211 protein-coding genes and 1 pseudogene (2 of these 212 only partly in view) are annotated in these 226,602 nt (G+C 58.6%); 123 read left to right on the top strand and 89 right to left on the bottom strand.

Features of this window, described 5'->3' with window-relative positions; translation table 11 throughout:
* The 7 genes from ACQUTG_RS02350 to ACQUTG_RS02320 all read left to right on the top strand — a co-directional run.
* Positions 1 to 306: the 3' portion of a ribonucleotide reductase subunit alpha gene (locus ACQUTG_RS02350; RefSeq protein ID WP_428917866.1), read on the top strand. Its footprint begins 96 nt before the window's first position; only the last 306 of its 402 coding nucleotides appear in the window; its start codon lies off the left edge, out of view; its stop codon occupies positions 304 to 306.
* An 87-nt stretch (positions 307 to 393) separates the two neighbouring features.
* Positions 394 to 2,556 carry a transcriptional regulator NosR gene (gene nosR / locus ACQUTG_RS02345; RefSeq protein ID WP_428917865.1) on the top strand — a complete coding sequence of 721 codons (2,163 nt, stop codon included), beginning with the start codon at positions 394 to 396 and terminating at the stop codon, positions 2,554 to 2,556.
* Positions 2,557 to 2,621: 65 nt separating this feature from the next.
* Positions 2,622 to 4,517 carry a TAT-dependent nitrous-oxide reductase gene (gene nosZ / locus ACQUTG_RS02340; RefSeq protein ID WP_428917864.1) on the top strand — a complete coding sequence of 632 codons (1,896 nt, stop codon included), beginning with the start codon at positions 2,622 to 2,624 and terminating at the stop codon, positions 4,515 to 4,517.
* A 225-nt stretch (positions 4,518 to 4,742) separates the two neighbouring features.
* Positions 4,743 to 6,011 (top strand): nitrous oxide reductase family maturation protein NosD, encoded by a 1,269-nt coding sequence (locus ACQUTG_RS02335; protein ID WP_428917863.1) that lies wholly within the window; start codon positions 4,743 to 4,745, stop codon positions 6,009 to 6,011.
* Positions 6,008 to 6,940, top strand: coding sequence for an ATP-binding cassette domain-containing protein (locus ACQUTG_RS02330; RefSeq protein WP_428917862.1), 933 nt, complete (start codon positions 6,008 to 6,010; stop codon positions 6,938 to 6,940). The genes ACQUTG_RS02335 and ACQUTG_RS02330 overlap by 4 nt, the downstream gene beginning before the upstream one ends.
* A complete protein-coding gene (locus tag ACQUTG_RS02325; protein ID WP_428917861.1) occupies positions 6,937 to 7,767 on the top strand; it encodes an ABC transporter permease in 831 nt (276 codons plus the stop codon). Before ACQUTG_RS02330 ends, ACQUTG_RS02325 begins: the two co-directional genes overlap by 4 nt.
* A 15-nt stretch (positions 7,768 to 7,782) precedes the next feature.
* A complete protein-coding gene (locus ACQUTG_RS02320; RefSeq protein ID WP_428917860.1) occupies positions 7,783 to 8,337 on the top strand; it encodes a nitrous oxide reductase accessory protein NosL in 555 nt (184 codons plus the stop codon).
* A gap of 201 nt (positions 8,338 to 8,538) precedes the next feature.
* Here the strand turns inward: ACQUTG_RS02320 and ACQUTG_RS02315 are convergent, their stop codons facing one another.
* The 4 genes from ACQUTG_RS02315 to ACQUTG_RS02300 all read right to left on the bottom strand — a co-directional run bounded on the left by ACQUTG_RS02315 (position 8,539) and on the right by ACQUTG_RS02300 (position 12,005).
* On the bottom strand, positions 8,539 to 9,120 hold the full coding sequence (locus tag ACQUTG_RS02315; protein ID WP_428917859.1) for a DUF6448 family protein: 582 nt from the start codon (positions 9,118 to 9,120) through the stop codon (positions 8,539 to 8,541).
* Between the two features lie 148 nt (positions 9,121 to 9,268).
* Positions 9,269 to 10,276: a helix-turn-helix domain-containing protein gene (locus tag ACQUTG_RS02310; protein ID WP_428917858.1), complete on the bottom strand. Its 1,008-nt coding sequence runs from the start codon at positions 10,274 to 10,276 to the stop codon at positions 9,269 to 9,271.
* 156 nt (positions 10,277 to 10,432) lie between these two features.
* On the bottom strand, positions 10,433 to 11,425 hold the full coding sequence (gene moaA, locus ACQUTG_RS02305) for a GTP 3',8-cyclase MoaA (RefSeq protein ID WP_428917857.1): 993 nt from the start codon (positions 11,423 to 11,425) through the stop codon (positions 10,433 to 10,435).
* Between the two features lie 94 nt (positions 11,426 to 11,519).
* Positions 11,520 to 12,005 (bottom strand): hemerythrin domain-containing protein, encoded by a 486-nt coding sequence (locus ACQUTG_RS02300; RefSeq protein ID WP_428917856.1) that lies wholly within the window; start codon positions 12,003 to 12,005, stop codon positions 11,520 to 11,522.
* A 165-nt stretch (positions 12,006 to 12,170) separates the two neighbouring features.
* On the opposite strand from ACQUTG_RS02300, the gene ACQUTG_RS02295 reads away from it, so the two are divergent.
* The 3 genes from ACQUTG_RS02295 to ACQUTG_RS02285 are packed head-to-tail and all read left to right on the top strand — an operon-like array spanning position 12,171 to position 13,267.
* Entirely contained in the window at positions 12,171 to 12,386 is a 216-nt protein-coding gene (locus ACQUTG_RS02295; protein WP_372987182.1) for a hypothetical protein, read from the top strand.
* A 47-nt stretch (positions 12,387 to 12,433) separates the two neighbouring features.
* The gene (locus ACQUTG_RS02290) at positions 12,434 to 12,802 is read left to right on the top strand and encodes a YbaN family protein (RefSeq protein ID WP_428917855.1); all 369 of its coding nucleotides are present in this window, start codon (positions 12,434 to 12,436) and stop codon (positions 12,800 to 12,802) included.
* Between the two features lie 27 nt (positions 12,803 to 12,829).
* Positions 12,830 to 13,267 (top strand): RrF2 family transcriptional regulator, encoded by a 438-nt coding sequence (locus tag ACQUTG_RS02285; protein ID WP_428917854.1) that lies wholly within the window; start codon positions 12,830 to 12,832, stop codon positions 13,265 to 13,267.
* Here the strand turns inward: ACQUTG_RS02285 and ACQUTG_RS02280 are convergent.
* Together ACQUTG_RS02280 and ACQUTG_RS02275 are read right to left on the bottom strand one after the other, a co-directional pair.
* Entirely contained in the window at positions 13,255 to 14,346 is a 1,092-nt protein-coding gene (locus ACQUTG_RS02280) for a fatty acid desaturase family protein (RefSeq protein WP_428917853.1), read from the bottom strand. The two genes, ACQUTG_RS02285 and ACQUTG_RS02280, sit on opposite strands and share 13 nt — an antisense overlap.
* 60 nt (positions 14,347 to 14,406) lie before the next feature.
* Positions 14,407 to 15,513: a ferredoxin reductase gene (locus tag ACQUTG_RS02275; protein WP_428917852.1), complete on the bottom strand. Its 1,107-nt coding sequence runs from the start codon at positions 15,511 to 15,513 to the stop codon at positions 14,407 to 14,409.
* Between the two features lie 198 nt (positions 15,514 to 15,711).
* On the opposite strand from ACQUTG_RS02275, the gene ACQUTG_RS02270 reads away from it, so the two are divergent.
* Positions 15,712 to 16,341 (top strand): TetR family transcriptional regulator, encoded by a 630-nt coding sequence (locus ACQUTG_RS02270; protein WP_428917851.1) that lies wholly within the window; start codon positions 15,712 to 15,714, stop codon positions 16,339 to 16,341.
* 12 nt (positions 16,342 to 16,353) lie between these two features.
* Here the strand turns inward: ACQUTG_RS02270 and ACQUTG_RS02265 are convergent, their stop codons facing one another.
* The gene (locus ACQUTG_RS02265; protein WP_428917850.1) at positions 16,354 to 17,799 is read right to left on the bottom strand and encodes a WS/DGAT/MGAT family O-acyltransferase; all 1,446 of its coding nucleotides are present in this window, start codon (positions 17,797 to 17,799) and stop codon (positions 16,354 to 16,356) included.
* Between the two features lie 142 nt (positions 17,800 to 17,941).
* Between ACQUTG_RS02265 and ACQUTG_RS02260 the strand changes: the two genes are divergently transcribed.
* The 3 genes from ACQUTG_RS02260 (at position 17,942) to ACQUTG_RS02250 (ending at position 20,482) form a co-directional block, all read left to right on the top strand.
* Positions 17,942 to 18,322 (top strand): CidA/LrgA family protein, encoded by a 381-nt coding sequence (locus ACQUTG_RS02260; RefSeq protein ID WP_428917849.1) that lies wholly within the window; start codon positions 17,942 to 17,944, stop codon positions 18,320 to 18,322.
* The gene (locus ACQUTG_RS02255) at positions 18,315 to 19,046 is read left to right on the top strand and encodes an LrgB family protein (protein ID WP_372987188.1); all 732 of its coding nucleotides are present in this window, start codon (positions 18,315 to 18,317) and stop codon (positions 19,044 to 19,046) included. Before ACQUTG_RS02260 ends, ACQUTG_RS02255 begins: the two co-directional genes overlap by 8 nt.
* A 77-nt stretch (positions 19,047 to 19,123) precedes the next feature.
* The gene (locus ACQUTG_RS02250) at positions 19,124 to 20,482 is read left to right on the top strand and encodes a TrpB-like pyridoxal phosphate-dependent enzyme (protein ID WP_428917848.1); all 1,359 of its coding nucleotides are present in this window, start codon (positions 19,124 to 19,126) and stop codon (positions 20,480 to 20,482) included.
* On the opposite strand, the gene ACQUTG_RS02245 is transcribed toward ACQUTG_RS02250, so the two are convergent.
* The 5 genes from ACQUTG_RS02245 to tmpT all read right to left on the bottom strand — a co-directional run bounded on the left by ACQUTG_RS02245 (position 20,483) and on the right by tmpT (position 28,474).
* Positions 20,483 to 22,453 (bottom strand): alkaline phosphatase D family protein, encoded by a 1,971-nt coding sequence (locus ACQUTG_RS02245; protein WP_428917847.1) that lies wholly within the window; start codon positions 22,451 to 22,453, stop codon positions 20,483 to 20,485.
* 2 nt (positions 22,454 to 22,455) lie between these two features.
* Positions 22,456 to 24,015: a SpoVR family protein gene (locus ACQUTG_RS02240; protein ID WP_428917846.1), complete on the bottom strand. Its 1,560-nt coding sequence runs from the start codon at positions 24,013 to 24,015 to the stop codon at positions 22,456 to 22,458.
* Positions 24,012 to 25,301, bottom strand: coding sequence for a YeaH/YhbH family protein (locus ACQUTG_RS02235; RefSeq protein ID WP_428918444.1), 1,290 nt, complete (start codon positions 25,299 to 25,301; stop codon positions 24,012 to 24,014). The genes ACQUTG_RS02240 and ACQUTG_RS02235 overlap by 4 nt, the downstream gene beginning before the upstream one ends.
* 39 nt (positions 25,302 to 25,340) lie before the next feature.
* Entirely contained in the window at positions 25,341 to 27,263 is a 1,923-nt protein-coding gene (locus ACQUTG_RS02230; RefSeq protein WP_428917845.1) for a PrkA family serine protein kinase, read from the bottom strand.
* Between the two features lie 557 nt (positions 27,264 to 27,820).
* Positions 27,821 to 28,474 (bottom strand): thiopurine S-methyltransferase, encoded by a 654-nt coding sequence (gene tmpT, locus ACQUTG_RS02225; RefSeq protein ID WP_428917844.1) that lies wholly within the window; start codon positions 28,472 to 28,474, stop codon positions 27,821 to 27,823.
* 78 nt (positions 28,475 to 28,552) lie between these two features.
* Between tmpT and ACQUTG_RS02220 the strand changes: the two genes are divergently transcribed.
* On the top strand, positions 28,553 to 29,488 hold the full coding sequence (locus tag ACQUTG_RS02220; protein WP_428917843.1) for a D-2-hydroxyacid dehydrogenase: 936 nt from the start codon (positions 28,553 to 28,555) through the stop codon (positions 29,486 to 29,488).
* 33 nt (positions 29,489 to 29,521) lie between these two features.
* On the opposite strand, the gene ACQUTG_RS02215 is transcribed toward ACQUTG_RS02220, so the two are convergent.
* A complete protein-coding gene (locus ACQUTG_RS02215) occupies positions 29,522 to 30,775 on the bottom strand; it encodes an OmpP1/FadL family transporter (protein ID WP_428917842.1) in 1,254 nt (417 codons plus the stop codon).
* A 198-nt stretch (positions 30,776 to 30,973) separates the two neighbouring features.
* Here ACQUTG_RS02215 and ACQUTG_RS02210 point away from each other — a divergent pair, with 198 nt between their 5' ends.
* Positions 30,974 to 32,281 carry a YihY/virulence factor BrkB family protein gene (locus tag ACQUTG_RS02210; RefSeq protein WP_428917841.1) on the top strand — a complete coding sequence of 436 codons (1,308 nt, stop codon included), beginning with the start codon at positions 30,974 to 30,976 and terminating at the stop codon, positions 32,279 to 32,281.
* A gap of 34 nt (positions 32,282 to 32,315) precedes the next feature.
* On the opposite strand, the gene ACQUTG_RS02205 is transcribed toward ACQUTG_RS02210, so the two are convergent.
* The 3 genes from ACQUTG_RS02205 to ACQUTG_RS02195 form a co-directional block, all read right to left on the bottom strand.
* Entirely contained in the window at positions 32,316 to 33,548 is a 1,233-nt protein-coding gene (locus tag ACQUTG_RS02205) for a DUF445 domain-containing protein (protein WP_428917840.1), read from the bottom strand.
* 274 nt (positions 33,549 to 33,822) lie between these two features.
* Positions 33,823 to 34,557, bottom strand: a complete 735-nt coding sequence (locus tag ACQUTG_RS02200) for a 16S rRNA (uracil(1498)-N(3))-methyltransferase (RefSeq protein WP_428917839.1) — start codon at positions 34,555 to 34,557, stop codon at positions 33,823 to 33,825.
* 5 nt (positions 34,558 to 34,562) lie between these two features.
* Positions 34,563 to 35,912: an adenosylmethionine--8-amino-7-oxononanoate transaminase gene (locus ACQUTG_RS02195; protein ID WP_428917838.1), complete on the bottom strand. Its 1,350-nt coding sequence runs from the start codon at positions 35,910 to 35,912 to the stop codon at positions 34,563 to 34,565.
* Between the two features lie 170 nt (positions 35,913 to 36,082).
* On the opposite strand from ACQUTG_RS02195, the gene ACQUTG_RS02190 reads away from it, so the two are divergent.
* On the top strand, positions 36,083 to 36,571 hold the full coding sequence (locus ACQUTG_RS02190) for a DUF2505 domain-containing protein (RefSeq protein ID WP_428917837.1): 489 nt from the start codon (positions 36,083 to 36,085) through the stop codon (positions 36,569 to 36,571).
* A 52-nt stretch (positions 36,572 to 36,623) separates the two neighbouring features.
* Here the strand turns inward: ACQUTG_RS02190 and ACQUTG_RS02185 are convergent, their stop codons facing one another.
* The 7 genes from ACQUTG_RS02185 to ACQUTG_RS02155 all read right to left on the bottom strand — a co-directional run bounded on the left by ACQUTG_RS02185 (position 36,624) and on the right by ACQUTG_RS02155 (position 44,260).
* On the bottom strand, positions 36,624 to 37,370 hold the full coding sequence (locus ACQUTG_RS02185) for an amino acid ABC transporter ATP-binding protein (RefSeq protein ID WP_113863216.1): 747 nt from the start codon (positions 37,368 to 37,370) through the stop codon (positions 36,624 to 36,626).
* Positions 37,371 to 37,383: 13 nt separating this feature from the next.
* Positions 37,384 to 38,055, bottom strand: coding sequence for an amino acid ABC transporter permease (locus tag ACQUTG_RS02180; RefSeq protein ID WP_343811631.1), 672 nt, complete (start codon positions 38,053 to 38,055; stop codon positions 37,384 to 37,386).
* A 90-nt stretch (positions 38,056 to 38,145) separates the two neighbouring features.
* Positions 38,146 to 38,904: a transporter substrate-binding domain-containing protein gene (locus ACQUTG_RS02175; protein ID WP_428917836.1), complete on the bottom strand. Its 759-nt coding sequence runs from the start codon at positions 38,902 to 38,904 to the stop codon at positions 38,146 to 38,148.
* Between the two features lie 269 nt (positions 38,905 to 39,173).
* A complete protein-coding gene (gene metF / locus ACQUTG_RS02170; protein WP_428917835.1) occupies positions 39,174 to 40,043 on the bottom strand; it encodes a methylenetetrahydrofolate reductase [NAD(P)H] in 870 nt (289 codons plus the stop codon).
* 12 nt (positions 40,044 to 40,055) lie between these two features.
* Positions 40,056 to 41,450, bottom strand: coding sequence for an adenosylhomocysteinase (gene ahcY / locus ACQUTG_RS02165; protein ID WP_428917834.1), 1,395 nt, complete (start codon positions 41,448 to 41,450; stop codon positions 40,056 to 40,058).
* A 444-nt stretch (positions 41,451 to 41,894) separates the two neighbouring features.
* Positions 41,895 to 43,106 (bottom strand): methionine adenosyltransferase, encoded by a 1,212-nt coding sequence (gene metK, locus ACQUTG_RS02160; protein ID WP_428917833.1) that lies wholly within the window; start codon positions 43,104 to 43,106, stop codon positions 41,895 to 41,897.
* 152 nt (positions 43,107 to 43,258) lie between these two features.
* A complete protein-coding gene (locus ACQUTG_RS02155; RefSeq protein ID WP_428917832.1) occupies positions 43,259 to 44,260 on the bottom strand; it encodes an ArsR/SmtB family transcription factor in 1,002 nt (333 codons plus the stop codon).
* A gap of 237 nt (positions 44,261 to 44,497) precedes the next feature.
* Between ACQUTG_RS02155 and tkt the strand changes: the two genes are divergently transcribed.
* From tkt to ACQUTG_RS02125, 6 genes are all read left to right on the top strand, one after another.
* The gene (gene tkt, locus ACQUTG_RS02150; RefSeq protein WP_428917831.1) at positions 44,498 to 46,498 is read left to right on the top strand and encodes a transketolase; all 2,001 of its coding nucleotides are present in this window, start codon (positions 44,498 to 44,500) and stop codon (positions 46,496 to 46,498) included.
* The gene (gene gap, locus ACQUTG_RS02145) at positions 46,498 to 47,541 is read left to right on the top strand and encodes a type I glyceraldehyde-3-phosphate dehydrogenase (protein WP_428917830.1); all 1,044 of its coding nucleotides are present in this window, start codon (positions 46,498 to 46,500) and stop codon (positions 47,539 to 47,541) included. The genes tkt and gap overlap by 1 nt, the downstream gene beginning before the upstream one ends.
* 105 nt (positions 47,542 to 47,646) lie before the next feature.
* Positions 47,647 to 48,807, top strand: coding sequence for a phosphoglycerate kinase (locus ACQUTG_RS02140; protein WP_428917829.1), 1,161 nt, complete (start codon positions 47,647 to 47,649; stop codon positions 48,805 to 48,807).
* A 304-nt stretch (positions 48,808 to 49,111) separates the two neighbouring features.
* Positions 49,112 to 50,176 (top strand): class II fructose-bisphosphate aldolase, encoded by a 1,065-nt coding sequence (gene fba / locus ACQUTG_RS02135; RefSeq protein ID WP_372988377.1) that lies wholly within the window; start codon positions 49,112 to 49,114, stop codon positions 50,174 to 50,176.
* A gap of 457 nt (positions 50,177 to 50,633) precedes the next feature.
* On the top strand, positions 50,634 to 51,605 hold the full coding sequence (locus ACQUTG_RS02130) for a DnaJ C-terminal domain-containing protein (RefSeq protein ID WP_428917828.1): 972 nt from the start codon (positions 50,634 to 50,636) through the stop codon (positions 51,603 to 51,605).
* A gap of 13 nt (positions 51,606 to 51,618) precedes the next feature.
* Positions 51,619 to 51,963, top strand: a complete 345-nt coding sequence (locus ACQUTG_RS02125; protein ID WP_428917827.1) for a chaperone modulator CbpM — start codon at positions 51,619 to 51,621, stop codon at positions 51,961 to 51,963.
* A 180-nt stretch (positions 51,964 to 52,143) separates the two neighbouring features.
* Here the strand turns inward: ACQUTG_RS02125 and ACQUTG_RS02120 are convergent, their stop codons facing one another.
* Positions 52,144 to 52,320, bottom strand: coding sequence for a DUF6435 family protein (locus ACQUTG_RS02120; RefSeq protein WP_428917826.1), 177 nt, complete (start codon positions 52,318 to 52,320; stop codon positions 52,144 to 52,146).
* Positions 52,321 to 52,697: 377 nt separating this feature from the next.
* On the opposite strand from ACQUTG_RS02120, the gene ACQUTG_RS02115 reads away from it, so the two are divergent.
* From ACQUTG_RS02115 to ACQUTG_RS02105, 3 genes are all read left to right on the top strand, one after another.
* Positions 52,698 to 54,134 (top strand): DUF5666 domain-containing protein, encoded by a 1,437-nt coding sequence (locus tag ACQUTG_RS02115; protein ID WP_428917825.1) that lies wholly within the window; start codon positions 52,698 to 52,700, stop codon positions 54,132 to 54,134.
* Positions 54,135 to 54,201: 67 nt separating this feature from the next.
* Entirely contained in the window at positions 54,202 to 55,053 is an 852-nt protein-coding gene (locus tag ACQUTG_RS02110) for a DUF6502 family protein (protein WP_428917824.1), read from the top strand.
* Positions 55,050 to 56,594 (top strand): DUF5666 domain-containing protein, encoded by a 1,545-nt coding sequence (locus tag ACQUTG_RS02105; protein WP_428917823.1) that lies wholly within the window; start codon positions 55,050 to 55,052, stop codon positions 56,592 to 56,594. The genes ACQUTG_RS02110 and ACQUTG_RS02105 overlap by 4 nt, the downstream gene beginning before the upstream one ends.
* A 16-nt stretch (positions 56,595 to 56,610) precedes the next feature.
* On the opposite strand, the gene ACQUTG_RS02100 is transcribed toward ACQUTG_RS02105, so the two are convergent.
* The gene (locus ACQUTG_RS02100) at positions 56,611 to 57,576 is read right to left on the bottom strand and encodes an NAD(P)H-dependent flavin oxidoreductase (protein ID WP_428917822.1); all 966 of its coding nucleotides are present in this window, start codon (positions 57,574 to 57,576) and stop codon (positions 56,611 to 56,613) included.
* A gap of 126 nt (positions 57,577 to 57,702) precedes the next feature.
* Here ACQUTG_RS02100 and ACQUTG_RS02095 point away from each other — a divergent pair, with 126 nt between their 5' ends.
* The 3 genes from ACQUTG_RS02095 to ACQUTG_RS02085 all read left to right on the top strand — a co-directional run bounded on the left by ACQUTG_RS02095 (position 57,703) and on the right by ACQUTG_RS02085 (position 60,351).
* On the top strand, positions 57,703 to 58,431 hold the full coding sequence (locus ACQUTG_RS02095; RefSeq protein WP_428917821.1) for a DsbA family protein: 729 nt from the start codon (positions 57,703 to 57,705) through the stop codon (positions 58,429 to 58,431).
* A gap of 146 nt (positions 58,432 to 58,577) precedes the next feature.
* Positions 58,578 to 59,597 carry a rhodanese-related sulfurtransferase gene (locus tag ACQUTG_RS02090; RefSeq protein ID WP_428917820.1) on the top strand — a complete coding sequence of 340 codons (1,020 nt, stop codon included), beginning with the start codon at positions 58,578 to 58,580 and terminating at the stop codon, positions 59,595 to 59,597.
* Between the two features lie 22 nt (positions 59,598 to 59,619).
* Positions 59,620 to 60,351: a DUF481 domain-containing protein gene (locus ACQUTG_RS02085; protein ID WP_428917819.1), complete on the top strand. Its 732-nt coding sequence runs from the start codon at positions 59,620 to 59,622 to the stop codon at positions 60,349 to 60,351.
* 264 nt (positions 60,352 to 60,615) lie between these two features.
* On the opposite strand, the gene ACQUTG_RS02080 is transcribed toward ACQUTG_RS02085, so the two are convergent.
* The 4 genes from ACQUTG_RS02080 to ACQUTG_RS02065 all read right to left on the bottom strand — a co-directional run bounded on the left by ACQUTG_RS02080 (position 60,616) and on the right by ACQUTG_RS02065 (position 66,111).
* Complete coding sequence (locus ACQUTG_RS02080) at positions 60,616 to 61,563, bottom strand: YbgA family protein (RefSeq protein ID WP_428917818.1); 948 nt, start codon at positions 61,561 to 61,563, stop codon at positions 60,616 to 60,618.
* A 197-nt stretch (positions 61,564 to 61,760) separates the two neighbouring features.
* Positions 61,761 to 64,022, bottom strand: a complete 2,262-nt coding sequence (locus ACQUTG_RS02075; RefSeq protein WP_428917817.1) for a glycosyltransferase — start codon at positions 64,020 to 64,022, stop codon at positions 61,761 to 61,763.
* Entirely contained in the window at positions 64,019 to 65,077 is a 1,059-nt protein-coding gene (locus ACQUTG_RS02070; RefSeq protein ID WP_428917816.1) for a lysylphosphatidylglycerol synthase transmembrane domain-containing protein, read from the bottom strand. The genes ACQUTG_RS02075 and ACQUTG_RS02070 overlap by 4 nt, the downstream gene beginning before the upstream one ends.
* A 65-nt stretch (positions 65,078 to 65,142) precedes the next feature.
* Positions 65,143 to 66,111, bottom strand: coding sequence for a DUF6160 family protein (locus ACQUTG_RS02065; protein ID WP_428917815.1), 969 nt, complete (start codon positions 66,109 to 66,111; stop codon positions 65,143 to 65,145).
* A gap of 296 nt (positions 66,112 to 66,407) precedes the next feature.
* Here ACQUTG_RS02065 and gloA point away from each other — a divergent pair, with 296 nt between their 5' ends.
* On the top strand, positions 66,408 to 66,956 hold the full coding sequence (gloA, locus tag ACQUTG_RS02060; RefSeq protein WP_428917814.1) for a lactoylglutathione lyase: 549 nt from the start codon (positions 66,408 to 66,410) through the stop codon (positions 66,954 to 66,956).
* Positions 66,957 to 66,968: 12 nt separating this feature from the next.
* Here gloA and ACQUTG_RS02055 read toward each other — a convergent pair whose 3' ends face one another.
* The 8 genes and pseudogenes from ACQUTG_RS02055 to atzF all read right to left on the bottom strand — a co-directional run bounded on the left by ACQUTG_RS02055 (position 66,969) and on the right by atzF (position 78,193).
* Positions 66,969 to 67,922 carry a DMT family transporter gene (locus tag ACQUTG_RS02055; RefSeq protein ID WP_428917813.1) on the bottom strand — a complete coding sequence of 318 codons (954 nt, stop codon included), beginning with the start codon at positions 67,920 to 67,922 and terminating at the stop codon, positions 66,969 to 66,971.
* Entirely contained in the window at positions 67,919 to 68,572 is a 654-nt protein-coding gene (locus ACQUTG_RS02050; protein WP_428917812.1) for a LutC/YkgG family protein, read from the bottom strand. The genes ACQUTG_RS02055 and ACQUTG_RS02050 overlap by 4 nt, the downstream gene beginning before the upstream one ends.
* Positions 68,569 to 70,008 (bottom strand): LutB/LldF family L-lactate oxidation iron-sulfur protein, encoded by a 1,440-nt coding sequence (locus ACQUTG_RS02045; protein WP_428917811.1) that lies wholly within the window; start codon positions 70,006 to 70,008, stop codon positions 68,569 to 68,571. Before ACQUTG_RS02045 ends, ACQUTG_RS02050 begins: the two co-directional genes overlap by 4 nt.
* Positions 70,005 to 70,784, bottom strand: a complete 780-nt coding sequence (locus ACQUTG_RS02040; protein ID WP_428917810.1) for a (Fe-S)-binding protein — start codon at positions 70,782 to 70,784, stop codon at positions 70,005 to 70,007. The genes ACQUTG_RS02045 and ACQUTG_RS02040 overlap by 4 nt, the downstream gene beginning before the upstream one ends.
* 121 nt (positions 70,785 to 70,905) lie before the next feature.
* Positions 70,906 to 71,175, bottom strand: a complete 270-nt coding sequence (locus tag ACQUTG_RS02035; protein WP_428917809.1) for a ComEA family DNA-binding protein — start codon at positions 71,173 to 71,175, stop codon at positions 70,906 to 70,908.
* 651 nt (positions 71,176 to 71,826) lie between these two features.
* Positions 71,827 to 72,510, bottom strand: a pseudogene (locus tag ACQUTG_RS02030) (GntR family transcriptional regulator); the annotation flags it as partial.
* Entirely contained in the window at positions 72,510 to 76,142 is a 3,633-nt protein-coding gene (gene uca, locus ACQUTG_RS02025) for an urea carboxylase (RefSeq protein WP_428917808.1), read from the bottom strand. The gene uca and the pseudogene ACQUTG_RS02030, both read right to left, overlap by 1 nt.
* A 221-nt stretch (positions 76,143 to 76,363) precedes the next feature.
* On the bottom strand, positions 76,364 to 78,193 hold the full coding sequence (atzF, locus tag ACQUTG_RS02020; RefSeq protein ID WP_428917807.1) for an allophanate hydrolase: 1,830 nt from the start codon (positions 78,191 to 78,193) through the stop codon (positions 76,364 to 76,366).
* A 348-nt stretch (positions 78,194 to 78,541) separates the two neighbouring features.
* Here atzF and urtA point away from each other — a divergent pair, with 348 nt between their 5' ends.
* The 7 genes from urtA to ACQUTG_RS01985 all read left to right on the top strand — a co-directional run bounded on the left by urtA (position 78,542) and on the right by ACQUTG_RS01985 (position 87,186).
* Positions 78,542 to 79,840: an urea ABC transporter substrate-binding protein gene (urtA, locus tag ACQUTG_RS02015; RefSeq protein WP_428917806.1), complete on the top strand. Its 1,299-nt coding sequence runs from the start codon at positions 78,542 to 78,544 to the stop codon at positions 79,838 to 79,840.
* An 87-nt stretch (positions 79,841 to 79,927) separates the two neighbouring features.
* The gene (urtB, locus tag ACQUTG_RS02010) at positions 79,928 to 81,532 is read left to right on the top strand and encodes an urea ABC transporter permease subunit UrtB (RefSeq protein ID WP_428917805.1); all 1,605 of its coding nucleotides are present in this window, start codon (positions 79,928 to 79,930) and stop codon (positions 81,530 to 81,532) included.
* 3 nt (positions 81,533 to 81,535) lie between these two features.
* On the top strand, positions 81,536 to 82,657 hold the full coding sequence (gene urtC / locus ACQUTG_RS02005; RefSeq protein ID WP_428917804.1) for an urea ABC transporter permease subunit UrtC: 1,122 nt from the start codon (positions 81,536 to 81,538) through the stop codon (positions 82,655 to 82,657).
* Complete coding sequence (urtD, locus tag ACQUTG_RS02000; RefSeq protein WP_428917803.1) at positions 82,654 to 83,478, top strand: urea ABC transporter ATP-binding protein UrtD; 825 nt, start codon at positions 82,654 to 82,656, stop codon at positions 83,476 to 83,478. The genes urtC and urtD overlap by 4 nt, the downstream gene beginning before the upstream one ends.
* Entirely contained in the window at positions 83,478 to 84,176 is a 699-nt protein-coding gene (gene urtE / locus ACQUTG_RS01995; RefSeq protein ID WP_428917802.1) for an urea ABC transporter ATP-binding subunit UrtE, read from the top strand. Before urtD ends, urtE begins: the two co-directional genes overlap by 1 nt.
* A gap of 168 nt (positions 84,177 to 84,344) precedes the next feature.
* Positions 84,345 to 85,895: a DGQHR domain-containing protein gene (locus ACQUTG_RS01990; protein ID WP_428917801.1), complete on the top strand. Its 1,551-nt coding sequence runs from the start codon at positions 84,345 to 84,347 to the stop codon at positions 85,893 to 85,895.
* Between the two features lie 7 nt (positions 85,896 to 85,902).
* Entirely contained in the window at positions 85,903 to 87,186 is a 1,284-nt protein-coding gene (locus ACQUTG_RS01985; RefSeq protein ID WP_428917800.1) for a hypothetical protein, read from the top strand.
* Between the two features lies 1 nt (position 87,187).
* On the opposite strand, the gene ACQUTG_RS01980 is transcribed toward ACQUTG_RS01985, so the two are convergent.
* Positions 87,188 to 88,012: a DNA adenine methylase gene (locus ACQUTG_RS01980; protein ID WP_428917799.1), complete on the bottom strand. Its 825-nt coding sequence runs from the start codon at positions 88,010 to 88,012 to the stop codon at positions 87,188 to 87,190.
* Positions 88,013 to 88,516: 504 nt separating this feature from the next.
* On the opposite strand from ACQUTG_RS01980, the gene ACQUTG_RS01975 reads away from it, so the two are divergent.
* Together ACQUTG_RS01975 and ACQUTG_RS01970 are read left to right on the top strand one after the other, a co-directional pair.
* On the top strand, positions 88,517 to 88,675 hold the full coding sequence (locus tag ACQUTG_RS01975; protein WP_428917798.1) for a hypothetical protein: 159 nt from the start codon (positions 88,517 to 88,519) through the stop codon (positions 88,673 to 88,675).
* Positions 88,676 to 88,711: 36 nt separating this feature from the next.
* Positions 88,712 to 90,058 carry a S41 family peptidase gene (locus ACQUTG_RS01970; RefSeq protein WP_428917797.1) on the top strand — a complete coding sequence of 449 codons (1,347 nt, stop codon included), beginning with the start codon at positions 88,712 to 88,714 and terminating at the stop codon, positions 90,056 to 90,058.
* Positions 90,059 to 90,185: 127 nt separating this feature from the next.
* On the opposite strand, the gene ACQUTG_RS01965 is transcribed toward ACQUTG_RS01970, so the two are convergent.
* Together ACQUTG_RS01965 and ACQUTG_RS01960 are read right to left on the bottom strand one after the other, a co-directional pair.
* A complete protein-coding gene (locus tag ACQUTG_RS01965; protein ID WP_428918443.1) occupies positions 90,186 to 90,626 on the bottom strand; it encodes a DUF3010 family protein in 441 nt (146 codons plus the stop codon).
* A gap of 29 nt (positions 90,627 to 90,655) precedes the next feature.
* Positions 90,656 to 91,000: a PBPRA1643 family SWIM/SEC-C metal-binding motif protein gene (locus ACQUTG_RS01960; protein ID WP_428917796.1), complete on the bottom strand. Its 345-nt coding sequence runs from the start codon at positions 90,998 to 91,000 to the stop codon at positions 90,656 to 90,658.
* A 192-nt stretch (positions 91,001 to 91,192) separates the two neighbouring features.
* Between ACQUTG_RS01960 and ACQUTG_RS01955 the strand changes: the two genes are divergently transcribed.
* Positions 91,193 to 91,483, top strand: coding sequence for a hypothetical protein (locus ACQUTG_RS01955; RefSeq protein WP_428918442.1), 291 nt, complete (start codon positions 91,193 to 91,195; stop codon positions 91,481 to 91,483).
* 163 nt (positions 91,484 to 91,646) lie between these two features.
* Here the strand turns inward: ACQUTG_RS01955 and ACQUTG_RS01950 are convergent, their stop codons facing one another.
* Entirely contained in the window at positions 91,647 to 93,134 is a 1,488-nt protein-coding gene (locus ACQUTG_RS01950) for a M17 family metallopeptidase (protein ID WP_428917795.1), read from the bottom strand.
* A gap of 134 nt (positions 93,135 to 93,268) precedes the next feature.
* Here ACQUTG_RS01950 and ACQUTG_RS01945 point away from each other — a divergent pair, with 134 nt between their 5' ends.
* Positions 93,269 to 94,234, top strand: coding sequence for a zinc-binding metallopeptidase family protein (locus tag ACQUTG_RS01945; RefSeq protein ID WP_428917794.1), 966 nt, complete (start codon positions 93,269 to 93,271; stop codon positions 94,232 to 94,234).
* 361 nt (positions 94,235 to 94,595) lie between these two features.
* Positions 94,596 to 95,012, top strand: a complete 417-nt coding sequence (locus ACQUTG_RS01940) for a hypothetical protein (protein ID WP_428917793.1) — start codon at positions 94,596 to 94,598, stop codon at positions 95,010 to 95,012.
* 28 nt (positions 95,013 to 95,040) lie between these two features.
* On the opposite strand, the gene ACQUTG_RS01935 is transcribed toward ACQUTG_RS01940, so the two are convergent.
* Together ACQUTG_RS01935 and ACQUTG_RS01930 are read right to left on the bottom strand one after the other, a co-directional pair.
* Entirely contained in the window at positions 95,041 to 96,366 is a 1,326-nt protein-coding gene (locus tag ACQUTG_RS01935) for an ethylbenzene dehydrogenase-related protein (RefSeq protein WP_428917792.1), read from the bottom strand.
* Between the two features lie 370 nt (positions 96,367 to 96,736).
* Entirely contained in the window at positions 96,737 to 97,483 is a 747-nt protein-coding gene (locus tag ACQUTG_RS01930; protein WP_428917791.1) for an SDR family NAD(P)-dependent oxidoreductase, read from the bottom strand.
* Positions 97,484 to 97,820: 337 nt separating this feature from the next.
* Between ACQUTG_RS01930 and ACQUTG_RS01925 the strand changes: the two genes are divergently transcribed.
* Positions 97,821 to 99,125: a ferredoxin reductase family protein gene (locus tag ACQUTG_RS01925; protein WP_428917790.1), complete on the top strand. Its 1,305-nt coding sequence runs from the start codon at positions 97,821 to 97,823 to the stop codon at positions 99,123 to 99,125.
* A 238-nt stretch (positions 99,126 to 99,363) separates the two neighbouring features.
* A complete protein-coding gene (locus ACQUTG_RS01920) occupies positions 99,364 to 99,735 on the top strand; it encodes a hypothetical protein (protein WP_428917789.1) in 372 nt (123 codons plus the stop codon).
* Positions 99,736 to 100,068: 333 nt separating this feature from the next.
* Here the strand turns inward: ACQUTG_RS01920 and ACQUTG_RS01915 are convergent, their stop codons facing one another.
* Positions 100,069 to 100,272: a hypothetical protein gene (locus tag ACQUTG_RS01915; protein ID WP_428917788.1), complete on the bottom strand. Its 204-nt coding sequence runs from the start codon at positions 100,270 to 100,272 to the stop codon at positions 100,069 to 100,071.
* A gap of 214 nt (positions 100,273 to 100,486) precedes the next feature.
* On the opposite strand from ACQUTG_RS01915, the gene ACQUTG_RS01910 reads away from it, so the two are divergent.
* Positions 100,487 to 100,816: a thioredoxin family protein gene (locus tag ACQUTG_RS01910; RefSeq protein ID WP_428917787.1), complete on the top strand. Its 330-nt coding sequence runs from the start codon at positions 100,487 to 100,489 to the stop codon at positions 100,814 to 100,816.
* A gap of 46 nt (positions 100,817 to 100,862) precedes the next feature.
* Here ACQUTG_RS01910 and ACQUTG_RS01905 read toward each other — a convergent pair whose 3' ends face one another.
* Both ACQUTG_RS01905 and ACQUTG_RS01900 read right to left on the bottom strand, forming a co-directional pair.
* A complete protein-coding gene (locus tag ACQUTG_RS01905; RefSeq protein ID WP_428917786.1) occupies positions 100,863 to 101,507 on the bottom strand; it encodes a TetR family transcriptional regulator in 645 nt (214 codons plus the stop codon).
* A 27-nt stretch (positions 101,508 to 101,534) separates the two neighbouring features.
* Complete coding sequence (locus ACQUTG_RS01900; RefSeq protein ID WP_428917785.1) at positions 101,535 to 102,296, bottom strand: SDR family NAD(P)-dependent oxidoreductase; 762 nt, start codon at positions 102,294 to 102,296, stop codon at positions 101,535 to 101,537.
* Between the two features lie 201 nt (positions 102,297 to 102,497).
* Between ACQUTG_RS01900 and ACQUTG_RS01895 the strand changes: the two genes are divergently transcribed.
* From ACQUTG_RS01895 to ACQUTG_RS01875, 5 genes are all read left to right on the top strand, one after another.
* Complete coding sequence (locus tag ACQUTG_RS01895; protein ID WP_428917784.1) at positions 102,498 to 103,391, top strand: metal-dependent hydrolase; 894 nt, start codon at positions 102,498 to 102,500, stop codon at positions 103,389 to 103,391.
* 95 nt (positions 103,392 to 103,486) lie between these two features.
* Positions 103,487 to 104,056 (top strand): DJ-1/PfpI family protein, encoded by a 570-nt coding sequence (locus ACQUTG_RS01890; RefSeq protein WP_428917783.1) that lies wholly within the window; start codon positions 103,487 to 103,489, stop codon positions 104,054 to 104,056.
* A 60-nt stretch (positions 104,057 to 104,116) separates the two neighbouring features.
* Positions 104,117 to 104,497, top strand: a complete 381-nt coding sequence (locus tag ACQUTG_RS01885; protein WP_428917782.1) for a ribbon-helix-helix domain-containing protein — start codon at positions 104,117 to 104,119, stop codon at positions 104,495 to 104,497.
* A gap of 104 nt (positions 104,498 to 104,601) precedes the next feature.
* The gene (locus ACQUTG_RS01880; protein ID WP_428917781.1) at positions 104,602 to 106,371 is read left to right on the top strand and encodes a DEAD/DEAH box helicase family protein; all 1,770 of its coding nucleotides are present in this window, start codon (positions 104,602 to 104,604) and stop codon (positions 106,369 to 106,371) included.
* A gap of 107 nt (positions 106,372 to 106,478) precedes the next feature.
* Positions 106,479 to 107,147: an HAD family hydrolase gene (locus ACQUTG_RS01875; protein ID WP_428917780.1), complete on the top strand. Its 669-nt coding sequence runs from the start codon at positions 106,479 to 106,481 to the stop codon at positions 107,145 to 107,147.
* A gap of 58 nt (positions 107,148 to 107,205) precedes the next feature.
* Here the strand turns inward: ACQUTG_RS01875 and ACQUTG_RS01870 are convergent, their stop codons facing one another.
* Positions 107,206 to 107,808 carry a DUF938 domain-containing protein gene (locus ACQUTG_RS01870; protein WP_428917779.1) on the bottom strand — a complete coding sequence of 201 codons (603 nt, stop codon included), beginning with the start codon at positions 107,806 to 107,808 and terminating at the stop codon, positions 107,206 to 107,208.
* Between the two features lie 122 nt (positions 107,809 to 107,930).
* Here ACQUTG_RS01870 and ACQUTG_RS01865 point away from each other — a divergent pair, with 122 nt between their 5' ends.
* The 3 genes from ACQUTG_RS01865 to ACQUTG_RS01855 all read left to right on the top strand — a co-directional run bounded on the left by ACQUTG_RS01865 (position 107,931) and on the right by ACQUTG_RS01855 (position 110,066).
* Positions 107,931 to 108,413, top strand: coding sequence for an FKBP-type peptidyl-prolyl cis-trans isomerase (locus ACQUTG_RS01865; protein WP_428917778.1), 483 nt, complete (start codon positions 107,931 to 107,933; stop codon positions 108,411 to 108,413).
* A gap of 78 nt (positions 108,414 to 108,491) precedes the next feature.
* Positions 108,492 to 108,884, top strand: coding sequence for a hypothetical protein (locus tag ACQUTG_RS01860; protein ID WP_428917777.1), 393 nt, complete (start codon positions 108,492 to 108,494; stop codon positions 108,882 to 108,884).
* 192 nt (positions 108,885 to 109,076) lie between these two features.
* The gene (locus ACQUTG_RS01855) at positions 109,077 to 110,066 is read left to right on the top strand and encodes an aldo/keto reductase (RefSeq protein ID WP_428917776.1); all 990 of its coding nucleotides are present in this window, start codon (positions 109,077 to 109,079) and stop codon (positions 110,064 to 110,066) included.
* A 27-nt stretch (positions 110,067 to 110,093) separates the two neighbouring features.
* Here the strand turns inward: ACQUTG_RS01855 and ACQUTG_RS01850 are convergent, their stop codons facing one another.
* Entirely contained in the window at positions 110,094 to 110,297 is a 204-nt protein-coding gene (locus ACQUTG_RS01850) for a hypothetical protein (RefSeq protein ID WP_428917775.1), read from the bottom strand.
* A gap of 139 nt (positions 110,298 to 110,436) precedes the next feature.
* On the opposite strand from ACQUTG_RS01850, the gene ACQUTG_RS01845 reads away from it, so the two are divergent.
* Positions 110,437 to 111,330 carry an alpha/beta hydrolase gene (locus tag ACQUTG_RS01845; protein ID WP_428917774.1) on the top strand — a complete coding sequence of 298 codons (894 nt, stop codon included), beginning with the start codon at positions 110,437 to 110,439 and terminating at the stop codon, positions 111,328 to 111,330.
* Between the two features lie 23 nt (positions 111,331 to 111,353).
* On the opposite strand, the gene ACQUTG_RS01840 is transcribed toward ACQUTG_RS01845, so the two are convergent.
* Positions 111,354 to 111,974: a TetR/AcrR family transcriptional regulator gene (locus tag ACQUTG_RS01840; protein ID WP_428917773.1), complete on the bottom strand. Its 621-nt coding sequence runs from the start codon at positions 111,972 to 111,974 to the stop codon at positions 111,354 to 111,356.
* A gap of 222 nt (positions 111,975 to 112,196) precedes the next feature.
* On the opposite strand from ACQUTG_RS01840, the gene ACQUTG_RS01835 reads away from it, so the two are divergent.
* The 4 genes from ACQUTG_RS01835 (at position 112,197) to ACQUTG_RS01820 (ending at position 114,650) form a co-directional block, all read left to right on the top strand.
* Positions 112,197 to 113,303 (top strand): class I SAM-dependent methyltransferase, encoded by a 1,107-nt coding sequence (locus ACQUTG_RS01835; protein ID WP_428917772.1) that lies wholly within the window; start codon positions 112,197 to 112,199, stop codon positions 113,301 to 113,303.
* A gap of 91 nt (positions 113,304 to 113,394) precedes the next feature.
* A complete protein-coding gene (locus tag ACQUTG_RS01830; protein ID WP_428917771.1) occupies positions 113,395 to 113,829 on the top strand; it encodes a DUF4399 domain-containing protein in 435 nt (144 codons plus the stop codon).
* A 121-nt stretch (positions 113,830 to 113,950) separates the two neighbouring features.
* Positions 113,951 to 114,115, top strand: coding sequence for a hypothetical protein (locus ACQUTG_RS01825; protein WP_428917770.1), 165 nt, complete (start codon positions 113,951 to 113,953; stop codon positions 114,113 to 114,115).
* A 145-nt stretch (positions 114,116 to 114,260) separates the two neighbouring features.
* On the top strand, positions 114,261 to 114,650 hold the full coding sequence (locus tag ACQUTG_RS01820; RefSeq protein ID WP_428917769.1) for a nuclear transport factor 2 family protein: 390 nt from the start codon (positions 114,261 to 114,263) through the stop codon (positions 114,648 to 114,650).
* Here ACQUTG_RS01820 and ACQUTG_RS01815 read toward each other — a convergent pair.
* The 4 genes from ACQUTG_RS01815 to ACQUTG_RS01800 form a co-directional block, all read right to left on the bottom strand.
* Positions 114,631 to 115,593, bottom strand: coding sequence for a DUF6635 family protein (locus tag ACQUTG_RS01815; RefSeq protein WP_428917768.1), 963 nt, complete (start codon positions 115,591 to 115,593; stop codon positions 114,631 to 114,633). The two genes, ACQUTG_RS01820 and ACQUTG_RS01815, sit on opposite strands and share 20 nt — an antisense overlap.
* 282 nt (positions 115,594 to 115,875) lie before the next feature.
* Positions 115,876 to 116,082 (bottom strand): cold-shock protein, encoded by a 207-nt coding sequence (locus ACQUTG_RS01810; protein ID WP_092001675.1) that lies wholly within the window; start codon positions 116,080 to 116,082, stop codon positions 115,876 to 115,878.
* 232 nt (positions 116,083 to 116,314) lie between these two features.
* A complete protein-coding gene (locus ACQUTG_RS01805) occupies positions 116,315 to 116,500 on the bottom strand; it encodes a hypothetical protein (RefSeq protein WP_428917767.1) in 186 nt (61 codons plus the stop codon).
* A 187-nt stretch (positions 116,501 to 116,687) separates the two neighbouring features.
* Positions 116,688 to 117,983, bottom strand: coding sequence for a flavin-containing monooxygenase (locus ACQUTG_RS01800; RefSeq protein ID WP_428917766.1), 1,296 nt, complete (start codon positions 117,981 to 117,983; stop codon positions 116,688 to 116,690).
* Positions 117,984 to 118,216: 233 nt separating this feature from the next.
* Between ACQUTG_RS01800 and ACQUTG_RS01795 the strand changes: the two genes are divergently transcribed.
* The 6 genes from ACQUTG_RS01795 (at position 118,217) to ACQUTG_RS01770 (ending at position 125,390) form a co-directional block, all read left to right on the top strand.
* Positions 118,217 to 119,602 (top strand): FAD-binding oxidoreductase, encoded by a 1,386-nt coding sequence (locus ACQUTG_RS01795; RefSeq protein ID WP_428917765.1) that lies wholly within the window; start codon positions 118,217 to 118,219, stop codon positions 119,600 to 119,602.
* A 36-nt stretch (positions 119,603 to 119,638) separates the two neighbouring features.
* On the top strand, positions 119,639 to 120,571 hold the full coding sequence (locus ACQUTG_RS01790) for a hypothetical protein (RefSeq protein WP_428917764.1): 933 nt from the start codon (positions 119,639 to 119,641) through the stop codon (positions 120,569 to 120,571).
* Between the two features lie 190 nt (positions 120,572 to 120,761).
* A complete protein-coding gene (locus ACQUTG_RS01785; protein WP_428917763.1) occupies positions 120,762 to 121,775 on the top strand; it encodes a DctP family TRAP transporter solute-binding subunit in 1,014 nt (337 codons plus the stop codon).
* 60 nt (positions 121,776 to 121,835) lie between these two features.
* On the top strand, positions 121,836 to 122,330 hold the full coding sequence (locus ACQUTG_RS01780; RefSeq protein WP_428917762.1) for a TRAP transporter small permease: 495 nt from the start codon (positions 121,836 to 121,838) through the stop codon (positions 122,328 to 122,330).
* Complete coding sequence (locus ACQUTG_RS01775) at positions 122,320 to 123,624, top strand: TRAP transporter large permease (RefSeq protein WP_428917761.1); 1,305 nt, start codon at positions 122,320 to 122,322, stop codon at positions 123,622 to 123,624. The genes ACQUTG_RS01780 and ACQUTG_RS01775 overlap by 11 nt, the downstream gene beginning before the upstream one ends.
* A gap of 173 nt (positions 123,625 to 123,797) precedes the next feature.
* Complete coding sequence (locus tag ACQUTG_RS01770; RefSeq protein ID WP_428917760.1) at positions 123,798 to 125,390, top strand: BCCT family transporter; 1,593 nt, start codon at positions 123,798 to 123,800, stop codon at positions 125,388 to 125,390.
* 76 nt (positions 125,391 to 125,466) lie between these two features.
* Here the strand turns inward: ACQUTG_RS01770 and ACQUTG_RS01765 are convergent, their stop codons facing one another.
* Entirely contained in the window at positions 125,467 to 126,360 is an 894-nt protein-coding gene (locus tag ACQUTG_RS01765; protein WP_428917759.1) for a patatin-like phospholipase family protein, read from the bottom strand.
* 247 nt (positions 126,361 to 126,607) lie between these two features.
* Here ACQUTG_RS01765 and ACQUTG_RS01760 point away from each other — a divergent pair, with 247 nt between their 5' ends.
* Positions 126,608 to 126,898, top strand: a complete 291-nt coding sequence (locus ACQUTG_RS01760; RefSeq protein ID WP_428917758.1) for a type VI secretion system PAAR protein — start codon at positions 126,608 to 126,610, stop codon at positions 126,896 to 126,898.
* A gap of 14 nt (positions 126,899 to 126,912) precedes the next feature.
* On the opposite strand, the gene ACQUTG_RS01755 is transcribed toward ACQUTG_RS01760, so the two are convergent.
* A complete protein-coding gene (locus ACQUTG_RS01755; protein ID WP_428917757.1) occupies positions 126,913 to 127,494 on the bottom strand; it encodes a DUF2845 domain-containing protein in 582 nt (193 codons plus the stop codon).
* 282 nt (positions 127,495 to 127,776) lie between these two features.
* Between ACQUTG_RS01755 and ACQUTG_RS01750 the strand changes: the two genes are divergently transcribed.
* Genes ACQUTG_RS01750 through ACQUTG_RS01735 form a run of 4 tightly spaced genes read left to right on the top strand, consistent with a single transcriptional unit; the run spans position 127,777 to position 130,067 of the window.
* Positions 127,777 to 128,745 carry a CsgG/HfaB family protein gene (locus tag ACQUTG_RS01750; RefSeq protein WP_428917756.1) on the top strand — a complete coding sequence of 323 codons (969 nt, stop codon included), beginning with the start codon at positions 127,777 to 127,779 and terminating at the stop codon, positions 128,743 to 128,745.
* A complete protein-coding gene (locus tag ACQUTG_RS01745; RefSeq protein WP_428917755.1) occupies positions 128,742 to 129,062 on the top strand; it encodes a hypothetical protein in 321 nt (106 codons plus the stop codon). The genes ACQUTG_RS01750 and ACQUTG_RS01745 overlap by 4 nt, the downstream gene beginning before the upstream one ends.
* Positions 129,055 to 129,402 (top strand): DUF4810 domain-containing protein, encoded by a 348-nt coding sequence (locus tag ACQUTG_RS01740; RefSeq protein ID WP_428917754.1) that lies wholly within the window; start codon positions 129,055 to 129,057, stop codon positions 129,400 to 129,402. The genes ACQUTG_RS01745 and ACQUTG_RS01740 overlap by 8 nt, the downstream gene beginning before the upstream one ends.
* A complete protein-coding gene (locus tag ACQUTG_RS01735; RefSeq protein WP_428917753.1) occupies positions 129,399 to 130,067 on the top strand; it encodes a DUF799 domain-containing protein in 669 nt (222 codons plus the stop codon). Before ACQUTG_RS01740 ends, ACQUTG_RS01735 begins: the two co-directional genes overlap by 4 nt.
* Before the next feature lie 18 nt (positions 130,068 to 130,085).
* Here the strand turns inward: ACQUTG_RS01735 and ACQUTG_RS01730 are convergent, their stop codons facing one another.
* Together ACQUTG_RS01730 and ACQUTG_RS01725 are read right to left on the bottom strand one after the other, a co-directional pair.
* Complete coding sequence (locus ACQUTG_RS01730; protein WP_428917752.1) at positions 130,086 to 130,595, bottom strand: NUDIX hydrolase; 510 nt, start codon at positions 130,593 to 130,595, stop codon at positions 130,086 to 130,088.
* A 109-nt stretch (positions 130,596 to 130,704) separates the two neighbouring features.
* On the bottom strand, positions 130,705 to 131,373 hold the full coding sequence (locus ACQUTG_RS01725) for a glutathione S-transferase family protein (protein WP_428917751.1): 669 nt from the start codon (positions 131,371 to 131,373) through the stop codon (positions 130,705 to 130,707).
* 198 nt (positions 131,374 to 131,571) lie between these two features.
* On the opposite strand from ACQUTG_RS01725, the gene ACQUTG_RS01720 reads away from it, so the two are divergent.
* The 3 genes from ACQUTG_RS01720 to ACQUTG_RS01710 all read left to right on the top strand — a co-directional run bounded on the left by ACQUTG_RS01720 (position 131,572) and on the right by ACQUTG_RS01710 (position 134,555).
* The gene (locus tag ACQUTG_RS01720; RefSeq protein WP_428917750.1) at positions 131,572 to 131,895 is read left to right on the top strand and encodes a hypothetical protein; all 324 of its coding nucleotides are present in this window, start codon (positions 131,572 to 131,574) and stop codon (positions 131,893 to 131,895) included.
* A gap of 74 nt (positions 131,896 to 131,969) precedes the next feature.
* Positions 131,970 to 134,003, top strand: a complete 2,034-nt coding sequence (locus ACQUTG_RS01715) for an alkyl/aryl-sulfatase (protein WP_428917749.1) — start codon at positions 131,970 to 131,972, stop codon at positions 134,001 to 134,003.
* A 96-nt stretch (positions 134,004 to 134,099) separates the two neighbouring features.
* A complete protein-coding gene (locus ACQUTG_RS01710) occupies positions 134,100 to 134,555 on the top strand; it encodes a GatB/YqeY domain-containing protein (RefSeq protein WP_428917748.1) in 456 nt (151 codons plus the stop codon).
* A 27-nt stretch (positions 134,556 to 134,582) separates the two neighbouring features.
* On the opposite strand, the gene ACQUTG_RS01705 is transcribed toward ACQUTG_RS01710, so the two are convergent.
* Positions 134,583 to 135,032: a hypothetical protein gene (locus ACQUTG_RS01705; protein ID WP_428917747.1), complete on the bottom strand. Its 450-nt coding sequence runs from the start codon at positions 135,030 to 135,032 to the stop codon at positions 134,583 to 134,585.
* Positions 135,033 to 135,318: 286 nt separating this feature from the next.
* On the opposite strand from ACQUTG_RS01705, the gene ACQUTG_RS01700 reads away from it, so the two are divergent.
* The 7 genes from ACQUTG_RS01700 (at position 135,319) to ACQUTG_RS01670 (ending at position 140,433) form a co-directional block, all read left to right on the top strand.
* The gene (locus ACQUTG_RS01700; protein WP_428917746.1) at positions 135,319 to 136,014 is read left to right on the top strand and encodes a VWA domain-containing protein; all 696 of its coding nucleotides are present in this window, start codon (positions 135,319 to 135,321) and stop codon (positions 136,012 to 136,014) included.
* A 46-nt stretch (positions 136,015 to 136,060) separates the two neighbouring features.
* Positions 136,061 to 136,780, top strand: coding sequence for a molecular chaperone DnaJ (locus tag ACQUTG_RS01695; protein WP_428917745.1), 720 nt, complete (start codon positions 136,061 to 136,063; stop codon positions 136,778 to 136,780).
* Between the two features lie 74 nt (positions 136,781 to 136,854).
* Entirely contained in the window at positions 136,855 to 137,724 is an 870-nt protein-coding gene (locus tag ACQUTG_RS01690) for an NAD(P)-dependent oxidoreductase (protein ID WP_428917744.1), read from the top strand.
* Between the two features lie 136 nt (positions 137,725 to 137,860).
* The gene (locus ACQUTG_RS01685; protein WP_428917743.1) at positions 137,861 to 138,319 is read left to right on the top strand and encodes a DUF4112 domain-containing protein; all 459 of its coding nucleotides are present in this window, start codon (positions 137,861 to 137,863) and stop codon (positions 138,317 to 138,319) included.
* A 64-nt stretch (positions 138,320 to 138,383) separates the two neighbouring features.
* A complete protein-coding gene (locus ACQUTG_RS01680; RefSeq protein WP_428917742.1) occupies positions 138,384 to 138,761 on the top strand; it encodes a DUF2750 domain-containing protein in 378 nt (125 codons plus the stop codon).
* 59 nt (positions 138,762 to 138,820) lie between these two features.
* On the top strand, positions 138,821 to 139,735 hold the full coding sequence (locus ACQUTG_RS01675; RefSeq protein WP_428917741.1) for a haloalkane dehalogenase: 915 nt from the start codon (positions 138,821 to 138,823) through the stop codon (positions 139,733 to 139,735).
* A gap of 50 nt (positions 139,736 to 139,785) precedes the next feature.
* The gene (locus tag ACQUTG_RS01670) at positions 139,786 to 140,433 is read left to right on the top strand and encodes a DsbA family oxidoreductase (RefSeq protein WP_428917740.1); all 648 of its coding nucleotides are present in this window, start codon (positions 139,786 to 139,788) and stop codon (positions 140,431 to 140,433) included.
* Here the strand turns inward: ACQUTG_RS01670 and ACQUTG_RS01665 are convergent.
* Positions 140,363 to 140,737, bottom strand: coding sequence for a DUF7352 domain-containing protein (locus tag ACQUTG_RS01665; protein WP_428917739.1), 375 nt, complete (start codon positions 140,735 to 140,737; stop codon positions 140,363 to 140,365). The genes ACQUTG_RS01670 and ACQUTG_RS01665 overlap by 71 nt on opposite strands.
* A gap of 209 nt (positions 140,738 to 140,946) precedes the next feature.
* On the opposite strand from ACQUTG_RS01665, the gene ACQUTG_RS01660 reads away from it, so the two are divergent.
* Entirely contained in the window at positions 140,947 to 142,251 is a 1,305-nt protein-coding gene (locus ACQUTG_RS01660) for an MFS transporter (RefSeq protein ID WP_428917738.1), read from the top strand.
* 267 nt (positions 142,252 to 142,518) lie between these two features.
* On the opposite strand, the gene ycaC is transcribed toward ACQUTG_RS01660, so the two are convergent.
* Positions 142,519 to 143,142, bottom strand: coding sequence for an isochorismate family cysteine hydrolase YcaC (ycaC, locus tag ACQUTG_RS01655; protein ID WP_428917737.1), 624 nt, complete (start codon positions 143,140 to 143,142; stop codon positions 142,519 to 142,521).
* 144 nt (positions 143,143 to 143,286) lie between these two features.
* Between ycaC and ACQUTG_RS01650 the strand changes: the two genes are divergently transcribed.
* Positions 143,287 to 144,195: a LysR family transcriptional regulator gene (locus tag ACQUTG_RS01650; protein ID WP_428917736.1), complete on the top strand. Its 909-nt coding sequence runs from the start codon at positions 143,287 to 143,289 to the stop codon at positions 144,193 to 144,195.
* On the opposite strand, the gene ACQUTG_RS01645 is transcribed toward ACQUTG_RS01650, so the two are convergent.
* Positions 144,196 to 144,942: a maleate cis-trans isomerase family protein gene (locus ACQUTG_RS01645; protein WP_428917735.1), complete on the bottom strand. Its 747-nt coding sequence runs from the start codon at positions 144,940 to 144,942 to the stop codon at positions 144,196 to 144,198.
* A 359-nt stretch (positions 144,943 to 145,301) separates the two neighbouring features.
* Between ACQUTG_RS01645 and ACQUTG_RS01640 the strand changes: the two genes are divergently transcribed.
* The 3 genes from ACQUTG_RS01640 to ACQUTG_RS01630 all read left to right on the top strand — a co-directional run bounded on the left by ACQUTG_RS01640 (position 145,302) and on the right by ACQUTG_RS01630 (position 149,148).
* On the top strand, positions 145,302 to 147,032 hold the full coding sequence (locus tag ACQUTG_RS01640; protein WP_428917734.1) for an alpha/beta fold hydrolase: 1,731 nt from the start codon (positions 145,302 to 145,304) through the stop codon (positions 147,030 to 147,032).
* Between the two features lie 92 nt (positions 147,033 to 147,124).
* Positions 147,125 to 147,499: a hypothetical protein gene (locus ACQUTG_RS01635; protein ID WP_113862431.1), complete on the top strand. Its 375-nt coding sequence runs from the start codon at positions 147,125 to 147,127 to the stop codon at positions 147,497 to 147,499.
* 107 nt (positions 147,500 to 147,606) lie between these two features.
* The gene (locus tag ACQUTG_RS01630; protein ID WP_428917733.1) at positions 147,607 to 149,148 is read left to right on the top strand and encodes a diguanylate cyclase; all 1,542 of its coding nucleotides are present in this window, start codon (positions 147,607 to 147,609) and stop codon (positions 149,146 to 149,148) included.
* Between the two features lie 17 nt (positions 149,149 to 149,165).
* Here the strand turns inward: ACQUTG_RS01630 and arcC are convergent, their stop codons facing one another.
* From arcC to ACQUTG_RS01590, 8 genes are all read right to left on the bottom strand, one after another.
* Positions 149,166 to 150,071, bottom strand: coding sequence for a carbamate kinase (arcC, locus tag ACQUTG_RS01625; RefSeq protein WP_428917732.1), 906 nt, complete (start codon positions 150,069 to 150,071; stop codon positions 149,166 to 149,168).
* A 15-nt stretch (positions 150,072 to 150,086) separates the two neighbouring features.
* Positions 150,087 to 151,088: an ornithine carbamoyltransferase gene (locus ACQUTG_RS01620; RefSeq protein WP_428917731.1), complete on the bottom strand. Its 1,002-nt coding sequence runs from the start codon at positions 151,086 to 151,088 to the stop codon at positions 150,087 to 150,089.
* Between the two features lie 18 nt (positions 151,089 to 151,106).
* Complete coding sequence (locus tag ACQUTG_RS01615) at positions 151,107 to 152,336, bottom strand: arginine deiminase (RefSeq protein WP_428917730.1); 1,230 nt, start codon at positions 152,334 to 152,336, stop codon at positions 151,107 to 151,109.
* 23 nt (positions 152,337 to 152,359) lie between these two features.
* Positions 152,360 to 153,805 carry a YfcC family protein gene (locus ACQUTG_RS01610; RefSeq protein WP_428917729.1) on the bottom strand — a complete coding sequence of 482 codons (1,446 nt, stop codon included), beginning with the start codon at positions 153,803 to 153,805 and terminating at the stop codon, positions 152,360 to 152,362.
* A 76-nt stretch (positions 153,806 to 153,881) separates the two neighbouring features.
* Complete coding sequence (gene arfB / locus ACQUTG_RS01605) at positions 153,882 to 154,295, bottom strand: alternative ribosome rescue aminoacyl-tRNA hydrolase ArfB (RefSeq protein ID WP_113862437.1); 414 nt, start codon at positions 154,293 to 154,295, stop codon at positions 153,882 to 153,884.
* Positions 154,296 to 154,361: 66 nt separating this feature from the next.
* Positions 154,362 to 155,021, bottom strand: a complete 660-nt coding sequence (locus ACQUTG_RS01600) for a hypothetical protein (protein WP_428917728.1) — start codon at positions 155,019 to 155,021, stop codon at positions 154,362 to 154,364.
* Between the two features lie 101 nt (positions 155,022 to 155,122).
* Positions 155,123 to 156,553, bottom strand: coding sequence for a sensor histidine kinase (locus ACQUTG_RS01595; protein WP_428917727.1), 1,431 nt, complete (start codon positions 156,551 to 156,553; stop codon positions 155,123 to 155,125).
* Positions 156,550 to 157,275 carry a response regulator gene (locus tag ACQUTG_RS01590; RefSeq protein ID WP_428917726.1) on the bottom strand — a complete coding sequence of 242 codons (726 nt, stop codon included), beginning with the start codon at positions 157,273 to 157,275 and terminating at the stop codon, positions 156,550 to 156,552. Before ACQUTG_RS01590 ends, ACQUTG_RS01595 begins: the two co-directional genes overlap by 4 nt.
* 218 nt (positions 157,276 to 157,493) lie before the next feature.
* Between ACQUTG_RS01590 and ACQUTG_RS01585 the strand changes: the two genes are divergently transcribed.
* The 3 genes from ACQUTG_RS01585 (at position 157,494) to ACQUTG_RS01575 (ending at position 159,631) form a co-directional block, all read left to right on the top strand.
* A complete protein-coding gene (locus tag ACQUTG_RS01585; protein WP_428917725.1) occupies positions 157,494 to 157,838 on the top strand; it encodes a hypothetical protein in 345 nt (114 codons plus the stop codon).
* Between the two features lie 63 nt (positions 157,839 to 157,901).
* On the top strand, positions 157,902 to 158,426 hold the full coding sequence (locus ACQUTG_RS01580; protein ID WP_428917724.1) for a cytochrome b: 525 nt from the start codon (positions 157,902 to 157,904) through the stop codon (positions 158,424 to 158,426).
* An 83-nt stretch (positions 158,427 to 158,509) separates the two neighbouring features.
* Positions 158,510 to 159,631 carry a histone deacetylase family protein gene (locus ACQUTG_RS01575; protein ID WP_428918441.1) on the top strand — a complete coding sequence of 374 codons (1,122 nt, stop codon included), beginning with the start codon at positions 158,510 to 158,512 and terminating at the stop codon, positions 159,629 to 159,631.
* Positions 159,632 to 159,667: 36 nt separating this feature from the next.
* Here the strand turns inward: ACQUTG_RS01575 and ACQUTG_RS01570 are convergent, their stop codons facing one another.
* Together ACQUTG_RS01570 and ACQUTG_RS01565 are read right to left on the bottom strand one after the other, a co-directional pair.
* Positions 159,668 to 162,196 (bottom strand): chemotaxis protein CheB, encoded by a 2,529-nt coding sequence (locus ACQUTG_RS01570; RefSeq protein WP_428917723.1) that lies wholly within the window; start codon positions 162,194 to 162,196, stop codon positions 159,668 to 159,670.
* On the bottom strand, positions 162,196 to 162,813 hold the full coding sequence (locus ACQUTG_RS01565) for a PAS domain S-box protein (RefSeq protein WP_428917722.1): 618 nt from the start codon (positions 162,811 to 162,813) through the stop codon (positions 162,196 to 162,198). The genes ACQUTG_RS01570 and ACQUTG_RS01565 overlap by 1 nt, the downstream gene beginning before the upstream one ends.
* A gap of 253 nt (positions 162,814 to 163,066) precedes the next feature.
* Between ACQUTG_RS01565 and ACQUTG_RS01560 the strand changes: the two genes are divergently transcribed.
* Genes ACQUTG_RS01560 through ACQUTG_RS01550 form a run of 3 tightly spaced genes read left to right on the top strand, consistent with a single transcriptional unit; the run spans position 163,067 to position 165,688 of the window.
* On the top strand, positions 163,067 to 163,468 hold the full coding sequence (locus ACQUTG_RS01560) for a DUF4398 domain-containing protein (RefSeq protein WP_428917721.1): 402 nt from the start codon (positions 163,067 to 163,069) through the stop codon (positions 163,466 to 163,468).
* Positions 163,465 to 164,319 (top strand): OmpA family protein, encoded by an 855-nt coding sequence (locus tag ACQUTG_RS01555; protein WP_428917720.1) that lies wholly within the window; start codon positions 163,465 to 163,467, stop codon positions 164,317 to 164,319. The genes ACQUTG_RS01560 and ACQUTG_RS01555 overlap by 4 nt, the downstream gene beginning before the upstream one ends.
* A gap of 4 nt (positions 164,320 to 164,323) precedes the next feature.
* Positions 164,324 to 165,688, top strand: a complete 1,365-nt coding sequence (locus tag ACQUTG_RS01550; RefSeq protein ID WP_428917719.1) for a diguanylate cyclase domain-containing protein — start codon at positions 164,324 to 164,326, stop codon at positions 165,686 to 165,688.
* Here ACQUTG_RS01550 and ACQUTG_RS01545 read toward each other — a convergent pair.
* The gene (locus tag ACQUTG_RS01545) at positions 165,685 to 166,407 is read right to left on the bottom strand and encodes a Crp/Fnr family transcriptional regulator (RefSeq protein WP_428917718.1); all 723 of its coding nucleotides are present in this window, start codon (positions 166,405 to 166,407) and stop codon (positions 165,685 to 165,687) included. The genes ACQUTG_RS01550 and ACQUTG_RS01545 overlap by 4 nt on opposite strands.
* Positions 166,408 to 166,592: 185 nt before the next feature.
* On the opposite strand from ACQUTG_RS01545, the gene ACQUTG_RS01540 reads away from it, so the two are divergent.
* Genes ACQUTG_RS01540 through ACQUTG_RS01525 form a run of 4 tightly spaced genes read left to right on the top strand, consistent with a single transcriptional unit; the run spans position 166,593 to position 169,440 of the window.
* Entirely contained in the window at positions 166,593 to 166,904 is a 312-nt protein-coding gene (locus ACQUTG_RS01540) for a hypothetical protein (protein WP_428917717.1), read from the top strand.
* A 41-nt stretch (positions 166,905 to 166,945) separates the two neighbouring features.
* Entirely contained in the window at positions 166,946 to 167,566 is a 621-nt protein-coding gene (locus ACQUTG_RS01535) for a DNA polymerase ligase N-terminal domain-containing protein (RefSeq protein ID WP_428917716.1), read from the top strand.
* Positions 167,544 to 168,401 (top strand): non-homologous end-joining DNA ligase, encoded by an 858-nt coding sequence (ligD, locus tag ACQUTG_RS01530; RefSeq protein ID WP_428917715.1) that lies wholly within the window; start codon positions 167,544 to 167,546, stop codon positions 168,399 to 168,401. The genes ACQUTG_RS01535 and ligD overlap by 23 nt, the downstream gene beginning before the upstream one ends.
* Before the next feature lie 31 nt (positions 168,402 to 168,432).
* Positions 168,433 to 169,440, top strand: a complete 1,008-nt coding sequence (locus ACQUTG_RS01525) for an Acg family FMN-binding oxidoreductase (RefSeq protein WP_428917714.1) — start codon at positions 168,433 to 168,435, stop codon at positions 169,438 to 169,440.
* 3 nt (positions 169,441 to 169,443) lie between these two features.
* Here the strand turns inward: ACQUTG_RS01525 and ACQUTG_RS01520 are convergent, their stop codons facing one another.
* On the bottom strand, positions 169,444 to 170,637 hold the full coding sequence (locus ACQUTG_RS01520) for a multidrug effflux MFS transporter (RefSeq protein WP_428917713.1): 1,194 nt from the start codon (positions 170,635 to 170,637) through the stop codon (positions 169,444 to 169,446).
* A gap of 159 nt (positions 170,638 to 170,796) precedes the next feature.
* Here ACQUTG_RS01520 and ACQUTG_RS01515 point away from each other — a divergent pair, with 159 nt between their 5' ends.
* The 4 genes from ACQUTG_RS01515 (at position 170,797) to ACQUTG_RS01500 (ending at position 176,031) form a co-directional block, all read left to right on the top strand.
* Complete coding sequence (locus tag ACQUTG_RS01515; RefSeq protein ID WP_428917712.1) at positions 170,797 to 173,379, top strand: DUF2339 domain-containing protein; 2,583 nt, start codon at positions 170,797 to 170,799, stop codon at positions 173,377 to 173,379.
* Positions 173,380 to 173,416: 37 nt separating this feature from the next.
* Complete coding sequence (locus tag ACQUTG_RS01510) at positions 173,417 to 174,466, top strand: mechanosensitive ion channel family protein (protein WP_428917711.1); 1,050 nt, start codon at positions 173,417 to 173,419, stop codon at positions 174,464 to 174,466.
* A gap of 300 nt (positions 174,467 to 174,766) precedes the next feature.
* Positions 174,767 to 175,201 (top strand): fibronectin type III domain-containing protein, encoded by a 435-nt coding sequence (locus tag ACQUTG_RS01505; protein WP_428917710.1) that lies wholly within the window; start codon positions 174,767 to 174,769, stop codon positions 175,199 to 175,201.
* Positions 175,202 to 175,332: 131 nt separating this feature from the next.
* Positions 175,333 to 176,031: a crotonase/enoyl-CoA hydratase family protein gene (locus ACQUTG_RS01500; RefSeq protein WP_428917709.1), complete on the top strand. Its 699-nt coding sequence runs from the start codon at positions 175,333 to 175,335 to the stop codon at positions 176,029 to 176,031.
* A 1-nt stretch (position 176,032) separates the two neighbouring features.
* Here the strand turns inward: ACQUTG_RS01500 and ACQUTG_RS01495 are convergent, their stop codons facing one another.
* Positions 176,033 to 178,234 (bottom strand): LemA family protein, encoded by a 2,202-nt coding sequence (locus ACQUTG_RS01495; protein WP_428917708.1) that lies wholly within the window; start codon positions 178,232 to 178,234, stop codon positions 176,033 to 176,035.
* 312 nt (positions 178,235 to 178,546) lie between these two features.
* Here ACQUTG_RS01495 and ACQUTG_RS01490 point away from each other — a divergent pair, with 312 nt between their 5' ends.
* The 6 genes from ACQUTG_RS01490 to ACQUTG_RS01465 all read left to right on the top strand — a co-directional run bounded on the left by ACQUTG_RS01490 (position 178,547) and on the right by ACQUTG_RS01465 (position 184,543).
* Positions 178,547 to 180,943 carry a M48 family metallopeptidase gene (locus ACQUTG_RS01490; RefSeq protein WP_428917707.1) on the top strand — a complete coding sequence of 799 codons (2,397 nt, stop codon included), beginning with the start codon at positions 178,547 to 178,549 and terminating at the stop codon, positions 180,941 to 180,943.
* Between the two features lie 108 nt (positions 180,944 to 181,051).
* On the top strand, positions 181,052 to 181,855 hold the full coding sequence (locus tag ACQUTG_RS01485) for an SDR family NAD(P)-dependent oxidoreductase (protein ID WP_428917706.1): 804 nt from the start codon (positions 181,052 to 181,054) through the stop codon (positions 181,853 to 181,855).
* Positions 181,856 to 181,996: 141 nt separating this feature from the next.
* Entirely contained in the window at positions 181,997 to 182,632 is a 636-nt protein-coding gene (locus tag ACQUTG_RS01480; protein ID WP_372985640.1) for a DUF1326 domain-containing protein, read from the top strand.
* A gap of 15 nt (positions 182,633 to 182,647) precedes the next feature.
* Positions 182,648 to 183,412, top strand: a complete 765-nt coding sequence (locus ACQUTG_RS01475; protein ID WP_428917705.1) for a DUF2182 domain-containing protein — start codon at positions 182,648 to 182,650, stop codon at positions 183,410 to 183,412.
* A 76-nt stretch (positions 183,413 to 183,488) separates the two neighbouring features.
* Positions 183,489 to 184,055 (top strand): elongation factor P-like protein EfpL, encoded by a 567-nt coding sequence (gene efpL / locus ACQUTG_RS01470; RefSeq protein ID WP_428917704.1) that lies wholly within the window; start codon positions 183,489 to 183,491, stop codon positions 184,053 to 184,055.
* A gap of 122 nt (positions 184,056 to 184,177) precedes the next feature.
* Complete coding sequence (locus tag ACQUTG_RS01465) at positions 184,178 to 184,543, top strand: thiol-disulfide oxidoreductase DCC family protein (protein ID WP_428917703.1); 366 nt, start codon at positions 184,178 to 184,180, stop codon at positions 184,541 to 184,543.
* A 33-nt stretch (positions 184,544 to 184,576) separates the two neighbouring features.
* Here the strand turns inward: ACQUTG_RS01465 and ACQUTG_RS01460 are convergent, their stop codons facing one another.
* Entirely contained in the window at positions 184,577 to 185,272 is a 696-nt protein-coding gene (locus ACQUTG_RS01460) for a pseudouridine synthase (RefSeq protein WP_428917702.1), read from the bottom strand.
* Between the two features lie 136 nt (positions 185,273 to 185,408).
* On the opposite strand from ACQUTG_RS01460, the gene ACQUTG_RS01455 reads away from it, so the two are divergent.
* The 3 genes from ACQUTG_RS01455 to mtgA all read left to right on the top strand — a co-directional run bounded on the left by ACQUTG_RS01455 (position 185,409) and on the right by mtgA (position 187,593).
* Positions 185,409 to 186,320: a malate dehydrogenase gene (locus tag ACQUTG_RS01455; RefSeq protein ID WP_372985645.1), complete on the top strand. Its 912-nt coding sequence runs from the start codon at positions 185,409 to 185,411 to the stop codon at positions 186,318 to 186,320.
* Positions 186,321 to 186,407: 87 nt separating this feature from the next.
* Positions 186,408 to 186,911, top strand: a complete 504-nt coding sequence (locus ACQUTG_RS01450) for an acyl-CoA thioesterase (RefSeq protein ID WP_428917701.1) — start codon at positions 186,408 to 186,410, stop codon at positions 186,909 to 186,911.
* Entirely contained in the window at positions 186,892 to 187,593 is a 702-nt protein-coding gene (mtgA, locus tag ACQUTG_RS01445; RefSeq protein WP_428917700.1) for a monofunctional biosynthetic peptidoglycan transglycosylase, read from the top strand. The genes ACQUTG_RS01450 and mtgA overlap by 20 nt, the downstream gene beginning before the upstream one ends.
* Before the next feature lie 30 nt (positions 187,594 to 187,623).
* Here mtgA and ACQUTG_RS01440 read toward each other — a convergent pair whose 3' ends face one another.
* On the bottom strand, positions 187,624 to 189,630 hold the full coding sequence (locus ACQUTG_RS01440; protein WP_428917699.1) for a PA domain-containing protein: 2,007 nt from the start codon (positions 189,628 to 189,630) through the stop codon (positions 187,624 to 187,626).
* Between the two features lie 356 nt (positions 189,631 to 189,986).
* Entirely contained in the window at positions 189,987 to 191,789 is a 1,803-nt protein-coding gene (locus ACQUTG_RS01435) for a flavin-containing monooxygenase (RefSeq protein WP_428917698.1), read from the bottom strand.
* Positions 191,790 to 192,129: 340 nt separating this feature from the next.
* Here ACQUTG_RS01435 and ACQUTG_RS01430 point away from each other — a divergent pair, with 340 nt between their 5' ends.
* Positions 192,130 to 194,106 (top strand): sigma-54-dependent Fis family transcriptional regulator, encoded by a 1,977-nt coding sequence (locus ACQUTG_RS01430; RefSeq protein WP_428917697.1) that lies wholly within the window; start codon positions 192,130 to 192,132, stop codon positions 194,104 to 194,106.
* Here the strand turns inward: ACQUTG_RS01430 and ACQUTG_RS01425 are convergent.
* The gene (locus ACQUTG_RS01425; protein WP_428918440.1) at positions 194,103 to 194,858 is read right to left on the bottom strand and encodes a spermidine synthase; all 756 of its coding nucleotides are present in this window, start codon (positions 194,856 to 194,858) and stop codon (positions 194,103 to 194,105) included. The genes ACQUTG_RS01430 and ACQUTG_RS01425 overlap by 4 nt on opposite strands.
* Before the next feature lie 99 nt (positions 194,859 to 194,957).
* Here ACQUTG_RS01425 and ACQUTG_RS01420 point away from each other — a divergent pair, with 99 nt between their 5' ends.
* On the top strand, positions 194,958 to 195,710 hold the full coding sequence (locus ACQUTG_RS01420) for a hypothetical protein (RefSeq protein ID WP_428917696.1): 753 nt from the start codon (positions 194,958 to 194,960) through the stop codon (positions 195,708 to 195,710).
* 17 nt (positions 195,711 to 195,727) lie between these two features.
* Here the strand turns inward: ACQUTG_RS01420 and ACQUTG_RS01415 are convergent, their stop codons facing one another.
* The gene (locus ACQUTG_RS01415) at positions 195,728 to 196,180 is read right to left on the bottom strand and encodes a winged helix-turn-helix transcriptional regulator (protein ID WP_428917695.1); all 453 of its coding nucleotides are present in this window, start codon (positions 196,178 to 196,180) and stop codon (positions 195,728 to 195,730) included.
* Positions 196,181 to 196,340: 160 nt separating this feature from the next.
* Here ACQUTG_RS01415 and ACQUTG_RS01410 point away from each other — a divergent pair, with 160 nt between their 5' ends.
* Positions 196,341 to 199,844 carry an NAD-glutamate dehydrogenase gene (locus ACQUTG_RS01410; RefSeq protein WP_428917694.1) on the top strand — a complete coding sequence of 1,168 codons (3,504 nt, stop codon included), beginning with the start codon at positions 196,341 to 196,343 and terminating at the stop codon, positions 199,842 to 199,844.
* Positions 199,845 to 200,019: 175 nt separating this feature from the next.
* The gene (putA, locus tag ACQUTG_RS01405) at positions 200,020 to 203,646 is read left to right on the top strand and encodes a bifunctional proline dehydrogenase/L-glutamate gamma-semialdehyde dehydrogenase PutA (RefSeq protein ID WP_428917693.1); all 3,627 of its coding nucleotides are present in this window, start codon (positions 200,020 to 200,022) and stop codon (positions 203,644 to 203,646) included.
* Between the two features lie 77 nt (positions 203,647 to 203,723).
* Here putA and ACQUTG_RS01400 read toward each other — a convergent pair whose 3' ends face one another.
* The 4 genes from ACQUTG_RS01400 to ACQUTG_RS01385 all read right to left on the bottom strand — a co-directional run bounded on the left by ACQUTG_RS01400 (position 203,724) and on the right by ACQUTG_RS01385 (position 209,351).
* Positions 203,724 to 205,736 carry a CocE/NonD family hydrolase gene (locus tag ACQUTG_RS01400; RefSeq protein WP_428917692.1) on the bottom strand — a complete coding sequence of 671 codons (2,013 nt, stop codon included), beginning with the start codon at positions 205,734 to 205,736 and terminating at the stop codon, positions 203,724 to 203,726.
* A 32-nt stretch (positions 205,737 to 205,768) separates the two neighbouring features.
* On the bottom strand, positions 205,769 to 207,067 hold the full coding sequence (locus tag ACQUTG_RS01395; protein WP_428917691.1) for an ATP-grasp domain-containing protein: 1,299 nt from the start codon (positions 207,065 to 207,067) through the stop codon (positions 205,769 to 205,771).
* 104 nt (positions 207,068 to 207,171) lie between these two features.
* Positions 207,172 to 207,828, bottom strand: a complete 657-nt coding sequence (locus ACQUTG_RS01390; protein WP_428918439.1) for a lytic transglycosylase domain-containing protein — start codon at positions 207,826 to 207,828, stop codon at positions 207,172 to 207,174.
* Positions 207,829 to 207,995: 167 nt separating this feature from the next.
* On the bottom strand, positions 207,996 to 209,351 hold the full coding sequence (locus ACQUTG_RS01385) for a dicarboxylate/amino acid:cation symporter (protein WP_428917690.1): 1,356 nt from the start codon (positions 209,349 to 209,351) through the stop codon (positions 207,996 to 207,998).
* Positions 209,352 to 209,432: 81 nt separating this feature from the next.
* Between ACQUTG_RS01385 and ACQUTG_RS01380 the strand changes: the two genes are divergently transcribed.
* The 4 genes from ACQUTG_RS01380 (at position 209,433) to ACQUTG_RS01365 (ending at position 213,762) form a co-directional block, all read left to right on the top strand.
* Positions 209,433 to 209,672, top strand: a complete 240-nt coding sequence (locus ACQUTG_RS01380) for a TIGR02647 family protein (protein ID WP_428917689.1) — start codon at positions 209,433 to 209,435, stop codon at positions 209,670 to 209,672.
* Positions 209,673 to 209,808: 136 nt separating this feature from the next.
* A complete protein-coding gene (locus ACQUTG_RS01375; protein ID WP_428917688.1) occupies positions 209,809 to 210,567 on the top strand; it encodes a TVP38/TMEM64 family protein in 759 nt (252 codons plus the stop codon).
* Entirely contained in the window at positions 210,564 to 212,750 is a 2,187-nt protein-coding gene (locus tag ACQUTG_RS01370) for a hypothetical protein (RefSeq protein WP_428917687.1), read from the top strand. Before ACQUTG_RS01375 ends, ACQUTG_RS01370 begins: the two co-directional genes overlap by 4 nt.
* 103 nt (positions 212,751 to 212,853) lie before the next feature.
* A complete protein-coding gene (locus ACQUTG_RS01365; RefSeq protein ID WP_428917686.1) occupies positions 212,854 to 213,762 on the top strand; it encodes a DMT family transporter in 909 nt (302 codons plus the stop codon).
* Here the strand turns inward: ACQUTG_RS01365 and ACQUTG_RS01360 are convergent.
* Positions 213,759 to 214,661, bottom strand: coding sequence for a haloalkane dehalogenase (locus ACQUTG_RS01360; protein ID WP_428917685.1), 903 nt, complete (start codon positions 214,659 to 214,661; stop codon positions 213,759 to 213,761). The genes ACQUTG_RS01365 and ACQUTG_RS01360 overlap by 4 nt on opposite strands.
* Positions 214,662 to 214,829: 168 nt before the next feature.
* On the opposite strand from ACQUTG_RS01360, the gene ACQUTG_RS01355 reads away from it, so the two are divergent.
* Entirely contained in the window at positions 214,830 to 215,684 is an 855-nt protein-coding gene (locus ACQUTG_RS01355) for a diacylglycerol/lipid kinase family protein (protein WP_428917684.1), read from the top strand.
* A 150-nt stretch (positions 215,685 to 215,834) separates the two neighbouring features.
* On the top strand, positions 215,835 to 216,608 hold the full coding sequence (locus tag ACQUTG_RS01350; RefSeq protein ID WP_428918438.1) for a substrate-binding periplasmic protein: 774 nt from the start codon (positions 215,835 to 215,837) through the stop codon (positions 216,606 to 216,608).
* 38 nt (positions 216,609 to 216,646) lie between these two features.
* Here the strand turns inward: ACQUTG_RS01350 and ACQUTG_RS01345 are convergent, their stop codons facing one another.
* Positions 216,647 to 217,660: a GlxA family transcriptional regulator gene (locus ACQUTG_RS01345; protein ID WP_428917683.1), complete on the bottom strand. Its 1,014-nt coding sequence runs from the start codon at positions 217,658 to 217,660 to the stop codon at positions 216,647 to 216,649.
* A 120-nt stretch (positions 217,661 to 217,780) separates the two neighbouring features.
* On the opposite strand from ACQUTG_RS01345, the gene ACQUTG_RS01340 reads away from it, so the two are divergent.
* Positions 217,781 to 218,683 carry an alpha/beta hydrolase gene (locus ACQUTG_RS01340; protein WP_428917682.1) on the top strand — a complete coding sequence of 301 codons (903 nt, stop codon included), beginning with the start codon at positions 217,781 to 217,783 and terminating at the stop codon, positions 218,681 to 218,683.
* An 84-nt stretch (positions 218,684 to 218,767) separates the two neighbouring features.
* Positions 218,768 to 218,992, top strand: a complete 225-nt coding sequence (locus tag ACQUTG_RS01335; RefSeq protein ID WP_428917681.1) for a hypothetical protein — start codon at positions 218,768 to 218,770, stop codon at positions 218,990 to 218,992.
* A 7-nt stretch (positions 218,993 to 218,999) separates the two neighbouring features.
* Here the strand turns inward: ACQUTG_RS01335 and ACQUTG_RS01330 are convergent, their stop codons facing one another.
* From ACQUTG_RS01330 to ACQUTG_RS01320, 3 genes are all read right to left on the bottom strand, one after another.
* Positions 219,000 to 219,515 carry a DUF2244 domain-containing protein gene (locus tag ACQUTG_RS01330; protein WP_428917680.1) on the bottom strand — a complete coding sequence of 172 codons (516 nt, stop codon included), beginning with the start codon at positions 219,513 to 219,515 and terminating at the stop codon, positions 219,000 to 219,002.
* 184 nt (positions 219,516 to 219,699) lie between these two features.
* A complete protein-coding gene (locus ACQUTG_RS01325) occupies positions 219,700 to 220,386 on the bottom strand; it encodes a response regulator (protein WP_428917679.1) in 687 nt (228 codons plus the stop codon).
* The gene (locus ACQUTG_RS01320; protein WP_428917678.1) at positions 220,383 to 221,999 is read right to left on the bottom strand and encodes an ATP-binding protein; all 1,617 of its coding nucleotides are present in this window, start codon (positions 221,997 to 221,999) and stop codon (positions 220,383 to 220,385) included. The genes ACQUTG_RS01325 and ACQUTG_RS01320 overlap by 4 nt, the downstream gene beginning before the upstream one ends.
* Before the next feature lie 239 nt (positions 222,000 to 222,238).
* Here ACQUTG_RS01320 and ACQUTG_RS01315 point away from each other — a divergent pair, with 239 nt between their 5' ends.
* The 4 genes from ACQUTG_RS01315 (at position 222,239) to ACQUTG_RS01300 (ending at position 225,993) form a co-directional block, all read left to right on the top strand.
* Positions 222,239 to 223,216 carry a Bug family tripartite tricarboxylate transporter substrate binding protein gene (locus tag ACQUTG_RS01315; protein WP_428917677.1) on the top strand — a complete coding sequence of 326 codons (978 nt, stop codon included), beginning with the start codon at positions 222,239 to 222,241 and terminating at the stop codon, positions 223,214 to 223,216.
* A complete protein-coding gene (locus ACQUTG_RS01310; RefSeq protein ID WP_428917676.1) occupies positions 223,213 to 223,659 on the top strand; it encodes a tripartite tricarboxylate transporter TctB family protein in 447 nt (148 codons plus the stop codon). Before ACQUTG_RS01315 ends, ACQUTG_RS01310 begins: the two co-directional genes overlap by 4 nt.
* Positions 223,659 to 225,185, top strand: coding sequence for a tripartite tricarboxylate transporter permease (locus ACQUTG_RS01305; RefSeq protein ID WP_428917675.1), 1,527 nt, complete (start codon positions 223,659 to 223,661; stop codon positions 225,183 to 225,185). The genes ACQUTG_RS01310 and ACQUTG_RS01305 overlap by 1 nt, the downstream gene beginning before the upstream one ends.
* 136 nt (positions 225,186 to 225,321) lie before the next feature.
* The gene (locus ACQUTG_RS01300; protein ID WP_428917674.1) at positions 225,322 to 225,993 is read left to right on the top strand and encodes an NAD(P)H-binding protein; all 672 of its coding nucleotides are present in this window, start codon (positions 225,322 to 225,324) and stop codon (positions 225,991 to 225,993) included.
* A 5-nt stretch (positions 225,994 to 225,998) separates the two neighbouring features.
* Here ACQUTG_RS01300 and ACQUTG_RS01295 read toward each other — a convergent pair whose 3' ends face one another.
* On the bottom strand, positions 225,999 to 226,602 hold the 3' portion of the coding sequence (locus ACQUTG_RS01295; RefSeq protein ID WP_428917673.1) for a LysE family translocator. Its footprint extends 17 nt past the window's final position; 604 of the gene's 621 nt are visible here — the last part of the coding sequence; its start codon lies beyond the right edge, outside the window — the gene reads right to left on this strand; the stop codon is at positions 225,999 to 226,001.

Here is a 226,602-nt window from a genome sequence, read left to right as displayed (position 1 = left end):
GAAGCCTCGGCGGAAGAAAAGGCCGCGTTCGAGCGTGGCGAAGGCGGTGCACTGACTCCCGTCATCTGCGTCGACAAAACCCCTGACGAAGCTCCCGACTTCAACGTCCTGGCGCAGGAATCCGAAGCCACCGGCCAGCCCTGGGACATGGTCTTCGTAGGTGCCATGTCCGGCCGCGGAGGCATGGCTCCTTCCAGTGACGAAGCCCAGCAGCCCCTGACCATGATGGTGGAGGGCATCCGCATGGGCCACCTCGGCAACTACCTCCCTCTGAACGGTCAGGGCGAAGCGATCGACCTGGCATGACCGCCGCCCCGGTGGGCCTCCCCCGGGGCGTATTCAATCAGAGGTATTTGCTTTCCATCAATAATCAACCAAGCTTTTGATATACCTATGGATATGGGGGCGCTCGTGGGCTTAGCAGTTCGAAGCTTTGCAGTATTTCTTTTTACCCTTGCCAGCACTGCCGTTCTGGCCATGCCAGTGGGGCAGCACGAGCCTGTGGCTGCGCGTCAGGTAATCCAGAAAGCCATGCCGTCGGTGACCGACCTGGTTCCAAGAGAGGATAACCGCGCCATCCAGGAACTGTATGCCGGAGATGAACTGAAAGGCTATGCCTATCAGAGTCTCGATTTCGTCCAGACTCCGGCGTATTCCGGCAAGCCGCTCAATATTGTGGTCGTTCTCGATACCGAAGGGAAAATCGTGAGCTCACATGTTATCGAGCATCACGAGCCGATTCTTCTGGTCGGTATTCCCGAAAGTAAACTGCATGATTTTACTGACCAGTACGTGGGACTGAAGGCCGACCAGAAAGTTACGGTCGGTGGTACCTCTAACGAGCGTAAGGTGGCAGTGGACGGTCTGTCCGGCGCAACAGTCACCGTTATGGTGGTGAACGAGGTCATCATGAAATCGGCCCACCGGGTTGCTGCCGAGCTGGGGCTCGTTGAAAGCCTGAGCAAGGCCCGTCCGCCAATGGCCAACATCCAGGCCGATAGCTTTCAGGACAAGAGCTGGCAGACGCTGCTCGGGGAAGGTTCGGTGCGCAGACTGAAACTGACCCGCGGCCAGGTGGATGATGCCTTCAAGGGCACAGCTGCGGAGGGTATCGACACGACGCCGAAGAGGCAGCGAGGCAAGCCGCTGATTGACCTGTACACGGCTTACCTGGATGTACCAACCATCGGCCGTAACTTGCTGGGCGAAAGCCAGTTCCAGTGGCTGACTGGCGAGCTGAAGGAGGGTGAACACGCCATCGCTGTGATGGCCAATGGCGAATATTCCTTCAAGGGCTCCGGTTACGTTCGGGGCGGTATCTTCGATCGCGTCCAGATCCGCCAGTTCGGTGACACCTTCAACTTCCGGGATCTCGATTACTACCGGCTGAGCGATGTGTACGCCGAGGGCATGCCCGATTTCAACGAGATGGCGATTTTCATTATTCGCCAGCAGTACAACTTCGATCCCGGCACTGAATGGACCCTCGAACTGACCGTCAAACGTCAGACCGGTCCTTTGGACAGCGAGTTCCAGGTATTCCCGCTGACTTACCAGTTGCCGGACCAGTACTACACCCGCCCGAAACCGGTCATGACCGAAGAGGAAATGCTGGCGGACCAGCCCATGTGGGTGCAGGTGTGGTATCAGCGCGAGTTCCAGATTGTGGTGCTCGGCATAGGTATCGGTGTGCTGATGTTCATCCTGTTTTTCCAGGACTGGCTGGTGAAGAAACCGAAGATGATGCGCTGGATCCGCCACGCCTTCCTGACCTATACCCTGTTTTTCATTGGCTGGTACGCCATGGGGCAGCTGTCCATCGTCAACGTGCTGACCTTCGTCAACAGCCTGATCAGTGGCTTTAGTTGGAAAACCTTCCTGATCGATCCGGTCATTTTCATTCTCTGGGCCGTTGTCGCAGGCATCATCCTGCTGTGGGGACGGGCGGTGTACTGCGGCTGGCTGTGCCCGTTCGGGGCGCTGCAGGAATTGCTGAATGAAATCGCCCGCAAGCTCAAGGTGCCCCAGTACACCGTGCCGTTTGCGGTGCATGAGCGGCTGTGGGCCATCAAATACATCATCCTGCTGGTGCTGTTTGGCGTCTCGCTGGATTCCATGGCAACCGCTGAGCGCCTGGCCGAAGTGGAGCCGTTCAAAACCGCCATCACCCTGAAGTTTGACCGCAGCTGGCCCTTTGTCACCTACGCTGCCCTGCTGCTGGTGGTCAACCTGTTCACCCGCAAGGTGTTCTGCCGGTACATGTGTCCGCTGGGCGCGGCGCTGGCGTTGCCGAGCAAGCTGCGAGTGTTCGACTGGCTCAAGCGGCGGAAGGAATGTGGCAACCCCTGCCGGTTGTGTGATCACGAGTGTGAGGTTCAGGCCATCCATCCGGACGGGCACATCAACTACATGGAATGCCACTACTGCCTGGATTGTCAGATGACCTATTTCGATGACCACAAGTGCCCGCCGCTGATCGTCAAGCGTCGTGGTAAGCGCCGCGGTCACAACGCACCGGGCCACCCGGAGGAGATCCCCGTGGTTCAGGTGTCCTGAGCAGTTCCATAAAAAGAAAACATGAGAAGTAAAAACCGCCATAACCAATAACGGAGTTGGATGTTATGAAGAGAAGAGATGATCTGAAGGGTACGCCGGAGCTTCCGGAAAGCGGCCAGAGCCGCCGCCGTTTCATGGGCGCTGCGGCGCTGGCTGGTGTTGCCGGTGCAACCGGCCTCGGTACGGCAGTGATGTCCCGGGAGTCGTTCGCGGCCGCCGCAGAGGAAGCCCGAAACAAGTATGTGGTGCACCCGGGCGAGCTGGACGAGTATTACGGTTTCTGGAGTGGCGGCCACTCCGGTGAAGTTCGTGTACTCGGGGTTCCCTCCATGCGCGAGCTGATGCGGATTCCGGTGTTCAACGTGGACTCCGCCACCGGTTGGGGCATCACCAACGAGAGTAAAGAAGTGCTCGGGGAAAGTAGCCGCTTCTCCAACGGTGATGCTCACCACCCGCACATATCCATGACGGATGGCCGCTACGATGGCAAATATCTGTTCATCAACGACAAGGCCAACACCCGGGTTGCCCGGATTCGCCTGGACATCATGAAGTGTGACAAAATCACCACCATTCCCAACGTTCAGGCGATTCATGGTTTGCGCCTGCAGAAGGTACCCCGGACCAAGTATGTCTTCTGCAACGCCGAGTATGTGATTCCCCATCCGAACGATGGCAGCGATACCAGTCTTGAAAGCAGCTTCACCATGTTCAATGCGGTAGACGCGGACACCATGGAGGTGGCTTTCCAGGTGATTGTGGACGGCAACCTGGATAACACCGATGCCGACTACACCGGCAAATACGCCTGCTCCACCTGCTACAACTCCGAGAAGGCCCTGGACCTGGCCGGTACCATGCGCAACGACCGCGACTGGGCCGTGGTGTTCAATATTGAGCGTATCGAGCAGGCGGTCAAGGACGGTAACTTCGAGACCCTGGGTGATTCCAAGGTGCCGGTGGTCGATGGCCGCCATGGTTCGGAACTGACCCGTTACATCCCGGTTCCGAAGAACCCGCACGGCCTGAACACCTCGCCCGATGGCAAGTATTTCATCGCCAACGGCAAACTGTCACCGACCTGTACCGTGATCGCTATCGACAAGCTGGACGATCTGTTTGACGGCAAGCTGAAGGACGAGCGTGACGTGGTTGTGGCGGAGCCGGAACTGGGTCTCGGACCTCTGCACACCACCTATGACGGCCGGGGCAATGCTTACACCACGCTGTTCATCGACAGCCAGGTGTGTAAGTGGAACATTGCCGACGCCATCAAGCACTACAACGGTGAAAAGGTGAACTACATCCGCCAGAAGCTGGATGTTCACTATCAGCCGGGCCACAACCACGCCTCCCTGACCGAGTCCCGGGACGCCGATGGCAAGTGGCTGGTGGTGTTGTCGAAGTTCTCGAAAGACCGCTTCCTGCCGTGCGGCCCGTTGCATCCGGAGAACGATCAGCTGATCGATATTTCCGGCGAGGAAATGAAGCTGGTGCACGATGGCCCGACCTTTGCGGAGCCCCATGACTGCATCCTGGTGCGTCGTGACCAGATCAAGACCAAGAAGATTTACGATCGTGACGATCCTTACTTTGCCTCTGCGGTTGAACAGGCGAAGAAGGATGGTGTGACTCTGGAGGCCGATAACAAGGTGATCCGTGACGGCAACAAGGTGCGTGTTTACATGACCTCGGTTGCGCCGCAGTACGGGATGACGGAGTTCAAGGTCAAGGAGGGCGATGAGGTCACGGTTTATGTTTCTAACCAGGACACCATCGAGGATGTGACTCATGGTTTCTGTATGGTGAACCATGGTGTGAGCATGGAGATCAGTCCGCAGCAGACGTCTTCGGTGACCTTTGTGGCAGACAAGCCGGGCGTTCACTGGTATTACTGCAACTGGTTCTGTCATGCGCTGCATATGGAAATGCGGGGCCGCATGATTGTTGAGAAGGCCTGATCTTCTCTTTGCCGGGACTCTCTCGTGGAGTCCCGGCTCCTCCCCTGAGATTGGGAGGAGCAATCCAAGAGGAGACTGCTTTCCAAAACACGCTCCTTCGGCACGTCCCTGTGACGCTTGAGCTCCGCCATCCTTGGCTCCGCACAGTTTTGGAAAGCAGTCTCCTCTCGGATTGCCACACTTTGGGCGACTGCCCGAGAGCACACCATTTTTCGAGAGAATTTGATGTATCCATTTTTGCGTTATGGGGTGGCCCTGTCAGTCGCCCTGTTATCGCTGACCGCGAACGCGGGCCTGCAAGAACAGCTTGATGCCCTTGAACCGGGCGCGTCTTTCGAGCTTCCCCCCGAGCAAGTTTCGCCTCTGGCTATCCGGGTGCCTGGCGTGACTGTGTCCTGTCATCCTGACACCGTTATTGATGGTGGCGGGCAGGGCAATGCTGTGGATATCGTTGCCGAGGAGGTGACGTTTTCCGGGTGTTCGGTGCGCAACTGGGGCAGCAATCTGAACGAGCTGGACGCAGGGATTTTTGTGGCCCGGGAGGCGCGGGGCACGGTTATCGAGAACAATCGATTGCAGGGACCGGCGTTCGGGGTCTGGCTGGATGCCACGCCGGATGCGACGGTCCGCAAGAATACAATCCGCGGCGATGCCAGTATGCGCCCGAATGACCGGGGTAATGGAATTCATCTGTTCAATACCACCGGGGCGCTGATTGAGGGCAATGACATTCGTCAGACGCGGGATGCGATTTATATCGAGACGGCGAATAACAATACGATCCGGGGCAATGAGATGTCGGATCTGCGTTATGGCATTCATTACATGTATTCGATGAATAACCTGCTGGAGGACAATGTCACCCGCAACACCCGGACCGGGTACGCGCTGATGCAGAGCAAGCGGCTGACGGTGCTCAATAACCGGTCGGTGAATGATGAGAACTATGGGATTCTGATGAATTTCATTACCCAGTCGGAGCTGCGGGGGAATGTGGTTACCGGGGTATCCCAGGGGCGGACTGGCGGTGTGGCGATTGATGGGGCAGAGGGCAAGGCGGTGTTCATTTATAACTCCCTTTACAACACCTTTGAAGGCAATCTGTTTGCCGACAGCAACATCGGAATTCATCTGACTGCCGGCTCTGAGGATAACAAGGTGTTCGGGAATGCGTTCGTGAATAACCAGCGCCAGGTGAAGTATGTGGCCACTCGCACCCAGGAGTGGTCGAGGGATGGCAAGGGTAATTACTGGAGTGATTACCTGGGCTGGGACCGTAACCAGGATGGGATCGGGGATGTGCCCTATGAGCCCAATGACAATGTGGACCGGCTGCTGTGGAAGTATCCGGAGGCGAAGATTCTGATGTTCAGCCCGGCGGTAGATACTCTGCGCTGGGTGCAGGATGCGTTTCCGGTGGTGAAGGCCGCCGGGGTTGCCGATTCCCATCCACTGATGCGACTTCCCGCTGATCTTCAACCGGAGAGCCGATGAGCTGTTTTCGTCTTGAGAATGTGAGTTACCGGTACGACAAGAGCCTGGTACTGCATGGCATTGATCTGCGCCTGGAGCCGGGCGAGATCCTGGGTCTGTTCGGCCATAACGGCGCGGGTAAGACCACCTCGATCAAGCTGATCCTGGGGCTGATGCAGCCGACCCAGGGTGTGGTGTCCGTGCTCGGAGGTCAGGCCGGCGATCCGCAGGTGACCCAGCACATCGGGTACCTGCCGGAGAATGTGATGTTCTACCCGCAGCTGACCGGTCGGGAGATCCTGAGTCATTTTGCCCGTCTCAAAGGCGCTTCCCTGCGCCAGGTGCCAGAGCTGCTGGAGCAGGTGGGCCTGGGCGATGCCATGGACGCCCGCACCAAGACCTATTCCAAGGGTATGCGCCAGCGTCTCGGGCTGGCGCAGGCGTTGCTGGGCAAGCCGAAGCTGCTGATGCTGGACGAACCGACCGTGGGTCTGGATCCGGTGGCTACGGCGGATCTGTACCGGCTGCTGCGGGATCTGCGGGACGAGGGCACGGGCATTGTGTTGTGTTCCCATGTTCTGCCCGGTGTCGAGCCATACATCGATCGCGCTGCGATTCTTACCGAAGGCTCCCTGAAGGCCGCCGGGGATCTGGCAGCGTTGAGGCGACAGGCGAATATGCCGGTAACCCTGTCACTGGATCCGGCTCACAGTATCGCGGCGCTGGAAAAGGTGATCGAAAGCGCTGCAACTGCCAGTGGCCTGATGATCAAGACCGGTAACGGGCGGCTGCGTGTGGATGTGCAACCGAGGGAGAAAATGGCCTTGCTGCAAACGGTGATGGCGTCGGGCGAGGTGGCGGATGTCAGCATCCACCAGCCCAGCCTTGAGGATATCTATGTGCACTTCATCGGCTCGGGTGGCCTGGCCCATCGGGGAGGCAGCCAATGAACAGTATCTGGACCATTGCCCGCAAGGAACTGAGTGACAGCCTGCGCAACCGCTGGCTGATGGCCATCTCCCTGGTGTTCGCCACCCTGGCCCTGGGTATCGCCTGGTTCGGCGCAGCCGCTTCCGGCCAGGTCGGTTACGCCTCCACGCCCGCCACCATCGCCAGTCTCGCCAGCCTGGGTATCTTCCTGATTCCGCTGATTGCGCTGCTCCTGGCGTATGACGCCATCGTCGGGGAAGAGGAGGGTGGAACGCTGCTGTTGCTGATGACCTATCCCCTCAGCCGCAGCCAGCTACTGCTCGGCAAGTTCCTGGGCCATGGCCTGACCCTGGCTCTGGCAACGCTGATCGGCTTCGGTGTGGCTGGAATCGCCATTGCTTTGTTGGTGGAGGATATCGCGATCACCAACCTGGCCATCGCCATGTTCCGCTTTATCGCCTCCACCGTGCTGCTGGGTTGGGGCTTCATAGCGCTGGCCTATGTGGTCAGCGTCCGCGTCAGCGAGAAACCGATTGCCGCCGGCCTGGCCCTGGCCATCTGGTTCTTCTTTGTGCTGATTTTCGATCTGATGCTGTTGGGTACGCTGGTGGCCAGTGAGGGCAAGTTCAACGCCGAGCTGCTGCCGTGGCTGCTGATGCTCAATCCGACCGATATCTACCGCCTGCTCAACATCGTTGCCTTCGGTGACGCCGGCCAGCTCAGTGGCGTCCTGAGTCTTGGAACTGATCTGCCTATCGGTGCAGCGGGCCTCTGGATTGGCCTGGTGCTGTGGTTTGCCATCCCGTTGGCGGCTGCCCTGTTACTTTTCCGAAATCGTCGTATCTGAACGGAGTTGTCATTGATGAACCGAACCAAACTGGACTGGCTCCTCGCCGCCCTTGCCGCCATAACCCTCACTGCCTGCTCGGGCAATGAGGAACAGACCATGGCCAAACCCGACCCCGTGCACTTCGAAAGCGGCGACGAATGCCACGTCTGCGGCATGGTGATCGCCAACTTCCCGGGCCCCAAGGGGGAAGCTATCACCGAAAAGGACCAGCACGTCCGCAAGTTCTGCTCCACCAAGGACATGTTCGCCTGGATGCTCCAGCCGGAGAACATTAACCGCGATCACACCCTCTACGTCCACGACATGGCCCAGACCGATTGGGATCACCCGGACGACACCGCCCTGATCGACGCCCGGGACGCCTTCTTTGTGGTTGGCTCCGACCGCACCGGCGCGATGGGGCCCACACTTGCCTCGTTCGCGACCGAGGACGCCGCCCATGGTTTCATGATGGAGCATGGTGGTGAGGTTCTGAAATACAGCGAGATCACCATGGAGCATCTGAACACAGGGATGCCGATGGGGGAGATGGACAGTTCAACTGCGGAGCATGCAATGGAACACTGAGGCGTGAACATTGGGTCAGATGAAGGTTTTCATCTGACCCCTTCTCCGGTGGCCGGTGAGAATGGTAAGCCGGCGTGGATGGCGGCAGCTTCGGCCTGATAGGTGTGTATGGCGCCCGCTTCTTCGTATTGGTGAAAGGCTTTTATCTTTCGACAATCCGCGGGCGCCTGCCTTGACTGGCGTCAGTCGTTGCAAATGGCGTCAGTGTTCATTGTGGGCACCGGCAACGATATTATGAATCTCCTCGATTGAGTGAACGTAACGGACGTAGTTGTCGACAAATTCACGGCCATCCGCCACCGACTCGGCGTTGGCGTCTCGCTCAGTTTTCTGGAATTGTTCTACGACATAACTGGTAACTTTCTCCCCCAGTTTCTTTGCCAGAGCATCCACGTTGCCTTCGGCCAACGCCTTGTCGGCAGCTTTCGCGGCGGCCGAAGCACTGCCAGCCGGTTTCAGTCCGGTAAAGGGTGCCCCTTCGGTGGCTCGGTGCAGGCGCACCAGGGTCTCGAAGAAATACCTGTCAGCCAGCTCCCGGGCTTTTGGATCCAGGCTTCGAACCTCGAGAGTACTGTTGAAGGCCATTGTCAGGTTTTTCTCGTCGTCCGGTCCGATCCATTTAAGAACCGGTGTCAGCGATTTTTTGTTCAATGCAGTTCTGGCATCTTCGATGACAGGGCCGTCCAGCGAATCACAGTGGGCGAAGCTGGCTGAACTCCATAGTAGTGCTCCGCTGAGTAGGGTGAGCGTGACGATTCGTTTGGTCTTGATAGAAGTTTTCATGAGGAACCTCTTGGTCTCGTTAGGCATTGATCGGCGATTTGACAACAGTGTGGAGATCGCCGGTTGCAAGCCCACTCTGGCTGGAAGTCGAGGCGTTTGCGTTCGGGTGCTGGAATCCGAACGTTCGGATAGTTAAACCGAACGGGAGTCAGTCATTGTTTCGAAAGGAGCGACGATACTGGGACGGCGTTTTGCCAGTAGTTTCGCGGAAAAGGGTGTTGAAGACCGACTTAGAGTTGAATCCGGACTCATACATGATATCCGTGATGGTTGCTTTCTCTGTAAGGTCGGCCAGACGCTGCCGCGCATGCTCTATCCTGTAGCCGTTCACGAACTCGTAAAAATTTCTGCCCATTTGTTGATTCAGAAATTGCGACAAGTCCCGGGGCGAAAGCCCTGCCAGGCGAGCCAATCGGTCCACAGTGAGATTTGAATGCAAGTACGGTCGCTGTTCCTCCATCAACTGCAGGATTTGCGCTGTCGGCAGTTCTGGAAATTGGTCTGCGGTACTGATTCGAGGGGCAGCGTCCTTACTCGCCGATGCCGGTCGAATACCGGCGAAGAGGGCAGGTTGCTGAAATGCCAGCACTGACATCGGAAGCAGGATTGCAATGCTCACCCCCGTTGTTGCGATGGTCAGCCATTCATGACTGCCCGTTACCCGCAGGATATGAGCGAGCAGGCAGTAAACGAGGCTGAGTGCCCAGGCTGTGGTGTAGGCAAGCAGCAAATTGCGAAGCCAACCCAGTTCCTTGTTGTCCAGATCCGAGAAGATCTCTCGTAGTTCGACACCAAAACGGGATATTTTCTTCAGGGTCGCCGCCAGATACGCCAGCATGATGGTGTGAAGGGCAATTGCGAGAACGACAGAGTTCATGACCCCGGGGTAGTGGGTGTCGGACAGGACACTCACCTGCTCTTCCGTGGACAGCCGGTAGTAACCGACAACGAACACCGCAGCGGCCCCGAGTACCGGTAGAAGATGGGCGAGGTGGCGCAGCCGCAGACGGAAGTCACGGTACATCACCGATTGGGCGTACAGGAAAATGGCTCCGGGCTGCAACATTCCGAGGATGGTGCCCGTGAAGGCAGTTTCCGGATACCGCAATACGAAACCGGTCGTATGCAGGAAAACCTCGAGTAGGGTGCCGGCCATGCCGGTGAGCATCACGGCCAGAAGCAGTCGGGGCAGGGGCCGCCTGCCCTTGAGTACAACACAAAGCAGTATCAGAAACAGAAACTGCGCAATGACGCCGAACAGAACAAGTTGGGGGAGTGTCAGGAACACAGGGGGGTCATGCGTTGAGGGACATCAACCGCCGGTCATGTTCATGAACCGCAAAATCTGCACATCCCCATTACTGGAAAAGTGGTGCCGCTCCGGCTTCAGATCCATGGCGTTGATGATGGTCTCGCGCAGCTTGTCGTCGGTCACCGGGTTACCGCGCAGCACACGGCGCAGGTCCACCGAGTGCTCGTTGCCCAGGCACAGCAACAGCCGACCCTCGACCGTCACCCGTACCCGGTTGCAGGTAGAACAGAAGTTGTGTGAATGCGGGGAAATGAACCCGACCTTGATCGGGCTGTCCGGCATCCGGTAGTAACGGGCCGGGCCGCCGGAATCCTCGGTGGCCGGCATCAGTTCGTGAGTATTCCGGATAATGTCCCGGACTTCCTCGCTGGTACACAAGGCCAGCCCCCGGTCGTGCTCGGAGATTTCGCCCAGGGGCATTTCCTCGATGAAACTGATGTCCACCTGCTTCTTGCGGGCGAACTCGATCAGCTCCGGGATTTCCTCGTCGTTGCGGCCCTTCATCACCACGGTATTGAGTTTGATGCCCCGGAAACCGGCTTCGCGCGCGGCATCAATACCGTCCAGGACCTGACTGAGCTTGCCGGTGCGGGTGATGTTGCGAAATTTCTCGGCATCCAGGGAATCGAGGCTGATATTCAGGCGGTGCATACCTGCCTTGCGCAGGGGCTCGGCCATGGTGGTCAGCTGGCTGCCATTCGTGGTCATGGCGAAGTCCCGCAGCCCGTAGGTGCCGATTTCCTTCACCAGTTCCAGAATATCCTTGCGGACCATGGGCTCGCCGCCAGTGAGGCGGATCTTTTCAGTGCCCAGCGAAACAAAGTTGCGTGCAACGCGGGCGATTTCTTCCAGGGTCAGTACCTGCTGGCGGGGGAGGAACGTCATGTCCTCGGCCATACAGTACACACAGCGGAAGTCACACCGGTCAGTGACGGACAGGCGCACGTAGTTGACGGTGCGGCCAAAACGGTCTGTCAGTTTGCTCTGGGGCATCGGGTTGATCCTGTTACCGCTGGTTTTTTGATCTGAGTATAGACCAAGTATTGCAGATTGGCTCAACGAATCCGATACCCCTCGGGAGGTAAGCCTATGCGGTCAGCCCATCGATACGGGCGAACAACACCGTGTTTTCCATGGCGATGTGGTCGTTCAGGTCTTGCCGGAACTGCCCGATTTCGTCATAGAGCCTGCGCCAGGTATTGCAGGCACCCTCCGGGAGTTGAAGGCGATTGGTCAGTTCATCCAACCGGGCGAGGGCGGCGGCATGCTCGTCGTGCTCCGATCGCATGACCGAAATCGGGCCCCGCGCCATGCCCGAGATGCCCCGAACGATCATCGGGAACAGGATCTGCTCTTCCTTGGCCATGTGGTTTTCCAGCTCGACCTGCATGGTTTCCAGGTGGGCGCTCAGCCCGGTCGGGCAATCGGGATGCCCGCTGTGAACCCGTTCTACCCTCTGGGCCAGGCGGATAATTTCCGGTAACTGGTCCCGGTGGGTGTCGTGGTAGCGGTTCAGGATGTGCTCGATCAGCTCCTCTTCGGTGGCTTCCTCAAGCCAGGTCCGGGGTGTCATGGCATTTCTCCTTTACATTTAAATAAAATAAATCTTTTTTGGTGAAAATCAGCGGCTTCGGTCTGTGCCTGGGCTCTGTTCGGGATCACCATCGAGAACAAGGGTTGAAACTTCTTAAAAGAAGTCTATAAAATACATATTAAAGATATGTTCGGGAGGTTTCAAATGGAAAAGCTGCTATTCAGGGCGAACAGTGCGATGGTCTGGTCATTTCTCGGGCTGCTGCTGACGGTGCTGGTGGCTTATCCCCTGGCCCGCTACTTTCCCATGGCTATCCAGATCCTGGCTCACGTTGGCACGCTGCTGTTCGCCGTGGGTATAAAGGTGGCCTATGTGGCGCGGCTGGTATTCCTGAGCCGTTTGGGGAGACCCGTGCATTGAATGCAGGTAGAATAGATGCAGTTATGAATCATAGCGGGGGCCCCGTCATGGGCGAGCCTACCGGGAAAACCGGATTCAGGATTCTGGCGTATATCTCTGCAGGCGTGGCGGTGGTCGGGGTCATTTTGCCGTTGCTGCCGACCACCCCCTTTGTTTTGTTGGCTGCGTTTTTTGCCAGTAAGGGGTCACCGGCTTTTGCCCAGTGGCTGGATGCCCATCCCCGGTTCGGACCGGCGATTGATAACTGGCGCCGCCGTCGGGCGGTCCCGGTCAGTGCCAAGGTTTTGGCCTGCAGCATGATGGCATTGAGCTGGGCCATGTTATTGCTGATGGGCGCTTCCCTGATGGTATTGGGTATCGTGGGTGCCTGTTTGGCCTCTACGGCCTGCTATCTGTTGACGCGACCGTCCTGTTGAACGAAATCTTGAAAACTGGAGTACTGAATGCACATCACCCGTTATACGGATTACTCACTCCGCGTGCTGATTTACCTGTCGGCGCAGGGTGATCGTCTGGCAACCATTCAGGAAATTGCCGACAGCTACGACATATCCAAGAACCACCTGATGAAGGTGGTGCACCAGCTCAACAAGAAGGGCTACATCGAGACCATTCGAGGCAAGAAGGGTGGCATGCGTCTGCACATGGCACCCGAGGACATCAATATCGGCATCCTGGTCCGTGAGACCGAGCAGGATCTGAGTATTGTCGAGTGTTTCTCGTCGAAAAATGCCTGCAAGATCACGCCGGTGTGTGGTCTCAAGTCCATGTTCAACGAAGCGCTCAAGGCATTTCTCGAGGTTCTGGACCGGTACACCCTGGCCGATGTGATCCAGGATCAGCACCGGCCACAGTTGTTGCGCCTGCTTCAGATTGCCTGAGGGGCGTTTCCGCGTTCCAGCCGGGTGCGAACCCGGTCCGGCAGGGAAAAGCGGAAGATCCGGTTGAGCACGGTGCCATACTGCTTGCCGAAGCTTCCGGTATTGTACGGAATATCGTGTTTGCGACAGACTGCCTGCACTTTCTCGGAAATCTCCGGGTAACGGTGGGCGGGCAGGTCCGGGAACACGTGGTGCTCGATCTGGTAACTCAGGTGCCCGCTCAGGACATGCAGCCAGCGCCCGCCGGTGAAGTTCGAGGAACCGGTAAGCTGGCGCAGGTACCAATGTCCCTTGCTTTCACCCTCGCACTCCGCCTCGGAGAAGGTTTCTGCATCCTGGGTGAAATGGCCGCAGAAGATAACCGTGGATGACCAAAGGTTGCGGATCAGGTTGGCTCCGATGTTCCCTGCCAGCACGATCGGTGCGACGGGCAGAGTCAGCAACGGGAAGAACACGTAATCCTTGAATGCCTGCCGGCCGCCCTTGCGTGCAAAGTCTTTCAGGAACGGCAGCTTGTCCCGCCAACGGATCTCCCGACGACGCAGTTTCTCGCTTTCCAGTTCGTGCAGGCCCACCCCCCACTGGAACAGCACACTCAACAGGATGTAGTTGATGAACTGGAGGCTGTGCCACGGCTTCCATTCGTCCTCGTCGCTCAGGCGCAATACCGCGTAGCCGTAATCCCGGTCTTTGCCGATGACATTGGTGTAGGTGTGGTGCTCGTAGTTGTGGGTGCGGCGCCAGGAATCGGCGGTGCAGACAGTGTCCCACTCGTAGGTCTGCGAGTGCAGGTTCGGGTCATTCATCCAGTCATACTGGCCGTGCATGACGTTGTGGCCGATCTCCATGTTCTCGAGGATCTTGGCAATGCCCAGTGACGCGGTTGCGGCCACGAAGAGCGGCGGAATGAAACCGAAAGGCATCATGACGCGGCCACCGATTTCCAGGGTCCGGTGCAGGCGGACGATGCGGCGAATATACCGGGCATCGCGTTCACCCAGATCTGCCAGTACCTCGTCACGGATAGCGTTGAGATCCTGTTCCAGTTCGTGAAGCTGGGTCTCGTTCAGTTTTTTCATGGCAAACTCCTTGCAGCAGTTCAGTGAAGGTAAAGGCTGCGTTGATTCGGATAACAGGGATTAAACGTCGACAGAGACCGGCCCCTGAGGCACGGAAATGCAAAGCTGGACGTTTTCCTCGCCGGGCCCGGAAACCTGGCCGGTCAACCGGTTGATCACGGTGCCGCTGGTCTTGCGGCAACTGCATTGGTGGCAGATGCCCATGCGACAGCCGTATTGCGGGTTCAGGCCGGCCGACTCGGCAATCTCCAGCAAGTTGGCATTGCCCTCGGAGCCGACCTGTAGATTACTTTTTGCATACGTCACCTGGCCGCCGAGAACGTTGCCTTCCTGTTGCGCCGGAGCCGGCGGGGCAAAGAAGGTGCTGTGGATCCGGTCATCCGTTATCCCGCGTTGATGCAACAGGTCGCTGGCCAGGTCCATCAGGCCCTTGGGGCCGCAGAGGTATACCTCCCGGTTCTTCAGGTCGGCTATCTCATCGAGATCCTCGCCCTTGAGAAAGCGTGGCTCTTCGCTTTCATTGGTGGCGATGATCCGCACCGTCAGTGCCGGACAACGGGACGCCAGCGCCCGGAGGTTCTCCCCCGCGATCACATCCTGATGGGTCCGCACGAAGTACAGCAGCGTGACCGGCGCCGGGTAATCCCGTGCGGTCATTGTCTCCAGCTGACTGAGTACCGGCGTGATGCCGCTGCCGCCGGCAATAAACAGCACCGGTTGAGCGGGTTCGGGAATCAGGAATTCGCCAAACGCCTCGCCCAGGCCTATGACCTGGCCGGGCTCAACCTGATCATGAAGCCAGTTGGTGACCAGTCCGCCGGGCAGGCGCTTGATGGTCAGGGTCACCAGGCCCTGAGCCTCCCAGAGCAGGGGCGAGCTGGACAGGCTGAAGGTGCGGTTACGACGAATGCCGTCGATCTCGGTACAGATGTTCACATGCTGTCCCGCCCGAAAGCCGGTCCAGCGACGTGCCGGTCGAATCAGGAAGGTCCGGGTGTCAGTTGTTTCCTGGATTACCTGCTCGACTCGTGCCGGTGTGTACGCTTGTACCCACATCGGGTTGATGCGGGTCATTAGCGGGTCCAGCCAGGAGGCGGGATTGTCCTGGTTCGACAGCTGTCGGCCCAGCCAATGCATGGTCTTGCTCTGTGTCACTCTCGCTAACATGGTGGTGCTCTCCATGGATCATCGGTACTCATCTGTCTGGATGTGTACACTTGTTCACTAATGTGTACGACTGTACACACCGATATTTGCGGAGACAATCCGGGTTGGTGAGTTGGCGCAGAATGACAAGTGCGAGCGACTTTCTTCGGGTCAAATGTGTACACTCGTGAACACGAAGATCAGATGACGCGGCAGGACATGGCAGAACGACAACGACGAAAACCGGGGGAAACCCGGGAAAAACTGATGGGCGCGGCGCTGGCCCTGGTGGGGAAGGGGCGGCACTTTGCCAGTCTCGGCATCCGGGAAGTGACTCGTCAGGCGGGCGTGGTGCCAACCTCGTTCTACCGCCATTTCCGGAATATGGACGACCTGGGGCTGCAGCTGGTGGATGAGCTGGGGCTGGTGTTGCGCCGCATGATGCGGGAGGCCCGCGCCAATGTGCTCCAGTCGGACAAGCTGATCGAGGAATCGGTGGCTATTTTCGTGGCCCACGCCCAGACCAACCGGAACTTTTTCATGTTCATGGCCCAGGGACTTGCGGGGGAGAGCAGGGCGGTGCAGGAAGGCATCCGCAGTGAAATGCGCTTCTTTGCCAGTGAGCTGGCCAACGACCTGCGTCGGCTACGCTTGATGGACCACCTGAGCGATACGGATCTGGACCTGACCTGCGATCTGGTGGTGCGCACCGTTGCCTTCAGCCTGACCGACCTGCTTAGCGTCTCTCCGGACGACGACTACCAGGTCGGTCAGATCCGGAAGCGGACGAGCCGCTTCCTGCAGATGATTTTCGTCGGCGCCGGCCACTGGCAAAGCGACGGCACCTGACTTTTTCTCGCCTTACTTGCTGGCGGTCGCCGATTTTCTCCGGCTGCCGGCGGTTTTCGGTTTCGGCGGCAGGATCAGATCCTCGATCTCCTCAAGCGCCTCACCGGTATACACCGCCAGTTTCTGCATGCTGGGCAGGGTATCCCGGCAGCCGGTATAACCGAAGTTCAGTGAGCCGGCATAGCTCAGGCAGGTAATGTTCAGCGCGCCGCCGTGGGCGATCAGTGACACCGGGTACATGGCCTCGAGCCTCGCGCCCTCATAGTAGAGGGTCTGCTCAGGGCCAGGCACATTGGAGATGGTCACATTGAACACTGGCCGCATGCGCCCGCCAAGCCCGGACATCAGCTGAAGGATGTACGGCGACATCAGCATCATGGTGTACTGGGTCAGCGCACTGCGGGGCAGTTTTTGCAGATGCTCCTTGGCCCGCCGCGTCGAAGTCTTGATGTTCTGCAGCCGGGTCAGCGGGTCGGGTTCGTCGGTTGCCAGAGAGGCAATCATGAAGCTGATCTGGGTGCCGGTGCCCTCGTCGTCCGATGGCCGGATGTTTACCGGGATGCCCGCGGTGAGTGGTATATCCGGCAGATTGTTCTGCTCCACCAGGAACCGTCGCAGCGCCGTGCCACACAGGTAAAGAACGATGTCGTTCAGCGAACCGCCGGATGCGTGGGCCAGGGCCTTGAGCCGGTCCAGTTGGTAATGCTGTGTCGCGAAACGGCGCTGGGGTGTAACGCGGTGATTCAGGATCGAGACCGGGCCGGTAAAGGGCGCGGTCAGGCCGTCTTCGGGGTGGCGTACCGAGTGCACCAGCCGGTTACCGGCCTGCCAGAGTCTCGGTGCCATGTCGGCCTGAAGTTTCAGGGCATCCATGGCCTGGGATACGGCCGCGGGAATGGTGGCTTCCTTGTCAGTCTTGCTGCCCCGGCGTCGCTGTGGTTTGACTGACCAGGGCGGAAGCATCTCGCGGCGTTCCGGGTCCGTGGTCAGCACCCGCTGCATCAGGCGAACACCGCTGATACCGTCGATCATCGAATGGTGCATCTTGGTATAAAGGGCAAACCGGTTGTTTTCCAGGCCCTCGATCACGTGGCATTCCCACAGCGGCCGGGAGAAATCCAGCGGGTTGGAGTGCAGGCGGGATACCAGGATACCCAGCTCCCGCTCGCCCCCGGGCCGCGGCAGCGCCGAGTGCCGCACGTGGTAATCCAGGTCGATCTTCTTGTCTTCCATCCAGTAGGGGGCAACGAGCCGGCCGAGAAAGCCGGACCAGGCAAGCTTGTAACCCCAGGGCGAGGCGATGTCGCCGGCTTCTTTCATGCGGGTAACCATATCCCGCAGGAAGGTTTCGGGAGCGCCCTCCGGCAGTGAGAAGATCTGCAGGGTACCCACATGCATCGGGGTGTCCTCAGATTCCACGGCCAGCCATGAGGCATCCAGTGTTCCCAGACGTTTCATTCCTTGTCGTACTCCACTATCAATGTAAGGGATTTTTAGTTGTAAGCTGAAAGTATACTGATAATGGGCTCTGTTCACGATTCAGGGTGTTATAAAGTTCCCTGTTCAGAGCAGTTTTTTCACTTTGTCCGGGGAGAGTTTCATGCAGTTTCTCAATGGCATTACCCTGCTGCTGGTGTACCAGCTGGTCGGAGAGGTCACCGTGCGATTACTGGGGGTGCCCATCCCCGGGCCGGTGCTGGGTATGGTGATGCTGTTTATCACCCTGTGGATGCGCGGCAGTACGCCGGAATCGGTGGAAAACGCCTCTACTGCGCTGCTCAGTCATCTGTCCCTGCTGTTTGTGCCGGCGGGCGTCGGCATGATGGCGCACTTCAGCCGGATTGCCGATGAGTGGGTGCCCATTACCCTGGCGCTGCTGCTCAGCACAGTCATCACCATGGTGGCCACGGCTCTGGTGATGCAGCTGACTACCCGGTGGCTGGTGGGTTCGGTCGCAAATGAGGAGCAGAACCATGAATGATCCCGGGCTGAAGGATATCTGGGTCTACCTCTCGGCTTCGCCACTGCTGGGGCTGACCATTACCCTGGTGGCCTATGGTCTGGCCTACCGGCTTTACCTGCGCACCAATTCCAACCCCCTGGCCAATCCGGTGGTAACGTCCGTCGCCATGCTCATCGGCCTGCTGCTATTGACCGGCACCTCCTACAACGACTATTTCGAGGGTGGCCAGTTCGTGCACTTCCTGCTTGGTCCGGCCACGGTGGCGCTGGCGGTACCGCTGTACCAGCAGTTCTCCCGCCTGCGCCAACTGTGGATGCCGGTCACCATCTCGCTCCTGTGTGGTGTAGTGATTGCGGCTGGCAGCTCGATCTGGCTGGCGCGGATCTTTGGCGGTTCGTTCGAGATCCAGATGTCCCTGGCACCGAAATCGGCCACGGCGCCGGTGGCCATGGGCATCTCCGAGAAAATCGGCGGCCTGCCGTCACTGACGGCGGTACTGGTGGTGATCACCGGAATCACGGGGGCGGTGCTGGGCACCAAGCTGTTCGAATGGATCCGGGTGAAGGATGACACCGCCAAGGGCATCGCCATGGGCGTGGCAGCACACGGGATCGGTACTGCCCGGGCGTTCCAGGTCAGCAACCAGATGGGCGCCTTCTCGGGATTGGCCATGGCGCTGTCTGCATTTGCCACCGCCGTTCTGGTGCCCTGGCTGGTAGACTGGATGCAAGCGCTTTTTTAAGGCAAATTCCACAGTTCAGAATAACAAACGGCCCGACATTCAAAGACACGTGACAACAAGCTGAGGTTCTATCGCACATGCAAACCAAGTTTCTTCTCGACGAAAGCCAGATGCCGAAATACTGGTACAACCTGCAGGCGGATTTCCCGGAACCGCTGCCCGCGGTACTGCACCCGGCCACCAAACAGCCGGTCGGTCCGGCCGACCTGGAACCGCTGTTCCCCATGGAGCTGATCCAGCAGGAGGTGTCTACCGAGCGGGAAATCGAGATTCCCGAGCCGGTTCGCGACGTCTACCGGCTCTGGCGCCCGGCACCATTGTACCGGGCTCATCGTCTGGAGAAGGCTCTGGGAACACCGGCCAAGATTTTCTACAAATACGAAGGTGTCAGCCCGGCGGGCAGTCACAAGCCCAATACCGCCATCCCGCAGGCGTTCTACAACCAACAGGCGGGCATTCGTACCCTGACCACCGAGACCGGGGCGGGGCAATGGGGCACCTCGCTTTCTTTCGCCGGCTCTCTGTTCGATATCGACGTTACTGTATTCCAGGTCCGGGTTTCCTATAACCAGAAACCCTACCGCCGCGCGGTGATGGAAACTTACGGCGCGAAGTGCGTTCCGTCACCCTCCGAGCTCACCGAGTTCGGTCGCAAGGTGCTGGCCGAGAAACCTGACCACACCGGTAGTCTCGGTATCGCCATTTCCGAGGCAGTGGAGCTGGCGGTCCAGGACCCTGATACCAAGTATGCCCTGGGCTCGGTGCTGAACCACGTCCTGCTGCACCAGAGCGTGATTGGCCTGGAGGCCATGCAACAGATGGAAATGGCCGATTGCTGGCCGGACGTGATCGTGGGTTGCACCGGCGGCGGTTCCAACTTCGCCGGCATTGCCTTCCCGTTCATGGGCCACGCGCTGCGCGGTGGCGAGAAGTCGCGGATTGTTGCCGTTGAGCCTTCGGCCTGTCCGACCCTGACCCGGGGCAAGTATGCCTACGATTACGGCGATACCGCCCATATGACGCCGCTGACCAAGATGCACACCCTGGGTTCCGACTTCACGCCGCCGGGTTTCCACGCCGGCGGCCTGCGCTATCACGGCATGGCGCCGATGGTGTCCCACGCCAAAGAGCTGGGACTGTTCGATGCGGTGTCCTACACCCAGCGCGAATGCTTCGAAGCCGGTGTGCTGTTCGCCCGCAACGAGGGTATTGTGCCGGCACCGGAGGCCAACCACGCGGTCAAGGGTGCGATTGAAGAAGCCCTGCGTTGCAAGCGGGAAGGCAAGGACGAGGTCATCCTGTTCAACCTTTGCGGCCACGGCCACTTCGACATGGCGGCCTACACCGCCTATTTCGAGGGTCAGCTTGAGGACTACGAATACGACGAGCAGGAGCTGGCCATGGCCCTGTCCGGTCTGCCTTCCGTGTCGGGCTGATCATTCCTCCCGGCCACGGTGAAACACCGTACCTCCGCCCCCGGCATTGAGTTGCCGGATGGCGGAGGGTGCTCCCTCCTCATCCAGCCGGACATCACCGATGCCGGCATGATTCCATAGCCGCTCCCCGGCATCCCGTCCTTCCGGCAGCCTCGGGCGAATCCGCATGCGCCGGCGCTTGGTGAACCAGTTCAGGGGGGACCAGGGTGCGAACAGCCAGCGGTTCAGCCGGTCCAGCCATTCCAGCAGCCGATGGGGAAACTCGTTCTTGATGCCGCTACTGGTGATCTGCCAGACCTCCGGGCTATTGCGTTTGTGTTTCAGCCGGATGTCGTAGGCGAAGGAATAGTGCACATCCCCGGACAGGATCACGAAATGCTTCGGGGTTCGCGGATGGCCGAAAATATTCAGCATCACGTTCGCGGCGCCCCGGTGCGCCATCCAGTTCTCCGCATCCACCAGCAGTGGTTTGCCGAACCAGGTGAACACCCTCTGGATCATCTCGATCAGTTTGACGCCAAACATGGGGGCCGGTGAGACCACGACCACCGCGTCCTCATCCATTACCTCCTGCTGGAAGTCGGTCAGGGATTCCCAGTCCATCAGACCGGACGGACGACTGCGCCGAATTTCGCTGCGCCAGCGGTGGGTACGGGTGTCCAGCACCACCAGTCTGGGGTTAGTGGCCAGACTGTAATGCCACTGATGGAAATGGAACAGTTGGTCGATCAGTTCATCCTGGATGTCCTTGTCCAGTTCGTGGTGATCTTTCTTTGGTGCCAACAGTTCCTGACACCGCTCCAAAAGGTCCTTGAAGGTATCGGGTTGGTTGCCCCAGCCCTGGCACAACAGATAGCCGAGCAGGGCATTACCGATGATCCGGCGGGAGAAGGGATGTTCGTAGGCTGTGGTTTCCCAGAGTGCCGAGAGGTTCCAGTCGTCGGTCACGTCGTGGTCATCAAAGATCATGTAAACCGGCACATTGGCCAGGGCACGGGCAGCCCTGGGCAGATCCGCCCGGAACCGGTCAATCGCCTCCTGTTCCCGGCGATAGCGAGCCAGCTCCTCCTGGTCACGGACGGGTTCGGCAGGTGTCACCATGGCCCAGGGCTCGGGTGACCAGACCAGCAGGTACATGGCCATCACCTCGGCGAAGGAGATCAGGTGGTTGCCGGCGTTGGCGGTGGTGAACACCGGCTTGCGCACGCCGCCGAAGAAACGTTCGGCCAGATCCTCGTTGAATTCCGATTCTGGCAGCAGCTTGTCCCGGTGATAGTAGGCCTTCTCCAGGGAGGTCAGCTCCCGGCTGTGGCTCAGGGAGGCGCCTTCCAGGACCTCCTGGTAGAGCCCGAGCTGATGAATCACGCACTGGATGGCATGGAGCATGGGGCCGGCGACATCGTCGGCGTAGATCTGGTCACCGGTCATCAGCAGCAGTGCCGGGATATCCTCCAGATGGCGGGCCTTGTGCAGTTCCTCATCCACCCGCACCAGGCCATCGGCGGAGGAGTGGTGGGGCCGGCGGCAGGAGCCGTGCAGGATGCGATCAAGGCGTGACTTCAGGACAAAGCCGGGCCGCTCCCGGTTCTCCGGGCACAGGTGCGGTGCCCAGTCATGGATCCACTTTGTAGCGTTGGTGGTCTGGATGCCAAGATCGTATTCCATCCGGGTATCCAGGGGCAGGGGATCGTCAGGCCGGAGATCCAGCAGGTGCAGCCATGCGTGGGTGCCGATCCTGAGCCGGGTAATCTCCGCGTCAACGAGGTCCCTCTCAACAAGCGGCTGCTTTGGGTGGTCCCGTTCGGACAGTCTGACGCAAAGGTTCAGGGCCTCCCGGGCTACCAGCCAGAGGACCAGCTGATTCGGGCTGGCATGGCGCAACAAGGGCCCGGCCAGCACCGGAGAATGGTGGTTGGTCGGGCCGTTGTCTTGATTGTCGGGGACCGGGGTAGGTTTGTCAGCTGCCTGCACGGTTACTCGTCATCGAGATGGGGTGGCGGACAATGATATTCCTCCACAACCGTGCCTTCATCCACACTTTCCAGGTGCACGTCAAAGCCCCACAACCGATGGACATGGCGCACCACTTCCTCGGTGTCCTCGCCCAACGGCACCCGGTCGACCGGGATATGCCGGAGCGTGAGGGAACGATCGCCCCGCACATCCACGTTCCAGACCTGGATATTCGGTTCCCGGTAACTCAGGTTGTACTGGCGGGCCAGTTTCTCCCGCAATGGCCGGTACCCGGGGTCATCGTGAATGGCCGTGACCATGTAATGGTCTTCCTGATCGTCATTCTCGATAGCAAAGAGCTTCAGATCGCGCATCACTTTGGGTGACAGGAACTGCTGGATGAAGCTCTCATCCTTGAAGTTGCGCATGGCGAAGTGCAGCGTCTCCAGCCAGTCCGATCCGGCAATGTCCGGGAACCATTCACGGTCTTCGTCGGTGGGGTTCTCACAGATCCGCCTGAGGTCGGTAAACATGGAGAAACCGAGGGTGTACGGGTTGATGCCGGAATACCACGGGCTGTTGAACGGCGGCTGGTACACCACCGCCGAGTGGCTCTGGAGGAATTCGAGCATGAAACCATCGTTCACCAGACCCTTGTCATACATACGATGCAGCAGGGTATAGTGCCAGAAGGTGGCCCAGCCCTCGTTCATCACCTGGGTCTGGCGCTGCGGGTAGAAGTACTGCCCGAGTTTGCGAACGATCCGGATGATTTCCCGTTGCCAGGTCTCCAGCAGGGGGGCGTTCTTCTCGATAAAGTACAGGAGGTTCTCCTGGGGCTCCTCCGGGAAGCGGCGCTGGCGTTTCACCGGGTCATCGTCGTCCTCCGGCCTCGGGATGGTACGCCAGAGGTCATTGATCCGGCGCTGCTGGTACTCTTCCCGTTCCTTCTGGCGGCGGGCTTCTTCGGCGGCAGAAATGGGCGGCGGACGCTTGTAACGGTCCACGCCATAGTTCATCAGGGCGTGGCAGGAATCCAGAATCTCCTCGACCGCATCGACACCATGACGTTCCTCGCACTCGGCCACGTAATTGCGGGCGAACACCAGGTAATCGATGATAGCGCTGGCGTCGGTCCAGGTTCGGAACAGGTAGTTGCCTTTGAAGAAGGAGTTGTGGCCATAACAGGCGTGGGCGATCACCAGCGCCTGCATGGGCAGGGTGTTCTCCTCCATCAGGTAGGCAATACACGGGTTGGAGTTGATCACGATTTCGTAGGCCAGCCCCATCTGCCCGCGCTGGTAGCCCTTGGCCGTGTTGAGGAACTGCTTGCCGAAAGACCAGTGATGGTAACCCACTGGCATGCCCACGGAGCTGTAGGCATCCATCATCTGCTCGGCGCTGATCACCTCGATCTGGTTCGGGTAGGTATCCAGCCCGAACTCCCCGGCGCACTTGGCGATTTCGTCGTCGTACTCCTGGATCAGATCGAAGGTCCACTCCGAGCCGGTGGAAATCGGCTTCCTGGCACCGGGCTGTTCGTTTTCCGGTAGGTTCGGACGGTCGACGATGCTACTCATGCGGCTTTCCTCTCGAACAACTGGCGGAACACCGGGTAGATCTCACCCGGGTCGGCAATCTGCTGCATGGCAAAGCTCTGGGGGAACCGCTCCATGATCTTCTCGTACTCGTACCAGAGCATCTGATGATCCTGGGGCGTGATCTCCACATAGGCGTAATACTGGACCAGCGGCAGGATGCTGTCGGCCAGCAGCTTGCCGCATACCGGGGAGTCGTCGTTCCAGTTATCGCCATCCGATGCCTGGGCGGCATAGATGTTCCACTCCGCCGGGGAATAGCGGGACTCGATGATCTTGTGCATCAGCTTGATCGCACTGGAGACAATGGTGCCGCCGGTCTCCCGGCTGTAGAAGAACTCCTCCTCATCCACCTCCTTGGCGCTGGTGTGGTGGCGGATGAAGACCACGTCGATCTTCTTGTAGTTCTTCTTCAGGAACAGGTACAGCAGGATAAAGAACCGTTTGGCGATGTCCTTGTGCATCTGGGTCATGGACCCGGAGACGTCCATCAGACAGAACATTACTGCACTGGTGGCCGGTTTCGGTTGCTTCACGTGCTGGCGGTAGCGCAGATCAATCTCATCAATGAACGGGATCCGGCGCACGTTGGCCTTGAGGCGGGCGATCTCGTCCTCCAGCACCTTGATCTGGTCCTCGTGGCTGAAGGCCGGGTCCAGATCCTCCGGAGCCGATTTCAGGGCTTCCAGCTGCTTCTCCAGATCCTTGATCTTCTTCTTGCGGGCGCCACCGAGGCCAAGACGCCGGGCGTGGGCGCCCCGCAGGGAGCGCACCACATCCAGCTTGGCAGGAATGCCCTGATTGGTGAAGCCGGCACGAACGTACTTGAAGGCCTCGGTATCCTTCAGTTTCTTGCGGGCGAGGTTGGGCAATTCGAGGTCATCGAACAGGAAGTCCAGGAATTCCTCCTGGGTGATCTGGAAGGCGAACTCGTCCATGCCCTCGCCATCGGGACTGGCCTGGCCCTGGCCACCGCCCTGACCGCCGCCGCCCTGGGGCTTGGGGATCATGTCCCCGGCAACAAACTCCTGGTTGCCGGGGTGCACCATCTCGCGCCGGCCACCCTGGCCGTGGTGGAAGATAGGCTCGTCAATATCCCGGGTCGGGATACTGACTTTCTCACCCCGTTCAACGTCCGTGATCGAGCGCTTGTGCACCGCATCCGCCACCGCTTTCTTGATGTGGTGGCGGTAACGGCGCAGGAACCGCTCCCGGTTCACCGCGCTCTTGTTCTTACCGTTCAACCGCCGGTCGACGATGTGGGTCATACCCATAGTGCTACTCCCATCAGTGACTGGTCACTGATTTCAGTGAGACTTGCGAACACGCAGGTACCATTCGGCCAACAGCCGTACCTGCTTCTCGGTGTAGCCTCGCTCGACCATACGTTCGACGAACTGCTTGTGCTTCTTCTGATCTTCCTGACTGGCTTTCGGGTTGAAGGAGATGACCGGCAGAAGATCCTCGGTGTTGGAGAACATCTTCTTCTCGATCACGCTGCGCAGCTTCTCGTAGCTGAGCCAGGACGGATTGCGCCCCTGATTGTTGGCCCTCGCCCGCAGCACGAAGTTGACCACCTCGTTGCGGAAGTCTTTCGGGTTGCTGATGCCCGCCGGCTTCTCGATTTTCTCCAGTTCGTCGTTGATGGACCCGCGGTCGAGAATCTCGCCGGTCTCCGGATCCCGGTATTCCTGGTCCTGGATCCAGAAGTCGGCATAGGTCACGTAACGGTCGAACAGGTTCTGGCCGTATTCGCTGTAGCTTTCCAGGTAAGCGGTCTGGATTTCCTTGCCGATGAACTGGACATAGTGCGGCGCCAGGTATTCCTTGATGAAGCGCAGGTACTTTTCCTGGATCTCCGACTGGAACTGCTCCTGCTCGATCTGCTTCTCGAGCACATAGAGCAGGTGCACCGGGTTGGCTGCCACCTCGGTGGTGTCGAAGTTGAACACCTTGGACAGGATCTTGAAGGCGAAACGGGTGGACAGGCCATCCATGCCTTCCATGACCCCGGCTGCATCCCGGTACTCCTGGATGGACTTGGCCTTCGGATCGGTGTCCTTGATGTTCTGGCCGTCGTACACCTTCATCTTCGAGAAGATGCTGGAGTTTTCCGGCTCCTTGATCCGGGACAGCACCGAGAACTGTGCCAGCATGTCCAGGGTATCCGGCGCACAGGGCGCGCCAAACAGAGAGCTGTTGGTCAGCAGCTTCTTGTAGATCTCGATTTCCTCGGTCACCCGCAGGCAGTAGGGCACCTTGACGATGTAGACCCGGTCCAGGAACGCCTCATTGTGCTTGTTGTTCCGGAAGGTCTGCCATTCGGACTCGTTGGAGTGGGCCAGGATCACGCCGTCAAACGGCACCGACCCCATACCTTCCGTGGTGTTGTAATTGCCTTCCTGGGTGGCAGTCAGCAACGGATGCAGCACCTTGATCGGCGCCTTGAACATCTCCACGAACTCCAGCAGGCCCTGGTTGGCCTTGCACAGGCCGCCGCTGAAGCTGTAGGCATCCGGGTCATCCTGGGAGTAGTCCTCCAGCATCCGGATATTGACCTTGCCCACCAGGGCGGAAATATCCTGGTTGTTGTCGTCGCCCGGCTCGGTCTTGGCGACCCCCACCTGGTCGAGTATCGACGGATATTTCTTCACCACCCGGAACTGGCTGACATCCCCGCCAAACTCGTGCAGGCGCTTCACAGCCCAGGGTGACATGATGGAGTTGAGGTAACGGCGCGGAATGCCGTACTCCTCTTCGAGGATTTCGGCGTCCTCGGCGGGATCGAACAAACCCAGGGGGGATTCGTTCATCGGAGAGCCCTTGATGGCGTAGAAAGGCACCTTCTGCATCAGGGCCTTTAGTTTCTCGGCCAGTGAGGACTTGCCGCCGCCCACCGGGCCCAGCAGGTACAGGATCTGTTTCTTCTCTTCCAGGCCCTGGGCAGCGTGACGGAAGAAAGAAACGATGTTCTCCACGGCGTCTTCCATGCCGTAGAACTCGGAAAATTCCGGGTAACGCTTGATCACCTTGTTGGAAAAGATGCGCGACAGTCTTGGGTCGCGAGAGGTATCTACCAACTCCGGCTCGCCGATCGCAATTAACATTCTCTCAGCGGCCGTGGCGTAGGCCGTTGGGTCCTTTTTGCAGATCTCCAGGTATTCCTCAAGAGTGTATTCTTCCTCTTGGGTAGCTTCATACCGGTCTTTGAAATGCTGCAGTATGCTCATAGATGGCCCCTCGCTCGCTGTTATTCAGCTTTTCAGTTCACGCAATTTCCCCGTTGCTGTTGGCTCCGCCTGTCCCGGCGGTGTTTATCTGGTTATGGGTAAAAGGGATGGATACTTACAAGCCGCGCTGCAACTTCTCTTCGCGGCTTGCTTAATCTGAGCTTAGTTCAGGTTCGCGAGGTTGGACAGTGGGCGAGTGGTTAAGGTTCATTAAATTGTGTTAGAGGGGTGTGGCGTTTTTGTAGCCTGCCGGGGTTGGGGGGCTGGAGTGCACCGGGGGTCTTTTTTCTGGCGAATTGGCAACTCGCTTCGCTCAGACATCAAATTCGCCAGAAAAAAGACCCCCGATACACTCCGATCAAAATCAGCAGGAATATCTTCAAAATAGCCCACGAGGATGGCAGCCGAAAGGCCTGCCGAGGCGGGAACGGGTGGGGGTGTCTATCTGAAAATGATCGATTGTCTGAGCGAAGCGAGTTCTTCGAGCGTTTTCAGATAGACACCCCCACTCGTCACCCGCCAAGACTCCCAACCCAGCAGGCTGGGAGACAAAGAACTCAAAGCTTGGTCAACCGAAACACACTCTCCGAAGCCCCCTCAAGCCCGCGCCGCTTGGCAAACGGATGGTCCTTGGCCAGGGTATTGGTCAGCACGTGCTCGATCTCGTAGTCCTGGCCGTACAGTTCCCGGACTTCGTCGTTGGAGACGTTGAACGGAGGGCCCTTGATCTCGGTGTCGTAGTCCAGGGTGATCAGCAGGATTCGTGCACCGTCGGGGATGATGGCGGTCAGGTGTTCGACGTATTGGCGGCGCATGGAGGAGGGCAGGGCGATCAGGGCGGCGCGGTCGTAGACCAGGCGGATGTGCTTGAGATCGTCCGGGACCAGTTGGTAGAAGTCGCCGCACCAGAGTTCCAGGTCATCGTGCTTGAAGGTGGTGAAGGGTTCTCCGGGGTGCACCTTGGCTTTCTCGCCGGCTTCCTCGAAGAAATCCTTGCAGGCGATCTCGCTCAGTTCCACGCCGATGACAGGGTGGCCGCGGTCATGCAGCCACCACATGTCGTGGGCCTTGCCGCACAGGGGGACGAAGACCGCATCGGTATTCTCTCCGGCCAGTTCGGGCCAGTGATCGTGCAGGTATTGGTTAACGGTGCCCTCGTGGAAGCCGATTTCCTTTTTTGCCCAGCGCTCGTGCCAGAATTCGTGTTCCATGGTCTCTCCCTTCCCCTGTATTTGGACGTTTCCCTCAGTCTACCTTAATCTGTGGCGATCTTGAGATGGGAGAAAAGCATGAAAGCCGTATTCCTGGATGCCAATACCCTTGGAAATGATGTCGACCTGTCACCGATCGAGAACGTCACCGGCGGTTTGACAAAGCACGACCGTACCACGCCGGAGCAGGTTCTGGAGCGGATTCGGGGCTTTGATACCGTGCTGGTGAACAAGGTGGTACTCGGGCGGGAACATTTCGAGGCCTGCCCGGAGCTGAAGACGATTGCGGTGGTCGCCACCGGCCTGAACAACATTGATCAGGAGGCCGCGCGGGAGCATGGCATCAAGGTGAGGAATGTGACCAACTACGGTCGCTCCACCGTCGCCCAGCACACACTGGCCCTGATGCTGGCTCTGGCCACCCGGCTGCTGGACTATGACCGGGATGTACGCGCCGGGCGTTGGGGGCAGAGTGATATGTTCTGCTTGATGGACTACCCCATCCTGGAGCTGGAAGGCCGAACTCTCGGGGTGGTCGGATACGGTGACCTCGGCCAGGGTGTAGTCGAACGCGCCAAAGCCTTCGGGATGAAAATCCTGCTGGGCGCACGCCCGGGCCAGGAACCGGGCGAGGTGGATGGCTTCCCGCGGGTTCCGCTCGATGAGCTGCTGCCGCAGGTGGATGTCCTGTCACTGCACTGCTTATTGACGGACGATACCCGTAACCTGATCGGCAAGCGTGAGCTGGAAATGATGAAAAACGACGCGCTGCTGATCAACACCAGCCGTGGTGGCCTGGTGGACGAGCAGGCGCTGGCGGACGCCCTGAGAGCCGGAGTGATCGGTGGCGCAGGCTTTGATGTGCTGACCGAAGAGCCGCCGCGCAATGGCAACCCGTTACTGGCGGATGACATTCCCAATCTGATTGTCACTCCGCACTCGGCCTGGGCCAGCCGGGAAGCGAGGCAGCGGATTGTGAATATTACCGCGAATAACCTCGCCTCCGTTGAATGAGGCTGATGACCGGGTCAGGCGCCCGGTCTGGTTTCAGTACCGCCAGCCGATGCTGGCGGATACGCCCACCTGGTACATGCTCAGCTCAATGGTCTGCTGCGGGTTGAGCGGGTTGTCGCCCTTGACGCTGTTACGCGGTGAGTAGAATACCGACCCCGAGAATTCCAGGGAATCACCGAACTGTCGGGTAAAGCCGCCAGTGAAGTGCCATTCCTGGACGCCGGGAGCCAGAATGTTGAACAGCACTTCCTCTTCCTGCACCGGCTGCTCGCCGTAGCTGATGCCGGCACGCCAGGTTTGCCGATCGGTCTGCTGCCATTGCCAGCCCAGCTTGACGATGGTCATGTCGTCCCAGCCAAAGCCGGCACCATCGTCATCACCGAGTTGGGCGGTCATCAGGTTTGGCAGCATGGGGTTTCCCACGCTGTTGATGTCGCTGTAGCGGATGTGCTGAACGTCGAGCAGGATCCAGTGCCGGTCGATGCCGGACCAGGCGATACCGGCATTGAACATCTGGGGAATATCGAAGTCACCCTGTTCGGCGAACAGGCCCTGGTACTCGTCGAATTCTTCCATTTCCAGAATGGTGCGGAAGTTCAGGCCGCCGCGCAGGGTGTCGGTGATCTCACCCTGCCAGCCAATCTGGATACCATAGCCCCAGGCATCATCGGTGCCGTTGTTGGTTAGAGCCGAAGGATCGGAGGAATAGCCGGCAAAAGCGCCCAGACCTTTCGCTTCGAAACGCTGGTAGGCAATCATCGGAGAAATACCGATGGCCTGGTTGTCGGCGAATTTCCAGGACCAGGTAGGTGCGATGTACAGCTGCTCCAGATTGACGCCGGTCCGGCCACCATAGAAGGGGCCTCCGTTATCGCCGGGATAGCTGGTGTTCATTCCGCCGTTGGCAAACACTGACACACCCAGGGCGTGACGGTCATTGAGGCGGTGATTGACACCGAAGTGGGGGATCAGGAACGCATCCCGGCTGCTCTGGTAGCTGCCCGGCTGCAGCGAAAACGCAGGTGGCGGGGCCATCGGACCTTCAACTTCGTACTTGCGCCGGGGCGAGAACAGCTCCAGCCCACCATCCACGCGATCACCGACAAAAGCCAGGCCGGCCGGGTTGGTGGCAGCAGCGATGCTGTCCTGCGCCAGTGCCGCACCGGCGCCGGCCATGCCGGAACTGATGGTGCCATAACCGTGGCTGAAGTAACCATTGGTGGCAGATGCAACCGACGGCAGGAATGCGGAGGCGGCTGCAATGCCCAGAGCAGTCTTGAGGCGCATAATGAAAACCCGTTCATTGACAAATATCGATTATGGCGCCCGTTTATACAGAAAATTGGTTATAAGATGAAGAATTAAAAGCTAATATGGTTATATTGTCCGGTTAGGCCTCGCAAACCGCCGGTTATCGGCCATACTTTGGGGCGTTGGCTTATATCCCTGATAAACTGGCTAAAATTTCGTGTAACAGGACGTCACGTGGCTTCATTTCAACTCAAAGAACGGCTGCAGGCAGCAGAAGACTGGATTCTTGCGAACCCCGATCCGCCCCAGAAGTGGCCGTGGACCTGGCTCTATAAGGTCGGGCGTTCCGTCTATGCCCTGGTGCGGGACGTACTCAGCGGGCAACTCACCCTGCACGCCATGAGCCTGGTTTATACCACGCTGCTCAGTATTGTGCCGTTGCTTGCCCTCAGCTTCTCCGTGCTCAAGGCCATGGGCGTGCACGAGCGGATGGAGCCTTTCCTGTTCCAGTTCTTCGAGCCGATGGGGCCTCAGGGTATCGAAGTGGCGAACAGGATCCTCGGGTTTGTGGACAACATGAAAGTGGGGGTGCTCGGGTCGGTCGGTCTCGCCCTGCTCGTCTACACGGTGATTTCACTGATCCAGAAGATCGAGCGCTCCTTCAACATGATCTGGCGGGTCCCGGATATGCGTTCCCTGGCCCAGCGATTCAGCAATTACCTGAGTGTGATCATGGTGGGACCGTTGCTGATGGTATCCGCAATCGGGGTGACCGCCACCATCTTCTCGTCGGATATCGTCCAGACCCTGGTGGAGATCGAGCCTTTTGGGTCCCTGATTCTGGCCATTAGCCGGTTTACCCCGTTTTTCCTCGTGGTTGCAGCGTTTACCTTTGTCTACATCTTCATCCCCAACACCCGGGTCAAGCTTCGTTATGCCTTTACTGCAGGTTTGGTTGCGGGGGTTTCCTGGCAGGCTGCCGGTATGCTGTTTGCCTCTTTTGTGGCCGGCTCAGCCAAGTACGCGGCCATCTATTCCAGTTTCGCAATCGGCATCATCCTGCTGATCTGGATCTATCTGAACTGGATGATCCTGTTGCTCGGCGCGAGCCTGGCGTTCTATCTGCAGTATCCGGGGTCCGTGGCCAAGCGCAGGCAGGTCCAGCTCGCGCCGGAACTCCAGGAAAGGGTGGGGCTGGCGGTCATGTGGATGGTAGCCAGGCCGTTCAGTGAAGGCGAAACTGCACCCCAGCAGGAGGCGTTGGAGCAAAGGCTCCGGGTGCCGGGGGAGGTGACGCGCACAATCAGTGACAAACTGATCCGCGCGGGATTGCTGTCCCTGGCAGGCCGGCAGGGTGATCAGCTGGTGCCCGGGCGGGCACTCGACCTGATCACTGTCCGTCATATTCTGGATGTCGTTCGCAAGGATGAGGACCGGGTTGTGGACCGGATGCCGTCGGTTCTGCCGCCGGCCCTCATGGATGGCGCGAGGGATCAGGAGTCTGAAACCCTGGCTTCGCTGCTACGGCAATCGAAGGCCTGAGAAATCGCTCAGGCCTGACCATCGGTGGATCCTTTTAAACAAGCAGGGTTTCCCCGAACACGAAGACCAGCTGGCAGACACCGGCGGCAAAACCCAGGAAGGCGCCCACCAGGATCAATTTGATCTCGTCCTCCTGGAAACAGGGCCGCAGCAGGTCCTGGAACTCTTCCGATGACAGGGCAATCATCCGCTCCACCATGATGGATTCCACGGCCTGGGCCCGGTCCTTCTCGAACACCGGATTATTGAAGGAGGTCTGGGAGATCTCTATGGCTTTTTCGCCCACTTGCGTCTTAAGAGTGGCAAAGCCGGTGGGGCCGAAAGCCATCTGGGTGAGCGCTTTGCCCATGCCTGCGGTTTCGTCCACCAGCGGCTTGATATGCTTTTTAACCATATTGCGGGCGCGGTCTCCCTTCGGGCCTTCCAGGATCGCGCCGATGATGTTGCCTACGGTGAGAATTTCGTGGGTGACAATGTGGCAGAAGGATTCCGCCACTTCAGGCTGGCGTTTGAGAAACAGGCCCTGGATCCGGAGCGGTCCCACCTTTTTCTCACGCAACGGCCGGAAGATGACATTCAGGGCGATCCAGTTGGTGGCCCAGCCGACCAGGAGGCCGAAGAAGGGCAGTACCCACCAGGCAGGGTAAACATACCAGACGGCCATCTGGATCAAACCGAACAGGAAGCCGAAGTACAGGCCCGAGTTGATGATGAAGCGGAATTCCACTTCGCCGCACTCGAGGAAGATGCGGTTCAGCAGTTGTTTGTCTTTGGCCAGCCGCTCGATAACCATGCCTTTGATGTCCAGCAGGTCTTCGATGTTGTCGGAGATGTCCTCGACCAGGTTGTCCACCAGTTGCGGGGTGGATTTCCGGACCCGGTCGTAGACCATCTTGCGGGCCGAGGTGGGCAGGTTTTCCCAGAAGGTGGGATATTCCCGGAGCATCATTTCGTCGACGTATTCTTCGATTCTGGGGTCGACGGAATGGACAATGTGCGCGGCGAGTACCTTGGGGTCGATCTGGTGGAAGATTTCCTGGACGGTGCCAATTTTGGAGATTGTGGCGTCGACGCTGATGGCGGCCATTTTTCGGGCCTTGGAGGGGATAATGCCCTGCCAGCCGAGCAGGGGTGGTTTGCCGATAAATTCCAGGGGGTAGAAGGTCATCTTGATGGCAAGCCAGTTGGTGGTCCAGCCGATCAGGGCTGCGATCACTGGGATGCTCAGGTATTGCCAGAATTCTTGGGTCGTCAGCAGGCTTGTCATCCGGTACTCGCACTCTTTATTTGTTTTGCGGCTTGGGAGCATGTGGTCGGTCGGGCAGGGGGCTCTGAAACACGCTCCTTGCGGCACGTCCCTGTGACGCTTGGGCTCCGCCATCCATGGCTCCGCACAGTTTCAGAGCCCCCTGCCCGACCAACCACCCGAACATATGGTGGTGCTCGCTTGGGCCAAATTGTCAGACAGCGATAATGTTGGCCGGTCCGGTTGCTGTCAATGACTACAAAGCCGAAACGGGACGGCGGCACGGTCGTAGGGATTATGTGCCGATGTCGCCCCAGAGCCATTGGCACAGGGCCATCGCCGCCACCGGTGCGGTTTCGGTGCGGAGGACGCGGGGGCCGAGTGCTACGGGGAGGAATCCGGATTGTTCGGCCGCTGCGATTTCTTCGGGGCTCAGGCCACCTTCCGGGCCGATCATGAGGGCGACCGAGCCGGGTGTGGCCAGGGATTTCAGGCTTTGTTCAGTGCGGTGGTGCAGAGCCAGGCGCAGGTCGCAGGTCTGGCTGTGTTCGAACCACTGGTTCAGGTCCATAACCGGAAGGATTTCCGGGACGCGGGCGCGGCCACATTGTTCGGCGGCGCTGATGGCGACCTGTTGCCAGTGGCGCAGGCGTTTGTCTTCCCGGTCGCCTTTGAGTTTGACGTCGCAGCGTTCGGTGGTCAACGGCACGATCTGGCTGACGCCCATTTCCACGGCTTTCTGGACGGCGTAGTCCATACGATCGCCCTTGGACAGGGTCTGGCCAAGCACGATTTCCAGTGGAGACTCGGTGGTGGTGGCTGTCGCTCCGAAGATCTCCACGTGCACGTGCTTCTTGCTCGCATCCAGGATCGTGGCGTCGTAGTCCTGGCCATCGCCGTTGAACAGGGTCAGTTGCTGTCCGGGCTGCATCCTCAGAACCCGGCCTACGTGCTGGGCGGCGTTGTCGTCCAGTTCGCAGGTGCTGCCAACGGTCAGTTCCGAGTCTGTGTAGATTCTGGGGACGCGCATTCGGGTCAGTCCTTTACGGCGATTTCGATGCCTTCGGTCGCGACCTGGGCGAGGTGGCGGATCTGCTCCTCGGTGATCACGTAAGGCGGCATGAAATATACCACGTTACCCAGGGGGCGTAGCAGTGACTGCCGGGTCAGGGCGTGTTGGTAGACGCGGATGCCCCGGCGTTCCTGCCAGGGGAACGGGGTCTTGCTGGCCTTGTCTTTCACCATTTCCACAGCCAGGGTCATGCCGTGCTGGCGGATGTCGCCAACGTTTGGATGGTCTGCCAGGTGGGCAACGGCTTCGCCCATGCAGCGGGACAGGTGGCGGTTGTTTTCGATGACATTGTCGTCCCGGAAAATGTCGAGGGTGGCCAGGGCCACCGCGCAGCCAATGGGGTTGCCGGTGTAGCTGTGGCTGTGGAGGAACGCCCGAAGCGTTTCGTAGTCGTCGTAGAAGGCGTTGTAGACGTCATCGGTGGTCAGTACCACGGACAGGGGCAGGTAGCCGGCGGTCAGGCCTTTGGAGAGGCACATGAAATCCGGGGTGATGCCGGATTGTTCGCAGGCAAACAGGGTGCCTGTGCGGCCGAAGCCAACGGCAATTTCGTCGGCAATCAGGTGCACATTGTATCGGTCACAGGCCTCACGCAGTTTGGTGTGGTAAACCGGGTGGTGCATGCGCATGCCGCCGGCACACTGGATCAGGGGTTCCACCACCACCGCGCAGATTTCCTCGTGTTTCTCTGCTAGGAGTTTTTCCATGGCTTCGAACTGGCGCAGGGCGTATTCCTCGTCGGTCTCGCCGGCCTCTTTGTTGAAGGCATCCGGGGAGGGGGCTGTGAGCACTTCCATCAGCAGCGGCTGGTAGGTGTCCTTGTAGAGGGCGACGTCGCCGAGGGCCAGGGCGCCGAGGGTTTCCCCGTGGTAGCTGTTGCTGAGGTTGACGAAGTTCTTCTTGCCCGGCTTTCCGTGGTTTTTCCAGTAGTGGTAGCTCATCTTCAGGGCCGCCTCGATGGCCGATGAGCCGTTGTCTGCATAGAAGCACTTGTTCAGGCCTTCGGGGGTGACCTCGATCAGGCGCTCCGAGAGGTTGACCACCGGTTCGTGGCTGAAGCCGGCCAGGATAACGTGCTCGAGCTTGCCAATCTGTTCCTGGATGGCGGCGTTGATGCGGGGGTTGGCGTGACCGAACAGGTTGACCCACCAGGAGCTGACCGCATCGATATAGCGGTTGCCCTCGAAGTCTTCCAGCCAGACACCTTCACCCCGTTTTACGGGTATCAGGGGCAGGGATTCGTGATCTTTCATTTGTGTGCAGGGGTGCCACACGGATTTGAGATCGCGGGCGACGAGATCGGCGTTGCGCATGGTGAGTCTCCGGTCACGTTGTCTGGTTTTGAATAGGCGCTGTTAACCTGTGCGGATATTACAGTTAACAGCGGAGTCTGGCTAGCGCGCCCCGATTGGCTGACCAACCGGCCAATGCCGGTGGTGGTCTTTGTCCGCAGAATTTGCTGGACACGATACGGAGACCACCCATGCAAATTGAACTGGAACACCCCTACGAAGCAAGTCTGGAGCAGGTGCTGGGCACCTTCTTCCACAAGGACCATATCCTGGAGAAAAATGCCCGGCTCGGTTCCCGCAACGTATGTGTGCCCGAGTTGGTCAAGGATGATGTATCGGCCAAACTGGTCATTGAGCGGGAAGTGACAACCTCACTTGAGGTGCCCGGAATTCTGGCCAGCTTCCATCGGGAATGGAATCGCGTTCGCCAGGAAGAGCATTGGTTTCGCAAGAGTGATCAGGAATGGCATTGCGAGTTCCGGGTCCACATCGAGAATGTGCCGGCGAAAATCAAGGGCATGATGCGTCTGCAGGGCTCCGATGAACAATGCACCAACCACGTACTGTTGACTGTTCGTTGCGATGTGCCACTTCTGGGGAAGAAGGTGGCGAAATTCCTGGCGGACGATTGCCACGCCAAAATCGAGAGTGAGTATCAGGCGACCCGCCAGTTGTTGTAGTGGGCCTCTGAAACGGAAAAGCCCCCGGAGCGGGGGCTTTTGGAGGGGCCGGTTAGTGGGCGAGAACCCGTGAAAGGAACGCCTGGGTACGTTCATTCTGCGGGTTGTCGAACACATCGTCCGGCTTGCCCTGTTCCACGATCTGGCCTTCATGGATGTAGATAACCCGGTCGGCCACTTCACGGGCGAAGCCCATTTCGTGGGTCACGACCATCATGGTCATCCCTTCCTTGGCCAGTTCGCGCATGACGTCCAGCACTTCGCCGATCATCTCCGGGTCCAGTGCCGAGGTTGGCTCATCGAACAGCATCAGGCGCGGTTCCATGGCCAGGGCGCGGGCGATGGCCACCCGCTGCTGCTGACCACCGGAGAGGTGGCTCGGGTACTTGTCGGCCTGGTCGCCGATACCGACACGGTTCAGCAGCCGCTCGGCGGTGCCGTTGGCCACCACCTGTGAGGCGTTCTTCACCTTCATGGGCGCCAGCATGACGTTCTTCTTCACCGTCAGGTGTGGGAACAGGTTGAACTGCTGGAACACCATGCCCACTTCCTTGCGGATCTCGGCCAGGGCTTTCTGGTTGCCGCCTTTGGGGGCGAGGGCCTGGCCGTCCACCACCAGCTTGCCGGATTCGAATTCTTCCAGGCCGTTCACGCAGCGGATCAGGGTGGATTTACCGGAGCCACTGGCGCCGATGATCACCACCACTTCACCCTGCTCGACCGTCAGGTCGATATTCTTGAGGACATGAAGCTTGCCGAAGTACTTGTTCATGCCCTTCATTTCAACAATATGAGTCATGGGTACCTTTCCTTCAGACAGATGCCAGTCCGCGCCGCTCTACCAGGCGGAGGATCAATGACAGGGACAGAGTGATCGCCAGGTAAAGGATGGCCACCACGAAATAAACCTCGAACGCGGTAAAGGTGTTGGCGATGTAGATCTGACCCTGACGGACCAGCTCACCGACACCGATAACGGAGAACAGGGAGGTGTCCTTGATACTGACGATTGCCTGATTGCCCAGGGGTGGAATCATGCGACGGAAGGCCTGGGGCCAGATGATGGACCAGAAGGTCTGGGTACGGGACAGACCCAGGGAAAGGCCGGCTTCGGTCTGGCCCTTGGCGATGGACTGTACGCCGCCACGAACCACTTCCGAGATGTAGGCGCCGGAGTTCAGGGCGATGGCCGCGATACCGGCAGTCAGCGGATCAATCGGTCCGCCAATCAGGTCGGGCAGGCCGTAGAAGATGAACAGCACCTGCACCAGGATGGGGGTGCCGCGGAAAATCTCGATATAAGCGGTCGCCGGCCAGCGCAGGAACCACTTCTTGTTGATGCTCAGCAGGCCGAAAATGATACCCAGCACGAAACCGATAAGCAGGCCGCCAAACGAGATCAACAGGGTGTAGGGGATCCCTTTGAGCAGAAAGGGAATAGAGTCGATGGCTGCTTGCCAATCGAACTGAAACTGGAATTCCACGGTTAGTGTCTCCGCAGGAAGTTGGAGTCAGGAACAGCCGGGGCACAGGGGCCCCGGCGCGGGGAATCGGATCGGATGATCCTTCAGCCCTTACATGCCCTCAGGCATCGGGCCGAACCACTTCTCATAGATGCTCTTGTAGGTACCGTCTTCCTTCATGGAAGCCAGTGCAGCGTTGACTTCGTCAACCCACTCACTGCCCTCGACCAGGGCAATACCGTACTGCTGGCCTTCATACAGCGGGCCGACGGTAGTGACTTTGCCTTCACCCTTGGTACGGGCGAAGTAGCCAACGTTGGGCGCGTCATAGAAGACGGCGTCGATGGCGCGGGACATCAGGGCCATGTACATGTCGGAGCTGCCCGGATAGGGAGTAACCCCGTCATCGGCTTCCAGGTTGGCCATCAGGTAATCGTAGGAGGTACTGCCGATCTTGGTGCCGATTTTCAGGCCTTCCAGGTCGTCAAAGGTTTTGACCTCATCATTGCCTTCGCGAACCATAATGCGCAAACCCGAATCGTAGTACGGGTCCGAGAAGTCGACGATCTGTTCACGTTCTTCGGTGATGGTGATACCGGCAATGGCAATATCCACGTTGCCGGTCTGCAGGGCCGGGATGATGCCGTTGAAGTCCATGGTGTTCAGGTCGATCTCAAAGCCGGCGCGGTCGGCCACTTCACGGATGATTTCCATGTCGAAACCGATCATCTCGCCGGTTTCCTGGTCCATCATCTCGAACGGAACAAAGCTCGGGTCGGTGACCACTTTGAGAGTTTCCGCGCTAGCTGTTCCCGCCGCCACAGTCAGTGCCAGGCTGGCGCCAAGAGTCTTCAGCCATTTCGTGCTCATGCTTTCTCCTTGTGCTTTTTTTCAGGCCCCGTTTGCCCGGTAAGGCAAGCCGGAACAACCACTGCTGGTGACCGTGGCTTCCGGGGAGCGTTTATGGGATTGCAACACATACACTTTAGACTATTACCCACCGGGCTGCCTAAAATCAAATGCTTGGGGGGTGAAGGTGGGGTCAGAAGAAGGCGTTCTTCAGACCCCGGGGAGAAAAAAAGGGGTCAGATGAAAGATTTCATCTGACCCCATGTTCATGCCCCATTTTATCCGGGCATTCAGAATGCAATTTTCTCCCGATCGCTGATACCCAGATTCTTCCAGATACTCAGGCTCGGCTCTGCCTGGTTCAGGGTATAGAAGTGCAGCCCCGGTGCACCCGCCTTCAGAAGGCGTTCACACATTTCGGTTACCACTTCTTCGCCGAACTTGCGGATGCTGTCGCTGTCGTCACCGTAGGCTTCCAGCTGCTTGCGGATCCAGCGGGGGATTTCCGCGCCGCACATGTCCGAGAACCGCACCAGGCTGGAGAAGTTGACGATGGGCATGATGCCCGGCACCACCGGAATGGTGACGCCCATCTTCTCCAGGCGCTCGATGAAGTAGAAGTAGCTGTCCGCATTGAAGAAATACTGGGTGATGGCGCTGTTGGCACCAGCCTGTACCTTGCGGGCAAAGTTCTTCAGGTCTTCCTCTGCGTTGCGGGCCTGGGGGTGGAATTCCGGATAGGCGGCCACCTCCAGGTTGAAGTGATCACCGCTGTGCTCCCGGATGAATTCCACCAGTTCATTGGCGTAGCGCAGCTCACCGGAGGCCCCCATACCCGAGGGCAGGTCGCCCCGCAGGGCAACGATCCGGCTAATGCCGTTTTCCTTGTACAGGTCCAGCAACTCGCCGATTTCCTCGCGGGTGCCACCCACGCAGGACAGGTGCGGCGCCGTGGAAATGCCCTGCTTGTGCAGGCTGAGCACGGTTTCAATGGTGCGGTCCCGGGTGGAACCGCCCGCCCCGAAGGTGACCGAGAAGAAGTCCGGTTCCACCTCAGCCAATTTGTTGCGCACCGTTTGCAGCTTCTCCTTGCCCTGATCGGTCTTGGGCGGGAAAAACTCGAAGCTGAACCGGCGCTTGAATTGCTTCTGGGATTCCATGATCTGTTCCGCTTAGTACCTGTAGCTTTCCGGCTTATACGGTCCTTCGACCGGTACACCGATGTATTTCGCCTGATCCGGGGTCATCTTGGTGATCACGCCACCAAAACCTTCCACCATGGCGCGGGCGACTTCTTCGTCCAGTTGCTTCGGCAGCACCTGAACGTAGACGCCTTTGGTCTTGGAGTCTTCCGGCAGGTCACCGAACTTGCGCTCGAACAGGTACATCTGGGCCAGCACCTGGTTGGCGAACGAACCGTCCATGATCCGGGACGGGTGACCGGTGGCGTTGCCCAGGTTCACCAGGCGGCCTTCGGACAGCAGAATCAGGTGGTCGTTGGTGGCCTTGTCGCGGTAGATCACGTGAACCTGCGGTTTGACCTCGTCCCACTCCCAGTTCTTGCGCATGTAGGCGGTATCGATCTCGTTGTCGAAGTGGCCGATGTTACATACCACGGCGCCACTCTTCAGAGCCTTGAGCATGTTGGCGTCACACACGTTGACGTTACCGGTGGTGGTCACCAGCAGGTCGGTGTTGCCCAGCAGATCCTTGTTGATACCCTGCTCGGTGCCGGTGTTCACGCCGTCGATGTACGGGGAAACGACTTCAAAGCCGTCCATGCAGGCCTGCATGGCACAGATCGGATCCGCTTCGGTCACTTTCACGATCATGCCTTCCTGGCGCAGGGACAGGGCAGAACCCTTGCCCACGTCACCGTAACCGATCACCAGGGCTTTCTTGCCGGACAGCAGGTGGTCGGTGGCACGCTTGATGGCGTCGTTCAGGCTGTGGCGGCAGCCGTACTTGTTGTCATTCTTGGACTTGGTCACGGAATCGTTCACGTTGATCGCCGGCACCTTCAGGGTGCCTTCCCGCAGCATTTCCTGCAGGCGGTGAACGCCGGTGGTGGTTTCCTCGGTGATGCCGTGGCTCTTTTCGAGGATTTCCGGGTATTTGTCGTGGAGCAGGGCGGTGAGGTCGCCGCCATCGTCCAGGATCATGTTCGGCTCCCAGCCGTCGACATCCGCGCCCACGGTGCGCTCGAGGCACCACTCGTACTCTTCCTCGGTCTCGCCTTTCCAGGCAAACACGGGGATGCCCTGGGCGGCGATGGCGGCGGCGGCCTGGTCCTGGGTGGAGAAGATGTTGCAGGAGGACCAGCGTACGTTGGCACCCAGCTCGACCAGGGTTTCAATCAGCACCGCGGTCTGGATGGTCATGTGGATGCAGCCCATGATGTTGGCGCCTTTGAGCGGCTGCTCTGCCTTGTATTTGTTACGCAGAGCCATCAGGGCGGGCATTTCGCCTTCGGCGATCTTGATTTCCTTGCGGCCCCAGTCGGCCAGGGAGATGTCGCGGACTTTGTAGTCGTCGAAGTTCTTCAGTTTTTCTGCCGGAGTGCTCATGGTGTTCTCCTGTCAGTTCTTTTTGGCCCTGGGAGTTTGATGTTCCCCTGGCCTCTAGTTTGGGAGTTGCCGGAGGTGGGGCACTGCTTCCGTGGAACCGCTACGAGCACGTCCATGTGCGCTTGTTTCAGGCCATCCTTGGCCTTCAACATTCCACGGAAGCAGCGCCCCACCTCCTCTCTCAACCTTTGGGCGTTTGCGGTCATGAATACGCCCATCATATGGCTTTGGCCTGAATCGAATCTTAATGATTCGACCCGCTTGAGCTGTTTTGTCGATAAGCCATCACCGACTGTCCAAGCGGTGGTGAGGTAAGGCCTTTGCGGACTGTTGAGGGCCATGGACGGCCCGAAACAAGCGCACATGGATGTGCTCGTAGCGTGTCCGCAAAGGCCTTACCTCAGCGCCGCCACCCCCAGAGGTGACGGGCTACTCAAATAAAACTCAGAGGCCAGACCCGGCACTCTCAACCCCGGAAGCATCCCGAAGCGCCTCGGCGCGGTCGGTCTTCTCCCATGGGAACGCGGTGAAGGTGTCGTTGCCGACAGTCTTCTCGAACGGGTCACGCCCAAAGTGACCGTAGGCTGCGGTTTCCCGGTACATCGGGTGCAGCAGGTCCAGCATGCGGGTGATGGCATACGGACGCAGGTCGAAGTTCTGGCGGACCAGTTCGACGATACGGTCGTCGCTGATCTTGCCGGTGCCGAAGGTGTTCAGGGAGATCGAGGTCGGCTCCGCTACGCCGATGGCGTAGGAGACCTGGATCTCGCACTTGTCGGCCAGGCCGGCGGCGACGATGTTCTTGGCCACGTAACGACCTGCGTAGGCTGCAGAACGGTCCACCTTGGACGGATCCTTGCCGGAGAACGCGCCGCCGCCGTGGCGGGCCATGCCGCCGTAGGTGTCGACGATGATCTTCCGGCCGGTCAGGCCGCAGTCACCCACCGGGCCGCCGATGACGAATTTGCCGGTCGGGTTGAGGTGGAACTGGGTGTCCTTGTGCAGCAGCTCTGCCGGCAGTGCGTGCTTGACGATCAGCTCCATCACCGCTTCTTTCAGGTCTTCCTGGCTGACGTCCGGGTCGTGCTGGGTGGACAGGACCACGGCATCGATGCCGGTAACCTTGCCGTTTTCGTAGCGGCAGGTGACCTGGCTCTTGGCGTCCGGGCGCAGCCAGGGCAGCAGGCCGCTCTTGCGGGCTTCGGCCTGGCGCTGGACCAGTCGGTGGGAGTAGGTGATCGGCGCGGGCATGAGGACGTCGGTCTCGTTGCTGGCGAAGCCGAACATCAGGCCCTGGTCACCGGCGCCCTGGTCTTCCGGCTTCTGGCGGTCAACGCCCTGGGCGATGTCCACGGACTGCTTGCCGATGATGTTGATCACGCCGCAGGTGCTACCGTCGTAGCCCACGTCAGAGGAGGTGTAACCGATGTCGTTGATCACGCCGCGAACCAGGTCTTCCAGGTCAACCCAGGCGCTGGTGGTGATCTCGCCGCCGATGATGGCAACGCCGGTTTTGACCATGGTTTCACAGGCCACGCGGGCGTGCTTGTCTTCGGTCAGGATGGCATCCAGGACCGCGTCGGAGATCTGGTCCGCCAGTTTGTCCGGGTGGCCTTCGGAGACCGATTCGGAGGTAAAGATGTTGTAGTCAGACATAGGTGTTTGCTCCTCTGTGAGCGCTTCAAATTCGTGCCGGGGGTCAAACCTGACCGGTGCCGGCTGCCTGGTTGTTGATGGTTGTCAGGGCATACGTAAAATTACCTACGCCCATATCAAAACTTTTTGATATTCCTGTTTCGGCCAATCCCTCAGGCCGGTCTGGAGGTTTTCCAGAATTCCCGTACCTGTACCTGGAAGCCGTTGCGCAGGCCAATAAACAGCTGTTCGCCGGCTACCAGGTCAGCATCTGCTGCCCAGCTGGTCAGTTCCTCGGGCTCGAAACCGAGCCAGAGGTCACCGCAGTTTTCCTTGGCCCAGTCCTGGTCGTGGCTGCACAGATCGCTGATCACGAAGCAGCCGCCGTTGTTCATCAGTGCCGCGGCGTCGAGGAAGATGTCCGCCGGGCTGGGCACGTGGTGCAGCACCATGTTGGCCACCACCAGATCGAAGGAGTCGCCCCGGGCCAGCAGGGTGTCGGTCACGCCCTCGATCAGGTCCACGTTGTTCAGTTTTTCGTCGGTGCAGGTGCGCGTGGCCTTGGCCAGCATGTCCCGGCTGTTGTCCAGGGCCACCACGTGCCCGAACAGACCGGACAGCACCGGCAGAAACGCGCCTTCGCCCGGACCGATTTCCAGTGCTGTCTGCCAGTCCTGCTTGCCGGCCCTTTTTCGGATCAGTTCCGCCGTGGGCTCGGCATACAGATCAAAGGCGGCAATCAATTCCTGCTGCTCCCGGAACTGCTCCGCGTGCCGGGAGAAGAAGGCCTGGGACTGGTCCGCCCGTTGATCGCGAATCGCCTCGATCTTCTTCTGCAGCGGCTCGGCCAGGGGCACGCGGTCCACCGTTTCGAAAATCTGCCGGATGGTCTGGTCGCTGAGCTTGTCGCTGTCCAGGTGCAGGGGGCGGCGATAGAAAATGGCATTGCCTTCCCGCTGCGGCTCCAGCAACCCGGCCTTATGCATCACTTTCAGGTGATGGCTCATGCCGGACTGGCGCATATCGAACATCTGGCTCAGCTCCAGCACACCAAAGGTGTCCCGGCGCAGCACACGCAGGATCTCCAGGCGCAGCGGATCGCCGCTCGCCTTGAAGATCGGGGCCAGGGCGTCCACCGAGGCCAGTTGATTTGCATGTGCATTCAATGAGGTCATGGTTGCGAAGTGTAGGGCGGTTCGGCTGGTCAATCAATAGGCATATCAAAAAATTTTGATATAGGTTTATCACGCTTTGAAATCAGCTGTTTCGGGAATCCGCAGGCAAACAATCGTGAAAAGGAAGCAGGCTGATTTGCCCCGGCACACACTAATCGGCGAAAATACGCGCCTTATTTTTGATCACCCTTTTAATCACCACGAATTCTTTTCCTGCAAAACACTGGAGAAACGTCAATGCCGTCTCGTAAAGATCTCGCCAACGCCATTCGCGCGCTGAGCATGGATGCGGTTCAGAAAGCCAAGTCCGGCCACCCCGGTGCGCCCATGGGTATGGCGGATATCGCCGAGGTGCTGTGGAATGATTACCTCAGCCACAACCCGGCCAACCCGCATTGGGCCAACCGTGACCGCTTCGTGCTGTCCAACGGTCACGGCTCCATGCTGCAGTACTCGTTGCTGCACCTGAGCGGGTATGACGTTTCCATTGATGACCTCAAGAACTTCCGTCAGTTGCACTCCAAGACCCCGGGCCACCCGGAATACGGCTACACGCCGGGCATCGAGACCACCACCGGCCCGCTGGGGCAGGGCATCGCCAATGCCGTCGGTTTTGCCATTGCCGAGAAGTCCCTGGCCGCGCAGTTCAACCGCCCCGGTCATGACATCGTTGATCATTACACCTATGCGTTCCTGGGTGACGGCTGCCTGATGGAAGGCATCTCCCACGAAGTCTGCTCCCTGGCCGGTACCCTGGGCCTCGGCAAGCTGATCTTCTTCTATGACGACAACGGCATCTCCATTGACGGTGACGTGGAAGGCTGGTTCACCGATAACACCCCGCAGCGGTTCGAATCCTACGGCTGGCAGGTGATTCCGAACGTTGACGGCCACGACGCCGAGGCCATCCGGGCCGCCATCGAAGCCGGTCGCGCCAACACCGAGCAGCCCACGCTGATCTGCTGCAAGACCATCATCGGTTTCGGTTCGCCCAACAAACAGGGCAAGGAAAGCTGTCACGGTGCGCCGCTGGGTGACGACGAAATCGCCCTGACCCGTGAGCAGCTGGGTTGGGAATACGGCCCGTTCGAAGTGCCGGAAGAAATCTACGCGGCCTGGAATGCCAAAGAGAAGGGTGCAGGAGCCCAGAAAGCGTGGGAAGAGAAGTTTGCAGCCTACGAAAAGGCCGAGCCCGAGTTGGCGGCTGAGTTCACCCGTCGCATGGCCGGTGATCTGCCCGCGGACTTCGCCGAAAAGGCCCAGGCGTATATCCAGGAGTGCCAGGATAAAGACGAGACTATCGCCTCTCGCAAGGCCTCCCAGAACACCCTGAACGCCTACGGCCCACTGCTGCCGGAATTGATGGGCGGCTCTGCCGACCTGGCCGGTTCCAACCTGACCATCTGGAGCGGCAGCAAGGGGCTGACTAAAGAAGACGCTTCCGGCAACTACATTTATTACGGTGTCCGTGAGTTCGGTATGGCGGCGATCATGAACGGCATCGCCCTGCACGGTGGTTTCGTGCCCTACGGCGCCACCTTCCTGATCTTCATGGAATACTGCCGCAACGCGGTACGCATGGCCGCCCTGATGAAGCAGCGCTCCATCTTCGTGTTTACCCACGACTCCATCGGCCTGGGTGAAGACGGCCCGACGCACCAGCCGGTTGAACAGCTGGCCAGCCTGCGCACCACACCGAACATGAGCACCTGGCGCCCGGCCGATACCGTGGAATCCGCGGTGGCCTGGAAAGCCGCGCTGGAGCGCAACGACGGTCCGACCGCCATGGTCTTCTCCCGACAGGGCCTGCCGCACCAGGACCGCAACGCCGAACAGCTGGCCAACGTTGCCCGCGGTGGTTACATCCTGTCTGACAGCGAAGGCACCCCGGAACTGATCCTGATCGCCACCGGTGGTGAAGTGGGCCTGGCCCAGGACGCCGCCACCAAACTGCGTGAGCAGGGCAAGGCTGTACGGGTTGTTTCCATGCCCTCCACCGACGTATTCGATGCCCAGAGCGCCGAGTACAAACAGCAGGTGCTGCCGCTGGAAGTGACCAATCGCATCGCCATCGAAGCCGCTATTGCCGATTACTGGTACAAGTACGTTGGCCTCGACGGCCGCGTGGTGGGCATGACCACTTTCGGTGAGTCCGCTCCGGCTGGCGAGCTGTTCAAGGAGTTCGGCTTCACCGTCGACAACATCCTGGAAGTGGCTGACGAACTGCTGGACGCCTGATGAGCAACTCAAAGCCTTTTCGTATTGCCATCAACGGGTACGGCCGGATCGGCCAGTGCGTGTTGCGGGCGCTCTATGAAAACGGCTACCGCGACCACCTGCAGGTGGTCGCGATCAACGAGTTGTCCGATATCGACACCATCGCCCATCTGACCCGCTACGACTCCACCCACGGCCGTTTCCGGGGTGACATTACGGTCGAGGGCGATGATCTGGTTGTAAACGGCGACCGCATCCGCGTATTGCAGCATCCGGATCCGGCCGATCTGCCCTGGCGGTTGCTGGATGTGGATCTGGTACTGGAATGCTCAGGCTCCTTTTCCGACCGGGCGACGGCGCAGAAGCATATCGATGCCGGCGCCCAACGGCTCCTGTTCTCCCAGCCCGCAGAGTCGGATGTCGATCGCACCGTGGTGTTCGGAGTCAACGACGCAGAGCTGACCGGCGAGGACGAGATTGTGGCCGCAGCCTCCTGCACCACCAATTGCCTGGTGCCGGTGATCAAGGTGCTGGATGACGCGCTTGGTGTGAAGCAGGGCAGCACCACCACCATCCATGCGGCCATGAATGACCAGCCGGTGATCGATGCCTACCACCATCAGGACCTCCGCCGCACCCGCAGCGCCCTGCACAACATCGTGCCGGTGGACACCGGCCTGGCCCGCGGCATCGAACGCCTTTTGCCCCACATGGAAGGCCGATTCAGCTCCGTGGCCATGCGCGTGCCTACCCTGAACGTCTCGGCCATCGATATGGTGGTCAATGTTGGCGAAGTTACATCTGTCGAGGCCGTTAACAAGCTGTTAGAGAGCGCCGCAAAAGGGCCTTTAAAAGGTATCCTCGGCTATACCGATGAATTGCTGGCCAGCTCCGACTTCAACCACGACGCCCACTCCGGCATCGTCGACGGCGGCCAGACGAGGGTGACCGGCGGCACCATGGTGAAAGTGCTGTGCTGGTTCGATAACGAGTGGGGGTTTGCCAACCGGATGCTGGATGTCAGCCGCTGTTGGCTGGAAAAGACTGAAAAAGGGGGCAGATGAAAGCTTTCATCGGACCCCGGGTTTACTGTCTCAGGGGTCTGATGAACGCCTTCATCTGACCCCAGCTCGACTTGACTGAAAAACTCTGAATTTAAGGACGAACAAATGGCCATCAAGAAAATGACCGACCTGGACCTCGCCGGCAAGCGGGTCCTGATCCGCGAAGACCTCAACGTGCCGGTCAAAGACGGCAAGGTAACCAGTGACGCCCGCATCCGCGCCTCCCTGCCCACTATCAAGGCAGCGAAAGACGCCGGTGCCAAAGTCATGCTGATGTCCCACCTGGGCCGTCCGGAAGAAGGCGTCTACGACGAAGCCTCCTCCATGAAGCCCGTCGCCGACCACCTGACCAAAGTCCTCGGCCAGGAAGTCCGCCTGATCAAGGACTACCTCGACGGCGTCGAAGTAGCCGACGGCGAAGTCGTCCTGTTCGAAAACGTCCGCTTCAACAAGGGCGAAAAGAAAGACGACGAAGAACTGTCCAGGAAATACGCTGCCCTGTGCGACGTCTACGTCATGGATGCCTTCGGCACGGCCCACCGAGCCCAGGCCTCCACCCACGGCGTCGCCCGCTTCGCCCCCGAAGCCTGCGCCGGCCCGCTACTGGCTGCCGAACTCGAAGCCCTCGGCAAAGCCCTGGACAACCCGGCCAAACCGGTCGTCGCCATCGTCGGTGGCTCCAAGGTCTCCACCAAACTCGACGTCCTCAACGCCCTGGAAAAAGTCTGCGACCAGATCATCGTCGGCGGCGGCATCGCCAACACCTTCCTGGCAGCCGCGGGCCACCCGGTCGGCAAATCCCTGTGCGAACACGATCTGATCGACACCGCCAAAGAAATTGCCAGCCGCGTCGAAATCCCGCTGCCGGTAGACGTAGTGGTCGCCAGCGAATTCGCCGAAACCGCCACCGCCACCACCAAGAACATCTCCGATGTTGCTGAAGGTGACATGATCCTCGACGTCGGCCCCGAAACCGCCGGCAAATTCGCCGAGCTGCTCAAGAACGCCAAAACCATCCTCTGGAACGGCCCGGTCGGCGTCTTTGAATTCGACCAGTTCGGCAACGGCACCAAAGCCCTGGCCGAAGCCATCGCCCAAAGCGACGCCTTCTCCCTCGCCGGCGGTGGCGACACCGTCGCCGCCGTTGACAAGTACGGCGTTGCTGACAAAATCTCCTACATCTCCACCGGCGGCGGCGCGTTCCTTGAATTCGTCGAAGGCAAGACACTGCCGGCAGTAGCAGTACTGGAAGAACGCGGCGCGTAAGTCGAGAACACAGATTCTGAGCGAGGCCAGCTACAAGGCCAGAATCGCAAGGATGGAGGGGGAACAGCTTCGCGGAATCTCGAAGGCCAGGGATGGCCTGAGAGAAGCGCACAGGGGTAAGGCAAGCGTTTATGAAGCGGAGCTTCATGCGCAGCCGAACGACAGCAATCGATGATTGCTGGCCGGACCCCGAAGGGGTGCTTGTAGCGGTTCCGCGAAGCTGTTCCCCCTCCATCCGCAGCAGACTCCAAAGCAAGAAACGAACAGAATTCAACTACCCAAAATCCAACGAAGGAGACGACCCATGGCCCTGATTTCGATGCGGCAAATGCTGGACCACGCCGCCGAGCATGGTTACGGTGTGCCAGCCTTTAACGTAAACAACCTCGAACAAATGCGCGCCATCATGGAAGCCGCCGACAAGACCGACTCCCCGGTCATCGTCCAGGCCTCCGCCGGTGCCCGCAAATACGCCGGCGCCCCGTTCCTGCGCCACCTGATCCTGGCCGCGATCGAGGAATTCCCGCACATCCCGGTCGTCATGCACCAGGACCACGGCACCAGCCCCGCCGTGTGCCAGCGCTCCATCCAGCTGGGTTTCAGCTCCGTCATGATGGACGGCTCCCTGGGTGAAGACGGCAAAACCCCGACCGACTACGAGTACAACGTCGACGTCACCCGCCGCACCGTCGAAATGGCCCACGCCTGTGGCGTCTCCGTAGAAGGCGAGCTCGGTTGCCTGGGCTCCCTGGAAACCGGCCAGGCCGGCGAAGAAGACGGCATCGGCGCGGAAGGCACCCTGGACCACAGCCAGATGCTGACCGATCCGGAAGAAGCCGCGGACTTCGTCAAGAAAACCCAGGTGGACGCCCTGGCCATCGCCATCGGCACCAGCCACGGCGCCTACAAGTTCACCCGTCCGCCCACCGGCGACATCCTGGCCATCGACCGCATCAAGGAAATCCACGCCCGGATTCCCGACACCCACCTGGTCATGCACGGCTCCAGCTCCGTACCCCAGGAATGGCTGAAGATCATCAACGAATACGGCGGTGAAATCCCGGAAACCTACGGTGTCCCGGTTGAAGAAATCGTCGAAGGTATCAAGCACGGCGTGCGCAAGGTCAACATCGACACCGACCTGCGCCTGGCCTCTACCGGCGCGGTCCGTCGCTTCCTGGCCGAAAACCCGGCCGAGTTCGACCCGCGCAAATTCCTCAAGGAAACCATGAAGGCCATGACCGAAGTGTGCATCGCACGCTACGAAGCCTTCGGTTGTGCCGGCAACGCCAGCAAGATCAAGCCGATCAACCTCGAGCGCATGTTCGAGCGCTATGCGGCCGGCGAGCTGGATCCCAAGATCAAATAAGGTCTGGAGTAGGTTGTCCCTGTAGCCTGTGGGTTGCGGGGGCAGATTGGGGCGGAGGCCCTGTTCAAAACACGCCCGCAAGTACGTCCCTGTAGGGCTTGGCTGTGGCCATCCTTGGCCACAGACAGTTTTGAACAGGGCCTCCGCCCCAATCACGTCTGGCCTCTCGATATATCCGGAATGCCTGAATGAGCCGGGGTGGACAGAGCGTTCAGAAATCTGGAGCGCCATGGATGGCGCGACGAAGCCCTACAGGGACGTATTCACGGGCGTTTTCTGAACGCTCTGTCCACCCCGGCTCTGCCACCCGACTCGCAGGCTACGGATGAAAACTCCAAACCCTGACCCACCTCAAGTAAGTTCCAGCCGGCCCTTGTAATTTTCCGAACCTCATCAAATATAGTGGTTAGCAAACGAGCAAAAAGCTCAGAACGATTAACCAGTGGTGAGGACCGTAATGGAATTCAAAGACTATTACGCCGTACTTGGTGTGAGCGAGTCTGCCACCCCCGAGGAAATCAAGAAGGCCTACCGCAAGCTGGCGCGGAAATACCACCCGGACGTCAGCAAGGAAGAAAAGGCCGATGAAAAGTTCAAGGACGTTGGCGAGGCCTATGAAGTCCTGAAAGATCCGGAAAAGCGCGCGGAGTACGACCAGTTGCGCAAGTACGGTGCCCGTAGTGACGGCTCGTTCGAACCACCACCCGGCTGGCAGAGTGCTTCCGGTTTTGGTGGCGGTGGCTTCACCGACGCCGACGCCAGCCAGTTCAGTGACTTCTTCGAGGAAATCTTCGGTGGCGGTCGCCGCGGCGGTTTTTCCGGTGGCTTTGGTGGGGGCGGCTTCCGTCAGAACATGCGCATGCGTGGTGAGGACGTTCATGCCCGCCTCGCGTTGTTCCTGGAGGAAGCGTTCCACGGCTGCGAGAAGCAGGTGTCATTTACTGTGCATGAGGCTGACGAGCAGGGGCGCGTAATTGCCCGGCAAAAGACTCTGAAAGTGAAGATCCCCGCCGGCATGCGCGAAGGCCAGCATATTCGCCTGAAGGGGCAGGGGTCGCCCGGGATTGGTGGCGGCGAGCCGGGTGACCTGTTTATCGAGATCGAGTTCGCGCCGCATCCGCACTTCACTGTGGAAGGGCACGACGTGCTGATCACGGTGCCGGTGGCACCCTGGGAGGCGGCATTGGGTGCGACCGTCACGGTTCCCACCGTCGGCTCCAAGGTGAATGTGAAAGTGCCCAAGGGCTCCACCAGCGGCCGCAAGCTCCGGCTCAAGGGCAAGGGCTTCCCTGGCAAACATCCGGGTGATCAGATCGTGATCCTGCAGGTTGCCATGCCCGAGCAGCACACGCCGGAAGCCGAAAAGCTATACGAGCAGCTGGCTGAGGCCGAAAAGAACTTCAATCCACGCAGCAAGCTCCATGTCTGAGCGGGGGTAGGAAATGACCAGGCAAGACCAGATTCTGACCGTGGAAGTGGTGCACTCCGAGGGCGACACCTTCACCCTGCGAGAAATTTGCGAGCGGGGCGAGTGCCACGCCGAGTTCGTTATCAAACTGGTGAACTACGGCGTCATTGCGCCCGTAGAGGATATCCCCGAGGCCGGGCAGTGGCAGTTTGACGTCGCCGCCCTCAGCCGCCTGCGCAAGGCCATGCGGCTACAGCGGGATCTCAAGATCAATCTGCCGGGCCTGGCTATGTCGCTGGACCTGCTGGACGAAGTGCAGGAAATGCGCCGGGAGGTGGACCGGCTGAACCGGCAGGTGCGGCATTTGCTGGGGGAGTGAGACCTCTTGAAGACGGGGTCAGATGAAAGCGTTCATCAGACCCCAGGTTCACCGTCCCCCCGGGGTCTGAAGAAAACCTTCTTCTGACCCCACCTTAGCGTCAAACTCCACAGCCAAAACCAGTCACGGGGTCAGAAGAACGCCTTCTTCTGACCCCATCTTCACGCCAACCTCCCGTCTTTACTTCCCCTCTTTCTCCAAAGCCTGCAACTCCCCATAAATCTTCTCCGCCTCCTCCATCAACGTTCCATGCGTGCGCAAATCCCCATTCCGCTGCGCATGGAGCGCCTTGGCGAGTTTGTCCTCGTAGGCTTTCTTCAGTTTCTTCTTCGGATCACCTTTCAGAAATCCCAGCATGGTTGCTCCCGATTAGTTGGATTAAACAGGGGTACGCCCGCTGCGCGGATTAGTTCACAGCCTCGGTGGTGAAAAAGGGGTCAGAAGAAGGCTTTCTTCAGACCCCGATCTTCGCGCCCACCTCCGGGGTCAGATGAAAGCCTTCATCTGACCCCTCCTTAACCTCAAACTCCAAACCCAAACTCCGGGGTCAGATGAAAGCCTTCATCTGACCCCTCCTTCACCTGTCACTCCGTCACAAAAATTTAATGATCAAAATCTGGACAGCTATGAAAATTGGGACTAAATTCCCAAAAAATAAAATGGGAAATAAATCCCAAATCCGGCAAAACACCCCGCCGGCCCGAAAACGAAAAGCAACAACCTGGAGAAGATCAATGAAACGCAATCCCCTGACTCTGGCAGTAAAACTTGCCCTCACCGGTGCTCTGGCCGGCTCACTTGCGGCGTGCGGTGGTGGCGGCAGCGCCTCCACAGACACAGTCAGCACCACCTCAGACGGCACCAGCGTTGGCCCGGTCACCGGCTTCGGCAGCGTGTATGTCAACGGAACCCGGTTCCGCACCGATGGCAGTGTCGACAGCGATGACGGCATCGAGCGTGAGGATCAGCTCGAGAAGGGCATGATCCTCAAGGTCAACGGTAGCTGGGACGATGATGGCGAGGGCGAGGCGCGTCTGGTGAGCTACGACGACACCCTGCGTGGGCCCGTTACCAGCGCGAGCTGGGATGACGTCAACCGGACCGGGCAGCTTGAGCTCCTGGGACAGATCGTGTTGCTGGATGGGCAGACGGCTTTTGGCGGCGTCAGCCCGGTCACTCTGGCCAGTGATCCGACCGCCTACCAGGTGCGGGTCAGCGGCTGGCGCCTGGACGATGGTCGATTCCAGGCAGCTTACGTGAGTGTTCGCCTCCTCGGCGACAGCTTGGACGATGCCAACGAGGCCGAGCTTGAAGGCGTGGTGGCTGACCTGGATCCGGACGCCCAGACTTTCACGATCAATGGCTTCAAGGTGGATTACACCAGCGCGGTTGCTGATGACGACTTCAGTCTTGATGCCCTTGAAAATGGCCTCGTGGTTGAGGTGGAAGGCCAGCTGAACGCCGCCGGCGATACCCTGCTAGCCGAGGAGATCGACGATGAAGACAATCTGTTTGACGATGATGACGATGCCGAAGTGGCCGGTGACATTGCCAACTATGACGCCGCTGCCGGCCAGTTTGAGGTCAATGGGGTAACCGTTCGGCTGACCTCAGACACCGAGTTCGATGACCTGAGCCAGGACAGCCTCCAGAATGGCCTCAGGGTCAAGGTCGAAGGCGAGTTCCGGAATGGAGTGCTGATCGCCGAGGAAGTCGAAGGTCGGGATGGTGATGCCGAGCTTGATGGCGTGATCGAGTCCATCGATCTGGCCGCCGAGCGGCTCGTGGTGAGTGGGGTAGACGTGCGCCTGACCGGTGCGACCCTGATCCGCGATGATGACAGCGAGGACGATGACAGCCGTGACCGGGTCGACGATCTCAACAGCCTGTCAGTAGGTGAGTATCTTGAGATCGAGGGGCGTCAACGTGACGACGAGGGTGGTTACCTTGAAGCCATCAGTATCGAGCGAGACGATGACGACGACGATAATGACTTCGAACTGGAAGGCCGGGTGACGGCTGTCTCCGGTACCTCTATCACCCTCATGAACCTTGAAATCCTGGCCAACGGGTACAGTCTTTCCGGTGTCTCTGTCGGTGATGAGGTCGAGGTGGAATATGCGGCAACATCTGGCGGCCAGTACCAGCTGACCGGCAGTCTCGACGATTGAGGCCTGTGCCGGGGCGCGGGCAACCGCGCTCTGGCTTCGGGTCTGCCTTGGGAATACAATCCCAAAGATGAGCGACACTGACATCAAACCCCTGCACCAGGCACTGTTCCGTATTCTGCGCCCTCTTGCCAGATTGTTGTTGCGTAATGGCATCCCCTTCGGGGAGTTCGCGGAGTTGGTCAAACGAGCCTATGTGGAAGCCGCGCTGGAAGATTCTTCCGGCGGCCGTCGAAAACCCACGGATTCCAGGGCAGCAGTGATGACCGGCCTGACCCGCAAGGAAGTCAAACGCCAGCGCGAGATCCTGGCCGGGGAGAATCCGGTACGCGGGACCACCACCCATGCCAACCGCGCTTCGCGGGTGGTATCCGGCTGGGTGCACGACGAAGCCTTCCAGGCCCGCGATGGTGAGCCGGCCTTGCTCTCGTTCGAAGGCTCGCTGAGCTTCAGCGAACTGGTCAGGCAATACAGCGGTGACGTCCCGCCCCGCGCGGTGCTGGACGAATTGGTCCGGGTGGGCGTTGCGTCCGTGGACAGTGACTCAGGGCAGATCGAGCTCAGGCAGCGAGCCTATGTGCCGGCCGGTGACAGCGAGGAAATGCTCCAGATCTTCGGGGAAGATGTATCTGACCTTATCGCAACTATCGACTATAACCTTGTAAGTAGTGAATCGGACCGGCAGCCCCTGTTCCAGCGGACACTGACCTACGACAACATTCCCCCGGAAATCATGGACCGCTGGCGTGCCCATGCGGCCGCCCAGTCCCAGGCCCTGCTTGAACAGCTCGACAAATGGCTGGGGCCCCATGACCGGGGAATTGCGGGCAACGGTACCGGCAACCACACCGGCGAGCCGGTGCGCACCGGAGTGAGCATCTTTTACTTTGAGGATCCTGTGCAGGCAGGGGGAGACGAATGAAACGGACATTGCTCAATCGATCAATCGGACTGACAGCCGGTACTCTGGCACTGGGAATCCTTTCCGCCTGCGGCGGTGGCGCCGGAACGAGCCTGGACGTGGCCGACGGAGGCATCCGGGGAACCGGTTCCAGCGTCGGGCCTGTGTCGGGGTTCGGAAGTGTGTTTGTGAACGGCGTGCGGTTCGATACGTCCGGGATCACCAACCGCGCGGTGACAAGTGACGACGGCATCACCTCCGAGGACTTGCTCAGCGAAGGTATGATCCTGAGGGTTGAGGGGCAGTGGCTCGACACCAATGAGGGTACCGCCGATAGCCTTGAGTATGACGACACCCTTCGCGGACCGCTCTCCGCACTGGCGCCGGATCCATCCGGTGCGGGAGAGTTCGTGACCGCGACGGTGCTTGGTCAGAGTGTCCGGGTTGACCGCCAGACCGTGGTCCGTGGCACCAGTTTCGCTTCGCTGCTCTCCGGACAGGGGGAAGGTCAGACGGTACGGATCAGTGCCTGGCAGCAACCGGATGGCTCCTACAGGGCCGGTTACCTGGCGGTGGTTGCCGAGGACCTCACCGACGTCGAGTTGGAGGGAGTGGTTGCCGACGTCGACATCGACCTCAACCAGTTCCGGATCGGTTCCATTCTGGTTGAGTACGACGATGGATCGGTAATTTTCGGTTCGAGTCTCACCGAGGCGGACCTCGAATCCGCTGACTCGCTGGAGGTGGAGGGTAGCCTCAGCGGCTCCACCCTGACCGCACGCTCCATCGATAGGGATGATACCCGCCGTTACGCAGGGACCGATGGCGAGGATATTGAAATTACCAACGTGGTCCTTGACGGGTTCGTGCCGGCTGGCATCGACGCCCGGTCAGGCACGTTCACCATGGCTGGCCGCACCGTCTTCGTTGACGACCAGACCGAGTTGGACGATGGACTGACTGTCGAGGATCTGCAGCCCGGTTTGCTCATCCAGGTGGAGGGCGTGCTCAGTGACAGTGGCAACGTGCTGGCAACCGAAATCGAGCTCCGCGACGCCAATGGCGAGGTAAAAGGGGTAATGACGCCCGGTTCGTTGTCGACCGCTGTCCAGACGCTAAGGATCGGTGGCGTTCTGGTGCAGGCGACTTCAAGGACCATTGTCACCCTGGAGGATAACGATCAGAGCATTCGCTTTGATCAGATCCCTGAGGAACGCACACTGGAGGTAGAAGGTATAGACCGTCTGTCCGGCGACCTGCATTACCTCGAGGCCCTGAAGATCGAGGTCGATAATGAGAACGCCGATCTCGCCGAGAGAACTCTGTTTGAGCTTGAGGGACAGGTGCGGGACATGAGCTCCATCCCGAGTTTCATCGAGGTTCTGGGAATCAGGATCGGAGATGTCGGGGCAGACTATGACTCGGACAGGGGCACGATCTACAGCGATTTCAATGCCGGTGAAGCGGTGTTCGTCGAGGTTGAATACACCAGCGCCGCCAATGGCCAGCCGCCCTACACGGCTGACGAAATCGAGCTTGAATCCGAAGACAACGACAACTGAGGCCGGAAAGTCGGCCTCAACCACAAACCCGGGAGCGAGCCTCCCGGTATTCCGTCTTCAGCCGGTCCACGAGGTCTGAAACGCTCAGAACGTCGTGGATCTGGCTCACCCCCTGACCGGCGGACCACACGGTCTTCCAGGCCTTGGCCTCATCATCCACCGGTTTCAGCTTCTCGCCGTAATTGATGTCGCCGGCCTGGTTCAGTTTGTCCATCTCATAGCCCGCCGCTTCCAGGCTCTGGCGCATGAAGCTGGCGGGCACACCGGAGACGGCCGGGGTATGGATGATGTCCGCCGACACCGCCTCGATGATCATGTTCCGGTAGGCATCTTCCGCCTGCGACTCCGTGGTATTTATGAACCGTGTTCCGACATAGGCCAGCTCCGCACCCAGCGCCTGTGCCGCCAGAATATCCTCTCCATGGGACAGGCCACCGGCCAGCAGGATAGTGCCGTCAAACACCTCCCGGATCTCATGGACCAGCACAAACGGATTGATCGTTCCCGCATGGCCACCGGCACCCGCCGCCACCGCGATAATGCCATCCACACCGGCCTCGGCCGCTTTGCGGGCGTGTTTCTGATTGGTGACATCATGGAACACCACTCCGCCGTAACTGTGCACTGCGTCAACCACCTGGCTGGCGGCACCGAGGGAAGTAATCACCATGGGCACCTTGTGCTTTACGCACAGCTCCAGATCGGCCTGCCAGCGCGGATTGCTGCGATGGACAATCAGATTCACCGCCCAGGGGGCCACCGTGGCGTCCGGATTATCCGCCCGGAACCGATCCAGCTCCTCATGCATCTGCACCAGCCACTGCTCGAAACCCTCGCTGGTGCGCTGGTTCAGCGCCGGAAAACTTCCCACGATGCCCTCCTTGCAGCAGGCCAGCGCCAGTTCCGGGCCGGAAATGAGAAACATGGGAGCTGCCACAAGGGGCAGTGAAAGCGAATCGGCAAGCGAGGAGGGCAATGGCATGGCATTTCCTTAATTTTTATCGGAACTTTTGTAGGATATAAAGGATCTTAGCGTGCCTCGGCCTCCGTGCAAACGACGGATGGCCCATCGGATCGGAACATTCAAAAATCAAAAGGGAGCCCTGACATGGGTGAAGCGAAACGCCGCAAGCAAACCGGAACACCATCCTCCCGCAAGGCCGGCAATCGTGGTCTCATCATCGGCATCGCCGCCGTCGTTGCCATCGCCGTGGTCGCCGGCCTTTATTTCCTGACCTCGGCGCCAGAGCCCACCTCCGACGCCTTGCCCGTAGCCGCGCCTGACGCGCAACCCTTCCCGGCACAGCTCGACCAGTACGGTGTCTCGGTCGGTGACGAAAACGCCCCCGTGGTCGTCCGGGAATTCGCCGACTACCAGTGCCCCGCCTGCGGCCGCTTCTCCGAAGCGAGTCAGCGCCTGAAACAGGAATACGTCGAAACCGGCAAAGTCCGCTTCGTCTACTTCGACCTGCCCCTGCAACAACACCAGAACGCCATGCCCGCAGCCCTCGCCGCCCGCTGCGCCGGCGACCAGGACGCCTACTGGCAAATGCATGACCGGCTCTACGGCAGCCAGACCGAATGGAGCGGCTCCAACGACCCCGTTGCAACCTTCACCCGCTATGCCGGAGACCTCGGCCTCAACGAGCGCCGCTTCCAGAATTGCATGGAATCTGAACTGCACCGAGAAGATGTGGAACAGAGCCGTCAGGCAGCTACCCAGTTGCGGGTCATGGGCACGCCAACTGTTTACGTGGATAACATCCAGCTGACGCGTCCCGGCTGGGGCCAGCTTTCCGCGGTAGTTGAGCGCGAACTGAATAAGCAGGCTGACTGATAAGTAGCCTGCCGTATACCTCAAGGCTGCGTGTATCCCGGACTTGCTTGAGGCTCCAAGTTGGTTAAACTTTGCGCCCTCGCGAACCCCGCGATTGAATTAAAACCCATGCTCCGGATTTACGATCCGGCCCGCAGGAGAAAACCATGAGCAATGAAGTAGTTGTCTGCGCACTCTACAAGTTCGCAGTCCTGAATGATTACAAAGACCTACGCCAGCCCCTGCAGAACCTGATGCTGGAAAAAGACGTCCACGGCACCCTGCTGCTGGCCCGCGAAGGCATCAACGGCACCATCGCCGGCAGCCGCGAAGGCATCGACGCGGTCAAAGCCTGGATTGCCAGCGACGACCGCTTCGACGGCATCGACTACAAAGAATCCTTTGTCGACATACAGCCGTTCAAACGCACCAAAGTGAAGCTCAAGAAAGAGATCGTCACCATGGGCGTCGAAGGCATCGACCCGAAGCGCGTGGTCGGCACCTACGTCGACCCGAAAGAGTGGAACGACCTTATCTCCGATCCGGACGTGCTGCTCATCGACACCCGAAACCAGTACGAAGTGGAGATCGGCACCTTCAAGAACGCGGTCAATCCGTCCACCGACACCTTTCGCGAGTTCCCCGAGTACGTGAAGGAGAACCTGGATCCTTCAAAGCACAAGAAAGTCGCGATGTTCTGCACCGGCGGTATCCGCTGCGAGAAATCCACCGCGTATCTCAAGGAACAGGGCTTCGATGAGGTGTACCACCTCAAGGGTGGCATCCTTAAGTACCTGGAAGACGTACCCGAAGAACAGAGCCTCTGGCACGGGGAATGCTTTGTCTTTGATGACCGGGTGACCGTGAACCACCGGCTTGAGCGTGGAGATTACGATCAATGCCACGCCTGCCGCCGCCCGATTACCGAGGAAGACAAGCAGCGCCCCGAGTACGAGCAGGGCGTCAGCTGCCATCAGTGCATCGACTCCCTGACGGAAGAGCAGAAGGCCCGGTTCAAGGAGCGCGAGCGGCAGATGCGCCTGGCCGAAGAGCGTGGCGAAGTGCACGTCGGCGGCGAAGCGGCCCGCATCATTGCCGAGCGCAAGGCCCGCAAGAAAGCTGAACGCGAAGCTCAGGCCAGAAAAAGTCTGGAAGGAGAAAAGGCCCGTAAGACCGCGGGCGCCTGATATTCAACCGACAGGAGGTTTCATGGGGTTCAGACACGCAGTCGCAGTAACGCTCACGGCGTTTGCGCCGTTTGTGCAGGCACAGGATGCCTCGGACTGGGAAGGCGAGGCCGAACTGGGCGTGCTGGTGACCTCGGGCAATTCCGAGGAAGCCAATGTCAACGGCCGGCTGGCCCTGACCCATGAAATCGAGAAATGGCGGAACACCGGCGAATTCAGCTCGAAGTACTCCGAAGCCGAGGGTGAAACCACGACCGAGGAGTACAAGGCATCGGCCGAGACGGACTACAAGTTCGCCGAGCGCCAGTACTGGTTCCTCCGGGGCTCCTATGAGGATGACCGCTTCTCCGGGTACGACTTCGAAGCCACCGCCACCACCGGTTACGGCCACCGGGTCTGGGAATCCGGGGAGCGCTCCTTCCTGGACCTCTCGGCCGGTGCCGGTTATCGCTACAACCGGTTGAACGAGCCCAACGCCGACGGCCAGAATGCCGAGGAAGAGGCCATCGCCCGGCTGGCGGGGCATTTCGATTATGCGCTGTCCGAGAACTCACTGTTTCGTCAGAAGCTGAGTACCGAGATTGGCCTGGATGACAACAACACCGTCAGTGAATCGGAGACTTCGTTGCAGTCGACCGTGGTGGGGAATCTGTCGATGAAGGTGGCGTTCCGGGTCAAGCATGTGTCTGAGCCGCCGGAGGGGTCGGAGGATACCGACACGGAGACTTCGCTGTCGCTGTTGTATGGATTCTGACGCGAACCGCCGGGGCCCGCAGGGTCTGAAGAAAACCTTCTTCTGACCCCTTTTTCATAACTGTGGGGGCGATGTGAAACTGGGGTCAGATGAAAGCGTTCATCAGACCCCGTCTAACTCCCCGGATTGGGTCATGCTCCGGGGTCTGAAGAAAGCTTTCTTCTGACCCCGTCTTAATGGAATTGGGGCATTTCAAATCAAGTTGGGGTCAGATGAAGGTTTTCATCAGACCCCTGTACTTTCATCTGACCCCTCTTTCAAGCTTCAGACGTTATTCCGCAGCCCCAACTCATCCGGGTACGGCGTCAGATACTTCTGCACATGCAGATAATCCACCGGCTCTCTCCGTTGGGCCATGCGCAGCAGGGTCATGGGCACCACCAACGGCACTTCCCCGCGCTGGTAGGCTTCCATCTGCTCCAGCAATACCTTCTTGTCCTCTGCGTGCATGGAGTCCTTGAGATACCCCAGCAGGTGCATCATCGCGTTCATGTGGGAGCCGCGGCTGACTTTCTGGCTCATGGCGTCCATGAACAGGTGGATGTACCTGTCCGCGATGTTCTCCAGCGGCTCGGACTTCAGGTCGCTCAGCAGTGGGCCGAGCTGCCGGTAGATCTTTTCCGAGTGGGCCAGCAGCTGGAATTTGTGGCGGGTGTGGAATTCGATCAGGGCCTGGGCGGTCAGCTTATCGCCGGCCACGTTCTGCATCCAGTCGTCGTAGGCGAACACCCGTTCGATGAAGTTCTCCCGCAACATGTCATCGTTCAGCCGGCCTTCTTCCTCCACCGGCATCAGTGGGTACGCACGCATCAGGGCCTCGGCAAACAGGCCGCGGCCGTCCCGGCGGGTTACCCGGCCTTCTTCGTTGTGGACTTTGATGCGTTCCATGCCACAGCTCGGGGACTTCGCCATAAGGATGTAGCCCCTGAGGTCCGAGAGGGTGGGTATGATCTGCTCGATGAAGGTGTTCATTTCATCGGTGTGATCGGCGGTGCCTTTGGTGTCGATCAGGCGGATACCATCGGGGTACTCCCGCAGGTGGATGGCCGGGCGTGGGACGCCGAGGCCGGCTTCCAGTTCGGGGCAGATGGACCGGAATTCAAAATGCTTTGACAGTACCTGGGTGCAGTAACGGGAATGTTTGTGGCCGCCGTCATGGCGGACTTCCTTGCCCAGCAGGCAGGTGCTGATTCCGACGGGGATGCCGCTCACGTGTTGTCTCCGGTTGTTAAAACGTCACTTGTAATACGTGATTTCAGTCTAGCTCGATCAGCCTGTTCTCGAAACTTCTTCAACTTCGGGTGAGGTCGGACTAGCGGGGCCGGGGTTCCAGAATACGCTGTGAATACATCCTTGTACGCTCGGCTCCGCCATCCGTGGCTCCGCACGATTCTGGAACCCCGGCCCCGCTAGCCCTCCCCAGACCTTGGCAGTCCGCTGATCGGGTGCTGGCGGCGCTTTTTGTCTACCAGTGCCAGGGTACTGGCGTAGATGTTTCGCACATCCTTCGCGAACTGTTCCACCGAGAAATCGGCTGCAAACTCCAGAGCGTTACCCGAGAGGGTCTCGCGCAGTTCGTCGTCTTCCAACAGCTCCTTCACCCTCGCAACCCACTGATCCTGCTTTTCCGGCGTCTTGAAGCCGTTGAACCCGTGCCGGACCACATCGTCGATGCCGCTGGAACGTACGGCGACCACCGGAAGGCCGGCGGCCATGGCTTCGAGGATGACCATGCCCTGGGTTTCGGACTTGGAGGCGAACAGGAAAGCGTCGCCCAGGTGGTACCACAGGACCATCTCGTCGGGTGGTACGGCACCGACAAGTGTGAAGTGTTTCTCCAGGCCCAGGCTTTCGATTTTTTTCTGGAGCCGGTCTTTCTGGTGGCCGTCACCGATCATCAGGAACCGGAACGGCACCTCCGTCTGTTGGCGCAGGGCGTCGATGGCTTCGATCATGAAGTCGATGTTCTTTTCATTGGACAGACGCGAGACGCTGACGAAGATTTTCTCGTCGGTGATCCCGAGTTCCTTGCGCAGCTTGTCCACGTCTTCCGGGTTCACTTCCTGGAATTTCTGGTATTCGATGCCCGTGGGCTGTACGAACGTGGGGGTTTTAACCCCGATCATGCGCAGGTATTCCTCGGTGGAGTAGGTGGGCACGATGACGCCGTCGCACTTGTTGGCGAAGTGTTTGATCAGGGCGTGGGAGATCAGGTTCCGGAACAGCATGCCCGGCAGCGGTACGAAGTGGGCGTAGTGTTCCAGCCGCGTGTGGTAGGTGTAGACGGCGGGGACCTTGAGGGTGCGGGCGATGAACAGACCCAGGCTGCCGAGCCAGAACGGGTGGTGGACGTGGATGATATCCGGGCGGAACGCTTTCACCTTCGCCCGGATCCTTGGCTGGAAGATGTTGGCCAGGCGGAATTCCCGGTTCTTGCCCATGGTCAGCAGGGAGGGTACCCGCAAAACGGATTCCTCGTGGTCGGGCTGGTCCTTGTAGCCCGGGGCGACGATGAGTGGGCTATCCCCGAGTTTAACCAGCCCTTGCCGCAAACGCTCGATGGAGATGGGCACGCCCCCGATGAAGGGCAGGTAGTTGTTGGTGAACATGGCTACCCGCAGCGATTTCTCGAGCCAGGGGGCGGGGTCCAGGTCATAGTCCGGGTAGTAGTCCTTGCCGATGAAGATGATCTGGTAAAGCTTGATGGTAATGGCCGCAAACACGGCAACAATCAGGATGAAGTTGAGGTAGCCGGTGTAGAACAGTGAGTAGATAAAGAACCAGAGGCTCTCCAGGGTGCTCCACACCGGATGCTGTCCGACTTCCAGTCGCTGCAGGCTATGGGATACGTCACCATCCGCGGTCACCCTCACTTGCACGTAGTGATAGAAGCTGCTCTCGTTATTGAGGACCAGGCCGCCAGCCCCGCCGGTGGTGATGAACTCGGTGCCATTCCGTTCCTGCTCGGCAAAGACGGAGAGGTTCGAGGAGAACACCATGTCGATGCCCTGGCTGTCGATCAGCTCAAGCAGAGCTTCCCGGAATTCCGGTGGCTGCAGGTAGTCGTCTTCCTGGTCGAACAGCGGGTTTTGCTCCGGCTCCAGCGGTGGATGGCCGATGAACAGGATGCGGGCGTTGCTGGTGTCCTGGGTGAGCAGGTCGCTGAGCCAGCGGATCTGCCACTGCCAGGGGGTCTTGCCGGTGCTGTCCAGGAAGATCAGCCGGGCGTTGCCGGTGCGGATGCTGTAGAAGTGTGGGCCGAAATGGTCGTAGAAGCGAAAACTGCCGAAATTGTCGAATTCGTGGGCACCGAAGGTGAGCAGGTAGGGGATTTGCAGATGGTTCAGGGTGCCGTACAGGGCCCGGTACTTGTCCTCGCCGCCACCACTGACCGCGTTGCCTGCAGACACCATGAAATCCAGCCCGGAGCTGTTCAGTTCCGGAATAATCCGTTCCTCGAAAATGCCGATGGAGTTGTTGATGTTACCGACCACGGCAAAGTTGACCGCTTCCCCGGGTTTGACCCGTTCGTGGATGTGCTCTACCTGGGTGCTGTGCAGGCTGTTGAAGTCCTGCATGAACAGGTTGAGGTAGGTCTTGTACCCCACCAGCAGAACGACGATCAGCAGGCTGAGGTAGAACAGCAGTTTCAGCGGGTTTCGGAAGATCATCCGGATCTCCTGCGGTCTTTGGTGATTTCCCTCTGGAGCACTATCAGCCCGACAATCATGCCCAGGTAAATGGTCAGGAAGCGCCAGCCCACGGTGACCAGTACCAGGTGATTACCGGACAGGATATCCCGAAAGAAACTGCCGAACACCCCCTCCGAGATGCCCGACGCCCCGGGCGTGGGCGAGAAATACATGATGAAGGTGGTGACCACCAGCAGCCCGACCGTGACCAGGTAGTCCACCTCGTAACCGAGACTGTAGATGAGCAGGGCCGGAAAGCTGAACAGGCTCAGCAGGAAGGTGGCGGTGAAGAATATCGACAGCAGCACGAACAGTGGCCGCCCCTCGATGTAATCGTTGAAGCTGAAAGAGAATCTCAGCATCTCACGGCGGCACTTGAACTGCCACCGGTCGTGGCGGCGTGCGCCAATCAGATGCCCCCGCCTGAGCAGGCTGATCAGCCTGCTCAGGGGCAGAATGAGCCACCGGGTCCTGAACAGCAGGACGATAAAGAAACCCAGGTAGATAGTGATAAACACCGCCAGGGCGGTGCCGATCTCCCCGGAGATGGTGTGATTTTCCAGGGCATTCAGGGTGAAAAGGAAAACCGGGGTCAGCGAAAAGATGAAGATCACTGCCAGTACGGTGCGAATGGTGGTCGCGGCAGTGGCCCGCCCCACAGGAACGCCGTGGTGGGTGAGATACCAGATCTGGGCAAAACCACCGCCGGTGGCCATGGGTGTCACGTTCGAGAAAAACAGGTTGATAAACACCAGCTTGAACATGATCCGGAACGGCAGTTTGTGGTCCAGGGCCCGCAACGTGTAGTAGAGCCTTAGCCCGTCCGACAGGAAATACACCAGCAGCAGGGCGCCGAAGGCCAGCAGGTTCTCAGGTGCAATGAGCCGGGTGTCGAAGGTAATGCTGCGGTCGGCAAACTGATGATAGACCGTATAAAGCCCGGCAGCGGTCAGGGCGACAAAGATCAGGCTGAAGAAACCGAGTCTTCGCCAGGAGGTCCCGCTCTCGTAATCGATGTCCGTTGAGTCTGTCATGGGCTGCCCGTCAGAGTGAGACGGGCAGTTTACAGGGGAAGTGGCAGTGCTTGTCCAGTGGTGCCTTAGTGGCCATATACCATCATGGTGGTGTCGGTGATGGCAAAGTCCGTAAACTGGACACTGCCGATGCTGGCGCCGCCAATCCGGAACACGGGCATGTCGATATCCGCCCGGAACTCGACGTCATGCACGGACAGCCCTTCCATTCCGGAGGCGGCACTGGTGCCCCGGGATAGCTTTGCTGTGGCGTGGGCCATTCCGAAATGCCCCAGGGTGTCATCCCCGCGACGGTTATGAATCTGCAGCCCCTCGATGCCTACCGCAGCAAAGTTGAACAAAAGAATCAGGTCGGCGGCCTCCCAGTTCAGGCTGCCGCTGGTGATTTCGAAGTGGGTGTCCAGCTGCAACTCGGACCCGGATACCAGATTGCCATTGGCCAGCGAGCGGGTATTGCCGCCCTGGTTCCGGATCACCAGGTCGGTTGGCCCCACGTAACCCTGCAGCAACACATCCGAGAACATCGTGGCGCTGCCCTCCGAGCCGGAGGTCACGATGCTGTCTACGGCCAGCTCGAAATCCACCGCCTGCAGGTAGTCGGTCAGACTCGCCGGATCACCGTAATCGATTGCACCCAGGTGAATCACCAGATCGCCGCTGCCGAACTGCTTGCCGAATTCGCCATTCACCGAGTAGGTGGTCAGGGCATCGGCCACATCCGGATCACTGGCGTCCAGCAGCCCCGCGTCCGCCCGGCGGGCGATCTCCGAAAAGCCGTGTTCCAGGACCTCGCCTTCACCTGCGATATCCAGAGTCACCTTGATGTTGTCCAGCACCGTGTCGTTCTGCCCGGAGAGCCGCACGCCGTTGACACTCAGCGATCCCTCGTCGGTCCAGGTCAGGCTGTCCATGGTGAGCCGGGTCTCTAGCTCGATGGTCACACCGGACTGGCCGGTCACCGTGGACAGACTGCGGTCGTCCAGTGCCCGGAACTCGGCAAGTGACAAAGAAGGCAACGCCATCGCAAGCGCCATAAGGGGAAAGCACCTGCGAGGCGTTGAAGACTGTGTGAAGAGAGAGGAAACCATGAGCGCCCCGAGTTCGTTCGACGGATGCTTGTTGTTATCCGGGCCGCAGGGACACCTGAATCAATGCGGCGGTTAAAGGTTACAGACTGTTACATTAGGTCGGGGACGGCTGGCTGTCTGTGATACAGATCTCGAATAGCTGTTTCATTGTCGGGGGGTGAATCCGGTGCGGCCCCTTGAAATCCGATTGAAACGCACGCAGGTATAAAGTTTGAATTCTCTGAACCAAAAGGGAAATGACCATGCCCAAGCATTTCGAAGAGGCCCCCGGCCTGTACGACGCGCCCGTTCCCGAGACTGAAGGCTATGTCTTCAACCAGACCATGATGCGCATCAAGGAACCCGAGCGCTCAATGGACTTCTACACTCGTGTTCTGGGGATGCACCTCATCCGCAAGCTGGAATTCCCGGAGATGAAATTCACCCTGTACTTCCTGGGTTACCTGGACGACCGCTCGGCCCAGTTCGTCCCGAACGACGATGCCCACCGCACCACCTACACCTTCGGCCGTGAGGCGATGCTTGAGCTGACCCACAACTGGGGCACCGAGGACGACAACGATTTTGCCTACCACAACGGCAACGACGAGCCCCAGGGCTTTGGTCATATCGGCATCGCCGTACCGGATGTGTACGCCGCTTCGGACCGTTTCGAGAAACTGGGTGTCGAGTTTGTGAAGAAACCGGATGACGGCAAGATGAAAGGCTTGGCGTTCATCAAGGATCCGGACGGCTACTGGATCGAGATCCTGCAGCCGGACATGCTCGCCAAGCAGCAAAAGGACGACTGAATGTCCTTGTGATCAACCGCCGTCGGATGCCTGTCCGGCGGCGGGTTTCCCGCCAAACCTGGAGGCGACGATCACCGCCGCCGTCAGGATCAGGGCGCCGGTAATGCCGGTCGGCCCAAGCACCTCTCCCAGGAATACCCAGGCCAGCAAGGCCACGAACAACGGTTCCAGCGTCACGATGATGCTTGAAAGTGTGGCGGGCGTGGTCTTCATACCGGTGAAAAAGCTCACGTAACCGATGCACGTCGGCACCACGCCGATGTAGCCCACCATCAGCCAGTGATGGAAATCCAGGGTTTCCAGGCCGGCAAAGCCCCCGATGGCGGCTACCACCGGCAACAGGATAAGCGCAGCAGTGAAGAAACAGATGAATGCCGTGGTGAATACCGGTGTTCCCGCCGAGTTGTACCGGCTGGTGAGGGTGAAACCGGTATAGACACAGGCGGCCAGCAGGGCCATCAGGATGCCGGCCAGGCGCAGGGTGCCGCTGGTGTCCATATCGCTCAGCACCAGCATGGCGGTGCCGATGATGGCGGCGATCAGCGACAGGATGGTTAACAAACCGGGTTTCTCGCCGAGCAGGGGCGCGGCGGTGAGCGCCACCAGTACCGGCGGCAGGCACAGGGCAATCAGTGTGGCGATTCCGGCGCCGGTGAGGTCCACGGCTAGCAGGTAGCTGCCCTGGTAGAAGGCCTGGAACAGGCCGAGTGCCGCGAGGGGCAGGAGAGCCTTGAGTCCCAGGTGCCGCAGGGAGCTCCCGGGTACCCGCTCACCGGGGTACTCCCGTTTGAGTTGGCGTTGTTCCCGCCGCATCAGCAGCCAGAAAAACGGCAACGCCACCACCAGACGAAGAAAGCCCAGGGTGATGGGTTCCAGCTCGGTGCCGGTAAACAGGAATTTGGCGACAATGCCTGTGGTCGCCCACAGCAAGGCCGCCAGGGCGATCAACAGTGCGCCTTGGATCATTCAATAACCAATACAATCAGCTCTTTGGGGCCGTGGACACCGTAGGCCAGGGTCTGCTCGATGTCCGCGGTTTTGGAAGGCCCAGAGATTAACAGCGCATTGGTCGGCATGCCAGAGGCCCAGTCCTGGGCGAGCATGGCTTCGTGGAACGTGGTGTAGATGTCCGAGGCGTTCAGGACGGCAATGTGCACCGGTGGCACCAGGCTCATCAGGCGCGGTTCGTCCGGCGTCGGCCACAGGATCAGCGAGCCGGTTTCAGCAATACCACCCCGGGTGGAGGTGATGCTGGCATCCACCTCGTTGAACAGGTAGGGCTGCCAGCTCTCGATGGGTTCATCGTACAGCAGCAGTTCCGGCAGGTCCGTGCGCTCGGAAGCCTTGATCGCCTGACCGATGGCGTGCTGCTTCGGGATCATCAGGTTGCGGGCACCCCGGGTGTTCAGAACCTCGGCCAGCCGTTCGATCCAGCTGTCAGCGGTGCAGTGGTGTACCTCGCCGTGGACCGATTCGATCATCTTCTCGAACAGCTCGATCCGTTCGGTGGTGCTCCAGTCCGGCCGTTTCAGGACCGAGAAGTCGCATTCCGGGGCGGTCAGTTCGCCGCCGGTTCGATTGCGCAGGCGCTGGAGAATAATGTTTCGGGAACTCACTGGCCACGCTCCTTCATCCGCTGGTGCAGGGTTTTTGCCGCGAGCTTCGGTGCGGTCCGGAAATCGGTCCAGGCGCCCGCCTTCGAGGGCTGCAGGGCCCGGAATCTGGCTGCGACCCCAGTGCCCAGCCGATAGATGCCGGGGCTGGCATGCATCCAGGCCCATCCTTTCCAGATCAGGGCTTCGCCGGTGCTGCGCTTGGCGCCATGGCCCCGGACTTTGGCCGGATGAAGCCGGTCGCCGTCCACGGACTCCTGGCGCAGGCGCACCAGCAGGTCCGGAATCGGAATCTTGACCGGGCAGACCTCGCCGCAGGCACCGCAGAGGCTGGATGCGGTGGGCAGATGCCGGCCTTCGTCCAGGCCGATCAGGTGCGGCATCAGGATCTTGCCGATGGGGCCGGGGTAGGTGGTGCCATAGGTGTGGCCACCGACCCGGGTATAGACCGGGCAATGGTTCATGCAGGCACCGCAGCGGATGCAGCGCAGGGTGTCCAGCAGTTCGTCATCCTGGTAGATGGACGACCGGCCGTTATCCACCAGCACCACATGGACTTCCTCGGGCCCATCCAGCTCCTCGCCCTTGCGCGGGCTGGAGATCATGTTGAAGTAGGTGGTGATGTGCTGGCCGGTCGCGGAGCGGGTCAGCAACGCCAGCAGGGCGGAGACATCCTCCAGGCTCGGCACCACCTTCTCGATGCCGGTGACCGCAATGTGGCAGGGCGGCACCGTGGTGGTCATCCGGCCGTTGCCCTCATTCTCCACCAGGCACAGGGTCCCGGTCTCCGCCACCGCGAAGTTGACGCCGGAGACGCCCACATCCGCGTTCATGAACTTCTCCCGCAGCTGCTGGCGGGCGGAGGCGGTCAGGTACTCCACATCGTTGGAAAGATCGGTGCCGGTTTTCTCGTGCATCAGCTCGGAGATTTCCCCGGTGTTCTTGTGGATCGCCGGCATGATGATGTGGGAGGGCGTTTCATCCGCGAGTTGGACAATGTACTCGCCCAGATCCGATTCCAGCGCCTCGATGCCCTGGTCCTGGAGGTAATGGTTCAGCTCCATCTCCTCAGACACCATGGACTTGCCCTTGATCACCGTCTTGGCGTCCCGGGCCACGCAGATATCCCGCACAATGCGGCAGGCCTCGTCACCGTCCACCGCCCAGTGCACCTTGATGCCGTTCTCGGTCAGCTTCTGTTCCAGCTGCTCCAGCAGGTCCGGCAGATTGGACAGGGCCTTCATGCGGATGTTGGCGCCGAGATCCCGCAGGGTTTCCAGATCCCAGCCTTCGAACGCTGCCGTGCGCTTGGCCATCAGGCCATCCATCGCCTTCCGGAAGTTCTGGCGGATCTTGGGATTGTGGATGGCCGCATGTGCCCGCGGGTGGAATTCCTTCACATCGACGTGAGGATGGCTGTGGGCAGTGGTCTCGCTCATGACTGGCCTCCCTGGTTTCCGCGGGTGCGCTCCCACAGGAAACTGATGATGTGCTGGCCCTGGAGGGGCTTGTCATTCTTCTCGGCATAGCCGGCGATGTTCATCAGGCAGCCGCAGTCGGTGGTGACAAATTCTTTGGTGCCGGCATCCACCAGGGTGTCCACCTTCTCACTGACCATGGCGGCAGAAATCTCCGGGTGGCGAACCGCAAAAGTGCCGCCAAAGCCGCAGCATTCCTCAGGACGGATCTGTTCCACAAGATTGACGTTCTTCAGCTGCCCAAGCAGGGCAGGGCCGACCTCGGCCACCCCCATTTCCCGGCGGGCCGAGCAGGAGGTATGCATGGCAACCGTGACCGGCTCACCCAGATCCTCCAGTTTGATGTGGCAGACATTCAGCAGGAAATCCGTCAGCTCCCAGACCCGCCCGGCGATTTCCGCGGCCTGGGTGGCCTGGGGCGTGTCCTTGAAAAGTGCAGGATAATGCTTGCGCATCATGCCGCCACAGGAGCCCGACGGCACCACAATCGGCCAGTCTTCCGGAAACAGGTCCAGCTGGGCTTGCGCCACCGAGCGGGCCTCATCGTGGTAGCCGGAGGTGTAGGCAGGCTGACCACAGCAGGTCTGGCCCTGGGGGAAGATCACTTCGATGCCCTCCCGCTCCAGCAGTTCCACCCCGGCAATGCCTGCGTCCGGGTAGAACATGTCCACCAGGCAGGTGCCGAAGTAATAGACCTTTTGAGGCCTGGACGGATAAACCTTGATGGGATCTGACATTAACGCCCCGCTCCGGGTATGGGATTGTTGTTATCCAACAATAATAGGGTGGGGGAGCGGTGGTTGCCAAACGACTTTAGGGTAACAGCGGGCAGCGATGGAAACCGCTGCCCGGCGAGGCTTACTTGATGCTAAGGCGCTCTGCGTTCTTTTCCACAGTCCGTGCACCAATGCCTTTGACGTTGGAGAGGTCTGTGGTGGAGGCGAAGGGGCCGTTGGCCTCGCGGTATTCGATGATGGCCTGGGCCTTGCTCTCGCCGATGCCGTTCAGGCTCGCCAGGGTGGCCACGTCTGCGGTGTTGATGTTCACGGCGGCGTCCTGGGCGTGGGCGAAACCGGTGAACAGGCTGAACAGCAATACCAGCGTGGCGATAATCGGGGTTCTTTTCATGTGAGCATACTCCTGAGATTGAATAACGTCGTTATGGTTGTTTGCCAGGACGTCATGCCGCACAGGCGCAGGCTCGGTTGAGAGGCGGGAAACGGTTCGGAGGTGATGAGACGTAAGAAAGGCGTTCCGAAAACGGAAGTGCACGGACTGGGCCACGCTCCCTGTGGACCCAATATCCGTGGCTGACCCCTGCCTGATCCATCAGGCTGCGCATCATCCTGAGCGCTTCGTCCTTGCGTTCATCCCTGTAGTCCCGATCCTTCGGGTAACTCCTGATCCGTGGAGCTTCCATCCTTGAGCCAACGATCCTTGCCGGCTGTCATCCCTGACAATTCCTATTCTATCGAGGATGGTCTGTAGCAAAACCGGATATTCGCTCCGTGATGTGTGAGATATTTCGTACGCTGATGTGAGCCAGGAGAGCTGGCAAAGAATGAAAACGGGGTCAGAAGAAGGCTTTCTTCTGACCCCAACTTCACTCCCAAGGTCGGCTTTGCCTCCGGGGTCAGATGAACGCTTTCATCTGACCCCCTCTTCACTGTCACCGTCACCCCGAGGTCGGCATGGCATCCCAAGGTCGGCTCCGCCTCCGGGGTCAGAAGAAAGCTTTCTTCTGACCCCATCTTCACCTCCACCCCCGGCAGCCCCACGCCGATGCACCTCCGCCGCCTCCCGAATCCTCTCCATGGTGATCTCCCGAACCGCCTTCTGACTGGCCCGGATATGCCGGGTCAGTCGTTCGGCGGCATCGCTGGCATGCCCGCCCCGCAATGCCTCCAGAATCTGCGAATGCTCCACATAGGTCGCATCGACCCGATCATCCCGCGTGAAATCCAGCCGCCGAATAATCCGCAGCCGGTCGGTAATCTCCCGATGAATCCGGGTCATTTCCCGGTTGCCGGCGGCGGCCACCAGGTCGCAATGAAAGCTCTCGTCCAGCGCCCGCACGGTACTGCCCACCGCCCGCTCGGAGGGGTGGTCCGGATTCCAGATGGCGGTCAGGGTGCGAACTGCCGGCGGTTCCTCGGGCAGGGCGCAGATCTTGTGCATGGCGGCCCGTTCCAGGGTGATCCGCAGATCGTAGAGTTCCTCCACCTGCCGGAAATCAAACGGCTTCACCTGCCAGCCACTGCGGAACAGAACCTCCACGTAGCCTTCCCGCTGCAACCGGTACAGGGCCTCCCGCACCGGCGTCCGGCTGGCACTCAGGCGGGTACCGACGTCTCCCTCGCTGAACTTGTCACCGGGGATCAGCCGGAACTCGAAGATGTCGTCCTTCAGGGCCTCATAGACCCGGTCCGCCATGGACTCTTTGCGTTTTCCATTTGGTGCCATCAGATTTCAATACTCAGCAGGGGCTCTCCCGGAGTCACCGCCTTGCCCGGTTCCACATGCATGGCACTGATCTTCCCCGACAGGGTCGCATTTACCTCGAACTCCATTTTCATGGCCTCGACGATCATCAGCGGATCGCCCTCGGCCACGGTATCCCCCGGTTTCACCAGACACTTCCAGATATTTCCGGCAATCTCCGCACTGACCAGTTCACCAAAACGCTCCAGCGCCGAGGCATCCGGCTTCGGCGGTGCTTTCGCCAACCGGTCCAGTTCTTCCGCCTCGCTCTCTTTCCACAGGGCCACTTCTTTGGCATAGGCCGCCTTCTGCATTTTGCGGAACTCCGCGATGGAATCCGCATTGGCGTCCAGGAAGGTCTGGTGGGATTTCAGGTCGAAGGTTTCTTCCTCGATCTTGATGGTCAGCTTGCCGGCCCGGAACTGATCCCGCATCCCGGTCAGCTCGTCCTCGGTCACCGGGTAGTAACACACCTGGTCAAAGAACCGCAGCAGCCAGGGCGCGCCCTCGGCGAACTGGGGGTTCTTCAGGTACTTGTTCCAGATCGGCAGGGTGCGGCCCACCAGCTGGTAGCCGCCCGGGGAATCCATGCCGTAGATGCACATGTACACCCCGCCGATGCCGACGGTGCCTTCGGCGGTGTAGGTGCGGGCCGGGTTGTACTTGGAGGTGAGCAGGCGGTGCCTCGGGTCCAGCGGCACCGCGCAGGGGGCGCCGAGATACACGTCGCCCAGGCCGAGCACCAGGTAGCGGGCCGAGAACAGTACATCACGGACGTCCTCGCGGCTGGGGAGGCCGTTGATGCGCTGCATGAAGTCCACGTTGTTGGGCAGCCAGGGTGCCGTATCGCGCACGGACTGGCGGTACTTGTCCACGGCCTCCAGGGTGGCGCTGTCCTCAAAGGCCATGGGCAGGTGAATGACCCGGCTGCGGACCTTGAGTTCGTCCGTGGGCGGCAGGGTGCCTTCCAGATCGAGCAGGTATTCCATCAGCGCGGGCTGGGGCAGGATGCGGGAATCGTAGCGCAGCTGCAGGGAGCGAACGCCCGGCGACAGTTCCAGCAGGCCGTTCGGCTGCACATCGGCGATGGCCTCCATCAGGGCATGGATACGCATGCGCACGCCCAGGTCCATCACGTTGGGGCCGTATTCCAGCAGGATGTACTGGTCCCCCGCCTGGCGATAGGTCACCTCCGGCCGACCCTCGGTCTCGTCCAGGTGCGCCAGGATCGTGGCGGAGAGACCGTTCACCGGCGCCAGTTCCGGCGCGACCAGATCGACCGCCGGCGGAGCCATCAGGCTCTTGATGGCCAGCTCCTGGTGCTCGGACAGTGTCACCGCCGTGTCGTAATCGATGGGCACGAAGCGGATGGTGTCACCGGGCTTCACCTGGCCCACCTTCCACAGCTCAGCCTTGGCGATGGTCACCGGGCACACGAAGCCGCCGAGGCTGGGGCCGTCCTTGGTCAGGATGACCGGCATGTCGCCGGTGAAATTGATCGAGCCGATGGCGTATTCGCAGTCGTGAATGTTGGACGGGTGCAGGCCGGCCTCGCCGCCGTCCTCCCGGGTGAATTCCGGCTTCGGGCCGTTCAGGCGGATGCCCAGGCGGTTGGAGTTGTAATGCACCTCCCAGTCCTGCTCGAAGAACTTCTCGATGGACTTTTCGGTGAAGAAATCCGGTGCGCCATGAGGACCATAGAGTACGCCGATTTCCCAATGGTCCGGATACTCGGGAATCAGGTCCGGATCGGCCGGGGCCGGATCGTGGGTCGGCCCCGGGGTGGTGCAGGCGGGCAGTTTGATCTGGCTGATGCCAAGCATGTCGCCGGGCCGCAGGGGCCGACCGCCGTGGCCGCCGAACTGGCCGAGGGCGAAGGTGGAACGGCTGCCCAGGTACACCGGCACGTCAAAACCGCCGCGTACCGCCAGGTAGGTGCGGCAACCTTTAATGGCTTTGCCCACGGCAAGCGTCTGGCCGGCCTTGACGTGAATGGGCTTCCAGAACGCCACCGGCTGGTCGTCCAGGGTGGCGTCGGTGAGGGCGCCGGTGAGTGCCACCACCGCGTCCTTGTGGAATTTCAGGCTGGGGCCAATGAGCGTGGCTTCGAGGCCCGCCGCGTCGTTGTGGTTGCCGACAATGCGGTTGGCGATACGGAAGGCGTAATCGTCCATGGGACCACTGGGCGGCACGCCGATGTTCCAGTAACCCACACGGCCGGGATAGTCCTGCACCGTGGTGTAGGTGCCCGGTTTGACCACCTCGGCCACGGACGGTTTGAATTCGAAGCTTTCCAGCGCCCGGGTGGAGACAATGCCATCCTCAAAACTCTTTTGAGCAACCACCTGGCGCAGATAGTCCAGGTTGGTGGCGATGCCCATCAGCCGGGTTTCGGCCAGGGCGGTGCGCAGTTTCGCCAGGGCGTCGTCCCGGTCTTTGCCGTGCACGATCAGCTTGGCGATCATCGGGTCGTAGTGGCTGGAGACCTCGCTGCCGTTCTCCACCCAGGTATCGATGCGCACGCCGTCCTCCGGCCAGTACACATCGGTCAGCTCGCCGGGGGAGGGCTGGAAGTCCTTGAGCGGGTCTTCGGCGTAGATCCGCACCTCCATGGAGGCGCCGTCCAGAGTCGGCTTGAAGCTGGCCAGCCCCGGGCTTTCGCCGGCGGCGATTTTCAGCATCCACTCGATCAGGTCCAGGCCGGTGACGGACTCGGTAACCGGGTGCTCCACCTGCAGGCGGGTGTTCACCTCCAGGAAGTAGAACTCGTCCCGGTCGGCGTCGTAGATGTATTCCACCGTGCCGGCGGATCGGTAATTGACCGACTGGCCGAGGGACACCGCCGCGTCCAGCATGGCCTGGCGGGTCGCCGCCGGCAGGTTCGGGGCCGGGGTTTCCTCGACCACCTTCTGGTTCCGGCGCTGCAGGGAGCAGTCCCGCTCGCCCAGGGCGACCACATTGCCCTGGCCGTCGCCGAAGATCTGCACCTCCACGTGCCGGGCCCGGGCGATAAAGCGCTCCAGGAACACCCCGCTGTCATTGAAGAAACTCTTGCCCAGGCGCTGGACGGATTCGAAGGCGTCCTTGAGGTCGGCTTCATTCTCGCAGCGGGTCAGGCCGATACCGCCGCCACCGGCGGTGCTCTTGAGCATCACCGGGTAGCCGAGGTTGTCAGCGGTCTGCAGGGCTTCCTCCAGACTGTCCAGCAGACCGCTGCCCGGCGCCAGCGGCACACCGGCGGCCTGCGCCAGCTCCCGGGCCCGGTGCTTGAGGCCGAACTCCCGCATCTGCTCCGGCGTCGGGCCGATAAACACGATGCCCTCGGCTTCGCAGGTCTCCGCGAAGTCGGCATTTTCGGAAAGGAAACCGTACCCCGGAATGATCGCCTCCGCGCCGGTCTGCTTCGCTGCCGCGAGGATCTGCGCCTTGTCCAGGTAAGTCTCGCTTGCGCCGTTACCCGACAACGCCACCGCCTCATCGGCGCTGGTCACATGCAGGCTATGGCGATCCTCATGGGAATGCACCGCCACACTCGCCACACCCATGGCCTTGAGGGTGCGAATGGTGCGAACGGCAATCTCGCCGCGGTTGGCAATCAGAACTTTGGAAAACATCGTGTGGAATCTCCTTGTGAACCTGAACCTGTTGCTCCGGGGTCAGATGAAAGCTTTCATCTGACCCCTTCTTTATGTCTCGAAACGGGTGGCTTGGAGTGGGGCCTGAACTTGGGGTCAGATGAACAAGTTCATCAGACCCCTGAGGTTGGCCCGAACTCCGGGGAGTGGTCGCTCCCCCGGGGTCTGATGAAAGCCTTCATCTGACCCCACCTTCACCGTCACCCACCCTCACTCGCGGCCTTCACAAACGCCCGCCACCCACCAAATTCGGTGACGTCCCGGGCCCCCTCAAACCCATACCCCTCACAAACAAACCCGTTCACCCACCGCCCATCGGCGAGCTCCACATTGCCGATCCCGAGCGGGGCGGGAATCAGGTCCACAAAAGAACCAAACTCGGAAGCCGCCATTTCCCACACCTCCACGATGATCTCCGCACCCTCTGCAGCCACCCGCTTCAGCCCAGGCTTGGGCGGCGTGGTGTTGGGCAGGGCATAGAGCCGGTAGTTGGGGGAGGTGGTGGTCTGCTCCAGCAGCGTGGCGTGGCGTTCGACCAGTTGGGTATTCAACGGCATGCCGGACAGGTGGGCACCGACCACCGCCACACGAATTGTGGGAACGGCCTGTCGGTGAGTAACCACTTCCTTGGGGCGTGGCTTATCCACTGCGCCCAGTGCGGTGGGGTGGGCATTGAGCCACTGGCTGGCCAGGGTCTGCAGCTCCTTGTCCTTCCAGGCACCGCTGATGAGGGTGACGCCGAACGGCAGGCCGTCATCCCGGAATCCGGCCGGCACGGCCAGGGCGCTGAAGTCGGCAAAGTTGACGAAGTTGGTGTAGGTGCCCAGCTGGCTGTTGAGGGTCACCGGGTCGGCGTAGACGGCCTCGATGGTCGGCGCGGTTGGGGCCGTGGGCACCAACAGGGCATCGATATCCAAGAGCAGTCCGTCAATTTCCCGGATCAGCTCTTCCTTGCGGTAGATGGCGTTGAAGGTGTCGGTGGCGCTGAACTTGCCGGCGTTCCGGATGATGCCTTTCACCACCTCGTTCATCTCGGCCTCATGCTCAGCCATGAACGCCTCCACCGCCGCATGCCGCTCGGCCACCCACGGGCCTTCATAGAGCAGGGCAGCCAGTTCCATCATCGGCCTGAAATCGAGTGCCACGATCTCCACATCCTGCTGCCGCCACTGGCTGACGGCGGTATTCCAGGCCGCTTCGGCCTGCTGGTCACCATAAAACTGCGGATGCTCGGGAATGGCGATCCGGTGGATCGGTCCCGGCCGGCGGATGGCGGCCGCATCCACCGGCAATGCGGCAGGCGCCTTGCGGGAGAAAGCATCGGCGGGCTCAAACCCGGCCATGATGTCGGAGATCGCACCGGCATCGTTCACGGTCAGCGCAAAGATCGAAACGCAATCCAGGGAACGGCACGCCGGCACCACGCCCTTGATACTGAGCATCCCCTTGGTGGGCTTCAGCCCCACCAGGTTGTTCAGACCGGCGGGCACGCGGCCGGAACCGGCAGTATCCGTGCCCAGGGCAAACGGCACCAGGCCCCGGGCCACCACAGAGGCCGAGCCGGAACTGGAACCGCCACTGACTACTTCCCGGTTAAAGGCATTGGGCACCGCACCATACGGTGAACGGGTGCCCACCAGGCCGGTGGCGAACTGGTCCAGGTTGGTCTTGCCGATCAGCACCGCGCCGGCCGCTTTCAGTCTGGCGACAACAGCGGCGTCTTCATCCGGGGTATAGGCGAAAGCCGGGCAGGCAGCGGTGGTTTCAAAGCCGATCGCATCGATGTTGTCCTTCACCGCGAAGGGAATGCCATAAAACGGTAACTGGCTGAGATCGCCGTCGACCATTTCCAGCCGGTCAGCCAGTTCGGCCATGGCCTGCGCAAAGCCGTCATCGTCCAGCCGGGAAATCCAGGCGGTGTCGTTGCTATCCAGTCGGTCCAGGAGCGAGCCGATCAGCGCTTCCGGTTCGTCCCCCTCTTTATAGGCGTTCTGCCAGTCTTTGATTGTCCATCCACGGGTTGCAGGCATGGGTCATCCTCATGTGCGTTGCCAACTTGTATACATGAGCAATGGCAATGCCCGTGCCATCTGAGGAAGTTTTCGTAAATTGCTTAAAAATCAATGGATTGATGTTTTTGTGCGGAATGGCGTGATTTTCCGGTCTGCTCCAGGGCGGTGCGAATGCACCAAATCTGGCGCAGAAAACCGGGCATTTGGCGGGGTTCTGGCAGGGGCAAGGCAGGGCGGCGCTGCTTGTATACTAGTTAAATGATTGTTTTGTTTGATGATTGGTGGGATCTGGAACAGCAGATGCACAGGCTCCCGTGCGTTTTACGACGAACTGCACACAACCCGACTATGAAAAGGACGCACGACATGAGCATCAAAAAACACGTGAAGCTGGGTCTCTCCGCATTGGCCCTTTCTGTCTCCCTCAATTCGGTTGCCGCCGAGGATCCCATCAAGGTGGGTATCCTGCACTCCCTCTCCGGCACCATGGCCATCAGTGAGTCGACCCTCAAGGACACCATGCTGATGCTGATCGAAAAGCAGAACGCCGAGGGTGGCATCATGGGGCGCCAGCTCGAGCCGGTGGTGGTGGACCCCGCCTCCAACTGGCCGCTGTTTGCCGAGAAGGCCCGCGAGCTGCTGGCCAAGGAAAAGGTCGACGTGATCTTCGGCAACTGGACCTCGGTGTCCCGCAAGTCCGTACTGCCGGTGGTGGAAGAGCTGAACGGCCTGCTGTTCTACCCGGTCCAGTACGAGGGTGAGGAATCCTCCGAGAACGTCTTCTACACTGGCGCCGCGCCCAACCAGCAGGCGATCCCGGCGGTGGATTACCTGATGAACGAAATCGGCGTCGAGCGCTGGGTGCTGGCGGGCACCGACTATGTCTACCCGCGCACCACCAACAAGATCCTCGAGACCTACCTCAAGGATGCCGGTGTTTCCGCCGATGACATCATGATCAACTACACCCCGTTCGGGCACTCCAACTGGCAGTCCATCGTCTCCGACATCAAGAAGTTCGGCAGCGCCGGCAAGAAGACCGCCGTGGTCTCCACCATCAACGGTGACGCCAACGTACCGTTCTACCGCGAGCTGGCCAACCAGGGCATCGACGCCGCCGACATCCCGGTGGTCGCCTTCTCCGTGGGTGAGCAGGAACTCTCCGGCATCGACACCGGCCCGCTGGTCGGTCACCTGGCCGCCTGGAACTACTTCATGAGCGTGGACAGCGACGCCAACTACGACTTCATCGACGCCTGGGTGGCGCACACCGGCAAGGAAGACGCGGTCACCAACGACCCGATGGAAGCCCACTACATCGGCTTCAACATGTACGTGGAAGCGGTCAGGAAGGCCGGCACCACCGACGTGGAAGCGGTGAAGGACGCCATCATCGGCGTGACTGTGCCCAACCTCACCGGCGGCTACGCCACCATGATGCCGAACCACCACATCACCAAGCCGGTGCTGATCGGCGAGATCCAGGACAACGGCCAGTTCTCCGTGGTCTGGGAGACCCCGTCCACCGTGGCAGGCGATGCCTGGTCTGACTTCCTGCCGGGTTCCAAGGACCTGATCAGTGACTGGCGCAAGCCCATGAAGTGCGGCAACTTCAACGTCGTCACCGGCAGCTGCGGTGGCAAGGCCGAAGTCGCCTCCAACTAAGCCAACCGGGTAAACACTGCCCAGGGCGGGGGCCCGAACCCCCGCCCGCTTCAAGCTTCAACCCCAACAACAGGACAGGATGCAAACATGGGCATCACCGGATCGCTCAGCCGCCTTCTGCTTGTCTGCCTGCTGCTCTGGCCCGCCATGGCCACCGCCCAGGTCGACGACTCCGAAGCGCAACAACTGCTCACCGCCCTGGCGGAATCCTCCTTCGCGGAAAAGAAAACCGTGGTCAACCGCATCGCCGGCTCCGGCGACGAACGGGCCCGCACCTGGCTGGAAGCCTTCGCCGCCAACAAGCTCGCCCGCATCGAATCCACCGGCCAGTTCGTCATCGTGCTCTCCAACCGGGGCCGCGACTGGGACGTGGAAAGCGCCACCACCGGCGAAAGCCTGGGCGAAGTCTCCCGGCGGGACATCGACACCATCCGCGTGAACAACAGCCTGCGCAGCGAGCTGGAAAGCATCCTCTCCGTCATCGACCTGAAAAGCCCGAACGAAGACAGCCGCCTGACCGCCGCCCGTGCCCTGCGGGGGAACGTGGACGACGGCCTGGCCGACCAGTTACCGGACCTGATCGAGGCGGAAACCGCCTCTGACGTCCAGCTGGCGCTCACCGAAGCGCTGGCCATCTACCAGGTGGAAGAGCAGGGCGACAAGAACGCCGTGGCCGTGCTCTCCGGCAGCCTCAACTCCGAAGCCCGCGCCGCCCTGCAGAACGCCGCCCGCAGTGATGACCCGGCCCTGGTGGCCGCCGCCAACAAGGCCCTGGACAGCATCGAACAGAAACTCAAATTCAACCGTGCCGCCGAGACCCTGTACTTCGGGCTCTCCCTCGGCTCGGTGCTGGTGCTGGCGGCCATCGGCCTGGCCATCACCTTCGGCGTGATGGGCGTGATCAACATGGCCCACGGCGAGCTGATCATGCTCGGTGCCTACACCACCTGGGGCATGCAGCAGCTGCTGCCGGGCCAGCCCGGCCTGGCGCTGATACTGTCCATCCCCGCCGGTTTCCTGGTGGCGGCGCTGGCGGGCATTGCCATCGAACGCACCGTGATCCAACACCTCAAGGGTCGCCCGCTGGAAACCCTGCTGGCCACCTTCGGCGTCAGCCTGATCCTGCAGCAGCTGGTGCGCACCGTGATCTCGCCCCTGAACCGTACCGTGATCACCCCGGACTGGATGAGCGGCTCGGTGATGATCAACGAGGCACTGTCCCTCACGCTCAACCGCATGTACGTGATCGGCTTCGCCCTGGTGGTGTTCGCCGGCCTGATGCTGATCATGCGCAAGACCCGCCTCGGGCTGGAAGTGCGCGCAGTCACCCAAAACCGCGCCATGGCCCGCTCCATGGGCATCAAGGCGACCAAAGTGGACATCCTCACCTTCGGCCTCGGCTCCGGCGTGGCCGGGCTGGCCGGTGTCGCGCTCTCCCAGATCACCAACGTGGGCCCGAACCTGGGCCAGAACTACATCATCGACTCGTTCATGGTGGTGGTGTTCGGCGGCGTGGGTAACCTCTGGGGCACCCTGCTGGCGGGCTTGTCCCTCGGCACCATCAACCAGCTGCTGGAACCCTGGGCGGGCGCCGTGCTGGCCAAGATCCTGGTGCTGGTGTTCATCATCCTGTTCATTCAAAAACGGCCGAAGGGGCTTTTCCCCCAGAAAGGCCGCGCGGCGGAGGGTTAAGGTATGTGGTTAACAAGACCCTTGCAGGAACGCTCTACTCAAGTTTTTCTGGGCGTGCTCTTCGCCGCCCTGGTCGTGGTCAGCGCGCTGCACCTGTTCATGCCGGAAGACAGCGCCCTGTATGTCAGCTCCTACACCGTCACCCTGCTGGGTAAGTACCTGTGCTACGCCCTGCTGGCGGTGGCGGTGGACCTGGTGTGGGGCTACCTCGGTATCCTCAGCCTCGGCCACGGCGCCTTCTTCGCCCTCGGCGGCTACGCCATGGGCATGTACCTGATGCGCCAGATCGGCGATCGCGGCACCTACGGCGACCCGATCCTGCCGGACTTCATGGTGTTCCTGAACTGGCAGGAACTGCCCTGGTACTGGCACGGCTTCGACATGGCCTGGTTTGCCTTCATCATGGTGCTGCTGGCGCCGGGCCTGCTGGCGCTGGTGTTCGGCTTCCTGGCGTTCCGCTCACGGGTAACCGGGGTCTACCTCTCCATCATCACCCAGGCCCTGACCTTCGCCCTGATGCTGGCCTTCTTCCGCAACGAGATGGGCTTTGGCGGCAACAACGGCCTGACCGATTTCAAGGACATCCTCGGCTTCAACCTGCGCACCGACGCCACTCGCCTCGGGCTGTTCATCGCCACCGGCATCGCCCTGGCCATCGGCTACGTGATCTGCCGGGGCATCGTCACCAGCAAGCTCGGCCGCGTGAGCATCGCCTGCCGGGACGCCGAGGCCCGCACCCGCTTCCTGGGCTATCGGGTGGAACGGGTACAGCTGTTCGTGTTCGTGGTCTCCGCCATGCTGGCCGGCGTGGCCGGCGCGCTTTACGTGCCCCAGGTGGGCATCATCAACCCGAGCGAATTCTCGCCGCTGTTCTCCATCGAGATCGTGGTGTGGGTGGCCCTCGGTGGCCGCGCGACCCTTTATGGCGCAGTGATCGGCGCCATCCTGGTGAACTACGCCAAGACCGTGTTCACCGGCGTCATGCCGGACGCCTGGCTGTTCGCCCTCGGTGGCCTGTTCGTGCTGGTGACCGTGTTCCTGCCCAAGGGCATCGCCGGCCTGCTGCAGAAGCGCAAGAAAACCGAAACCGCTGAACTCACCACCGCACAGGAGGCCACGGCATGAGCATCTTCGAGCAACTGACCGACCGTGAGCACGTGTTCGAATTCCTGGCCCCGGTGCAGTCCCCGGTGGACGTGCGCCACGGCCCGATCCTGTACCTGGAAGACGTGAGCGTGAGCTTTGACGGCTTCAAAGCCATCAACAACCTCAACCTCACCATCGACGACGGCGAGCTGCGCTGCATCATCGGCCCCAACGGCGCGGGCAAGACCACGATGATGGACATCATCACCGGTAAAACCCGGCCGGATACCGGCTCGGTGTGGTTCGGCAGCCGCCACAACCTGCTCACCATGAACGAGCCGGACATCGCCTCCCTGGGCATCGGCCGCAAGTTCCAGAAACCCACCGTGTTCGAGGCTCTCACCGTGTTCGAGAACCTGGAACTGGCCATGGCGGCGGACAAACGCATCTTCCCGACGCTCACCGCCATCATGAAAGCCGAATACCGGGACCGCATCGACGAAGTGCTCGAACTCATCGGCCTCAGGGACCTGCGCGACCGCCCCGCGGGCATCCTCTCCCACGGCCAGAAACAGTGGCTGGAGATCGGCATGCTGCTGATGCAGAAGCCCCGGCTGCTGCTGGTGGACGAACCCGTGGCCGGCATGACCGAACAGGAAATGGAACGCACCGCCGAACTGCTCACCAGCCTCGCCGGCAAGCAGTCCGTTGTGGTGGTGGAGCACGACATGGGTTTCGTGCGCTCCATCGCCCGCCAGGTCACCGTGCTGCACCAGGGCAGCGTGCTGGCCGAAGGCACCATGGACCAGGTCTCCAACGACCCGGAAGTGATCAAGGTTTACCTCGGGGAAGACGCCTGATGCTCAAGATCAACCAACTCAACCACTACTACGGCGAAAGCCACACCCTCTGGGACCTGGAACTGGACGTGCCCCAGGGCCAGTGCACCTGCGTGATGGGACGCAACGGCGTGGGGAAGACCACCCTGATGAAATGCATCATGGGCGAGGAAACCGCCAAGAGCGGCTCCATCGAGTTCGCCCAGGACGTGGAACTGACCAAAAAGAAAATCGAAGACCGCTCCCGCCTCGGCATCGGCTACGTGCCCCAGGGCCGGCAGATCTTTCCCCTGCTGACCGTGGAGGAAAACCTGCGCACCGGACTGGCGGTGCGGGCCGATGGCAGCAAGAAGATCCCGGAGCGGGTGTACGAGCTGTTTCCGGTGCTGAAGGAAATGCGGCACCGGCGAGGTGGGGATCTCTCTGGCGGGCAGCAACAGCAGCTGGCGATTGGGAGGGCGCTGGTGATTGAGCCGAGGCTGCTCATCCTGGACGAGCCGGGAGAGGGGATTCAGCCTAATATTGTGGCGCAGATTGGGGAGGTTATTCGTAGGCTGATTGCGGAGGATGGGCTCACAGTTTTACTCGTTGAGCAGAAGTTGCCGTTTGCACGGAAGTATGCGGATCGGTTTGCGATTTTGGATAGGGGGCGGCGGGTTGCTGAGGGAGGAATTCAAGAATTGTCGGATCAATTAATTATGAAACACCTTACTGTTTGAAAACGGAACTTTGTAGTCAACCCTCTCTTACACTCTCGAATGGATTATATGCCCTATAAAGTGCTTGTATTTATGCCAGTTTTTCTACTAGTCTCTGGTGCTTAAAGGCCCGTCATCCTCGCAACATGTCTTCGAGTTCGGGCGGTAAAAAAAGATCAAGGAATTGAAATGGGCAGAACCAAAAGAATCCAACTTATTAAAGTTAATCAATGGCTGCCAAGTTGGGATAAAGTTCAGTGGAGAGAAGGGCTGGAGAAGCCTAGAGCAAATTTTTTCATCGCATCAATTCCATTGGAAGAGCTGAGGGAACTTGCAGCAGTAACGACGCGAGATGTGTCACAGCGCGCAGACCCCAACGCTATCCACGGGTACCAGCGATTGCACGAGGTTGTACGGTCGAAAAAGATCAATCGTTTTGTCCATTACGGGTATCCCCTTTCAACTAGCCAAGGTTTGGATCCGGATCAGCATGGGCATTTGAGAAATCCTGGTTGGTTGCCAAATGCGATCATCGTAAACATCATCCCTCCAGGCCAGAAACGTTCGAAGGATGGAAAAGAGGTTTCCGTTCCAGAAGCTTTGGGTATGAAAATAATCGAGGAGGGAGATTTTTCCTTTCTTGAGTACCCTTCGTCTGATGAGATCTTTAAATATCGGGAAAACAATAACAGTTTTGCCGAGCCAATAGAGATAATAGATGGCCAACACCGGTTATTTGCTGCGGACTACGGCGACCGCTTTGGTGACTCCTATGAAGTTCCTGTGGTTCTTTTCGATAACTTGTCTCTCGGTTGGCAGGCTTATCTATTTTGGACCATCAATGTAGAGCCGAAGAAAATTAATGCGAGTCTTGCGTTTGATTTGTACCCCGAGTTGCGCCGGCAAGAGTGGCTTGAACAGTCCGAAACCATAAAGATATATCAGGAGCATCGCTCTCAGGAAATGACAGAGGCTTTGTGGTCACATCCACGCAGCCCTTGGAGCGGCCGGATTGAGCTTCATGGTAGAAGAAAGAAAGGGCACGTTTCCAATGCCGCCTTTATTCGATCGTTAAACTCCAGTTTTATAAAAAGGTGGAATCGCGGAGAGAAGGTTGGTGGTCTTTTCGGTTCAATCCCTAAAGCAGATGGCAGTGCTCACAGAGTAATTCCTTGGAAACGGTCGCAGCAAGCCGCGTTTCTTATAGTGATGTGGAACTCAGTAGTCGATGCAGTAGAAAAGAGTCAAGCTGATTGGAAACGTTCCCTTTCAGAAGTGGAGCAGCGTGATCTACTGCAAGGTCTGCCTGCCGCCTTTGCGGGGGAGCATACGTTGTTAGCTACTGACCAAGGCGTCAGGGCAATACACAATATATACAACGCAATATTCCAAGACATTCCTGAAGAGTTGGAGCTCTCCAGTTGGCATTCGAGTGATGAGGTACTTGAAAGTCCGACGGAGGAGAGTATCGATCTTGCTGTCAAATCTTTCGGGAAACTCTCCAAGGCCAATAAAGCGATAGCTGACATTGCCAAAGCTCTTGTCGACGGGTTTGACTGGAGGTTGTCTTCTGCGCCAGGTCTAGAAGACGATGAGAAGAAAATTCAGTCCGCATATAGAGGTAGCGGCGGCTATAGTCTCATGATGCGAGAGCTACTGAAAATTCTGAGCAATTCCAAATCGTTGGATCCAGTGATAGTTGAGGCGGCAAAAGATGTTTCCTCGACTTTAATTAAGTGAGGGCAGAATGAGTAATCAAAAGCACTCACGAGGAAAAAAAGGTCCAAAGAAGGTTCCGACACCAGACTGGAAGGCCATTGCAACCAAATCAAAGCATGAAGGGGCGGTTGGTGGATTTGCTGGATTCAAAGCCGGGAAGGTTCTGTGTGATAACCATTCCAACTCCAAGTCACGCTCTGAGGTAGAGATAGATCTAGCTGCAAGGCAGTTAGAGCACTGTTTGGAAGCTTGGAACTTTCTGTCGCAAGCTGCATGGGCGTTACTTAATGCGCAAACAAACCAAGCAATTCATATGGCGTATTATACTGAGGTACGTGCGGCCGATTCTCTCTTGGCTTCAACTGGTATAGCTGTTAAGAGCATGCCAAGTTATTATTTGAGCCAAGGGGATGTGCGTTACGACATTAAGGGAAGGCAGGCGGGCACCCACTCACTTATTCGTAACATTTGGCCGTATTGGTGCAAGCGGCCTGATGCTGAATCGATATTCAATGATTTGCGAGTCGTTCAATCGGTAAGCCTCAAGGACGTTGGTGACACACTTGGGCTAGGTGCTGGTCGGCAAAATAAGCTTTTGTCTTGGGGATATGAATTGGTGAACTTATCAAAGGATCATCAATCTCGGAATACCGCAAGCTATGAGGTGCTAAGTTCATACAATGGAATAGAGTCTCTGCAGTCTAGAGACTACAGAGAGTTACTAGCCAAAGTCTGGCAGCATATGGCGCCTGCTGGAAATGAAGGTCAGTTTCGTTTCGAGGTTCTTTATGCTCAATATTTAATATGGTCATATTGTCATGACTTTGCGACCCAACCGAACGTCCAAGATTATGAGGCTGAGTACCTTGTTAAATTTGATTCGATTATCAACAGAATGTCGACCAATACTGGTGTTCCTGAGCCCACTCTACGGATGGCATTAGATTCTGGTTCAGAAAAAGATCCTCTGTTTGAGATCTTTGAGTTAGCATCGGACCAAAAGGCTGAAGCAGAAAATGTTTTTGTCCGTGCCTTTATATTGGCGAGATTAGCGACAAGCAAGCTAAATACTAATTTAAGTGTTAGCGGTTGTCATAATGGTCTGGACTGGATCAGAGCATGGTTGTATGAGATCGGTGTTCTGAATGATGGAGATGCGCCGGAAGATGTCGCTTTGAACTCAGAACAGTTGATTGAAAATGCGATAAGTGTTGCAGATGTCTCTTTACGGCGTGTCTGGTCCGATGTATCGGCAGAGGCAGCGACTACCTGCCGTTTAAACTCCGGAATTTGTTGGGGGCTTGGGTTTTAAATCAGCTATAGCCACATTTGATTAATATTTCATCATAGTGACCTCTGAATTCAGACTTTCCTGAGATTGCATTCTTCCTTTTTTTGGGTATTTGAATGAAGTCTCTATAGAGGTCTTTTATTGAATCGTGGCTGGCGTTTGTTATTAAAGCCATAGCTCCCCGGTCTACTGCGCGAGTAATAGCATTTTTTAGTCGCATTTGGTCATCCCAAGAGAAGAGCTTTTCATTGTATTTTATGAATCCATTATGATTGTGCTTGACAGTATACGGAGGATCAATAAACAAAAAGTCTCCTCTCTTTGCTGCATTAATGGTTTCTTCAAAATCTTGATTCATTATTGTTGCTTTTTTTAAAGATTCAGAAACCAGGTCAAACCTGTCAGTATCAAGAAGGACTTTTGTTTTTGTGCCAATTGGCACATTGAACTGACCTCTAAGATTAACCCGGTACAAGCCATTCCAGCATGTTCTGTTCAAATAAATAAACCGAGCAGCAGTATCTATGCTTCCTGAGGGAAGATTTGATCGGACCTTGTAGTAATATTCTTTACAATGGTTCTTGTGATGTTCTTCTAGAAGTCGTAGGACGGACATCCAATCATTTTGGATTGCAAGAAAGGTCTCAATCAGCTCTTCGTTTGTATCTGATAGGAGTGCGTCTGCTGGTTGCAGGTAAAAAAATATCGCTCCACTTCCCAAAAATGGCTCAATATAGCGACCTGTAAAACTTGGTATAATGTTGCTGCACTCTGGTGCCAGCCAGCGCTTACCGCCTGCCCATTTCAAAAATGGTAAAACCGTTGTGTTATTTTTTGGGGAGTGCATGGTGGTTTATAATCGGCACTAGTGAGTTTGTAGAAAGTTTGCTGGGAAAAATCGTCTGATTAGTCGGTTTTCTCCAGTCAAAGCTGGGTAAGGTTTGAGTAAGTTGGAGCCAAAAAGTGGTCGTGTTCTCGCAACGCGTAAGTTACTCTCGCTGAATGATTTTATCAAGCTTTGGCCAAAAAAGCGGTAAGCCGGGTTGGATTGTTTGTTGGCTCTTGGTGCAAGTCGAATTTAGGAAAACCGGAGCAGATCTATTATTTGGATGCACAGGCAAGCCTGAACCTTCTCGTCGAGTACCAGCTTCCGGCTAATCGGGTAACGTGGAAAACCGGGACAGATCTATTTTCAGCCCCGGTTTTCCCTAACATTGTCGGCTTTTGAAACCAGGTTGCTAAACCAGCGGTATTGAGTTGAATAGACCTGGCTTTCGGATCGGGTCTTTTCCTGTGCGCTACACTTCCAGACAACAGTTATCTTCTCAACTGTCAGAGTGGGAGAGTCACAATGCAGGACTACGAACTCTATTACTGGGGCCTGCCCTTTCGCGGTAATTTTATTCAACTTTTTCGGGAGGAGGTTCGGGCGGATTACCGCAAGCTGGATGCCAGCGAGGTCTACCCTGATAAAAGCCTGAACATCCGGTACCCCGGGACTGTAGCCTGACGTCTGAAAACAACAGAAATGGACCTGGAGTCCTCTATGAAACCCGCCCAACGCCTAGGCAGTTCTCTTTCCAGCCCTGATTTTGCAAGCCTGCAGGGTGTCTGGCGTTCCCAGGGTTACGGCACTGTGTTGCTGATCGAGGAAGATTGGTACACCCTTTTTGAAGAAACCAGCATCAGCTGCCTGAAGATTCATGCGGGCAGTATTGAAGAACTTGGCCACTATTACGAAGATTTGGCGGTGTCCCCTGGTGGCCAGGCGTTCAGTGCCCATCGGGTAACTGGAGTAGCACGCATCAGATTCCGTCGCCTGAAAGGATTGCCCGCCAGTGTCACTGAAAGTCACAGGCACATGGCAAAGGATCCACAATACAACTTTGACGTTTTCTGGCGAACCTTTCACGAGCAATACGCCCTGTTTGAACTCAAGGGTGTGGCCTGGGACCGGGCGCATCATGACTATCTTCCCCAGATTAACGCGAACACATCACAGGAAACGCTCTTTGCCATCATGGTTGCGATGCTACGGCCCCTGAAGGATGGCCATATTCGTCTGCATTCACCCTGGGGTCATTACAGCGCAGGTGCCCAGCCGGCGCTCTTCAGGCGGCTGACACAGGAACTTGAAGACGCCAATGATGACCGGGGGCTCACCAGCTACCTGGGCGAACTCAAAGAGTCGGCGCGTGACGTGATCCATGAGGATTATCTCGCAAGCGCCGTTAGCCATGGCGGCAACCGGCTGGTGGAGTGGGGACGCCTTAATGACCTCATCGGTTACCTGAACATCCGGGCCATGGCCGGGCAAAGCGGCAAGTCAGGCAAACCGGCTGCGGATCTCGGTGCGGTCGATAGTGTGATGAAGAGGGTGCTGGCAGATGTTGGCGAGCTCCCCAATCTGGTGGTCGATCTTCGCAATAATGGTGGGGGGTACGATGGTGTTGCACTGCGCTTTTCAGCGTACCTGATGGATCGCAAACGGCTGGCTTTCACCAAGTCAGCCCGTCATGGCAATGGATTCACTGGAAAGCAGTCTGTCTATGTCACGCCTGTCAATGAGACTTACCAGGGCAACTTGTTTGTGCTGACCAGCGAGCTAACGGCCAGTGCCGCAGAAATCTTCGTGCTCTCTTTGCTTCAGCATCCCCGTCTCACTCTTATTGGCGAGCCTACCCAGGGCATCCTTTCCGACACGCTCGAGCGCCATCTGCCAAATGGCTGGCACCTGACCTTGTCCAATGAAATCTACCGGGCCTACGACGGTGAGATATACGAAGATGTCGGCATCCCGCCACACATCCGTCTCAAGTACCTTGGCCGAAAAGGGCGCGAGGAAGGCAAAGACCCGATGCTGGAGCGGGTAATTAAGCTGGTCGGCGGTTGATGGTCGAAGTATTAATCACGGGGTTGGCGTTTTGAGGAAAACCGGGTCAGATTCATTTTCACGGTTCTTGTCAAAGCGGGGCGAGCTTTGGGAAACCGCTACGAATCTATGCTCTGAATACACATTTTCACGTTCGCTCGCCCTGCAGCTGCCCCACATAAGCAGCGATAAAAGCCGTTTCCTGAAAAGCCTTCAAACCCGTCTCGGCAAACGCAATGGGCAGCGGGTTGGCTGCCAGGGTGGACTTGATCAGGGCCGGGGGCAGCAGGGTCACCGTCAACTCAATATCGCTGATCAGTTGAATGGCGGCTTCCATTTTGAAGCTGATGGCACCACCGGCAAATTTGCCTTTGGGCATCCGCTCTTTGATCGCGACACTGGAGACCCCGTACTCGGCCATTAACGCCGAAAAGGCCGCCTGGAACCGCTGCAGATCTTCACGGCTATGGTTTTTTGGCAGTGACAGTTTGCGCACCTTGCACTCCGGCAGGTTGAACTGCCCCCTGTCCATATTCAGCAAACACACCACCGCATCGCTGCCAGTCAGCTCAACCCCGCAAACAATCATAGCCATTGCCCTCTAGTCCCCGGCTGTCGTTAGCCGCAGCACTTCTTGAATTTGATGCCGCTACCGCAGTTGCAGGCGTCGTTTCGGGAGGGCGGTTTTACCGTGGTGACCGTTCCTCCTTTATTCAGGATAGCGGTGAGCTCATTGATAGATTCAACGGCGCCCTCGCGGGTATCAACCGAAATAGTCGCATGCAGCTTCGCCCGGGCCACCTGTGCCTCAACCTCCTGCTTGCGCGCCTCACTGGTAACCACCAGTTTTAGCGGATACTTCCGGCTGCCACTCTTCTGGCTGGCGTTGGTCTGAAAGCCGCCGTAAGCGGTGTGGTGCTGGCGTGCGTCCTGCCGGCCCTTGAAGAAAAATTTGTCTGACATGGTGAGATCCTGGTGGGGAGAATGCCCGAGCTAGTGCCGGGGGGAGTCTTTTAGCATGGTTGTGGGCACGGGGATATAGGGAAAACCGGGACAGATCTATTTTAGATGGGTTTAGGGGCATAGAATTGGCAAGTGGTATCAACTGGGAGCTCATGTGCCCCCAGATAACAAATGCAGCGAAAGGCTCCGATTATGCACGTGGATAAAGCAAAGAAGCGTATTGCAAAGCAGGTTAAGAAGGGCTTTCACGGCTATCCGTTAGTTTCGCTGGAGTACTTTGGTAAAACGCCGGATTCAGCCAGCGAGGTTGTTATTTCATATACCGAGGAAGAGGGCGCGGAACCCCAGAAGCAAACGTTTGTGAGTGGGGGTGATGCCCGGGAAGACGAAACCATTCAGTCCACCCTCCTGAAAATCATTGAGCGGGCGGATGCCAAAACGGTGACTGAGGTCGACGGCATTTCCACGCTCAGTGAAACTTGATCATAGACAGGCCCGGACGTCGTCCCCAACGGCAATGTCACCCGCTTCAACCACCCGACCGCATTGGGGGGAGGGTGTTTAGCAGGGTTTGAAGATGGGTTGGTTCAGACATCGGCGCGCTCTTACACAGGGGCGAAACAGCTCCGCCCAGAGGCCTCGACAACTACTCATTGGCTACCTTCTTAAGCCATTCCACGCCAAAGCGCACACCAAAACCCTGCAAGTCAGTCGGTATCTGTGCCAGCCCGCCCGGATGGGTGCCAGAAGATGCCATATCGACGTGAACCCAGCCGATGTCTTTGGCGACGAAACGGCCAAGTAAACGTGCTGCGTAGATGTGGTCACCCGGCCCTTTGGTCCTGCATTGTAGGGTATCGGCGACTTGCGATTCCAGATCTTCGTCGTAGTCATCTTCATAGGGAAACGGCCAGACCCGTTCACCGCAACGCTCACCCGCCTGAATGAGAGGCTCGACCCAGTCACGGCGGTTGGTTATCGCCCCTGCCATTCGTTGTCCCAAAGCAGAGACGACAGCACCCGTCAGGGTTGCGTAATCAATGATCGCGCGTGGTTTTCCCCGGGATACAAGCGCCAGGGTATCCGACAGCACCATTCGACCCTCGGCATCGGTATTGATAAGCTCGATTGTGGTTCCATCCAGGGCGGTAATGACATCGTTACACTTGACTGCCCGCGAACCGATATGATTTTCTGCCAATGCCAGCCAGCAATCCACCGGCTGATTAAAGTTCATACGGGTTATGGCCAGGAAGGCACCCAGCGCCACGGCACTGCCCTGCATATCGCCGTGCATGCCCAGCATACTGCCGCCCACTTTCAGATTGCTGCCACCAGTGTCGAAGCAGATGCCTTTACCGACCAGTGCGAGAGGCTTCCCTTCAGCTCCCGGCGGGCGGTATTCCATGTGAAGTATGCCTGCGTCTCTGACAGGGCTGGCTTCGACAACCGAAAGAAAGGCACCGGCGCCCAGCTCTTCCAGTTTATCCCGGTCATAGAACTCTGTTTTCCAGCCCTCCTGGCGGGCAAGCGATTCGGCGAAATCCCGATAAATACCCGGTGTGAGGTAATTGCCCGGCAAATGGGTTAACCAGCGAGCCAGGTTATTGCCCTCAGCCGTTGCTTCAGCGTACCCGAAGTCAGCGTTACCAAGGTTCCCGAAATAGCGCATGGCTTTGAGGTTATTTGGCTCGGAAGCTTTGCCCGTAATTTTCGGCAACTGGAAAAGTGCTGCATGGGCTGCAGCCAGGAGGGCCTCAGTCATCGCACCTGCGGCCACCTCATCATCAAGCAGGCAAAGAACATTTATCTCTTCCAGCCGGTCTGCTATTAGCGGCCCAATAACTTTACGCGCCAGAGTCAGCGCCTTAAATGTCTGAAGTTGATCCGCCACGAACACAACCACCGCCCTCTCACCTCCGGGCATGGAGAGAAACACCGGGTTGGCGGTTTTTGGATAGGCTGATAGGCGATTTTCGAGAATGTCGGACCAGGGCGTCTGGTCTATCGCTTTCCGGTCAGCGTCGGGAATCAGGAGGACCACACCTGAACCGGATTCGAAGTCCCAGTCCGGGGGAACCGGTTGGTCTTTCTGGAGCAACAATGGCGATAATCCGGGTAATTCAGGCTTCATTGTTGAAGCTCCTATGAGGGCTGAAAATATAGCTATAACTATAGTTGGTTTTCCCGTACAAACAGGCATGCAAATCAGCTTACATTTAAAGAATTTTGCTGCATTTCAGAGCAGGAAAGGGGCTCTCTTAAGATATGAAGGCATTCACAAATCCGGTTGGTTCCGGAACGCTCTGGTTTAACAACCTCTCTACCGCCGAAGGCACGCCAGTTGCCTATGATCCGCAGGCGCGGGCTTTCGTGCCTATGCCTCCATTTTGTGCTAATCGCGAGGTCATTGGCTGCAACTGGATAGCGCCAGAGGAAGGCGCCTTCTGCCGATCCTGTGCCATGACGGCACTGGCCCCGGCCCCGGAAATTCCCAATGCCATCTCTAATTGGGCAAAAACAGAGGCGGCAAAACGCTGGGTCATCGATAACCTGGGCCGCTGGCACTGGTTCAGGCCGGAGGATCCGGGAACCAGGCCCATTTTCCATATGCTCGCTGACGGTCACACGATTGCTGGCATGGGCCATGGCGACGGCGTGGTCACCATCAGCGTTTCCGAGGCTGACCCTGTTGTCAGAGTCACTCGAAGAGAGGCCCTGGAAGAGCCTTACCGCACCATGATCGGGCACATGCGCCATGAGATTGCCCACATGCTCTGGTGGCGATTGAGTTTGCGGGAGGATTTTCTGGCGGCATTCCGGGAAATGTTTGGCGACGAGCGAGCCGACTACACGGCAGCTTTGCAGAAATACTACGATCAGGGGCCACCCCAGGACTGGGAGCTGTTTTACCTGACGTCCTATGCTTCCGCACATCCTCATGAGGACTGGGCAGAGACAGCGGCCCATCTTTTGCACCTTACTGACATAACTGACAGTTTTGTGGCATCAGGTCTTGTCTCTCCCGAAATGCCCGGACACAACTGGGACCCCTATGCCGAGCCTGATACGGCTTTGCTGGTACGCGTGGCCTCGGCTTTGGCAACGCGAATCAACCACATCAACCGGTCCATGGGGCTCTCGGATGTTTATCCGTTCGTGCTGTCTGAAACGGCCCATCGAAAACTGGCGTTTGTTCATGACTGGTTACGTCGCGGGGCTCAAGGACGTTGAATCAATGGTAGGTGGAAAAGCTTAGGTACAATCCACCTCCGAATTTAGGAAAGCGCATCTAGGAAAGCGGGACAGATCTATTATTTGGATTCATAGGCAAGCCGGCATCGTGTCGTCGAGCGCCGGCGTCCGGTTTATTGGGTAACCTGGACCGCTTTTCTGGAGTCATTCCCCTTTCCCACTCAGCTTCATCTCCCGGCGCTGGCAGAAACCGGCCAAACTCGACATCTGACTGGCGGGAATGTCCTGCAGATAGATCCAGAGGTCCTCAACCGTTATGCCCGCCGCTATCTGTGATTTCTGCTGCAAAGCGATCACCGCTGGTAAGCTTTAAGCGGAACTCGCCGGAAGGAGTGCCGTAATGACATCGCCCATTGAAAGTGTTCAGAGCCCCTGGGTCAGGTTTCTCGCACATCTGTTCGTGATCCTTGTGGCCTGGACCATCTTTATTAAATACCTTTTCCCGATCGGCTTTGCGATGGCGAGCAATGAGGCGTGGGCAACCTATATCTACTGGGATCTGTGGCCGGTTGCGCACCTCTGGCTGGCCTGGGCGTTGTTGGCAAGGCCCTGGTACACGCGCCTGCTGGCCATTGGCATGTCTGTGGCTGAAATCCTGATCATCACCACTCTGTTCATCTGGTTCCTGGCGGAGCCGGAGTGGTCTATCTGGCGCACGAACTGGTTCGTGAATAAGGTGTTTGTGCTGGCCGCGTTTGTTCTGGTGTTGAGTACGGCACTTTTCCGGCCAGAGACGCTGAAGGCGCGGATCAGGTGAGGCGTTGGCGGCATCCTGGACCCCACGGTTAATCCAGACGGACAGCTGTAATATCTCCGCCTCGGCCTATCCCGACGACAACCGGGAATGACACAAAGTGGAAACGCGTCGTGACATTGTCGTCATGCACGGCAAAGCCGAACGTATAGGTGTTACCGCGCTTCAGGGCGATGTCGTCGTCATGGCCGGTGTCAAGCGGTCTGATCCAGGTCACAATCCAGCTCCCATCTTCCCACTTGCCGGTAACCCTGGCGTTGTCCGCCGCCGACCCTCGGGCGTCTACGCGACTAAGCAGTCGGCCTGGAAGCACGTCGCCTTCTTTCCACCCGGCGTCGGGATCATAGGGAGTCGCGTTATCTTCGCGGATCAGGGCCGCGGGTTCCGGGCCAGTCTCTATATCCGAGACGGTGAGGGATTTCCGGCCAACTTTCTTGGGATCGAACATAAATTCAGGGGTCATGGAGTCGCGATCGACGTTCCAGGAGAACGGGTTTTTTCCTTCGTCGAAAAGGCGGTATCCGAGTACAAAGCCGTCGTCTGCCATGTCGACCGGGTTGCTCCGGGCTGCACGCCACTGCATCAGATCCAGGAAAACACCCTTATCCTTGAGTTTCGCCAGAGCTTCGGGGGATTTAACCTTGTCCCAGCTCGCGGATGTGTCGGTACGGGAGTCAGGAAGGTACTTGCGCACGTCACTGCGGCCCAGGCGACCTTCTCCCAGGTACGGGTGGGACCGGACCGCTTCTGATGGAGGTTCGCCCGGCATGTCCCGCATGCCGTTGTGGCAACTGAGCCAGCAACCCTGCTCGGCAAAACCTTGTACATCGCCATCGTCGATCATGATCGCAAGTCGGTCTTCATAGAGGGGCGGCTCCAGTCCCTGACGCACACGCTTTGCCGATCGTGGACCGCCGTAGAAGGCCCATGCCTGGCCATCGTAGCGCATGTAGTTGTGCATCACGCCGGGCCGTTCCGCCTGGGTCTTCCAGTGGAACCGGAGGTACAGGTTTTCCTCGTCGTGAGCAGCCTGGACAGCCAATTCGAGTGACCCTTTCTTGCCATCGATCGGATTGGGTTCCAGGCGGCCACCCGAGACAATTTCGTTACCCATGCGTCGTTCCGAGTCACGGTGGCAGCGCTTGCAGGCGGTGCCGCGTCCGACCATACGGGCACCGCGGTGCTCCGGGCTGTGTAACCACTGGAAGCTCGATTGTCCGGGATAGAACAGGGTAACTTTTTCAACGGGAACCGATGTCCAGTCAACTGGTGTTGTGGTGTCAGCCAGAGCGGAAGCTGCTGAAAAGTTAGCGGTAAAGGCAACCACGGCGAGGTATCTCAGTGAAGTCTGCAACATGGTGCATCCTCGGCAGGATAGGTGGGTTCCGACGGCGGGACTTTTTATCTGCCCTGGAAACGCTCGTCCATGCCCACAACATAGACTACGATGCCTGTGTGGGAAACTGGGCAACCCAGGACGGGCAACTCGGGACAGATTCATGTTCCGTATTTTCCACCGCGCGGCGCTCCCTCAAAGTGCTCTATAGCAAGGTGAAATCTATCGATGCAGAAGGGTTTGCACCTTTAATTCATGGAAAACAGAAGCCAATCGGGCGCCACTGCAAGGAGCAAACGGTCTGTCTGGTGGTGTTTTCCGGCAGGCCTGCTGTGAGGGGGCGGTTTGGCTTACGGGGCGCGCGACGGCCTGCCCTGTGTTGCCTGGCGCCTCAGGACAGCACCTGGCCGCCGTCCACCACCAGCGTCTGGCCGGTTATCCACCGGGCCAGATCGGAGGCCAGGAATAACGCCACGTCGGCGACTTCCTCCGGCGTGCCCAGGCGCCCGAAGGGAATCCCGCCGCGAATACGGTCATAGAGCTCCGGGTTGTGCTGGCGGGCCTGATCCCAGACGCCGCCCGGAAACTCGATCGAGCCCGGGGCAATGCCATTAACGCGCACTTTATGCGGCGCCATGGCCACCGCCAGGCTGGCGGTGTAGTGAGCGACGGCGGCCTTGATGGCCGCGTAGGGGGCGGTGCGTGTCGAGGCGTGCAGGGCAGCGATGGAGGCAATGTTGATGATCGTACCCCCGGTTTCCTTGAGCGCTGGCAGGCAAGTATGGCCGGCACGAACCGTGCCCATCAGATCCACCTCGACGCTGCTCAGCCAGCCTTCTTCGTTGTCCTCCCGCCCGAAGGCCGAGGCGCAATTGACCAGCACGTCCAGACCGCCCAACTCGCCCATGGCGCTCTGCAGATAGGTTTCCAGCGCAGCCTTGTCGCCGATGTCGCAGGGGGCCACATGCAGCTCCAGCCCCTCGCCCGCCACTTCTTCCGCCAAGGCGTCCAGGGACGCCTGCCCGCGCGCGCACACGGAAACGCTGGCTCCAGCCCGGGCAAATCCCAACGCGATGGCTCGGCCAATACCCTTGCTGCCGCCAGCGACGATGACGCGCCGGCCCTGGAAATCAAACATGATTGGCTGCTCCTGTTTTCCCATTAGGTTTGGTCTCGCCTCTGGTCGCTCCAGTGGCTCGAAGCTCTGGCTACTTTACGCCGAAACGTGGATAGGAGGAAAACCGGGACAGATTTAAATTTCGCGGTCTCCCCGATGGTTCAGCATTAATTTGACTCGCTACCAACCTGCTTTGAAAGTCGGTTAACATCGGATACCAATGCACAGAACGGATGCTGTGCGAGGAAAAGCAAGGAGAAGCTGAAGCCAGACAGACCCGGGTGATTGTGCCCGGTTTTACCAGGACTCTGTGAAAGACGAGATTGCATGATCAAAGGAAGGGAAACAGACTAGCCAGATGAAACCACTCTTTCTGATCGTTGCTTACCTCGTCGCCGTCACCCTGCCGTTGCTCCTGTCCGCCCTGGTCGGAGGCCCGCCACGCCAGTTCCACCAGGAGTTGGCCTCCGGCCTTGGCATTCTTGCCTTCTCGATGATCCTCGTGGAATTCATCCTGTCCGGCCGTTTCAAGGCCATTTCCAATGACGTCGGCATGGATGTGACCATGCGGTTTCACCAGATCATGGCCCGCACGTTACTGGTCTTTGCTGTGTTGCACCCGTTGCTTTACCAGGGGACGCCAACAGGGGGTGAGCGGCCCTGGGACCCCACACGGCAATTGACGCTCACGACTGATTTTGCCGATCTGTCGACGGGCATTGCCGCCTGGCTGCTGCTTGCAGGCCTTGTTGTCATGGCCATCGGGCGCACCCAACTGGGCTACCGGTACGAGACGTGGCGCCTGTTGCACGGGCTCGGCGCGCTCCTGATCGCGTTGCTGCTGTTGCACCATACCGTGTATGCCGGGCGTTACGGGTCGCAGACTGTGATGACCTGGGTGTGGCTGGTCATGACGGGCGTGGCGGTTGGGTCACTGCTGATGGTTTACCTGGTGGTTCCCTGGTTGCAGAAGGCTCGCCCCTGGCGGGTGACGTCCGTCGTCCGGTTGACGCCCAAGCAATGGGAAGTGACCGTGACGCCCGACGGTCATGATGGTCTGGATTACCAGGCCGGGCAATTCGTCTGGTTGAATGTGGGGCACAGCACCTTCTCGATGAAAGAGAACCCGTTCTCCATGTCCTCAGCGCCGGCGGGCGGGCCGGAAGTCTCTTTCATGATCAAGGAGCTGGGAGACTTCACACGAACCATTGGTGAGATAAAACCTCAAACCATCGCCTATCTTGACGGCCCCTATGGCAATATTTCTGTTGATGGTCGCGAGGAACCCGGGGTCGCGCTCATCGCCGGTGGCGTTGGCCTGGCTCCGCTGCTGGGCATACTCCGGCAAATGCGCCTGACCGGCGATTCGCGCAAGGTGAAGGTGATCTACGGAAACCGGATCATCAACCAGATCGCCTACCATGAGGAGTTGGGTGATGAGGATGTGGTCTATGTGCTGTCGGAACCGCCAGAAGACTGGCAGGGTGAGACCGGCTTCATCGATGGCCAGCTGATGGATCGTGTGTTTTCAGAGAATGAGTTCCGCGACTGGGTCTTTGTGATGTGCGGGCCGGCGATCATGATGGATATCGTTGAAGATCACCTGAGCAAGCGGGGTACACCTCCTCAGCGTATCCTGGCGGAGCGGTTCAGCTATGATTAAACCAATCAGGCGGTTAAGCCAGCGTCGGCGGCTATCCTTGATCATCTGGGGTGTGAACATCACTTTATGCCTGTTCCTTCTGGTTTTTGTGTTGCGCTGATTCAGGGCAGGGCAATTACCCCCCGGGCTCTGATTTTCCGGATGGCTGGCGGTCGACACACCTGGCAACTTGACACTCTTTAAAGCGGTAACAATAGTTGGTTATCACAACTTCATTGGGTTGCTATGGAGAGCATCGATGAAAAACACTTTTTGTGCCCTCGCTTTACTCACCACCCTGGGACTGATTGGGTGCACCTCAACCGGCGCCAGCGGACCGAACGACGCCCAAGGGCTGCCTGCTGCAGCAAGGGCGCAGTTTGAATGCGCAGACCGCAACGACAATGGCCACATTGACCAGAGTGAGCTGGTTTACCTGCGTCAGTGCGGGATTGGTGAAAACCTCAAATGCGGTGAGGAGCAACCGGTACTCGAAGGGCGGCCGCCTGCCGGGGACTTTGAACTGGGGCTCCGGATGATCCAGGTCACGGATGCGGATGCCGACAACCGTATCAGCATTCGCGAATTCCGCGCTCACTGCGCAAGATTGGATCGCGCGCATCAGGACTGAAAGGATTTCAGTCGGCGGAGGTAGAGTACGAGTGTCTTGTTCAGGTCCGATTCATAAGGAATGCGCCTCTCTTACTATTTTGTAACCTGTTGAAATATAACTAAAATTTAACAGGTTGCTTCGCATGTATTTCTGATAGTCTCTAATGGTTCACAAAACTGACAAGTAACGGATGGGACGATGGAGGCAATGGCTTCCTTCCCGTCATACTGGGCAGGTCAGACCACCTGAACAATGGGATTTATGTCAATGAAAATGAAATCACTGCTCGTTTTTTTATCTCTGAGTGTCACCTCATTGGGTGCCGTTGCGGATGACACAGCCGACGCCGCGCTAGGTGGAGGTCTTGGCGGAGCGATTGGGGCTGCTATCGGCAACGAGGTAGGTGGCAGAGATGGTGCTATTCTCGGCGGTGCGGTCGGTGCGGCAACGGGAACAGCCATTACCACCAGAGATCATAGAGAATACTATCGCGACCATGATCGCCGTCGTCATGAATATGACGATCGCCGGTCTTACCGTAAGTCTGGTGGCCATTTCTGCCCACCGGGCCAGGCGAAAAAGGGCAACTGCTGAGACGCGACAAGCCCGCCATTTGAACTGTGCGCTTAAAAAGCCTTCCCCCAACGGGAAGGCTTTTTTATTTTCGACCGGGAACCACCTACTGAGGTAGTGTTTTAATCCGGCTATGGGTTCCGCTTTCTGTTCTAGACTTTACCCGTGCAATTGTAATGCTCATCAGGATGTAACGATGATCAATGTGTGCTCAGAAGAAGCCTTGTCGGAACTGCTGCAATCGAACCCTGCGGTTCTTGTGCTCTTTGGCGGACCGCACTGCGGTGTCTGCCAGGCCATCAAGCCTCAACTCGAAAAGCTCGCGTGTGATGAGTTCCCGAAACTGGTGACGGCCTACATTGATTGTCAGGAAGCCGCCGCCCCGGTGTGTGCTGCCCGCGGTATTTTTTCTCTGCCTGTGGTCCAGCTGTGGTTTGGCGGGCAGCGATTCGCGGAATTCGCGAGGGTGTTTTCTATTGGCGAGGTGCGCTCGGCTCTGGAGCGGCCTTATGGGCTCGTGACTTAGGTGAATGCACTTTTTATTCTACGGTCCTCCCGGCAGTGAACCGACGCTACTGCCGAATAAACGCCTCGGTCAAAATGCCGAGGTGATGCCGCAGGGTCTCTGAAAAATCGATCTGAAACACGGTCAACGGCTCCACCTGCATGGCTTTTCGGGCGGGCTCCGGCGGATGGGACATGTGCCAGCAGCCGATCAGCGCCTGCTGGCACTGCATCAGATATCGCAGGCTGGCGGCTTCTTCCTGATTCGTCGCCGCAACGATGACGGCTGTGACACGGCGGGTCTGGGCGAGCAGGAACAGTTTGAATTCCCGGGCCTCCTCCTCGCTTAAACCAGTTTCGAGGGCAATGTGGAGGATGGCGTTCAGGCCACAGAACACGGGATGGGCCAGAATGCGGTCAACGAACCGGTCAGGGAAGCCCTCCGGACCAGCAGCTTCAACGTCTGATGTCCAGTCCGCCATGGCACGACGGTACACGGCAATAAACAGCAGTTCCTTGCTGCGGAAATAACGATACAGCGCGGCCTTGGTGACCCCGGTTTCACGGGCTACATCCGCAAGAGTCAGGCCGTGGAATCGGTGCTCCAGAAACAGTTTTTCCGCCGCATCGAGTATCTGTTGTTCCCGCAGCGCCTTGTCCGACTGGGACCGGGCGCGCTGTTTACCACCACATAATCTGTGCTTCAAAACCACCTCAAAGTACTCGCTCGTTGGCCGATATCAGGCCTGCAGCCAGCCGGCCAGCCGACGTGTCACGGTTCGGGGCGAGAGTTTACCAGACCAGACCATCAGCAGGTTGCGCAGCCCTGGAATGACGATGGCTTTTCGGCGCTGGGCCAGAGACTTCTTCACAACTGCTTCCGCCGTCATAGTGCCGGATTTGAACAGTTTGGTGTTGGTCATGTTGGCTTCTTGTGCAAACTCCGAATCGGTGGCTCCGGGGCACAGCGTGCTCACGGCAACGCCTGAATCCCTGAGTTCTTCATGCAATGCTTCGGAGAAGGACAGCACGAAGGCCTTCGTAGCGTAGTAGATGGCCATGTTCGGTCCGGCCTGGAATGCCGCGGTGGACGCCACATTGATGACAAAGCTGCCCGGCTGCTTGCGCAGTGAGGGCAGCAATTGCCAGGTCAGGGAGACCAGTGAGGTAATGTTCACCTGAATCATCGCCAGCTGACGTTCGAGGGCGAGATCGGCAAAGGCACCGCGATCGCCAAAGCCCGCGTTGTTGATCAGGCCAGACAGCGCCCAGCCGCCCTCGTTGATCTGCCGGGCCAAGTCGTCTGCGCCCGCGTCATCCGCCAGATCGGCTATCAGGACAACGGCCTCGATTCCATGCTGCTGCTTTAATTCGGCGGCCAGCTTATTCAAGCGCTCTTCCCGTCGCGCGACCAGAATCAGGTTCTGGTTTTCAGCCGCCAGTGCCCGGGCGAAGCGTTCGCCAATGCCGGCACTTGCGCCGGTAATAACCACATACGACATGACTTTCTCCGTTTAAGTGAATCATGGTCACTTAATGTAAGCGGGCAGTCGAGGTCTGTAAATGACCAGTGGTTACTTAATTTGGATGAATTCGCTGAATTGGCCATTAATGACAAGTACATTGTCCCCTTGTCCTCTCACGGCAGTGGACTTCCCGCCCGTATGATGATCTCACAGACATCACGTTTCCCGGGGGGCACCATGATTGCCAAGCAAACCAAAGCCGATGTTCACCCGATTCCGGCGCGTAATGCAGCTCGAACGACCACACCCAGGGGTATGATCCCCGAAGTCCGGCAGCCGGATTTTGATCTGGCCGACGACGTGCCCAAATACTGGTGGGACAACGATCCGGCCAAAACGCTTCTGTTGGCCGCCCTGTCTTCCAGCTTTCCGCCCGGTGAACGCTTCTTTATCGACTCGGTACGCCACTACCAGAAACAGATCACAGACCCCGAATTGAAAGAGGCGGTGCGTGGCTTTATTGGCCAGGAGGCGCACCACTCGAAGGAACACAAGGCCCTCAACGGGTATATGCAGGATCGCGGTATCAATCTCGATCGCCTGGAGCGGGAGATTCAGGGCCTGATGAACTGGATGCGCGAGCACTTCAGCCCGGAGCGTCAGTTGGCCCACACGGTGGCCGTGGAACATTTCACCGCCCTGTTAGCCGAGGAATTTCTGCTGAAATACAACGCCTTGGAAGAGATGGACCCGCGCATGGCACCCATCTGGGCCTGGCACGCGATTGAGGAATCCGAGCACAAGGCCGTGGCTTTTGATGTTTACAAGACCGTTGGCGGCAGCGAGTTTGTTCGAGTGACGGAAATGATGGCGGTGAGTGTGATGTTCCCGCTGTTCGCCGGGATTCACCTGGTTCAGCTTATGAAAGAAGATGGCCAACTCTTCAACGTAAAGTCCTGGCTGGGCGGACTCAATTACATGTGGGGTAAGCCCGGTGTTTTCCGTAAGCTGTTGCCGTCCTACTTCAAGTACTACAGCCCCGATTTCCACCCCTGGAATCACGATGCGCGTGATCTGGTGGAGAAGGCCAAGCGCAAATGGTTGGCACCGGTTATGAAAAAGGCTTCCTGAGGGTGCTCTCTCCTGTAGTAGTCCCTTAATACCCGCTTCACCATCGCCGCTGCTACTGTTTCCAGACCTGGCAACACAAGCACAAGGAGATAGCCATGAGCGGGAAGAAGATTCTGATGATTACCGGTGATTTCACCGAGGACTACGAAACCATGGTGCCGTTCCAGGCACTGCAGGCTGTCGGTCACACGGTTCACGCCGTTTGCCCGGACAAAAAAGCGGGCGATACCGTGGCCACTGCCATCCATGACTTCGAGGGCGACCAGACCTACACGGAAAAACCGGGCCATCGGTTTGCCCTGAATGCGGATTTTGACGGGCTGGACCCGGCAAAGTACGACGCACTGGTGGTGCCTGGCGGTCGTGCCCCCGAGTACCTGCGCCTTAACAAGGATGTGCAGAATCTGGTTCGCCATTTCTTCGAAACCAACAAGCCGGTGGCGGCGATCTGCCACGGTGCTCAGTTGTTGGCCGCAGCGGGTGTTCTGGAGGGTCGCAAATGCTCTGCCTATCCGGCCTGCCAACCGGAAGTGGAACTGGCCGGTGGGACCTTCGCCGGTATTGAGGTTGATCAGGCTGTAACCGATGCTAATCTGGTAACAGCGCCCGCGTGGCCAGCCCATCCGGCCTGGCTGGCGCAGTTCTTCCAATTGCTGGATCAGTAACGCTGCAGGGGCCAGTCCACCGGCCCCTCAGCGCTCTCAGGCACACCCAGGGAGGCCGTCATGTGCAAGCTCTTTATCAACGCCGACCCGGAGCTTTGGGTCAGTCGGACCCACTCCCTGCGTATTGACGGCATGGTGACCAGTGTGCGGATGGAAAACGCCTTCTGGCAGGTACTGTCAGAGCTGGCCGAACGGGATGGTATGAACCTGCCGCAGATGATCACCCGGCTTTACCACGAATCCATTGATGCCGGCCATGATCTCGGTAATTTCACATCCTTCCTTCGGGTTTGTGCGCTGCGTTATCTTGAACTGCAACTGAGCGGCGACGTTCCGAGGGATACCCGGGTACCGATTGCCTCACTTGATGCGGACCGTATTCTCGCCGGCGAACCCGGTGAGCCGGCAACCCCGGAAGTGGTGAGCAAAGCAACGCACTGACCCCAAAACGAAAAGCGGGCGGGCTGATTTTTTGCTGACAGCGAAAGACAACAGCATTTGCTAGTATTGCCCTCCTTTATCCTCAAACCGATACAGCCCCGCAAATGAATGCTCCCTTCACACTGCGGCCTTACCAGCAGGAAGCGGTCGATGCCACGCTGAGGCATTTCCGCCAATCGGATGAGTCTGCCGTCATTGTGCTGCCCACCGGTGCCGGTAAAAGCCTGGTCATTGCCGAGCTGGCCCGCCTTGCCCGGCGCAAGATTCTGGTGCTGACTCACGTCAAAGAGCTGGTGGAGCAGAACCATGCCAAATACCAGAGTTATGGGTTGGAAGGCGGCATCTTCTCCGCCGGGCTGAAGCGCAAGGAAAACAAGCATCAGGTGACCTTTGCCAGTGTGCAGTCCGTCTCGGTGAATCTGGATCAGTTCCGGGATGAGTACTCGCTGGTCATCATCGATGAGTGCCATCGGGTCAGCGGTGAGGAAACCAGCCAGTATCAACGGATCATCGAGTTGCTGCGGCAGCAGAATGACGCCCTCAAGGTGCTCGGACTAACCGCCACCCCCTATCGATTGGCCATGGGCTGGATCTATCGCTATCACTACCGGGGCTTTGTCCGAGGCGATCAGGATAAGCCCTTTCAGCATTGCATTTACGAACTGCCGTTGAGCTACATGATCAACTGCGGGTATCTCACCCGGCCCGAGCTGGTGAACGCGGCGGTGGCGCAATACGATTTCTCTGCGCTGCCTCAGGACCGCTTTGGCGAATACGCCGAGAGGGACGTCAACCAGCTGCTGAGCAAACATCGGCGGGTGACCCGGGCCATCATTGAGCAGGTGACGGAGCTGGCCGCTGACCGCAACGGGGTGATGATCTTTGCGGCCACGGTGGACCATGCACGGGAGATCACCGGCTATCTGCCGGAGCACGAAACCGCCCTGGTGACCGGCGCGACCGATTCGAATGAACGGGCGCTTCTGATCCAACACTTCAAACAGCGGCAGTTGAAGTATCTGGTGAATGTCTCTGTGCTCACCACGGGCTTTGATGCGCCCCATGTGGACTTTATTGCCATTCTTCGTCCTACCCAGTCGGTCAGCCTGTATCAGCAGATCGTGGGCCGTGGTCTTCGTCTGGATGAAGGCAAACGGGACTGCCTGGTGATTGATTACGCGGGCAACAGTGTGAACCTGCATCACCCGGAGGTAGGGGAGCCGAAACCGAACCCGGACAGCGAGCCGGTGCAGGTATTCTGCCCGGGCTGTGGTTTTGCCAATATCTTCTGGGGCAAGACAGACGTTGACGGCCGTGTCATCGAGCACTACGGGCGTCGGTGTCAGGGGCTGCTGGAGCCTGCGAAAACGGATGAACCTGCCGCGCACAAAGGACGCCCTGAACAGTGCGATTATCGTTTCCGTTTCAAGGAGTGCCCACACTGCGGAATCGAGAATGATATTGCGGCCCGTAACTGCCTGCAGTGCCACAAAGCCATCATCGACCCGGATGATCAGTTAAGAGATGCGCTGAAGCTCAAGGATGCCATGGTGATCCGCTGCGCGGGGATCGCGTTAAGCGTTAATGACGGCAAACTGAAAATCACCTATCACGGCGAGGATGGGGAGGAACTCAGCGAGTCGTTTGATTTCGGCAAGCCGGGCCAGCGCACGGTCTTTAACAAACTGTTCGGACGTCGTTTCGCGAATAGCCAGGCCCCGAAAGAGTTCCGCAGGATTGATGAGGTGCTGGAGATACAGGCCTTGTTGCCGGCGCCGGACTTTGTCATTGCCCGGAAGCAGAAGCACTATTGGCAGGTGCAGGAACGGATTTTTGATTATCAGGGCAATTATCGTAAGGCGAATGAGGCGTAAGGACGGGTTTTGCTGGCCCGGTTTTCCATAAGTCCACACATCAGCATACCGCGATAACCTGAACTACACTTCCTGTGAACCTACACCGGCATAGGGAGGCTCTGGATATGGCTGACCGACCGAACGTAGTTTTATTTGATGTCCTTGAGACATTGATTAATCTGGATCCGCTGGCAGCCCGGATGGAAGCGGTTGGCCAGCCAGCGACCATTCTGCAGCCCTGGTTCCTGCGCTTTCAACGGGATGCCATGGCATTGACCCTTGCCGGTGACACGGCACCCTTCGAAGCTCTTGCTCGGGAATCACTCCGCACGGAAACGAAGTACACACTCAGTGAACGTGATATCGAATATGTGATCGAAGGGTTTTCCACGCTACCCACCTTCGACGATGCCGCGCCGGCTCTGAAGAAACTCTCTGAGGCGGGCGTGTCCGTTGGATGCCTTACCGTGAACAATCCTGACAAAACACGCCGTTTCCTCGAAGGTGCGGGGCTTTCCGGGTTTGTGGACCACGTAGTCACCTCGCAGGACGCGGGTATCTGGAAGCCTCATCCGGAGATCTACCGTTTCGCCGCAAAACGTTTGGGTACGCCGATTGAGCGCCTGGCGCTGGTTGCCGTGCATGCCTGGGATTGCCATGGTGCAAAACGGGCCGGTGCAGTTTCAGGCTGGTGTTCGCGCCTTGAATACAAGCCTGGCGATGTCTTTCTGCCCCCCGATGTCACGGGCGATAGCCTTGTTGAGGTTGCAGACAAACTGTTGTCGCTGCACTGAAAACTGGTCACTACGGCAATCTTCACATTGAGCTGGTCGTCCGTGGCAGGCGACCAGTTCAATTTATGGGCCGAAACACCAGTAGCCGGTTGTTGGCCGGCATGGGGTGATTTTCAGCAAGCGTCATCCCGGCCGATTCCGCCAGAGCACTGAGGTCGATCAGGTCCCGGATGCCCATATGGGATGCCTGGGTTCTCAGGTGATGATCAAAACGACGGTTGCTGTCACTCGAGTATTCGCCCTGGTTGTTGAAAGGGCCATACAGGCAGAAGGCACCGTCCTCAGACAAGCGCTCACCGATACCACGGAACATCTTCTCGACTTCACTCCAGGACATGATGTGGGCGGTATTTGCGGAGAAGGCCCATTTGAAGGATTCGACCGGCCAGTTGGCATCGCTTACGTCCAGCTCAACCACGGCCAGGATGTTGGGCAGGGCGGCCTGCTCCAGCCGGGGACGACACAGATCTGCCGCCTCTGGATGGTCACTCGGTTGCCAGTGCAGGTGGGCCATGGCCTGTGCGAAATGCACGGCGTGCTGTCCGGTGAGTGTTCCGATTTCCAGGACCTTGCCTGGCTCTGTAAAGATCCCTTGCAGCTTCTCCAGGATCGGGGCCTTGTTGTTCTCACAGGCCTGGGAATAGGGCAGGTCGTTGGTCATCGGATAACATCTCCTCTATCGGATAGCGAGAGTGGCTGCCGCTACCCGATGCTTTGTGATTAGCTGAGAATAAAGCCGCTGCCGGCTATAATGGCATACCTTGAACCGTCACGGAGAACCCTATGCCAATCGAAAAGAATCAGGTGGTCCTGTTTCACTACAGCGTCAGTGATGAGCAGGGCAACTTCATTGAAAGCTCCCGTGGCGGCGAACCGAACGCCTACCTGCATGGCCATGGTGGCGTTATCCGAGGCCTGGAGGAAGCCCTGGAAGGTCGCGACGCCGGCGATACGTTCAGCGTCACCGTGACTCCGGAAAAAGCTTATGGCCCGCGCAAGGCCGATGCCATTCAGCGCGTGCCGATCAAGCATTTGATCGGTGCCAAACGCTGGAAGCCGGGCATGATCGCCCAGGTGCAAACCGAGCAGGGCCCGCGCCATGTGGTGGTTGCCAAGGTCGGCCACAAGTTTGCCGATGTCGACACCAACCATCCGATGGCCGGCCGAACTCTGACCTTTGATATCGAAATCCTTGAAGTCCGCGCCGCCGATCCGGAAGAGATCGCGCACGGTCACGTGCATGGGCCGGGCGGGCATCACCACTGAGGGGTGAAATCCCCTCAACCCCGGATTCACTGGGCAGGCGCGTCGCGTCTGCCATCTCAACGTATTCAGGCTGTTTTCATGATGAAATCAATCGCCCTGGCGGCGCTGTTAGTCGTTCTTCTGGGGTTTATCGGTGTTCAGTATTACATGACTTCCGTCCCTGCTCTTGAGGCTCCCATCACCGTTGGTGAAGTTCGGGAAGTGAAGTCTGAAAAATCGCTGGTGGTTACACTGGTGGATAGCGAAGGGCAGCGATTTACCGTCGGGCTTCGGGGCGATACCGCCAAGCCGGAGGAAGCTGCGCTTTTCTATATCCGGAATCCGGATGTCATTCCCTATGTTTTCTGGCCGGGTCTTCGAAGTAATGATGAAAAGCGGGTTCTGGAATTGCTGGAGGACTTGATCGAATCTGACGCGTCAGACGTTGCCGCCGTTCGCAGCATCTACTCGGTCTTGAAGGAACGCAACTGACGATCACGACGAGTATCCAGATAACCGGGACAGATGGATTTTCACGACTTATCTGATGGCTCAGAGCTAATTTGAGTCATTACTGCTTGCTTTCGGGGTTGAATTCACGCGCTCTCCCTCGCATGTTTCTGGTACGAAGCATTCACAGTGCCGCATTTGCTCCAAACGGTTTTCAAGGCAATGGGAGGAAGCATGGATACGCGAACATTCGGGAACACCGACATTCAGGTCACACCCGTCGGGCTCGGAACCTGGGCCATTGGTGGCTGGATGTGGGGCGGAACGGACGAAGGCCAGTCTATCGATACCATCCACCGGGCCATCGACAAGGGCATTGGCCTGATCGACACGGCGCCGGTCTACGGCTTCGGGCGCTCCGAAGAGATTGTCGGCAAGGCCCTCGCCGATGGCCGGCGGGATCAGGTTGCCCTGGCCACCAAGGTGGCTCTGAACTGGAATGATGATCAGGATAAAGTCTGGCGTGATGCCTCTGCTGCGCGCATAGAGCGGGAAGTCGAGGATTCCCTGAAACGCCTTCAGACGGATCGGATCGACATCTACCAGGTCCATTGGCCGGATCCGAAGACGCCCATGGAAGAGACCGCCCGGGCGCTGGAAAAGCTCTACCAGGCCGGGAAAATCCGCGCCATTGGCGTCAGCAACTTCACGCCGTCGCAGATGAACGAGTTGCAGAAGAGTGTGCCCCTGCACAGTTTGCAGCCTCCGTATAACCTGTTTGAACGGGACATCGAGCAGGAAATCCTTCCGTATTGTCGGGAAAACGGCATTGCGACCATCACCTACGGCGGGCTATGCCGCGGTCTGCTGTCCGGCAAGATGCGGGAGGACACGCAGTTCACCGGTGACGATCTGCGAAAGAACGATCCGAAGTTCCAGGGTGACCGCTATCGCCAATACCTGAATGCGGTAGCTGAACTGGATGCGTTTGCCCGCGAGCGGTATCAGAAAAATGTGCTGGCTCTGGCCCTTCGCTGGCTGGTGGATCAGCCCGGTGTCACAACCGCGCTCTGGGGAGCAAGAAGACCGGAGCAGCTGGACCCGGTCGACGATATCGAGGGCTGGTCGCTGGATAAGAAAGCGATGGCCGCAATCGATGACATCCTGGACCGGTGCATTGACGATCCCGTCGGGCCCGAGTTTATGGCGCCGCCGACTGGGTGATTTGCGGTAAGGGACGGCTCCCCCGGTTCAAAGTTCAACGAACCGGGGGATCAACATAATCCCGACGCCGACAGCCACCATGGTCACGGCATCGGTTATCAGGTACGGGTAAAGAATCAGCGCGAGCCCGCACCAGCGGACGACCATATTCGATTGCCTTCGCCCGTAAATGAAATAACCGATGCCAATGGAGCTGAAGATGAGCCCCCAAACAAGGATCGCAGTGTCCATAGCGTGAATGTCTCCGGCCGAAAAGGTTTACCTTATCCTTTGCGGACTTACTTGGGGACCCCGAAAATCTCTTACGGATCCCATCTTGAATCAATGAGCTATCCTGTGATTCTCAACCTTCACGCATGAGAGCCTGGCAATGATCGAAACACCACTGGAATTCCCGAGCAAGGGTACAACCTGTCGCGGTGTTCTCTATACGCCGGATGCCGGCAGCAGTAATTTGCCATGTATCGTGATGGCCCATGGTTTTGGGCTGACTCATGCCAGTGGTCTTGCACCGTTTAAGGAAGCTTTTTGCAAGGCGGGTTATGCGGTCTTTGCCTTTGACTACCGCCATTTCGGTGAAAGTGATGGTCAGCCACGCCAGGCGCTGAGCCCCCGGAAGGAAGTGGCTGACTGGCTGGCGGCACTGAACTTTGCGCGCCAGGTGGAGCGGATCGACGGCAGCCGCATTTGTCTGTGGGGAACGTCGTTTTCTGGCGGGCTCGTGATTGCTGCCGCGGCACAGGATGGGAACGTGCGGTGCATCATCTCCCAGTGCCCGATGATGGATGGCTTGGCATCTCTGCTGGGTGTTGTCGGTTATGCCGGCATCATGCAGGCGATGCGCCTGACCTGGCACGGAACGGTAGACTGGATTCGCCGTGGACTGGGGATGTCTCCCCGGTATATTGCATCTGCGGGGCGTCCCGGGGAATTGGGCATGATGACGGCTGAGGATTGCCAGGAGGGGTATGTGCCTCTGTTGGCCGAGAATGCGTCGAACTACGTTGCTGCGGGCGTGAGTTATACGATCCCTCTTTTCCGGCCCACCCGTTTGGCCAGCAAAGTGACCTGTCCGGCACTGGTGCTGATTTGCGACCACGATACGGTCGCCCCGGCAAAAGCTGCGGCCAAAGCGGCCGAAAAAATGCCGAACTCCGAAGTTAAGCACTATCCGCTCGGGCATTTTGATGTGTATCGGGGTGACGCTCTGGATCAGTCCATCAAGGATCAGCTTGAGTTTCTGGGGCGCCAGCTGCCGGCGTGAAGCGAGCGCCCCAGGCCGCCCTGCTACCTCGACGCGTCTGGCTCGAATAACAGCTTGATGTAACTTCGAAGCAGCATAAGTTGGTGGGGCAAAAGGGCCCGCTCTCCGGTCGCCCGGCCCAGAACAAGCCCTCCCTCGATAACCGTTGACACCATGTCAGCCAACGCATCCGGGTCGATGGTATCCCGGGGTTCGTAGCGTTCGTAAATCAGATCTAACAGGGTGCGAAACCGCGCACGCCAGCCCAGGACAATTCGTCTGTTCAGTTCCCGAACATCGCGATCAAACAGGCTTTCCTGATAACAGTAGGTTGCCACCAGGCAACCCGGATATTCATGGGGCAAGTCCTCCATGATCTCCGCCAGCAACTTCAACCCCACCAGGAATCCCTGTAAAGGGTCCTCAGTCAATTCCCGGCCACGGGCAAACACGTCATCGAGAAGGGCGTCCTCGCGGGCCATATAGCGCAACAGCAAGGCGCGGGCCAGCGCGTTCTTGTTGGAAAAATGGTACAGGAAGCCACTCTTGGTTATGCCTGCCTCGGCAATCACTTCTTCAATTGAGGTTGCGCCAAAGCCCTTCCTGAGGACGGATTTTTCGGTGATGTCCAACAACCGATCACGGGTAGCCTGACCTTTTTCCATCTGCCACCTCCAGGGAACCATACCCTGAGTATGGTTTCCGTGCGGGAACCCCGACCGCCAGTGCCCAAAGGCACGCTTAAGGCTATGTATGTCATTGTTTTAAAAGGACCTTGAGCTTACAGGTAAAACCATACCATGTGCTCTCTGGTTGCGATTTGCTTCCAGGTACATCCTGTTCATAACGGGAAGCAACCCGTTAGCACTACTAGGGAGGATAGCACCATGACAGACAACACAGAGACTCTCGCTTATGACACCACTGAAACAGATCAAGCGGTGACGGAGGCATTCGGCGACCGCATGGTGGATACACTGAACTCGGGGGCGTTGGCTCTGATGCTCTCTGTCGGCCACCGAACCGGACTTTTCGACACCATGGCTGAGATGCCAGCTGCAACCAGTGCTCAGATTGCGGAAAAGGCCGGGCTTGACGAGCGATACGTCAGGGAATGGCTCGGAGCGATGACCGTTGGCAGCATTGTCGAGAATGATCCCGCAGGAAAAACCTACTACCTGCCCCGGGAACACGCTGCCAGCCTGTGCCGGAAGGCACCGACTGACAACATTGCGGTGTTTGCCCAGTATATTCCGCTGCTTGGCTCGGTGGAGGATGACATCGTTCATTGCTTTCACAACGGAGGCGGCGTTCCCTATGAACGGTTCGAGCGCTTCCACGAGGTTATGGCCGAGGACAGTGGTCAGTCTGTTGTTCCCGCCCTGGAAACAGAGATTCTCCCGCTCGTACCCGGCCTTATCGAACGTCTGGAACGAGGTATTCAGGTCCTTGACGTCGGTTGTGGCAGGGGGCGGGCACTGAACAAGCTGGCCAGGCTCTTCCCGAACAGCCAGTTTACCGGGTACGACATATCCGGGGATGCCGTCCGGTACGCCAGCCAGGAAGCCAGCGCGCTCGGGAATGACAACACAACCTTCCAGGTGTTTGACGTCAGTGACCTTGAACACAGCGAGCGACCCGGCCCTTACCATCTGATCACCACCTTCGATGCCGTGCACGACCAGAAGGACCCTCTTGCTGTGTTGCGGGGCATCCGCCAAGCGCTCGCTGACGACGGTGTTTATCTGGCCCAGGACATCAAGGGGTCAAGCCATCACCACAGTGACAGGGACCACCCGATCGGCCCGCTGCTTTACACCATTTCCTGCATGCACTGCATGACCGTTTCCCTGGCGCAGGATGGCGAGGGCCTGGGCGCCATGTGGGGGAGGGAGAAAGCGCTGGCGTATTTTGGTGAAGCGGGCTTCCGGAAGGTTGACGTGCATGAGCTTGAACACGATTTCCAGAACTACTGGTATGTATGCCGCCCCTGAGCGGTTGACCTGACCCGAAGGCAGATATTCAGCAAGATCGCGAAGTGTGTCCTAAAATTGAATAACAGTCTGCCGATTCAAGGAGTGAGTCATGAGCATGATCAACAGCGTACAACGTTTGTTCCTATCTTCAGGTCTTGCTGCCGCGATGGTTGCCGGGGCCCATGCCGCGACGCCTGCGCCTGAAGGGGCGGCGGTGTATTTCGTAACGCCAACTGATGGGCAGACCGTGAGTTCGCCGGTGACCGTGAGGTTCGGTCTGGACGGTATGGGCGTGGCACCGGCAGGGGTGGAGCGCGAGGCGACTGGCCATCACCACCTGCTGGTGGATGTCGATGAGCTGCCGGCGATGGATCAACCGGTGCCTTCAGATGATCACCATGTTCATTTTGGCGGCGGACAAACCCAGGCTACCCTGGAATTGTCGCCGGGCGAGCATACTCTGCAGCTACTGGTGGGTGATCATCAGCATGTGCCCCACGAGCCGCCGGTCATGTCCGAGAAAATCACCATCACGGTGGAGTAATGGCGGGTCCCAGGCCGGCGTGTTTGTTGGTCTGGGTGGTTTCCAGCAATTTTTCTCAATTTCGGATATTATAGACGTTTAATACTGGCAAATTAGCCGGTATTTACCTTGGGGGACCATGATGAGCAAGAAACCTCAAAAACCTACATTAACTTCTGCTGAGATTGAGGAGCAGACTGCTGCCTTTATCAAGTCCGGCGGGTCTGTTGAGTATGTGGATAAAGGTAAAAGTGGACAATTCTCCACTACAGGGACAAAGCAGATTAACCTGAAAAGTGGTCAATGAGATCTCGAGAACCGGGATAAATCTCGGGAAGTAAATGTATTCCGGTTTTCGGTCAGCAATAGAAAGGCAGCCTGAGGCTGCCTTTTTTCATCACGGATTGGTTTTCTGCTATACAAGGAAGTTGGAGCTTGTTGGGAGCTTGTTCATGCAGCCGAAAGACATTGTGGCTCAGTTCATCGCGGATATCCGTGCCCAGCGGCTGGATGAGGCAAAGGCCTTGCTGGCTGCCGAGGGGTTTGAATATGTGGGCCCGAATATGCGTTTCCTGAGCCGGGACGACATGCTGGCCTACCAGTTCGGTATGTTTGCCATCCAGAAAGATCTGGTCCTCCGGCAGCTCAGTGCCGACGGTGAGCACGTGTTTGCGATTCTGGACTACCGTACCTACTTCGAGCCGATCGGGGACGTGCGCCTTGCCGTATGGTTTCGTGTGCGGGAAGACAAAATCCAGTGCGTTGAAACTTTCTATAATGCGGCAGTGATTGAAAACATGCTGGGTGGGAGTCTGCCTTCTGCTAAAGCAGACCCGATCTGATCATGTCGAACGTATCCAGAATCCTCGCTACAAACTGGTCTTTCGGGCGAAAGCTGCTTTGGGTGCTGAGTGACACATCCCTCTGAAGGTGATCCAGCAATTTGCGCAGGCGCCGACGGTGCAGGCCGACCGCCGCCTGAACGGGATCGAAAATAACACCGGACAAAGCCGCAAACGCTGCCAATGCAGCCATGACAGCAACCATCACGCTGGCCGTCGTCGCCAGTGAAGGTTCCGGTGGAAAGACGCTGTAGTACCACTCGCCAATGGTTTCACCGAGGATAAAGTCCCTGGCGGCGAGGGTCTTGGCGAGCACGGAGGCGAGTACTACCCCGAGCCCGATACCACCCGGGGTAAACTTCTGGAAGGCAAACGCGCCCAACACCGTGCAGGTGATACTGTTAGTGATATCGGCCGATGCCGTCCGGGTCACCCGGTACTGGCTGAGCGCCTCATCGACCAGTGGCTCAATCAGCTTGTTAAACCGCTGGTGATCGATCGGCTCAGAGGTATGGCGCGCATAGACCGCTTCCAGGGCCTCAACCAGATAGCTTTCCAGCAGTGATTTCTCCTGACCATTGTTCAACAGGTCCACCAGGATCAGGTGAGAGATGTGCTGCTGTACCCGGGTGGTAAAACCGGCAGGTACGCGATCCGCCAGATCGTGCAGCCACCCCAGGCCTGTTCGTTTTCGAGTCAGGATTTTTACCAGACTCGCCAGGGCGTAAACCGGCGCCCAAAGCAGATTCAGCGGCGCCCTTAACATGTCCCATCCCAGTGCCTTCCGGTTGGTCGCGATGGCGCCAGGGTAATGGAAATGACGGTCAATAAACGCCGGTATCCGCGCCCGACAGTCATCAAAATAACGCTCGATGCCTGCGCCGATGGCCTGCTCTATCTCAACTTCGGAGACCTTGTGATCGGGCGATGTGACAGTGGGCATAGTGGCAGGCCTTTCTGCAGGCAGGTGAGTGTCTGTGCAAACGCCTGGTCATATAACTTCCATTTGATTTTCGTTCCTGAGTCCTTCGGCATGTGCTCCACAGTGTCTATGCGTAACTGAGGATACCATTAAATTTGAGACGCAAGAGACCAACGCAACATCTGTTTGGGCATTCAGGCTGAGATGCAGGTTGCGGAACAGAAACCTGCCCCGGTTTTCGATTTACGATCAAAAAAGGCAGCCTGAGGAGGCTGCCTTTTTTAATCGCGTATTGGCTGTTATTTACAGGCCAATTACGTTCTCTGCCTGTGGGCCTTTCTGGCCCTGGGTCACGCTGAACTCAACTTCCTGGCCTTCGGCCAGAGTTTTGAAACCGCTACCCTGAATAGAGCTGTAGTGCACAAAGACGTCTGAGCCGCCTTCACGAGAGATAAAGCCAAAACCTTTTGCTTCGTTGAAGAACTTAACGTTGCCGGTAATTGTAGACATAAATAGATATCCTGAAATTAATCATTAATGTGCCGTCAAAGGATCGTTGTGATCTTTGATCAGCGATATGCGGGAAACAAAAAACGTGCAGGGTCAAAAACAGGACAAAAGGTGTGACAACACAAAAGGTCTTATTCGTGAAATGCTTTGCTAAATCTTTCCAACGACATAGACAGTACGCTAATTAAGCGGTGCTGCATAGCAAAGTTTTAATTGTTTTCTGAAAACCGGTTCAGTGCCGCGGATTGTTTTTATCCGAGTACGACTCTTTATCGGATGCGTTCTCATCCGATGTCAGGTAGTAATCCTTATCTTCGAAAGTCTTCATCTCAGGATCTTCAATGCTGTTTTTGCGACGGCCCCGATAAAGCCAAAATGCCACAATGGCGACGATAATGATCAGTACGATCCATTTCATATCCGTTTCCTCCGTTCTTGGTCCTTAATCACTTCCCGCTCAAGGCCCGGCAACAGTGTCAGGGCTGCTGTCATCATCAGACGGGGTAAGTGTCGGTCTTATGAAAGAGAATAGCAGTTTGGTGTCCGTGGGCTACGAATGAGCGTAAAAAGCAAGTCTGTCCCGGTTTCGAAGCACGCATCGTATTTCAAGGGATAGGCATCGGTCGTTTCCAGGGATGGAACAGTGTGAGCCACAGATACTTCAGGTACCAAATGGCAAACGGGTAGCTCTCCCGGTCCTGCGGCGCCAGCAGCTTGACGAGATCAAAATGGTTGGTGAAGGCCTCGCACGGCGGCCTGACAAAAACCGGCTCGCCACCGATGTGAGACATGATGGACCTGGCCACGTGGGCATAGGCCCAGGGCGTCGAGGTATTGGTGTCGAGCACGCCCGGTGCCAGCAGGAAGAGGTTAGGCGCGTCGGCGGAGAGGAAACGCGAGTAGCAGCGACTGCTGATCTCATTGAGGCTTCTTGCCTTGTTAAGCGTCTCCAACCCGAGGAAACCGAAGTCAACATGATACCCCGTACCCCAGAGCAGCAGATCGGTCTCCAACTCCTGACCGTTTGAGAGCTCGATAGTCTTGCCCCGCAGTGAGCTCACTTCGCCGCGATGGCGCTCAATCTGGTCAAAGTTTGTGATCATGCCTGGTCGGCCCGGGATGAGCTGGTCGCGACGGATGTCGAAATCGCCCTCTGGCCTGATCTCGTTAATACCCGCTTTTGCGTACCTCGCCCGCAGGTCCTTGTTGGTCAGTCGGTGGACCATGCCCGCCGGCAGACAGAGCATCTGATACCTGGCCAGGACCCGCATGTCGATTCCAAGATGTTTGGACCGGCGCGTTGGCCGCATCCACTTGGTGGAACGATAGATCCAGGCGACAGTGCGCGCGCCGTGGGCGAAGCAAAGGTCCAGAAGATCGTACGCGGAAGCACCTCCTCCCACCACGGTGACGCGCTTGTCTCGCAACGCTTCGGGATCGCGTAAGGCGGAGGAATGATACTCGAGAATCGAGGAATCGATCCGTTCGACCGGTGGGACGACGGGGCGATTGTGTCCACCGGTGGCGGCGATGAGCCACTTCGCTTCGTGCGTTGCTGTATCTGTGGTTATATGCCAGCCGTTTTCGCACGGCCGGGCACGTGTCACGGGCGCATTCAGGCGGATATCGGGGGATAGTTCAAAGCGCTCGACCCAGGCTTCGATGTTGCCCAGGATGTTGGGCTGGTCCTCGCCTGCGAGCGGGAGGGTGCCAAGTGTCCAATCCTCCTTGCGGAACTGGATGTCCTGCCAGGAGGGGAGGTCGCGCCATAGGCCTCCGATGCGCTCACCGCGCTCCAGAAGCAGCGCGTTCAGCCCGGCGTCTTTGGCATACTTCAGACAGATGATGCCGCCAATGCCCCCGCCCACGATAATCAGATCGAGGCCTTCCTTGGTGTCCATTGGGTGCTCCTGCAAATGCGGTGGCATCCCGAAGATGGTAGGGGGTGATCGACGCATTGCGTTCATTTTTCAAACTACACCCTCCTGACGCCCAGCGCCAACATTCTCCGTTTTCCTGACTAAAACCGGCTAACAGTTCCGCCATAGTCCTCAAACAGTCTAATAACCCGCTGGCGTTCCCGCTGGAAGGGCGCAGGATGGAGAGAGGAGCCTTACGGGGCAAGGAGATGGCTATGACTACGTTACAGCAAGGAACGATTGACACCTTCAGAGGGCAGTTCGGTGGCCCTGTGTTTGAGCCGGCAGATGCCGGGTATCACGAGGCTCGTCAGATCTGGAACGCCATGATTGACCGGAAGCCGGCGCTGATTGCGCAGTGCCATTCGGCGGAGGATGTGGTGGCTGCGGTCAACTTCGGGCGTGATCAGTCCATGTTGGTATCGGTCAAGGGCGGCGGGCACAACATCGCGGGCAACGCGGTTTGCGACGACGGCCTGATGATCGATCTGTCGCAAATGAAGGATGTTGAGGTTGATGTTGAGAACCAGCGGGCCTTCGTGGGGCCCGGCTGCACACTGGCAGATTTTGACGCGGCTGCCCAGGTGCATGGGTTGGCGACGCCGCTGGGTATCAATTCCACAACGGGCGTCGCAGGCCTGACCCTGGGGGGCGGGTTTGGCTGGCTTAGCCGGAAGTTCGGCATGACCGTCGATAACCTGATTTCTGCAGACATGGTGACCGCCGATGGGCGCCAGACTCGCGCCAGTGCCACTGAGAATCCGGACCTGTTCTGGGGCACGCGGGGTGGTGGCGGTAACTTTGGCATTGTTACCCGGTTCGAGTTCCAGCTGCACCCAGTGGGGCCGGAGTTGTTGAGTGGGCTGATGGTATTCCCGTTCAAGCAGGCCCGGTCGGTGCTGACGCAGTTTGCGCGTTTCACGGAAATGATGCCCGATGAACTGAATGTGTGGTTGGTGATTCGCCATGCGCCACCATTGCCCTTCTTGCCTGAATCGGTTCATGGCGAGCCGATTGTCGCCCTGGCAATTTGCTACGCCGGGGACCCGGAAGTCGGCGAACAACTGATTGCGCCTATGCGTTCGTTCGGAGACGCGCACGGAGAGCATGTCGGTGTTCAACCCTACGCCAACTGGCAACAGGCGTTTGACCCACTGCTGGCGGACGGTTCGCGGAATTACTGGAAGTCCCACAATTTTGTGAAGCTGACCGACGATGTAATCCGCGTGGCGCTCGAGTATGGGGGCAAGCTGCCATCACCCCACTGTGAGATCTTTATTGCCTCCATTGGCGGTGAAACCGGCCGGGTGGCGCACGACGCCATGGCCTATTCCAGCCGTGACGCAAACTACGTGATGAATGTGCATGGACGCTGGGAAACGCCCGAGGAAGATGAGCATTGCCGCCAGTGGGCGCGCGCATTCTTTGACGCTGCCAAGCCCTATGCCAGCGGTGGCGCTTACATCAACTTTCTGTCCCATGATGAGACTGACCGGGTCGAGTTTGCCTACGGCGCGGCCTACAAGCGGCTGGTGGAGGTCAAACAGAAGTATGATCCGGAGAATCTGTTCCGGGTGAATCAGAATATTCGGCCTCGTTAGCGGAAATTTCTCGAACAGGGAGATGCGGGGGTAGACATGCCTCACAAGCCTAAGGCGTTGCCGAGTGGTTTGGTCTGGCTCAGGCTAACGGCAACAGTCCTGGCTTGGCTCCTGGTGGTGGTTTTTATTCACCGGCTGACTCACGTCTATCAATACGAGCTTGTGGAGATGTTGAGCCTTCCGGTGTTGAGAGTGGCAGCCACAACACTGTTGCTCACCGCCCTGGCCTATTTCATCGCCCTCAGTTTGCCATGGCTACCAAATCCCCGAGCCCACAGCGTTTGTATGGTGTTGGTGTGGGTGACGCTTCTGGTTCTCGGGCATTCCCTGTCCCATATGGGATTCCATGATGCTCAGGCAATGTTGTTGACGATGCGGGATGCGCTGGGGCCCATCGCCATCGTTTTGTTGGTGATTTTGTACGGTCTGGTGCTGGCGATGCCGTTTCTCCCGGGGGTCGAGTTGGGACTGCTCATCATGGCGGTCTTCGGCCCCGCCGGTGCATTAGCGGCCTACGTGGCGACCCTCGGCGGGCTGATGCTGGCGTATGGAGTAGGGCGGGCGCTTCCCGAACATGTCATTGTGAACTGGCTGGGGCGCATAGGTGTCGTTCTGCCACTCGGTGGGAAAGCGGCTGCGGTGGATCGTATCAACGCGCCAAAGGCTTTGGCGTTATCCCCACCGCGAAGACTGGCAGCAACCTTGTTGAAACATCGTTATTTGTCGCTGGCGGTGTGCCTGAACTTTCCGGGTAACGCCGCGCTTGGCGGGGGTGGCGGAGTCGCACTGCTGTGCGGCGTCAGCCGGCAGTTTAGCTGGCGTGCCTTTGCTTTTACCTTGGCGATTGCCATATCGCCGGTGCCGATTCTTGTTTTGACCGGTCTGCTGAGCACTGAGCCATTGATGGAGCATCATGGTTTTCTCCACGATGGGCTTACGCACATTGAGAGGCTGTTCGTTCATGACTGACCATTTTGAGGGGGCTGATCATGTCGTGGTACCGATTTGTTTTTTAATAGCTTGCTACTACGATTGATAGAATCGGCGCGAGTAATCGTATTCGTTGCCTCCCGCTAGCGCCATTTCTATAATCGCTGGGCGGTCCGCTGCCTGATTGCCGTTTGGCGCTCTGAACAACTCCAATAAGAAGGAAATCGCTATGTCGAAACGTCGCACACTTCTGGCTGCCGCTGTGGCGGCTACGTTCCTGTTCAGTGGCGCTTCCCACGCCGAGTACAAGGATGAATACACTGTCTCAACAGTTCTCCCGTCTGCCTTCCCCTGGGGCCAGGCGGCTGACAAGTGGGTGGGGTTGGTGAAAGAGCGCTCTGACGGGCGCATCAATATGAAGATATACAGCAATTCCCAGTTGGTTTCCGGCGACCAGACCAAGGAGTTTTCTGCCATGCGCTCCGGGCTGATCGATATGGCGGTCGGTTCTACCATCAACTGGTCGCCCCAGGTGCCGGAACTGAACCTGTTCTCCCTGCCGTTCCTGATGCCTGATTATGCCGCTATTGATGCAATTACCCAGGGCGAGGCGGGCGAGGCGATCTTTGCCGCCATCAAGAAACGCGGCGTGACCCCGCTGGCCTGGGGTGAGAATGGTTTCCGCGAGTTGTCCAATTCCAAGCTGACCATTGATGAGCCGGCTGATCTGGACGGGCTGAAAATCCGCGTTGTGGGTTCTCCGCTGTTCCAGGATACGTTTACCGCTCTGGGCGCCAACCCCACCCAGATGAGCTGGGCCGACGCCAAGCCGGCACTGACCACCGGTGCCGTCGATGGCCAGGAGAACCCGTTGTCGGTATTTGACGTGGCACGTATCGACCAGGTTGGCCAGAAATACCTGACCCGCTGGCATTACATGGCCGATCCGCTGGTGTTTGCCGTCAGCAACCAGGTGTGGGACCAGTTCTCCGCGGAAGATCAGGCCCTGCTGAAGCAGGCGGCGATTGATGCCGGCCAGTGGGAAATCGAGAAATCCCGTGGCGAAGTGGACGCAACTCTGGCTGCAATAAAGGAGCGTGGCGTGGAAGTCACCGAATTGACGCCGGAGCAGCGCGAAGCTTTTCAGGAGGCTACGAAGTCCGTCTATGAGCAATGGACGTCCCGTATCGGCGAAGACCTCATCCAGCAGGCACAGGAAGCTGTTGCCAACCGTAACCAGTAAGTCAGAGCCGCCCCCGCGCCCGCCATCATCGGCGGGCGCTTTTTCCCTAACGGAGTTTCCATGCCGTCCCGTTCTCCCAAGTTTCGCCCTGAAGCCTGGCTGGCCACCATTGCCCTGATTGCGATCTGCGGGATTAGCCTTGGCAACGTGATCGTCCGCTACGCGACGGACGCATCGTTCGCCTTCACCGAGGAATTCTCGGTGTTCTGTCTGGTGGTGCTCACCTTTGCGGGGGCGGCGGTGGCCGCGCGCCATAACCAGCACATTCGCATCGAACTGATTGAACACTACCTCCCGCCGTGGGCGCGCAGGTTGGTTTTCGTGTTGCAGTGGCTGGCTGGTGTGACCGTTTTGGGCATCATGACCTGGTATGGCAGCACGTTCGCCTGGCAGGAATACCAGTGGGAATCCCTGTCGCCGGGGCTGGGGCTGCCCAACTGGATCTATGTGATCTGGCTGCCGCTGTTGTCGGTGGCCATCATCATCCGCATGACCCAGAACCTGATTGATCGCCTGCAGGGCAAGACAGATCCGGAGGCAATTCATGAGTCCTGATCTGTTGATGATTGCCAGCTTCCTGCTCGCTTTGGTGATGGGTGTGCCGGTGGCCATTGCGCTGGGGGTGGGCGGTGTTGTTGGCATTGTGGCCGGGCTGCCTCCCGCCATGCTGGGCACCTTTGGTACCAATACCTACAACAGTGTGGCCAAGTACCCGCTGATTGCGATTCCCCTATTCATTCTGACGGGGCTGATTTTCGAGCGGGCGGGTGTGGCTGCCAGTCTGGTTCGTTTCGCCCAGGCGATTATTGGCCCCCGACACGGTGGGCTGACGGTGGTCGCGGTGCTGGTGTGTCTCATAATGGGCGGCATGAGCGGCTCGGGGCCTGCCGATGCGGCAGCAGTGGCGATGGTGATGCTGCCGAGCATGAAGAAGGCGGGGTACCCACAGCCGTTCTCCGCCTCGCTGATTGCGGCCTCATCGTCCACGGCGATTCTGATCCCGCCTTCCATTGCGTTGATTCTCTATTCCATTGTGGTGCCCGGGGTGGATCTTCGGGCACTGTTTGCCGCCGGGCTGTTCCCTGGCATCCTGGCGGGCGTGTCTCTGCTCGCGCCGGCACTGTATTTTTCCAGGAAGTATCGCTGGGAAGACCCGGAAACCGTCGAACGCCCGCCGTTCTGGCCCAGCTTCAAGGCAGCCCTGCCGGCGCTGTTTGCCCCGGTCATCATTCTCGGCGGGCTTCGTTCGGGGCTGTTCACTCCCACGGAGGCCGCTGTCGTTGCGGTAACCTATGGGGTGCTTGTCGGGTGCCTGCTCTACCGGAATCTGGGTCTCCGCGACCTTTGGAATCTGATGACCGAGGCAGCTGTGACCTCCGGGGTGGTCATGTTCATCATCGCGCTGGCTGGCATCTTCGCCTGGGCAGGCACCACCCTGGGTACCTTCCAACATTTGGCGGATGCGCTGCTGTCACTCTCGGAGAACGGTTGGGTGCTCCTGGGCCTGGTGATGATTCTGGTGCTGATCGCCGGCATGTTGCTGGACGCGATTTCCATCTACCTGATCCTCATTCCGATCGTGCTGCCGCTGATGAATCATTTCGGCTGGAATCCGATCTGGTTTGGCATTCTGCTGGCGATGAACATCGCCATCGGGCAGTTCACGCCACCGGTTGCCGTTAACCTGATGGTCACCACCCGTATCGCGAACATCCGCCTGGAACACACCATAGGCTGGTCGCTGGTCTTTATCGCGGCCATGGCTTCCAGCTTGCTGTTGGTGATGCTGATGCCGGGCATTGCGCTGTGGCTGCCGGAGAAACTTGGTTATGTGGTGGGCGCCTGGTAGAAGCGCTGGAGAGCATCCAACAACCTGTGCCGGTTTCGGGTTTCCTGAATCCGTAAAGACCGCAAGTCGGGTTGGAAATTTCAATATTTAGAGTTCAAAATATCTGCGTTTCCAAAAAGGGAGGTACATTTTCCAACCGGCTGCCGATGTATGCAGCTATAGGAGTCCTCATATTGGGTGACGTAGTCAAAGACGATTATCAGACCGATTACGTGGCGGGTCAGGACAATATCGCTCGGTTCGGTTTCGATATCCATAACATCGTTTTTCCGTTAACAGCCTTTCTGATTGTCGCGTTTGTTGTTGCGACACTGATTTTCCCCTCCGGGGCGAAGGAACTGCTCGATAGCGCCAAGAATGGCGCTATCGATGTTTTCGACTGGGGGTTTCTTCTCAGTGCCAACCTGTTTGTGCTGCTGTGTCTGGCGCTGATCTTTATGCCCGTGGGCAAGATCCGGATTGGCGGTATTGATGCCAAGCCCGAGTTTTCCCTGTTGTCCTGGTTTGCGATGCTGTTCGCCGCTGGCATGGGTACGGGGCTGATGTTCTGGTCTGTCGCCGAGCCGGTGGCCTATTACACCGATTGGTATGGAACGCCACTGGGTGTCGAACCGAATACGGCGGAGGGTGCCCGCCTGGCGATGGGGGCGACCATGTATCATTGGGGGCTGCACCCCTGGGCGATTTACGCGATTGTTGGCCTTTCGTTGTCGTTTTTTGCGTTTAACAAGGGCCTGCCGCTGACCATTCGCTCCGCCTTTTTTCCTCTCCTCGGCGATCAAGTCTGGGGCTGGCCCGGTAATGTGATTGATACCGTGGCCGTTCTGGCGACGATCTTCGGGCTTGCCACATCGCTTGGCTTCGGTGCCCAGCAGGCAGCCTCCGGGATCTCCTACCTGTTTGATATCGAGAGTGGTCTGAATGTCCAGATCGGCGTGATTGCCGGTGTCACCGCGGTCGCAACCTTCTCTGTTATCCGGGGGATCCACGGTGGTGTGAGGCTGCTGAGTAACGCCAACATGGTCATGGCAGGGCTGCTGCTGGTGTTTGTTATCTTTGCCGGGCCCACGCTCGCCATTTTCCAGTGGCTCTGGGACACAACCGTTTCTTACGCATCAAACATGGTCGCGTTGAGCAATCCGTTTGGCCGTGAAGAGGACACCACCTGGTTCCATGGCTGGACCGTGTTCTACTGGGCCTGGTGGATCTCCTGGTCACCGTTTGTGGGCATGTTCATTGCCCGGGTATCCAGGGGCCGCACGGTGCGGGAATTCGTGACGGCGGTACTGATTATCCCCACGATCATCACCGCGTTCTGGATGAGCGGCTTTGGCGGCACTGCGCTTGAGCAGGTCCAGAACGACGTGGGCGTGCTGGGTTCCGACGGCCTGACCGAGGTATCTCTGGCCATGTTCCAGGCGCTGGAGAACATTTCGCTCTCGGCGATCACCTCGTTCATCGGCATTACGCTGGTGTTGACGTTCTTCGTGACCTCTTCCGATTCCGGCTCACTGGTGATTGATAGCATTACCTCCGGTGGCAAGACTGATGCGCCCAAGGCCCAGCGGATTTTCTGGGCTGTGACGGAGGGCAGTATCGCCGGTGTGCTGCTTTTCGTGGGTGGCAAGCAGGCCCTGAATGCCCTGCAGGCGGGCGCCCTGAGTGTGGGGCTGCCCTTTACGCTGGTGCTGCTGGTGATGAGTTACAGCCTGTTCAAAGGCCTTCACCACGAGCGCCGGTTGCTGATGGCTGAGGGTAGAGTGTGATCGGCGAAAGCCATTTCGGGCTTTCTGCCTGAGCGGCTTCCGGGCTCTGACTCTGGCGATGGCCAGACGGGCCCGGTTAGCTCCGATCGCGCACAGAATGCGCGTGGCGTTTAAGGTCTTTGATAATCTCGGGTACCTTGAAGGGCAGCAACTTCCTGGCAGCATTCAAGAGATAGATCACCAGATTCATCTTCTTGTACCAGAGGACCCTGCGGATCTTTTCCTTCATGGGGTGGTAGCCCTCCATGTAAAGCTCGTCCACACATTTCGCGTTGTTGGTGAGGCTGTATTGGCTCAAATCCAGCGGCACCACGATGTCCGCGTTTTTCAGCTGGTTGCGGGTATTGAAATCGATGCCAATGTTGATGGCATTGGTGATCACATCAAACGTGTCGTGCGGTTTCGGGTAGCGGCTGACATGGCTCAGGTCAATGGCCACGGTAATACCCGCGCCCATGCCCTCTAGCGGCGAAATCGGGACATTCTCTACCAGCCCGCCGTCCACCAGGATCCGGCCATCCACTTCCACCGGCACAAACAGGCCGGGTACTGCCATGGACGCACAGACCGCATCTGCCAGGTTCCCTTTTCTGAAGACCAGTTGTTCACCGGTTTCGATGTCCGTCGCGCAAATGGCCAGGGGGACCTTGGCATCTTCGATCCGGCAATCCCCAAGATCCCGATGAATCATCGCCCGGATGTTATCCGTACTGAACAGGCCACCGCGTTCGAAGGTGAAGTTAATGATTTTCGACAGGTTCAGCGTTGAACAGATTGACAGTATGGAGTCTGCCGGGCGGCCGAAGGCGTAGTAGCTGGCAATCAGCGCCCCGGCACTGGTGCCTGAGATGCAATGGATCGGGATCTGCTCTTCCTCGAACGCCTTCAGGGCGCCAATGTGAGCAATGCCCTTGGCCGCACCGCCCCCGAGAGCCAGGCCAATGCGAGTGTTAAAGGGGTTGAGTTTCATGAACGAGCGCCTGTGAACACGGTGAAGGTAATGCCGATCATAATCATGTTCTGACTTTGCTATGGTCCGGGAGTTTGTTCAATAGTGCGCGCGTGATCAAGCAGTGGTCTCTACGCCCTGTGAATTGATCGGATGTTGGTTACTCGCGCTCTTCGGGTTAAGATCTCAGACCGCATCGCCAGGGCGCGGATGGCCCTGTTGACGGTGATGCAGGTTCAAGGATGACAGCTAACGCAAAGGATGCGATATGAGCAAAGCGATTGTGCTGCTCGGAGACATGGGCTCCGAGCACGAGGGTTTTTCTCCCACTCCGGTGATTGCCGGCTCCCCCGATGTTCTGATTAATGGCAAACCCGCAGCCCGAGTGGGGGATCCGCTGGCACCACACTCCAAACCGAAACACCCCCCGCATCCGCGCATTATTGCCGGTGGCTCCAGTACGGTGATGATCAATGGCAAGCCGGCAGCGATAACCGGTGGCGCGATTTCTTGTGGCGGGGTGATTGTTGGCAGCGGCAGCGTTGTTGTTGGTGATTAACATGCGCTGATGACTTACCGGCCAGGGCGGGACTTGATGTCCACAACCTGTCCGTTTCTCAGGGTGACAACCTGTCGAAACTGGTTGTCCGAGAAGTCGTATAGCCACTCCTGAATCAGCACCGGTTGCAGGGTTTGCCAGGTTTCCGAGCGTTTTCGAAGTGGGGGTGCCTGCCATTCCAGACGCTTGGATATCGGCTCGCCGCACCGGGCGATCAGTTCATATTCGGTTTTGATATGCCTGAGTATGTTGGGGGTGCACCTGGGTGAATCGGAGGCGTGAAATCCATACCCAAGGGTGTCAACGCGGGCGAGCTTGCCGTTGCGAAAGACCAACCTTTGCATGAAGCGCTGTGGGCCGTGGTTGTAATACCAGTGCGCTTCGGTCTGTACCACGCCGAGGCCCGGCACCGTCGCGCTGGGGTATTCCGCGATGTAGTCCGCCGGCCCGCAGCTTTCCTCCACCTCGATGGGCCAGGCTCCGTCATTGACCAGCGAGCTGCCGCAGCGAAGCGCACCCTGGCTGGTCTGGGCCAGGGCGGCGAGGGTGAGGAGGGCCATAAGTCGCTTGAGGGTTGTCATGGCCTGATTTTGCATCAGTTGGGTATCTGGATCTAATACTACGCCCCGGAGTGTGCACCGGACTCGGCAGGCGATCGGAATCAAGAATTGTAAAGATATATAGCTTTTTGATACTGGTGTATTTTTTCGGCACATCCATGCTGTAAAGTATCTGCCACGACAACATGTAAGGGATGACATCTGGTTCAAAGAGGAACCACCCTCCGCGCCTTGGTCCGCATTCCCTTTCCGCTGTCTCATCACTGTTATCACTTGTTCTTGAAACAATTGTTCCTGGCAGGTTACGGAGCCCAATCAATGAAAAAAATCCTTCCCTGGCTGATGTTGGGGGTTCTTACCGGCTGTGCTACCCAGACGCCTCAGATGACGGAAGTCGAGCCGGCCGTTACCGCAGAGCAGCAGCGAGCTGCGCAGCAGGCCGCACTGGAAGAAGACAAGCCCCAGCAGCTGAGCCTGAAAAGAAAAATTGCGGTTGGTCGCATTTCCAATGAAACGAATTATGGTCGGAGTCTGCTTCGTTCCAACGCTGAGGATCAGTTGGGTTCAAAGGTAACAGACATGTTCCTGCAGGCTTTGGCCAACAGCGAAAGCTATCTGGTTTTTGAACGCCCGGATATTGAGCTGTTGAGCAAGGAGGCGGAACTGTCCGGTCAGGAAGTTTCAATCGTTGGCGTCGACACCCTTGTCATTGGTTCGCTGACCCAGTTCGGTCGCGCGACGACAGGCGAACGCGGTTTTTTATCCTCCTCCAAGAAACAGGAAGCCACCGCAACCGTCGATCTTCGGTTGGTGGACGTGACCACCGGTAGGGTCTTCGCCTCTGTGACGGGATCGGGTTCTTCATCGACCGAACAGGCCCGCACGATGGGATTTGGTTCTGCGGCAGGATACGACGGCAGCCTGAATGATCAAGCTATTGCCGCGGCTGTCACAGCTGCCGTGGACAAGATGACAGGCCTGTTCCTTGAAAAGCCGTGGACAGCCGATGTCCTGGCCCAGGAAGGCGATCTCATTTATATCAGCGGCGGCCAGAGCCAGGGTGTCGACAAAGGGATGGTGTTTGCTGTTGAGACACAAGGCAAGAAAGTGAAATCTCAGACTACCGGGACGGTGATCACCCTACCAGGCAAGAAAATTGCCGAGCTGACGGTCGTCGGGCTGTTTGGCGATGATCCTCTGGAACAGGGGGCCGTCGGCGAAATCTCTGAGGGCTCTCTGAAAGGCCATGATCTGAGCGAACTGCGCGTCAAGGAGAAGCAACAATGAGGATTCTGCTCGCGTTACTGATCTGTTTCACCCTGACGGCATGTGTCCAGTCGCCCACACGCAATACCCAGGTAGTCGATGACCGCCCGGGTATTGCGTTCGAACTGTCATCGGTGGCTTCGGAATACTATGAGCTCCGGATTGACGGGGTCTCCTATGGTTATGTTGGTCAGTATCAGGCCGGTGAAAATCTGCTCAAAATTATTGATGGCACTCATCAAGTTGAACTTTTGTCCGACGGCAAGGTGGTTTATCAACAAGAGGTTTATCTCGGGGCTGGTGTTAACAGGATTCTGAAGGTAGGGACACATGACTAAGAAGTTCTTTCTCACATTGTCGATGCTTGTGTTGTTGACGGGATGTGCCAGTAACCAGGGGTTGTACGAGTGGGGGCAGTATCAGGAAACGCTGTTCGTGGTTTATCAGGAACCCGGGTTGAAAGAGGAGGCTCTGAAAAATTACGTGGAGTTTGTTGAAACCGGGGGTACGTCTGAACATCCGATAGCTCCGGGTCTTTTTGCAGAGGCGGGCACCTTTATGCTGGAACAGGGTGAGGTTGAAGCCGCACTCAAATTCTACCGGATGGAATACGATGCATGGCCCGAGAGCCGGCCGATGCTCAGCATGCTCATCGAGAACCTGGAGGCCCGGCAATGAGAGCATTGAAGCTGTCCCTCGTGTTTTTCGTGGTCGCGTTGGTCACTGGTTGTGCCACGACGGGCAATCCAGACCGTCTTGATGCGTTCCACAATGCGTCACCCAAGTCGATTCTGGTGGTGCCTCCTGTCAATATGTCGACTGATGTACAGAGCACGACCTCGCTACTGGCAACGTTACCTTTCTACCTTGCGGAGAAGGGTTATTACGTTTTCCCCGTAAACACAGTGAAAACGTTGCTGGAATACGAGGGCTATTACGAACCCGCCGAAGTCCATGCCGCACCGCCTGAGCAGCTGGCCAATCTGTTCAAGGCAGATTCGATACTGTACGTGACCATTCACGAGTGGACGTCCAGGTACATGTTGCTGACGACCACAACGGAGGTGGATTTCGAATATCGGATTGTGAATGCCGATGGAGCAGAGCTCTGGACTGCCCGCCAGAGAATGACGTACACCCCCGATAACAACAGCTCGGGTAATCCGTTGGTGGACCTTCTCGCCATGGCCGTAACGGCAGCGGTGGAAAGGGCAGCGCCGAACTATTTGCCACTGACCAGGCAGGCAAATGCGGCTGCATTCTATGGCGTGAACGGCGTTCCGCCCGGGCCTTATAGCCCGACTTACGAGCAGTACTATAAGCGGGTAAATGCCGCGAAATAGCAACGTGCTCCAGGTTCTTCAAAATTTCAGGCGGATCAGGTCCAGAGCCAGCAGCTCCTGCAACATGCTATAACTCAGCCCCCATATGCAGTAGCCCTGGTATCGGCAACAGGGCATGTTCAGGGTGCGGAGAGGCGTGCGCCAGGGAAGGCTGCCCTGGTTCTCCGGGGCTGCAAGGTAGTCGAGGGGGATCCACACTACGCGCTCGACTTCATGGTTCATCGATACTGCCTTCGGCCCCCGCCACTCGTAAACGTAAGGAGTCACAACCATCGGTCGCCAGCGGTTGTGACGGCGGGTAATCAGGTCAGACAGCCGGGCCTGGAAACGGCCATGGTGTATCAGGTCGATACCGGTTTCTTCGAGAGTTTCCCGTTCGGCGGTTGCCCGGGGAGTGGCATCCTCAGCTTGCATACGCCCGCCGGGAAAGGCCATATCCCCGGACCAGGGATCGCCTTCCCGACGGGCCCGCTGGATAAACAGCAACTCAATGCGACCGTCTTCAGTCTTCCGGTAGATCAAAGCCACGGCGGCTCGGGCAAGGCGACGCCGGAAAGGGATCTTATGGGGGCGTAAGTTACTTGCCCAACGGTTGAATGCCACAGAGCTCTGTTCCTATTGATCGTCGACTGTTCAGTCAGGCAAAGTCGTATTCGCCCCCTTTTTCGAGAGCCCGCCTGTACGCCGGTCTGGCATGCACCCGCTCAACCCAGTCGGTGATGTTAGGCCGATCCTTGCCGACGATGCCCCGTGCCACGGAGGCTTCCAACGGAAAGCTCATCTGAATATCCGCCCCGCTGAGTTGATCCCCCAGAAACCAGGTATTTTTCGCCAGGTGGGCTTCGACGAAATCCAGGTGTGTCCTGATCATCGGACCGATGAAAATCTGATTGGTTTTGTCGGAGATGCCTTTTGCCACTGGCTTGATGAAAAACGGCATGGGGCTGGTCTTTACCTTTTCAAACACCAGGCGCATGACCAGCGGCGGCATAAGGGAGCCTTCGGCATAGTGCAGCCAGTAGGTGTAATCCAGCCATGCCTGGCCACCGCCTTCCGGCAGCATGGTGTCTTTGCCATAGGTGTGGGCGAGGTATTCGATAATGGCACCGGACTCGGCCACGACCAGATCACCATCGGTAATCACCGGTGATTTGCCCAGCGGGTGTACCTTCTTGAGGCTTTCCGGCGCCAGCATGGTTTCGGGGTCGCGCTGGTAACGCTGGATCTCGTAGGGCACGCCTAACTCCTCCAGCATCCAGAGAACACGTTGTGAGCGGGAATTGTTCAGGTGATGAACCGTAATCATGCGCAAACTCCGTTCGCATCAAAAGAATGGATAGCCTTGAAGAGTAGTCTGGAAATAGCTTTTTGGTTCACTCCTTGTTTGTTTATGGCCTTATCAGCTTCTGACGGCCCGCCCTTTAGAGGGAGTTTTTCATTTACGTTGTGGATTGGGCTACCATGTTTGCTCGTAAAATGTCCCGATCCCAGAGAAGCTATCCCCATGCCGGAAGACCCCCTCAAAACCCTGTCCGACCTTGCCAGCGATGCCCACACCCGCATCCAGGCAACCCACCAGCACATCAATCCGGTTGTGGAGGTTCGCAGAGGCATGCGTGATGCCGGCATCCCTGCGGATGTCATGACAATTGACTGTTTGCGAACCCGCCGGCGCATTAACCTTATCCTTCATGATGAGCAGCCGGGCGTTATTCTGTACCAGTTCGTGACCATCGAGGATGAAGTGGGCAACGATTTCCAGCAGATGGCTTTGGGCGACATGTCTGAGAGCATACTGTTTGACTGGATGCAGGAATATTTTGCCTGATTGGCACACGAGTCTGACTGACACTGGAGTAAACTTGGGGTAACCAACAACAATAAACCGACAGGTTTCCCCCGATGTTCCTATCTCGAAAACGTCACCTTGTTCCGATTTTTGGTCTGGCGCTGGCCGTCGCCGGCTGTGATACCGGCCCGGGTTCGTCATCGGAGACCAACAGTGCCGGGCACACTGCGCCAACTGTCAGCACCGGTGAGGTCAATCAACGGGTTCTGGAGCAGCGTCCCTTTGATAACCGCGACGATTTTGAAAACGCGCGACGCGGACTGATTGCCCAGGATCCGGAGCTGGTCATTGCTCATCTCGAGGGCGGTGAAGTCTGGAACATGCCGGACTATGCATTTATCGACAGTGATGGCGAAAATGCCCCTGCCTCGGTGAACCCCAGCCTCTGGCGCCAGGCGGCTTTGAACAATATCCACGGTCTGTTCGAGGTGACCGACGGCCTCTACCAGGTTCGGGGGTATGATCTGGCCAACATGTCGATTGTCGAAGGCGATACAGGCTGGATTCTGGTTGATCCCCTGACCGCCCGGGAAACCGCGAGCAAAGCCTTCCTGTTTGCCCGGGAGCACCTGGGGGAAAAGCCGGTAAGGGCGATTCTGTTTACCCACAGTCACATTGACCACTTTGGTGGTGTGCAAGGCATTCTCCAGCACCTTTCGGACGAGGAAAAAGCGAATCTGCGCATCATTGTGCCAGCCGGCTTCGAGGAGGAAGCGACCAGCGAGAATATTATTGCTGGTCCGGCCATGACCCGGCGGGCCATGTTCATGTATGGCAAGCGGCTCGGGCGCGATGAGCGTGGCCATGTGGGTACGGGCCTGGGTAAGGGGCCGGCCTTCGGAACCTTTGGCTTTGCGCCACCCACAGACCTGATCAGCAAGACAGGAACGGAGCTGACGGTGGACGGCGTGCCGATGGTGTTCCAGATTGTGTCAGGCTCCGAGGCCCCCGCAGAATTCACCTTCTATCTGCCCGAGCACAAGGCATTCTGCGGCGCCGAGCTGGTCAGCCGGAATATGCACAACCTTTACACCCTACGCGGCGCGAAGGTTCGCGATGCACGGCTCTGGAGCGCCTTCATTGACGAAGCCAGAACCCGGTTTGCCGAGGCGGCTATCTATTTCGGCAGCCATCACTGGCCACTCTGGGGGCAGCAAAACATCCAGGACTTCCTGGCCAAGCAGCGGGATACCTACAAGTACATCCATGATCAGACGGTCCGGCTGATGAACCAGGGTGCGACGCCGAGGGAAATAGCCGAGCAGCTGACATTGCCGCCCGCGTTGAACGAGGATTTCCATAACCAGGGCTATTACGGAACCGTCTCCCACAATGCCAAAGCGGTCTATCAGTATTATCTGGGCTGGTACTCCGGCAATCCGGCCCAACTCAACCCGCTGCCTGAGCGCGACTCGGCCACTCGCTATGTCGAGATGATGGGCGGTTCCGACACGGTACTGGAAAAGGCCCGGGAGGAGTTTGGGGCGGCTGCGGATATGGCGGCGGCCGAGGCGCGGGAGACTTATCGATGGCTTGCGGAATTGTTGAACCAGGTGGTCTTTGCCGAGCCGGAGAATGATGAAGCGAAACACCTGCTGGCCAATGTCTACGACCAACTCGGATACCAGGCGGAATCTGCACCCTGGCGGGACGTCTACCTGACAGGGGCCTACGAGCTGCGTCATGGCGCGCCGGAGGAGGGACTCAAGCCGGCCATGATGCGGGAGGTTCTGCTCAATACACCGGTGGCCCGGTTCTTCGATAGTATGGCGGTGCGCCTGATGGCCGAGGATGCGGAAGGTGAGCACCTGTCAGTGAAAATCACCTTCACGGATCTCGGTGAGAGCTACCTCCTGACTCTGCAGAATTCCGTCTTGCACAACCGCCTGACCGGTCCGGATACCCCGGCTGACGCCACACTCCGGTTGACACGCCCGATGTTCGTGGATCTTCTGGTTGGCAACGCCGGGCTGAAAGAACTGTTGTTCAGTGATGACATCAGCTTTGAGGGCAGTCGGCTCGACCTGATCCACTTTTTCAGCATGCTGGACAAACCCGAGGGTCGTTTCAATATCGTGACCCCCTGATTCGCGCACGATTGAACCTGCCCCGGTTTTCCGTTACATCTAGCAGCTCACTTGATGCGAAGAGCTACCCTCAACCCACAGACCAGGAGGCCGGTAATGGCGGAACAATCACTCAAGGAACAACTGGGCAGCGCGGTGAAAGACGCGATGCGGAGCAAGGATAAAATCCGGCTGACCACCCTGCGCATGGCCCAGTCTGCGGTCAAACAGATTGAAATTGACGAGCGCCGCGAGCTCAGCGATGAAGATGTTTTGAAAGTTCTGGACAAGATGCTCAAGCAGCGCCGGGATGCTGCCAGTCAGTATGATGACGCCGGTCGCGAGGAACTGGGCGACAAGGAGAGGGCGGAAATGGTGATCCTTGAAGAATTCATGCCCGCCGCCCTGAGCGAGGATGACCTGGACGCCTTGATCCGAATGGCCATCAGTTCAACCGATGCGCAGGGGATGCAGGATATGGGACGAGTGATGAACGAGCTGCGCCCGCAGGTACTTGGCCGGGTCGACATGGGTCATCTGAGCAAGAAGGTGCGGTCGGCGCTGGCGGGCTGATTGACTCAGCCCGCTCTCGGTTTTGCCTTACTTCACCGGAAGCAAGGGGCATTGGAAGTAGACCGGTGGGCCATCAGGAAAAGATCCCTGAGTGATGACCAGGTGGCCCATTGACTCGTGATACTGGATGTCCTCGTAAGATGTCAGAACCGGTACGATTCCGTGATACATAAACGCGGCCGCGGTCCATTCCGCGGTGTGAGTGAACCAACGCCCTCCGTTATAGTCCGGATTGCCCGGCGCTGCTTCGGAGACCGGCAGTTGACCTTCCGGATTATTGGAATTGGTCACCACGTAAAGGGCGTCGAAGGATTGAAGGTTGTTGGCTGTGGGAGCAGGCAGGGTGGTGGTTCCCTTGGTACCCCAGACCTCGCCGTCACCCCACAGTGCGGGCATGAAATTGGGCTGACCCGGGTCGGCGTAAGCCAAAGTGGTCAGAAGAAAACTTCCCAGTAAAAGCATAACGATACGAAACATAACGGATCCTCCTTGGCGGTAATGTCGTCGCTTTTCGTATTCCGGCCCGCAGGATTTCCAACGGGTCAGGAATAGCTTCTACCTTTGCCTGAGAGGGTTCCTCACATAACGTTAAATAGACCGTCACCATTTCATAACGACGCTGTTGGTTGTAGCGCACGAGACCGTGACATCTGCGCTGACCAGAGCCGTCGGCCAATCCAACTCCGTCTGGCCTGTGAAATGCGTGATCTTTGCCCTAAGCTTTTACCGAGAAAGTGGCCAGCCTGGGCGGTTCGAGAAGCTTATGTCCGATAAAGAGCTACGTACCAAATCCGATAAGCAGTCCATCGACCAGTTTATCAACGAGGTCAGCAAGCTACCGAAACAGGGTGGCGGGCAGGGCAGGCTGATTTTTGCCCTGGATGCCACCGCGAGTCGGGAGGCGACCTGGGATCAGGCCTGCCATTTACAGAGCGAACTGTTCATGGCGACCCGGGATCTGGGCGGCCTCGCGATCCAGCTTTGTTACTACCGTGGCTTTGGCGAATTCAAGGCCACGAAGTTTGTCACTGAGACCGGTCAGTTGCTGGACCTGATGAACGGTGTGTCCTGCCGGGGTGGCCTTACCCAGATAAGCCGGGTGTTGGCCCATGCCGTGAAAGAAACCCGCGCAAAACCCGTCAGGGCCGTGGTGTTTATCGGGGATTGTTGCGAAGAGCCGGTGGACAAGCTCTGCCACACCGCCGGAGAACTGGGCCTGCTGCGAACCCCGGTGTTCATGTTCCACGAGGGCGAGGACGCCCATGCCGGGGCGGTGTTCCAGCAGGTGAGCAAGCTCTCCGGAGGCGCCTATGCACCCTTTGATCGCAACAGCCCGCAGGTTCTGAAGGATCTTATGGCCGCGGTTGCGGTCTATGCATCCGGGGGAGCCAAGGCCTTGCAGGACTTCTCAAACCGCAGCTCCCCGGAGGTCAAGCGCCTGACCCGGCAGATCAGATAGCGCTTGTAACAATTCATCGATGGGCGGGCGAGCCCGGGGTATCCGAGTGCCATTGACGCTTCTGGTTATCGTGCTGGCGGTTGTTGCGTGGCTCTGGCTGCGTAACCAGCCGGCCAGCCAACGTAAACCGGCCATTCTCAAGCTGGCCCTGATCGCGGGTATCGGCATCGTGGTTCTGCTGGCCGTTACCGGTCGATTACACTTTGTGTTTGCCGCATTGGCGTTTCTTTATCCGCTGTTGCGTCGGGTACTGCCGTCGCTGTTGTCCGGGGCCGGTAATGGGGGCGCAGAGGGCAAGTCGGGCAACCAGTCCCGTGTGTCCAGCGAGATTATCGAGATGAGTCTCGACCATGATTCCGGAACCATGAGCGGAACGATCCTGAAAGGTCCCATGGCAGGCAGGGAACTGGCGGATCTGAGTGAAAGCGAATTTATCGAGCTGCTCCGGTATTGCCGGGCGCAAGACGAGGACTCTGCGCGGCTGCTGGAAACCTACCTGGACCGCCGATTCGGTGACTCCTGGCGGGCGGACGACGAGGCCGGCAGTGACGCTGGGGAATCCGGTGAGCGAGGCAATTCCGGCAACGCAGGCGGCCCACTGACGGAGAGTGAAGCCCTGGATGTTCTGGGCCTGGAGCCCGGAGCTAGCCGGGAAGAGATAATCCGGGCTCATCGCCGAATGATGCAGAAAGTGCATCCGGACCATGGCGGCAGTAACTATCTCGCGGCACGGATCAATGAAGCCAAGGAGCGATTGCTGGGCTGATTGACCGCGCTTACTCTGAAAATCCAGGCCAAACCCACTGAAGTACATTCACCGGAAGCTAAACGGAGGACTTGATGAACGCCTCTTTTATCGGCCTCGGCATCATGGGCAGCCGCATGGCCAACAACCTGCTTAAGGAAAACGGAATTTCACTCACGGTCTTCAACCGCTCTCCCGAGGCAATGGCCACGCTGGAAAAGGCTGGCGCCAAGGCTGCCGATTCTGCAAGGGCGGCAGTGACTGATGCGGATGTTGTGTTCACGATGCTGAGTGCGCCAGAGGTGGTCGAAAAGGTTGCCTTTGGAACCGACGGATTTGTCGATGCCATGGCCAAAGGCGCGCTGTGGGTAAACTGCTCCACGGTGAATCCGTCCTACACCCGAGAGTGCGATGAGCGGGCCCGTGCCCGGGGATTGAGGTTTCTGGACGCGCCCGTGGCAGGGACAAAAATGCCGGCAGAAACGGGGGAGCTGACTTTCCTGCTCGGCGGTGAACCCGACGACGTGGAGCAGGTTCGGCCATGGCTCGAGTACATGGGTCAGAAGATCCTCCACGTCGGTCCCGCTGGCCAGGGTAGTGCTTTCAAGATGTTGGTGAACGCCCTGCTAGCTCAAAGCATGCTGGTGTATTCCGAAACCGCTCTGCTGGGTGAAAAGCTGGGGTTCAGCCGGGATTTCCTGATGGATACCCTGCCGAATCTACCGGTGACAGCGCCTTTCCTGAAAGGCAAAGCCGGGCTTATCAAAGAGGGTGACTACGAAGCCCAGTTTCCGCTGGAGCTGATGCTCAAGGATCTGCACTTGCTGGATATAACCGCATACGAGGAGAAGCAGCCGCTGTTCCTCGCGGGGCTGGCGAAATCTGTCTATGGGCAGGCCAACAGTGCCGGACACGGACGGGATGATTTTGCTGCGGTATTCAATTATCTGGAAAAGCTTGGTTAACCCCGACTCCTGTGAATATTGATCAAATTACCTTCGCTTGGCGCCAGGCCCCGTGGTTGATGGCTTTGCACCGGGTATCCTGTCGTTGCCAACAATGTTATCCACAGATCCTGTGGGTAATGTTCAGGGAGGTTTCATGACACAACAGCCCACCGAAGCCCATAAGCGAGCAACGCTCCGTCGCCTGGAGAAGTTCAGCCGCTATACGGACAGCAGCATCGGTGTTCCTTTCACCCGCTTCAAAATCGGGTTGGATGCCATTGTCGGGCTGCTGCCGGGGGTGGGCGACCTGGTTGGCCTGGTGCTGTCCTCGTATGTGCTCATCGAGGCACAGCGGGTGGGCGCGAGCCGGGCAGTGAAGCTGCGGATGCTCCGTAACATGGGCATCGATTTTCTCGGTGGCCTGCTGCCGGTAGTTGGCGATGCCTTTGACGCCATTTACAAGGCCAATACCCGTAATACCCTGTTGCTGAAACGCTATCTGGAGGAACAGCTGGCGGTTGAGCCGCCTCCGCTACCGTTCCCCTGGAAGCTGCTGATCGGGCTGTCTCTGCTGTTTGCCCTGATTACCGGCGGTCTGACGCTGATCTTGTGAGGGCTCCCTGACAGGGTTTACGGTAGACTCCATCATCAACATCCAACTTCCCGGTGGAACCTTCATGAGTGATAACCCGTTAACCCAAGCCCTCAATATGGACGGTGAGGAACGCTACGACTACTTTCTGGACGCGGTAGGCGAGGAGCGCGAGATCTGGATTCTGGTCAATGCCGACAATCACTTTCTGAAGATCGTCTCGGAAGAAGACGGTGTGGCCTATCTGCCGGTCTGGCCAAGCGCAGAATTCGCAACCGAGTACGCCAAAGGGGCAGGGGATCTTTCTCCCAAAGCGATTTCCCTGCCGGACTTCTTCAGGAAGTGGGTGCCGGGACTAACCCGGGACGGGCTCGAAATCGGGGTGTTTCCTGGTGGGCAGGGGGAACTCTGGATCACTGCGCCGGACGAGTTGAAGCGCGACTTGACTGATTTGCCGTTCTAGTGGATGCCATCCCTGCCGTTCTCGAGACTTGAACCAACAAGAAGAAGGAGGACTGACCAATGAAGGTACTGCGAACCCCTGAGAGCCAGTTTGACGGGCTGTCCGGTTTTGATTTCGAACCCCGTTTCCTGCAAGTCGATGACTTCGAAGGCGGGGAGCTGCGCATGCACTATCTGGATGAGGGCCCGCAAAATGGCCAGGTGGTATTGCTGATGCATGGTGAGCCATCCTGGTGTTATCTGTACCGCAAGATGATTCCCATCATTACAGCAGCAGGCTATCGAGCGATCGCACCGGATCTGATCGGTTTTGGCCGCTCCGATAAACCTGCCGATCGGAACGATTACACGTACGCGCGCCATGTCGGTTGGATGCAGTCTTTTCTGGACCAGTTGGATCTCAAAGAGATCAACCTTGTCTGCCAGGATTGGGGTGGCTTGTTGGGATTGCGGCTGGTAGCAGAGAGCCCGGATCGTTTCACCTCGGTGGTTGCTGCCAACACTTTTCTGCCTACCGGGGATAATAACCTGGGATCGGCCTTTGAGAAGTGGCGCCAGTTTTCCCAGGAAACACCCGAATTCCATATTGCCGGCGTCATCAAGGGAGGGACCGTCACCCCGTTGTCTGAGGAGGTGATCAAGGCCTACAACGCTCCGTTTCCCGATGAGAGCTACAAGGAGGGAGCCCGTCAATTTCCCATGTTAGTGCCGGCGACCCCGAACGACCCCGCGTCGGAAGCCAATCGAAATGCCTGGGAAGTTCTCCGCCAATGGGACAAGCCCTTCCTGACGGCATTCAGTGACTCAGATCCGGTTACGGCCGGTGCAGAAAAGTACCTGCAGAAATTCATTCCCGGCGCGAAGGGGATGGACCACGTAACGATCAAAAATGGCGGTCACTTCCTGCAGGAGGACCAGCCGGAAGCCCTGGCGGAAGTTGTCGTCAGGTTCCTCAAGGCGCAGGTGCCGGCCTGACGATCCACAACCACGATCAACAGGGCATCGGATAATCATCAGGAGCCACCATGAACAACATGCAGATCGACATTGTTTCCGACATAGCCTGCCCCTGGTGTGCCATCGGTTACGCCCGCCTGGAGCGGGCCATGGCACAGTTGGCGCCAGAGTATGATTTCACCGTTCAATGGCATGCATTTGAGCTGAATCCGGACCACAGCGGCCAGGGTGAACCGATCCTGCCGGCATTGGCCCGCAAGTACGGGCGCAGCGAGGATGAAATGCGAGCCACCCAGAATCAGATGATGACCATTGCGAAGGATCTGGGCCTAAATTTCGAGAAGATGCAGGAGCGATTCACCTGCAATACCTTCGATGCCCACAGACTGGTGAAATGGGCGGGTGAGCAGGGCCGGCAGACGGCCATGAAACAGGCACTGTTTGATGCCTACTTCGGCCGGGCCGAAAACGTCTCGGACCGGGACGTTTTGTTGAGTTGCGCCGAAAGTGCCTGGCTGGACTCTGCGAAGGCCGCAGAGGTGCTTGATTCGGACCAGTACGCGAAGACTGTGCGCGAAGACGAAGCAACCTACCAGCAGGCAGGCGTTTCGGCGGTGCCTGCCTTCATTATAAACAGAAAATATCTTATATCCGGCGCCCAGGAGCCGGATGCACTGGTGCAGGCGTTCCGGGAGATTGCGGCAGAATCCGACTGAATGGCGCCTGATTCCGGCTACCCGTTTTAACGGGTAGCTGGAACACGTGATGAGCACGCGACCCAAATGGATCGACGGCGGAGTCTATATACTCGTAATTCTCAGGCACCGACTTGCCTGGGCGCGCAACAACGAATTGCCTCGTGATAGCTTTCCGCGATGTTACCGGAGACTGCTCTACCCAGAGGTACACGCCTTTGGCGCCGACGAGATATTCGCAGAGCACCACCCGGAAATCCGGCATCAGCATGAGCTCCGTCGGCTCTTGTCCAAAACAGAGTAGGTACTTGCTGGTAGTCTTCATGCGCCTTCCCTCCATGTGGTCTCATTGCCATCTTTGCGGGTTGGCGTGGTAAAGAACATCAGGCTTTTTGGTTTTTTTGTTCCGGTTTTTTCGATCTTTTAACGAGAAACCTGAAGGCCCTTTAATGCCGGGAAGCTGGGCATTTGACTTGATAGCGGCCACAATCACGCCACGGAACTCACTTGTATGGATCACTAGCCGAGCCGAACATGCCACCACACATGCCCCACGCCCAGCCCTCGGGTGTTCAGGAAGACAAACGCGCACTCTGGTCCTGGGCGCTGTATGACTGGGCCAACAGTGCCTTCTTCACAATCATTCTCACGTTTGTCTTTGCCCAGTACTTCAGCGTTTCTGTGGTGCAGGACGAAGTTGCCGGCACCAATGCCTGGGGCAACATTGTGGGCATCTCCGGTGTGTTTATTGCGATCCTCGCGCCGATGCTGGGGGCCATTGCAGACCAGTCAGGGCGCCGCAAACCCTGGTTGATCAGCTTTACCCTGTTGTGCGTGGTGTCATGTGCCATGCTCTGGACCGTTACTCCGGATCAGGACCAGTTCTGGAACGCTGCGCTATGGGTAGGGTTGGGCACCCTGGGCGCCGAGTTCGCGTTCATTTTCTACAATGCCATGCTGCCGGATATGGCCAGCCAGGAGCGTACCGGCCGTTGGTCCGGCTGGGCCTGGGGGCTGGGGTACGCGGGTGGTGTCACAAGCCTGGTAGTCGCGCTGTACGGCTTTATCGAGACCGACGCAAACCTCTTCAACCTGGACCGGGATCAGGCTGAGCACGTGCGCGCGACCTTCGTGCTCGTGGCTGTCTGGTATCTGGTGTTCGCGCTGCCCGCGTTCATCTTCACGCCGGACCGGCCGCCCACTGGCCTGAACCTTGCGGCTGCTGCCCGAGCAGGATTCGTGCAGCTCAAGGAGTCCATCGCCCATGTTCGCCAGTATAAGGATATTGTGCGATTCCTGATTGCCCGTATGCTCTACACCGACGGCCTGGCCACCATCTTCACCTTCGGGGGCGTTTACGCCGCGGGCACCTTCAACATGGCACCCACGGAAGTCCTGAAATTTGCCATTGCCCTGAACGTGACGGCAGGTCTCGGTGCGCTGGGCTTTGCCTGGATTGACGATGCTCTTGGCGGGCGTAACACCATTCTGCTGGCGTTGGTGGGGCTGGGTAGCAGTGCTTTGGCCATCCTGCTGGTAGACAGCGCGACGGCCTTCTGGGTTTGGGGCATGATCCTGGGTATTTTTGTCGGGCCGCTGCAATCGGCCAGCCGGTCACATCTGGCCCGGGTGGCTCCACCACACCTGCAGACCCAGATGTTTGGCCTGTTTGCCTTTTCCGGAAAGGCTACGGCTTTCGCAGGCCCCTTGCTGGTCGGCGCGGTGACCGCACTGACCGATAGCCAGCGTTGGGGCATGAGCACCATCCTGGTCTTCCTGTTAGTGGGCTTCGTGCTGATGCTGAAGGTTCCGGCGACCGAGGCCCGGAAAGCCCATTGAGAATCCTGAAATGGTATTTCACTGTGCGTGACAGAAATAAGGGGCTATTCCGCGCCCCTTTGGTAGTTGCGGTGACACTTGTGCAGCCCATGGATGACCTCCGCCAGTGCCGGGAACGGCCCTTCTGCCGGTAGGCCCGGCACAACTTCATTGATTGGCAGGGTTGCCTCCGTTGGAGGTCATTAACTGAGGATGGAGACGCGGCATTGTGGGTGCCACTGGCCATAGACAAGACCGGTGACACCCTCCGCAGTTATAACCAGAGTATCAATCAGAAGTGAAGGCTGAGTAGCTGTTCATCAGGTTCCGGTAATCAGGAATATGGTTAGAGAAGAGTTGTCCGAGGCCCTCAATGTCGTTTCTCCAGTCCCTGTGCAGTTCACAAGCTACTCCGAACCAGGTAATCAACTGTGCGCCAGCGGCGGACATTCGATCCCAGGCGGAGTCCCGGGTCAGTTCGTTGAAGGTTCCGGAGGCATCGGTTACAACGAATACGTCAAAGTCCTCTGCCAGAGCGGACAGGGTAGGAAAGGCAACGCACACTTCCGTTACCACGCCGGCAATGATCAGCTGCTTTTTGCCGGTTGCTTTCACTGCCGCCACGAAGTCCTCGTTATCCCACGCGTTGATCTGACCGGGTCGAGCGATGTAGGGCGCTTCAGGGAAAGTCGCTTTAAGTTCCGGTACTAATGGGCCGTTGGGGCCATCCTCAAAGCTGGTGGTGAGAATGGTAGGCAGGCCGAAATATTTTGCCAGGTCTGCCAACGCGAGCACGTTGTTTTTGAATCGATCCGGATCGATGTCTCTGACCAGCGACAATAAGCCGGTCTGGTGGTCGACAAGCAGCACGGCAGCATCGTTTTTATCAAGGCGAACATAGGGTTGGCTCATGTTTATCTCCATTTGAACGTGAACGTCGGACCATCGGTAGATTCATCGATGGCAGTCAGGTTCAGGCTAATTCAGGGAAAGGCAGTCGATAAGACTGCTAAAATAGTTCGTAGCGTTCCATTTTTAGAACAATGATGAGAAACCATGCAGGATCTGAACGATCTGTATTACTTCGTTAAAGTCGTGGAGTCTGGTGGCTTCGCGCCGGCAGAGCGGGCCATCGGAACGGCAAAATCGAAGCTGAGCCGTCGTGTTGCCGGACTGGAGGACCGTCTTGGTGTGAGACTGATCCACCGGTCAACAAGGCGGTTTTCGGTAACAGAGATCGGGCAACGGTATTACGAGCACTGCCGGGCGATGCTCATTGAAGCGGAGGCGGCCGAGGAGGCCATTGAGCAGGTCCGGGCCGAACCCAACGGGACGATCAAGGTCACTTGTCCTGTTGGCTTGCTGCACTTTCATGTCGGTGAAATGGTGGCCGAGTTCATGGGCCATTATCCCAAAATCTCTGTGTCACTTGAGGCCACAAATCGTCGGGTTGATGTTCTGGCGGAAGGAATTGATGTGGCACTTCGGGTTCGGCCACTGCCGCTGGAAGACAGTGATCTCATTTTGCGGGTTCTCTCGGATCGGGGACAGTGCGTTATAGCCAGCCCTCGACTTGTCGATCAGATGGGTGGGTTGCCCGAAAAGCCCGAGGATCTTGCACAGTGGCCTGCATTGAGCCGCTCTGGCTCGCTTGGTCAGTATGCCTGGCATTTGTTTTCCAAGTCTGGGGAGAAGAGGGAAGTGGCGTTTTCGCCTCGTTATGCCACTACCGATATGGAAGCCCTCAAGAAAGCCGCATTGGCTGGGGTGGGCGTTGTTCAATTACCTCAACTGATGCTTAAGGATGAGCTTCGTAGCGGTGCGCTGGTATCGCTTTTGACAGGTTGGGAGCCGCGCCGTGAAGTCATTCATCTGGTTTTTCCGTCCCGCCGGGGGATGTTGCCTTCGGTCAGGGCGTTTATTGAATTTCTGGCCTCGCGTTACGCGGACATCAATGAGAACTGATCAGGGCACTTCCTCAAACAAACGCCCCAGCCGGGCTTGGGGCGTCAGCTTCCCGCATAAACGCAGAGCCTCCCAGAAACTGACCTGGTTCGCTGTCAGCACCGGTTTGCCGGTGGCTTGCTCCAGATCGGTCAGCCAGGCGGCTGAATGGAGGGCGGTGTCGGGAATCAGCAGTGCGTCCGCGTCCTCGCGGGTATTCGCCATGGCGAAGTCGATCACTTCCTCTTTTCCAAGAGTGCCAACCTCGGCGGCGGTCACAATGCCACGGCTGGAAAGATGCACTACGTCGATGTCAAAGTGATTGAGGAACTGGCGGAATCGCAGCGCTACGTCTTCCGGATAGGTGGCCGCAATGGCAACTTTCTTCGCGTCGATTGCGGTGATGGCCCGGGCAAACGCCATGGCGGTTGTGGATGCCGGAACGCAGAGGGTTTTCTCAAGAGCGTCGATCTGTTGGCGGATGCCGTCCAGTCCAAGTACGAAGCTGGCGCTGGTGGACGTCCACATGACGGATTCAATCCCTGAGCCGGCCAGGGCTTCCGCACCTTTAGACAGCCGCTCGATACTGCCCATTTCACTAAGTGCCTCGATGGTATGGGCGTCTTCAAGAAATTCAGTGTGGATCAGATGGACCTCGGCTGGTGGGTCGATCATTCCGCCCATCAACGGGTAGTCGTCCTCGGCTGCATGGCCGGGGTAAAGAAAACCGAGTCTTGCGGGAGGTGGTGTCTGGTCCATTGCTGCCATGGCATGCGTGTCGGCGCAGAGCTGAATGTATTTGCCAGTTTGCGCGACTCTCTGTGCGGGCGTCAATTCTGTCTTTTCAGGCCTTTGTCCTGGCAGATTGGAACATAATTCCGTCTGCCACGTTGTTCCCGGTTGGTTTCTGATGAATAAAACAAGGAGAACAACAGATGCCTTCCCTGAAGCGTCCCGGGGTGTTCAGACCTCGCCTGATTGCCGTGTTTCTTGCTCTGGCTGTTGCCGGATGCATTGAAACGACGTCTGAAAGCTCACAACCTTCCGCCCAACAAAACCGGGTGTCCCCGGACCAGGCCTGTGCAAATCCGGGCAATGGGGCACCTCCTCAATGTGAGGTTCCTCCCGTGTCCTGTGCCGATGATACCCCCAGGGACGGCGGCCGAAGTTACCCGGTAATGCTGACCTCGGCCAGTGGTGAAACCATTGCCTTTCAGGTGCTCGAGCCGATTGGCGGAATTGACTGCAAACAGGGCCACCCGTTGGTACTGCATGGTCATGGTTTCGGTGGGTCACGAAATACCGAAGGGTTTGAAAACTATCGTGAGGCCGGTTTTGCAGTCATCTCGATCGATCAGCGGGGCTTCGGTGAAAGCACCGGCACTGTTCGCGTGATGGATCCCGAGTTCGAGGGGCGCGATCTGATCCAGATTCTCGATTGGGCTGAGGAAAATCTCGATTATCTGCAATACCGTCAGGAGCCTGACCTTCCTCGGGAATTGAGCCCAAACCTTGTGGTCGGCGCAATCGGCGGTAGTTATGGCGGTGGCTTCCAGCTCCTGCTGCACGGACAGGATCCGCGCCAGAGGCTTGATGCTCTTGTTCCGGATATTACCTGGCACGATCTGCGTTACAGCCTGAATCCCGGCAACGTCATCAAAACCGGCTGGGATCTGGCACTTGTTGCGGGCGGTGAAACGGGCTCCACCGGGAATGGTAACGGAGGCCTGGATCCGATCATTCGTGAGATCCTGGCGCAGGGTGCCACGCTGAACCGTTTCCCGGAAGCGGGCCTGGACTTCTTCTACTACCACAGCCCCGCATATCGTTGCACGGGAGAACCGGTGTCGGTATCCGAAACCCCGGACTTGCTGAATTATCAGATCAACCCACCAGCATTTGACGTCGAACCAACACCTTACCCGAAAGTGGATGTATTACTGACTCAGGGTATGAAGGACACGTTGTTCAATTTCAATGAAGCCTGGCGTAACTTTGAGTGCCTGAAAGCGCTGGGTGGAGATGTGCGCCTGCTGACCCACCAGTCCGGCCACATCCTGCCCGTGGAGGCGCCCGACGAGTTACAGCCAGCCGACTATGTGGATCCGACGGCAGGTTTGCTGGAAATTCCGGGCTTCCAGGGCGCAGCTGGTCAGTTTGCCTGTGGCGATATCTCGATTTCAGACGCTACCCTGAACTGGCTGGAGCACCATCTTCAGGGTAAACCGCTGGCAGGTTACTTTGAGGGAACCGACTCTGAAGTCTGTCTCTCACTGGCTGACGGCCAGTCTGTCATGGTGCCCATGGACGAATTCCCCGCTCCAGACCTTGAGGGAGGAGTGCTCCGGGGTGCGACGGTGGTCGAGCGGGACGTGGCAACCGAGCTGCCCGTGGCCTCCGGTTACGAAGCCGTCGCAACCGCTACTCAGCCGCCTGCGGCACTGGTTCTGGGCCAAGCAGGAGAGAGTGGGGCGACACTTGGCGGGATTCCCACTGCTACACTCACGGTGTCTGATCTGGCGGGTCGTTCAACCTGTGAGGTAGAACTCGATCCCTACGCTGCCGGTTGTGATCCGATGGTGTTTGTTGGTCTTGGCAAGCGTGCTGGTGGCGAGAGTCGCTGGCAACTGATCGACGATCAGATCAAACCGGTGCGGGGGCTCAAGGACCGGGAAGTCATCGAGCTGGTCGGGGTGGCTGAGGCTCTGGCGCCCGGAGATGAACTCGCCTTGTTGATCTATGGTTTCCACCCCCAGTACCCAGCGAGCTGGTCGCGGGATGCGCTCGTGCCCTTCGTCAATGTTGAGGGAACGGTGCAGTTGCCGGTGTTGCAGGGAGCGCTGCAAGGCACGATGTGACCTGGGCAGGGGGCCAAGGCGGGACTGGCTTGGCCCGAAGGTGCGGAGTCTTTATCATCGCGGACTATCCTCAAAAACCTGGGAGTCCGCCCATGAAGTTCCCGATGGTCACCGTCGCACTGGTTTCACTTGCGCTGATTTTTGTCCTCTGGGACCAGACCCGGGAAAAGCCCGAGCCGGTAGATGCCAGCCGCTTCTCGAATCTGGCGTCCGATCCGGTTCAGCGGAGCGTGGTCGTAGACTGGCTGGTCACCCAGGTTCCTGCTTTCTGTGAGCAGGCCACCGGCCAGCCTGCGGGCACAGATCTGCATTCAGGTTGCGTGAAGGAGGGCAAGGCACGTAGCTCTTCCTGTCGGCGGGCGATGAACGACCGGTTCCCGAGTATTGTGGCGTCTGATTCCGTCTTTCGGGATCTGTCGATCACCATGATGAATTGCCTGGTGCCGCAGTCTGGCCTGGTCAAATGATGTTTTAAATTGGAAAGATGGAGATTTGTGGTGTTGAATTAGCTTACCGGGTTTCATAGGGATTTATGGGCCGGTTCTATCCATGTACACGGACTGTAACTGAGAAAATGACCTTGTACAGTCTTTACCGTGTCGCTGTCTTTCCACTCCTTATCGGGCTGCTTTACTATTCGGGCGCCTATGTGGGAGTACATTTTGCTGCTCTCGAGAGTGGAATCGTTGTTCTCTGGCCTCCGAATGCAGTCTTGTTGGCTGCTTTGCTCAGCCGTCCACCGCGTTACTGGTGGCCTTTGCTGGTGGCTGTCCTGTGCGCGGAAGTTCTTGCAGACGTTCCGGTATTCACCGTTACCCAGGCGCTGCTGTTCGGCGCTATTAACATCACAGAGTGTCTGTTGGCGGCCAGCCTGATTCGTTATTTTCTGAATAGGGAAATGGACTGGTATGAGCCCAAGGACCTCAGTGTTTTTCTGTTTACTGTGTTTTTCATCGCCTCTCCGGTCGCTGCCCTGGGGGGAGCGTCGGTCTATTATTTCCTGTTAACCAACGATACCTCCTTCCTCACGTTCTGGCGTCTTTGGTGGATCGGCGATGCAACTGGATTGATTATCCTGACCCCGTTTCTTCACATGCTGTTCAGCGCCAGGTTTCAGCGGCAATCAGCAAACGGGACATGGCCCCAGCGACTTGAACTGGCGGTGGCGTGGATCGTCAGCCTGATGGCGTGTTTTCTGGTTTTCTCCGGCAACCTGCACTCGGAGGCTTATCTGGCTTTAACTCCTATTGTGGTCGTTGTAGCGCCAGTATGGGTGGCCATTCGCTTCGGCCCCCTGGCAGGATCGTGCCTGGCGACTGCGGTAGCCTTGTATGTTGCCTTCACCACGGCTGCGGGGGCGGGGCCGTTTATCCGTGAGTCTGAGTCGCACAGCGCATTGCTCACTCAGGAGTTCACGGTACTTTTTACCGTGATGGTGCTGTACATCGCAGCGTTTGTGCATCAGAACCGCCGGAAATCGAACGAACTTCGCGAGGCTCTCTCTGAGGTTAGGCAACTGAACCAGGCCCTGGAAGAGAGGGTGCGTCTCCGGACCGAGGAGCTGTATGAGGCCAACCAGCGTCTGCAATCACTGGCGCTGACCGATGAGCTGACCGGCATTGCGAATCGTCGAAAGATGAAACTTCTTGGAGAGGATGAAGTAAAACGAAGCGAACGTAGTCAGCGGCCCTTTTCTGTCATATTGCTGGATATAGATTATTTCAAAGGCGTAAACGACCAATACGGACATGCTGTTGGCGACCGTTGCCTGCAAGAGTTTGTGCGGGCCATCGCGTCATCCCTCCGATCGGTGGATCGCTTTGGTCGTTGGGGAGGAGAGGAGTTCATGGTCCTCGTGCCCGATTCGGACCACGTAGACCTGGCACACCTGTGTGAAAAGCTCCTTGGATGTGTGCGTGGTGTGGCGGTGCCGATTGATGATCACCACATTACACTGACCGCGTCCGTCGGTGTCGCAGAGTGGGATGGTGCCAGCTTCGATAAACTGGTTTCAGAGGCGGATGATGCGCTGTACACGGCTAAGGCGCAGGGCCGGGACAGGGCAGAGTTGAAACGTCGTGGTCTCCTCCCTACCGGTGGTGGAACTCTGGTTTAAGGGGCACAATCCCGAGACTAAGGGGTAACAGAGGTTCCCGCCCGGCGTTCAAGAATTGCCAGGGCATCCTCCAGCCTGCCGATACCACTGATGCCACCGCTTTCGACGAAATTGCCCGCTGCCGCCATTTTGGGCCCCATGGAGCCGGCAGGCAGGTCCAGCTCGCGGGCCTCGGTGAGAGTGAGTTCATGGATAGGCGCGGCAGTGTCTTTGCCAAAGTCCCGGTAGATGGCATCCACGTCAGTGAGCAGCAGTAAGGCATCTGCCCCCAGTTGTCGGGCCAACAGCGCGCTGGCGGCATCCTTGTCGATGACGGCCTCCACGCCAACCATGCTGCCGTCGTCACGGCGAAGAATCGGAATGCCGCCGCCTCCGGCGCAGATCACGACGACGCCCTGGTCCAGCAGGAGTTTGAGCACCCGAATGTCGGGGATTTCCAGGGGGACGGGCGAGGGCACGACCCGCCGCCACTTGTCGCCATCCCTGGCTATCTGCCAGCCTGCGGCTTCAGCCCTGGCCTCTGCTTCCTTCCTGTCGTAAACCGGCCCGACGAATTTCGTAGGCTTTTTGAAGGCGGGATCATCCTTGTCTACCAACACCTGGGTGAGCAGGGTCGCCACTGGCCGATCGTGGCCCAGGACATTTTCCAGCTCCTGCTCGATGATATACCCGATCATGCCTTCGGTTTCGGCGCCCAGTACGTCCAGCGGGTAGGCTTCGTCCGGCTTGTAGGCGGCCCCCTGCAGTGCCAGCAGACCTACCTGTGGCCCGTTGCCGTGGGTGATGACCAGTTGGTGACCGGCCTGGATGATGTCGGCCAGTGCCTCTGCGGCGATCTTCACATTGGCGCGCTGGGCCTGGGCTGTCAGGGGTTCACCGCGCCGCAACAGGGCGTTGCCTCCCAGGGCTGCTACTACAAGCATGTCAGTTTCCTCCCATCAGCTGCCCAGAGTGGCGACCAGTACTGCCTTGATGGTGTGCATCCGGTTCTCCGCCTGGTCGAATACGATGGAGGCCGGGCTTTCAAAGACCTCCTCGGTCACTTCCATGGCCTCAATGGCGAACTCTGCCTGTATTTCCTTACCCACGGTGGTTTCCGTGTTGTGGAAGGCCGGCAGGCAATGCATGAATTTTGTCCGGGGATTGCCGGTTTTTTCCATCAGGGAAGCATTCACCTGATAGGGCTGCAACAGTTTAATCCGCTCGGCCCACTTTTCCTTGGGTTCGCCCATGGACACCCACACGTCGGTGTAGACGAAATCCACGCCCTTCACGGCGGCATCAATGTCTTCAGTGATCAGGATTCTGGCGCCGGTGGCACTGGCAATTGACTGGGCCTCGTTCTGAACCTCTTCTCCGGGCCAGCAGGCTTTGGGGGCACACAGGCGTACATCCATACCCATCTTGGCGCCACCAATGAGCAGGCTGTCGCCCATGTTATTCGCGGCGTCCCCGATGAAAACAAATGCCACGTCCCGCAGGGGTTTCTCCACGTTTTCCTGCATGGTCAGGAAATCCGCCAGGATCTGCGTGGGGTGGAATTCATTGGTCAGGCCATTGTAGACAGGTACACCGGCGTACTGCGCCAGTTCCTCAACAACCGCCTGGCCGAATCCCCGGTATTCGATTGCGTCATACACGCGACCCAGTACCCTGGCGGTGTCTTTGACGGATTCCTTATGGCCGATATGAGTGCCGGTCGGCCCCAGATAGGTTACCCGTGCACCCTGATCGAAGGCCGCAACCTCAAACCCCACCCGGGTGCGGGTGGAGTTTTTTTCGAAAATCAGTGCGATGTCCTTGCCCTTTAGCTGTGGCACTTCGGTGCCGGCGTATTTGGCGGTTTTCAGATCCGCGGACAGCTTGAGCAAAAAACTGATTTCCCGGGGCGTGAAATCCCGCAGGGTCAGGAAATGCCGGTTCTTGAGATTAAATGCCATGACTCTGCTCCTTCCTTGTCAGACTGCGTCCCGTATTGTCGGGCAGCTCATGCACCGTCCGCCGCCTCTGCCCCGACCCAGTTCTGCACCGGGTATCGGAAGCACTTCGATGCCAGCCGCTTCCAGGGCGGCATTGGTGTCGTCATTGCGGTCGTAGCCAATAACGACTCCCGGGCTCAGGGCCAGTACGTTATTACCATCGTTCCACTGTTCCCGTTCCCGCTCCGCGGGCGTGTCGCCACCGGTGGCGATCACCTCCAGGGAAGGGTAGCCCAGTACATCGGCAACAACCTCAAACAGCGGTCGGGGGTCCTGCTCAAACGACAGATGCTTGTCGCCCGTGCCCGGGCGCAGGTCGTAACACACCACTTCATCGGCGACCTCCTTGAAGCTGGTCACCACGTTGCCGCCACAGAACGTGAACACGGTATCGAGGTGCATGGCGGAGCGGGTTTTGGGAATCTGGCAGGCGATCACGCGCTCCGCGGTTCCGCTATCAAAGAGGGCCTTGGCCAACTGGCCGATGGCCTGGGGTGAGGAACGCTCACCCATGCCAACCAGGACCGCGCCATTGCCGACCGGCATGACGTCACCCCCTTCCAGGGTAGCCAGGGCATGGTCCTTGAGAGGGTCACCCCAATGCACGTTAACCTTGCCGGCGAATGCCGGGTGGTAACGGTAGATTGCGCTCATCAGCAATGTTTCCGGTTTGCGTGCGGCCCAGTACATGGGGTTTAGAGTGACACCGCCATAAATCCAGGCGCTGTTGTCACGGGTGAACAAAAAGTTCGGCAAGGGGGGAAGTACAAATCCGTGAGGCCCCAGGTGGTTGCCAAACAGCCCGGCCGGGTCGAAAGGCAGGTCTCCCACTTCCAGCCCGCCAATCAGGAACTCCGCCAGGGTCTGGCCCGGAAGCTCGTCCATCCAGGCGCGGAGGTCGGATACCATGCCCACGCCAATATGATTCCAGGTAATCCGGTGGTCGAGAATCCAGGCCCGTGCCTCGGGAATATCAAGCGTTTCTGCCAGCAGTTCGTTAACGTCCAGCACGTCCACGCCCCGGGCACGCATCAGCCCTGAGAATACGTCGTGGTCCTTCTGGGCCTGCTTGACCCAGAATACATCGTCAAACAGCAATGCATCGCAGTTGGAGGGAGTCAGCCTCCGATGGGCAAGTCCCGGGCGGCAGACGATGACCTGCCGGAGGGTACCGGTTTCGGAGTGAACGCCAAGAGTGTGTTCAGCCATCCCGCATGCTCCTTTGCTTGGGGTTAGAGAAACGCGCCGATACTGATGACCACACTGATAAAGACAGTGAGGATCAGCAACAGGGGCCAGATAAACGCCAGCCAACGGTCGTAGGAGACCCGGCCAATGGCGAGGCCACCAACCACCACGGCGAAGGTCGGGTTGATCAGGTTGACCAGTCCGTTGGCCGACTGGTAAGCGGTAACCACCAGATCACGACCCACGTTGGCGAAGTCCGCCAGTGGCGCCAGAATCGGCATGGACAGCACAGCAAGGCCGGATGAGGACGGCACAAAGAAACTCATGCCCACTTCCAGCCAGAACATCACGTTGATAAAGGCCAGTTCCGGCAAACCACCCAGGGTGGTTTCTGCGCTATGGAGAATGGTGTCGGCAATCATGCCCTGTTCCATGATCACCACAATGCCCCGGGCCAGGCCGACGACCAGTGCCACCCCCAGCAGATCACGGGCACCGTCGACAAAACTGCCGGTCAGCTTCTTTTCGCCCAATCGGGCGATCAGGCCGATCACGATGGCTGAACCCAGGAAAAGCGCACCCATTCTGGCCATCCACCAGCCCTGGGAGGAGACGCCCCAGATCATTACAGCAAATGTCAGTGCGAAAATAACCAGGGCGATTTTCTGGGTACCCGTCAGGGTAAAATCTTCAATCTCGTCACCACCCCGAAGAAAAATCTTGCGGTGAGCCTCTAGCTGTTTGGCAACCACGGAGCGGGATGGATCCGCCTTGACCCGCTGGGCATAGCGCATAACATACGCGGCACAAATGACCAGGCCACCCACAAGCAGAACAAATCGCAGCACGATGCCATCAGTAAAGGGAATCTCAGCGGCATTGGAGGCAATAACGGTGGCAAACGGGTTAATAGTCGACCCCAGCACTCCGATACCGGCACCTATAAGGATGATGGCAACCCCGGTGACGGCGTCATACCCTGCCGAAATGATCACTGGAATGAGAATGGCGTAGAACGCCAGTGTCTCCTCTGCCATACCGTAGGTTGTACCCCCGATCGCAAAGAGCGTCATCAGGATCGGGATCATCCAGATCTCCCGGCCCTCCAGTCGGTGCATGGCACTGCGGATGCCTGTGTCGATCGCGCCGGTAGCATTCATGACACCCAGAAAACCGCCCAGGAACAGAATGAACAGGGCAACATCAATCGCATTGGCCGCGTAACTGTCCGGGTCATAAAACCCCGCCGTTGGCGCCAGCATCACATCTACAAACCCCTGAGGGTTGGGATCTACGGTTTCATAGGTACCAGGCACGGCAACCTCGCGCCCGACCTCTTCGTTCATGACTCGCTCATACTGCCCCGCAGGAATAATCCAGGTGAGCGCTGCAACCAGAATGATCAGTAGAAACAGAATTGTATAAGCTGTGGGAAATCGAGTGGCCAGATCTTCTTCAGGATTCGATGCGGGTTGCTTCTCGTCAGTCATGTTGCCTCCCCTGGCTTCGTGATAAGACTGTCAACCACACCCAGTATAGACGCCAACGTGACTTGTACAGTCGCAATCAGGCTTTAACTTTACCGCGCAGAGCCTTGATCTTCCCCTTCTGGGTTTTTCGGTCCACCCTGCGCCGCTGTGAGCCCTTGGTCGGGCGGGTTGGCCGGCGGGCCTTCTGCTGTTTTACCGCGCCCTGGATCAGCTCCTTCAGGCGCTCGAGAGCATCTTCCTTGTTCTGCTCCAGGTTACGGAAGGATTGCGCCTTGATCACCACGATGCCGTCTTTGCTGATGCGCTGGTCGGATAACGCCATGAGCCGCTCCTTGTAAAAGGGCGGCAGGGTGGAGTGCAGGATATCGAAGCGCAGGTGAACCGCCGTGGCCACCTTGTTCACGTTCTGGCCACCGGCACCCTGGGCGCGGATCTGGGTGATCTGGATTTCCCAGTCGGCGAGTTCGACGGCGTTGGAGATTTTCAGCATGGTGTGGTGATGATGTCCGTTGGTGGTTTGAGTGTCGTGACTTTCTGCGCAGCGCAACGGGGCCAACTAGCGCCGGAACAGTCGTGGATTGCGCTCGATGAAACCGTCAATCCAGCGTTCAAGAAAGGACCTTGCATCCGGTCTTTTCAGATAACGCCATCCCAGAAAAGAGATCACGAACGCGCCAATTCCATCCACGATCAGGTCCCACATGGTATCGGTCAGGCCCGAGGGATCGCCCAGCATGGGTTTCTGCATGTTCATGCCGAAGAGCGAGTCCATGGCAAACTCGAAGATCTCCCACAGGGCACCGACACCCAGGGCAAACAGAAAGGCAAAGAACGCTACGAAGCCGGGCTTCATGTGCACATGAATCTTTTCGGTTTCGTTCATGATATGAACCAGCAGAAAGCCGATGATGCCCAGCAGGAAACCGGACATGGTGTGCAGCGCCATATCCCACCACCAGAACCGCGTGTAGTAATCCCGGATCTCTCCAAGAAATAGCGAGGCAAACACAAAGGCGATGGCGGCCAACTGCAACTCAGGCGGAATGTGAATCCGGAAGCGCCGCTCGAACAGCACCGGGAAAAAGGTGATCAGGATGATCATCCCGGTCAGGAATGCCGTGAACCAGCGTTGGCCCCAGATTGCAAAAATCGCTTCAGCCAGCAGAACCAGTTGCAGGGCGACAGTAATTCTCTGATGGGTAATTCGGATTCGCATCTGCACAAGGCTCCCGTATTCGGTGGGATTACCCTAACACAACAGGTTGCGGAAATGGCGCGTGAGCCGCTGCCCGGAGGGTGTTCCGCCGGGCCCGTCAATCAGGCTGTCGGGGGTGCAGAGATGGGTAACATCACAGACACTCGTAATCCCTGGCCTTCCGGACCGGTGCCTAGCTGGATCTCTCCACCCATGCCCCGAATCAGGGTCCGGGCGATGGCCAGTCCCAGGCCGGCTCCTCCGGTGTCGCGGCTGCGGGACTGTTCCAGTCGGTAGAACGGCTGGAACACGCGGTCCCGTTCCGCCTCCGGGATGCCCGGACCCTGATCGGTGATGGTGACGATGGCCTCTTTTTCAGAGGCTTCCAGTCTCACTTCGGCTTTTTGCCCGTACTTGACGGCGTTCTCGATCAGGTTGCGCAGAGCGCGCTTGACCGCCTCCGGCTGGCCCTGGAGAACGCATCTTGGGCTGTCTTCATAGTCTACCGCCAGACCCATTTCCCGGAGATCATCGCAGAGGCTGTCCAGCAGGGTGGCGAGGTCATATCGGCGGTGTTTCTCGGTGGTGCTGCCGCGAATGAAGTCGAGGGTGGCTTCTGCCAGGTGCTGCATTTCTTGCAGGGAATCGAGCAGCCGGTCCCGATCCTCGCCTTCAGGTAGCATTTCCACCCGCAGCCGCATGGAGGTAATGGGGGTGCGCAGATCGTGGGCCAGGGCAGCCAACAGGCGTTCCCGGTCTTCCTGGGCTCGGCCGACCTGGAGCTGCATCTGGTTGAAGGCGCGCGTCACTTCGCGAATATCCTCGGGGCCGCGCTCCGGAATCCGGATTTTTTCACCACGTCCGAAGGCATGGGCGGCCCGGCTCAGCTCGTTCACCGGTTGCAGAATGCGGCGGATCGCCAGCAGAACCGTGAGGATCAGAAGCACGGCAGTGATGCCCACACTGGTGAGGGTCGCTTTCAGCCAGAGCCAGGAAGGTGCTGGCGGTTGGGCCCGGGCGTTGAACCACTGGCCTGACGACATTGCCAGGGAAACGCCCAGGATGGGCGGGCACTCGTGGCGATCCTCCCGGTGGTCACGGCGATCGTCATCGTCGTGGTGCTCGTCCTCATCGTCGTGTTTCTCGTGGTCTTCGTGGTCATCGCCATCCGTTTCCCGGCCCGGCAAGCACTCTGCTTCATCCGCTTCCATGGCTGATCGTACCTGTTCACCGGTCAGGCCCAGTTCCGTGGCCAGTTGCCGGGTCATGGCGGAGGCTTCGTCGGCGGCCAGATGAGGTGCGGGATCGATTGAAAGCTGCAGGGATGGGCTGGAAAGTGCCCGTAGTATGCGCTCCTGACGCGCGGGATCTGTGGTGTCGAGCAGGGTGTAGGCGTCGGCTATCCGCTCCAGAACATGCTCAAGGCTGGCACTGCGCAGGGCGCCCTGGCGTTCTCCCGCCAGGATGGAGATGGTGATGATCTGCGCCGCCACCAGCACCAGAATCAGCAACAGTGCGAGCTGTCCGCCGGCACGGCGGGGCCAGAACCTCATTCTCCGGCCCCTTCCACGGTGGCGATCCACTGATAGCCACCGCCCCAGATGGTCTTGATCAGTCTGGGGTTGCGGGCATCCGGATCAATCTTCCGGCGCAGCCGGCTGACATGGTTATCGATGCTGCGGTCGAATGCATCAGCTTCCCGGCCCAGGGTCAGGTCCATCAGCTGATCCCGTGACAGCACACGACCGGCGTGCTCAAGGAACGCCAGCAGCAACTTGTACTCGGCGGTGCTCAGGGATACTTCCACGCCTTCCGGATCGACCAGCTGATGGCGGTCGACATCCAGGGTCCAGCCCTCGAAGGACAGGCGTTGCCCGGCCATGGGGCTGCGCTGGGGTGGTAATGCTGTGGTACGTCGCAGAACGGCCTTGATGCGGGCCAGAAGCTCTCGCGGATTGAAGGGTTTGGTCAGGTAGTCATCGGCGCCTATTTCCAGGCCGACAATGCGATCGGTCTCCTCGCTCATGGCGGTCAGCAGAATAACGGGCAACTCGGTGTGTTCCCGAAGGTAGCGGCAAAGGGTGAGGCCATCGTCTCCCGGCATCATGATGTCCAGCACGACCAGGTCCACAGAGTGGGCTCTCAGCTGCCGTTTCATGGCATCCCCACCGTCTGCCAGCAGCACGCGAAGGCCGTGCTCCTGCAGATAGCGGCCGACCAGGTCGCGAATGTCCCGATGGTCGTCGACTACCAGAATCGTGGGAGAAGCGCTCACTCGTTACTCCGTCTGCTTGACTGTTGCCCCGATTATAGGGGACTTGCCGGGGCACTTGGGCACGATGTTGTCAAAAATCATCGCGATTTCGGCACTTGCGACAATTTGCGACAAAGTCGGCGTATGACCGAGACAATTCTGCGACGTTTCCTTGGTGCAATGATTCCCGACCAGCAATGACATTTCGTCATGGGTTTCATCAAGCAAGGAGTTCTACCATGAAAAAAACCACCACGATTGCCGCTTTATCCGTCGCCGCTTTGCTCAGTGCCGCACCGCTTCTGGTTTCCGCGGACGACGATTACTGGGACGACGACCGTTACGAGCATCGCCGCGACGGCAAGCCCATGAACGCGGATCTCAAGCAGTACAGCACTGAGGAGATGCGCATCATGGCCTATGGTCAGGCTCTGCGCCGGTTTGGACCGGGGGTGGACGTCTCCGTGGAGGAGACCAAAGACGGTACCTATCTGGTGCAGTTGCGGGACGCCGAACAGAATCTGATCCGGGAGCAGGAGTTCAACCGTTATGGCGCACCGGCTCGTGATTCACGCCGGGACTGAGATCCAGTGGTCAGCGCGAGGGTCCTTCCGGGGCTCTCGCCGCCCTGCTGAAGGAGATTGATGATGACAGTGATGGATGCTGACAACCGATATGGAGCCGTTTCCCGTGCCGTGCACTGGATTATGGCGGTGTTGCTGTTGCTTATGCTTGCCAGTGAGGTCTGGTTCGAGGCTTTGGAAGACAGTCTCTCGGAAGCCTCATTGATGACGTGGCATCAAAGCGTGGGGCTGGCATTGCTCGGGCTCGTGCTGTTTAGAGGGTTGTGGCGATGGCTGAACCGTTCGCGCCTCACTCCACCTGCCCACTGGGCGACCATGGCGAGGTTGGGACATATCGCACTTTATGGATTGATGATTCTGATGCCGCTGTCCGGACTGGCGACGTCGTTGGGGGAAGGGGACCCCGTCACCTTCTTTGGCTGGACGCTGTTTGGCTCGGGCCCGGAGGTGGAATGGCTGGAAGAAAGCGGGGAAGACGTCCACGAGGTTCTGGCCAACGTGCTCTGGCTGATGATTGGTGTTCACGTGGCAGCAGCACTGGCGCATCAGTACCTGCTCGGTGACCGGATCCTGAAGCGTATGGCCTGACTGTCGGGTACCGGTTTCATTGACTATGCTTTGATCAGCGGTACGGGTTGCCCGGATGGCACTTGCACCCCCTGAACGAATGCATGGAGCTGGTTGTGACTGAGCGAAGAGATGTCACCGTATTTTACGATGAGCGGGTACTCAATCACGCCCCCGATGTGAATGCAGCGTTTCTTCCCGGGCGCCTGGACAAGCGCGTCCGGGCGATCCTCGCAGGCTTGAATGTGCAGTGGAAATACCCTGAGCACCCCGGGCGCATTCATGCCATCCTGGATTTGCTCAAGCGTGAGCCCGTGGAAGGTGTTCGCTTTGCATCGGGCAAAGTCGCCACACGGGAGCAGTTGGCCCGTGTTCACACCACGTCTTATCTCGATGATGTGTTTTCCCTTCGCAACAAGAATGCCTGGCTGGATGTGGATACCACGGCTGTATCTCCCGGCAGTATCGAGGCTGCCGAGGTGGCGGCGGGAACAGCTATTGCAGCGGTGGAGGCCGTGGTTTCAGGCAGTACCCGAAGCGCCTTTGCGCTGGTCAGGCCCCCCGGCCACCATGCAGAGCCGGTGCGCGCCAGAGGCTTCTGCCTGTTGAACAACGTTGCCGTTGCGGCGGCCCACGCACTGGCCGAGCTTGGCTGCGAGCGGGTGCTGATCGTTGATTGGGATGCCCACCACGGCAATGGCACTCAGGACATTTTCTGGGCCGATCCACATGTCATGCTGTTTGATATCCATCGGGCCTCACCTTTTTATCCTGGCAGTGGCAATTTGCAGGAAGTGGGTGCGGGGCTGGGCGAGGGTGCCACGGTGAACGTGCCCATGCCGGGCGGTGCGGGTGATGTGGCTTACCTCCGGGCCTTTAACGAGATCCTTGTACCGGCCGCAGAGTATTTCAAACCTGATCTCATCCTGGTGTCCGCGGGGTTCGACGTCCACTGGTACGATCTTGCGATGAATGTGTCTTTTGAGGGGTGCGCCGCCATGACCGGTGTTCTGCAGTCATTGGCAGACCGGCTGTGCGAGGGTCGGTTGGCCTTTGTCCTTGAAGGCGGTTACAACACGGAGTCACTGGCCCATGGCGTACGCTCTGTTCTGGAGGTCCTGGCCGGCGGAGCGGTTCCGGAACCCAAAGAATGTGGCATGGATGCGGTGGACGAAGCCATCGCGTTTCACCTCGGTGCGTTTACAGAGGATCCCACTGGCGATTGAGCTGTTCAGATCAGCGGACTGCGAAGCGGGTAAGGGTCATGTCCGGGGCTGCTTCCGCAGCGATGATTCCAGCTTCTTGGTGTCGGTAATATCCACCAGGGTGATGACCACGCCGTCAATGACGTTATCCAGTCGCCGGTAGGGCATGATTCTGACGGAGAACCAGCGGTCATCGGTGGTGGCAATCTGTTTTTCGCTGGCCGCAAGCGTGTTCAGCGTTTGCCGGGCATCTTCCTGGAGCTCCGGATAGCGGAGACTGGTGGTCAGGTCGCTGAGCGGGCGGCCGATGTCACTTTCGCGCAGGCTGATAATGGCGGTGGCGCGCTCGGTGTAACGCCGTACATTCAGGTCCTGATCCAGGAACAGGACAGCGATTTCGATGCTATTGAGTACATTCTGCATATCGCTCTGGGCGAGCGCGAGGTCATCCAGCTTGGTTTGCAGCTCTGTGTTAATGGTTTGCAGTTCTTCGTTCATCGACTGCATTTCTTCTTTGGATGTTGTCAGTTCCTCATTGGCGGACTGTAACTCTTCGTTGGTGGACTGTAGTTCTTCATTGGAGGCCTGCAGTTCCTCCCGGGACAGCTTGGCCTGCTGCCGCAGGCTTTCGATTTCCTGCTGATACCGCTGGATCTCGGCCGCGTAGCCCGAATCGACGGCCGGGGCCGACTTGCGGCGCCGGGATACAGCCGGGACAGGCGCATCGCGGAACACCACCATGGTCATGCCCTTCAGGGCGTCAGGCTCAGTGAAGGACTGAATGGTCACGTCCACAGCCTGGGTGCCGGAGCCGGTCTGAACCATTAGCCCGGTCAGCTCCACGGGCTCCGATTGAACCGATGCCCTTTTCAAAGCGGAATACAGTGCCTCTCTCAGTCCGTCACGGGCCATGGCGTGGATGTTCCAGTTGGCCTTGCCGGCGGCGGGTTCCAGATACTTCCCGGTGCGTCCGCTGATGTACACGATGTCAGCATCGGCATTGAGCACCACGGCGGCGGGTGTATAGACCTGCAGCAACACATGATCCGCAGCGGATTGCAGGGTGTTGATGGTCTCCGGTGGAGGGGCCTGGTTCGATGGCACGGGGTGCTCCTTGGACTGGGTGGACATGGGAGGAAACGATTCCAGCAGGAACTCCGAGTGGCGGATGGAGTCGTAGGGCTTCCTCCGGTATAGACGTATTTTCGGCTTCAGGGGAGCGAACAGGTGGGTCAGCCGGCCAACGGTTTCCGAGCTGCCCAGCATTAACAAGCCGTTCGGACAAAGGCTGTAATGAAACAGCGGCAGTATCCGGCGCTGTAGCGCCAGGTCAAAGTAAATCAGAAGGTTGCGGCAGGCAATCAGGTCCAGTTTGGTGAACGGCGGGTCCAGGATGACATCATGGCGGGCAAACAACACCTTGTCCCGTATCGATGGACGTATCTGGTAATAATTGTCGTGTTTGGTGAAAAAACGCGCCAGTCGGGCCTCGGACACGGCATCTTCAATACTGAGTGGGTATTGTCCTTTCCGCGCGATGGCAATGGCTTCCGGGCTGATGTCGGAGGCAAAAATCTGCAGGTCCGGATCCCGATCTTGCCCGGCGTGTTCCAGCGCCTCGGTAAACGCAATGGCCAGGGAATAGGCTTCTTCGCCGGTTGAGCAACCCACCACCCAGGCACGCAGCGTGTGTTCAGGCGATTGTCCGGCGAGCAACTCGGGCAGGCCCTCTTCGATCAGGTAGTTCCAGGTGTCAGGGTCCCGGAAGAACTGGGTGACGCCGATCAACAGTTCCCGGAATAACAGCTGCACTTCCTGATTGTTGGCGGCCAGGAAGCGGGTGTAATCGGCCAGATCCGAAATGCGATGGATGGCCATGCGTCGCTCAATCCGGCGGTTCAGAGACGTGGGCTTGTAGAGCGAAAAGTCATGTCCTGTTTGTTCTCGCAGCAAGCGGAGAATCGGGGCGAGTCGTTTCAGCGAGGCGTGTGCGGGGTGGCTATACTCCGGACCTTGATCAGGCTCGGGAACGCGCCGGACGCAAGCCAGTATGCGAGCCGGTAATTCGCCGGCAGGTGCTACGATATCGGCGCAGCCGGCGGCAATCGCGCTTTTGGGCATGGCATCGAACTGGGCCGATCCGGGCGTCTGCACCGCTGACAGTCCCCCGGTGGCCTTGATGGCCTGAAGGCCGAGGGTGCCATCGGAGCCCATGCCGGAGAGTACGACGGCTATGGCCTGCTCGTTCTGTGCGCTGGCCAGGGATGAGAACAGCACGTTGATGGGGAGGCGCAAGCCGCGAGGTTCCGCCGGCTGGTTCAGCTTCAGGGTGTCATCCAGCACCCGCAACTCCCGGTTTGGCGGGATGACATAAATGGAATTCGCGCAAACGGGCATGTTCTGTTCGGCTTCATACACCGGCATTTCGGTATAGCGTTGCAGGAGTTCCGGCAATAGTGCTTTCTGGGTGGGGTCCAGATGCTGCACCACCAGAAACGCCATGCCGGTATTGCAAGGAGTATTCCGGAAGAAGTCTTCGAGGGATGCCAGGCCGCCTGCGGAGGCGCCAATGCCAACAATGCGCATCAGGGATTGACAGGGGTTGTCGTGGCTTCGGTCAGTATCATCAGAATGCTGTCTCCGCCGGCGGCGGGCCTTGCTCTGATGGTCACCCGACTGTGATTCGGGAGCTCAACCGAACCTTTTGCCGTATCCTGGCTGCCCGACTCCTGCTCCCCGGAGCTTTTCAACAGTGCGTTCACCGCACCCTCCTGGCCAGGCACCAGAAGCGAGCTCAGTGCCTTACCGGCCAGTGTCCCGGCGGATTCGCCGAAAAGCACGCCCGCAGTCTGATTGCCTTCAATAATCACGCCGTCGTTGGCAATGATCAGATAAGCCACGGGAGCAAGTTCATAGAGCGACTTGTAATGGCCCAGCTCCTCTGTGATTTCATGTTCATTGGCTTGAAGTTGCTCAAAAAGAATATCCAGCTCCACCTGATAGGTTTGGAGCTCATGGAGCAATTTAAGGGCATCGGCCGCGGATTCGGGAGTGCTCGCCCGCTGGTATAGCAATTGTAATGCATCCACGCTGAGTGTGCCGCCGCGGTTGGGTGGCGCGACTCCATGGTCGATCAGGTCCCTGGCGCTGCGGCGCAGCCGTTCATAGCGCTCGGCATTCGGGTATTCGCGGGTGTCGGCCATAGTACCTCCCTGACGTTGCCTCAAAAACAGACTTCTGCGTTGCGTCAATTGAGTCTACTCCACCTCGAGACACCCGAATAGCAAGCGTTGGCTGTTTTGCCAGGGAGGTGGTCTTGTGTGCGCTAGCGAACGGACGCTGTCCGGGCCGGGCTCTAGTGTGGAGGAAAAGGGGCATTGTCGGGCCGTTCTGGCTTGGCAGTGCGCGGGCTCTTGACCTGGGCTCGGGCAGCTCCGTGGCATAAGGAGCCATGCTATGACGATGCACGTAATTCGTCGGGCCGCCGAACGTATCGGCCTGTTCACCATCCTGTTTCTCGCAGCACTGACCCTGGCCGCCTGTGCGTCTGCGCCGTTACCGCCGACTGAGTCTTTGAACATGGCCAGGGATGCCATTACCAGTGCCGAGCAAGCCGAAGCTCGTCGCTACGCTGCCGCTGAACTGGAAGAGGCAAACCGGCATCTTGTGGCCGCCAATGAAGCCGTCGCGGCGGAGCGCATGACCGAAGCCGATCGCCTGGCGAAGCAGGCCAGAATTGCCGCAGAGCTGGCAGTCGCGAGAACGGAAGCGGCGAAAGCCGCGGAAATCAATCGCGAAATGGAACGAGGTGCTGAGGCTCTTGAAGCAGAGATGCAGCGTCAGGGAGATCCGCAATGACTATCCTATCCTTTTTGAAACCGGTTCCAGGCGCGAAAACTGGTGCCGCCGTATTGCTTTCCTCGGTGCTCCTGACCGCATGTGCCATGTCTCCGACCAGCCCTGATGGCTCGGAAGATGTGCGCGCCAAGTTGACCGAACTGCAACAGAACCCCGATATGACGACCTATGCCCGCGTTGAATTGCGGGATGCGGAAGCAGCAGTGCAGCTTGCCGAACAACCGCTGGATGACGACGAGGCGGCATTGGCGGCGCACCGGATTTACATGGCCGACCGGATGATCGAAATTGCCCGGGCCAAAGGCGAGACCAGGCTGATGGAGGCCGAACGGGAACTGTTGGGCGAACAGCGCGATGCGGCCAGGCTGGCGGCACGAACCCTCGAGGCGGACCGCGCACACGCCGAGGTCAGCTCACAGGCAGAAGCTGCTGCCCTGTCAGCCCGGGAAGCCGAGGAGCTGCAACGGCAGATTGACACCCTTGAGGCCGAAGCAACCGAGCGGGGGCTGGTCCTGACCCTGGGTGATGTTCTGTTTGCCACTGGCAGTGCGGAGATTCAGGGCGGGACTAATCAGAATCTGGAAAAACTGGTGGACTTCCTCAAGGAGTACTCCGATCGCCAGGTGTTGATCGAGGGCCATACGGACAACGTGGGCAGTGCCGTCTTCAATCAGACACTGTCACGCCAGCGGGCCGAGTCGGTCCAGCGGTTTCTGATTAACCGTGATATCGACAGTCGCAGACTGACGGTATCGGGGTTTGGTTTTGAGCGCCCTGTTGCCAGTAATGACACTGCACTGGGTCGCCAGCAAAATCGGCGAGTTGAAGTCGTTATCGAAAACAGGGAGTAGAGGTATGCTGCGATATCGCGACTTCTTTCCGCTGGCGGCGGACAGGCAGGCCGACGCCGGCAAGGATATTTCGCTGAGCGATACCTTGCCACTGGGTATTCTGGTGACAGACCGCGAGGGCAAATGCCTCTACAGCAATGCGGCCTATCAGAAGCTCTGTGGCTGGACCGGCGATGAGTTGATCGGCTCGCACTGGAGCGCGGTCATTCACCCGCAGGACCATGGCAAGGTTGTCCGGCACTGGGATGCAGCGGTGCTGGGCCACCAGTCCTTCCTGTGTGAGGCGCGGTTGAAGCGTTCGAACGGAGAGGTTGTCTGGACCCGCCGTAATGCCGCCCTGCTGGCGGATACCATGCCCGGCCACGGATACGTGCATACGGTAGAAGATATCAGCACCTACAAAACCCATGAGCGAGCTCGGAAAAAGGCCGAGGAGCAGCTATTTGAGGAAAAGGAGCGGGCACAGGTCACCCTCGACTCCATCGGAGATGCGGTGTTAAGCACTGATATCGATGGACGCGTATCCTACATGAATGTCGTGGCGGAGACCTTGACCGGATTCAGCCGCCAGGAGGCCATCGGGCGACCACTGAGTGAGATCTTTCAGGTATTGGACGCAAATTCCCACAAGCCCATGGCCGATCCCGCGCGGCGAGCGATTCAGTCGGACAGCATTGTGGCTCTGGAAGCGAATGCGCTGTTGGTTGCCAGAGACGGCGTGGAGCTTGCGATCGAAGACTCGGCGGCCCCCATTCACAATCGTTACGGCGTGGTTATCGGAGCGGTGATTGTGTTCCATGACGCCCGCTTTTCCCGGGAAACCACCGCCCGCATGGCGTACCTGGCGCAGCATGACGCTCTGACCAACCTGCATAACCGCAACGCCTTTTATGAGCGATATGAGCAGTCTCTGGCGCTGGCCCGGCGGCACGGCCAACAGATGGCCCTGCTGTTTATTGATCTTGATAATTTCAAGGGTATCAATGACGTTCTTGGCCATGAGAGCGGTGACATGATCCTGATCGCACTGGCTGGCAAACTGAAGGCGTGTGTGAGAGCGACGGATACGGTCTGCCGCTATGGTGGGGACGAGTTTGTGGTGTTGTTGGGCGAAATCGCCGAACCCGATCATGCCTTTGCCGTTGCCGATAAAATTCGGGAAGCCGCTGCGGCCCCTATGGTGATCGGTGGGCATGATGTGTCGCTGCAGCTCAGCATCGGCGTCAGCGTCTATCCTGACAACGGGGAGACCGCCGATGAGCTTCTGAAAAAAGCAGATACGGCCATGTACCGGGTCAAGATCCTGAATCGGCGCCCCGTCGCCGAGCACTTGCCCCCGGTCTCGGCGGGTCGACAACGACCGATCTAATACCTGGGGTTTTGAGAGGCCAGACGGTCGGTTTCCCGCTTGACCACGGCATAGCATTCACAGCAAAGCTCTTCGAGTCCGGACCGGTCAATTACGGTTATGTGACCGCGATGATATTCGATAATGCCCAGTTTCTGAAGCTTGCTGGCGGCTTCGGTGACCCCTTCGCGACGGACGCCCAGCATGTTGGCAATCAGCTCCTGAGTCATCGTCAGATGGTTGTCTGACAGGCGATCAAGAGATAACAGCAGCCAGCGACACAGTTGCTGCTCGATAGTGTGGTGGCGGTTACACACTGCCGTCTGGGACATCTGGGTTATCAGCGCCTGGGTGTAGCGCAGGGTTAATACCCTCACGTCAGGATTATTGTCGAACTCAACCTTGAGGTCCGGCGCGGGCATTCGGTAAGCGAACCCCTTGCTTTGCACAACCGTTCGGCTGGGAGTGCTGTCTCCGCCCATGAATACTGCGATACCAGCCATACCCTCGTTTCCTACCACCGAGATTTCGGCGGACGAGCCGTTGATCATGACGTAAAGCAGCGAAATGATGCAGTTGGTTGGAAAATAGACAAACTCAATGTGCTGGCCGGATTCATAAATGACCTCACCCAGGTTCAGTTCTACCAGTTTGAGCCGGGGAAAAATACGTGCTTTGGCGCTCTCCGGCAGGGCGGCCAGCAAGTGGTTCTGCTCGGGGGCGGCAGGAGTGTCGTTCATGGTCGCCTTCCTGGCAGAGCTGTTGTTGATTGTAGCCTTATGAAGCTAGCACAAAATGATCATTCTGGCTGAATCAAATTCGAGTGGAGCCGGGATAATAGGCTGCAATTCATCCCCCGTGCTTTTTTGCTAGTATCGCGGGCAAATCCGAATGCACCTGTCGAATCTCCCGGAGACCATAACCCGTGAAATATCCGCTTCTCGTTGCTATTGCCGCCACCACTCTTTTGTCGGGCTGCCAGACCTCCACTTACATGTCTTCCGCCGCAACCGACGGTGACGGTGTCACCTGCAACGAAATCTACCAGGCCTTCGATGCCTACAGTCAGGACAGACAATCCGCCAGTGCCTGGGCGCAACTGAGCAGCCTGATCAGCCCGACGGCCAGCAATTACGCCGAGATGGGTGTGAACACTGCGTCGAAGTACTACGATCAGATCAGGGCCAGTGCGAACCTGGCGCTCTCAATGCGTGGTTGTCAGCCAATCAGTCGGTGAGAACCGTGAGCGCATAAGGATCGCCTGGCAAGGAGGGCCGCATGAGCCAGAAGCTTGCCAGTTACAAGAGAAAAAGGGATTTCCGTGAAACCGGCGAGCCATCCGGTAACGGTGGCTCGGCCCGGACTACGCCGATCTTTGTTATCCAGAAACACGATGCCAGCACCCTGCATTATGACTTTCGCCTGAACATTGGCGGTGTCCTCAAATCCTGGGCGGTGCCCAAGGGGCTGTCCACCGCCGCTGGCGAGAAGCGTCTGGCTATTCGGACGGAGGATCATCCTCTGGAGTATGCGGACTTTGAGGGTGTCATCCCCGAGGGTCACTACGGTGCCGGTACGGTGATGGTCTGGGACCGGGGCGAGTTCTCTTCTCTGGAGCAGGACGGTGACGATTCGGGCGCCCTGGAAAGGCACCTTGAGTCAGGCAAGCTCAAGATAAACATTGCTGGAGAAAAGCTTCAGGGTGGCTACTCGCTGGTAAGAATGGAAACGGGGGAAACCGGGGAGCAGTGGCTGATCATCAAGATGGATGATGACCAGGCAGACGCCAGGCGCAATCCCGTTTCCACTGAGCCGGATTCGGTAATCAGTGGCCGATCGCTCAAGGAAATTGCCAGGGATGAAGGGGAGACGGGCCATGCAGATAAGTCATCCCGATAAGCTGATTTTTCCGGATTCCGGGATTAACAAGCGCGATCTGGTTGATTATTTCCGGAAAATAGCGCCAATCATGCTGCCCCATCTCAGGGGGCGACCGCTGACCCTCAGGTCCTTTCCCGAGGGTATCGGTGCAGAAGGCTTTTTTCTGAAACACGCGCCAGAGCATTTCCCGTCCCACGTGGAACGCCTTGAAGTTCCCATGCGCAGCAAGGATCAGAAAACCATGCTGATGGTCACCGCGGATAAGGCGAATGACCTGACCTACTTCGCCAACCAGAACGTGGTGGAACTTCATCTTGCATTGTCCCTGGGGGAGGCTCTCGATCGACCTGACCAGATGGTTTTTGACTTGGACCCTTCCGATAATGATTTCGAGAAGGTGCGCGAGCTGGCGCTTGGGCTCAAGTCGCTCCTGGATCAGCGGGATTTGCCGTCCTTCGTGAAGACCACCGGTTCCCGTGGTGTGCATGTCCACGTGCCCCTGCGTCCGGAAGAAACCTTTGAACGGGTAAAACCGGTGGTGCAGCAGCTCGCTGAGGAACTCCTGGCCCGCTGCCCGGACATTGCAACCATGGAGCACCGCAAGGAGAAGCGGGGGAACAGGGTGTTTATCGATTACCTGCGCAATGATTACGGTATGACGGCTATCGCCCCATACTCCTTGCGGGCTGTCGACGGAGCGCCGGTCGCGACCCCGATCTCATGGTCAGAACTCAAGGACAAGAAGACCGGACCGCAAAGCTGGGGGCTGGCCAACGTATTCCGTCGGCTCGGGGCAAAAAAAGACCCGTGGCAGAACTTCAAACGGCATCGGGTGAGTTTGCCGCATGCCTGAGTGCAGGTAATTTTTGCCGGGAGGGCGAAGAATGGACTACACGGATGACGTAAAACGACTCTGGAGCCACCACGATCTTGGCAGCGGCGATGCCCGATATCCGGCCATCATTCGCTATGCCACCATGGCCGCCTCCAGCCACAACACCCAGCCCTGGCAGTTCCGGATAGAGCCGGGCCGGGTATGGATCCTTCCGGATCTGTCACGGCGATGTCCGGCTGTGGACCCGGATGACCACCACCTATATGCAAGTCTTGGCTGTGCCCTCGAGAACCTGCTCCAGGCCGGGCGGGCATCTGGTCTGGAAGGGCGTCCCGAATACGACCCTTCGACGACTGGAGTGAAGGTTGAATTTGAGGAAACGGCCCCTGTCCGGACAGCTCTCTTCGAGGCGATTCCGGAGCGGCAATGCAGTCGGGTTGAGTTCGACGGCGAACCCCTGACAGAACGGGAAACCGAGCTCCTGACGCAAGCAGGCACTGGTGACGGTGTTTCGGTTCTGCTCATCGACAAAGAGGCGCAGAAAGAGCAGATTGCCCGCTATGTGGCCGAAGGAAACCGGGCCCAGTTTGCGGATGGTGCCTGGGCCGCTGAACTGAAATCCTGGATTCGTTTCAGCGCTGACGAGGCGGCACGTAACGGCGATGGTCTGTACGGTCCGGTAATGGGCAGCCCCTCGGTGCCCCGATGGCTGGGATTGCTGGCAATGAAGTTCGGGTTTTCGGCAAAGGCCCAGAACCGCAAGGACTTCCGGAATATCCACAGCTCCTCTGCGATTGCGGTTTTCTACTCGGAGCATGATGACGAACGTCACTGGATTGAAGCGGGGCGGTGCTATGAACGTCTGGCCCTGCAGGCCGCGGCCCTGGGGCTGCGCACGGCGTTTATTAATCAACCGGTGGAGGTTGCTGCAATCAGGCCGGAGTTTGCGCGCTTTCTGGGTATTGGTGACCGGCGGCCGGACCTGGTGGTGAGGATCGGCCACGGTCCGGAAACCCCCCGATCATTGCGCCGTCCGGTAGAGCAGGTGCTGGTCTGATGGTCAGGTTGCCGGGGCCATCTCGCGCGCGACCGCACCGGGCGCACCTGCGGCCAGGATAACGGCACCGGTCGAGCATACCAGCATGCTGGCCACGATCGGCAGCAGGGCGTCGCCACCGAACAGCGACGACAGGGCGCTGATGCCGCCGGCGATGGTGAACTGGGAGGCACCCAACAGGGCGGCTGCGGTCCCACCGAGATGCGGGAAGTATTCCAGGGCATTGGCCATGTTGTTGGGAACGATGCCGCCCTGGCAACCGATAGCAGCGATGATGCAGGCGGCGACCAGCCAGAACGGGCCCTCCAACACGACGACCGCCACCAGTGCCACCAGCGCGGCAAACTGCATCGCCACCTGTATCCGCAGCAGAACGACCGATGAGAAGCGTCTCAGCAGTGGCCGGTTGATCAGGTTGAGAATCGCCATCACGGCGATATTGGAGGCGAACAGGATGGCAAACATGCCATTGGAGAGGCCGAACCACTCCTGGTAGATAAACGAGGAGTGGGTAATGAATAGCAGCATGGTGCTGAAGCACAGCACCTGGATCCCCACGAAGCGCATGGTGGTCCGGTGGCGGAGTACCAGCAGGTAGTTGGTAACCAGCGTTCGTACCGGTGTGGTCGCCGGTGGCCTCGGTTGCAGTTTGGGGAACAGCGCCACATTCAGCGCGAACACCAGAAACACGGCGTACCCGGCCAGCACCAGGAATATGCTGTGCCAGTCACCCAGGGCCAGCATCAGGGCGCCCATGGAGGGTGCCGCTGCAGGCGCGATAAACATGATCAGACCAATGAGGCCGAACAGCCGCGCCGCTTCCTGCCCGCCAACCTGGTCCCGGACAATGGCGGGAACAGAAACCGCACAGAAAGCTCCGCCAACGCCCTGAATCACCCGCCAGAGCACCATGTTTGAGAGTGAATCGGCCAGCGAGACCATCACGGCTGCGCCCGCAAAAATGGCCAGCCCACCCACCAGAATCGGGCGCCGGCCATAGCGATCAGACAGCGGGCCGCCGACCAGTTGAGCCAGCCCCAGGGTTGCCACATAGGCGCTGAGGGTCAGGCCCACCTCGCTGTGGGCAATGCCGAGACTGTCGGCGATGCTGGGGAATGCCGGCAGATAGGCGTCCAGCGCCAGAGGCCCGAGGGCCACGGTCATTCCGAGTAGTAACGCTAGCTGAAAATGGGACAAAACCTACCTCCTTGGGAAGGTAGAAAGCTAATAATAATTATCATCTGATGCAATGAGCAGTTTCCGAAAGCGTGATCGGGGGATCTGCAAGTTATTGGTTGTGTGCGCATAATAATACCCGAATGGCCGCAGCAGTTGCGCGCAACCAGGGAGACAGGTGTGGAAGTATTATTCATTGTTTTTACCGTGGGATTGGCGTTGTTCATTCCTGTTGGCTCGGTACTCGGGTTCCTGGCGTTCCGTCAGCGTGGCGCCCAGTCGAGGCGAATCGAGGGGCTCGAGCGGGAAATTGCAGGGTTAAGGGGAGAAATCGCCAGCCTCAGATACTGGACGGGGAGGGAAGAGGCTGACGCGGATACATCGGAATCGCTCCAGCCGGAACCCTGGCAAGAACCTCCGGAGATAAAACTCCGTCCGTCGGCGGAAATGGAATCCCCGGCACAGGCCAGTGCTCAAGAGGATGATCAGTGGCTCTCGGGAGAGCCGGACAAACCGGTCAGGGCTGGCCGTATCCTCACAGCCCTCAGGGAAAACTGGATGGTCTGGCTGGGCGGCCTGAGTGTTGGTTTGGCAGGCATTTTCCTGGTCAGCCATTCCATCAGTGCCGGTCTGATCGGTCCTACTCAACAGTTCTTGCTGGCCCTTGGTACTGGCCTCGCATTACATGCCGCAGCGGAATTCTTTCGTCGCCGCCAGCAAGGCGCGGATGAGGTCTTCGCGGCGCTGGCCGGGGGCGGGAGTATTACCCTGTATGCAGCCTTACTTGCAGGTGTGCACCACTACGCGCTGATCAGTTCGATGACTGGTCTGATCGGGTTGGGGGTCGTGTCACTGGGCACCATGGTCATGGCGCTGGTGCACGGGCCATTGCTGGCTATCATGGGTTTGAGTGGCGCCTACCTGGTGCCCATGCTCATTGGCGGCGAGGATGGCAGCGTTACCTTCGTGCTGTCGTACAGCTTCCTGGTCACTCTGAGTTCCCTGCTGTTGATGCGCTATGTCTTCCGGGAGTGGCTCTGGTACGCCACCCTGGCGGGTGCTTTGCTGTGGTGGCTGCTGACCAGTTCTGCTGTGCCGGTTGAGGTGTCGACCGCCTGTTACCTGACCGGGTTGTTCCTGGCTTTTGCGATTCTGCCGGGCAAGGTGCAACAGGATGCCTGGCGATTAAGCCAGGCCTTTCTGCCCCTGCTCGCTCTCTGGGCCGTTTCTGTTGCGGGCCAGCCGGCAGATGCTCCCTTCTTCTGGGCCTGGCTGTTAATTGTTCCGGTGGCCGCGCTGATTCCCCAGAGCCGCGGGGCACTCTGGTTTCTCCCCTGGGGAGCTGTGCTGGCCAGTGCCGTTGGCTGGCTGGTTTATATGAGTCGCACCAGTGCCGATGCTGTTTTTCTGGTTCAGTTTCCGGCCGGGCAACGCGCGGCGTTTGTTACTTACCTGATTTCAGCCACGGTGCTCACAGTTGCGCTGGCGCTTTGGCAATGGGTGCGTCATCCCGGCCAGCGGCGCTGGGCTTCCTTGGTGCTGCTCTCGCCACTGATCTGGCTGACCCTTGGCTGGATGCTTCTGCATGGGTATGAGAGGACCACCCTATGGGCTACAGGCACGCTGCTACTGGCGGGTCTGTATGGTGTGCTGGCCTGGCAGATGGAGCGATTTGAGCGCTACCGCAAGGGTGTGGTCTGGGCGGTGCTGGCGGCCCATATCGGTTATTCCCTGGCTGCAGTGATGATGTTCCGCGAGGCATCGCTGACCCTGGCGCTGTCGGTCCAGTTGATCACTCTGACGTGGCTGGCGCGACGTTTTCAGATGCCCGATTTGTATATTCTGCTCAAACTGGCCCTGGCATTGGTGGTCGCGAGGCTGACCTTCAACCCGTGGCTGCAGGGTTATGATGCCAGCGTTCACTGGTCGCTCTGGACGTACGGCGGCGCGACGGTGGCTGCGGCAATTGCCACCCGGATTGCGGACAAGCACCATGGCATCCGGCCCTGGCTTGAGGCAGCCACCCTGCACCTGCTGGTGCTGTTCCTTGGCACCGAGCTGCGCTACTGGCTTTATGACGGAGATATTTTTACCCGGGAATACAGCCTGACAGAGGCCACCATCAATACCTTGCTCTGGGGTGCCCTGAGCCTGACCTACCTCTACCGGGCCAGGGCAAGTGAGTCGCTGGCCTGGCTTTACCGGTTGTTCTCGCGAATCCTGCTTGGTTTGTCCTGCCTGAGTTATCTGAGTCTGGTTACTGTGCACAACCCGTGGTTGGGAGGCAGCGTCATCAGTGCAACGCCTGTGCTCAACATACTGCTCCCCGCCTACGGCGGACCGGTACTGCTGGCGCTTGTCATCGGCCGGCTGCCTGGTTTCGGCTCCCGGTCGGTTTCCCGGTGGTTTGCAGCGGGGAGTTTCCTCCTGTTCACTGTCCTTGAAATCCGGCAACTCTGGCGTGGCAGTGACATGGCGCTGGTTTCCGGTGTCTCCGAGGGCGAGCTGTATACCTATTCGGTGATCGGGATGCTGTACGCCATCGCGGCAATTCTCTATTCCGGCGTCAATCACAGCATCAGGCTGTACAAAGCGGGGATGGCATTGCTTGGTCTTGTGATCGCCAAGATCTTCCTCATTGATATGGCCGGTCTGCAGGGATTCTGGCGGGTTGCGGCCTTCATGGGTCTGGGGCTCGCCTTGCTGGGTCTGGCCTGGATGTATCGCAGGACGCCTCGCGCGCGCAAACCGGACATGAACTAGTTTGATGATAACGTAGATAACCTGGTGGGGAAGGAAAGTGCTTGAATATCTGGAAGCTGGTCTGCGGGCCTGGTTGCTGCCCGGGTTGTCGGCATTGCTGGCAGTGGTGGCCACCTACGTGACCTACCGGCTGGCGTTGGCGCTGGTCCAACGCTTTTCCCGATCCAGAACTGTTCCACGCCTGTTCCTTGACGCCTCGGAGCGTGCACTCGGCGTCGTGCTCTGTCTGTTCGTATTGGCAGGCGCACTCAAGGCCGCTCCTGCCGATTTACCCCTGATTTCCGCGGTGCGCCATGTCACAACCCTGCTGCTGATTCTGGCTCTGACCTGGGCTGCTGTGAGGCTCACCTCAGCAATTGGCGATGTGATCGTGGCATTGAATCCGGTGCTCGAAGGTCAATGGAAACGTGCTCGAAAGGTGGAAACCCAGACGCGTTTCCTGGTCCGCTGCCTGAACATACTGATTGTCATTATCGGGCTCGGGGCCGCACTGATGACCTTTGAATCCGTGCAGCACATGGGCGCGAGTCTACTGGCCTCGGCAGGTGTTGGCGGCATTATTCTGGGCTTTGCAGCGCGGCCGGTCTTGAGTAATCTGCTGGCTGGCCTGCAAATAGCATTGACCCAACCCTTTCGTATTGACGACGTCCTCTATGTGCAGGGGGAGTGGTGTTGGGTGGAGGAGGTCACCGCCACCTACGTGGTGCTCAGGGTCTGGGATTTGAGAAGGCTGGTCGTCCCTTTGCAGTGGTTTATCGAAAATCCCTTTCAGAACTGGTCTCGCAACAATGCCGACCTGTTGGGTACGGTCTTCATCTGGGTGGACTACACCATGCCGGTGGAACCATTGCGGGAGGAATTCAATCGCCTGCTCCAGGCTTCCAGCCAGTGGGATGGAAAACTCGGCACGGTTCAGGTGACCGACGCCAGTGATCAGGCGATGCAGATCCGTTTCCTGATGAGTGCACCGGATTCCAGCCAGAACTGGGATCTGCGGTGTTCCATTCGCGAAGGGCTGGTCACCTTCATTCAGAATAATTACCCGGATCACCTGCCCCGTGTTCGGGCCAGGCTGGTTGAAAACTAGTCCGGTCAATTATCCGTCATGATTCCCCGGTGCGGGCTCCATGCCGGCTGGAGCCATGTTTCCTTGCTCTACTAACACAGTTATCCACAGATTATGTGGGTAATTCTGCCTCTCCTCTTGCCCCACACCGACTGAATCTCCCCCTGGTCATGCCGTTCCCTTACCAAACCCTGTCAGGAAATTGACCATTTTGTAACTAGAAGACCGACAAAGTTAACACCCATAATTCGCCCCGTTTTATACAATTTTGCAAATTCGACGATTTATTGGTGTCTATTGACTATGAAAAGCGTCATTAATATGTCAAAGGCATGGATTGCTGCAGTATTTATGGGGATCGTGCTTACAGGGTGTGGCGGCGATTCCAGTGTGTCCTCAAGCTCGGTTGACGGCAGCAATGACAATACCAGCTACGTCGATTCCGGCACCAAATCCAGTGGTGAGAGCGTCAGCTCTTCGAGTGATGCGGCAACCGGTACCGCCAGACTCAGCTGGGTTGCGCCGGCCACCCGTGTGAACGGCGAAGGCCTTGCCATGGGCGAGCTGGACAGTTACATCATCAGCTATGGCCAGGACGCATCCGATCTGAGTAAAACCATCGAGATCAACGACGCCAGCACCATGGAATACACCATCAATGATCTGGGAGCCGGCGAGTGGTTTTTCTCGATCCAGGTTGTCGACACTGATGGCCTGATCAGTGCCCCTTCCGACGTCGTCAGCAAAACCATCTGAAGAACCGTCTTGATTTGGCGCCCGTCCGTCGCTTCAGGGATTGCATCTCCCGGGCGCCTCACCGACAATTCTCGTTTCTGTTAAGTTAACAAACACTCACTTTAGTGTGGTTGATCAGAAGGGAGAGGCCGGTGACCGAGCTTGTTAGTTACGAACTGAACGATGGAATTGCAACGATTGTCCTGAACAACGGCAAGGCGAACGCCCTGAGCCATGAGGTGTTCGAGGCGCTGAACAAGGCGCTGGATCAGGCCGAACAGGACAAGGCGGTGGTTATCCTGACCGGGCAGCCCGGTGTTTTTTCTGCCGGCTATGACCTGAAAGAAATGCAGAAGGGGCCGCAGGAGGCCGCGGCTCTGGTGAAGGTCGGTTCCACCCTGACCCGTCGCCTGGCGGCATTCCCCCTGCCGGTGATTGGTGCCTGCAGCGGTCATGCTATTGCCAAGGGCGCGTTCATCCTGCTGTCCGTGGATCATCGCATCGGCGTCGAGGGGCCGTTCAAGCTGGGCCTGAACGAGGTCGCCATCGGAATGACCATGCATCATGCCGGCATCGAGATTGCCCGCCACCGCCTCAACCCGCCGCATTTCTACCGCTCGGTTGTGAATGCGGAAATCTACAACCCTGAGGGCGCTGTCGAGGCCGGGTATCTGGACGAGGTGGTCGGGCAGGATAGGTTGCTTGAGCGGGCGAATGCACTGGCCAACCAGTTCAAGCAACTGAACATGCGCGCGCACCGTGAAACCAAGGTGAAGGCCAAGGCCGAGTATCTGGCGCTGCTGGACCGTTGTATCCAGCAGGACGCCGAAAATCTGGGGCTGAAGGGGTAGCTCAGCCCTCAGTCGAGAACTGCGATGCCGGCTTGAATCGAAACAGCTTCGCCAGAATCAGGTCCGGAAATGACTGGATCCGCGTGTTGTAGATCATCGCGCTCTCGGTGTAGCTGTTCCGCAGCAGGGACAGGTAATTCTCCGTCTCGGCCATGATGGCCATGAACTTCCGGACCACTTCGTTATTCTTGAGGTCCGGGTAGTTCTCGATCCGGGCCTGCATGGCCCGGGTTACTTTCTGCTCGAAGCCGATCAGTTTTTCCACATCTTTTTTCGAGTCCATGGTTACCGGGTTGGCTGATCTGAGCTGTGCGATGGCTTTGAGTAGCTGTTTCTCATGGGCCATGGACGCCTTGACTACCTTCTCCAGATTGGGCCAAAGGTCGTGCCGCTGCTGAAGGATGGTGTCGATATTGGCCCTTGCCCGGTTTGCCCTGTTTTTCAGGAAGACAAGGTCGTTGTAGTGCAGGATGCCGATGTAGACGCACAGTAACAGGGGTACCGCGAGCGCCGCCATCATCAGGTTGTCCGGACTGAAAGTGCCATCGGCTGCGAACACCGTGGTGGCGGAAAACAGGGACAGGCCGAGACTCAGGGCGATGCCCACAAAGCCCCGGGCGCCCCGGTCCAGCACGATATCCCCTTCTTCCTTCGCGCTGATCAGGAACGGAGAGCTGTCGTCCTGCCGGATGCTCAGGCGGTCCGGCTGGTCCTTGTCGAGGCCGGCGAAGCCGAGGCAGTAAACGTTCACGAAGGTATCCAGCAGTCTGACTGTGCAGCGCCGGTCACCGCGGGTTTCCTGGTGGAATTTCGGGTATTCGATGGTTGCCCCCTCCGGGTGGACCAGCACCTTGCCGTGAGGATCTTCAAGCCAGAAAGGCACTCGTTCGGCGAGCTCCTCGACCGTGCGCCATTTGTCATCTTTTCCGCCACCTTCGCGTTCTTCCACCTTGTAGTCATACGCCACGCACTTTTCGTTCTTCAGTGGGTCGCGAATTGGCGGATGCGCATCATCCACCTCGACCATGCCCTTAAGCTCGGACAGCCCGAAGCTCAGGCCTCGGGTGCTGCTGGTCGGGACCGCTTCGATCAGTCGCTTGAGCTTGACCGTGCGGATGGCGAGGAATATCAGCAGTACCGAGAGCGCTGCGCTTCCGGCGGCAAAGATCCAGCTCTTGGTTGAATGCTGGTATCGGCCTTGTGGCTGGTTTTCTACAATCTCCCGGGCCCTGGCGGCGGTCTGGTTATCCAGGTCCGGGAGGGGCAGGCGCTTCTCCACAAGGCTGCGGAACATCCACCGGTCGAGCCAGCCGCTGGTGCTCTGGCGGATCAGCTGTTGCAGGGCTGCCACGTCGGCAAGCAGCAACAGGTTGCTCTTGTGACTGTCGAGCTGCTCGTACCTTGCCTCATAAAGCGTGGCAATAGCCGACCATTCCTGCTTGAGCTTGGTGACGCCGAGCACCGAAAGCGTTCCGGTCACAGCCAGGGTCATCGCCAGCACATACACCCAGAACCGATGCACCTTCAGGGCCGTCAGCCCCAGTGCCAGTCCCAGGGCGAGCAAGCCTGTGGCGATGGATATCCGGATGGCGGCACCGAACAGTCGGTCACCGCTGTCCGCCTCCAAAGGGCGGTCGGAAATCAACGCCGGCAGACTGAAGGCCCGGAGGCCGGAGAACATGATGGCATGGGCTTCGGAATCGTAACGTCCAATAACCCGGGCAGTTTCCCCGGGTTGCAGCGCCCACTCCGAGTAGATTTTGTTGCCCGATCGGGTGCGATAGGAACGGGCAATATTCCACTCAACCGATGCCAGATTGTGGCCAGGCTCGATCAGCACGCTGCCGCTGCCGTCCCGAACACCAAAGCTCCCTCCACGAGAGCCGGAGTCCAGAGTGCGGATGCGCAGGTCGCCGTCGGAATCCCGGTACTCCTCTTCCAGTTTGTAGCGGTAATACACAGCCTTGGTGTTGGAGTAGGGGGTAGTAACCGTGCCCGTTGCCGCCCGTACCTCACCGGCAATGACGTAGGGCCCTTGCGCCAGGGCGCCGAGGGGCGTTTCCGGCAACCGCTGCATCTGGCGGGCCTCGGCCAGTTGCCCAAGGCCGGTTTGCATCAGGTGGTAGGTGCCGGCAAGGGCTGCGATTGCGAGCAGGGCCATGACAATCCGGCCGGGAAGGCTGGCGATATTGAAGCGCCGCATGGCGTTAACAATCCTTTTCTTCGGTGAATCGAGAGAGGCGGCAGTATACCCTGATCAAATTGCCTTCACATTCCGTCAGGTCACAGGCTGGAAGGGTTACAGGCACCTGTCCTTACGTTGCCAACAAAGTTATCCACAGAATCTGTGGGAAAAGTTTTTCGTGATGTTGGTCAAAAAAACGGCGTCAGACCTTCCGCGATAGGTGCCCTGGTTCACGGCGCGCCGTGCCAATCTGCGGCAAACTCACTTCAGGGTGATGAATGGTTTTTCTGCTCGCCCGTTTATCCGGCCACGAATGTGAGGAGAAGTGTCGTGCAAGGCTCGTCATCCAGTGATTTTCATGTGGAGTCTGCAGGTCGTATCCTGGAGGGTTTTTCAGTCGAGCAGGTTTCAGAGGCGCTGGCTACCCGGTTCCGCCTGAAGCCTTCGCAAATCGGACTCATGTTATCCAGACGCGTTGTGATCAAGCGGGGATTGAACCGGGATCGTGCGAAGAAGCTGGAGGCTGCGCTCAGAGCATCGGGCCTGGATGTCTCCGTGGCGGAGTTGAAGCCCGGGGCGGAGCCCGTTGACGAGCAGGCTGATCTCGACGCCTCGTTGCCTGATGCGATTCCCCGTATGCCGGTGAGCCTGGCGCATCGTGCCGGACTGATCGCCGTGATGGCCCTGAGTCTGATTGCCCCCCTTTTCTACCTCGGGTTGATCGCCTCTGTCGTGGCTGGTCTGATCTGGTCCCTTATTTTAATCCCCGCGCAGCTGGCCGAGACCGGCTCGACATGGACGGCGCTTCTCACCGGATTTGCCTCCACTGTTGGCGGCGTGTTGTTGCTGTTCCTGGCGCGCCCCCTGTTCATCCGATATCCGTCGTCTCCAACATTGCAGCTGGATCGCCAGACGCACAGGCGCTTCTTCAACCTGGTCGATGACCTGTGTGAGGGTATGGGGCTGCCGTCTGTACAGGACATTCGCGTGGACCATGGGATTGCCGCTACCTTGAGGCCGCGGAAAGGTTTGCGCAGTTTGCGCCATCGGGAACTGACTCTGACGGTCGGTATGCCGCTGTTTGCCGGTCTCGACACTCGACAGCTGATCGGCGTTGTCGGCCATGAGCTGGGACACTTTGCCCACCCCGCTGCTATGTTCGCCTACTACCTGGCCAATACGGTGAACAGCTGGCTTGCGACCCGGGCATTGGAGGAAGATTCGTGGGACGCCCGTCTGGAACGTTGGCGGAGCAAAACGCCGGATTTCATTGGTCGGGCCGTTCTGAGCCCGGCCCAGGCCATGATCGGGCTGACTCGAAGATTGTTCAGGGGCATGCTTCTTTTCAATCTACGGGTCAGTCGCCCGTTGTCACGCAAAATGGAGTACGAAGCTGACCGTTATCAGAGTTGGCTGACGGGCAGCAGGACCTTTGAAATGGTGGCCGAAAGGCTGCATATGCTGGCGTTTGCCGATCAATGTGTGCAATCGGCCAACGCCCGGGCCCGCGAGGACGGAAAGCTGATGCGGAATCTACCCGTTGCCATTATCGAGAGAGCGGATAACCTGAACCCGGAGGAGCGTCAGGCAGTGCAGGATGCGATGGGTGAACAACAGACAGTCTTAGGGGGTGTCCAGCTTGCAGACGTTGACCGGATTCGCCACGCCCTGGAGCTGGAATTCCCGGGCGTCGTTCGGACCGAGAAACCGGCGGCCGGACTGCTGCCGGACTTTGATCACCTGTGTGAACAGGTTACCCGGGCAAGTTACACCGGTTCTGGTATTCAGGAAGTGGAGCATTACCTGGTTGATAACGATCAGGTCCTGGAGGTGAAAAATACCCCCGACGAGGCCGACAAAGCGCTGGAGCAGTATTTCAACGGCCACCTGACCTGGCGCTTCATGCAGTTGGACGCAGGCGGGGAGGGGCGGCAATCGCTGCAGCAGGTCATCGATACCCTGCGCGGCCGTCTACCGGAGTTTGCCGGACTTCAGGAGTCTTTTTTCAGGGCTGTCCGGCTACATACAGATCGGATCTACGGTAGGGTCTTGCTGACTGAAAAGATCGCCATTCCGGCGCGGGAATTCGGCCTGACCAGTCAGGAACCGAGAGACGCGGATCGTGCCGTTGAGGACGCATCGCGGGAATGGCGGGATCTGGGCAAGCGACTGGGAGACATCGATCGCCTGTTCGCCCGGCGGATGCAGTTGGCTATCGATCAAATGTCGGCGGAGGACGCAACGATTGCCGTAACCATGCTGGAGAGTCTGGCCACCTTCCCGGTCCTTACCTTGCCGATGCGTCATCTGGACAGTTACGCCGCCACGATCGAGGGCCTTTTGAAGGAGTACGACAAGGTCGGGCGAAAGCGCGCTGAACCCGCCATCCAGCACGCTGCCAACCGCTGCCGGGAATCCATCATCCAGTTCTACCATGCTGCGGCCCGGACCACATTGGCCCTGCCCGGTCATCAGGCTACCCTGAGGGAGCATGCCGTGGTTTCGGGCTTGCCGGGAAGCCGGAATACCAGGGAACTTACGGCGAGAGAGCTTGATCCCCGCGAAATTCTCCGCGTGGCGCGGCAGTGCGAAGCATTGGCAAACTCTGCGTATTACCGGTCTATGGCCACAATCGCGAGGTTGTGCCTGGCACAGGAGGCGCGAATGCATATTCGCCCCCTGAAATTGCTCCGTTTTGCTGGCCAGCCTATGGACGCCGTGGCCTGATACGACTGGCGGCTGCTAACGGTTGCGCCGGAGCCTGATCGGCCAATCGTCCCGGGTCCGGTTTGGTGTAATGTCATCCCATAACAACAAGCGTTGAAAGAGGGTGATATGGCAATTTCCGGCAAAACCGTGGTGATTACAGGTTCCTCCAGCGGCATCGGTGCGGAGGCTGCCTGCCAGTTGGCGAGGCAAGGAGCAAGAATCTGCCTTGTGGCACGCAGGGAAGATGAACTGCGGCAGGTGCAGAACAGCATTACCCGGGCCGGTGGTTACGCGTGGGTGTATCCGGCAGATCTGACTGATGAGCAATCCCTGGGGGACTGTGCCGAGGCCATACTGGCGGATCATTCGCAGATAGATGTGCTGGTGAACAACGCCGCGCACTCGATTCGCCGGCCGGTTACTGAAGCACTGGATCGGCTCCATGATTACCAGCGCACCATCAACATAAATTACATCGCCGCCGTGGGACTGACGCTGAAGCTTTTGCCCCGAATGCTGGAGCAGGGGGCAGGGCAGGTGGTGAATATTTCCACGCTCTCTAGCCAGGTCCCGATCCCACTGTTTTCCGCCTATCTGGCCAGCAAATCGGCACTGGAATCCTTTTCCCGTTCATTGCTGGCTGAGTTGGGGCACAAGGGGATCGATGTGTCGGTGGTTTATTTCCCGATGGTACGCACGCCTATGTCTGCCCGTACCCAGATCTACAAACGCATGCCGATGATGGATGTTGAAAAGGCTGCGGGCTGGATCGTCCGTGCAGTTGACAAGCGTCCGGCCCGCGTGGGCAGCCCTCTCGGCACCGTTGGCAGTGTCGCACTGGCAGCGTTGCCGGGGCCGGTAACTCGTCTGACCCAGCCAGCATTCCGACAGATGGATCGGTTGCTCAAGCGAGCCAGCGGACGGTCCTGAAATCGGAAAGGCAGTTTTTAAATCCAATTTTTATATTCCTTGATTTTTGTGTCTGGAACAGTCTATCCGAGAGGGTGTTTCCAGTGTGCTGATGAACTAGTCTGGAATGGTGAAACTGCGTTACAGAAAGGAGTAACGGAGATGAACAATACAGACTGGAGAATCAAGGGACTGGAGTTTGTGAACTGCAACTGTGATCCGGGATGTCCTTGCCAGTTCATGTCCCGTCCCACCCACGGGGATTGCCATGCCTTTGCGGCAGTCAAAATACAAGATGGATATTTTGGAGAGACCCGCCTGGATGGCCTGTCCTTCGCCATGACGCTGAAGTGGCCCGGCGCCATCCATGAAGGCAACGGCCAGGCCCAGGCCTTTGTCGACGAGCGGGCAACAGCCGAACAACGGGATGCCCTGATGGCGATCCTCTCCGGGGACACATCTGAGCCCGGAGCGACCTTCTTCAATGTGTTTGCCAGCACACTGACCAAGATGTATGACCCTGTTTTCTGCCCGATCGAGATTTCCTGCGATGTCGAGAATCGCAAGGCGCAGGTACGGGTGGCGGATCTGATTGAAGGCAGCGCCGAGCCGGTTATCAATCCCATTTCCGGTGAGCCGCACCGGGCCCGCATCGATCTGCCCGAAGGTTTCGAGTACGCGGTTGCGGAAGTAGCCAGCGGGCGCACCAATGCCCGGGCCGACGTACCCATGGGGTTTGATGGCACGCATTGCCACCTGTCGCACCTGGACATCGGCCCCAGCGGCGTCTACCGATAGTTTCGGGTGAGAAACATGGGGGGAATCAGCGCCCGGGGCCTGCCCCGGGCGTCACTGGTTACGCTGGCCGCGTTGCTGGCGATTGCGGGTGTTTGCTGGTGGTATCTTTTCGATATGGCGGCCGGCATGTCTGCCATGTCAGGGGGTGGTTCCATGATGCTCAGAGAATGGACGCCCGTGTACTTTGTCATGATGTTCGTGATGTGGAGCGTCATGATGGTGGCAATGATGGTTCCCAGTGCTGCTCCCATGGTGCTGTTGTACCGTCAGGTGGCCAGGACCAACAAACTGGCTCGGGAAACCTTGGGTACCGGGCTGTTCTGCGCCGGTTATTTCGTTCTCTGGACACTGTTCAGCCTGGTTGCCGCGACCCTGCAATGGCGGCTTGAAGAGTGGGCATTGCTCAGCCCCATGATGCGCAGCCAGAGTGTAGTTCTAAGCGGAATCATCCTGATTGGCGCAGGCCTTTACCAGTTTTCCTCTCTTAAGCAGGCTTGCCTGAAGCATTGCCGGGGCCCCCTGTTTTTCATTACCCGTCATTGGCGCCCGGGCCTGAGCGGGGCATTCAAGATGGGCATTATCCACGGGGCCTACTGTGTGGGGTGCTGTGGCGCGTTGATGGCCCTCCTGTTTGTTGGCGGCGTTATGGATCTGTTGGTGATTGCGGCCCTGGCGGTGATCGTTCTGCTCGAGAAAACGATACCCGGTGGGGAGTGGTTAGCGAAGGGTGTGGGGGTGACGGCGATAGTCATGGGCATTGTGGTTATTGCCTCTGCCTGATTGTCGCTATCGCTTATCGTCTGAAGTCGTGGTATATCAGGCTCCCTATTTTCATTTTCTTTCGGGACCACAAGCAATGCCAAAAGCCAGTGAAATCAAAAAGAATCAGGCCGTTGAGTACGAGGGACGGGTTTACTTCGTCAAGGATATCGAGCGCTCCGTGCCCCAGGGGCGTGCCGGAGGTAGCCTGTACCGCATGCGTATGTACGATGTGGTGACCGGCCAGAAGCTGGATGAAACCTTCAAGGACTCCGACATGCTGAACCAGGCGGACCTGGTTCGCCGGCCGGCTGCCTTCTCGTACGCCGACGGAGACGAGTACGTCTTCATGGATACCGAGGATTTCACCCAGTACATGCTCAACAAGGAAACCATCGCTGACGAGCTTCTGTTCATCAACGAGGACACGGAGGGGCTGATGGTTATTCTAGTGAGCGATTCCCCGGTGGCCCTCGACCTGCCGCCGACAGTCGAGCTTGAGATCGAAGAAACCGATCCCTCTGTCAAAGGTGGTTCAGCCACGGCCCGGACCAAGCCCGCCAGGCTGACCACAGGCCTCGTGGTTCAGGTACCCGAGCACATCTCCACTGGCGATCGGATCAAAATCAATGTGGAAGAGCGGAAGTTCCTGAGCCGGGCCTGATCTGCCTCATCGGGGCGCAGGTGCATCGCTGTGCTTGATTTCAACTGTCGGCAATCAGACACTCGCGCCCTGATTTCGTGTTAGGGTAATAGTGTCATTCCCAACCTTTGGGGGAGGACGCTATGAAGGATTCCTCTGGCAAACTCGTGGTGTATTACGACGGTTCATGTCCTGCGTGCATCAAGGACCGCCGGTGGTACGAAAAGCTGGCCGGGAAGACCGGCGAGTCCGTTGAATGGTTGGATATTACCGGCCGTGACGATGTGCTCCGCCAGGAGGGTATTGATCCTGACAGCGCGCTGCGCGAGCTGCATGTCAAGGACAGTGAGGGCACCATTCACCGGGAGATGGACGCCTATATTCTGTTGATGTCCCGCGTCCCGGTGCTGAAGCCACTGGCCTGGCTGATTGGCCTGCCGGTGATTCGCCCTTTGCTGGCCCGCCTCTATCATTCCTGGGTCGACCGAAGGCTTACGGAGCAGGGCTGAGCTTCGCCTGCCCGATTTCAATGGTCGAATGGGTCAACAGACGGAACTGATTTCATCGACGGTCAGTGGCCGATAACAGCCAACGGCAAGGGCAGGATCCAGTGTCAGGCCGCCCATGCTTTCCCGGTGCAACGAGGTGACCCGGTTGCCAACCGCGTGGAACATACGCTTGACCTGATGGTAGCGGCCCTCGTAGATGGTAAGCCTTGCCTCTGTCGGTCCCAGCTGTTCAAGGCGGGCTGGAGACGTCCTCAGTTTTTCGTACTCAAACCAGATACCCTCGGAGAATCGTTCGGCCGTATTCGGGCAAATCGGGTAGGCGGTATTGACCCGGTAGACTTTCGGGATTTTGACCCTGGGTTCAGTCAAACGCCGCGTCCACAAGCCGTCGCTGCTCAGGATAAGCAGTCCGGTGCTGGCACGATCCAGGCGACCGCCGATATGCAGAAGGTGGCGCAGGGCTGACGGGATCAGTTCCAGTACGGTGGGATGCACTGGATCTTCGGTAGCACTCAGGTAACCGGCAGGTTTGTTCAACATCAAGTAATAGGCAGGCTCCGCATGCTGAATGACCTCCTGATCAATGCAGACCTCCCGGAATCTGCTGATATCGAGGTTACCCTCCCGGCAGATTTCGCCGTCAACGCGAACACGACCGGCAGCAAGCAGAAAATTGGCCTGACGGCGGCTGATGCCGTTCTGGTTGCTGAGGATGCGTGAGAGTTTCATCGGTCCTGGAAGCAGTCGAGGTTAAGCCGGGAAAATCCAGTTTAATGCCAACGGCATGATTACTGCTATGTTCAATTGATAATGTGACGGAGGCCTTCAGTCCGGGCGTCTGTCATGCGGAACTCCGGGGGAGAGTATGAAAGTATCGGTAATCGGAACTGGCCATGTTGGCTCCACGCTGGCCTTCGTCCTGACACTCAAGAATCTGGTCAAAGAACTCGTGCTGGTGGGGAAAACACGCGAGTCTGCAATGGGGGATGTCCTGGACCTCCGGCATGGCCAGCTGTTTGTGAATACACCAACCCAGGTCAGCGCCGGAACACTGGCGGATAGTGCCGGTTCCGACATCATCGCGATGTGTGCATCTGTGCCCACGCCTAAAGACATGAACAGCCGTCTGGAGCTGGCGAAAGGCAATGTAAAGCTTATGCGTGAGCTGATGCCGGAGTTGGCCCGGCTGTCGCCTGATTGCAAGGTGGTGATGGTGTCCAATCCAGTGGACGTTCTGGTGCACTATGCGCTGGAATTTACCAATCTCAGACCGAACCAAGTGGTCGGTACAGGGACCCTCGTGGACTCATCGCGCTTCCGGCAGTTGCTGGCGGAAGAACTCCGGATTCATTCCGGGGATATCCGTGCCTACATTCTGGGCGAGCATGGTGACAGCCAGTTTCCTGCCATGAGTTGTGCCGATGCAGGTGGCGAGCCTCTGGATCCGACACCTGCACGGTACGAGCTCGCTGACCGGGCCTCCAAAGCAGGTTTCGAGGTGTTGAAGTATAAAGGCCACACCAATTATGCGGTCGCCCTCGCTGCGGCAGAGATCATTGAATGCATTATCACGGACGCCAAACACACGTTGCCGGTCAGTCTGCAAGTGGATGGTTTTCTTGGTGTCAGTGACGTCTGCCTGAGCCTGCCGGCGGTCATTGGTGGCAACGGCATCGAGCGGGTGCTTCATCCCCGCCTGAATAAGCGGGAGGAGGGGGAATTTCTTCACAGTGCGGAGGTGGTCCGGCGAGTCGTTGCTTCCGCCAGAGCTGACTAACCATCCGTTAATTCTCCGGCAGTGTTTTGGTCAAGGGTGTCTCGGGTATAGTAGCTGTCTGTGACACACTGCAGCGAACAAGGTCCCATGCCCCAGAAACCCGCCAAGCCAGTTTCCGCCTCTGCCATCGAAAAGCATGTCTACAAGGTGTTCCCCAATGACATGAACTCCCACAACACGGTATTCGGTGGCATGATCATGGCCAAGTGCGACCGCCTGGCGCTGGTGGTGGCCGAGCGTCATTCCGCCCATGTCTGCGTTACGGCGGCTGTGGATTCCATCTACTTCCGGGCTCCCGCGAAGGGTAATGATACCCTGCTGTTCAGTCTTTCACTGAACCGGAGTTGGGGCTCGTCTATGGAGATTGGCGCCAGGGTTGAGGCGGAGAACAGCTACACGGGGGATACACGGCATATTCTTTCGGCGTTTTTCACTTTCGTCGCGCTGGATGAAAATGATCAGCCGGTGGATGTACCTGCAGTGATACCCGAAACGCCTGAACAGAAACGTCGCTTCCAGAACGCCGAGATCCGTAGAGAAGGGCGGTTGGCCACTCGAAAACAGCTCGACAATGGCGCGTCGGAGGCCTGAGCCCTTGGTTCGCAAAGCCTTGCGATGGTTGGCCTGGAGCTTTTCTGGGGCGCTCGCGGCGTCGGTACTTATTCTGTTTCTGTTCCGGTTTGTTAACCCGCCAACCTCGGCTTTCATAATTGGGCACTGGCTCGATCATCCGGATCAGGACATCCGTCAGGCGTGGGTATCCTACGAGCAGATCTCGCCCTGGATGCCCCTGGCCGTTGTTGCCAGTGAGGACCAGCGTTTTCCCGAGCACTGGGGCGTTGACTTCAGCGCAATTCATAGCGCCGTGGAGGAATACATCCAGGGCGAGGGGCTCCGCGGTGCAAGCACCATTTCCCAACAGACCGCGAAGAATCTTTTTCTTTGGAATGGCCGAAGTTTTGTCCGGAAGGCCCTGGAGGCAGGGCTTGCCGTTACCCTGGAGGTTTTGTGGCCGAAGGAGCGCATCCTTGAGGTCTACCTCAACATTGCCGAGTTCGGCCCGGGTATTTATGGCGTAGAGGCTGCGAGCCGGGCCTTTTTCGGGATTCCGGCGAACCAGTTGTCTCGAACCGAGGCCGCCATGCTCGCTGCGGTGTTGCCCAACCCCAAGGTTTTCCGTGCAGACCAGCCATCGGCTTACGTCTGGGAGCGGGTTAGCTGGATCAACCAACAGATGGGCCAGCTGGGGCTGGGGTATCTCAGGGGAATATGAAGGCCGCCCGCGGGCGGCCTTCCTGCCGGTTCAGGGTGTTACCGGCCCGTTGCAGTACAGCACGTCGCTGACGTCCTCACAGCTCCACTGGAAAATCCAGAGGCCGGTATTGCGATCCGAGCCCAGAATATACTGTTGACCGTCGACTTCGGTGACATGAACACCCCAGAAGTTGGAGCCCTCTGCCTCACCATATTCCTCTCCGGCGATAAAGCGGCCCACCTCATGCATGTTCCAGGAGACGACGCCTTCGCCTTTCAAGTTTTCATGCAGGTGGCCTGGCCGCCATTCGACCGCGCGCATGCCGAGGGAATACCAGCTGATGAATGTGCGGTCAGGGTCGTTGGGGTCCACTTCCAGGTTGTGCATGGTCAGGTCCCCGGCCCCGCTGGCCAGTTCCGGATCCGTGAGTTCCGCCGGCGCGTAGTAGCCGATTTCCCCGAGGTAGCCCACTTCCACTGATTCCGCGTCTTCACCCATGCCTCTGGGCACTGTCATGGTCGATCTGACGTTGTTTAGGGCGTGGAAGTATCCCCAGCCGTCGAAGACGGCACCCAGGGTGGCAACCAGGCCCAGGCTGGACGGGTCGGGCAGAGCGGGATTTATGCCGTCGGGGCATGCCGCCGGGTCGTAGCCGTCAATGCCGAGGATGGCATAGCCGGTGGAACGGGGGACGAACAGCATGGGAAGGTCCCCCTCGACCAGCATGGAGACTGTTGCTTCGCAATTGCCCTCTGCCGCTGAGTTAAAGACCACCCCGGCCTGGTAACCCGCGGCCTGCACAGTCTGCGCCTTGGTGGTAAATGCACAATCACCCCGTTCGATCACCGCAATCGTGGCCCCCACATCCGTCGCAGTGGGCAACGAGCCGCCACAGGCGCGTCCGACGAAGGCGGTCTGGCCACTCACTTCGTCAACCGCTCCACCGATCTGTGGAACATCGCTGCCCTGGTTGGCGCGATAGTCTTCGCCGGCGACGGTGACCGCGGTAAAGAGGGAGTCGAAGTCTTCGTCACCACCAAAAATCTTGTCGAAATGGGGGCCGGCGAACACTGCTGCATGGGCATTACCCTCGGGAGGTGAGGTGCCGTAAACCGGATCGGTGTCCGGGTAAGTGGAGTCTGCCAGGAATACCGGGTTGCTCGGGTTGTTGATGTCGAGGGTGATGAACCCGGCATCCCAGTATGAAAGGACGGCCTGCCAGTTCTCGCCCGGTCCCGGATCCATATCGTTCACCCAGACATCGTGCAGTAGTGGGGCCGCAAAACTACCCATGAAAAGCTGACCATCGTCGGCGATTTCCGGATTGGTTGCCAGCCAGGTTCCGATCCCCGTCTCGCTGATCAGTTTGGGGGATTGGGGTTTGGAGATGTCGACGATCTTCAGGTCGTCCACGGCCACGTCATCCACCACGAGCATGTAGGTATTGCCTTCGGCCGTCGTCCATGGGAAGACGTTGTGGACCGGAAAATCGAGGAAGTTCTGTTTGAGTGGGTGGGGGCGGCTGGGGTCAGTCACGTCCCAGAGCGAAACACCCACCTGGCCTTGTTGATGACCACCATTTCCGCCGCCGATGGCAAGCCCGTTGCCGAGAGTCGGCCCGCAGGGCTCAAGAGAGTGGATGAGCACGTCACGACCATCTATTTCAGTCACCTTGACGTCATTGATCCGTGTCTGGGGCGGGGATTTGATCATACCCACCGTGACCGGGTTGGCCGGATCCCGGATGTCGGAGATGTAAACGCCTGCCCGGGTGCAATCCGGTTCCTGGAAAGTGCCGATGTAGGCGTATCCATCCTGGGCCCAGACGTCGGTATAGAGTCCATCCGAAATGCCGCCCAGCGTGTCCCGGCCAATGACGGTAAAGCCATAGTTCTGGTTAGCAGGCACGTGGCCGTCCGGAAGTGGGCTATCGTGGGCGGGATGCAGGTTTGCGTTTCCGTCCGATACCAGCTGATCGTCCGCCAGGGCGGCGGTAAGTAAGGTCGATGAGAGGGCAATGGCGGTCAAAGGCCGCCAAAGTGAAATCATAGCCATGGTTTGTCCTTTTTCTTTTTGCACGGCGCCATCCCGTGGCTCAGGGTGGGGTACTTCGCCCCCTGTATTGCGGGATGACAATCCCGTGATTGAGTGAGTTCAGGCAGGACGTCGCAAAATCCCGCCTCCATGAACCATAGCAATGACCTGTTACGTGCATTATTCGATTTTGGCGCAAATATGAGGTAATTAGTTGTTTTTAAAATAAAAATAGATCGCCGGAAGCGACATGTACACAGTCTTGATGAATCTCCGCCGGGACCTTCGGTCGCAACTCAATGACGTGAACCTGGCTCTCCGGGAACAATCGATACAGGCTGTGGTCCGGGCTTTTTCGGCCCGGACCACTAGTTGCTTCACGACAGATGGTGTACTGGCTGCAATCCATAAACCGGCGTTTCCAATCCCTCCATGCGTGCCTTCAACTGCAGTGCCAGGTACAGCGAGTAATGCCGTGACTGGTGCAGGTTGCCGCCATGAAACCATAAGCCGTCCTGCTTGGTGGGTTTCCACATGTTGCGCAGTTCGCCTTCCCAGGGGCCGGGATCCTTGGTGGTGTCCGAGCCCATGCCCCAGCATTTGCCAACTTTGTCCGCGACTTCCTGGGATATGATCCGTGCCGCCCAGCCGTTCATTGATCCATAGCCGGTCGCGTACACGATCAGGTCTGCGGGCAACTCGGTGCCGTCAGTCAGGGTCACTGATCGGGGATTGATCCGCTCGATGGTAACCCCGCTCTTGAGCTTGATCTCTCCCTGGGCGACCAGCTCGGAGGCGCCCACATCAATATAGTATCCCGAGCCGCGCCGGAGGTACTTCATGAAAAGGCCGGAGCCATCGTCGCCGAAATCCAGCAGGAAGCCCGCTTTCCTGAGACGGTTATAGAAGTCCGCATCCTGCTCCTGGGCCTGTTCGTAAACCGGCTTGTGGAATTCCGGCATGATCCGGTAAGGCAGCGATGCGAAGGTCAGGTCGGCTTTTTCCGTGGTGATCCCGTTCTCCACCGCCTCTTCGGAATAGAGGCCTCCCAACGCCAGATCCATGAGAGTGTCGGATTTGATGATATGGGTAGAGGAGCGCTGAATCATGGTCACATCGGCATCGTTCTCCCACAGGGCGGCGCAAATGTCGTGGGCCGAATTGTTGGACCCCAGTACCACGCACTTCTTGCCCTTGTAGGCTTCCCCGCCCGGGTGCTTGCTGGAGTGGTGTTGTTCACCTTCAAAGGTGTCCATGCCTGGTATGTCCGGCACGTTGGGTATGCCGGACATACCTGTGGCCAGCACCAGTTGTTTCGGTCGCAGGGTGACCCGCTCCCCGTCCCGAACCACATCGACCACCCATTCCTGCTTTTCCTCATCGTAACGGGCACCCGTGCATTCAGTGGAATTCCAGTAATTCAGTTCCATGACCTTGGTGTACATCTCCAGCCAGTCCCCGATCTTGTCCTTGGGGCAGAACACCGGCCAGTGTTCGGGGAAAGGAAGGTAGGGCATGTGGTCGTACCACACCGGGTCATGCAGACACAGGGATTTGTAGCGATTGCGCCAGGAATCACCGGGCCTGGGATTGCGCTCGATGATGATGGTGGGTACATCCAGCTGTCGCAGACGTGCGCCCAGACCAATGCCGCCTTGGCCGCCACCAATGATTACACAGTAGGGCTGGCGGCTGTAACCCAGTTCCCGCTGCTCTTCCTGCCTGGCCTCCAGCCAGGTTTTTCGGGATTTGCTGGCACCATGCTGGGCGCCTTTGGGGCGCAGGTGTTTGCGTTTCTCCGGAAATTCCCGCAACTCCTGCATGGTGGTCAGCAGGGTCCAGACCTTGCCGTTACGCAGGCGCAGGTGGCCTTTACCGAGGGCGTCCGCGGTTTCGAAGGTAATCCACGCCTCCAGCACGCCATCCTGTTCGGTGGCTTCTTCGGCAACCTGCCAATTCCCGGGCTGTCTGGCTTTGGCGGTCCTGGCCAGCATGTCCCGGATTTCGTCATGGCCCTCCAGAGTCTTTATGTTCCAGGTCATTGAGACGAGATCCCGCCAGAATCCGCCTTCCTCGAAGTGCTCTGCAGCTTGCTCCGGGGTTTCGGATTGCAGGGTTTCTGAAAAACCAGCCAGCCACTGTTCGACTTGCTGGGTGGGTGTGAGGTTGGTCTGTGTCATGTTCGTTCTCCACTGTTGCATTGTTCTTGTTTGCAACCGGGTCTTTGCAGGCGCTGTGCCAGGTTGGGAGCGTTATAAGTCATGGCTGGCAGATCTTTGAAATTATTGGAGGTTTTCCGGGCAGGCATGCGTTGCATGCCAGCAAGAGCGGGCTATCAACTGCGCTTCGGTATTTACAGCTGTCACGTGTTTATCGCCTGTGGGTGTTACAGGTGTAATGACTTGAACAGTACGAAGGGAGGATGCGGGGCGGGGTACGAAAAGTATAAGCTAAAGAGGCGTTGCAGCAGTATCTCTGACAAATGACAACAACAAGAGCCCATTGGTTCGGGAGTCTTGCATGACTACGCAACTTGCCCAGCGTCGGCACATTGACGCCGTTCTGAACTATGCGGAGGATGATTCGTCTGTTGATGCATCACCGGGGACGGAACTTATCGGTCGATCCTGGAAACGCTGCATCCAGGAATACGGTCTTGATCCGAGCCGGCCGCGTAGCGCCCGTATTGTTACCCAGCAGACTCTACGTGAGCACCAGGATTCGGTTGACGAGTTCCTGAACGTGGCCAGGGCGGGAGTCGAGCAACTGTACGCCATGATTGCCCATCTCGGGTATGTGCTGTTGCTGACCGATCACCGAGGTATCACAGTGCAGTACCTCGGCGACCGGCGTTCGGACCGACGCTTACGTCAGGCAGGGCTCTACCTCGGTGCCGATTGGAGCGAGCAGTACGCCGGCACTTGCGCTGTGGGTACCTGTATCCAGGAACAGCAGGCCCTGACCTGCCATCGGGTCGATCATTTTGATGCCACGCACATCAGTCTGACCTGTACTTCCGCGCCAATCAGGGATCCGTCCGGCAATCTGCTGGCAGTGCTGGATATTTCGGCATTGGACTCTCCGCAAGCGCGTCACAGTCAGACGTTTGCCCTCAACCTGACCCAGCTGTACGCCCGGATGATCGAGGATGCCTATTTCCTGCGCAAATACCGGAATCAGGTGATTTTCCGGTGCGACGCCTCCCGGGAGTTCGTCCAGGTCAATGGTCAGTATCTGTTTGCGATCGACGAGAGTGGTCGGATCGAGGCGAGCAATTCGGCTGGGCGATCATTGATTTCCGAAACCCCGGTCCCCGATTCTGACGAGGGTGTTCTCGATCTCACTCAGGTTTTTGAATGCCAGTTACAGGACATCTGGAGCATTCCTTTTGATCAGGATGATCAGGTACGGGCTTTCCGCCACCAGGTTAGCGGCGAGACGTTTTTTGCTGCACTCATCCAACCGAGAGTTGCCGCTCCGAAGCCGATCGACTCTGAGACAAACAGCGCCAGCGAACGGGTTCCGAGGCTGGACGCATTGGCGGCGGATGATCCGGTCATGCGCCGCACGCTCAGTCTCGCCAAACGCCTTCGCAACCGGGATGTTGGTCTGTTGATACTTGGAGAAACCGGCACTGGTAAGGAAGTGCTTGCCAGAGCTATTCACGACTCAAGCCACCGGAGCAAACGGGCCTTCGTGGCTGTCAACTGTGCAGCGATTCCGGAATCGCTGATTGAGAGTGAATTGTTCGGCTACGTTGCCGGTGCCTTCACCGGCGCTCGCTCCAAAGGCATGCGCGGACTGATTCAGCAGGCCGATGGTGGCACGCTCTTTCTTGACGAGATCGGTGATATGCCATTGCAACTGCAGACCCGGTTGTTGCGGGTCCTCGCGGAGGGGGAAATTCTGCCCATTGGCGCAGACGCGCCGATTCGCGTGAATTGCCGGGTCATTGCCGCTACCCATCAGGACCTGGGCCGGCTGATTGAACGGGGTGATTTCCGCGCCGATCTTTATTATCGCCTGAACGGCGCCAGCCTGAGGTTGCCGCCCCTGAGGCAGCGAGCGGATCGGCAGCATGTGATCCAGACGGTTCTGGAAAATCTGGTCGCTGGTGGAACCTTCCCGGAGGTAGGTCTGCGCGGCGATGCAGTAAGTGCCTTGCTGGCCTATGAATGGCCCGGAAATATCCGGCAACTGGTGAACGCACTGACCTTTGCCGAGGCAACCTGTGAAGGAGGGCAGATCACTGCCAACGACCTGCCGGAGGAGTGTGTCTCTGACCGGATGCCGCCGGTGGCGGATCAGATGGTTGATAATGACAATGAGCAGGATCCGTTACTCGATGCGCTGCGGGCCTGCCAATGGAACATTTCCGAAGTGGCTCGACATTTTGACGTGTCCCGGCCGACCGTATACCGCTGGATGGATCGGCAGGGGATAGCCTTGCCCCGCTTTCTCGGAAACCGTGGAGGTTCCGGACAAGAGCGGGATTAGTCCTCCACCATCGCAAGCTTCTTCATCAGCTTGCGCCAGCCTATAGGTAAACGCTGCTCCAGCTCCTTCAGGTGGGGCACGTCCAGGGGCCAGGGGTAAAACGGGTCCTTGCAGCCATAGATGACGGTGTTGTTGGTCTTGCTGTGAAAGTAGAGGAGACAGGGGAACTGACGCACCAGCTCCCGGAACAGGCCGCCGCTTTCATCCGGTACCTTGTGGTAATTCAGGATGAGCCAGCCCCCGTCGGTGAGCGCGTTGCAGCAATCCTTGATGAATCGGCGCTGGGCCTGGGCAGGGCTCATGCGGTCCGCGTTGTATAAATCAGTAAAGATCATGTCGGTGCTGGCCGGAGGGAGTTCCGCGACCGCCTTGCGGGCATCGGCAATGGTGACCTCCAGCCGGTCGGAATCCGGCAGTGCAAACCACTCCCGTGCTATTTCGAGGACTTTCGGGCGTAACTCGATCACGTGAACCCTGCACTCCGGAAACAGCCGGTACAGGCCGTGGGCCAGGGCGCCTCCACCGAGGCCGAGCACGGTCACATGGGCCGGCTCGGTGAACGCCGCGGGTATGAGCATGGCGCGGCTGTATTCATGCACTGGCAGGTATGGAGTGGCCCGGGCGATCTTGCTCTGCTCGAAGATGGAGTCAAAGCTCAGCACCCGGTGCTTGCGGTCGTCAATGACCAGGATGTTGCCCAGTGCATCCCGGGTCACGTGAACGATTTCACCCCGGATTTCAGGTTTCTGCATCATGAAAATGTGTGGTTATCGGCTATGGTGTCAGTAAGGGCCTTGTTGTCCGGCCAATGGAGAGTATCCGATTGCGAGAGTTCGTGCAGGTCTGTTGTTATGACACCCTTGTCTGAAGGTGCCCGGCACTACGTGCTGATCCTGCTTCCACGCCTGCTGAAAGATGTGGAACGTATAGGTTTGCCCGAGATTATCAGGACATCCGGTTTCAGCGAACAGGAAGTCACTACGCTGTATTTCCGCTTTGTCTCTATCGCCCGGGTGTTGCCTGCGGAGACGGAAGGTATCACTCCTGACATCTGGGAACACCTGGTTTACTGCGTGCAGGTCATGACGGGCATGGTGAACGCCGCGTCCCTCGATGACCTGATCGAAGCGCGGGAACGCGCCGTTCGCAAGTATCTGCCCCATGCCCGAAAGAGTCTTGAAGAGGAATTCGAGGAGCTGCGCAATGAGGGCACAGTGGATTTCCGGCTGGCCGGGTTGTTGCGCCAGGATGAGTCCCCGGAGCATTCCCGGGATCTGTGCATGGAGGCCATCCGTCGGGAGCGGGAGGAGCGCTTCGAGTCAGTCCGCACTCTGGATACCCGTACCCTTGACGCCCATCAGTCGTTCATTGTGGAGTCGGCTAAAGCTTTTGTGATTCGTGAGATGGCGTCCGCGCCGGAAGACTTCGATATCCTCGACCTGGTCATCCGGCTTCTCGATCTGCTCAGGATGGTGCTGATCCTGGAGGCCCGCTCAAACCCCGGGGAGAGCCCCGTGTCTTCTGACGTTTCCGTGGAGCGGATCGTGCTGGGGCTGGGCAATGTGCTGTACAAGCAGGAGCTGGGGCTCGAGGCGGCCGGCTGAGTCTTCCCCTCCCGCATTCAGATGCCCGTATCCTTCACATTTTCCATGACGACAAAGGTGCTGGTCTGCAATACGTGGGGCAGGCTGGAGATCTGCTCTCCGAGTACCTGCCGGTATTCCGCCATGTTACGGGTGCGGATTTTCAGGAGGTAATCGAAGTTGGCCGCCATCATATGGCACTGCTCGACGGCGGAAATCTGTTTTACAGCCTCGTTGAAGGCGGCGAGGGCGCTGCTGCTGGTATCGGAAAGGGTGACCTGGGCGAAGGCGACATGGCTCAGCCCCAGCTTGGTCTGGTTCACCAGGGCAGTGTAGCCGGTGATGTAACCCTGCTCTTCCAGCCGACGCATACGCACCTGGCAAGGTGTCTTGGAGAGGCCGACCCGCGTGGCCAGCTCGGTAATGGTGATCCGGGAATTCTTCTGCAATTCCCGAATGATTGAATGATCAATTCTATCCAGTTCGACCATGGTTTGGTCTCCTGCCAAGCTGAACGTCTATATTGGTGTTGGAATATAAGCAAAATGCCTGCATTTTGAAACTATATGGTCAAAGCGACTTTCGGGTCTTCAGTATACTGGATTGGCATGAATCAGTACCGCCCAGTGCAAAATCGCCCGGAGAAGATTGATGACCGATTCCCGCTCAGTACAACAACAAAGCCTGCTGGAACAGCTTGCCAACGCCCTTGACAGCCATAATGTCGAAGCCGACGACTCACTCGACCTTCGCCGGGTAGTGGCGAAGATGATGGAAGAGTCCCGTTCCTGGGACGATGACCTCCACAGCCATCTTGTCGAGGCGTTTGGAGACACCCTCGGCGGGCGTTATGCCCAGCTTTTCAGCGGTAGTTTCCCCTCGGCGTATCGGGCCCGCTTTTCCGTTGCCGAGGCCCTGGACGATATTCGCCAGATTCAGTCTATTGCCATCAGTTCCGATGTGCCGATGGGCTTTTACCAGGCAGGAGACAGTGCCGAGGGCGAGCTCAACTTCAAGCTCTACAGTCAGGGCAGTCCTGTGATTCTGTCGGATGTCATTCCCATCCTGGAAAATCTCGGAATGCGGGTTCTCGGGGAGCATCCCTACCGGATCCAACGCCGGGATGGTGAGGGCTTTGGTGTCAGCGACTTTACTGTGGCGTTCCATTCCCGGTGCCGGAATGCCGATTTCAGGCAGGCGAAACCCCTCGTTCAGGACGCTTTCCGGGAAATCTGGAACGGTTTTGCCGAGAACGACGAGTTCAACCAGCTGATCATGGCGGCGGGTCTGGGCTGGCGGGAGGTCGCGTTGCTCAGGGCATACGCACGCTACATCAAACAGCTTCGCTTCGGATTCAGTCAGCCCTTCATTGCCGACACGCTGGCCCGCCATCTCGATATCACCGCCAGTCTGGTCTCGCTTTTCAGAGCCAGGTTCGAACCGGGTACGGAAACCGCGGAGCAGCGGGCTGCACGCATTGAGGCTATCGAGCGGAGAATCCTCGATGCGCTGGAGCAGGTGGAAAGTCTCGACGATGACCGGATCCTGCGTCGATTCCACGCCCTCATCCAGGCCACGGTCAGAACCAACTACTATCAGCGGGAGGAAGCCGGCCAGCCGAAGGGCTATCTGTCGTTCAAGATTGATCCATCCTCAATCGCGGATATTCCCAAACCGCGTCCCCGTTTCGAGATCTTTGTTTATTCGCCCCGGGTGGAAGGCGTCCACCTGCGAGCCGGGCCGGTTGCCCGAGGTGGCTTGCGCTGGTCGGATCGAATCGAGGATTACCGGACCGAGATTCTGGGACTGGTCAAGGCACAACAGGTCAAGAACTCGGTGATTGTTCCGGTCGGCGCCAAGGGCGGTTTTGTCGTCAAGCAACCACCGGAGAATGGCGACCGGGAGTCTCTCCGGGCCGAAGGTGTCGCCTGTTATCAGGTCTTCATCCGCGGGCTGCTCGATCTTACCGATAATCTCGCGGACGGAGTCGTTGTGCCACCTGCCAATGTGGTGCGTCATGACGACGATGACCCTTACCTGGTGGTGGCCGCAGACAAGGGCACAGCGACGTTTTCTGATATTGCCAACCGGCTGGCCGGGGAGTACCGCTTCTGGCTTGGTGATGCCTTCGCCTCCGGTGGCAGTGAAGGCTACGACCACAAGAAAATGGGCATCACGGCCCGTGGTGCCTGGGAATCGGTGAAACGCCACTTCCTCGAGCTGGGGCTGGACACCCAGTCCGAGGAATTCTCAGTGGTGGGCATCGGCGATATGGCCGGCGATGTGTTCGGTAACGGGATGCTGCTGTCGGAGCACATTCGGCTGGTTGGCGCTTTCAATCACCAACACATCTTTGTGGATCCGGCGCCGGACGTGGTGGCCTCGTTTGCCGAGCGCAAGCGTCTCTTCGAGTTGTCCGGCTCCACGTGGGCGGACTATGACCAAAGCCTGATCAGCAAGGGGGGCGGTGTGTTTTCCCGCTCCGCCAAATCAATTCCGGTGTCATCGGAAATGCGCGCGCTTCTGGGCATCGATGCACAACGACTGGCGCCTAATGAATTGATCCGGGCGCTGCTCCGGGCACCGGTGGATATGATCTGGAACGGCGGCATCGGTACCTATGTGAAGGCGCCTTCCGAATCCCACGACGAGGTCGGTGACAGGGCCAACGATGGGCTCAGGGTCGACAGTACCGAGCTTCGCTGCCGGGTGTTGGGTGAGGGCGGCAACCTGGGCGTCACCCAGCGTGGGCGCGTGGCCTTCGCCCTGGCTGGCGGCTCCGCCAACACTGACTTTATTGATAACGCCGGCGGTGTGGACTGTTCGGACCATGAAGTGAATATCAAGATCCTGCTCAACGAGCGTGTCGCCCGGGATCAGATGATGCTGGCCGAGCGTAACCAGCTGCTTCGGGCAATGACGCCGGAAGTGGCGGACTTGGTGCTGCGCAACAATTATCGCCAGGCCATGTCGCTCAGCCTGGCCTGCACCGGCAAGGTAGGCTCACAAGAGGGCTACGAGCGCCTGATGCGCCGGCTTGAATCGGACGGCCGCCTGGATCGTGCTCTCGAGTTCCTGCCGGACGACGATGACCTGCGCGAACGCTCCGGAGGCCTGACCCGGCCCGAGCTTTCGGTGTTGTTGTCCTACGCCAAGATAGAGCTCAAGCAGTTACTGATGAGTGCTCCGATTGTTCGGGATTCCCGGTTCTCCCGGTCGCTTTTCTCGGCGTTTCCGGTCTCCATGCGCGAGGCTTTCCAGGAGGCGATCGAGGCGCACCCGCTGCGCGCCGAAATCGTGGCAACCCAGATTGCCAATGACATGATCAATCGCATGGGCATCACCTGGGTCGAGCGGATCCGCAATACCACCGGGGCAGACGCCGGCAGTATCGCCGCTGCCTACCTGATCTCTGTCGCAATCCATGACGTAGACCGGCAATGGGAAGCTATTGAAAGCCTGGATGGCCGGATTGATGCCGGGGTACAGGCGGATCTATTCAGCGATGTCATTCGCCTGGTGACCCGAAGCACCAGCTGGCTGTTACACAACCGCCGCCACAATCTGGACCCGGCTGACTGCGAGGCACGATACCGGGGGCCTTTGGCCGAGGTGCTGGCCTCGATTGATCGCTTGTCATCGGTCATACCTGAAAGTCGCTGGTATGGGCACTATGCTGAGTACAGGCAGAAAGAGGTTCCGGAGACATTGTCGGCTTATTGTGCTTCTGCTGAAAGCCGCTACTGGCTGATGGATATGATCGAGATTTCCGGTCAGTTGGGTCAGGACCTGGAGAATGTGGCCTGGGTGTATTTCCGGTTGGGAGAAAGCCTGAACCTGATCTGGCTGGACCGCCAGATGCGGGCTTACCGGGCTCACGGGCACTGGCAGATGCTGGCGACGGTCCATTACCGGGATGAGCTGGACCAGCAGTTGCGGGATCTGACGGCTTCAGTTCTGGCACAGGAAGAGCCTGCTCAGGGCGCTTCGGTCTCGCCAGAGGCAAAGCTGGAATTATGGCGAAGCGCCAGGGCGCCCTTGCTGGGCCGCTGGGAAAGGGTCCTGGGAGATATGCAGACCGTCAGTGACGTCGATTGCGCGGTGTTTTCGGTGGCCCACAGTGTGCTCAGGGAGCTTTCCCGTGACGCAGTCTGAGCTTAAGTTAAAGGAAATGTGCCTGAAATATAAATTTTTTGTGGTTAATTGGTAATTATGGGTTAATCAAAAAAAGTCGTAATGCGGTGCATCCCTTCTTTTTATGGGCAAATCGTCTTTTTTATTCTCGGTAGAATGCGAGAGATACAAGACAAACAGCGAAGAGGGTACAACTATGAGACAGCAGTCAGTGAATCCAGACCTCAACGAACACCGCCAGGCAATCCGGCAGAACTACCTGGCGGACGAGCACGCGGTGATTCACAAGCTGATTGCTGACGCTCAGTTGTCCCAGGCCGAGCGCGAGGCGATCTCCGCCCGTGCCGCAGACCTGGTGCGTAGCGTCCGCAAGAATGCCCGCCCGACCATCATGGAGAAGTTCCTGGCGGAATACGGACTCACCACCAAGGAAGGCGTTGCCCTGATGTGTCTGGCCGAAGCCCTGCTGCGGGTGCCGGATAACCTCACCATTCACGATCTCATCGAGGACAAGATCACCTCCGGGAACTGGGGCGCCCACGTGGGCAAGGCCCAGTCGGGGATGATCAACTCTGCGACCGTGGCGCTGCTGATGACCAGCAACCTGTTGAAGGACTCGGAGCGCCAAAGCGTGGGCGAGACTCTGCGTAAGCTGGTCAAGCGCATGGGCGAGCCGGTAGTCCGCACGGTGGCCGGGCAGGCCATGAAGGAGATGGGGCGCCAGTTCGTTCTGGGCCGTGACATCGAGGAAGCCCAGGACCGCGGCAAGTACTACGTTGAGCGTGGCTACACCTATTCCTATGACATGCTCGGTGAAGCCGCCCGCACCGATGTGGATGCCCAGCGCTATTACCAGTCATACTCGGATGCCATCGACAGCATCGGCAAGAACTGCAAGGGCGATGTGCGCACTAACCCGGGCATTTCCGTGAAGTTGTCCGCACTGCTGGCCCGTTATGAATACGGCCATAAGGAGCGGGTGATGAATGCACTCATGCCCCGCGCCCTGAAACTGGCCAAAAAAGCGGCCGCCTCCAACATGGGCTTCAACATTGACGCCGAAGAACAGGATCGTCTCGACCTGTCCCTGGATGTCATCGAAGCCATTCTCTCCGACCCGGAACTGAAGGACTGGGACGGCTTTGGTGTGGTGGTTCAGGCATTCGGCAAACGCTCCGCCCAGACTCTCGACTGGCTCTACGCGCTGTCCGAGAAGCTGGATCGTCGGATCATGGTGCGCCTGGTGAAAGGGGCGTACTGGGACGCCGAGATCAAGCGAGCCCAGGTGATGGGCCTGAGCGATTTCCCGGTGTTCACCCGCAAGGCCTGCAGTGATGTGTCCTACCTTTCCTGCGCCAAGCAGTTGCTGGGCATGACCGACCGCATCTACCCGCAGTTTGCGACCCACAATGCGCACTCGGTGTCTGCGGTCCTGGAACTGGCCAAGGATATCGACCGCTCGAAATTCGAGTTCCAGCGCCTGCATGGTATGGGTGAGTCCTTGCACGATCAGGTGCTCCAGGACAGCGGCGTCCCCTGTCGCATTTACGCTCCGGTTGGTGCCCATAAAGACCTGCTGGCGTACCTGGTGCGTCGCCTGCTGGAAAACGGTGCCAACAGTTCATTTGTAAACCAGATTGTCGATACCAATATCACCCCTGAGGAGATTGCCAAGGATCCGATCGACGCGGTGGTGGCGCTGGGCGAAAACATTTCCAGCAAGGCCATTGTGCCGCCGGCGAAGATTTTCGGTGACCAGCGTCGCAACTCCAGGGGTTGGGATATTACCGATCCGGTAACTGTGGCAGAGATCGAGGAAGGGCGCGGCAAGTTCCGGGAGCATCAGTGGACAGGTGGCCCCATCCTTGCGGTGGAGTCTTCCAGTGATGACGTACATGAGGTTCGTAACCCGGCCAACCCGGATGACCTGGTCGGCCACATCACCTTCACCTCCGAAGCCGATATCAGCGCTGCACTGGACGCCGCTCAGGACGGCTTCAAGAGCTGGTCTGCCAGGTCGGCCGAGGAACGGGCAGCCTGTGTTCGCAAGGTGGGTGATCTTTACGAGGAGCATGCTTACGAGCTGTTTGCCCTGACCACACGTGAGGCGGGCAAGTCGCTGCTGGATGCGGTGGCGGAAATCCGCGAGGCGGTTGACTTCGCCATGTTCTACGCGAACGAGGGCATCCGTTATGAAAAGGAGGGTGAGGCCCGCGGCGTCATGTGTTGCATCTCGCCATGGAACTTCCCGTTGGCGATCTTTACCGGACAGATTCTGGCCAACCTGGCGGCCGGAAACGCAGTCGTTGCCAAGCCGGCCGAGAGCACGTCGCTGCTGGCGGTGCGCGCGGTCGAATTGATGCATGAGGCGGGTATTCCGAAAGATGCCATCCAGCTGCTGCCGGGTACCGGTGCCACGGTGGGCTCCGCGTTGACATCCGATCCCCGCGTTACCGGGGTCTGCTTCACTGGCTCTACGGCTACTGCCCAGCGCATCAACAAGGCGATGACCGAGAACATGGCGCCGGATGCACCGCTGGTAGCGGAAACCGGTGGCCTCAACGCCATGATCGTGGATTCCACCGCTCTGCCGGAGCAGGTTGTCCGGGATGTGCTGGCGTCCTCCTTCCAGAGTGCCGGCCAGCGCTGTTCTGCCCTGCGGATGCTCTACGTGCAGAAGGACATTGCCGATAACCTGCTGGAAATGCTTTACGGCGCCATGGAAGAGCTCGGTATCGGCGATCCGTGGCAGCTGTCCACGGATGTTGGCCCGGTTATCGATGAGCCGTCCCAGAAGAAGATCGTGGACCACTGCAACAAGTTCGAGCAGGCTGGCAAGTTGCTCAAGAAAATGGATGTACCGAGCAAGGGCCGTTTCGTTTCCCCGGCAGTACTCAAGGTCAGCGGTATCGAGGAGATGGAAGAAGAGATCTTCGGGCCGGTCCTGCACGTGGCGACTTTCGAGGCCAAGGACATCGACAAGGTGGTAGACGCGGTCAATGCCAAGGGCTATGGCCTGACCTTTGGTATCCACAGCCGGGTCGACCGTCGGATCGAACATATCGCCAGCCGGATCCACGTGGGCAACACCTACGTGAACCGGAACCAGATTGGTGCCATTGTCGGCTCCCAGCCGTTCGGTGGTGAAGGCCTCTCCGGTACCGGCCCCAAGGCGGGTGGCCCGCTGTATGTCCGTCGTTTCCTCAAAGGGGAGACTGTCGAGAAGCCATCCAGCTCCAGCGACAAGGTCATCGGTGCGGACAAGGCACAGAAGCTGATCAATCAGGTGGCCTCGGTCAAGTCACCCAGGCCTGAGGAGCGTCAGGAAACCCTGAAGCCGTTCTTCGGAGAGGTGCCGGCGCCGATGGACAAAGGCTATCTGGAATTGCCCGGGCCTACCGGGGAGCAGAACCATCTGTCCTTCCATGCCCGGGGCGTGGTCCTGTGTCTGGGACCGGATGCCGATTCAGCCATGGAGCAGGCGGCAACCGCGCTGTCCCAGGGCAACCAGGTGGTGGTCATGGCGCCGGATGCCGAGAAAAAGGTGGCGGATGCCGCCAAGGCCGGCCTGCCCATTGTGGCGGTCAATGGTGTCCTCGATCCGGATGCCCTGACCGAGCTGTCCGGCTTCGAGGCGGTGGTCAGCGTGGCCGAGAAACCACTGCTGAAGCAATACCGCCAGGCCTTGGCCAAGCGCGATGGTGCCCTGCTGCCGGTCATCACCGAGCACAAGCTGGATCAGCGCTTTGTGATCGAGCGGCACCTGTGTGTGGACACCACCGCCGCCGGTGGTAACGCCAGCCTGATTGCCGCGGCTGAATAAGGTCCAGGCTTGACTGCCAGCGGTTCGGGGGATGCTCCGGGCCGCTGGTTTTCGCTTTTGCCGACTTCCTGGTCCCGCTACAACAGATTGCGCTTGATGATGCGGTTCCAATTGCGGGAGAAAACCCGCCGTTTGCCCTCGAACGCGTCCAGTTCGGCGTCCAAGTAGAAATTCTGGTCGTCGCAGGTCAGCACAGTCCTTGTGGTGGTCCTGATTTGCCATTCGCCCCGTTGATAGGCTCTGACAGCCAACGTCTCGCCCCGCGGCGAAGAGAAGTCATCGGCCTGGTAGGAGTACCACTCCTTCACGCTTTGCTCGATCGTCAGGTCGGGATCTTCCAGGTAATACACTCCGTTGTCGTTGATGACCTCCAGTGTGGAAATATCCTTGTCGAGCTCCCGGATCACCCGCCAGTCATGGTGCCCCTCATGAATCTGGGTCTTCTCGCTGGAGGGTGTACTTTCCGGCTCGGGGAAGCTTATTTCCTGAGGTTTCGGACGTCGCACCGGCAGGATCAGTCGGCTACCCCCGGTATGGACTTTCAGCTGGGTCGACCTGGGCGGTGGCCAGGCGAGGGGAAAGTAGGATGACGATAGCGCGAGACGGAGTCTGTGGCCACGGGGAAAGCTCTGGGCGATGCCGTTGAGCTGCAGCCGGACACGATAGGTAGCTTCCGGCTCCAGCGGGGATGGGGCCGCGTGGCTGTCCCGGTGAGTCAGGTTCAGGACACCGTAGGTGACCCGGGTTACTTTGTTGTCCGGGCGCATGTCCGAGAGCCGGACGGCAATCATAGCCACCGGTTCCGATGCCGAAAGATTGAGCTCCACCACCGGTGCCCCGAGTATCTCCAGGGTTTCCTCCAGAGGGTCTGTGGTGAAGACCAGGGCACCACCATCCTCTTCCCGTTGATCGTGGGGCAGGTCGGGGGTGTTGCTGTAGGAACACCATTTGCCGGCAAACAAACCGTTGCTCAGGGGGGATTGCAGGGCCAGAGTGGCGACATCCGCCGTGCTGTGGCTTTTCACCAGTCGGTAGGGGGCCAGCGTAAAGTGGCGCTCGATGGTCGCCGGGGAGGGCCATTTTGCCTCGCTGACCCATCGACCAAAGCGCTGATGGTAAGACGTGGATGGCGGCATGCTGTCGAGCATCCAGGCCCTCAACGTGGGTTCTTCCATGATGCCGGTCTCCCGGTCTTTGAGCCACTTGTCCCACCATCGCAGACATTCCTGCAGAAACCCGATTGCGGGTCCCGGCACACCCTGGTGCGGGTATTTGTGGCTCCAGGGGCCAATGAGGCCCAGGCGTGGCCCCGGGAGTTTTTCCAGCAGACGGAAAACCGCATTGGAGTACCCATCGGCCCAGCCACTGACGGCCATGACCGGTACCTCGATCCTGGAGAAATCTTCACATATCGAACCATGCCGCCAGTAATCATCGCGATGCTGGTGCTGCAGCCAGGTTTCCAGCCAGAGCCCGCTGCCTTCCAGACGCTGGAACCACATGTCACGCCAGCGGTCTCCGACGATATCCGGGTCCGGCGGCAGGGAGTTGTAGGCAAACATGACCGAAGCCCAGGACAGGTTGTCACCCAACAGGCAGCCGCCCATATAGTGGACATCGTCCGCGTACCGGTCATCGGTCGAGCAGACACTGACTACCGCCTTGAGTTGAGGTGGCTGCAGGGCAGCGATCTGTAAGCCATTAAATCCGCCCCAGGAGATGCCGATCATGCCCACCCGACCATTGCACCAGGGTTGCTCCTCCAGCCATGCGAGAATGGCCACACCGTCGTCCAGTTCCTGCTGGAGGTATTCGTCAGTCAGTACGCCCTCGGAGTCCCCGCTGCCGCGGATGTCGACCCGGATACAAGCGTATCCATGACCTGCAAAATAGGGGTGGTTGGCCTCATCACGGAGCCGGGAGCCGTCCCGCCGGCGATAGGGGATGTATTCGAGGATGGCGGGCACCGGTGTTTGTTCGGCTGACTCGGGAATCCATAGGCGAGCCGCCAGGCGAGTGCCGTCGGGCATCGGAATCCACTGGTGCTCAATGTGGCGGACCTGTTCAGGCAGCTCGTCTATGATCTTCATGCTTGTACCCCTGTATTCTGCGAGGACATCGCTCAAGTCATTGGCTCAAGTTCGATCTCCATGGACTCCTGTATCTCGCGATATTTGCGTAGCAGTTCCTTCTGGGAGTTGGCGCCGAGGAAGACCACCGCTATCTCGTAACTATAGCTATCCTGGTCTTTCAGCGACGATAGCTTTACGCCGGGCTCGACGTGCAATTCGATATCGGCATCCGGGAAGCGCTGCTGAATTTCGGCCAGGGCTTTGGTAGTGGGTACCTTCCTCACGATGGCGTTTTCATACATTCGCCACATGAATTTGGCTGCCAGGCGGTGCTTTCCCTCCCGATGGGGGAAATGGGGGCGCTCGCCCAGAGCCAGTTCCACCATGACCTTGTGATTTGCCTGGCCATCCACTTTCTGGAACAGAGGGCAGTGCGACTTGGAAATCCGGGTATTGACCTCGAGCAGCCAGATTCGGTCAGAGTGGCTGTTCCAGTAAAACTCGATGTTGAATGGTCCATTATCGAAGCCAATGTGACTCAGGAACCGGTCGGTGACCGAAATCATCTGTTCCTGGACGCGCCGGGGAATGGATGAGGGATACTGGTAGCGGAAAAAGCTGGAACGGTGTTTACCCTCCCGGATTGAATCGACAATGCCATACACCGTGACCTCGCCACCATAGACGTACCCTTCAAGAGTGCACTGCCTGCCCGTGGAGATGATCTTCTCGGCCAGGCACCAGTTGCCGTTTACCCGGGCGACGTCTTCCGGCAATCGGGCAAAGTCCAGCACGTAATTGAAGGGGTTGCCCCACCGCGAAATGCCGGCGCGGATCTTTTCAATCGCATGGTCGAGTTCCGCATCGTTCCGGATCTTGAAACCCAGATAGGAGGAGGCTGATTTGATGGGTTTGATCCAGAAGGGGTAATCCAGGGTGAGCTGGGTCCGGTAGTCATCAGCGAACGGGTCAACCGCGCAAAAGTCCGGGATGTAGTCCGGAATGACTCGGCGTTGCTCGACCCGGCTCCAGTATTTGTGTTCACACCGGAGTACTGACTCCAGGCTGGGGGAGGCCAGGTGATAGGGTTTTCGCAACAGGGGTAGCAGTGTGCATATCGGAAAGTCCCAGTAGCCCACAATGCCATCAACCGATCCCTCGAAGTTGCTCAGTTGTTGCAGTGCGCCCTCATAAAGCTCTTTTACCGGGAACTCATCTCCGGCCCTGATCTCGCTGTAGTCAAAGAGGGTGTGGAGATGGTATCGGTTTGCGGTATCCAGGGACCGGATCAGCGAAAGATTAAATTCATCCGCACCAAAGACGAAAATGTTCTTGCGGGTCGATTCCATGACACCAGCGCCCTTTCCATCAACTGTCTACTCTTCTTAGACACTGTGAACCGACGGCGCCAATGTGAATTGTTTTCTCAGGGTGGGCTTTTGGTTGATATTAGCTATCGTGCAGCATAACGCTCGTGAAGAATGCCCACGCGCTCCACATAGGCCTTGGTTTCAGCATACGGAGGAACGCCTTTATAGCGGGTGACAGCGCCCGGGCCGGCGTTGTAGGCAGCGGTGGCCAGGCGAATGTTACCGTTGAAGCGGTCCAGCATCCGGGCCAGATAGTTCACGCCGCCACGAATGTTTTCGGCCGCTATCATGGCGTTGCCCACTCCGAGCTCCTGGGCTGTGCCCGGCATCAGTTGCATCAACCCCTGGGCACCCTTGGGCGAGAGGGCCTTCGGGTTGAACGCGGACTCGGCATGAATGACGGCTCGCACCAGGGCGGGGTCCACATCAAATTCCCGGGCCGCAGTCTGGATTTCCTGCTGGTAGGGCTTCAGGAACAGCGGGGTCTTGCGCCAGTCGACCTTCGAGTTCGGGTCACAGGCGTAACAGTGAAAGCGGATGACATCGAACCTGGCATTCGCCGGCTGAATGCTGCTGTAGGAAACAACTCCGTTTTCGTCGGTGTAGCGATAGACCGTCTCATTGCCGGTGGAGGCAATCGGGGCGTCCTGGCTCTTGGTGTTGGTGTACTCGACGGTACCATCCGGATGGACAATGCGCTTGATGCCACCGGCCAGCGCCGGCATGGCAACCGAGAGCATGAACAGGGTAAGCGCGAGTGAAGGAATGTGTGATCGTTTTGCCATGGTCCAGAGTATGCCGGTAACCTGCCAGTAATAATCGAGTAGCCTATTATTTCAGTCCCCGGCCCTGTGGCAAAGGGCCAGGGTCTCATTAACTGTAATCCGACTGATGCGATTTGTTGCGGTTATGAATCGGCCGGCGCCGGTTCCGGTGGTAACCGGGTACCGGACCAGTTCTCCATCAGTCGGCAGGTCACCAGGTCACCGGTGACGTTGATGGCAGTGCGGCACATGTCCAGAATCCGGTCCACCCCCATGATCAATGCGATACCGCTCGGCGGTATGCCCACGGTCTGGAGCACCATGGCAAGGATGACGATGCCAACGCCGGGTGTGGCCGGCGAACCGATGGAGGCGCCGACCGCCATGGCAACCACCAGCGCCATGCTGCCCCAGCCAAGGTCAATGCCATAGACCTGGGCCAGGAACACGGTTGCCACCGCCTGGTAGAGTGCGGTGCCATTCATGTTGATGGTCGCGCCCAGGGGGATCACGAACTCGGAGATCGAGGGTCGCACCCCGAGTTTGTCCTCAGCGGTGCGGATGGAAAGCGGCATCACTGCGGCGGAGCTGGAAGTGGAGAACGCCAGCAGCAGGACATCACGGCTGTCCTTCAGGAATTGCAATGGCCGCTGGCCCACCAGAACCTTGAGAATCAGCAGATAGAATCCCAGCAATATCAGCAGTCCCAGCAGGACGGTCAAGACATAGGAACCCATGCCCAACATGGCCCGGAAACCGATGGTGGTGGTGAGCTGGGCCATCAGGCCAAAGACGGCGAAGGGCGCCAGGCGCATTGCCCATTTCACCACGGTCATGCAGACCTGTTGCAGGGAATCAAGCAGGTCCAGCATGGGTCGGGACTTTTCCGGTGCCATGCTGACGAGTGCAATTCCGACGATGATCGAGAAGATCACGACCTGCAGCATCTGACCCTCCACCATGGCATCCAGGGGATTGCCGGGGAGCAGCCCCAACAGGGTCTGGGGAAGATCCTCGACACTGGGCATCGTGGCATTCACCACTTCGTCAGAGGGTTCCGTCGCTGGCGTGGCCAGCCCGGTCAGCATGCGCCCGGGGTTAATCAGGCCACCAACCCAGAGCCCGATGGAAGCGGCGATGGCAGTGGTGATGACGAAGAAAATGGACACCCGCATGCCGAGCTTGCGCAGTTGTGAAAGATCTTCACTGGAGGCGAGGCCGCGCACCACCGAGGCGATCACGAGCGGAATGACAATCATCTGTATGGTGGCGAGGAAGAGGTGACCGGGAAATGCCAGCCAGTTACCGATCAACCGGCCCCGTTCCGGCTCGATCAGGCCGACCGAGGGACCGAGCAGGGTGCCGACCACCAGGCCGGTCCCCATCCCGATTAATACTTTGAGCCAGAGTCGTCCCTTCACGAGTCCGGAAAGGTACACGTTCAGGTGTCGAAGTGGCCGCAGGTAATCGTTCGGGAAGTCTTCGCTGTTATTTGTCATGCTGGCTTCGTCCCTGTGCTTGCCAAGTGCTGACCTGAGCCTAGACTGAAAACAGATCAGTCATAAAAAAGAGGAAGTGCCATGCCATTCTCGCCGAACCACCTTGCAGAGCTCAATCTGTTACTGCAGTTTCCTTCTACCTCCATGCAGGAGGGCATCAAGGTGCATGCCCATTCCGCTGCGCCGGAAACGGTCCGGGCTGCCGAGAGCCTGTTCGCCAAGGGACTGATCAGCCAGAAGGATGGTGGCTACCTGACACCGATGGGTACCGAGGCGGTTGAGCTGACCCACAAGCTGCAGTCCATGCTTACCAGCAGGTGAGTCCGGGCGGAGCGGCGGTACGTACCATCCGAGAGAATACGCCTTTGAGGCCAGCCGCGCTGTCGGGTTACGGTAAAGTCGGACAGAGAAACGTTTCCGCCTGAAATGTCAGCCTTGGCAAGGAGTTGAGTGTTTGGTGGCCGTCTCCGAACCGAAACAACGAGCCAACTGGACCCGATCGCCACTGCTGTGGATGGCTGGCAGTATTGCCGGTGTCGGTCTGATTGTCGGGATACTGTATGCCCTGGGTGTACATCAACAGATCGTCGACTTGTTGCGGTGGTTCGATGAGCAGGGTGCCTGGGCGGCGCTTTTCTTTATCGCGATCATGATCGCCGCCATGGTCCTGCTGTTGCCGGGTGTTTTATTGACCACGGGGGCCGGCTTTGTGTTCGGCGTCGTTGAAGGCACGGTTTACGTGGTGATCGGCACCACCATCGGGGCCGCGATGGCCTTTTTGATCGCCCGTCATTTCTTTGGCGAATCCGCACACATCTACATTCGGACCCGGGCGAAACTGTCGATGGTGACCGATGAGATGGCACCGCACGGCTGGAAGATCGTACTGCTGACGCGATTGATCCCGTTTTTCCCGGGTAAGGTATCCAACTATCTGTTCGGGCTGACCAGTTTTTCCTTTCCCGGGTTTGTGGCGGGCACCTTTCTTGGGGTGATTCCTTTCTCACTGCACAACGTTTACCTGGGTTCGCTGGCGGCGGACCTCTCCACCCTGGGGGTTCGCGAAAGCGCCCGTACGCCACTGGAATGGACTATTTATGGTGCTGGCTTTGTCGGCACCGTATTGGCCGTGGTGTTCCTGAACCGGCTGGCCAAACGGGCTCTGGCCCGATACCGGATGGAAACCGAACCGATGGGACAGGAGGATACTGAATGAGCTGGATGAACTGGTTGCCCTGGCGCTACATCATCAAGCGGGTGGCGCGCCGGCATGGTTTCCTCGACCCGATCGCGTTGTTGGGCAAATTGCACGGTTTTGCCCAACCCTCGGAGGTGGGCGAGCCTATCGAGCTGCTCCGGGCCGGCGTGGTTTTTCACGCCCGGGGGCTGATCAACAGTCGGGTGATCCAGCACAACCTGGACTGGGTCTGGCCGTACTGGGTGGAGCGCCAGTTCGATCCCACCGACACGGCCTTTGTTCCCAGAGCCTTTTCCATAACCCATATCAACCTCACCAACCGGAACTGGACGGCTATCGGTCAGCCGGACGTGGATGAGTTACCGATCGTCGATCCCCGGGGATTGGTGACCCCGTTGTACGATGGCTGGTCTCTTGACGGATGGTTACTGGCGGAGGACGGGCGCTGCCTGCTGCCTTCCCGCGCAAAACAGGCCCGCCAGTGGCAGGAACTGGTGGATACTCCGGTAGTGGTCACCGAAACGGTCCAGGATGGCCTCAAGCTGACCAGCCGCAGCTGCGTGGCCATCGAGAATGGGCGGCCGGTGTGCAAGTTCACGCTGCAGGCTGAATCGGATGTGAAGGCCTCATTGGTGTTGTCCCTGCGGCCGGCCAATCCTGAGGGCATCAGCTTTATCCAGCAGGTTCAGCTGGAGGAGGATGGCAGCGGCTGGCTGGTGGATGGCGCCCAGTCCGTTAAATTTGACCGGACCCCGGAATCCCATCATGTGTCTGATTACAAACAGGGGGACGTTCACATTCACCTCATGGACCGGCAACAGGAGAGCAAAGGCAAATGTGACGTGGGGATGGTCACTGCCGCGGCCCTGTTCCCGGTAACGGCCGGGGAGCCCTCGGAACTGACGGTCAGCATTCCTCTCGAGGTGGCGGGGTTGGCGCCGGCCGGACCGGATGCCTGGCACCGGGTCCGGGAGGACACCGCGCGCCTGGAGTGTCCGGACGAGAAATACCAGTTCCTTTATGACGCGGCGGTGAGCTCGCTGATTCTGCACTCCCCCAAGGATGTCTATCCGGGGCCCTATACCTACAAACGATTCTGGTTCCGGGACGCGGCCTTCATCATCCACGCACTGTTGAGCGTGGGATTGACCGAGAGGGCCGAGCGGGCGCTCAACCAGTTTCCGGATCGGCAGATGCGGGATGGCTATTTCCGCTCCCAGGAAGGTGAATGGGATGCCAATGGCGAAGTGCTATGGATTCTGGACCGCTTTTGCCAACTGACCGGTCGGGATCTGCCGGAACGCTGGGAAGCACCGGTCATGAAAGGGGCGCGCTGGATCCAGAAGAAACGGCTCAGTGGCAACCTGAACGCACCGCATGCTGGCCTGTTGCCGGCGGGATTCAGTGCCGAACATCTGGGGCCGAACGATTATTATTACTGGGATGACTTCTGGGGTATTGCCGGTCTGAAGGCTGCAGCAAACCTGCTGAGGGATCAGGATCACGAAGCCAGTGAGACCTTTGCCGCTGGCGCCCGGGAATTCAATCAGGCAGTCGAGCGCAGCCTTGCCAGTTGTGAGCAGCGCCTGCAGCGTCCAGGCATGCCGGCGTCACCCTATCGCCGGCTGGATGCCGGCGCTATTGGTTCGCTGGCGGCAGGCTATCCGACCCAGTTGATGAAACCGGATGACGAGCGCCTGCTGGACTGTGCCAATTTCCTGATCGACAGGTGCTTTGTCCATGGTGCGTTCTACCAGGACATGATTCATTCCGGGCTGAACGCCTACCTCACCTTGCACGTGGCCCAGGTCCTGCTGCGGGCGGGCGATCGGCGCCATGTGGAGTTGATGGATGCCGTGGCCGATATGGCGTCCCCGACCGGCCAGTGGCCGGAGGCGATCCATCCAGCCACCGGCGGCGGTTGCATGGGAGATGGTCATCATGTCTGGGCGGCAGCCGAGTGGGTGCTGATGATCCGCAATTGCTTTATCCGGGAGGAGGGCAATCGACTGATCCTTGCCTCGGGAATCCCGGAGCGTTGGCTGGCCCAGGAAAAGCCGATCCGCTTCGGCCCGGCGCCAACCCGATTTGGCACCGTGACTGTGACCATCGAGCCGCGGCCCGGGGACAAGGCCAAAGTGACGTGGGATGCTGACTGGCATGGTGAGGCTCCGGAGGTAGAGGTTCGTCTTCCCGGGTGACCTCATCTGTACCGGTTGCTCTGTCCGGTGCCTGTATCTGTTTTGTTTGTCTGCTAACTTCTAGAGTGTTGCCAATGCAGATACTGGAGACCGGAACCTGACCATGCCCCCTATTTTCTATACTTTCTTTGTCCCGGCACTGTTCGTCTGGCTGTGGAGCACAGGGTTTATCGGTGGCAAGTTCGGACTGCCTTACGCCGAACCGTTCACCATGTTGCTGATCCGGATGCTGCTGACGCTGATCCCGCTAGGCATCCTGGCCCTGGTGCTGAAAGCCCGGTGGCCAGGCTGGCGCGGCGCCGGTCACCTGGCGGTCACGGGGATTCTGGTGCATGGCTTTTACCTGGGAGGTGTGTTCTATGCCATAGACCAGGGCATGTCGGCCGGTGTGGTTTCTCTCCTTGTCGGGCTGCAGCCACTGGTAACGGCGCTGGCAGCGGTGATCTTCCTGAAGGAATCCGTCAGTGTGCGTCAGTGGATTGGTCTTGCCCTCGGTCTGCTTGGTGTCGCGCTGGTGCTGACAGAAAAGCTGGGCGCACCGTCGACGGAAGTCGGTATCCCGCCCCATACACTGATCTGGGCGTTGCTGGCGCTGCTGGGTATTTCCCTGGGCACGGTCTATCAGAAACGCCATGGAACCAGTGTGGATCTGATTTCCGGCACGATGATCCAGTACGCCGCGGCAGGCACCCTGTTCGCGATCGGGGCGTTTACCCTGGAAACCCGCGAGGTGCAGTGGACATTGGAATTCAAGCTGGCCCTGGGCTGGCTGGTGTTTGGCCTGTCGGTCAGCGCGATCCTGATCCTGATGTGGCTGATTCGGCGAGGTGCCGCATCCCAGGTCGCCAGCCTGTTTTACCTGGTGCCGCCGGTAACTGCGCTGGAGGCCTACCTCCTGTTCGGTGAACGCCTTGGGCCGTTGGCGATTGCCGGGGGACTTGTCGCCATCACCGGCGTCGCGCTGGTCACTGTGAAGGCTCCGGAAAGAGCCGGAAAAACGGCGACACGTTAATTTTCGTTGCGCTCCAGGTTTTCCAGCAGTTGATTGATGGCCGTTGCGAACGGGACGGGCGAATCCTCCTGCAGAAAGTGGCCACCTTTCAGGGTGGTATGAGGGAGGCCTCTGGCACCGGGAATACGCTTCTGCATGTAACGATCACCTCCACGGGTAATAGGGTCTCCGTTGCTGAATGCGGTCAGGAACGGTTTTTCCCATTGCTCCAGGCTCGTCCAGGCTCTCCGGTTTGCCTCACTGGCCGGGTCGTCCGGAGTCATCGGTACCAGGGCCGGAAACGCCCTTGCGCCGGCTTTGAACCTTCTGTCGGGAAAGGGCGCGTCGTACGCCCGGCATTCTCCCGGCCCGAGCTTTCGAAAGCAGCCCGTATTAACGATTTTCGAGACGGGAAACCAGGGACTGTAGAGGGCGAATGCCCGCCATGCCCGGAACACCGGGGGGACTTTCTGGTCACCGGTCGGCAGCATGCCGTTACCGACGACGATGGCACGAAAACGGTCGGGGTTTTCTGCCGCCAGGCGCAGTCCGATGAGCGAACCCCAGTCCTGACATACCAGCGTGATATCCCTCAGGTCCAGCTTATCGATGAACGCCTGCATCCAGTCCATGTGTTGTTGATAGCTGTAATCCGATACGTTGACCGGCTTGTCGGATTTGCCGAATCCGATCAGATCGGGAGCGATCACGCGATGACCGGCGCCTGCGCAGTGCGGAATCATGTACCGGTAAAGGTAGGACCAGGACGGCTCTCCATGCAGCATGAGGATCGGGGCTGCACCCGCCGGACCCTCGTCCACGTAATGCATTCGCAGCTCCCCCACTGACACGTAATTCGGTTCAAAGGGATAGTCAGGCAGATTCTCAAAGCGCTCTTCGGGTGTTCTGACGAATTTCATGTTTATTCCCGGGGATTGTTGTTCTTGTACTGCAACCATTTCACCGGGCTGCGATAAATGCAACACCCTGTCGTGAATCCTTTTTTGCCAACCTTTAATGTCAGAACCCTGCGTATCCGCCCTGGTTGGTTTAGGGTAGTGGTCCGGGAAAAGGAAAGTGCAGGGATTATGACCCATTGGCTGCTGGCAAATATTGACGCGGGTGACGGTCAAAGAGACCGGGCCTTCTGGCTCAGACACCTCGCCGGAGCAGGTGTGGAGACGCCGGAATGCCGGGACATCGCTGATGACGGTTGGCCATCCGAAGTCCGCCCGGGAGACGTGGTTATGGTGGCCGGTGGCGACGGTTCAGCGAATTATGGCGCCAGGATCTGCCTTGAGAAACGGGCTGTGCTCGCGGTTCTGCCCTCGGGAACAGCCAATGATTTTGCCCGCAATATCGGGCTCCCGGAGGATCCTGGCGAGCTGTGCCGGCTTATTGCTCGCGGGCCCGGCCGGCACGTGGACATTGCCCAGTTTGGCGACCGGGTTTTTCTCAATGTGGCCCATGTCGGGCTGGGCACACTCCCGGCCCGGGAATCCGAAGGGCCAAAGAAAAAATTCTTGGGGCGTTTCAGCTATGTGCTTGAACTGCTTCGGCGACTGAACGCCAGGCGCGGTTTTCGGGCGGAGATCCGCTGTGGCAAAGGCTATGTGCGCGGTCGCTGGCTGTCCATTGCCCTGGCCAATGGCACCAGTTTCGGCGGCGGCCACGAGATTCCGGAGGCGGCGCCGGATGACGGCTATCTAGAGGTGATCGCGGTCAGGCCCCGGCCAGTGGCCCAGTTGCTGCTGACGTTCGTGATGGTTCGGCTCAACCGTAAGGCCCCAACCCGAACCAGTACCCTGGTGCATTTGAAGGGTAAACACTGCACGGTCAGCACCCGCAAGCCCAAGACCGTGACGGCGGATGGTGACATCGCCGGCAAGACCCCGCTGAATGTATCCTGCCAATACCAATCCCTCCAGGTGATTGCCCCGTAGATACGTTTTGTCACTGACTTTCCGTGTCGAAAGCGCGATGATAAAGGGCCAAGTGGCATAAACTACCAGATTGACTGGCGGAAACCTCCAGTTGCACCTCCATCGCACTATCCAACGAGAATCGCCGAGAAGGATAAAAGAATGCGCGTCATGACTGCATCCACCATGGGCTCCCTGTTCCGGGCCGCAAGGTCTGCGCTGTTGACCCTGGTGCTGGCCGGCACAGCATCATCAGCACTGGCGGCCGAGCGTCTGTATATCTTTACCGAGAACTACCCGCCCTATAATGCCTCCAAATCCGGTCAGGGCTTTGCCCACAGCGAAGACGAGATTACCGGCATCTGCACCGACATGGTCAAGGCCATGCTGGCCCGGGTGGACTATGACTATGTCATGAAAATGCGGGTCTGGAGCTATGCCTATGATTGGGTCCAGGGCCGCGAGAACCATGGTCTGTTCTGCACTGCCCGTACCGATGAGCGGGAAGATCAGTTCCAGTGGGTTGGTCCATTGGCGTCCATCAAGTGGACCCTGTTTGCGGCACCGGATTCCGACATCACCCTGTCCAGCCTGGACGACGCCAAAGATCTGCGCATTGCCGGCTACAAGGGCGATGTAATGTCGGATTATCTGGTGAGTAAGGGCTTCAATGTGGTCATGAGCCAGTCCGGGGATGTGAATGCCCGCCGTCTGGTGCTGGGCCAGGCCGATCTGTGGGTAACCGATGGTCTGGTTGGCCCGCTGGTGGCCAGGGAAGAGCATGATATCGAGGGACTGAAGCCGGTGTTGGTGTTCCGGGAAACGCCCATGTACCTGGCGGTGAGCAAGGAGACCTCGCCGGAAGTTGTGGCTGACCTCCAGAAAGCGTTGGATGAGGCCCGCGGCGCAGGCGAACTCGATTCGATTGTCGCCAGTTACGAATGAGTTGAGCCTGAGGAACCCGGTCCTGGATGACCGGGTTCCTATGGATGGGCGGCCAGTCGTGGTGTCACATAGCTGAATCGACGACGATACTGCTCCATTGTACAACCCGCGGTGCGCTTGAATAATCTCCGGAAGGAGCTGGCGTCCTCATACCCCACGTCCCAGATAATCCGGGCAGTTTGCCTCTGTGTCGACTCCAGCTGATGTTTCGCGGCTTCCACGCGTAGCTGCTGGACATAGTGTAGTGGCGTTTCACCGGTGGCTTCCTTGAACCGCCGTTTGAATGTCCGGGCACCCAACCCTGCCTTGTCCGCCAAGTCGTCTATGGTCAGGGGTTCTGCATAATGCACTTCAAGCCAGTGCTGTATCCGCTCAATCACCTCGTCCTGGTGTGCCTTGCTGCCGTAAAAGCTCATATAGGGGGTCTGCTCTGCACGGCGGGCATCAATGATCAGCAGTTTGCTGCAGGCCAGGGCCAGGGAGGGCGAGCCCAGCTTTTCCACAAGGTAGAGGCAGAGATCGATGAAGGAGGTTGCACCACCGGCGCAGATTATCTGCCCGTTGTCGATCAGCAGCTGATCCGCTTCCAGCCGGATGTCCGGATACCGGCGGCGGAATGCGGGCGCGGCGCGCCAGTGCGTTGTCGCTACCTGTTCCCTCAAAAGACCTGCTTCTGCCAAAACAAAGCTGCCGGTGCACACGCTGGCAACGGTCGCACCGCGCCGAAATGCGTCCTGGAGCCACCCATGAAGGGGAGTTGATCGGGCCAGCGACTGATTGATGTGACGATCACCGAGAACCGCCTCCATTGCTGATCCGACAATCACCAGGTCAGGTTGATAACTGTCACAGGTGGTTGTCGGGGCAATGCTGACTCCGCTGTAGGTGGTCACCGGGGAATCGTCAATCGTCACAATCTGGCAATCGAATCGCTGGCCTGATGTGTTGCCCGGAGACTGATCACAGAAATTCGCGGCCGCGAAAAAATCCATAATCCCGAGAATGCCACTGCCGTGACAGTAGGGAAGGGCAACGACGGCAACTTTGATCATGGTATGGCCCTTTTCGCATTTAACATGTCAAATATGACACTCCGATCCCGCAGTGGCAAGTCTTACTCTGGACGTGTGATGAAGGAGGGCATCCTGTCCTCCGGGTAAGGAGGACTTGCCATGACCATTCAGTCTCGTATCAGTACCCGAAATGCGACCCGTGTTAAGGGCCGTATAGCGTCGCCGACCAGCGGCAAAGTTGCCCTGTTGGGAAAGGGCATGAACTGGTTGCACCGGGTTTCACCAGCGCTCGCCGGGAACGCAGTGGAACATCTGTTCTTTACCCCCAGTCGCTTGCCCGCACCGAGTCGTTATGAGTTTTTGTATGAGGAGGCCGAAGGCTATACCCAGCTTCGGGTTGGCCGCCAGACAATTCCGGTGTACAGCTGGGGATTCGGGCCGACGATCCTGATGGTCCACGGCTGGTCCGGAGCCGGGATCCAGTTCGGTGCCTTTGTGGGTCCGCTCGTAAAAGCCGGCTACCGCGTTGTCACCTTCGATGCACCTGGTCATGGGCGGGCGCAGGGGCTTCGTACGGACCTGTTCGAAATGTCCGAGGCGGTCTATCGCGTTGCGCACAGCTTCGGCCCTCTCAAGGCTGTTGTTGCCCATTCCATAGGAAGTCTCGCCCTGGCGCGGGCTATGGTGGATGGCGTTCAGGCGGAGGACATTTTTCTACTGGCACCACCCAGGGACCTGGCATCGGTGGTGGAGGGCTTCGGCCGGACGCTCGGCCTCTCGCCGGAACTGATTGCCGGACACCGTGGGCGTATGGAGCAACGGTTCGGTGAGTCTGTCTGGCAGCAATTTTCGTTCGATACGCTGGCGCCGGAGTTGCCTGGCCGTGCACTCATTTTCGTGGACCGTGACGATGAGCAGATCCCGGTCGGCCAGAGCGAAACGGTTTTTGGCGGGTGGCCGAATGCGCAGATATTCCGCACCCGGGGTCTCGGCCATTATCGGCTGCTCTGGCATCCACAGGTGATAGAGCGGGTATATGATCGGTTGTCCGGGGTTGAATGATCAAAAAATGACCTAAAATCTCGTGTATAGGGCAAGCACAATGAGGGCTTTGCTCGACGCTTACCGGCCGAACCGGAGGTTCCTATGGAAGATCCGAAAACGGTAATAAAACATGAGCCCCGAAAGAGTCTGATCATTCTTTTTCTGTCGGCGATGTACAGTATCGTAATCGGCATCGTTGTCTTGATCGGCTTGAGCAGCGGCGATACAGACATGGCGGAAGGCGCCGGGTGGATTCTCATCATCTGTGGCGTCATCAGTCTGGTCTACTACGTGCTGGCGAGAAAGCAGACTCCGCCTGCCAAATAGCCGCTGTTCAGAACCACAGCCCGATCTCCGGATCGGGCTGTTTTCTTTCCGGGACAAAACCGAGGGACTCAAGGGTTTCTATCAGTCTCTGCGTATCCTCCACATTCAGAAAACCGCCGAGGGATATACGATGGTCGCGGTGGCTGAGGAATAGCTTGGCCGGTGCGAAGGGGTGGACCGGAGCTTTCAGCTGCAAGCGGGTGTAGGGGCGCGGCAGGGTCCACTGGGCGTTTTTCTGTGTCCGGCCCTTTTCCAGCAGGATCCTGTCTCTCTCCATGGTCAGGACTTCCTTGCGCTGGCAATCGCGGGACGTGATATAGATACCGACGGCGACGGCAATCAGCTCCAGGCCCGCAAAAGGCAGGATGACCCAGGCGCCTGCAAGCGCCCAGCCGATTCCGATGATGGCCGAGAGCACAACCAGTCCCATCCAGATCCGGACATTGCCTTTCCAGCTCAATGAACGGTTTGGGGTCAGTAGCAGCCGGGTGCCGCCGCCGGGGTGATCCAGTTTCTCAACCATGCCTGATGCCTCGCCATTTCACTTTGGAAATTACGCTGGCTGTTCAATTATTGATCATAGTCAAGAATGCTCAGGATGGGAAAATCGTCGTCACGGGCCATGATGGTCAGCCCGATCAGATCCGCCTCGGATTCGTGGGCACGAATGAAGGGCAGGGCGAGCTGATAACGGTAAAAAAGGGTAGCTAGGTTTTCAGACAGTAACGCCGCTCAGGCCGTCCTACAGTGCCATAGCTTACCTCGGCGCTCAGCTCTCCGGTGCCGACCAGGTATTCCAGATAGCGTCGGGCGGTTGTACGTGATGCGCCTATTTCTGCCCCCATTTCCTCAGCACTCCAGTGCCCGCCATGGGCGATCACGTCGCGGATTTTGTCCAGGGTGAGCCCGTCAATGCCCTTGGGCAGACGTTCCTGTCGGGGTTGGTCGGTTTCCTGGCTGCCACGGGGTAACAGGGCGTCCACTTCCTTCTGGGCCAACTGATTCAGGGTGGACAGTTTGTCCAGATGTTCCCGGTAGCGATTGACCGCTTCCTGCAGCCGTTCGAAAACCAGGGGTTTGAGGATGTAGTCGAAGACACCGCCACGCAGCGCACTGCGGAGAGTCTCCACCTCCTTGGCGGCGGTAATCAGGATTACGTCCGAGCCGCTGTCCCGGGCCCGCAGCTCCCGCAGTAGTTCAAGGCCATTGCCGTCCGGGAAGTAGACGTCCAGCAGGATGAGTTCCGGTTCCATGACGTCAACGAGGTCCCGGGCGTCGGCCAGGGTATGGGCAATACCGCAAAGCTCGACGTTTTCGAGTCGTTCCACAAACCGGCGCTGGATCTCGGCGATCTTGTGGTCATCCTCAACAATCAGAAGCCGAATCGGTGTCACGGGCTGCGTCTCCCTTCCGGTTGCTTGGGCAGATAGAGGGTGAACCGGCTGCCTCCCCCGGGCCGGTTCTCGACGGTGACCGAGCCTCCCCACCGGTTCAGGAACTGTTGCACAAGGTGCAGGCCAATCCCATGCTCCTCACCCTTGGTGCTGACCCCGCGCTCGAAGATCCGGTGCTGGGTGTCCTCCGGTATGCCGGGGCCTTCATCTTCCACTTCAAAGATCAGTTCCTCACCCAGGTCGGTCATCGACAGTCGCACCTGACCGTCTGTCCCGACTTGCTGGCGGGTTGCCTCCAGGGCATTGTCGATCAGGTTGCCGAGTACACTGACCAGCTGATCCCGAGGCAGGAGATCCGGAATATCGGCCATCCGGCTGTCGGGATCGATATCCAGGCGCAATCCCATTTCCCGCGCCCGGTTGTATTTCCCAAGCAGGCAGCCAGCGATGACCGGGTCGGGCACCGCCTCCAGTAGCAGGTGAAGCAGTGCCTGGTGGTCACTGACCTCGCTGCCGATCAGGTTAAGCGCTTCCTCATTGGCGCCAATCTGGATCAGCCCGGCGATGGTATGGAGCTTGTTGGAGTACTCATGGGTCTGACTGCGCAGGGTATCGGCATACTGTTGGATGCGGGTGAGCTGGCGGCTGACCTGATCGAGTTCGTTGCGCAGGCGGAAACTGGCCACCACGCCGATGATCTCGTCGCCCTGACGCACCGGCAGGCGGTTGACCACCATCTGCCGGCCGCGCAACCAGATTTCCCGGTCAAAATCCGGCTGCCCGGACTCCAGAACTGACATCAGGCTGCTTTCCGGCAGAATCTCGAGGATGGGTTTGCCCGCGAGTGGTTCATCCGGGGGCAGATCGAGGGTTTCGTAGGCGGCCCGGTTTACGGTGGTGATGATGCCGTCCCGGTTCACCGCAATGATGCCTTCGCGGACAGATTGCAGAGTGGCTTCCCGTTCACGGAACAGGCGGGCAATCTCCTCCGGTTCGAGCCCGAAAATCGCCCGTTTGAAGCGACCGGCAATGACAATGGCCGAGATCACTGTGACCAGCAGCATCAAACCAACCACTCCGTAAAGCACAAGGTTGTATCGGCGTATGGTGGCTTCCACCTGCTCCAGACTGTAGCCGACAGAGACAATGCCGATAATGTCACCGGTCTCCGGAACGATCACCGGTGCCTTGCCACGCATGGACTCGCCGAGGCTGCCCATGGCCCGGGCGACGTAGGCGTTGCCTTCCACCAGCGCTCTGCGGCCGTAGTCACCGTCGTCATCCCCCATGGAAAAGCCGATGCGGTCCGGGTCGGGGTGGGCCAGGCGGATGGCGTCATGGTCGCCGATCACAATGAAAAGCGCTTCGTTGGTTTCCGCCAGGCGTCGGGCCAGACGATTGAGGCCGGGAACATCCCGGGACCGGACTCCTTCGATCACCGCCGGTGAGGCCGCCACGGTCTTGGAGACCATCAGCGCGCGCTGGCCGATTTCCTCGTACAGGGATTCGCTGAGGTAGTAGCCGGCGAAGCCGCCAATCAGGATAGTCTGCAGCGCGCCGAGTACCCCCAGGGTGAGGATCATGCGGGTTTTGAGTTTGGTCTTTCGCAACACGGATCGGAATAACACTTCTTGTCGTTTGCTGTTCAGGGTACTGCATCCCCGCGCCGCATGCCCGTGATCTTTATGCACAAAATACCCTTAACGCTCTTTAAAGGCATTACGTGCACAAGCTTCAGTGTCTCGGGTTTCACCTATTAATCTGCGTTCATTCACTCCTCTGGTCTGCCAACGCCAGGGACCGGTCCTGCCTCGGGAGTGATGACAAAAACAAGCTGATTGAGGTGACAACAATGTTTATCAAGCGAACCCTGTCCTTCGTGGCGGCTGCAGCCGTCTCCATGTCTGCCATGGCCTGGCAGCCCTCCGGAAAAGTGGAATGTCTCGCCCCGGCTGATCCCGGTGGCGGCTGGGATTTCACCTGTCGCAGTGTCGGCAACGTGATGCAGGACCTGGGCCTGGTAGAAGGTACCGTTCAGACCATAAACATGGCAGGTGCCGGCGGTGGCGTGGCCTATGCCCACACCGTGAGCAAGCGTGCAGAAGACAACAAACTGCTGGTGGCGGCATCCACCGCAACCACCACCCGTCTGGCCCAGAAACAGTTTCCGGGCATGAACGCCGATATGGTGACCTGGGTCGGTGCGCTGGGCGCGGATTACGGCATCATCGCTGTCGGTAAGGATTCCGGGTTCCAGAACCTCAACGATCTGATGGATGCCGTGAAAGCCAATCCCAAATCCGTCAAGTTTGCCGGTGGCAGCGCCCGGGGTGGCTGGGATCACCTGAAGGTGCTGATTGCGGCCAAGGCGGCGGGCGCAGACAAGCTGCCGTCCATTCCCTACCTCTCCTACAACAACGGCGGTGAGGCCATGACCCAGGTAGTGGGTGGTCAGGTCGATGCCTTCACCGGTGATATTTCCGAGGCTACCGGTTTCATGGAGTCCGGTGACTTGCGCGTGCTGGCCGTTCTGGCGGACGAGCGCCTGCCGGGCAAGTTCAGTGATATCCCCACTGCGAAAGAACAGGGGATTGACGCCGTCGGCCCGAATTGGCGCGGTTTCTATATGCCCAAGGGGGCTGACGAAGCAGCCAAGCAATACTGGGTCGAGGCCGTGGACACCCTGTACGCGAGCGAGGAATGGAAGAAGGTCATGAAGAGCAACGGCCTGATCCCGTTCCACCCACCGGCGGACCAGTTTGACGAGTTTGTCCGTAACCAGGTGCAGGACATCGAGAAGCTGTCTCGCGAAATCGGGTTGCTGAAATGACGGGCTTCGGTGATCGCATACTCGGCCTGGGCCTTCTGGTCCTCGCAGTCGCCTATGGCTGGGCCGCCCAACAGTGGCCCGAGCCATTCGGCGGCGCCGAGAGTGTGGGCCCCGAAACCTTCCCGACCATCCTGTCAGTGGTACTGGTGGCAGGCAGCCTGTATCTGATGATCAAGCCGGATCCGGATGCCCATTGGCCGATCGGCAAATCGGCCCTGGAGCTGGTGGTCTCGGTGGTGGTGCTCATCGTCTATGCCCTGCTGCTCGAGCCGTTGGGCTTCATCATCGCCACCACCCTGGCAGTGGGTACCCTGAGCTGGCGCATGGGCGCGGCGCCGAAGCGGGCCTTCCTGACCGGGCTGATCAGCGCGGTAGTGGTATTCGTGCTGTTCAACTACGGCCTGTCCCTGAGCCTGCCCGCGGGCTTGCTGGAGGTGAACTGATGGAAACCCTCGGCTTTCTCATGGAGGGGTTCGCCGTTGCGCTGACCCCCTATAACCTCATGTATGCCCTGTTCGGGGCATTCGTAGGGACGCTGATCGGGTGTTTGCCCGGGTTGGGCCCGGCCAACGGCGTTGCCATCCTGATCCCATTGGCATTCACTCTGGGACTGCCCCCGGAGACGGCAATGATCCTGCTGACCGCAGTCTATGCCGGTGCCATGTATGGCGGGCGGATCTCCTCGATCCTGCTCAACATTCCCGGTGATGAGCCGGCAATGATGACCTGTCTCGACGGTTATCCGATGGCGCAGAAGGGCCGGGCAGCGGATGCCCTTGCCGTATCAGCCATCGCCTCGTTCGCGGGTGGTCTGATCGGTACTATCGGCCTGATCATGCTGGCGCCGGTACTGGCGAAATTTGCCCTGACCTTCGGGCCGGCTGAATACTTTGCCCTGTTCCTGCTGGCGTTCGCCACCCTTGGCGGAATCACCGGAAAGAACCCGATGAAAACAGTGGTGGCTGCGACCCTGGGCATCATGATCTCCACGGTGGGTATCGATATCTCCACCGGCACCCAGCGCTATACTTTCGGCGTGCTGGAGCTGTACGAAGGCATCGATTTCATCCTGGCGATCGTGGGCCTGTTTGCCATCTCCGAGCTGTTGTTCTTCGTGGAGCATCGCATGGGCGGCGGCCGGGAGAAAATGTCCGTCGGCAAGCTCAGTCTGAGTCTGAAAGAGCTGGTGACCACCATCCCGACGCAACTGCGGGGCGGTATCCTGGGCTTTATCTCCGGCGTGTTGCCGGGGGCCGGCGCCTCTCTGGGCAGCTTCATCAGCTATACCCTGGAGAAGCAGGTGGTTGGCAAGAAAGGCAAGTTCGGTGAGGGCGATATCCGCGGTGTGGTGGCGCCGGAGGCCGGCAACAACGGTGCCTCCTCCGGAGCCCTCGTGCCGATGCTGACTTTGGGGGTTCCCGGCAGCGGTACCACCGCTGTGCTGCTGGCGATGCTGATCTCCCTGAACATCACGCCGGGTCCGCTGATGTTTACCCAGAACGCCGACATCGTCTGGGGTGTCATTGCCGCCCTTCTCATTGGCAACGTGCTTCTGCTGGTACTCAATATCCCCCTGGTGGGCTTCTTCGTGAAGCTGCTGTCGGTGCCGCCGATGTACCTGCTGCCGATCGTCACCATGGTCGCGTTTGTGGGCATCTACTCCATCAGCCACAGCACCTTCGACCTTTACTTCATGGTGGCCTTTGGTGTGGCCGGTTACTTCCTGCGCAAGCTGGAAATTCCCCTGGTGCCGATCATACTCGGCCTGCTGCTGGGGCCGGAGATGGAGAAAAACCTGGGCCATGCCATGGTGCTTTCGGACGGAGACTGGAGCATCCTCTGGGGCAGCCCGCTGGCCATGGGGCTCTGGATCGTTGCCGGCCTTGGTCTGGTGCTGCCTTACCTGGTTGGTCCGCTCCTGCGCCGACGCATCAACGCGGCCATGAAAGAATCTCCCGTCAGCGACTGACGGAAACCTTATTGCTCCCACCTGACGATCTGTTGTCAGTCTTTGCACCGGGCCCTGCCCGGTGCTTTTTTATATCCGTCCGACTGATAGACTTTACGCCGTGCATTCCAAAAACAAGATCAGGGAGAAACGCGGCATGAACGTCATGGTGCTGGGGGCGACCGGGTTGACCGGCGGTCTGGTGGTGCAGCAGTTGCTGAGCCGGGAAGCGATCAGCAAAGTGGTCGTGCCGGTGCGCAAACCGGTGTCGGTGGAACATCCGAAGCTGGACCAGCATGTGGTGAACTTTGATGATCTCACCGCCCATGCCGATATGTTTGCGGTGGATGCCCTCATTTGCTGCCTGGGAACCACCATCAAGAAAGCCGGTTCCCAGGAGAACTTCCGGAAAGTGGATTACGGTTATGCGCTGGCCGCGGCCAAGCTGGCGCGGGAACAGGGTGCGAAGTCCCTGATTCTGATGTCCGCCATTGGCGCCTCTTCCTCATCCACCATTTTCTATAACCGGGTGAAGGGGGAGCTGGAGGATGCGGTCCGGGATCTGGATTTTCCCTACCTCTCGATCTACCACCCGAGCCTGCTGCTGGGCAATCGCCAGGAGCACCGGGGAGGCGAGGAGCTGGGCCAGATGGCCATGCCACTGGTGAATCGGGTGCTGATCGGACCCCTCGACAAATACCGGGCGATCAAGGCGGAGACCGTGGCCGAGGCCATGGTGAACGAAGTGTGCGGGGTATCGTCGGCGGAACCGGCTGAGCGTGTGGTTCAGGTCAGGGAATACCCGGACATTGTCGCCCTGGCGGGTTGACCGGCTTATTTCCCGTTGAGGATTCCCACCACCAGGCGGCCGGCCAGACCTATCAGGACTGCACCGAAAACCCGCTCGAACCAGACTGCCCTCTGCCGGAGTGCATCCAGCCAGCGGGGATTGGAGAACAGCCAGGCCACGATCAGGTACCAGCTGGTGTCAATGATAAGCGCCGTGGCGGCATAGCCGAATTTCGCCAGCAGGCTGGTGTCGGTGCCGACCACCTGGCTGAACAGGGCCAGGAAGAAGACAGCGATTTTCGGATTGAAGAAGGCAATCAGGAAGCCGTCCCGGGCCGCGCTCTGGGTGGTCGGGGCATCGGGTAGTTCATCGCTTTCCGGACGCCGGGCCATCAGCCCCCTGACGCCCAGCCAGGCGAGGTAGGCGGCACCGCCCCATTGCAGAACCGCGAACGCCGCCGGAGAGGCTGTGATCACGGCTGCCAGCCCCAGAATACTCAGAAACGCATAGATGCCGACGCCGACCCCGTGGGACAGGGCAGTAATCACGCCATTTCTGCGGCCACCACTCAATGTCTGCTTGAGAACCAGCGCCAGCGATGGGCCCGGGGACATGGCACCCAGGATGCAGATGGTCACAACGGTTAGC

This window comes from Marinobacter sp. DUT-1 (assembly GCF_050379415.1).
Taxonomy (GTDB): Bacteria; Pseudomonadota; Gammaproteobacteria; order Pseudomonadales; family Oleiphilaceae; genus Marinobacter.
The sequence above is the reverse complement of the archived record's forward strand: the minus strand, read 5'-3'. Positions and strand labels throughout refer to the sequence as shown.

Coding starts and splice junctions, on each gene's coding strand:
- nosR (WP_428917865.1), top strand. CDS start 394: ATGGATATGGGGGCGCTCGTGGGCTTAGCAGTTCGAAGCTTTGCAGTA.
- nosZ (WP_428917864.1), top strand. CDS start 2,622: ATGAAGAGAAGAGATGATCTGAAGGGTACGCCGGAGCTTCCGGAAAGC.
- ACQUTG_RS02335 (WP_428917863.1), top strand. CDS start 4,743: ATGTATCCATTTTTGCGTTATGGGGTGGCCCTGTCAGTCGCCCTGTTA.
- ACQUTG_RS02330 (WP_428917862.1), top strand. CDS start 6,008: ATGAGCTGTTTTCGTCTTGAGAATGTGAGTTACCGGTACGACAAGAGC.
- ACQUTG_RS02325 (WP_428917861.1), top strand. CDS start 6,937: ATGAACAGTATCTGGACCATTGCCCGCAAGGAACTGAGTGACAGCCTG.
- ACQUTG_RS02320 (WP_428917860.1), top strand. CDS start 7,783: ATGAACCGAACCAAACTGGACTGGCTCCTCGCCGCCCTTGCCGCCATA.
- ACQUTG_RS02315 (WP_428917859.1), bottom strand. CDS start 9,120: ATGAAAACTTCTATCAAGACCAAACGAATCGTCACGCTCACCCTACTC.
- ACQUTG_RS02310 (WP_428917858.1), bottom strand. CDS start 10,276: ATGGCCGGCACCCTACTCGAGGTTTTCCTGCATACGACCGGTTTCGTA.
- moaA (WP_428917857.1), bottom strand. CDS start 11,425: ATGCCCCAGAGCAAACTGACAGACCGTTTTGGCCGCACCGTCAACTAC.
- ACQUTG_RS02300 (WP_428917856.1), bottom strand. CDS start 12,005: ATGACACCCCGGACCTGGCTTGAGGAAGCCACCGAAGAGGAGCTGATC.
- ACQUTG_RS02295 (WP_372987182.1), top strand. CDS start 12,171: ATGGAAAAGCTGCTATTCAGGGCGAACAGTGCGATGGTCTGGTCATTT.
- ACQUTG_RS02290 (WP_428917855.1), top strand. CDS start 12,434: ATGGGCGAGCCTACCGGGAAAACCGGATTCAGGATTCTGGCGTATATC.
- ACQUTG_RS02285 (WP_428917854.1), top strand. CDS start 12,830: ATGCACATCACCCGTTATACGGATTACTCACTCCGCGTGCTGATTTAC.
- ACQUTG_RS02280 (WP_428917853.1), bottom strand. CDS start 14,346: ATGAAAAAACTGAACGAGACCCAGCTTCACGAACTGGAACAGGATCTC.
- ACQUTG_RS02275 (WP_428917852.1), bottom strand. CDS start 15,513: ATGTTAGCGAGAGTGACACAGAGCAAGACCATGCATTGGCTGGGCCGA.
- ACQUTG_RS02270 (WP_428917851.1), top strand. CDS start 15,712: ATGGCAGAACGACAACGACGAAAACCGGGGGAAACCCGGGAAAAACTG.
- ACQUTG_RS02265 (WP_428917850.1), bottom strand. CDS start 17,799: ATGAAACGTCTGGGAACACTGGATGCCTCATGGCTGGCCGTGGAATCT.
- ACQUTG_RS02260 (WP_428917849.1), top strand. CDS start 17,942: ATGCAGTTTCTCAATGGCATTACCCTGCTGCTGGTGTACCAGCTGGTC.
- ACQUTG_RS02255 (WP_372987188.1), top strand. CDS start 18,315: ATGAATGATCCCGGGCTGAAGGATATCTGGGTCTACCTCTCGGCTTCG.
- ACQUTG_RS02250 (WP_428917848.1), top strand. CDS start 19,124: ATGCAAACCAAGTTTCTTCTCGACGAAAGCCAGATGCCGAAATACTGG.
- ACQUTG_RS02240 (WP_428917846.1), bottom strand. CDS start 24,015: ATGAGTAGCATCGTCGACCGTCCGAACCTACCGGAAAACGAACAGCCC.
- ACQUTG_RS02235 (WP_428918444.1), bottom strand. CDS start 25,301: ATGACCCACATCGTCGACCGGCGGTTGAACGGTAAGAACAAGAGCGCG.
- ACQUTG_RS02230 (WP_428917845.1), bottom strand. CDS start 27,263: ATGAGCATACTGCAGCATTTCAAAGACCGGTATGAAGCTACCCAAGAG.
- tmpT (WP_428917844.1), bottom strand. CDS start 28,474: ATGGAACACGAATTCTGGCACGAGCGCTGGGCAAAAAAGGAAATCGGC.
- ACQUTG_RS02220 (WP_428917843.1), top strand. CDS start 28,553: ATGAAAGCCGTATTCCTGGATGCCAATACCCTTGGAAATGATGTCGAC.
- ACQUTG_RS02215 (WP_428917842.1), bottom strand. CDS start 30,775: ATGCGCCTCAAGACTGCTCTGGGCATTGCAGCCGCCTCCGCATTCCTG.
- ACQUTG_RS02205 (WP_428917840.1), bottom strand. CDS start 33,548: ATGACAAGCCTGCTGACGACCCAAGAATTCTGGCAATACCTGAGCATC.
- ACQUTG_RS02200 (WP_428917839.1), bottom strand. CDS start 34,557: ATGCGCGTCCCCAGAATCTACACAGACTCGGAACTGACCGTTGGCAGC.
- ACQUTG_RS02195 (WP_428917838.1), bottom strand. CDS start 35,912: ATGCGCAACGCCGATCTCGTCGCCCGCGATCTCAAATCCGTGTGGCAC.
- ACQUTG_RS02190 (WP_428917837.1), top strand. CDS start 36,083: ATGCAAATTGAACTGGAACACCCCTACGAAGCAAGTCTGGAGCAGGTG.
- ACQUTG_RS02185 (WP_113863216.1), bottom strand. CDS start 37,370: ATGACTCATATTGTTGAAATGAAGGGCATGAACAAGTACTTCGGCAAG.
- ACQUTG_RS02175 (WP_428917836.1), bottom strand. CDS start 38,904: ATGAGCACGAAATGGCTGAAGACTCTTGGCGCCAGCCTGGCACTGACT.
- metF (WP_428917835.1), bottom strand. CDS start 40,043: ATGGAATCCCAGAAGCAATTCAAGCGCCGGTTCAGCTTCGAGTTTTTC.
- ahcY (WP_428917834.1), bottom strand. CDS start 41,450: ATGAGCACTCCGGCAGAAAAACTGAAGAACTTCGACGACTACAAAGTC.
- metK (WP_428917833.1), bottom strand. CDS start 43,106: ATGTCTGACTACAACATCTTTACCTCCGAATCGGTCTCCGAAGGCCAC.
- ACQUTG_RS02155 (WP_428917832.1), bottom strand. CDS start 44,260: ATGACCTCATTGAATGCACATGCAAATCAACTGGCCTCGGTGGACGCC.
- tkt (WP_428917831.1), top strand. CDS start 44,498: ATGCCGTCTCGTAAAGATCTCGCCAACGCCATTCGCGCGCTGAGCATG.
- gap (WP_428917830.1), top strand. CDS start 46,498: ATGAGCAACTCAAAGCCTTTTCGTATTGCCATCAACGGGTACGGCCGG.
- ACQUTG_RS02140 (WP_428917829.1), top strand. CDS start 47,647: ATGGCCATCAAGAAAATGACCGACCTGGACCTCGCCGGCAAGCGGGTC.
- fba (WP_372988377.1), top strand. CDS start 49,112: ATGGCCCTGATTTCGATGCGGCAAATGCTGGACCACGCCGCCGAGCAT.
- ACQUTG_RS02130 (WP_428917828.1), top strand. CDS start 50,634: ATGGAATTCAAAGACTATTACGCCGTACTTGGTGTGAGCGAGTCTGCC.
- ACQUTG_RS02125 (WP_428917827.1), top strand. CDS start 51,619: ATGACCAGGCAAGACCAGATTCTGACCGTGGAAGTGGTGCACTCCGAG.
- ACQUTG_RS02120 (WP_428917826.1), bottom strand. CDS start 52,320: ATGCTGGGATTTCTGAAAGGTGATCCGAAGAAGAAACTGAAGAAAGCC.
- ACQUTG_RS02115 (WP_428917825.1), top strand. CDS start 52,698: ATGAAACGCAATCCCCTGACTCTGGCAGTAAAACTTGCCCTCACCGGT.
- ACQUTG_RS02110 (WP_428917824.1), top strand. CDS start 54,202: ATGAGCGACACTGACATCAAACCCCTGCACCAGGCACTGTTCCGTATT.
- ACQUTG_RS02105 (WP_428917823.1), top strand. CDS start 55,050: ATGAAACGGACATTGCTCAATCGATCAATCGGACTGACAGCCGGTACT.
- ACQUTG_RS02100 (WP_428917822.1), bottom strand. CDS start 57,576: ATGCCATTGCCCTCCTCGCTTGCCGATTCGCTTTCACTGCCCCTTGTG.
- ACQUTG_RS02095 (WP_428917821.1), top strand. CDS start 57,703: ATGGGTGAAGCGAAACGCCGCAAGCAAACCGGAACACCATCCTCCCGC.
- ACQUTG_RS02090 (WP_428917820.1), top strand. CDS start 58,578: ATGAGCAATGAAGTAGTTGTCTGCGCACTCTACAAGTTCGCAGTCCTG.
- ACQUTG_RS02085 (WP_428917819.1), top strand. CDS start 59,620: ATGGGGTTCAGACACGCAGTCGCAGTAACGCTCACGGCGTTTGCGCCG.
- ACQUTG_RS02075 (WP_428917817.1), bottom strand. CDS start 64,022: ATGATCTTCCGAAACCCGCTGAAACTGCTGTTCTACCTCAGCCTGCTG.
- ACQUTG_RS02070 (WP_428917816.1), bottom strand. CDS start 65,077: ATGACAGACTCAACGGACATCGATTACGAGAGCGGGACCTCCTGGCGA.
- ACQUTG_RS02065 (WP_428917815.1), bottom strand. CDS start 66,111: ATGGCGCTTGCGATGGCGTTGCCTTCTTTGTCACTTGCCGAGTTCCGG.
- gloA (WP_428917814.1), top strand. CDS start 66,408: ATGCCCAAGCATTTCGAAGAGGCCCCCGGCCTGTACGACGCGCCCGTT.
- ACQUTG_RS02055 (WP_428917813.1), bottom strand. CDS start 67,922: ATGATCCAAGGCGCACTGTTGATCGCCCTGGCGGCCTTGCTGTGGGCG.
- ACQUTG_RS02045 (WP_428917811.1), bottom strand. CDS start 70,008: ATGAGCGAGACCACTGCCCACAGCCATCCTCACGTCGATGTGAAGGAA.
- ACQUTG_RS02040 (WP_428917810.1), bottom strand. CDS start 70,784: ATGTCAGATCCCATCAAGGTTTATCCGTCCAGGCCTCAAAAGGTCTAT.
- ACQUTG_RS02035 (WP_428917809.1), bottom strand. CDS start 71,175: ATGAAAAGAACCCCGATTATCGCCACGCTGGTATTGCTGTTCAGCCTG.
- uca (WP_428917808.1), bottom strand. CDS start 76,142: ATGTTTTCCAAAGTTCTGATTGCCAACCGCGGCGAGATTGCCGTTCGC.
- atzF (WP_428917807.1), bottom strand. CDS start 78,193: ATGCCTGCAACCCGTGGATGGACAATCAAAGACTGGCAGAACGCCTAT.
- urtA (WP_428917806.1), top strand. CDS start 78,542: ATGAGCATCAAAAAACACGTGAAGCTGGGTCTCTCCGCATTGGCCCTT.
- urtB (WP_428917805.1), top strand. CDS start 79,928: ATGGGCATCACCGGATCGCTCAGCCGCCTTCTGCTTGTCTGCCTGCTG.
- urtC (WP_428917804.1), top strand. CDS start 81,536: ATGTGGTTAACAAGACCCTTGCAGGAACGCTCTACTCAAGTTTTTCTG.
- urtD (WP_428917803.1), top strand. CDS start 82,654: ATGAGCATCTTCGAGCAACTGACCGACCGTGAGCACGTGTTCGAATTC.
- urtE (WP_428917802.1), top strand. CDS start 83,478: ATGCTCAAGATCAACCAACTCAACCACTACTACGGCGAAAGCCACACC.
- ACQUTG_RS01990 (WP_428917801.1), top strand. CDS start 84,345: ATGGGCAGAACCAAAAGAATCCAACTTATTAAAGTTAATCAATGGCTG.
- ACQUTG_RS01985 (WP_428917800.1), top strand. CDS start 85,903: ATGAGTAATCAAAAGCACTCACGAGGAAAAAAAGGTCCAAAGAAGGTT.
- ACQUTG_RS01980 (WP_428917799.1), bottom strand. CDS start 88,012: ATGCACTCCCCAAAAAATAACACAACGGTTTTACCATTTTTGAAATGG.
- ACQUTG_RS01975 (WP_428917798.1), top strand. CDS start 88,517: ATGCAGGACTACGAACTCTATTACTGGGGCCTGCCCTTTCGCGGTAAT.
- ACQUTG_RS01970 (WP_428917797.1), top strand. CDS start 88,712: ATGAAACCCGCCCAACGCCTAGGCAGTTCTCTTTCCAGCCCTGATTTT.
- ACQUTG_RS01965 (WP_428918443.1), bottom strand. CDS start 90,626: ATGATTGTTTGCGGGGTTGAGCTGACTGGCAGCGATGCGGTGGTGTGT.
- ACQUTG_RS01960 (WP_428917796.1), bottom strand. CDS start 91,000: ATGTCAGACAAATTTTTCTTCAAGGGCCGGCAGGACGCACGCCAGCAC.
- ACQUTG_RS01955 (WP_428918442.1), top strand. CDS start 91,193: ATGCACGTGGATAAAGCAAAGAAGCGTATTGCAAAGCAGGTTAAGAAG.
- ACQUTG_RS01950 (WP_428917795.1), bottom strand. CDS start 93,134: ATGAAGCCTGAATTACCCGGATTATCGCCATTGTTGCTCCAGAAAGAC.
- ACQUTG_RS01945 (WP_428917794.1), top strand. CDS start 93,269: ATGAAGGCATTCACAAATCCGGTTGGTTCCGGAACGCTCTGGTTTAAC.
- ACQUTG_RS01940 (WP_428917793.1), top strand. CDS start 94,596: ATGACATCGCCCATTGAAAGTGTTCAGAGCCCCTGGGTCAGGTTTCTC.
- ACQUTG_RS01935 (WP_428917792.1), bottom strand. CDS start 96,366: ATGTTGCAGACTTCACTGAGATACCTCGCCGTGGTTGCCTTTACCGCT.
- ACQUTG_RS01930 (WP_428917791.1), bottom strand. CDS start 97,483: ATGTTTGATTTCCAGGGCCGGCGCGTCATCGTCGCTGGCGGCAGCAAG.
- ACQUTG_RS01925 (WP_428917790.1), top strand. CDS start 97,821: ATGAAACCACTCTTTCTGATCGTTGCTTACCTCGTCGCCGTCACCCTG.
- ACQUTG_RS01920 (WP_428917789.1), top strand. CDS start 99,364: ATGAAAAACACTTTTTGTGCCCTCGCTTTACTCACCACCCTGGGACTG.
- ACQUTG_RS01915 (WP_428917788.1), bottom strand. CDS start 100,272: ATGGCCACCAGACTTACGGTAAGACCGGCGATCGTCATATTCATGACG.
- ACQUTG_RS01910 (WP_428917787.1), top strand. CDS start 100,487: ATGATCAATGTGTGCTCAGAAGAAGCCTTGTCGGAACTGCTGCAATCG.
- ACQUTG_RS01900 (WP_428917785.1), bottom strand. CDS start 102,296: ATGTCGTATGTGGTTATTACCGGCGCAAGTGCCGGCATTGGCGAACGC.
- ACQUTG_RS01895 (WP_428917784.1), top strand. CDS start 102,498: ATGATTGCCAAGCAAACCAAAGCCGATGTTCACCCGATTCCGGCGCGT.
- ACQUTG_RS01890 (WP_428917783.1), top strand. CDS start 103,487: ATGAGCGGGAAGAAGATTCTGATGATTACCGGTGATTTCACCGAGGAC.
- ACQUTG_RS01885 (WP_428917782.1), top strand. CDS start 104,117: ATGTGCAAGCTCTTTATCAACGCCGACCCGGAGCTTTGGGTCAGTCGG.
- ACQUTG_RS01880 (WP_428917781.1), top strand. CDS start 104,602: ATGAATGCTCCCTTCACACTGCGGCCTTACCAGCAGGAAGCGGTCGAT.
- ACQUTG_RS01875 (WP_428917780.1), top strand. CDS start 106,479: ATGGCTGACCGACCGAACGTAGTTTTATTTGATGTCCTTGAGACATTG.
- ACQUTG_RS01870 (WP_428917779.1), bottom strand. CDS start 107,808: ATGACCAACGACCTGCCCTATTCCCAGGCCTGTGAGAACAACAAGGCC.
- ACQUTG_RS01865 (WP_428917778.1), top strand. CDS start 107,931: ATGCCAATCGAAAAGAATCAGGTGGTCCTGTTTCACTACAGCGTCAGT.
- ACQUTG_RS01860 (WP_428917777.1), top strand. CDS start 108,492: ATGATGAAATCAATCGCCCTGGCGGCGCTGTTAGTCGTTCTTCTGGGG.
- ACQUTG_RS01855 (WP_428917776.1), top strand. CDS start 109,077: ATGGATACGCGAACATTCGGGAACACCGACATTCAGGTCACACCCGTC.
- ACQUTG_RS01850 (WP_428917775.1), bottom strand. CDS start 110,297: ATGGACACTGCGATCCTTGTTTGGGGGCTCATCTTCAGCTCCATTGGC.
- ACQUTG_RS01845 (WP_428917774.1), top strand. CDS start 110,437: ATGATCGAAACACCACTGGAATTCCCGAGCAAGGGTACAACCTGTCGC.
- ACQUTG_RS01840 (WP_428917773.1), bottom strand. CDS start 111,974: ATGGAAAAAGGTCAGGCTACCCGTGATCGGTTGTTGGACATCACCGAA.
- ACQUTG_RS01835 (WP_428917772.1), top strand. CDS start 112,197: ATGACAGACAACACAGAGACTCTCGCTTATGACACCACTGAAACAGAT.
- ACQUTG_RS01830 (WP_428917771.1), top strand. CDS start 113,395: ATGAGCATGATCAACAGCGTACAACGTTTGTTCCTATCTTCAGGTCTT.
- ACQUTG_RS01825 (WP_428917770.1), top strand. CDS start 113,951: ATGAGCAAGAAACCTCAAAAACCTACATTAACTTCTGCTGAGATTGAG.
- ACQUTG_RS01820 (WP_428917769.1), top strand. CDS start 114,261: ATGCAGCCGAAAGACATTGTGGCTCAGTTCATCGCGGATATCCGTGCC.
- ACQUTG_RS01815 (WP_428917768.1), bottom strand. CDS start 115,593: ATGCCCACTGTCACATCGCCCGATCACAAGGTCTCCGAAGTTGAGATA.
- ACQUTG_RS01810 (WP_092001675.1), bottom strand. CDS start 116,082: ATGTCTACAATTACCGGCAACGTTAAGTTCTTCAACGAAGCAAAAGGT.
- ACQUTG_RS01805 (WP_428917767.1), bottom strand. CDS start 116,500: ATGAAATGGATCGTACTGATCATTATCGTCGCCATTGTGGCATTTTGG.
- ACQUTG_RS01800 (WP_428917766.1), bottom strand. CDS start 117,983: ATGGACACCAAGGAAGGCCTCGATCTGATTATCGTGGGCGGGGGCATT.
- ACQUTG_RS01795 (WP_428917765.1), top strand. CDS start 118,217: ATGACTACGTTACAGCAAGGAACGATTGACACCTTCAGAGGGCAGTTC.
- ACQUTG_RS01790 (WP_428917764.1), top strand. CDS start 119,639: ATGCCTCACAAGCCTAAGGCGTTGCCGAGTGGTTTGGTCTGGCTCAGG.
- ACQUTG_RS01785 (WP_428917763.1), top strand. CDS start 120,762: ATGTCGAAACGTCGCACACTTCTGGCTGCCGCTGTGGCGGCTACGTTC.
- ACQUTG_RS01780 (WP_428917762.1), top strand. CDS start 121,836: ATGCCGTCCCGTTCTCCCAAGTTTCGCCCTGAAGCCTGGCTGGCCACC.
- ACQUTG_RS01775 (WP_428917761.1), top strand. CDS start 122,320: ATGAGTCCTGATCTGTTGATGATTGCCAGCTTCCTGCTCGCTTTGGTG.
- ACQUTG_RS01765 (WP_428917759.1), bottom strand. CDS start 126,360: ATGAAACTCAACCCCTTTAACACTCGCATTGGCCTGGCTCTCGGGGGC.
- ACQUTG_RS01760 (WP_428917758.1), top strand. CDS start 126,608: ATGAGCAAAGCGATTGTGCTGCTCGGAGACATGGGCTCCGAGCACGAG.
- ACQUTG_RS01755 (WP_428917757.1), bottom strand. CDS start 127,494: ATGCAAAATCAGGCCATGACAACCCTCAAGCGACTTATGGCCCTCCTC.
- ACQUTG_RS01750 (WP_428917756.1), top strand. CDS start 127,777: ATGAAAAAAATCCTTCCCTGGCTGATGTTGGGGGTTCTTACCGGCTGT.
- ACQUTG_RS01745 (WP_428917755.1), top strand. CDS start 128,742: ATGAGGATTCTGCTCGCGTTACTGATCTGTTTCACCCTGACGGCATGT.
- ACQUTG_RS01740 (WP_428917754.1), top strand. CDS start 129,055: ATGACTAAGAAGTTCTTTCTCACATTGTCGATGCTTGTGTTGTTGACG.
- ACQUTG_RS01735 (WP_428917753.1), top strand. CDS start 129,399: ATGAGAGCATTGAAGCTGTCCCTCGTGTTTTTCGTGGTCGCGTTGGTC.
- ACQUTG_RS01725 (WP_428917751.1), bottom strand. CDS start 131,373: ATGATTACGGTTCATCACCTGAACAATTCCCGCTCACAACGTGTTCTC.
- ACQUTG_RS01720 (WP_428917750.1), top strand. CDS start 131,572: ATGCCGGAAGACCCCCTCAAAACCCTGTCCGACCTTGCCAGCGATGCC.
- ACQUTG_RS01715 (WP_428917749.1), top strand. CDS start 131,970: ATGTTCCTATCTCGAAAACGTCACCTTGTTCCGATTTTTGGTCTGGCG.
- ACQUTG_RS01710 (WP_428917748.1), top strand. CDS start 134,100: ATGGCGGAACAATCACTCAAGGAACAACTGGGCAGCGCGGTGAAAGAC.
- ACQUTG_RS01705 (WP_428917747.1), bottom strand. CDS start 135,032: ATGTTTCGTATCGTTATGCTTTTACTGGGAAGTTTTCTTCTGACCACT.
- ACQUTG_RS01700 (WP_428917746.1), top strand. CDS start 135,319: ATGTCCGATAAAGAGCTACGTACCAAATCCGATAAGCAGTCCATCGAC.
- ACQUTG_RS01690 (WP_428917744.1), top strand. CDS start 136,855: ATGAACGCCTCTTTTATCGGCCTCGGCATCATGGGCAGCCGCATGGCC.
- ACQUTG_RS01685 (WP_428917743.1), top strand. CDS start 137,861: ATGACACAACAGCCCACCGAAGCCCATAAGCGAGCAACGCTCCGTCGC.
- ACQUTG_RS01680 (WP_428917742.1), top strand. CDS start 138,384: ATGAGTGATAACCCGTTAACCCAAGCCCTCAATATGGACGGTGAGGAA.
- ACQUTG_RS01675 (WP_428917741.1), top strand. CDS start 138,821: ATGAAGGTACTGCGAACCCCTGAGAGCCAGTTTGACGGGCTGTCCGGT.
- ACQUTG_RS01670 (WP_428917740.1), top strand. CDS start 139,786: ATGAACAACATGCAGATCGACATTGTTTCCGACATAGCCTGCCCCTGG.
- ACQUTG_RS01665 (WP_428917739.1), bottom strand. CDS start 140,737: ATGAAGACTACCAGCAAGTACCTACTCTGTTTTGGACAAGAGCCGACG.
- ACQUTG_RS01660 (WP_428917738.1), top strand. CDS start 140,947: ATGCCACCACACATGCCCCACGCCCAGCCCTCGGGTGTTCAGGAAGAC.
- ycaC (WP_428917737.1), bottom strand. CDS start 143,142: ATGAGCCAACCCTATGTTCGCCTTGATAAAAACGATGCTGCCGTGCTG.
- ACQUTG_RS01650 (WP_428917736.1), top strand. CDS start 143,287: ATGCAGGATCTGAACGATCTGTATTACTTCGTTAAAGTCGTGGAGTCT.
- ACQUTG_RS01645 (WP_428917735.1), bottom strand. CDS start 144,942: ATGGCAGCAATGGACCAGACACCACCTCCCGCAAGACTCGGTTTTCTT.
- ACQUTG_RS01635 (WP_113862431.1), top strand. CDS start 147,125: ATGAAGTTCCCGATGGTCACCGTCGCACTGGTTTCACTTGCGCTGATT.
- ACQUTG_RS01630 (WP_428917733.1), top strand. CDS start 147,607: ATGACCTTGTACAGTCTTTACCGTGTCGCTGTCTTTCCACTCCTTATC.
- arcC (WP_428917732.1), bottom strand. CDS start 150,071: ATGCTTGTAGTAGCAGCCCTGGGAGGCAACGCCCTGTTGCGGCGCGGT.
- ACQUTG_RS01620 (WP_428917731.1), bottom strand. CDS start 151,088: ATGGCATTTAATCTCAAGAACCGGCATTTCCTGACCCTGCGGGATTTC.
- ACQUTG_RS01615 (WP_428917730.1), bottom strand. CDS start 152,336: ATGGCTGAACACACTCTTGGCGTTCACTCCGAAACCGGTACCCTCCGG.
- ACQUTG_RS01610 (WP_428917729.1), bottom strand. CDS start 153,805: ATGACTGACGAGAAGCAACCCGCATCGAATCCTGAAGAAGATCTGGCC.
- arfB (WP_113862437.1), bottom strand. CDS start 154,295: ATGCTGAAAATCTCCAACGCCGTCGAACTCGCCGACTGGGAAATCCAG.
- ACQUTG_RS01600 (WP_428917728.1), bottom strand. CDS start 155,021: ATGCGAATCCGAATTACCCATCAGAGAATTACTGTCGCCCTGCAACTG.
- ACQUTG_RS01595 (WP_428917727.1), bottom strand. CDS start 156,553: ATGAGGTTCTGGCCCCGCCGTGCCGGCGGACAGCTCGCACTGTTGCTG.
- ACQUTG_RS01585 (WP_428917725.1), top strand. CDS start 157,494: ATGAAAAAAACCACCACGATTGCCGCTTTATCCGTCGCCGCTTTGCTC.
- ACQUTG_RS01580 (WP_428917724.1), top strand. CDS start 157,902: ATGACAGTGATGGATGCTGACAACCGATATGGAGCCGTTTCCCGTGCC.
- ACQUTG_RS01575 (WP_428918441.1), top strand. CDS start 158,510: ATGGAGCTGGTTGTGACTGAGCGAAGAGATGTCACCGTATTTTACGAT.
- ACQUTG_RS01570 (WP_428917723.1), bottom strand. CDS start 162,196: ATGCGCATTGTTGGCATTGGCGCCTCCGCAGGCGGCCTGGCATCCCTC.
- ACQUTG_RS01565 (WP_428917722.1), bottom strand. CDS start 162,813: ATGGCCGACACCCGCGAATACCCGAATGCCGAGCGCTATGAACGGCTG.
- ACQUTG_RS01560 (WP_428917721.1), top strand. CDS start 163,067: ATGACGATGCACGTAATTCGTCGGGCCGCCGAACGTATCGGCCTGTTC.
- ACQUTG_RS01555 (WP_428917720.1), top strand. CDS start 163,465: ATGACTATCCTATCCTTTTTGAAACCGGTTCCAGGCGCGAAAACTGGT.
- ACQUTG_RS01550 (WP_428917719.1), top strand. CDS start 164,324: ATGCTGCGATATCGCGACTTCTTTCCGCTGGCGGCGGACAGGCAGGCC.
- ACQUTG_RS01545 (WP_428917718.1), bottom strand. CDS start 166,407: ATGAACGACACTCCTGCCGCCCCCGAGCAGAACCACTTGCTGGCCGCC.
- ACQUTG_RS01535 (WP_428917716.1), top strand. CDS start 166,946: ATGAGCCAGAAGCTTGCCAGTTACAAGAGAAAAAGGGATTTCCGTGAA.
- ligD (WP_428917715.1), top strand. CDS start 167,544: ATGCAGATAAGTCATCCCGATAAGCTGATTTTTCCGGATTCCGGGATT.
- ACQUTG_RS01525 (WP_428917714.1), top strand. CDS start 168,433: ATGGACTACACGGATGACGTAAAACGACTCTGGAGCCACCACGATCTT.
- ACQUTG_RS01505 (WP_428917710.1), top strand. CDS start 174,767: ATGTCAAAGGCATGGATTGCTGCAGTATTTATGGGGATCGTGCTTACA.
- ACQUTG_RS01495 (WP_428917708.1), bottom strand. CDS start 178,234: ATGCGGCGCTTCAATATCGCCAGCCTTCCCGGCCGGATTGTCATGGCC.
- ACQUTG_RS01485 (WP_428917706.1), top strand. CDS start 181,052: ATGGCAATTTCCGGCAAAACCGTGGTGATTACAGGTTCCTCCAGCGGC.
- ACQUTG_RS01480 (WP_372985640.1), top strand. CDS start 181,997: ATGAACAATACAGACTGGAGAATCAAGGGACTGGAGTTTGTGAACTGC.
- ACQUTG_RS01475 (WP_428917705.1), top strand. CDS start 182,648: ATGGGGGGAATCAGCGCCCGGGGCCTGCCCCGGGCGTCACTGGTTACG.
- efpL (WP_428917704.1), top strand. CDS start 183,489: ATGCCAAAAGCCAGTGAAATCAAAAAGAATCAGGCCGTTGAGTACGAG.
- ACQUTG_RS01465 (WP_428917703.1), top strand. CDS start 184,178: ATGAAGGATTCCTCTGGCAAACTCGTGGTGTATTACGACGGTTCATGT.
- ACQUTG_RS01460 (WP_428917702.1), bottom strand. CDS start 185,272: ATGAAACTCTCACGCATCCTCAGCAACCAGAACGGCATCAGCCGCCGT.
- ACQUTG_RS01455 (WP_372985645.1), top strand. CDS start 185,409: ATGAAAGTATCGGTAATCGGAACTGGCCATGTTGGCTCCACGCTGGCC.
- ACQUTG_RS01450 (WP_428917701.1), top strand. CDS start 186,408: ATGCCCCAGAAACCCGCCAAGCCAGTTTCCGCCTCTGCCATCGAAAAG.
- mtgA (WP_428917700.1), top strand. CDS start 186,892: ATGGCGCGTCGGAGGCCTGAGCCCTTGGTTCGCAAAGCCTTGCGATGG.
- ACQUTG_RS01440 (WP_428917699.1), bottom strand. CDS start 189,630: ATGGCTATGATTTCACTTTGGCGGCCTTTGACCGCCATTGCCCTCTCA.
- ACQUTG_RS01435 (WP_428917698.1), bottom strand. CDS start 191,789: ATGACACAGACCAACCTCACACCCACCCAGCAAGTCGAACAGTGGCTG.
- ACQUTG_RS01430 (WP_428917697.1), top strand. CDS start 192,130: ATGACTACGCAACTTGCCCAGCGTCGGCACATTGACGCCGTTCTGAAC.
- ACQUTG_RS01425 (WP_428918440.1), bottom strand. CDS start 194,858: ATGCAGAAACCTGAAATCCGGGGTGAAATCGTTCACGTGACCCGGGAT.
- ACQUTG_RS01420 (WP_428917696.1), top strand. CDS start 194,958: ATGACACCCTTGTCTGAAGGTGCCCGGCACTACGTGCTGATCCTGCTT.
- ACQUTG_RS01415 (WP_428917695.1), bottom strand. CDS start 196,180: ATGGTCGAACTGGATAGAATTGATCATTCAATCATTCGGGAATTGCAG.
- ACQUTG_RS01410 (WP_428917694.1), top strand. CDS start 196,341: ATGACCGATTCCCGCTCAGTACAACAACAAAGCCTGCTGGAACAGCTT.
- putA (WP_428917693.1), top strand. CDS start 200,020: ATGAGACAGCAGTCAGTGAATCCAGACCTCAACGAACACCGCCAGGCA.
- ACQUTG_RS01400 (WP_428917692.1), bottom strand. CDS start 205,736: ATGAAGATCATAGACGAGCTGCCTGAACAGGTCCGCCACATTGAGCAC.
- ACQUTG_RS01395 (WP_428917691.1), bottom strand. CDS start 207,067: ATGGAATCGACCCGCAAGAACATTTTCGTCTTTGGTGCGGATGAATTT.
- ACQUTG_RS01390 (WP_428918439.1), bottom strand. CDS start 207,828: ATGCTCTCGGTTGCCATGCCGGCGCTGGCCGGTGGCATCAAGCGCATT.
- ACQUTG_RS01385 (WP_428917690.1), bottom strand. CDS start 209,351: ATGACAAATAACAGCGAAGACTTCCCGAACGATTACCTGCGGCCACTT.
- ACQUTG_RS01380 (WP_428917689.1), top strand. CDS start 209,433: ATGCCATTCTCGCCGAACCACCTTGCAGAGCTCAATCTGTTACTGCAG.
- ACQUTG_RS01370 (WP_428917687.1), top strand. CDS start 210,564: ATGAGCTGGATGAACTGGTTGCCCTGGCGCTACATCATCAAGCGGGTG.
- ACQUTG_RS01365 (WP_428917686.1), top strand. CDS start 212,854: ATGCCCCCTATTTTCTATACTTTCTTTGTCCCGGCACTGTTCGTCTGG.
- ACQUTG_RS01360 (WP_428917685.1), bottom strand. CDS start 214,661: ATGAAATTCGTCAGAACACCCGAAGAGCGCTTTGAGAATCTGCCTGAC.
- ACQUTG_RS01355 (WP_428917684.1), top strand. CDS start 214,830: ATGACCCATTGGCTGCTGGCAAATATTGACGCGGGTGACGGTCAAAGA.
- ACQUTG_RS01350 (WP_428918438.1), top strand. CDS start 215,835: ATGACTGCATCCACCATGGGCTCCCTGTTCCGGGCCGCAAGGTCTGCG.
- ACQUTG_RS01345 (WP_428917683.1), bottom strand. CDS start 217,660: ATGATCAAAGTTGCCGTCGTTGCCCTTCCCTACTGTCACGGCAGTGGC.
- ACQUTG_RS01340 (WP_428917682.1), top strand. CDS start 217,781: ATGACCATTCAGTCTCGTATCAGTACCCGAAATGCGACCCGTGTTAAG.
- ACQUTG_RS01335 (WP_428917681.1), top strand. CDS start 218,768: ATGGAAGATCCGAAAACGGTAATAAAACATGAGCCCCGAAAGAGTCTG.
- ACQUTG_RS01330 (WP_428917680.1), bottom strand. CDS start 219,515: ATGGTTGAGAAACTGGATCACCCCGGCGGCGGCACCCGGCTGCTACTG.
- ACQUTG_RS01315 (WP_428917677.1), top strand. CDS start 222,239: ATGTTTATCAAGCGAACCCTGTCCTTCGTGGCGGCTGCAGCCGTCTCC.
- ACQUTG_RS01310 (WP_428917676.1), top strand. CDS start 223,213: ATGACGGGCTTCGGTGATCGCATACTCGGCCTGGGCCTTCTGGTCCTC.
- ACQUTG_RS01305 (WP_428917675.1), top strand. CDS start 223,659: ATGGAAACCCTCGGCTTTCTCATGGAGGGGTTCGCCGTTGCGCTGACC.
- ACQUTG_RS01300 (WP_428917674.1), top strand. CDS start 225,322: ATGAACGTCATGGTGCTGGGGGCGACCGGGTTGACCGGCGGTCTGGTG.